The following is a 169,238-nucleotide window of genomic DNA, read 5'->3' on the forward strand; positions in this document are numbered from 1 at the left end:
ACCTGTTCCCCTTCCTGTTCATCACCATCGCCTGCGGCGCGGTGTCGGGCTTCCACGCGCTGATCTCCTCGGGCACCACGCCCAAGATGCTGGAGAACGAAACCCACGCCCGCTTCATCGGCTACGGCGGCATGCTGATGGAATCGTTTGTCGCGATCATGGCGCTGGTGGCGGCATCGACCATCGACCCGGGCGTCTACTTTGCCATGAACAGCCCGGCCGCGGTGCTGGGCACCACCGCGCAGTCGGCGGCAGCAGCCGTGTCGCAGATGGGCTTCGTGATCACCCCTGAAACCCTGGAACAGATGGCGCGCGACGTCGGCGAGCACACCATCATCTCGCGCGCCGGCGGCGCCCCGACCCTGGCCGTGGGCATGGCCCACATCCTGTCGAACGTGATCGGCGGCCAGGCCATGATGGCCTTCTGGTACCACTTCGCGATCCTCTTCGAGGCCCTGTTCATCCTGACCGCGGTGGATGCGGGCACCCGCGCCGGCCGCTTCATGCTGCAGGACCTGCTGGGCGCCTTTGCCCCGTCGCTGAAGCGCACCGAGTCGCTGCCGGCCAACCTGCTGGCCACCGGCCTGTGCGTGGCGGCCTGGGGTTACTTCCTGTACCAGGGCGTGGTCGATCCGCTGGGCGGCATCAACACCCTGTGGCCGCTGTTCGGCATCGCCAACCAGATGCTGGCCGCCGTCGCGCTGATCCTCGGCACCTGCGTGCTGTTCAAGATGAAGCGTGCGCAGTACGCCTGGGTCACCATCGTACCGACCATCTGGCTGCTGGCCTGCACCCTGACCGCCGGCTACCAGAAGATCTTCGATCCGAATCCGAAGGTCGGCTTCATCGCCCACGCCAACAAGTTCCAGGCCGCGCACGACGCCGGCACGGTGCTGGCGCCGGCCAAGACGGTCGAGCAGATGGAACGCATCATCTTCAACGACTACGTCGACGCCACGCTGGCGGGCTTCTTCATGCTGGTGGTGATCTCGGTGCTGTTCTACGGCGTGCGCACCATCCTGGCCGCCCGCGGCAGCAGCGGCCCGACCACGAAGGAGACCCCGTACGTCGCCATGCCCAACCCGCAGGTGCCGTGATGATCAGCGCCCTCCTCGACGCTGGCAAGCAGGCAGGCAAGTACCTCGGGCAGAGCATGCGCCTGATGGTCGGCCTGCCCGAGTACGACACCTACCTGGCGCACATGGAGCGTACCCATCCGGACCAGACGCCGATGACGTACGAGGAGTTTTTCCGCGAGCGGCAGGAGGCGCGCTACGGCGGGAAACGGGCCACGTGTTGTTGAGGCCTGAATGAATGGAGGGGCGCGAAGGCGCCCCTTCTGTTTTTTGAACGACTTTCGCACCTCCTTCTTCCTTTAGTCACCAGCCGCAAGACCGTCATCCCGGCGAAGGCCGGGATCCAAGTTCGTCGCGTCTTGTTGGCGGGTGCACGCAAGCGCTAGCCGGCTGCAAGCAAAATTGGATTCCGGCCTTCGCCGGAATGACGGTTCAAATGCTAGCGGTGAAAGGATGCGCAAACACCTGTCACGCGCTTAATTGCACTGCCTTCAACACGTTGACTTCCCTCAACGCTCCCCCCTCCCCTTAACCGTATATTTTTTTCTTGCGGGAATTTGCATTCCGCAAAGGAAGCCCTGCGTCGTCCGGCGCCGGGCCGTTCCGCCGTACCTGCGGGATCAGAATGCCGAACTTCGAGCGCTCCAGCCTGAATCAGAAGCTGACCATCATCTCGCTGCTGTCCACTGCAACCGCCCTGGTATTCGTGTTCGCGGCCTTTGCGGTGACTTCGGTGGCCAACCACCGCAAGGACGAGGCAATGCAGCTGTCGACCTTTGCCCAGGTCATCGCGGCCAGTAGCGCCGACTACCTGCTGCTGCGCGACCGCGACCGCGCACGCAGCGCGCTCGGCGTGCTCTCGGCCAAGAGCGATATCGCCGCCGCCGTCCTGTACGACCGTAACGGCAAGCCCTTCGTCCAGTACCTGGCGCGCGAGGACGGCGCCCCTGTCCCGGCGCCGGACCGGCTGGAAGGAATCGACGCCGAGACCCTGGCTGCCGTCAACCTCGACGGCCAGCGCCTGCTGTCGCGCCGCATGCGCGTGTTCCAGCCCGTGATGGCCGGTGAGATCCAGGTCGGCGTGGTGATGATCGAGACCGACCTGGTGGCGACCTGGATCGACATCCTGGCCGGGCTGTGCGTGATGGGCCTGGCGATGGGCGTTTCGCTGGTGGTGTCGGTGGCGATGGCCGGGCGCTTCAAGCGCAGCATCGCCGAGCCGGTCACGAAGCTGATCCAGGCCGCGCAGAAGGTGTCGAGCAGCCAGAACTACAGCCTGCGCATCGCCCACCAGCGCACCGACGAACTGGGGCAGCTGATCGACAGCTTCAACACCATGATGGCCCAGATCGAGGACCGCGGCGCCGCCCTGCTGCACCACCGCGACGAGCTGGAACGCCAGGTCGGCGTGCGCACCGAGCAGCTGGAAAAGGCCAAGAATGCCGCCGAGGCCGCGAGCCGCGCCAAGAGCGCCTTCCTTGCCACCATGAGCCACGAGATCCGCACTCCGATGAACGGCGTGCTCGGCATGACAGAAATGCTGCTCGCCACCGGGCTCACCGAAACCCAGCGCAACTACACCACCCTGGTAAAACGCTCGGGCGAGCACCTCTTGGTGATCATCAACGACATCCTCGATTTTTCCAAGATCGAAGCCGGCAAGCTGACCATCGAGTACATCAACTTCAACCTGTGGGACCTGCTGGACGACATCCACAACGTGTACACGCCGCAGGCCGCCGCCAAGGGCATCGGCTTCGACTTCGACATCGCCAACGACATACCGGTGGCGATCTGCGGCGACCCGAACCGGCTGCGCCAGATCATGGCCAACCTGCTCGGCAACGCCATCAAGTTCACGGAACAGGGGCGGATCCTGGCGCGCGTGCGCGTGGCCGGCGAGGACACCCAGTCGGTGATGCTGCGCTTCGAGGTGCACGATACCGGCATCGGCATCTCGCGCGAGGCGCGGGCGCGCCTGTTCGAGGCCTTCTCGCAGGCCGACGACTCCACCACCCGGCGCTACGGCGGCACGGGCCTGGGCCTGGCGATCTCGAAGCAGCTGGTGGAACTGATGGGCGGCGCGATCGGCGTCGACAACGCGCCCAAGCAGGGCTCGATCTTCTGGTTCACCGTCAGCTTCGACAAGCGCCGCGTCGATCCGGACGCGCCGGGGCACCGCCAGCACAGCCTGGAAGGCCTGCGCGTGCTGGTGGTGGACGAGCAGGAAGAAAGCCGCGAAGACCTGGCCCAGCAGCTGCACGCCTGGCGCGCCCGGGCCGACAGCGCGGCCAGCGCGGCGGCCGCCTACGAAAGCCTGCTCAGGGCAGCGCGTGCCGGCCGTCCCTACGACGCGGCGGTGCTCGACATGGAGCTGACCCATACCAGCGGGCTGGCGCTGGCCGCCTCGATCAAGGCCGATGGCGGCGCCCGCGCCACCCACCTGGTGCTGGTCAGTCCGGAACGGCTGGCGGCCGACCCGGTGCAGCGGCGCGCCGCGGGCGTCGCCTACCAGCTGGTCAAGCCGGCGCGCGCCGCCGACCTGTACGCCTGCCTGGCCGCCTGCGCCGCGCGCCTGCACGCCCCGGCCGCCGCCATTCCAGCGGCCGCCCCCAACCTTTCGGCAAGCAGGGCCGAGTCCCCCGCCCCGGCCGCGCCGACTGATGCGGCGCGGCCGGCGCCGCGCGCGCGGGTCCGCCGCGTACTGCTGGCCGAGGACAATCCGGTCAACGTCGAAGTCGCGATGGCCATGCTGGAAAGCCTGGACATCGAAGCGACCTGCGCGCGCAACGGCCAGGAAGCGCTGCAGGCGGTGCAGAACGGCAGTTTCGACGCGGTGCTGATGGATTGCCAGATGCCGGTGATGGACGGCTTCGCGGCCACCGCCGCGATCCGCCGCCACGAGCGCGAAGCGGGCCGCGCGCGCACCCTGCCGGTGATCGCGATCACGGCCAACGCCCTGCAGGGCGACCGCGAAGCCTGCCTGGCGGCCGGCATGGACGACTACCTGTCCAAGCCGTTCACCCAGCAGCAGCTGTCGGCCGTGATCGGCCGCTGGGTGGCGGTGCCGCTGGCGGCCACCGCGCACCACCTCGACGCGCCGCCGCGGCTGCCGAAGGAAACGGTCGAGGTGATCCAGCGCGAGGCGGTCAACCGGGTTGCGCTCGACAACATCCGGGCCCTGAGCCGCGACGGCGGCGACGCGCTGGTGCAGAAGGTCATCAACGCCTATGTCGGCGACACGCCGCGCCACCTGGCCACGCTGCGCGAAGCGGTCGAGGGCATGGACGCCGGCAGCGTGCGCCGGGTCGCCCACAGCCTGAAGTCGGCCAGCGCCAACGTCGGCGCGGCGCGCCTCGCGACCCTGTGCAAGGAACTCGAACAACTCGGACGCGCCGATACCGTCGATGGCGCCGACCGCATCCTCGCGGATATGGAACACGAATTCCAGAACGTGCGCCATTCGCTCCACGCCATGCTTGAAAAGGAAACCTGAGATGCCTTCTTCTCTTCCGAAGCGCGGAACGGTGCTGGTCGCCGATGACGATCCGGTCATGCGCATGCTGATGCTCGAGATGCTGGCCCAGGTCGGGCTGGACGCGATCGAGGCGGCCGATGGGCAGGCAGCCGTGGAACTGGCGCGTACCTGCGCGCCCGACCTGATCCTGATGGATGTCGAGATGCCGCGCATGGACGGCTTTGCCGCCTGCGAGGCGATCCGCGCCGCCGGCATCGTCAACAGCTTCGACGGCACCAGCGTGCCGATCGTGATGGTCACCGGCGGCGACGACCTGGAAGCGGTCACGCGCGCCTACGAAGCCGGGGCGACCGACTTCGTCTCGAAGCCGATCAACTGGCCCATCCTCGGGCACCGCGTGCTCTACGTACTGCGCGCCAGCGACGCCATCGCGCGCCTGCGCATCGCCGACGCCCAGAACCGGGCGGTGCTGGCGGCGATTCCCGACACCTTCTTCCGGCTCGACCGCGATGGTTTCTACCTCGACTACGAGCCGGGCCACGAGCGCCCGGGGCGCGGCCGCGCGCCGCACCAGCCACAGCCCTGCATCGGCAAGCACGTCACCGACGTGCTGCCGCCCGAGATCGCGGCGCGGGTGCTGGAGCAGATGCGCACCGTGCTGACCACCCAGCAGGTGCGCTCGGTCGAGTACGACCTGGAACACTGCGGCGAAGTGCAGCATTTCGAAGCCCGGCTGGTTGCCACCAGCGCCTCGCAGGTGCTCGGCCTGGTGCGCGACATCAGCGAGCGCAAGCGCGCCGAGGAACAGATCCGGCGTTTGGCCTACTGCGACAGCCTGACCGGCATCCCGAACCGCCAGGCCTTCCTGGAGACGCTGGAACGCGAGCTGCAGCGCTCGAAAATGGGCAACAAGAAGTTCGCCGTGCTGTTCATGGACCTGGACGCCTTCAAGCGCATCAATGATACGCTCGGCCACAATGCGGGCGACGCGCTGCTCAAGATGGTGTCGGAACGGCTGCGCGAAACCACCCGCCCGAGCGACCTGGTGTCGCGCGGGGACGGCAAGGACCACGCCACCAACCTGGCGCGCCTGGGCGGCGACGAGTTCACCATCCTGATCCCCGACCTGGAACGGGTCGAGCATGCGCTCAACGTCGCCCACCGCGTCAAGGAAGCAATGCGGCGGCCCTTCCTCATCGAGGGCAACGAGATCTTCGTGACCGCCAGCATCGGCATCTCGCTGTTCCCGGAAGACGGCGACGATTGCGGCTCACTGCTGAAATTCGCCGACACCGCGATGTACCACGCCAAGAACTGCGGCAAGAACAACGCCAAGCTGTACAGCTCTTCGCTGACGATGCAGATCATGAGCCACGTGAAGCTCGAGGTCGGGCTGCGCAAGGCGCTGCAGAACGACGAGCTTTATTTGGTCTACCAGCCGCAGCGCGACGTACGCAGTTCCGAGATCGTCGGGGTGGAAGCGCTGGTGCGCTGGCGCCATCCCGAGCGCGGCCTGGTGCCGCCGACCGAGTTCATCCCGCTGGCCGAGGAGACCGGCCTGATCGTGCCGATCGGCGAATGGGTGCTGCGCACCGCCTGCCGCCAGGCCAGGCTGTGGCAGCGCCAGGCCCAGCGCACCCTGCGCATGGCGGTCAACCTGTCGGCCAAGCAGTTCAAGGACGAGAACCTGTCGCAGATGGTCCACTCGGCCCTGCTGGACGCCGGCCTGGAGCCGCGCCTGCTGGAGCTGGAGCTGACCGAAGGCACGCTGATGGACGACGCGCGCGCCACCCTGGCGACGCTGGAACAACTGCGCGGCATCGGCGTGTTCCTGTCGATCGACGATTTCGGCACCGGCTACTCGTCGATGAACTACCTGAAGCGCTTCGACGTGCGCGCGCTGAAGATCGACCGCAGCTTCATCAATGGCCTGCCCCAGGATTCCGAGAACGCGGCCATCACCCGCGCCATCATCGCGATGGCGCACGGGCTCAAGATGGTGGTGGTGGCCGAGGGCGTGGAGACCGGCGAGCAACTGCTGCTGCTCGAGCAGTATGGCTGCGATATGGTGCAGGGTTACTTCCTGGGGCATCCGTCGAGTGCGGATGCGATTACGGGGATGCTGCAGGCGCCATTGCTGTTACCTGCTAAGTAGGGTGGGCGGGTCTCCCGCCCACGCGGTGATACGTGACGTACAAACATCGTGCGCGATGATCTCGCCGCTGGTTGACCGCGTGGGGTGATCTGGTCCAGTGGACCGGATCACAAGCCGCCCACCCTACGGGACAAACCGCAAGGTGTACTTCGCCGCCCCCGGCAACAGCGGCACCGGCTCCGCCCTCACCCACTCCTTGTGCCCGGCCAGGAAGAACGGCGACAGCGGATGCCCGCTCTGCCCACCCGGCATGTTGTACAGCCCCTCTTCCTCGCGTCCCGGCGACACCGTCAGGCGCTCGGACTGCCCGAACTTCGGCCCCGCCACGCGCGGCATGTTCGAATCGCCCGGCAGCTGGTCCGCGGGGGCGCCCAGCACCGGCGCCAGCGCCGGCACCGCGATGCTGATCGGATGGGCGATGGTCGCGGTGTTGCGCTGTCCCCAGGTAGCCTTCGCCAGCGGCTGTCCATCCTTGCCCAGGTCGGCGATCACGCGGTCGATGGCGGCCAGTTGCACCGCGCGCCAGTCGGCATGACCCGGCGGCAGCCAGCCGGCCGGACGGGCATCCAACAGGCGCGCCACCACGTCTGGCCAGCGGCTGGTGGCGGTGGCCAGCGTGGTCTTCGGCTCGAGCTCCCCGAGCGCCTTGTTGGCGCGCCCGAACAGCAGCTCGTTCAGCGCCCACATGTAGTTGCGCGCCAGGCGGTAGCCGACCGAGTCGACGCTGGCGTGGCCGGTCCAGCTCTTCTCCAGCAGCCGGCGGAACTCGGCGCGCTGCGGTTGGCCGGCCAGCGCCTGCGCGTCCAGCGCCTGCAGTGCGCGCTCGCGCCAGCGCCCGATGAACAGGGCGCGGTCGTCCTGGGCCGCATCGAAAGCCTGGCGCATGCCGACTTTCTGACCCAGGGCCTGCACGCCCTCGGCCAGCTGGCGGTTGCGCGCGCCGAGGTCGAAGCCGCCGTCGCCGATCAGCGCCGCGCCCTCGCCCATCAGCTGGCGGCTGTTGGCGGTCGTGATCTGGCCACCCGCCGGGTTGACCACGCGCGGATAGCTTGCCGGCGGCAGCAGCGCGTTCCATGTCGGCGTGCCCTCCTCCAGCGGGAAGGTGGACGCCAGCGACGGCGTCGCGCGCTGCGGCAGCAGGCCGCCGATGGTCCAGCCGATGTTGCCCTGGGCGTCGCCGGCCACGAAGTTCTGCGCCGGGATGCCGTCGATGGCGGCGATCCCCAGGGCTTCATCCACGCTGGCCGCGGTCTCGAGCTTCAGGTGGTTGACGTTGATCGCCTGCGGGTCATGTGCGATCCAGTGCACCGCGTACTGGCGCCCGCCGGCCTCGCGGATCGGGCCCAGCGAAGTCTCGCGTACCACGAAGCGCTCGGAGGCGGCCCCTTTCACGGCGATCAGCTCGACGTGGTCGGCCGGGGTCTCCCAGCCGTTCGGCGTGCGCACCTGGCCGGGGCGGGCCGGATCGGTGTTCAGCGCCACCAGGTCGACCAGGTCGGCGTAGCTGTTGGTGAAAGCCCAGGCCACCTGCCCGTTGCTGCCGACGATGACGGTCGGCGGCGCGCCCGGCAGGCTTACGCCCACCAGGCGCCGCCTGCCATCCTTGCCCTTGGGGTCGGGGAAGCTGAGCGCCAGGCGGTACCAGATGTTGGGCAGCTGCAGGCCGAGGTGCATGTCGTCCGAGACGATGGCGGCGCCGCTGGCGCTGCGACTGCCGGCGATCGCATGGTTATTGCTGCCGACCGAATCGACAAAGGCGGCGCCGGCCAGCTGCGCGGGCTTCTCGGGCGCCGCCCCCCACCAGGCCGGGGCCCTGGGCGGCAGCGGCGCCGGGCCTGGTGCAGCGGCGGCCGTGCCGGCATCGAGCGTCGTGTCCCAGCTGCTCGATTCGGGCAGCAGGAAGGCCAGCTGGGCCGGGTCGCTGTGCTCGCGCAGCCAGCCGCGCGCCAGTTCGCGCGCTTCCTGGTTGCCCTGCAGATCGATGTACATGGCCCAGATCACCAGCAGCGAGTCCACCGCGCTCCATGGGCGCGCCTCGGTACCGGTCAGCAGGAATTCGAAGGGTTTGGTGCGCAGCGCCCCGAGGCCGTCGTTGACGCCGGCGACGTAGCGTTCCAGTAGCGCGCGCTCCGCGGCCGGGAGGCGCGCCAGGACATCCTGGGCGCGGGCGCGGAAGCGGTGCAGGCGGCGCGAACGGTCGAGCGGCAGCGCGCGCGGGCCGAACAGCTCGGCCAGTTCGCCGGCGGCCGTGCGGCGCAACAGGTCCATCTGGAAGAAACGCTCCTGGGCGTGCACGAAGCCGGTGGCATAGGCCACGTCGGCGCGGCTGGCGCCGCTGATCAGGGGCACCCCGGCGGCATCGCGCGTCACGGTCACGGTGGCCCCCAAGCCGGCCCCCCTGCGCTCGCCGTCGAGCTGGGCCAGGCTGGCGCGCAGATACAGCCATCCCGCGACGATCGCCACCAGGACGAGCAAAAGCACTCCGCCCAGTCCCCGCAGGGCCCAGGTCTTCCATCGACGCTGTCGCATCTTGTCACTCCCCCATTATTTTTTTAGGCCCGTATCTTGCCAGAAAATTGCCAGAAAAAGTCCTACTCCGAACCAGTTTTGTTCGGATTCCCGAGGTGGGCACGATTGATTTATGCGCTACATATACCCACCTGCCGTCCTATACTGGAACAAAGCCGCCAGAACGGCGGGCAAAGGAGCAGATCATGCAAATCGCAAAAATAGCGTTAGTGGGATTGACCCTGACGCTCGCGGCCTGCAGCACGCCGCAGCAACGGGCCGAACGTGCACAGTCGGAAATGGCCGAACTCATGACCATCTACGGTCCGGCCTGCTCACGCCTTGGCTATGCGCCGAACAGCGACCAATGGCGCCAGTGCGTGTTGCAGCTCAGCACGCGCGAGGAGCTGCGCCAGGTTGGTCCGTCGTACTACGGCGGATGGGGTGGGCGCTACTGGCGAGGTGGCGGTTATTGGGGACCGTACTGGTAAGCAGTTGCTGCGCGAACGCGGCCTTAGTCAGGGCCGTGCGCGTGGCCAGCAGGCGCGCCAGCGTTGCCTGCGCATGACGCAGCAGGCGCGGATGGCGCACGTCCGGCGGGTGCAGGCTTAGCCGGATGAGCGGCCGGCGCGCCAGCGCCAGCGCGAGCACATCCGCCAGCAACGGCGAGGCCAGCCTGCCGCTGCGGTTGCGCGCCGCATAGACCAGCGAGGGCGACAGCACCGTCGCGGCCGTGCCGGCGCCGGCGCGCCCGCCCAGCAGGTGAAAGCGCCGGAAAGTTGTGGTGTAGTCGAAGTCGAAGGCGCGCAGCGCCTGCCAGGCCCCCTCTCCCATCAGCCAGGCCGGCGGCACGAAGCCGCGCACCGGCCAGCCCCGCGCGGCGAACCAGTCCAGTCCGCACTGGATGCGGCGTGCCGCCTCGTCGGCCGGCAGGGCCGCGAACTCGCCTTCGTGGCTGTAGGTTCCGCGCAAAAAACGCTCGCTCAAACCGGGCCCGCGCGGCGCCGTGTCGAGGTGAGTGAATCCATGCAGAGCCAGTTCGTCGCCGCGCGCCAGCGCCTCATCCAGCCCCGCCTCCATCCGCACCGGGTCACCGCCACCGCGGTGGTATTGGGGCACCACCAGCCAGGTCAGCGGGATGTCGGCCACCTCGCGCAGGGCCGCGGCCAGGCGCGCGCATTCGTCCCAGGTGGCCGGGGCCACGTCGTGGATCGACACGCACAGCGCGGGCCCGGGGCCGGCCTGGCCGCCGCTCCCCTCACTCGGAAACACAGACGCTCTCCAGCGAACGCCGCGCATTGGGGCGCGCCGCCAGCAGGCTGCCGTAGCGGTGCATCAGCTGCGGGAAGACCTGGCTCCAATCGTATTGATTCTGCGCCTTGCGCCGCGCATTGGCGCCCAGCTGCGCCAGGTCGCGCCCGTAGATTGCTTCGATGGCGCCGGCCAGGCTGTCGACGTCGTTGGGGCGCGCTAGCATGCCGGTCTGCTCGTCCACCAGCTCGCCCACGCCGCCGCCGCTCGTCCCCACGACCGGCAGCCCACAGGCCATCGCTTCCAGCACGATCAGGCCGAAGGTTTCGCAGTCGCCCGGATGCACCAGCAGGTCGCAGCTGGCCAGCATGCCGGCCAAGGCGCGCTGGTCGCGCTGGAAGGGCATGAAGCTCAGTTGTTCATGGCGGGGCAGCGCGTCCCCTCCACCGACCAGCAGCAGGTGATAAGGCTCGCCCAGCTTGCGCACGGCCTCGATCAGCAGCGGCAGTTTCTTGTCCGCCGTGAAGCGGCCGGCGTAGACCAGCAGGCGTGCGTCTTCCGCCAGGCCGAGTTCCGCCCGGAGGCTGGCGCGCCGGCGTTTCGGGTGGAAGATCTTGCTGTCGATGCCGAGCGGCTGGTGCAGCGCATGGGTGACGCCCATGTCGGCCAGCTGGTGCACCATCAACCGGCTCGGCGCCAGCACGGTATCGAACTCCCGGTACAGGTGGGCCAGGTATTTGCAGGTGCCGTGCGAGATGGTGTCGCCGAAGCGGTTCTGCACCAGGCGCGGCAGGTCGGAGTGGTAGAAGGCGATGGCCGGGATGCCGAGTCGCTGGCGCAGGCGCAGCGCGGCCCAGGCGCTGTGGCCGGCGTCTCCCGCTTCGATCAGGTCAGGGCGGGCATCGCGCAGGCGCCGGGCGGCGGCCGCCACCGAGAGCGGCATGCGGTAGCCGTTGATGCCGGGCAGCGATACGGCCGGCACCCGCACCAGGCCCGGCGCCTCGTCGTCGCCGACGTTGGGACTCAGGATGGTATGCCGTGCCCAGCCATAGCGCGCAAGCCAGCGCGCCTTGGCATTCAGGTAAGTACTGACGCCGCCCCCTTCGGCGGCGTAGAACATCGTGATATCGACAAGATGCATGTGGGTTCCGCTGAAAGTGCCATGATGGCAGCGGCACACCAAAGAGGCTTGCGCGCACGCACAGGCATCAAGGGAACCCTCCCCGGTCGTCCGCCACCAATCGTCTTTACGGGGAATTATGCAGTGCGGCGATCGAGCATGGCGCGCGCTATCGTGCCCGCATCCACGTACTCGAGTTCGCCGCCAACGGGCACGCCGCGCGCCAGGCGGCTGACCTTCAGGCCGCGCGCCTTGAGCATCTCGCTGATGTAGTGGGCGGTGGCTTCGCCCTCGTTGGTGAAATTGGTGGCCAGCACCACTTCCTCGACCACACCATCGGTGGCGCGCCCGACCAGCTTGTCGAGGTGCAGGTCGCGCGGGCCGATGCCGTCGAGCGGCGAGAGCCGGCCCATCAGCACGAAGTAGAGGCCCTTGTAGGTGAGGGTCTGCTCGATCATCATCTGGTCGGCAGGGGTTTCGACGACACACAGCAGCGCGCGTTCGCGCGACTCGTCCGCGCACAAGTCGCACACTTCGGTGTCGGAAAAGGTATTGCACATCGCGCAGTGGTGGACCGTGTCGACCGCCTGGTAGAGTGCGCGCGACAGCATGGCCGCGCCTTCGCGGTCATGCTGCAGCAGGTGGAAGGCCATGCGTTGCGCCGACTTCGGACCAATGCCGGGCAGGCGCCGCAGCGCCTCGGTCAGGAAGTCGAGCGACTTCGACATGGGACCGTTCGTCCTTAGAACGGCATCTTGAAGCCCGGCGGCAGCGGCATGCCGGCGGTCAGGCCGCTCATCTTTTCGCTGGCGGTGGCTTCGGCTTTGCGCACGGCGTCGTTGAACGCGGCCGCGACCAGGTCTTCCAGCATGTCGCGATCATCGCCCAGCAGCGACGGGTCGATGGTGACGCGCTTGACGTCGTTCTTGCAGGTCATCACGACCTTGACCAGGCCCGCGCCCGACTGGCCTTCGACTTCGATCAGAGCCAGCTGCTCCTGCGCCTTCTTCATGTTGTCCTGCATGGCTTGCGCCTGTTTCATCAAGCCTGCGAGCTGGTTTTTCATCATGGTCGGTATCTCCAAAAAGTCCGGATGGTTTATGTATGTTAATGCAGAGCGCGTTCAGGCCGCGGCCGGCTTCACCGAGCCGGGCACGACGAAGGCGCCGAAAGTGCGTTCCATGGCCTGCACGAAGGGATCGGCGGCAACCAGGGCTTCGGCCTGGCGCTGGCGCTCTTCGCGCGCGGCCTTGGCTTCGGCCGCGGCCGTGTACCACACGGGGCCGATCTCGGTATCGAGGCTGACACGCACTTGCGGGAAATGCTCCTGCAACGCGGCGGTCAGCTTTTCGCTGTTGCCGCTGGCGCGCAGGGTGTCGACCGGCACGCGCAGGCGGAAGGTGGCGGCCTGCTCATGGGCGATGCATTCGATCAGTTCGGTCTGCAGGGCCAGCTGCTGGGCCACGCCGCGCAGCGGCAGGCCGGCGGCCAGGGCCGGCCAGTTGCCGTCCCAGCCGATCGCAGGGACCGGGGTGACGACATAGGCGTGCGGCGGTGCGGCCGGGGCGCGCATCTGCGCCGGAGCCGGTGCCGTGACTACGGCCGGCGCATCGGCGGCGACCGCGGTGTCGTCGGAAAATTCGGTGACCCAGGAGGGCGGTTCATCCTCGGCAGGCGCCCCCTGCATGCGCGCCTGGGTTTGCCCAGCCTGCGGCTGGGCCTGCTGTTGCGGCTGGACTGCCTGCGGCTGGGACTGTTCCCATGGCGGCGTACCGCCCGGCGCCGGGCGCACGGCCGGTGCGGCCTGCATGGCGGCCGCGGGACCAGGCGCCGGTGGCGCTGCCGGTGCAATCGGTGCGGGCGCGGCGGCCGGTGCGGCAGGCGCTGCCGCGGCTGGCGGTTCGTTGCGAGGCTTGGGCGGGGCTTTCTGGCCCGACGCGGCGCGCGCCGCTTCCAGGGCCGCATTGATCGCGGCGCGGGCGGAGGTCATGGCCGGGGCTGGGCTGGCTGCTGCGGGCGCTGCGGGCGCCGCTGCGGCGGGTGCCGGCGGCGGCGCAGCCGGACGCGCGGGCGCCACCGCGGCATGGCTGGCCGCGGCGACCGCTGCCGCGCGCGCGGCCGGCGCCGCACCCGCTGCCGCAGGGGCTGCCGGGCTGGCGGCCTGCTCGGCGCCGCCCTGTCCCGGACGGAAGGCCAGCATGCGCAGCAGCGTCATGGTAAAGCCCGCGTACTCGTCCGGCGCCAGGCCGATCTCGTTGCGGCCGTGCACGGCGATCTGGTAATACAGCTGGACTTCCTGGGCGTCGAAAGCCTGGGCCAGGCGCAGGATGTCGTTCAGTTCCGGCAGGTCTTGCGGCACCGCCGAGGGCACCGACTGCGCCAGCGCGATCCGGTGCAGCAGGGTGCCGAGGTCTTGCAGCGCGCCGTTGTAGGACAGGCTGCGGCTGGCCATTTCGTCGGCCACCGCCATCAGGTCGGCGCCGTCCTGCGCCTGCAGCGCATCCAGCAGGCGCACCAGGTAGGACTGGTCGAGCGCGCCCAGCATGCCCTGCACCGCGTCCAGGGTCACCTGGCCGGCGGCATAGGCGATCGCCTGGTCGGTGAGGGACAGCGCGTCGCGCATCGAGCCGTGGGCGCCTTGCGCCAGCAGGCGCAGGGCCGGCTGCTCGAAGGTGACGCCTTCCTGGCCGAGGATGTTCTCGAGGTGGCCCACGATGTGACCCGGCGGCATCTGCTTCAGGTTGAACTGGAGGCAGCGCGACAGCACCGTGACCGGGATCTTCTGCGGGTCGGTGGTCGCCAGGATGAACTTCACATGCGGCGGCGGTTCCTCAAGCGTCTTCAGCATCGCGTTGAACGCGTGGTTGGTCAGCATGTGCACCTCGTCGATCATGTAGACCTTGAAGCGCGCATTGCTCGGGGCGTAGACCGCCTGTTCCAGCAGCTGGGCCATCTCGTCGACGCCGCGGTTGGAGGCCGCGTCCATCTCGATGTAGTCCACGAAGCGGCCGGCGTCGATCGCGCGGCAGGCTTCGCACACGCCGCAGGGTTCGGCCGTGATCCCGCCCTGCCCGTCCGGGCCCACGCAATTGAGCGACTTGGCCAGGATGCGCGACAGCGTCGTCTTGCCGACACCGCGCGTTCCCGTGAACAGGTAGGCGTGGTGCAGGCGGCCAGTCTTCAAGGCATGGGTCAGCGCACGGACGACGTGCTCCTGGCCAACCAGCGTTTCGAAGTTCTTGGGACGGTATTTGCGGGCGAGGACTTGATAGGACATACCCGGATTTTACCGCAGTTGGCGGCTGCCGCGAACATTCCGACGGTCGTGCCTGGCAACAAGTCTCGCAGCCGCACGCAATGGCGCTTACCTGCTAAAGGCAGGACAATTCGAGTGAGTTGGAAGGGTGAAACAGGAGGGAGATTAAAAGGCGAGCCTGATCTGCGGCACTTGCGGTGAACGGCTTTGGCTGCTTCGTTCCCGACCTGACCAGGTAAACCATGCCGCAATGCGCAGGGGCCCGCCGGCGACAATTATACCCGACCCCACTGGTTTTGGGGCCGGATCTTGTAAAGGCTCAGGAGGACTGCTTCAACAGTGCGAGCAGGGCGCGCGCGCCTTCTTCCGACGACGCCGGGTTCTGGCCCGTGACCAGGAGACCGTCCGTCAGGACATAGGATTGCCAGTCGGCCGCCTTGCTGTATTCGCCGCCCAGCTGTGTCAGGGTGTCCTCGACCAGGAAAGGCACGACCTCGGTCAGGCCGACCGCTTCCTCCTCGGTATTGGTGAAGCCGGTTACGCGCTTGCCCTTGACCAGCGGCTCGCCGCCGGGGCCCTTGACGCCTTTCAGCACGCCCGGAGCGTGGCACACGGCCGCCACCGGCTTGCCTGCCGCCAGCATGGTTTCGATCAGGCGGATCGAATCGGCGTCCTCGGCCAGGTCCCATAGCGGGCCATGGCCGCCGGGATAGAACACGGCGTCAAAGTCCTGCGCGTTCACGCCGGACAGGGTGACGGTATTGGAAAGCGCCTGCCCGGCCTGCGGATCGGCGCGAAAACGGCGGGTCGCCTCGGTCTGGGCGTCCGGCTCGTCGCTCTTCGGATCGAGCGGCGGCTGCCCGCCCTTCGGCGAGGCCAATGTCAGCTCGGCGCCGGCATCCTTGAATACATAATAGGGAGCGGCGAACTCTTCCAGCCAGAAGCCGGTTTTCTTGCCGGTGTCGCCAAGGCGGTCGTGCGAGGTCAGCACCATCAGGATCTTCATCGTGAGCGCTCCGTGGTCGTGGTAATCGAAGGCCGAGTCTACCCCGGCCCTCCCCCGCCGCGCCGCACGCGTGCCGCCCAGAACCTAGATGCCCAGCTGGCCCCAGATGTCGTCCACCCGCGCTTTTACCTCCGGCGTCATCGCGATCGGGGTGCCCCACTCGCGGTTGGTCTCGCCCGGCCACTTGTTGGTGGCGTCGATGCCCATCTTGCTGCCCAGGCCGCTGATCGGCGAAGCGAAGTCGAGGTAGTCGATTGGCGTGTTATCGACCATCACCGTGTCGCGGGTCGGGTCGACCCGGGTGGTAATCGCCCAGATCACTTCCTTCCAGTCGCGCACGTTGACGTCTTCGTCGACCACCACGATGAACTTGGTATACATGAACTGGCGCAGGAAACTCCAGACCCCGAACATGACGCGCTTGGCGTGGCCCGCGTACTGCTTCTTCATCTGCACCACCGCCATGCGGTAGCTGCAGCCTTCCGGCGGCAGGTAGAAGTCGGTGATCTCGCTGAACTGTTTCTGCAGCAGCGGGATGAAGACTTCGTTCAGCGCCACGCCCAGCACCGCCGGTTCGTCGGGCGGCTTGCCGGTGTAGGTCGAGTGGTAAATGGGGTCGCGGCGCATGGTGATGCGGTCGATCGTGAAGACCGGGAAGCTGTCCTGCTCGTTGTAATAGCCGGTGTGGTCGCCATAAGGGCCTTCCAGCGCATGCTCGAAGCCGGACGGGTGATTCGCGTCCGGGTAGATATGCCCTTCCAGCACGATCTCGGCGGACGCGGGAACGCGCAGCTCGCTGCCGATGGCTTTCGTGAGCGCCGTGCGCTGCCCGCGCAAGAGGCCGGCGAACTGGTACTCGGACAAGGTATCCGGCACCGGGGTGACCGCGCCCAGGATGGTGGCCGGGTCGGCGCCCAGCGCCACCGCCACCGGATAGGGTTTGCCCGGATTGGCCAGTGCGTGCTCGCGGAAATCGAGGGCGCCGCCGCGGTGCGCGAGCCAGCGCATGATCACCTTGTTCCGGCCCAGCACCTGCTGGCGGTAGATACCCAGGTTCTGGCGCTTCTTGTGCGGCCCCTTGGTAATCACCAGGCCCCAGGTGATCAGCGGAGCGATGTCGCCCGGCCAGCAGTGCTGGATCGGCAGCCTGGCCAGGTCGACGTCCTGCCCTTCCCACACGATCTCCTGGCACGGCGCGCCCTTCACTTCTTTCGGCGCCATGTCCCATACCGCCTTGACCAGCGAGCCCATGCCCATGATGTCCTTGAAGCCCTTGGGCGGCTCCGGCTCTTTCAGGCGCGCCAGCACGTGGCCGATGTTACGCAGCTCGGTCAGGCTTTCGGCGCCCATGCCCAGCGCCACCCGCCGTGGCGTGCCGAACAGGTTGCCCAGCACTGGAATAGCGTGCCCAGTCGGTTTTTCAAACAGCAGCGCAGGTCCTTCGGCGCGCAGGGTGCGGTCGCAGATCTCCGTCATTTCGAGGTGGGGCGACACCGGTACGCCAACATGCTTGAGCTCGCCCATCCGTTCGAGCTGAGCCATAAAGTCCCGCAAATCTGAATATTTCATCAAGTTTTGATCGTTATCTCGACCATAGAAGGGTTGTTAAGGCACCATGCCAAGTAGCTGATTTAGCAAGACTTTTCAAAATTTCGGCCTGGCAATCAGAACTAAAAGTAATAAGAGCGGATCGTGCTAGGGTTGACTTGGTATAAAGGAGCCACTAGAATCCGTCCTACTTGATGAGACAGGCAAGTCTTTCTGACACGATTTTAGCTGTTCTCATGCATTCACGGGGTCGGGGCCCCACATGACATTTTTGAGGAGTGTTTTCACTGGGCGTCTGCCCAATCCCCCGAGACAGTTGTTGAGCCACTGGTTCCACCCGGACGGGTTTTAAAGCAGCCAGCTGTAGCAAGGCAATGACGGCGTTAGTCGGCCGCAACGCGGCGACCTACGATATTTCTGATGCACGGCATTCAAGTACCCCGGCACAGCGTCCCTAGACGCCGTGACAGGAGTCCTTTTTGCCGCGACAAAGGGGAATTCGATGATCAATCGTTTCATCACGAGCGCAAGGCTCGTGCACACCATGGCCAGCCAGCCAGTCACGTGGTCTTCCGTGAGCAAAGCGGCACGCGGTATGCTGAACACCGCACGCAACACCCTGACCGTATTCGGTCTCTCCGCAGTCGCGATGCTCGCGCTGCTCTACACCAACGAAGACGTCGCCAAGCGCGTCTCGGACGTGCTGGATCCCCAGCCTGAAATCGTCGCCGTGGCCCCGGTCGCCCCGGCGCCCAAGCTCGAGAACGTGGCGGAAGCAGTCGAAACGCCCGTCGCCGACGCTCACCACGTGGGCAACAGCAAGCAGCAGCAGTGGGTCACTTCCTGGCTGAGCAAGCGCTACCGCGTCGCCAGCGATGCCGCCAACATGCTGGTCTCGACCGCCTACATGACGGCGCACGAGGTCAAGCTGGATCCGCTCCTGATCCTGGCCGTGATGGCCATCGAATCGGGTCTGAACCCCTTCGCCGAAAGCGCCATGGGCGCCAAGGGCTTGATGCAGGTCATGGCCAAGGTCCACCACGACAAGTTCGAGGAAGTCGGCGGCCAGCAGGCAGCCCTGAATCCGGTCGCCAACATCAAGGTCGGCGCCCTGATCCTGAAGGATTACGTCAAGCGCACCGGTTCCGTGGAAGGCGGCCTCAAGACCTACGTCGGCGCGGCCGACATGGAAAGCGATTCCGGCTACGGCGCCAAGGTGCTGGCCGAATACCAGCGCCTGAAGCAGGTGGCGCGCGGCCAGAAGGTTCCGACCACCAATCCGCCGCGTCCTGCCGCTCCCTCGCCCGCTCCGGCCACCATCATGGTCAAGCAGGAGCCGGCCGAGACGCCGGCGCCGGCAGCGACCCCGGCCAAGCCGGAGAACCACGGCGCGGAAACGCTGGCGACCCTGTAAGCCAGGGCAACACTCCTCACGAAGACCACCGCCGCGGCGGTGGTTTTTTTATTGCACCTGCGGTTTATTGGACGTCGTCGGGAATGACGATGGTCGAATACGGCGACGCCACGCGCCAGCCGAGCGCCGCATACAGGGCACGTCCATCCTCGTTCGCCACCAGCACCCTGCGCGCGGCCGGTGAATGCTGGCGCGCAGCGAGGGCGGCGATCATGGCGCTGCCGAGGCCGCGCCGCCGGTGTGCTGCGTGGGTGGCGATCCGGTCGAACACGTAGGCGCCGCCGTACTCGGCCGCGTAACCGGTCGCCGCGAGCGCGCCATCCTCCGCATGGATGCGGGCAAGGATCGCCGGCCCTTCCTGCCGCAGCTCGAGCCGGTATCCGGGCGCGAGCGGAGGCAGGGCACGATCCTGGCCCGCATGCGTCATCAGGTAGCCGCCCGGCTGCAGCTCCCAGCCCGGCGGGGCAAGCGCCAGCAGTTCCTCGCCTCGGCCACACATCTTGATGAAGGTACGCGGCGCCCGGATCGAGGCCGCAAGCGCCGCCAGCCCCGGCGCCGGGCCGGCAAACACGTAGCGGCACGTTTCCTCGATCGAGGCGGTGTCGACGCGCATGCCCCCATGGGCTGGCACAGGCAGCGGCAGGCCGCGGGCGATCGAACGGCCGGCCAGCCAGGCCCACAGCAGTGCCGGTTCGGCGAAACGGGGATGGCTTGTCATATCGGCATAAAAAAAGCCACCGGGCAGTGCCGCGGTGGCTTTCGCTCTATATATAGATGCGCCGTCGATCAGCGGCGCGCGTCGGCGCCCACCTCGTCCGGACGCAGGGTCGAGGCCAGCTTGTCCAGCACGCCGTTGACGTACTTGTGGCCGTCGATGCCGCCGAAGGACTTGGTCAGCTCGACCGCTTCGTTGATCACGACGCGGTAGGGGATTTCCGGATGGTTCTTCAGCTCGTAGGCGCCCAGCAGCAGCACGCCGTGCTCGATCGGCGACAACTCGGCGATGCTGCGGTCGATCAGCGGCGCGATGACTTCGCGCAGCTCGACCGAGGTGGCGATGGCGCCGTTCAGCAGTTCGCTGAAGAATTCGCCGTCGGCCTTGTCGAAGCCATGGGCGCCGCGGATGTTGGTGATCACTGTGCGGGCCGGTTCATTGTTCAGCAGCCATTGGTACAGGCCCTGCAGCGCGAACTCGCGCGCGCGGTGGCGCGGCGTGCGGTTCTTGCTGGGGTTGGCGTGCGTGGTCTTGTCGGTCATGTGCTTTCTTCCTTACTCTTCTTCTGCCTGCAGTTCTTCCAGCGCGAACAGCAGGTTCGCCATCTCGACCGCGACGCGCGCCGCATCGGCGCCCTTCTCGGCCATGCGGGCTTCGGCCTGCTCGTCGTTCTCGGTGGTCAGGATCGCGTTCGCGATCGGCATGCCGTAGTCCAGGCCGATGCGGGTGATGCCCGCACCCGATTCGTTCGACACCAGTTCGAAATGGTAGGTCTCGCCGCGGATCACCGCGCCCAGCGCGATCAGCGAGTCGAACTGCTGGGTCTCGGCCATCTTCTGCAGCGCCAGCGGCACTTCCAGCGCACCCGGGACGGTGATGTGGAGGATGTCCTCGTCGGCGACGCCCAGGCGCTTCAGTTCGGCCAGGCAGGACGACAGCAGGCCGTGGCCGATGTCGGCGTTGAATCGTGCCTGCACGATGCCGATGCGCAGGCCTTCGCCCGCCAGATTGCTTTCAAAAGTTCCTACCGTCATGGCTGACCTCTTCTTATCGATGTGTGTATATATATTAGTGGGTATTCTCGTTCGGGCGCGCCGCGCCCAAGCATTTAAGAGCGTCTAACAAAACCCCGAGGGCAAGGCGCATCGCCGAAGACAGTACGCTAGTACGGCGAGGCGATGCAACGCAGCCATCGGGGGAATTGTTAGGCGCTCAGGCTGGTTGCGGCAGGTAACCGGTTACTTCCAGGTCGAAGCCCGTCATCGACGGCATCTTGCGCGGGTTGGCCAGCAGCTGCATCTTGCCGACGCCGAGGTTGCGCAGGATCTGGGCGCCGATGCCGTAGGTGCGCAGGTCCATCGAGGCGGCGCGGCTGCTGCGCGGGCCCGTGTCGCGCGGGGCGAACTGGGCGAACAGCTGGTCGGCGGTCTCACCGCAGTTGAGCAGCACGATCGCACCGCTCTCGCCGGCCTGGATCGCCTTCATGGCCGAGGCCAGGTCCCAGGAGTGGGTCGAGGCGCAGTTGCCCAGCACGTCGAGGATGGAAACCGGCTGGTGCACGCGCACCAGGGCTTCCTTGTCGCGCGCGATTTCGCCGTGCACCAGGGCCAGGTGGGCCGCGCCGCTCGGCTTGTCGCGGTAGGCGACCAGCTTGAATTCGCCATACGGCGTGTTGAGCGGACGCTCGGCCACGCGCTCGACCAGGCTTTCGTTCTGGCTGCGGTAATGGATCAGGTCGGCGATGGTGCCGATCTTCAGCTTGTGTTCCCGCGCGAATTCGATCAGGTCCGGCAGGCGCGCCATGGTGCCGTCTTCCTTGATGATCTCGCAGATCACCGAGGCCGGGGTCAGGCCGGCCATCTCGGTCAGGTCGCAGCCGGCTTCGGTATGGCCTGCACGCATCAGGACGCCGCCCTTCTGGGCGCGCAGCGGGAAGATGTGGCCCGGCTGCACCAGGTCGTCCGGGGTCGTGCCCTTGTTCACGGCGACCTGGATGGTGCGCGCGCGGTCGGCCGCGGAAATGCCGGTGGTCACGCCTTCGGCCGCTTCGATCGAGACCGTGAAGTTGGTGCCGAAGGAGGTGCCGTTCTTCGAGGTCATCATCGGCAGCGCCAGCTCGTCGCAGCGTTCCTCGGTCAGGGTCAGGCAGACCAGGCCGCGCGCGTGGCGGATCATGAAGTTGATCGCTTCCGGGGTGACGAAATCGGCGGCAAGCACCAGGTCGCCCTCGTTTTCGCGGTCTTCTTCATCGACAAGAATGACCATGCGCCCTGCGCGCAATTCGGCAACGATTTCCTCGGTGCTGGAAATAGACATACGGATTCCTTGAAACGGGGGTGTTTTTGCGTAATCCGTTATTTTAAAGGATTTACCGCCTTTCAACCGAGCCACTGCAGCCCTTCCCCACCACAGCGCTGCGAATCCGTCAACGCCTGTTACCACAAAGCAACACTCGTGCACGATTGAGCGCACGATGTACCTTCGCGCCCACAGAATTGTTAAGCTCTCCTTTCCTGCACGCAACAAGCTGCGTGTTTACGCATGACTCGATTATGATAAAAACATCGCGGCTGCGTGTGTTTCCGGGATTCCTCCATGGCAACACGCAGCACATCTCCGGAGTTGCCATGGCGGCGGTTCGCAACACAGGCATGCCTTGCCCTTCCAGCGAAGGGCGGCATTGATGGCCACGATCCTGATCGTCGACGACAGGCCGAGCAACCGCGCCTTTTTGAATGCGCTGCTCGGCTTTACCGGCCACCGCCTGCTCGAAGCGCACGACGGCGCCCAGGCGCTGGCGCTCGCGCGCCGGGAGCGGCCGGACCTCGTCATCACCGACCTCCTGATGCCCGTCATGGACGGCTACGAGCTGGTCCAGCAGCTGCGCGGCGACGACGAGCTGCGCGGCATCCGCGTCATCTTTTTCTCCGCCGTGTATGCGGAGCGTGAAATCCAGGCGATGGCGGCGCGCTGTGGGGTCGCCACCGTGCTGCCGAAACCGGCCGACCCGCAGCAGATCCTGGATGCCATCCAGGCCGAACTGGGCGTCATCGAAGGCGCCCCGCCGCTGCCGGTGCCCCAGCTGGCGGCGGAAGGGGACCGCGCCCTGCCCTTCGACCTGGGCGCGCGCCTGGCCGAACTGGAGCGCATGTGCCTGTCGCTGATCGGCGAACGCCGGGTCGAGACCCTGGCCGCCTCCTTCCTCGATGCCGCCCGCCGCGTGCTGCACGCCGACTGCGCCGCCCTGTGCCTGCTCGACCGCGGCGAGCGCAATGTGCGCCACCTCGACACCTGGACCCTCGACCCGGCCCTGCTCGCCTCGCACGCGCTCGACGAATCGCATCTCCCGGGCATGCTGCTGCGCGCCCGCGCGCCGCTGCGTCTGGCGGCCGGCGACGCCATGCTCGACAGCATGCCGTCCTGCCACCCGCCCATGGGAAGTTTCCTCGGCCTGCAGGTGCACGACCTGCAGCATCCGCACGGCTGGCTGTACTGCGCGCGCCGCCCTGGCGCCCCCGCCTTCACCGACGAAGAAGAACGCTGGGCCACGGCCCTGGCGGCCCAGCTGGCGGTGGCCTATGAAAACCTGAACCTGTACGACGTGGTCCAGCGCCACGCGGCCCAGCTTCAGCTGGAAGCCCTGGCCCGCGCCGACGCCGACAAGGCCCTGCGCGAGAGCGAGCACCGGCTGGAGCTGGCGCGCCAGGTGTTCGACAGCACCCAGGAAGGCATCATGATGACCGATGCCGACGCCAACATCGTCGCCGTCAATCCCGCCTTCGAGCAGATCACCGGCTACCGCGAATCGGAAGTGCTGGGACTGAGCCCGCGCATGCTGCGCTCGGGACGGCATGACGCAACCTTCTACCGCGACATGTGGCACTGCCTGGAAAAGGATGGCCAGTGGCGCGGCGAAATCTGGAACCGCCGCAAGAACGGCGAAGTCTACCCGGAACGCACCAGCATCAGCGCCGTGCGCGACGAAGCAGGCAAGCTGACCGCCTACGTATCGGTCTCCACCGACCTGTCGGCCCTGAAGGCGGCGCACCACCAGCTCGACTTCCTGTCGAACCACGACGCCCTCACGCTGCTGCCCAACCGTTCCCTGTTCAACGACCGCCTGCAGCAGGCGATCGCGGCCGCGCGCCAGGGCGATGGCCAGCTGGCACTCCTTCTGTTTAACGTCGACCGCCTGTCCCGCATCAACGACAGCCTCGGCCACGCGGCCGGCGACGCCGTGCTGCGCGAGGTAGCGCAGCGGGTGGGCGACATCGCCGGCCCGACCGACACCCTGGCGCGCCTGTCGGGCGACGAATTCGTCCTGCTGCTCACCAGCTGCGACGACAACGAGGACATCATCCTGGCCGCGCGCCGCCTGATCGACGCCATCGCCCGCCCCTTCGTGCTGGGCGGGCACGACGTGGTGGTCACCGGCAGCGTCGGCATCAGCATCTTCCCGCGTGACGGCAATGCGCCGGGCGACCTGCTGAAGGCGGCCGACGCGGCCCTGGGCGACATGAAGAAATCGGGGCGCAACGGCTTCCGCTTCTTCAAGGGCGAGATGAACGCCCAGGCGCTGCGCTGGCTGGCGCTGGAAACCCGCCTGCGGCGCGCCATCGAGCGCGACGAACTGGCCCTCCACTACCAGCCGCAAATTTCACGCATCGACGGCAGCGTGGTGGGGATGGAAGCGCTGCTGCGCTGGCGCAGCGAGGAGATGGGCTCGGTGTCGCCGGGCGACTTCATCCCGCTTGCCGAAGACACCGGCCTGATCCACCCGATCGGCGAATGGGTGATCCGCCAGGCCTGCTTCCAGAACAAGGCCTGGCAAAACGCCGGCCTGCCGCCCGTGAAGGTGGCCGTCAACGTCTCGGCCAACCAGTTCAAAGCCGGTTCAGTCAGCAGCATGGTGCGCAAGGCCCTGCTGGAGAGCGGGCTCGCGCCGCGCTATCTGGAAGTGGAGTTGACCGAAAGCGTGATGCTGGGCGACAGCGCCGTGGCCGAGGCCCAGATGGCCGAGCTGCGCGCCATGGGGGTGTCGCTGTCGCTGGACGACTTCGGCACCGGCTATTCCTCGCTCGGCTACCTGTCGCGCTTCCCGCTCGACAAGCTCAAGATCGACCAGACCTTTGTCCGCAACATCACCACCGAGCAGCGCAGCGCGGCGATCGCCCAGGCCACCATCGCGCTGGCCCAGGGCCTGTCGCTGTCGGTGGTGGCCGAAGGGGTGGAGACGATCGGCCAGCGCGACTTCCTGGGCCTGATCGGCTGCGACGTGATGCAGGGCTACCTGTACAGCCGCCCGGTGCCGTCGCACGAGATGGCCCAGCTGCTGGCCAAGGGCCGCGTTGCCGTGTGACACATACATACGTAATACCACAACATTTTCGACGGGCATGCGCGGTAGAATGCGTGCTCATCCCCTGATTGGATCTTCGATGAGCAAGAATTCCCTGCGCGGCCTCTGCCTGGCCGCGCTGCTGTGTGTGCAGCCGCTGGCCGCCGTTGCCGCCCCTGCCGCAAAGAGCGCCGCCAAGCCTGTCGCCGCGCCTGCGCACAACGCGCCCCTGCGCCTGGACGCCGCGATTCCTGTCGGCCCGCAGGTCAAGGTGGGCAAGCTGGCCAACGGCCTGACCTATTACATCCAGCGCAATGCCCGCCCGGAACGCAAGCTCGAGCTGCGCCTGGTGGTCAAGGCCGGTTCCATCCTCGAGGACGAGGACCAGCGCGGCCTGGCCCACTTCGTCGAGCACATGGCCTTCAACGGCTCGACCAACTTCCGCAAGCACGAGCTGGTGTCCTATTTGCAGACCATCGGCGTCGGCTTCGGCGCCGACCTGAACGCCTATACCTCGTTCGACGAGACCGTCTATATCCTGCCGATCCCGACCGACAAGCCGGAGCACGTGACGAAGGCCTTCCAGGTGCTGGAAGACTGGGCCCATGGCGTCAGCTTCAACCCGGAAGACATCGACAAGGAACGCGGCATCATCCTGGAAGAACTGCGCCTCGGTAAAGGCGCCTCGGACCGCATGAGCAAGCAGATCATGCCGGCCATCTTCAACGGTTCGAAATACGCGGAGCGCCTGCCGATCGGGACCGAGGACGTCCTGCGCAACTTCCAGCCCGAAGCCCTGACCCGCTTCTACCGCGACTGGTACCGTCCCGACCTGATGGCGGTGGTGGTGGTCGGCGACATCGACCCGCAACACGCCGAAAAGCTGGTCAAGGCCCATTTCGCCCACCTCAAGAACCCGCAGCCGGCGCGTCCGCGCCCCTATGCCGAGATCCCGGCGCGCCAGGCCACCGAGGCCCTGGTCGTCACCGACCAGGAGGCAACCGGCAACGCGGTGCTGATCCGCTACCCGGTGCAGCCGGTGGTCGAAGCGGGCACCATCCGCGCGTACCGCGACGACCTGGTGCAATCGCTGTTCGCCAGCATGCTCAACCAGCGCCTGCAGGAACTGTCGCAGCTGCCGGAACCGCCCTTCATGGGCGCCAGCAGCTCGCTCGGCAAGCTGACCCCGCGCTACCGCTCCTACAACGCCTCGGCCGCCATCGGCGCGCGCGGCGCCGAAGTGGCGCTCACTGCCCTGGTCGAGGAAAACGAGCGCGCGCGCCGCTTCGGCTTCAGCGCGGGCGAACTCGAGCGCGTCAAGAAAAACCTGATGCGCAACTACGAGCAGGCCTGGAACGAGCGCGCCAAGAGCGATTCGGGCACCTATGCGGCCGAGTACATCCGCAACTTCCTGCAGCAGGAAGCGATTCCCGGCATCGACACCGAATACCGCTACGTCAGGGAGCTGGTCCCTGGCATCACCCTGGACGAAGTCAACGCCTATGCGCGCCGCACGATTCCCGCGGATTCGGGCAAGCTGGTGCTGTACACGGGCGTGACCCGGCCCGACACGCCGCAGGGCCAGCAGCTGCTCGCCGCGGTTGCCACGGCCCAGCGCGCCGAACTGCGCCCGCATGACGAAAAAGCCGTGGCGGCGCGCCTGATGGAGCACCCGCCCGCACCCGGGCGCATCGTGGCCGAATCGCACGACAAGGCGCTCGGCCTGACGCGCCTGGAGCTGTCGAACGGCGTCAAGGTCATCCTCAAGGCGACCGATTTCCGCAATGACCAGGTCATGATGAGCGCGGCCCGCTTCGGCGGCCAGAGCCTGTTCGGCGACAAGGACGTGCTGAACGCGCGCTTCGCCAATGCGATCGTGGCCAGCATGGGCGTCAGGGACTTCACGCCCCTCGACATGCGCAAGATCCTGGCCGGCAAGGCGGCCCAGGTGAACGTCGGCCTCGCCAATTACACCGACGTGGTGGTGGGCGCCTCGGGCGCGACCGACATCGAGACCATGCTGCAGCTGACCTGGCTGAAGTTCAACGGCGTGCGGCGCGACGAAGACCTGTTCAAGTCCTATGTCGGCAAGCAGGCCGAGCAGGCGCGCAACCAGACCACGCAGCCGGGCGCGCGCTTCGGCGATGCGGTCATGTCGGCCCTGTACAACAACCACCCGCGCGCACCGCGCACCCTGAAGGCGGAAGAATACGAGCAGATCGACCTCGACCGCAGCATCGAGATCTTCCGCCAGCGCTTTTCCAGCGCGAAGGACCTGACCTTCATCCTGGTCGGCAGTTTTGACACGGCCACGATCAAGCCGCTGCTGGCGACCTACCTGGGCAGCCTGCCGACCCCGGACCTGACCGTGGCCTACCGCGACGTCGGCCTGCGTCCGGCCACGGGCGTGGTCAAGCGCGAGGTGCGCAGCGGTTCCGAGCCGAAGAGCACGGTCTCGCTGACCTTTACCGGCGTGGCCGAATTCAGCGAAGCCGAGCAGCTGCGCCTGTCGGCCCTGCTCGAGGTGGTCAACCTGCGCATCATCGACGTGCTGCGCGAAAAGATGGCCCTGATCTACGGTGGCGGCGCCTCGGGCGTGCTGAGCAAGATCCCCTATGGTAACTACTCGATCGGCGTCACCCTGCCGACCGGGCCGGAACACGTGGACAAGGTGATTGCGACGACCTTCGAGGAGATCAAGCGCCTGCAGAAGGAAGGACCGATTGCTGAAGACCTGGAAAAGGTCAAGAGCAACTGGATCCAGAACCACCGCCGCTCGCTGCGCGAGAACGGCTACTGGCTGGGGCACCTGCAGACGGCCCTGAGCGAAGGGACCGACCCGGGCGCGATCCTGCAGGTCGAGAAGCAGGTGCAGGCCTTGACGGCGGAAGACATCAAGGTCGCGGCGCGGCGCTACTTCAACGAGATGAACTACGTGCAGGTGGTGCTCAATCCCGAAATCCAGGGGACGACGGCGGTAGCGGCGTCGAACGCCAAGGCCACCGCGCCGGGTGGTTGACCGTAGGGTGGGCGGCTCGTGCTCTGGTTCACCGGACCAGAGCACCCCACGCCGTTATAGCGGCAGCAAGATCACCTGGCGCGACACGAACCCGATAACAATCACCGCGTGGGCGGGAAACCCGCCCACCCTACTTCGCCGAGAGCATGCGCTCCACATAACGCGCGATCAGGTCGATCTCCAGGTTCACCTGCGATCCCGCCTTCAGGTGCTTGAGGGTGGTAACCTCGATCGTGTGCGGAATCAGGTTGATCGAGAAGCGGCATACCTTGCCGCCTTCAGCCTGGATATCCTCGACGCGGTTCACCGTCAGCGACACACCATTTACCACCACCGAGCCTTTATAGGCCAGGAACTTGGCCAGGTCCTGCGGCGCATCGATGATCAGTTCGCGCGACTCGCCCACCGGCTCGAAGCTGTGCACGGTGCCGAGGCCATCGACGTGGCCGGACACCAGGTGACCGCCCAGGCGCTCGGCCAGGGTCAGTGCCTTTTCCAGGTTGACTTCGCCGGGCGCTTCCAGTCCGACGGTCTTGCTCAGGCTCTCGCGCGAGACGTCCACGGTGAAGCTGCTGTCGGTCTTGTCCACCACGGTCATGCAGGCGCCGTTGATCGCGATCGAGTCGCCCAGCGCCACGTCCGCCAGCCCCAGCGGGCCGGCGTCGACTTGCAGGCGCACGCCGGCAAACGAGCCGCCTTCGAGCGGCTTGACCGATCTGATGTTGCCGACGGCGGCGACGATTCCAGTAAACATATTATTCCTCAGTGTTGATTGTCGATTGGGCGAACCTGGCCAGGATGCGGATGTCGTCGCCGACCCGCGCCAGGTCGTGGAAGCGCAGCTGGCGCTTGTCGGACAGGCGCGCCAGCGGCGGCAGCTCGAACATGCCCTGACCCGGCCCGATCAGGCTGGGCGCCAGATAGACCAGCAGCTCGTCGACGCAGCCTTCGCGCACCATCGAGGCATTCAGCTTTGAGCCTGCCTCGACGTGCACCTCGTTGATCTCGCGCCGGCCCAGTTCCTGCATCAGGGCCGGCAGGTCGACCTTGCCGCGCGCATTCGGCAGCACAATGACTTCATGGCCTGCCGCACGCAGCGCCGCACTCTTCTCAGGCTGCTCGGCGGCGGCCACGACCCAGCACGGCTCGCCCTGCAGGATGCGGGCGTCCAGCGGGATCTCGAGCCGGCTGTCGACGATCACGCGGCGCGGGGGCAAGGGCGTCTCGACGCCGCGCACGGTCAGCTGCGGATCGTCGGCCTTGATGGTGCCGATGCCGGTCACGATCGCCTGGGCGCGGGCGCGCCAGGCGTGGCCGTCGGCGCGTGCGTCCGGCCCCGTGATCCACTGGCTCTCGCCGCCGGCCAGCGCCGTGGCGCCGTCCAGGCTGGCGGCTACCTTCAGGCGCACCCAGGGCAGGCCGCGGCGCATGCGCGAAAAGAAGCCGATGTTGAGCTCGTAGGCCTGCTCGGCCAGCACGCCCGAAGTGACGGCGATGCCGGCCGCCTCGAGCTGGGCCAGGCCGCGTCCGGCCACCAGCGGGTTGGGATCGGTCATCGCAGCCACCACCCGCCCGATGCCGGCCTGCACCAGCGCATTCGAGCACGGCGGCGTACGGCCGTAATGGCTGCAGGGTTCGAGCGTGACATAGGCCGTGGCGCCACGCACATCGTTGCCGCGGGCCGCGGCATCGCGCATGGCCTGGATCTCGGCATGCGCCTGTCCGGCCGGCTGGGTGTGGCCTGCGCCGATGACCACGCCGTCGCGCACGATCACGCAGCCGATCCGGGGATTGGGCGCCGTGATGAACATGCCCTTCGCCGCCCAGGCCAGGGCCAGCGCCATGCCGTCGGTATCGTTGAGAATGCTTGCGCTGTCGTGTGCCACTCTGTCGTCCGCTGTTGGGTTCGCCCGGCCGCTAGGGCGGGGCTTCGGCCCCGTCACAGCCATCGTCACGCGCCGGATTGCACAGCCGCGCCCGCCCGAGCATGTTGATTTTAATACGCCGGATATGCCCGCCATGAAACAGCGACAGCGTACCGAGCCGGGAGGCGCCGCTGTTGCTGTCGCTGCAGCTGCGCCCGGCGCCATTGTAGGCGATGTACTGCGGCGGCGCAGGCTGGGTGAAGGAAAAGTCGATCTGCACGCCGCGTGGCAGCGGGCCGTGGACCGCGACCAGCTCGTCTGGCGGCCCCAATTCGCCGTCGGCGTCGCGGTCGACGAAGACGGTCCATCCTTGGGTCCAGTCGCTGCCCGCCGCGTCGCGCGGCGCCAGCTTGACCCGCTCGCCCCTGGCGATGGCCTGGGCGCGGGTGTGCAGGATGGCGTCCAGCAATTCGCTCGAGGCGGCCTTGATCTGCTGGTGCGTCACCAGGGCATGCAGGTCAGGCGCCGCCGCCGCGAAGGCCACGGCGGCGATCGCCAGCACTACCGCCAGCTCGGCCAGCGTGGCGCCGCGAGCGGAAGCGCCGCTCATGGCCAGCAGCGCGGCCCGGCGCCGCTCGCACCCTGCGCGCCGCTGCTGTCGAGGCTCAGTACGCCGCAGTCCGGATCGCTGAAATCCGTGTTGACCCGGGCCGTCCCCGGCCGGGCCCGCAGTTCGATGCACTGGCGGATGTCCTGGCCTTCGCAGGCGCGCCCCTCGAGCTCGTAGGCGCTGTCCTCGGGACGCGTGCCGAGCCACCAGCGGAACTGGCGGCTGTCCTCCTCTTGCGCTGAGGACGAGAAGGCGACATAGGTGTGGTGCAGCGCGCGGTACTGTTCCTGGCGCTGTATGGCCTCGACCAGCGCCAGCTGGGCCTCGACGCGGCGGGTCCTGAGCACGTGCTGAGCGTAGCTGGGATAGGCGACCGCCGCCAGGATGCCGACGATCGCCAGCACGATCATCAGCTCGACCAGCGTGAATCCGCGCGGCTTCATCGCCCCTCCTGCCAGTTGCTGATTTCGCGCCAGCCCACGCGGACCCCGGGCCCGCCGGGCGTGCCGGGGGCGCCAGGCTCCGCGCCCCCTTGTGCAGGCTCGGCCGGGGGACTGGCGGGGAGCAGCTTGCGGTAATAGGCCTGCACCGCCACCTGGGTCGTGTCGACGCTGCCGAAGCCGAGCGCGGAGACCCGGTACAGCAGCACCTCTGGCGTGGAAGGCATGCGTTCGATGAGGTAGCGCGGCGCCTGCACCGCCAGTGCGCCCTCGCCGACTGGAATCTGTGCACCCGTAAAGCTGCCGAGGGCGACGGAAGGCCCGGTGGCGTCGGCAAGCGTGGTGAAGATGTCGGCAGCGTCCGCTGCCTGTGCGCACAGGCCGTCGTAGGGAGCGCCGCCGCGGCAGCCCTCGCTGAACGCCGCGGCCGTGGCGTTAGCGAGCGCCGCGGCGCGCGCCGACGCGGGATCGGCGCCGCCTTCGATATCGTGCTCGGCGTCGACCAGCGCGGCCATGGCGCCGCTCAGCGCCAGCATGCGGTCGCGCTCGTGGCCGGCGGCGCGTGCGCCGTTGATCGCAGTGCGCGCGGCCGCAATGCTGGTCATCAGGATCGCCAGCATGAGCAACAGGGCCGTGAGCAGCGCCATGCCATGCTGCGCCCCGTTCGACCGAGGAGTAGCCATGCCGCTCTCACCTGGCGCGCGCCGGCAGCGCGACCGTGGTGCCGAACACCTTGCGGTAGCGCGCCGCGTGGCCGGCGGACAGCGCCGCCTCCAGCAGGTGGGTGCCGGCATCCTCGCCGCCCGCCAGTTCGCCGTAGGCAGGGCTGAACAGGTCGTAGACGGCGTCGGACGCGGTCTCCAGCGGGCTGGCCGCTCCCTGCAGCAGCAGCGCCACGCGCACGCTCGCCACCTGCTTCCAGTGGGTGCGCCGGCGTCGTTCCACGTCGCGTTCGGCCTGGGTGACGCCGGCCAGGACCAGGCTGGCGTCGAGTTCCTCCAGCGCCCTGGCGTTGACGTAGCGCTCGGGTGTCCCGTCGGCGTCCGTATCGAGTCCGTACAGCACCTGGAAGCTGTCGACCTTGCCCACCACGGCATCGGCCGACCAGGCGCTCGCGCCGCGGTACTTGCAGCGCAGCTCCGCTTCTCCCTGCGCGTTGCGGGCGACGTAGAAGATGCTCCAGCCTTCCTGGTCGCGGTGCACGCTAATACCGGCGCAGTCGAGCGTGGTGCCGTCGCCGTTCGGCGCCGCGCCCGTTCCCGGGAAGCGCACCGCCAGCACGTCGCTGCCGTTGACCGCATCCGGCAGCGCATTGTCGAGGGCGAAGCCGGTCTTGCTCAGGCTGTGCGCATCCAGGCCCGCCAGGCTGGCGGGCGCGCTCGGGTCCGGCCCCGTGTTGTGGCCTTCCCAGTCGGCCGCGGCGGACTGCCGTATTGCGCGTGCGATCGCTTCCAGCGCGTAGCGGCCGGCGTCGTCCATGGCGGCCGTCTCGACCTGCGCGGCAAAGGCGCGGTTGGCCCAGATGAACAGGCTGGCCGCTGCCAGCAGCACGCCCAGGCCAATCGTCATGGCCACCAGCAGCTCGGCCAGCGACATGCCGCGCTGGCGCAGCGTACGCGGCTTCACTGCAGCACCCGCACGAAGCCGGGCGCGTCCCCGGTGCCCTGCCAACCCAGTTTCACCACCGGCAGCGCACCGGCACTGGCGTCGCAGCTCCAGCGCCAGCGGCCGTGCGCGCTGTCCCAGGGAGACGCATCGCGGCAGACTTCGATGCGCCCGCGCGGGAACTGCGCATGCAGGGCCTGGCGGATTTCGTGCAGGTCGAACTCGGCCAGCTGGGCCGGGGTGCAACTGCTGGCGCCGAAACAGCTGGCGCCGGGCGCGGGCAGGCCATCCCCTGCATCATAGGCAAAATCGAGATAGGGATTGGCGTCGTCCGGCAGGCCGGATACGGCGGGATTGAGCTGCATGCGTGCGGCCAGCGAGGCCGCCAGCTGGGCCGCATCGGACAGCAGCGCCGACTGCTGGCGCGTACGTTCCGCGGTCAGCTGGGTAGCGCCGGCGCCGACGATGCCGACCGCCAGCACGAACAAGGCGACCAGCACCTCGACCAGGGTAAAGCCACGACTCTGCACCCGCACGACCGGCTCCCGTAAAAACGATGAGCTGCGAAGTTATCAGGCGTGCATGGGCCAGCCATGAGCTGGCGCAATCGTGCCGGAGAGGGGTTTACTTGCGCGGCTGGCCGACTTCGGCGATCGCTTCCTGGAACTCGGCCAGGTCTTCGAAATTCTTGTAGACCGAGGCGAAGCGGATATAGGCGATCTTGTCGAGGCGCTTGAGTTCCTGCATCACCAGCTCGCCCACGTAGCCGGTGTCGACCTCGCGGCGGCCGCTGGTCAGGAGCTTTTCTTCGATCGTGGCGACGGCAGTGTCGATCGCCTCGGCGGCCACGGGACGCTTGCGCAGGGCCAGCATCAGGCTGCCGCGCAGCTTGTTGGACGAGAACTCGGTGCGGCTGCCGTTCTTCTTGACGATGATCGGCATCGACAGTTCGATGCGTTCGTAGGTGGTGAAGCGCTTGTCGCACTTCGCGCAGCGCCGGCGCCGGCGAATGGCATCCCCTTCCTCGGACACGCGGGTGTCGAGGACCTGGGTATCTTCATGCTGGCAGAAGGGACATTTCATGGCGCCGTGCTGAGAATGGGGCCGCTAGCCTGCGGCCCCGGGGTTGCTTACTTCGCGTAGACCGGATACTTGTCGGTCAGCTTCTTGACTTCACCCTTGACGCGCTCGATGGTCGCGGCGTCGTGCGGGTTGTCCAGCACGTCGGCGATCAGGTGGCCGACCTTGACCGCGTCTTCTTCCTTGAAGCCGCGGGTGGTGAAGGCCGGGCTGCCGAGGCGGATGCCCGAGGTGACGAAAGGCTTCTGCGGGTCGTTCGGAATGCCGTTCTTGTTGCAGGTCATGTGTGCCTGGCCGAGGATCGCTTCTGCTTCCTTGCCGGTGAGACCTTTCGAACGCAGGTCGACCAGCATCACGTGCGATTCGGTACGGCCCGACACGATGCGCAGGCCGCGCTCGGTCAGGGTGTTGGCCAGGGCGCTGGCGTTCTTGACCACCTGCTTCTGGTATTCCTTGAACTCCGGCGACAACGCCTCCTTGAAGGCGACGGCCTTGCCCGCGATCACGTGCATCAGCGGACCACCCTGGATGCCCGGGAAGATCGCGGAATTGATCTGCTTTTCGTACTCGGCCTTCATCAGGATGATGCCGCCGCGCGGGCCGCGCAGCGACTTGTGGGTGGTCGAGGTGACGAAGTCGGCGTGCGGCACCGGGTTCGGATATTCGCCGGCGGCGATCAGGCCGGCGTAGTGGGCCATGTCGACCATGAAGTAGGCGCCGACTTCCTTGGCGATGCGGGCGAAGCGCTCGAAGTCGATGCGCAGGGCAAAGGCGGAGGCGCCGGCGATGATCATCTTCGGCTTGTGCTCGCGCGCCAGAGCTTCCATGGCGTCGTAGTCGATGTCTTCCTGCTCGGTCAGGCCGTAGGAGACGACGTTGAACCACTTGCCCGACATGTTCAGGGCCATGCCGTGGGTCAGGTGGCCGCCTTCGGCCAGCGACATGCCCATGATGGTGTCGCCCGGCTTGAGCATGGCGAAGAACACGCCCTGGTTGGCCTGCGAACCCGAGTTCGGCTGCACGTTGGCGGCTTCAGCGCCGAACAGTTGCTTCAGGCGGTCGATCGCCAGCTGCTCGGCGACGTCGACGTATTCGCAGCCGCCGTAGTAGCGCTTGCCCGGATAGCCTTCGGCATACTTGTTGGTCAGCTGCGAGCCCTGCGCTTCCATCACGGCCGGCGAGGTGTAGTTCTCCGAAGCGATCAGTTCGATGTGGTCTTGCTGGCGAACGTTTTCCTTCTGGATGGCATCCCACAGTTCCGGGTCGATATTGGCAAGCGTATGATCTTTGGCAAACATGTAAAACTCCAATCGAGAGAAATACCAGGCAACGGGCAGCGCGTCATGCGGCGGGACCGACAGGCGCACAGGCAGCCCGCAGTACGTCACGTACCAGTTGATGGCTGCCCAGGCGAACGGCGAGTGGCATCTCACGTTCCCCGGTGGGTGTCCACCTTTTGCCGTGCGCATCGCAAACTCCAGGCGCACGGTGTTTCGCCAGTTACGTGAGACGTAAACTGAGAAGATTGTATGTGATCCAAGGCGCTTAGGGCAAGGAAACTGCTGTCTTCTTAACAAGCTTGCGGGTCCCAGCGGACTTGTGGCCATTTCGGCTACAATTTTCCATTCCTCCGCCCTTCGAGAGCAACCATGATCGTCTTTATTACCGGCGCGTCGGCCGGCTTCGGCGCCGCGATGGCGCGTGTTTTTGTCCGCAACGGCCACCGCGCCATCCTGGCGGCGCGCCGCACCGAGCGCATCGAAGAGCTGGCGCGCGAACTGGGCGATGCCGCCCTCCCCATCACGCTGGACGTCACCAGCCGCGCCTCCATCGAGGCCGCGCTCGCCGGGCTCCCGGAAGGCTGGCGCGACATCGACGTGCTCATCAACAATGCCGGCCTGGCCCTGAACACCAAACCGGCGCACGAAGTGCCGCTGGAAGACTGGGACACCATGATCGCCACCAACTGCCAGGGCCTGGTGACCATGACCCGCGCCGTGCTGCCCGCCATGGTGGCGCGCGCCAGCGGCCTGGTGATCAACCTCGGCTCAGTGGCTGGCCACTACCCCTACCCGGGCGGCAATGTGTATGGCGCGACCAAGGCCTTCGTGGAGCAGTTCACCCTCAACCTGCGCGCCGACCTGGTCGGCACCGGCGTTCGCGCCACCAACCTGGCGCCGGGCCTGTGCGGCGGCACCGAATTCTCGAACGTGCGCTTCAAGGGCGACGACGCGGCCGCGGCCAAGGTCTACGAGGGCACCGTGCCCCTCACCGCCGAGGACATCGCGAATACCGCCTACTGGATCGCAACTCTGCCGCCGCATGTGAACGTCAACAGCATCGAGCTGATGCCGACCTGCCAGGGCTTTTCGCCGTTCACCATCAAGCGCAGCTGAAGCCACCCTCTGCGCATATTGCAGGCATGTAACGAGCGCTCGGCAGTTGTGAGAAAGTGTTACAGTAATTGGTCTTTCGGCCATGTTTCACGTCTACTACTGCCGCACTGTAGCTGCCTTTACCGAGAGGCACGCCCGTCTTTTCCTCTCCCATATGTACGCAAGCGTACATAAGGAGGGGAAAAATCGCGTAAAATGTTTCCTATTTACACTTAATGGCAGGGGAAATGCCTTCAGCATTTGACTGGACAGTCAGGGTCTACTACGAAGATACCGACGCCGGTGGCATCGTGTTTTACGCTAACTACCTGAAGTTCTTCGAACGGGCGCGCACCGAATGGCTGCGCGCGGCCGGCGTCGGCCAGCAGGAATTGCTGGAGACCGACCGTGCTGCCTTTGTCGTCAAGAGCGTTTCCCTGGACTACCACCAGCCTGCCCGCCTCGACGACGTGCTGACCATCCGCACCACGGTCGAGAAGCTGGGGCGCGCGTCGGTCCAGTTCGCCCAGGAAGCGTGGAAAGGCGAGCTGCTGCTGACCAGCGCCAGCGTCAAGGTTGGCTGCGTTGACCTCGCCACCATGCGTCCGCGTTCGCTGCCCGAGCATGCTGCTGATAAAATGCGCGCCGCATAAAGATAAACAGACAACAGAACCCAACCGATGACCGCGACCCAAGACCTTTCGTTTATTACGCTGATCGCCAACGCACACTTCCTGGTGCAGCTGATCATGGCCCTGTTGCTGATCCTGTCGGTCGTGAGCTGGACCTACATCTTCCGCAAGGTGTTCGCGCTGCGTTCCGCACGTAGCCAGACCGAGCAGTTCGAACGCAGCTTCTGGGCCGGCGGCAACCTGCATACCCTGCACCAGAGCGCCAGCAGCCAGCGCGACCAGAGCGGCCCGCTGGCCCGCATTTTTGAGGCCGGCATGGGCGAATTCATCAAGGGCAAGCAGGCTGCGCGCGACGCCATGGACATGGGTCCGGTGCTCGACGGCGCCCGCCGCGCCATGCGCGCCGCCTTCCAGCGCGAACTCGACGCCCTCGACATCCACCTGAACTTCCTGGCTTCGGTCGGTTCGGTCTCCCCCTACATCGGCCTGCTCGGCACCGTGTGGGGCATCATGAACGCCTTCCGCGGCCTGGCCAACGTGCAGCAGGCTACCCTGGCCGTGGTCGCACCCGGCATCGCCGAAGCCCTGATCGCCACCGCGATCGGCCTGTTCGCGGCGATCCCGGCCGTGGTGGCGTACAACCGCTTCACCCACGACATCGACCGCCTGGCCATCCGCTTCGAGAGCTTCGTCGAAGAGTTCTCGAACATCCTGCAGCGCCAGTCGCGCTGATCGGGGAGAACCGGAATGGCCTTCAACAGCAGCCTGCGCAGCGGACGCAAACGGGCGTTCAAGTCCGAGATCAACGTCGTGCCCTACATCGACGTGATGCTGGTGCTGCTCATCATCTTCATGGCGGTGCCAGCCAACGAGGCGCCGAGCGTGGTCAACCTGCCGAGCGCCGAGAAATCGGCACTGCCGCCGGACACCTATATCCGCGTCTCCGTGCAGCCGGAAAACCGCCTGTCGATCGGCGTCGGCGGCAAGCAGAAGCTCGCCATGGAAGACGTGGCCGACCGCACCGCCCTGATGGCGCGCCTGCGCGCCCTGCACGAAGAGAACCCGGACTATCCGGTCTTGATAGAAGGCGACCGCGACAGCAAATACGAGGATGTGATCACCTTGATCTCGGACGCGAAGAAGATGGGCATCAACCGGGTGGGACTTGCCACCAAGTGATATGTCTGCAATGAAGCCAGCCACCGCCGGCGCACCTTACACCGTGCCGCCAGAACCGAGCCGCCTGCCCGCCTTCATGCTGGCAGTGGCCGTGCACGCCGTGCTGCTGGGCTTCCTCTGGTTCGGCATCAGCTGGCAGAGCACCGAGCCGGTCGAGGTCCAGGCCGAAGTCTGGGACATGTCGGTCCAGGACGCCGCCGCGCCGGAACTGCCTCCCCCTCCTCCGCCGAAAGCCGAGCCGGAACCCGAACCTGTCCCGCCACCGCGCCCGGTCGAACCGCCGCCGGTGGAACGCCCTGCCCCGACCCCGCCGGACATTAACCTGCAGCGCGAGAAAGAGCGCAAGGAACAGGCGAAACGCGACGAGGCCGAAAAGAAGGAGCGCGAGCGCAAGGAAGAAGAGCGCAAGGAACTCGCCGAGAAGAAAAAGAAAGAAGAAGCCGAGAAGAAAGAGCTCGCCAAGAAGGAAGAAGAGAAGAAGAAGGCCGACAAGCTCGCCGCCGAAAAAACGGCGAAGGAAAAGGCTGCCAAGGAGAAAGCCGAGGCCGCCAAGCTGGACAAGATGCGCCAGGACGAAATCAAGCGCATGGCTGGCGCGATGGGCACGTCCGGAACGGCCGAGAAATCAACGGCACCGAAGGTCGATTCGGGCTACGTCGCCGCCATCCGTGCCAAGATCAAAAGCAACACCGCCTACGGCGGCAGCACGACGATGCCTGGCAACCCGAAGGCTGTTTTCCGAGTCGAGCAGTTGCCGACCGGGGAAATCATGTCGGTACGCCTCGTGAAAAGCAGCGGTGTGCCTGAGTTCGACAACGCAGTGGAGAATGGCATCAAGAAGTCCGAGCCGCTCCCGGCGAAGAAAGATGGAACGAGGGAACGTTCCCTCGAAGTGAACTTCTCGATGAAAGACTACGACTGATTCGCTTTAATAGACAGACTATGAAAAAACTCCACTACCTGCTGTTTAGCGCCACCCTGCTGATGGGAACGGCCACGCAAGCCCAGATCAAGGTCGAGATCGCCGGTGTCGGCAGCAACCAGATCCCAGTCGCGGTTGCCGCCTTTGCCGACGAATCGATCGCCCCCGCGCAAGTCTCGGCCATCATCCGCGCCGACCTCGAGCGCAGCGGCGTGTTCAAGGTGATCGACGCTGGCCAGGTGATCAGCGACAGCGCCAGCGTCGACCTGGCCGCCTTCAAGGCCAAGGGCGCCGACGCCCTGGTGGTCGGCAGCGTCACCAAACAGCCGGACGGCCGCTTCGCGGTCCGCTACAAGCTGCACGACACCGTCAAGGGTGCGCAGATCTCGCAGCTGGGCGGCGAAGTCCAGCCGAAGTACACCCGCCTGCAGGCGCACCGCATCGCCGACGACGTCTATGAAAAGCTGACCGGCGTGCGCGGCATCTTCTCGACCCGCATCGCCTACGTCAAGGAAGACCGCGGCGCGCGCAACTACACCCTGGCCGTGGCCGACGCCGACGGCGAGAACGAAGTCATTGCCGCGCGCGGCCGCGAGCCGATCATCTCGCCGGCCTGGGCGCCGGACGGCACCAAGGTGGCCTACGTCTCGATGGAAGACCGCAAGCCCGTGGTCTACCTGCAAGACCTGATGACCGGCCGCCGCAACGTGATCTCCAACGTCAAGGGCAACAACTCGGCCCCGTCGTGGTCGCCGGACGGCCGTACCTTGGCCGTGGCACTGTCGAAGGACGGCAATACCGAGGTCTACACCGTCAACTCGGACGGCACCGGCCACCGCCGCCTGACCAACAGCGCGTCGATCGACACCGAGCCGCAATTCTCGGCCGACGGCCAGACCATCTACTTCACCAGCGACCGCAGCGGCGGCCCGCAGATCTACAAGATGAGCGTCAACGGCGGCACACCGACCCGCGTCACGTTCAACGGCAATTACAATATCAGCCCGCGCGTGTCTGCCGACGGCAAGACACTGGCCTGGATTTCCCAGCGCAACGGCGGTTTTTCCCTTTACGCGATGGACCTGGCCAGCGGCCAGGAACTGCGCCTGGCCGATGGGGCCACCGAACCGAGTTTTTCGCCTAACGGCAAGTACATCATGTATGCGACCAAGGGCGGCGGGCGTGTTGCGCTCGCCGTGGTCTCGGTGGATGGACGGGTCAAGCAGCGCTTAACCACCAATGCGGGAAACATTCGGGAGCCCAGCTGGGGTCCCTTCATGAAGTAAACAGCAGTAAAACTTTATTAGACAAGGAGAAAAACCATGCGCAACTTCCAGAAAGTAGCCCTCATCGCTTCCGCTCTCGTGCTGACCGCCTGCTCGTCCTCGCCCAAGCTCAACGAAACCCCGGTGGTCGAGAAGACCCCAACCCCGCCGGCAGCCCAGCCTGACGCGCGCGACATCCGTCCAGTCGAAACCGGCAGCGTCGATCCGCTGAATGATCCGAAAGGCCCGCTGGCCAACCGCAGCGTCTACTTCGACTACGACAGCTTCGTCGTGCGCGAAGACGGCAAGCCGGTCGTCGCCAACCACTCGGGCTTCCTGACCAAGAACGCCGGCCGCAAGGTTCTGATCCAGGGTAACACCGACGAACGCGGCGGCACCGAGTACAACCTGGCCCTGGGCCAGAAGCGTGCCGAAGCCGTGCGCCGCGCCATGGGCGCCCTGGGCGTGTCGGACAACCAGATGGAAGCCGTGTCGCTGGGCGAAGAAAAGCCGAAGGCCACCGGCAGCGACGAAGCTGCATGGGCTGAAAACCGTCGCGCCGACATCGTCTATCAGTAATCACTCCGATAACTGATCAGATACGGCTGATTGACAGCGGGGCGGATGGCAGTGCAGACTGCATCCGCCCCGTTTTTACTCTGCAACCGGAAAGATTGACTGCCATGATGAAACTGTCCCCGTCCCGACTTGCCTGCCTCTTCCTGGCAGCCTGGATGCCGTTGCAGGCGCAAGCCGGCCTGCTCAGCGACGATGAAGCGCGCAAGGCCATCCTCGATCTGCGCGCCAAGGTCGATAACATCGCCCGCGACCTGAACGCCCGCATCGAGACCAAGTCGGACAAGACTTCCCAGCTCGACCTGCTGAACCAGCACGAGCAGACCATGCAGGAGATTTCCCGCCTGCGCGGCCAGATCGAAGTGCTGGCCAACCAGATCGCCCGCGCCCAGGAAAACCAGAAGCAGCTGTACGCCGACCTCGACGCCCGCATCAAGAAGGTCGAACCGCAGCAGGAAACCGTCGACGGCCAGACCGCATCGGTGCTGCCGGCCGAAAAGACCGCCTACGATAACGCCACCGCCCTGTTCCAGAGCGGCGACTACAAAGGCGCCACCGCTGCCCTGCAGGATTTCGTGCGCCGCTTCCCGGATTCGGCCTACGCCGCCAACGCGCAGTACTGGCTGGGCAACGCCTATTTCGCCCAGGGCGACTACAAGAAGGCCATCGCCGCCCAGGAAGTGCTGACCACGAGCTATTCGACCAGCCCCAAGGTGCCGGACGCGATGCTGAACATCGGCAGCAGCTATGCCCTGCTGAAGGACAGCAAGAACGCCAAGAAGGCGCTGCAGCAGCTGGTATCGAAGTACCCCGACTCGAGCGCCGCCCGGACCGCCAAGGATCGCCTGGCTTCGCTGAAGTGATCGCAGGCCGCGCCGCTGCCCCAGGGCATTTGACAGCGAGCGCGGCGCATCCTATAATCTCGCTTCTTTCGGGTCGTTAGCTCAGTTGGTAGAGCAGCGGACTTTTAATCCGTTGGTCGCTGGTTCGAGCCCAGCACGGCCTACCAGAATCAGCAGAAACGCCAGCCTCCGGGCTGGCGTTTTTGTTTCAGCGCTGTGCCAGCGTCGCCCGCACCTCGATGACCTGTGCCACGCGCGAATTCGGCACATAGCGCATCAGCATATCGTCGCCGCTCTCGCCGCGATTGAAATCCATCGTCACATTGCCGTCGCGCGACACGTAGCGGTCCGGGCTGAGCGCAATCAGGTGCATGGGCGGCTGGCGATCGATGCGCGCCATGATGCCGCCGGCGGCCGAGTCGACCTTCAGGCGCCAGCCGTTCGACAGCGCATACACGCCGCGCACCGCATCGAGGTGTTCCTGGTAGAGCCGCACCGAGCGCGGCGGCGCCGTCACCTGCACGCTCGAGATCGACGAAGGCGCAGTGGCGGGATAGGACGAGGTCTGTGCGGCGGCATCGGCGACCAGGAGCAACAGCGATGCCCCGATGGCCAGGGTCAGGGGACGCATGGCATTCTCCTTCGCAAGGGATGGCACCCTGACGGCGTCAGGGTGGACAGCTTCAGTCTAGGGCAGCGTCCGTTACCCGCAAGGCCTCATCGCGTGACATGACAAAACGGTCTCGATTCACCACAAGGCAGATCCAGACGAAATGATACAAAAATAGCAATATGCATGGCGTTTTTGTATCGTATTCGAAGGCGGGCAGGCGTTGAGTGTTGGTTTCGCCCTACTCCCTACCACAATTGCTTGACATATGTGGAGTGCGGCAGGATATTGTTGTTTTGCAGCAATTGATTGAAGTCGTAAGCAATTGTGTGCGCCCTTGTTTTCGTTACCCCTGCATGTAGAATAAACAACATTCGTGCAGCTTACCGACTGGGATTCTTGAGACCGGATTTATTATTGAGCGCTGGCTGGCAAGCCTTTTGGACTGCCAGCGCATCGCCCTTTGTCGATCCGGTCCGGCCGCTCCGGTGCCACTTGTCTGAGCCGGCGAGCGCGGGCATCGCGATATCGCCGAACCGAAGCTGCCATGCATCAGCGCGCCTCCGGGCGCTTTCCACTATCGAACCGCCAGTCTCCGGTGGAGACGGCAAACAAAGGACCAAGGAACCGACATGAATACCGAGCATTCGCATCCGAACATCCACGCTGCGACCATCGACCGCAGCAACCCGAGTGCACCGAAGCGCACCTTTGCCAAGGGCATCGTGTCGAGCCGCCTGCGCCAGCGCATCAGCGTCGCCGTCGGCCTCTGCGTCGGCCTGGCCGCACTCGTCATCGCCTTCGAATAAGCACCTCCTCCGCCAGTCCCTGCACGGCGTCCCGCGCCGGCAGCGCTGCGCGCATCAACAAACAGCGGGCATCGCTGCCCGCTGCTTTCAAGTCGTACCGCTAGCTGGCGGCCGTGTTGGCCGCCCTTCCCTTACGCTGCCCGTCAGAACTCTTCCCAGCCTTCGGTCGCTTCCTCGGCCTTGGCCTTGGCCGGCCTGGCCGGCTTGCGCTCGGGCTTGACGGCCGCCGGTTTCGCTGCGATCCGTGCCGGCGCTTTTACAGGCCGCGCAGGCGCCGCGGCGCGCACCGGAGCGGCTGGCGCCGCCTGGACGCCGAGCTTGAACACGCCGACCGCCTGGGCCAGCGCCGCCGCTTCTTCCTGCATCGACTGCGCCGCGGCCGAGGCCTGCTCGACCAGTGCGGCGTTCTGCTGCGTCACCTGGTCCATCTGGGTGACTGCGCTGTTGATCTGCTCGATGCCTGCGGTCTGCTCCTGGCTGGCGGCCGTGATCTCGGCCATGATGTCGGTCACGCGGCCGACGCTCTGGACAATCTCCGTCATCGTTGCACCGGCCTGGTCGACCAACTCGGAACCGTGGTGCACCTTCTGGACCGAATCGTCGATCAGGGCCTTGATTTCCTTGGCCGCCGCCGCGCTGCGCTGGGCCAGGTTGCGCACCTCGCCCGCCACCACCGCGAAGCCGCGGCCCTGCTCGCCTGCGCGGGCCGCTTCCACGGCCGCGTTCAGCGCCAGGATATTGGTCTGGAAAGCGATGCCGTCGATGACCGAGATGATGTCGACGATGCGGGTTGCCGAGCTATTGATGGCGCCCATGGTCTGCACCACCTGCTCGACCACTTCGCCGCCCTTGCCCGCCACCTGCTGGGCCGAAGCTGCCAGGACATTGGCTTGGCGCGCGTTGTCGGCGTTCTGGCGAACGGTCGAGGTCAGTTCTTCCATCGAGGAGGCGGTCTCTTCCAGCGAACCGGCCTGCTGCTCGGTGCGGCTCGAGAGGTCGAGGTTGCCTGCCGCGATCTGGCCGGACGCGGTGGCAATGGTGTCGGTGCCGCCGCGCACGCGGGTGACAATCTGCACCAGCGCTTCGTTCATGTCCTTCAGGGCCTGCAACAGGCGCCCGGTCTCGTCCTTCGAGTTGACCTCGATTTTCTGGCTCAGGTCACCCGCCGCGACCGCGGCGGCGACCTGCACGGCCTGCTCGATCGGGCGCACGATGGCGCGTACCAGCATCCAGCCGACCACGGCGGCCATCACGAGGCCGAAGGCCAGGCCTGCCAGGCACACCAGGCGCACCATTTCATATTTTTGCTGGGAACGTGCGTATTCCTCTTTTGCCACGCGCTGCTGCAGCTCAATCAGCTGGCCGCCAATCGTGCGCACCGGCTCGAAGCCGCTCGCCATTGCACCGGCAGTCAGCTGACCGGCCTGCACCAGGTCGCCGGCGCGGATCGCGGCGATCGCGGGCTGCAGCCCCTGCGCCAGGAAGGCCTTGCGAGCGTCCACGAATTTCGCAGCCAGCGCGGCCTCCACGTCCGTCAGTTCCGTCTGTTCATACGCCTTCCAGCTGGCGCTCACGGTAGCGATGTTGGCATCGACTTCGGACATCAGGGCGCTGCGCGCGCCGGCGTCTTCCAGGTGCGCCGCCTTCGTGACGAGCAGCTGGTTGGTCGTGATCAGTTGCATGACGCGGCCGAGCTGGCCGAGCGGGACGACACGATTGTCGTGCATGCCCTTCATTTCGGCATTGGCGATGCCCAGGTTGTAGATACCGATGACCGCACCTGCAACCAGTTCGGCGGCCAGGAAGGCGATGACGAAGATCAGGCGAGACTTGATGCTGAGATGTTTAAACATGGGAAATCCGATGAATAGTGTTGGCAGCAAAGACGTCAGTACGTATTGAATTATAGAAACAAAACCCCGCTGGACCTGGGAACCGGACAGTCAATCCCGCGTTTTCCAGAGCGACCGTCGCCCGCATGCCACATGTGCTTGCCACCCTGTCACCATTCATGATTGACCCGACAACGCCCTGCACCACGACGGTGCTGCAGCCCGCTCCGGCGGTGATGCCGGTTTGCCTATAAAATGCTGCGATTGATTTCTCCAGCGCATTAGCCGCCACGAAAAGGCCCCAATGAACTTTCCTGTCCTGATCAACCTGACCCTGGCACTGCTGGTCTGCGTGCTGCTGTACCGCCTGCAGGCCACCCACGTTTCCTTTACCAAGCGGGTGTTTACCGGCCTGGGTCTCGGCGTGGTGCTGGGCGCGATGCTGCAGACCGTGTACGGCGCCGATTCGCCCGTCATCGGCACCACCGGCGCCTGGCTCGACGTGGTCGGCAGCGGCTACGTGAAGCTGCTCCAGATGATCATCATTCCCTTGATCATGGTCTCGATCGTGCAGGCCATCCTCAAGCTGCGCAACGCCTCTTCGCTCGGCGCCATCAGCACGCTCACCATCGGCATCCTGATCACGACCACCATCGTGGCGGCCGCGATCGGCATCCTGATGGCCAAGCTGTTCGGCCTGAGCGCGGTCGGCCTGACCGCCTCCACCGCCGAAGTGGCGCGCGGTGAATACCTGCAGGGCAACCTGGCGGCGGCCAAGGAGATCTCGCTGCCCGGCATGCTGCTGTCCTTCATCCCGGCCAATCCCTTCCTCGACATGACCGGTGCGCGCAAGACCTCGACCATCGCGGTGGTCGTGTTCGCGATCTTCATCGGCGTCTCGGCCACCGGCATCGCCGGCAAGAAACCCGAGGTGTTCCAGTCCTTCAGCGGCTTCGTGCACGTGGCGCACGTGATCGTGATGCGCATGGTGACCCTGGTGCTGCGCCTGACGCCCTTCGGCGTGTTCGCCCTGATGACCAAGATGGTCGCGGGCTCGAGCCTGCAGGACATCCTCAGCCTGGCCAGTTTCGTGGCCGCCTCCTATTGCGCGCTGGCGCTGATGTTCGTGGTGCACCTGCTGCTGGTAACGGGCAGCGGCCTGAATCCGCTGCGCTACCTCGCCAAGATCTTCCCGGTGCTCGCCTTCGCCTTCACGTCGCGCACCAGCGCCGGCGCGATCCCGATGAGCGTGGCGACCCAGACCGGGCGCCTCGGCACGCCCGAAGGCATCGCCAACTTTGCCGCCTCCTTCGGCGCCACCATCGGCCAGAACGGCTGCGCCGGCATCTATCCGGCCATGCTGGCGGTGATGATCGCGCCCACCGTCGGCATCGATCCCTATACCACCACCTTCCTGCTGCCGCTGCTGGCGATCGTCGCCTTCGGTTCGATCGGCGTGGCCGGCGTGGGCGGCGGCGCCACCTTCGCGGCGCTGATCGTGCTGTCGGCGATGGACTTGCCGGTGGCGCTGGCGGGCCTCCTGATTTCGGTGGAACCCCTGATCGACATGGGCCGCACGGCGCTCAACGTCAGCGGCTCGGTCATGGCCGGCACGCTGACCAGCCGCATGCTCGGGCAGACCGACATGCGGGTGTTCGACAGCGACGCCGAGATCAGCCTGGACGGCGAAGAGCAAATCGTCTGACGAGACGATTTGCGACGTCTGACGGGACGACTTGCGTGGTTTGAAGGGGCGTTTTTTGCCCTGTAAACAGCCTTTGTAAGAGGGCTCCGACGCTACGGCGAGCCTGCGCGGAAGCCCCGCAATCGTGCGCTTTGCGCCCGTAGAATCCGTCTATGATGACGTCATGTCAATATCAGAGACGGGCAGGTAATGGAACAGAAGTGGCCACAGGAAGTCTGGCTGGTCAGGCATGGTCAGAGCGCCGGCAATGTCGCGCGCGACCTCGCCGAAGCCGCCGCCGGACATCGCATCGATATCGCCGATCGCGATGTCGATGTGCCCCTGTCCGAGCTCGGCGAACGCCAGTCGCAGGCACTCGGCTCCTGGTTCGCCGCCCTGCCGCCGGAACAGCAGCCGAGCGTGGTGCTGGTCTCGCCCTACGTCCGCGCGCTTCAAACCGCCGACATCCTGATGCAGCGCCTCGACCGTTCGCGCCTGGTGGTCGAATCCGACGAGCGCCTGCGCGAAAAGGAATTCGGCATCCTCGACCGCCTCACCACCTACGGCATCGCGCACCACCATCCCGAGCTGTACGAGCAGCGCCAGCACGTCGGCAAGTTCTATTTCCGCCCGCCCGGCGGCGAGAGCTGGTGCGACGTCATCCTGCGTCTGCGCAGCGTGATCGACACCCTGAACCGCGAGTACTGCCGCGAGCGCGTGCTGATCGTCGCGCACCAGGTCACGGTCAATTGCTTCCGCTACCTGTTCGAACGCCTGGACGAGAAGACCATCCTCGATTTCGACCGCGCCGGCGACGTGCCGAACTGCTCGGTCACCTCTTACGAATTCGACCCCGCGCTGGGCAAGGGCGGCCAGCTGGCCCTGCGCCTCGTGAACTTCGTTGCGCCGCTCGAAGCGAGCGGCACGCCCGTCACCGCCAGCAAGGACCTGCCTGCAGCACCGAAGGCCTAAGCCATCCCATGGAAACGCTCACCCGTGCCCCTGCCGTGCATGACGTCGACACAGCCCTGCTGCAGGGCTGGCCGCTACCGATGCCGGCCGTCGAAGGCGACAAGGAGATCCGCGGCCACGTGCTGGTGGTGGGGGGCTCGAGCGAGATGCCGGGCGCCATCATCCTGGCCGCCACCGCCTGCCTGCGCGCGGGCGCCGGGAAGCTCACCATCGCCACCGGACGCAGTGTGGCGCAACTGGTGGCGCTGGCCATGCCCGAAGCGCGCGTCATCGGCCTGGAAGAACACGCGAGCGCCGGCTTCAGCCTCGATGCCGTGGCCTGCCTCGACCCGCTGGCCGACCGTGTCGATGCGGTGCTGGTCGGTCCTGGCATGCGCGACGAGCCGGCCACCGCCGCGCTGGTGCATGCGCTGCTGCCGCGCTTCGAGTCGGCCGGCACGCGCGTGGTGCTGGACGCTTGCGCCATGGGCGCCCTGCTGCATCCGCCCGCGCACTGGCCCGCGGGCATGCCCTGGCGTTTCGAGCGTTCCGTCATCCTCACCCCGCATGCGGGCGAGATGGCGCACCTGACCGGGATCGCAAAGGAAGAGATCGTCGGCGCGCCCGACCCGCGCGCGCTGCAGGCTGCGCGCGACTGGAATGCAGTCGTCGCATTAAAAGGTGCGCGCACTGTCATCGCATCGCCGGATGGAACGTTGTACCAGCATGAAGGCGGCAATGTCGGCCTGGCCATCTCCGGATCCGGAGACGTGCTGGCCGGGATCATCACCGGGCTGGCGGCGCGTGGCGCCCCGCTCGACCAGGCCGTCTGCTGGGGTGTGGCGCTGCATGCGCGTGCCGGCGAACGCCTGGCGGAACGCATGGGCACACTTGGATATTTGGCGCGGGAAATTTCGCATGAAATTCCCGCCCTGTTGGAACAGGTCGCCGGCAAGCAAACCGGCGACACCGAAACCACCCGGCAGATGCCGGTGGGCCGGGGGATGGGAGTCCATGACACCTAGTCTCTGGCAACTCCGCAGCACAAGGCGGAAACAAGTACGACAGTGTGTGGTCCAATTGGCTGGCAGCCTGGCTGCCTGGCTGTTCCAGTCGGATTCGTGCACTGACCGGGGCCGCGTATTGCGTCGGTTCCCTGATGGTTCCACTGCTGGGTTTCCGAACCCTCAGAGGACCTAACCTGGCGCTGTCGGACCTCCAAGGCCTCACCTGGAGACCGCGGCACAAGATAGACGTGAAACGAGGAGTTAAACAATGAAAGCACTGACTCAAGCACCAAAAATCCTGCTGACTGCTGCCGTGTTGGCCTCCCTGCTGGGCGCCTGCCGCAAGAACGAGCCGGCAGCTGACGCCACCACCACCACGCCGGACACCTCGGCGACCGCACCGGCCAGCACCTCGGGCGCCACCGGCACCACGGGTGACACCGGCACCGGCGCAACCGGCACCGGCACCACCGGCACCACCGGTGACATGGGCACCGGCGCCACCGGCACCGGCACCACCGGCGCAACCGGCACCACCGGCGATACCACCGGCACCGGCGCAACCGGCACTGGCGCAACCGGCACCACCGGTACTGGCGCAACTGGCACCACCGGCACCGGCGCGACCGGCACCACCGGCGGCACCGGCACCTCGGGTACCTCGGGCACGACCGGCACCACCGGCACCGGCACCACCGGCGGCACCACCGGCCAATAATCGGCCATCCGCCTGGCAACGAACGGAGCCCGCGGCGCGGGCTCCGGGACTTCCGGCCTTGCCGGAAGCGTGGCTTCGTGCCGTTTTACAGCGGCGATCGCCAGCCTCCCGAGGCTGGCTTAGTCGTGTCCGGGTTGTTTCCCTTCTGCGCCAAGCCGCCTTCCCATCAGCCTTCTCGTCCAGACTGCAGCGCAGCCGCGTCTAGCAGACGGTTGACCGCATCAAATTCCGCAGGCTTCGTCAGGTGGTGATCGAAACCCGCATCCCGTGCGCGTGCGCGGTCATCCGCGGTGCCCCAGCCGGTCAAGGCCACCAGCATCGCCCCCTCCAGGCCCGCAATCTTGCGCAATGCGGCGGCAGTCTCGTAGCCGTTCATGTCGGGCAGGCCGATGTCGAGGAACACCACCTGCGGCGCCAGCTCGCGCGCCGCGCGCAGGGCGCCGGCGCCATCGTGCGCCAGGGTCACGCGGTGCCCGCCGATCTCGAGCAGGGCCGCGAGCATCTCGGCTGCATCGACGTTATCGTCCACCACCAGTACGCGCAAGGGCCCCACCGGCCCGGCCGGCGACTCGGCCGGTGCGGGCGCCGGGACGATCACTTCGCTTCCAGCCTGCGGCAACGGCAGGCGGACCGTGAAACGGCTTCCCCTGCCTTCGCCGTCGCTGTGGGCCACGACGCTTCCGCCATGCAGCTGCACCAGGCGCTTGACCAGGTTCAGGCCGACGCCCAGCCCACCCTCGCCCATCGCTTCGCTCGACTGCCCCTGCGCGTACATGTCGAACACATGCAACAACGCATCCGGGCCAATGCCGATGCCGCTATCGGAAACGGCGATGACTGCCTCGGCGCCTTCGGTCCACGACTCGACCTTGATGGCGCCGCCGGCGGGGGTGTACTTGGCGGCGTTGTTGACGAGATTGCTGATCACCTGGGCCACGCGATGGCGGTCCGCCTGCAACAGCACCGGTGTCTCCGGCGTGTGCAGCGCCAGGCGATGGCCGCGCGCGCTTACCAGTGGCATCGCCATCTCGACGCCATCCTGCACGACGTCACCCAGCTCCACTGTCTCAAGACGCAAGATCAGCTTGCCTTCCGACAAGCGCGCCATGTCGAGCAGGTCATCGACCAGGTGCACCATATGGTCCACCTGGCGCTGCATCATGCCCGGCACATCGCGCGCCCGGGCTAGCGTCGACCCGGCGGCATCCAATTGCATCAGGTCGATCCCGGCCCGGATCGGCGCAAGCGGGTTGCGCAGCTCGTGTGCCAGCGTCGACAGGAAGTCGCTTTGCTGGCGATTCTTCGCCGCCAGCTCGTCCGCCAGATGGCGCAGTTCCTGCTCCGCCTGCTTGTGGCCGCTGACGTCGAAGGTCACGCCGTCGAAGCGCAGCGGGCGTCCGTCGTCGTCGAGGTCGCACCAGCCGACGGCGTGCAGCCAGCGCATCCCGCCCGCCTCGATGCTGCCGCTGCGGAATTCGATGTCGAGCGTGCTTCCCTGCTCCAGCGCCCGGCGCAGGCGTGACTCGAAATGATGTCGATCGGCCTCATGCACGGCGGCGAGCAGCGCTTCCACACCGGTTTGGCGCTGGCGGCCAAGTCCGAGCTGGGCGGCCATTTCCGGATTCATCCTGAATTGCTCGAAGGGCGCATCGGCATACCACACGCCGATGTTGCCGGCTTGCGCCACGCGTTCGAAACGCTTCTGGAGCACCCGGCGCTCATGGATATCGATGACGGTGCCCACATACCCATCCGGGCGCCCCGCGTCGTCGCTCCGCGGCAAACCGGTGTCGATCACCCAGCGATAGGCGCCGTCATGGCGCCGCAGGCGAAAGTCGATCGCGAATGGCTCCCGTGCCGCGGCCGCCTCGAGGTAGGCCTCGACCGTGCGCTGCTGGTCGTCGGGATGCACGTTCTCGAGCCATCCGCGACCGAGATCCTGCTCCACCCGGCGGCCGGTGAAGTCGTACCAGCGCTTGCTGAGGTAAGTGCAATGCTCGTTTGCATCGGTCGTCCAGAGCATCGCAGGCGAGGCGTCGACCAGTGCGCGGAAATAGGCGTCGCGCCGCGCCGACTCGTAGTGCAGTCGACGTCGCTCACGCGCCTGGGCAACGTGGCCGCGCACACGCGCAAGCAGTTCGCCCGCCGCAAAAGGCTTGACCATGTAGTCGTCTGCCCCGGCCTGCAGGCCTTCGACCTTGGCTTCCTCGCCTGCCCGCGCGGACAGCAGCATCACCGGCACGTCGCGCAGGCGCTCGTCCGCGCGAATCCGGGCGATCAGACCAAAGCCGTCCAGCCCTGGCATCATGACGTCGCTCAGCAGCAGGTCGGGGGGATCGCGCTGGACCATGGCAAACGCCGCCTCGCCGTCGGCGCACAGGGTCACGTCGGCGTACGGCGCAAGCAGCGATTTCAGATAGGCGCGCATGTCGTTGTTATCGTCGGCCACCAGGATGCGGGGGCGTGCCTCGCCGCTCGCCTGCCCTGCTGGCGCGACGGGCGCCACCTGCGCAGGGGCCTGAAGATCCTCGGCATCGGGCAGCCAGCGCAATGCTTCTTCGACGAAAGCGGCGCCCATGCGCGCGTCGCCCGGCAGCAGCGGGGCGGCAAGCACGCGCTCGGGAGGCAGGTGCGCATGCCCGAAGGGAATGTCGATGTCAAACCTGGTGCCCTCGCCCTCCACACTATGCACTGCGATGGTGCCGCCATGCAGCCATACCAGCTCCTGCATCAGTGCCAGGCCGATACCCGTACCTTCATAGGTGCGGCCGGCAGCGCCTTCGATGCGGTGGAAGCGTTCGAACACCCGCCCCAGTTCCTGCTCGGGGATGCCGGTCCCGGTATCGCTGACCGACAGCCGCGCCTTGTCTTCGTGGCGCTGCAGGCGCACTGTGACGCTGCCGTCGAGCGTGAACTTGAAGGCATTCGACAACAGGTTGAATACGATCTTTTCCCACATGTCGCGGTCGACCCAGACCGGCTCGCCCAGGTCCTGCGCCTCGACCGTATAGGCAAGGCCGCCGCGCGCCATGGCCGACTCGAACACGGCGGCCAGGTCCAGGGTCAGGCGCGCCAGGTCGGCGGGCGCATAGCTGGCCTGCACCCGCCCGGCCTCGATGCGCGAAAAGTCGAGCAGCGAGTTGACCAGCTTCAGCAGGCGCAAGGCATTACGCTGGGTCAGCTCGATGCGCTGGCGCTGGGCCGGCGGCAGCGGTTCGGCGGCATCGAGCAGCGCGTCGTCGAGAGGACCCAGGATCAGGGTCAGCGGCGTGCGGAATTCATGCGATACATTGGAGAAGAAAGCCGTCTTGGCGCGGTCGATCTTCGCCAGTTCCTCGGCGCGGCGCTGTTCCAGTTCATAGGCCACGACATTGCCCACCGCGGTGCTGACGACCGCCGTCAGCTGATCATAGAAATGCAGATAATCGGCATCGAGAGCACGCCGGGGGCTGACGCCACCCACCAGGTAGCCGTAGGGTTCCTGCTGCCCGGGCAGCAGTACCGGCAGCACCAGCGCCGTATCCGCCGCCTCCTCGTAGGTGCCGCAGCGCGACCCGGCGAAGCGTGCAGCCAGGCCTTCGGCCCGCTGGGCAGTGCGCTCCACGGCGGCGCGCGTGAAAGGCCAGGTCGGGTCATCCAGCACCAGCGCCGCGGGCGCCAGGGGGCAGTCACCTTCGATCCCGGCACGGCCGCGCAAGAGCAACTGGCCTGCCTCCACGTCGTGCTTGTAGAACAGGACAAAGGGCAGGTCGTCGGCCAGCGCCGCATGGCCGGCCGCAAGCTGGTGGCCGATGTCGCTTGCCGTGCGTGCGCTGGCGAGTGCGTCGCTCAGTTCGCGCAGCCCGCGCGTGCGACGCGCCCCCAGTACCTGCGCGGTCGTCTCGGTGATCGGGTGAAATACCCCGCCGACCGCACCGGACTCGTCACGGATGGGCGAGAACGAAAAAGTCATGAAGGCTTCTTCGAGGTAGCCGTGGCGGTCGAGGAACATGCGCTGGTCGCGGATGTAGGCGCCCTCGCCCTTGTGTGCGCGGTCGAATGCCTCACCGACCACTGGTAGCGCGCTGGCCCAGATTTCCTTGAATGGCGCCCCCATCGACCTCGGGTGCAGGTCGCCGCAGATCGGACGGTAGGCGTCGTTGTAGATCTGGATGTCCTGCTCACCCCAGCACACCAGGATCGGGAAGGTTGAGGACAGGCACAGGCTGACCGTCGTGCGCAGGCTTTGCGGCCACTGTTCCGGCGGTCCAAGGGGCGTACCCGACCAGTCCATCGAGCGGATCAAGGTTCCCATCTCGCCACCGCCCGCCAGCCAGTTGAGATCCGGCTGGAGTTCGCGTTCGTCGGGCGCCGTGGTCTTGTCGAGCATGGAAATGGCTTTCATGAAGGTAAGCCGATTCGGCAATTCGACAATTTTAAAGCACGAGATGACGCATGTCTTATCAAGCGCACAACTATATCTCGTCCTTGCCCGGTCGGGACGAAAAAAAACGCGCTGTCAGCGCTGGCTGTGGAAAATGCCGATTGCTGCTCGCAGCAGCTGCCTGGCCGTGACGGCAGCACGTCCGGTCACGCAGGAGCAGGTCTGACCACTGCGGTCACGGGCCACCAGGATGCAGTCGTGCTCGTGGCTGATTCCTCGGCTGTGTGCGCTGCCACCGCGCTTGCGGGCAGGCCGGTCCAGGCAGCGCGAACCATTTTGCGATTCGCGGATGAACATCTCGTCCGCCTCGGCAATGCCCGCCAGGCGATCGGGCTGGTCTGGCACACCTGATCCAGGCCAAGCGCCGGGCGCAGGAATTCGATCAGCAGCGATCGTTGCTGGCGGCTGAGCAAGCCTGCCTGCTGCAGCAAACGACGAAAGCCCGCGGCATTCATGGTCCCTCCTGTCATCGATCCAGGTTGGACATCCATTCAGCTCAGCAGTTCAGTTTCTACACGTAGCGGTGACAGCGCCAAAAAAAAGCCAGCCCGAAGGCTGGCTCTTGCGGACGAAAACCCCGCTTACACAGGCTGCGGCGTACCGCGGCCGCGGCCGGTCACCAGGCGGCCGATGCGCACGATGCCGCGGAACACGAAGCGCACGAAGGTCAGCGTCAGGATCGCCTCGACGAAGGTCATGAGGAAGGCCAGCGCCGGGTTGAAGCGGCCGGCGCGGCGGTTGAACTTCGCATACATGCGGTCGCGGGCGATCTCGATGCTGTCGTAGAAGGTCGGTACCACCAGCAGGGTCAGGAAGGTCGAGGTGATGGTGCCGCCGATGATCGCGATGGCCAGCGGCTGGTAGAACTGGCCGGCGTCGCCGAGGGCCAGCGCCACCGGCAGCATGCCGGCGATCAGCGCGAAGGTCGTCATCAGGATCGGACGCAGGCGCTTGCGGCCGGCCTGCATCAGGGCTTCCTCACGGTCCATGCCCTCCTTTTCCAGCGCACGGGCGGCGTCCAGCAGCAGGATCGCGTTCTTCGCCACCAGGCCCATCAGCATGATGACGCCGATCAGGCTCATCAGGTTGAGGGTGTTCTTGGTCAGCAGCAGCGCCAGCACCACGCCGATCAGGGACAGCGGCAGCGACAGCATCACGCCCATCGGTGCGGTGAAGGAACCGAACTGCATCACCAGGATCAGGTACATCAGGCCGATACCCGAGATCAGGGCGATGCCCATGGCGCTGAACACTTCCTGCTGGTCCTGGCCGGCGCCGCCCAGCTGCAGGCCATAGCCCGGCGGGAAGTCGAAGCTCTTCGCCAGTTTCATGGCGTCGGCGGTGACCTCACCCGGCGAACGGCCCTGGGCATTGGCGGACACGGTGATCATGCGCTCGCCGTTCTTGTGGCGGATGGCCGCCGGGCCCTTGCCCATGGTGATGCTGGCGATCTGCTCCAGCGGCACCATCATGCCGGTACCCGACACCGCGATCGGCAGGCGCTCGATGCTGTCGGTATTGACGCGGTCGTCAGGGTGCAGGCGCACGGCGACGTCGCGGGTCTCGCTGCTTGGGTCGACCCAGTCGCCCACTTCGATGCCGGCGAAGGCCACGCGCAGGGACTGGGCGGCGTCGTTGATCGAGATGCCCATGGCGTTGGCCAAGCCGCGGTCGAGCACGATCTGCAACTCGTTCTTCGGATCCTGCTCCGACAGGGTGACGTCGACCGCGCCCGGGACCTGGCGCAGCTTTTCCATATAGGCCGTGGTCAGGTCCATCAGCTTGCGCGAATCCGGACCGGTGAACTGGATCTGGACCGGCTTGCCGCCGCCGTTCAGGTCGTCGATCACGGTGTACTCGGCGCCGACCAGGCGGCCGACCTTCTCGCGCAGCTCGACCGCGATGTCGGCGCCGCTGCGCTTGCGGGTGCTGCGCTTGCCGATGTCGACATAGATACGGCCGCCGCCGGTGTTTGCATTGCTGTTGGTGTCCTTCACTTCCGGGATCGAACGGGCCAGCTCGGCCGCCGCTTCGACCTTGCGGCGTGCGTACTCGACGCTCGACGAGGCCGGCACGCGGATCTCGACCATCAGGGTACCCTGGTCGGATTTCGGCAGGAAGCTCGAGCCGCCGAAGGTGGCGTGCAGGGCGATCGCGCCGACGAAGCTGGCGACGGCGATGGCGGCCATCCACTTGCGGTGGTGCAGCGCCCAGGCGATCACGTTGCCGTAGCGGTCGGCCTGGTGGTCGAACCAGTGGTTGAACTTGTCCAGCGCCGCGCCAATGCCCTTCTTCTTGGCATGGTGGTGGCCCGGCGGGTCGCCCCAGTAGGCCGACAGCATCGGGTCGAGGGTGAAGGAGATGAACAGCGACACGATCACCGAGCAGGTCACGGTCAGCGCGAACGGACCGAACCATTGTCCGGCCATGCCGGGCATGAAGGCGACCGGGATGAACACGGCCATGATCGAGAAGGTGGTCGCGGCCACGGCCATGCCGATCTCGGCGGTGCCTTCCAGGGCGGCGGTGCGGCGGTCGGAACCGAGTTCCATGTGACGCACGATGTTTTCCCGCACCACGATCGCATCGTCGATCAGCACGCCGATCGCCAGCGACAGGCCGAGCAGGGTCATGAAGTTCAGCGTGAAGCCGCACAGCCAGACCGCGATGAAGGCGGCCAGCACCGAGGTCGGCAGCGACAGTGCGGTGATCAGGGTCGAACGCCAGGAGTTCAGGAAGGCGTACACCACGAAGATGGTCAGGATCGCGCCCAGCACCAGGGCTTCGATCACGTTGTTCAGGCTCATCTGGGCGTCGTCGCCGCCGTCGCGCACGACTTCGAGCTTGGTGCCCTCCGACAGTTCCTTCTGGGTCTCTTCGACCACCTTGTGGACCTTCTTGGCCAGCGACACGGTCGACGCGTCACGCGAACGTGCAATCTGGATGCCCACGTTCGGCTTGCCGCTGCGCATGGACAGGCTGTTGATGTCGGCGTAGCCGTCCTTGATCTCGGCGACCTGGTTCAGGCGCACGATCTGGTCGCCATTACGCTTGACCACGACCTGCGAGAAATCTTCCGGACGCTCGATACGGCCGACCAGGCGGATGCCCTTCTCGTCCAGCTCGCTGCGCAGCTTGCCCACTGGCGCGTTCGTGTTCTGGGTGCGCAGAGCATTGGTCACGTCCGACACCGACACGCCGAACTCGCGCAGCTTCTCGGCGCGCAGCAGCACCGACAGTTCGCGGCGCAGGGCGCCGTTCACGGTGACGGTGGAGACGCCGTCGATGGCGCGGAATTTATCGGCCAGCACGTCTTCGGCATAGCGCGAGATTTCCGCGTGGCTCTGCGAGCTCGAGGACAGGGCCAGCGACATGACCGGTTCCGAGGCCGGGTCGATGCGGCGCATGATCGGCTCGCGCATCTCGACCGGCAGCTTGTAACGCACCGAGGCGATCGCGTTACGCACGTCGTCCGAGGCTTCGATCAGGTTGCGGCCGAAATCGAACTCCATCCAGATCGAGGAACCGCCCTCGTAGGAATTCGAATTGACTTCGGTGACGCCCTGGATCGCCAGCATCTGCTTTTCGATGCGGTTGGTGATCTCGCGCTCTGAGGTCTCGGGCGAGGCGCCCGGATACGGGATGTCGACCACGATGATCGGCACCTCGACGTCCGGGTTCTGGTTCACCTTCAGCTTGGACAGGGCCAGCAGGCCCATGGCCATCATCGCCACGATCAGCACGACCGTGGCGACGGGTTTCTTGACACTGAAATTAGAGAGGAACATTTGTTATTTTCCTTATGGGCGTATGCCCTTATTTGCCCTGCACCGGCGCTGCGCTGGCGACGCGCGCGGTCGCCATGTCGACCTTCTGGCCGTCCTTCAGGTTCGAGGTCGGGGCGCGCAGCACGATGTCGCCGGCAGCCAGGCCCTGCTTGATCTCGTAGTTGCCGGTGCGCGGATCGCGCTCGCCGACCACCAGGTTGACCTGGGACAGGGTCTTGTCCTTGATGCGCCAGGTGTAGGCCTTGTCGCCCGAGCGCACCACGGCCGCTTCCGGCAGCATCAGGGCGTCGGTCGACTGGGCGTCGACGCGGCCCTCGGCGTACAGGCCGGCCACCTTCGGCTGGTTCTTGTCGGCGAACTCGATCACCACTTCGACCTGGCGGGTGACGGCGTTGGCGGCCGGGTCGATGCGCTTGACGATGCCGGCGAACTGCTGCTCGCCGTAGCCGTTGACGCGGAAATTAACCTTCTGGCCGGTGCGCACGGCGGCGATCGAGTCGGCCGAGACGCGGCCCTGGAAGCGCATGCTGTTCGGGTCGATGACTTTCACCAGCTCCTTGCCGATGGTGGCGGTGTCGCCGGCCGAGACCTTGCGCTCGGAGACGATGCCGTCGAACGGGGCGCGCACGACGGTGCGCGACAGCTGCTGCTGCGCGGTGGCGGCGCGCGAGCGGGCGGCCGAGAGTTCGCTCTGGGCGCTGTTGCGGCGCACTTCGGCTTCGTCCAGGCCGACCGCCGAGGTCATGCCCGAGGCGCGCAGGGTCTTCATGCGATCGAGCTGGCGGTTGGCCTGGTCGAGGGCCTGGCTGGCGGCGCGCACCGCTTCGCCGGCAGAGGCCACGGTGTCGCGGATCGCGGTTTCATCCAGGCGCACCAGCACGTCGCCGCGCTTGACCGGCTCGCCATTCTCTTTCAGGACCTGCAGGACCACGGCCGAGACCTCGGCACGCAGGTCGGCCTTGCGCTCCGGCTGGATCGAGCCGGTCACGACCGGACCGCTGCTCAGGGTGTCGCTCTGGACGGTGAGCACGTCTTCCGGCGCTACCTGCAGCTGCGAAGGACGCTTGTCCTTGGGGGCGCCCTTGGCGCCGGCCTGGGCGGTCTCCTGGCCCGGCTTGGCGGGTTCCTTGGACTCCTTGCTGCAGGCGACGAGCGCCGAGGCGATGGCAAGGACGAGTAGTGATTTGCGCAGCATGTGGTTCTCCAGAGAATGGACTTGGTTGTTCTTGTAAAAATACGAATATAGACAGCCAGCGCGCAGTATCGATTAGTGCCCTACCAACTTCAAGTGACGACTCTGCGTACTGCCGAAATCGAGGGATGAAATGCGGTATTTCGCGACGAGCTGCATTCCTGACGGACTGAAATGTGCCCGATTTCGGACACCTGCGGACAGGCGGACGTCCGCAATTCCGCCTATCCGGCCTTTAGAGACCCGTCCCGAAAATCGCGTGGATCAGGAAGCCCATGCCGATGCCGGTCAGGATGCCGCCGCCGATCTCCACCAGGGTATGGCCCATGCGCTCGCGCAGGACGATGTGGCCGACGGTGTCGACGGCCAACCGGTTGATCGCAGCCGCCTGGCGGCCGACGTGCTGGCGCAGGCTGTTGGCGTCGATCATGACGATGAAGGCGAGCGTGACGGCGACCCCGAAGGCCGGGTGGCCGATCCCCTCGCGCAATGCGATCAGGGTAGCCATGCTGGTGACCACCGAGCTGTGGTTGCTGGGGAAGCCGCCGTTGCCGACCAGGTTGAAGGCCAGGCGGCGCTGGCGCACGCTGGTGATCAAGAACTTGATCGGGCCGACCACCATCCAGGTCAGCACGGGTGTTACAAGATATGCAAGATCCATGTCCAAAATCCAGGTAAAGTGTTGCAAAATGATGCCGGACAGAATTATCTCAGATGCAAGGCATCGTCGATACAGAAACAAGGGTGAATCGGAGACATCCGTAGCGCCGCCACACCACCTGGGACGCTAATATTCCTTTAACTAGACTAGACAGGCAAGGGAGAGTTTATGCGGCATTTTCGGTTGTCGATCGGCGTCACGGTCATCCTGATGGGCCTCGCGGGCTGGTGGGGCTATGAGCACCGCGGGATGGCGGGACTGTTGCAGGCCCTCTGGATCACGGCCGTGCTCGGCGTGCTGGAAGTGTCGCTTTCTTTCGACAACGCGGTGGTCAACGCCTCCGTCCTGCGCGGCTGGAACGAATTCTGGCGCAAGCTCTTCCTCACGGTCGGCATCCTGGTCGCCGTGTTCGGCATGCGCCTGCTGTTCCCGCTGGTGATCGTGTCGGCCGCCACCGGCCTTGGCCTGATCGAGGTCTGGCACATGGCAATCGACAATCCGACAGAATATTCGCGCCACCTGACCGAGAAGCATGCCGAGGTGGCCGCTTTTGGCGGGGCCTTCCTGATGCTGGTCTTCCTGAACTTCCTGTTCGACGAGGAAAAGGAATTGCACTGGCTGGGCTGGATCGAGGAAAAGGTGGGCAAATACGGCACCGAGGGGCTGGCCATCATGCTGACCCTGCTGGCCGTGTGCGGCGCCATGTACCTGATGCCGCCCGCGCGCAAGCTGCCGGTCCTGATCGCCGGCGTCACGGGTGTGCTCATCTATATTGGCGTGCAATGGCTGAGCGGCCTGCTGGAAAAAGAGGAAGAAGACCCGACCGTCGGCAAGATGATCGCCCAGGGCAGTATCGGCGGCTTTCTCTACCTGGAAGTGCTGGACGCCTCGTTCAGTTTCGACGGCGTGATCGGCGCCTTTGCCATTACCAACGACGTCGTGATCATCATGCTGGGCCTGGCGATCGGCGCCATGTTCGTGCGCTCGATGACGGTGTTCCTGGTCTACAAGGGCACGCTGGAAGAATTTGTCTACCTCGAACACGGCGCCCACTACGCGATCGGCATCCTGGCCCTGATCATGTTCCTGAGCGTCCATTACCACGTGCCGGAATGGTTCACCGGGCTGTCGGGCCTCGCCTTCATCCTGGTGTCGCTGTGGTCGTCGGTGCGCTACCGGCGCCGTGTGGAGGCCCGGGAAGCCGGCCTGGGTGACTGAGTCATTTTGCTATTTTGTCCAGCCGTGGCAGAATGGGCGCGGCTGCGACGCTGCCATCCTGACAACTACACCACCAGATCACCATGCCGAAACGCGCTACCGCCCTTCTCCTGTCCGCCCTTGCCGCGATCATCGTGCTGTTCGCGCTGTACACCTGGTTCACGCTGAGCTGGTCGTACTCGGAAGGCGAACGCGCGGGCTACTTGCAGAAGTTTTCCAAAAAGGGCTGGCTGTGCAAGACCTGGGAAGGCGAGATCCTGCTGTCGAGCATGCCGGGCGCAATCCCGGAGCGCTTCGCCTTCACCGTGCGCGACGACGCGGTGGTCAAGCAGCTGCAGACGGCGATGGGACAGCGCGTGCAGATCACCTACGAGCAGCACGTTGGGGTGCCGACCACCTGCTTCGGGGAGACGGAGTATTTTGCGACCAAGGCCACGGCGGGGCCGGTGAATCCGGTGGGGGCGAATCCGCAGTGAGACGTTTGACGTATTAATGTGGTACTAATGATATGCGCGGCATATCAGGCGAACTTGGAGGGAATCATGCCAGTGGCATGATTCCCGCCTGCGCCGGGATGACGTGATAAAGGTACTGGTGAAATCACGCAGCGCCTCTACTCTGCGCTAACTGCAAAACCGTCGCTCCGGCGACGGCCGGAGCCCAATTTGACCTTCGTCCGCGCACCGTTAGCGCGTGAGGATCATTCCTCACTCTTCCTCTGATTCAAAATCACATCCGCCAACCTGGTCGCCGCCTGCGACGCCGATGCCGGATGCGACTGCTTGAACCTGCCCAGTACCTCGCGCGTGATGTTCACCGACGCCACCCGGTGCTCGGCCTCCGCCTTGCGCTCGCCGATCGCGCGCTCGGTCGTCCCGAGCTCATGCGACTGCTCGTCGTGGCGCTGCGCTTCCAGCTCTGCCAGTTCCCGGCGCGCCTGCGCCATGCGCTGGGTTGCCTCGGCCGCCTTGCGCTGCATCTCGGCGTGACGCTGGGCGTGCTCGAGCAGGGCCCGCTGGGCTTCGCGTTTCTCGACCGCCGCCTGCAGCGCCGCTGCTTCCAGCGCTTCGCGTTCGCGCGCCAATCTAGCCTGCTCTTCCTCGGCGGCGGCGCGCGCCTGGGCGGCCTGGGCCGCCGCCTGTTCCGACGCCAAGCGCGCGGCTGCGGCTTCGTTGGCGCGTGCGTCCGATGCCGCCTGCTGGCGCTGCGCAGCCAGCTTGCGCTCGACCAGGGCCAGCGACTCGCGCGCCGCCTCGGTGGCGGCCCGCTCTTCCGCGATCGCCGCGTCCATCAAGGCCGCCTGGCGGCGCTCGGCCTCGGCGCGGTCGGCCTGCACCTGGGCCAGCTCGGCGGCGCGGCGCGCCTGGGCCTGCTGGGCCGCGGCGGCCGCTTCGGCATGTTCCGCTTCCTCGATGGCGGCGCGCGCCTGGGCGCGCTGGGCCTCGAGCGCGGCCTGCTGCGCGGCCTCCATGCGGCGCTCGGCCTCGAGCTGCTCGCGCAGCTGGGCAGCGGCCGCTCCCGCCGCCGCTTCGCGTGCATGGGCGGCCTGGGTCAGTTCCTGCTCGGCCTGCAGGCGTTCCTGTTCCTGCGCCACGGCCGCTTCCTCGGCCGCTGCGCGCTCGCGCTCGGCCTGGACCACGCGCTCGGCCTGCTCGGCGCGCTGGCGGGCTGCCGCCAGGGCTTGCTGCTGGACCTCGGCCTGCTGGCGGCTCGAGGCCATCGCCGCTTCCGCCAGCACGTTCTCCTCGGCCTTGGCGGCGGCGGCCTGCGACGCTAGGGCCGCGCGCTCTTCCGCCAGCGCGCGTTCGCGCTGTTCTTGCTCGGCCTGGCGCAGTGCCGCCTCGGTTGCGGCTGCATCGGCGGCGGCACGCTCGCGCGCATGTTCGGCGGCCACGGCCTCGGCTTCCAGACGCGCCTGGACCTGCGTGCTCGCCTCTTCCTCGGCGCGGGCGCGTTCCTCGGCCACGTCGCGCAGCTTGCGGTCGGCGTCGATGCGCGCTTCGGTCGCGGCCAGGATGCGGGTCTCGGCTTCGCGCCGCGCTTCCGCGGCGGCGGCTGCCATCTGTTCCAGGCGCTCGCGGTGGGTGGCGGCGTCGCGCAATTCCTTTTCGGTCTGCAGGCGCATGCGCAGCGACTGGGCGGCAACGCGCTCGGACTCTGCCTGGGCCAGGGCGATCGCTTCGCGTTCCTGCTCGATGTGGGCCAGTGCGCGCGCCTCTTCCAGCGCCCGCGCTTCGGCCGCGGCGCGCGCAAAGGCGGACGCCAGCGCCACCTGGTCGGCGCGTTCGCGCTGCTGGGTCAGCTCCAGCGCCTCGGCCTCGGCCTCGGCCAGCTTCTCGGCGGTCTGGCGGGCGGCGCGCTCGGCCCGCTCGCGCTCGCGCGCCAGGATCGCCACCCGCGCATCGGCGCTGGCGTTGTGCAGCACTTCTTCCTTGGCCGCTTCCACCGCCGCCATCCGTTCGGCCGCCTGCAGGCGCGCCTGCTCGGTCTGCGCCAGCAGCTCCTCCGCCGCGCGCGCGGCCTGGGCCGCCATCTCGGCCTGCGCTTCCACCTGGGCGGCGGCGCGGCGGCGCGCTTCCTCTTCATGGCGGGCGCGCGACTCGGCCGCCATGCGGGTTTCGGTCTCATGCTGGACGCGGGCACGCAGCTCGGCGGTCTCCTGGCGGATCACTTCCAGGCGTTCGTTCGATGCCTGGGCAGCGGCGCGCAGCGACTCCAGCCGGTCGCGGTTGGCGGCGATCGCCTCTTCCGAGGCCTGGGCACTGGCCAGGGCCGCCGCGGTCGCGGCGGCGTCCATGGCGGCGCGCTCCTCGGCCAGCGAACGGGCGCGCGCCTCGGCATGGGCGCGGCTCTCGGCCGCTACATTGGCCTTGGCTTCCGCCTCGACCCGGGCGATGGCTTCCTGGATCTCGCGCATCTCCATGGGCGCGCGCCCTGGCGGCTCGGGCACGGCGCTCCCGGCGTGGGAGAGGTCGATCGCGAAATCAGTGTCGTCGTGCTCGGGCTTGATGGGTTCCATGGGCATTCTCAGTGGCGGACGCAGTGCGCGTCCTGCCGATTATCCGGCAAATCGATGCTTGGCGTCACGCCGAACTGAACGGCGAATCGAAGGCAATTCTACCGTTCAACATGGTCACACGGGCCACAGCGGCGGTTCGTCCATCAGCGCCACCTGCTCGCGCAGTTCGAGGATGCGGTCCTGCCAGTAGCGCTGGGTGTTAAACCAGGGGAAGGCCGCCGGGAAGGCCGGGTCGTCCCAGCGCATCGCCAGCCAGCTTGAGTAGTGAATCAGGCGCAGGGTGCGCAGGGCTTCGACCAGGTAGAGCTGGCGCGGGTGGAAGTCGCAGAAATCCTCGTAGCCGGCCAGCACGTCCGCCATCTGCCCCACCATCTCCTGGCGCTCGCCCGAGAGCAGCATCCACAGGTCCTGCACGGCCGGGCCCATGCGGCTGTCGTCGAAGTCGACGAAGTGCGGGCCATCCGGGGTCCACAGCACGTTGCCGCCATGGCAGTCGCCGTGCAGGCGCAGCAGCGGCAGCTCGCCGGCGCGCTCGTAGCAGCGCGCCACGCCGTCCAAGGCCTGCTCGACCACGCTGGCCCAGGTGGTGGCCAGCTCGGGCGGCAGAAAATCGTGCGTGCGCAGGTAGTCGAAGGGCTCGCGCCCGAAGGTCTGCGGGTTGAGTTCGGGCCGCGCCTGATAGGGACGCGTGCTGCCGACGGCATGGATGCGGCCGATGAAGCGGCCGATCCACTCCAGGGTGGCGGAATCGCCCAGTTCCGGCGCCCGCCCGCCGCGGCGCGGGAACACCGCGAAGCGGTAGCCGGCGAAATCGTGCAGGCTGCGGCCGTCGATCACGCTCGCCGGCACTGCGGGGATTTCCCGCTCCGCCAGTTCGGCGACAAACGCGTGCTCCTCGAGGATCGCGGCATCGCTCCAGCGTGCGGGGCGGTAGAACTTGACGACCACCGGCGCGCCCTCTTCCAGGCCGACCTGGTAGACGCGGTTTTCATAGCTGTTCAGGGCCAGCAGGCGGCCGTCGCCATACAGGCCGACGCTCTCGACAGCTTCCAGCACCGTTTGCGGGTCGAGCCGCGCGAACGGGTGGCCCTGGCTGTTTGCTTCCAAAGACGGATTCTCCATCCGCCCATTGTAAAGGGGCGCCGCGTTCCCGCCTAACGCCTGCCGAATTTGACGGATTTGGTGAGCTTGCGTACAGATCGGCTCGCATGGCGCAGGCAATTATCAGATTTGGCACGTACCTGAGCGCAACCTGCGCGGCATACGGGCTTTCACAGAGGAAAAGAATATGAAGAAAGCAATTCCGCTGGCACTGACGGCCATGGCCGCAGCCCTCGTCTGGAACGTGGCGAAGGCCCAGTCGCCCAAGCCGCCCCAGGCGGACCCGGACATGCAGAAGGTGCTCGACGCGCATGCGTCGCTGGACCCGAAGCCGATCGAAAAGCTCACCCCTGCCGAGGCGCGCAAGCAGCCCACGCCCGCGGATGCGGTCAAGAAGGTCCTGAGCCAGATGGGCAAGAGCACCGCGCCGGAACCGGGCGTGACAATGAAGACGATGACGGTCGCGGTCAAGGGCGGCAGCATCCCGGTCCATGTCTTCACGCCGGAAGGGACAGGCCCGTTCCCGGTGATGGTGTACTTCCACGGCGGCGGCTTCGTGATCGCCGACACCAAGGTGTACGAAGCCTCGCCGCGCGCCCTGGCCAAGATGGCCAAGGCCATCATGGTGTCGGTCGATTACCGCCAGGCGCCCGAGCACAAATTCCCCACCGCGCCGGAAGACGCCTACGCCGCCTACCTGTGGACGATCGACCATGCGCGCGACTTCAACGGCGACCCGACCCGCATCGCGGTCGGCGGCGAGTCGGCCGGCGGCAACCTGGCGACCGTGGTGTCGATGATGGCGCGCGACCGCAAGGTCCAGCTGCCGCTGCACCAGCTGCTGGTCTATCCGGTGGTGAACGACGACATGAGCAACGCATCGTACAAGCGCAACGCCAACGCCAAGCCGCTCAACAAGGCAATGATGGCCTGGTTCTTCAAACACTATGGCGGCGACCCGAAGAATCCGTACGCGCTGCCGATGAAGGCTGCCTCGCTCAAGGGCCTGCCCCCGGCGACCATCGTCGCAGCGGAGATCGATCCGCTGCTCACCGAGGGCAAGCAGTATGCGGACAAGCTCAAGCAGGATGGCGTGCCGGTCGCGTACCGTGAATGGAGCGGCGTGACGCACGAGTTCTTCGGCATGGGAGCGGTGGTGGCCAAGGCCAAGGAAGCGGAACAGTATGCGGCGGATGCGCTGACGAAGGCGTTTGCGGCGAAGAAGTAAGACGGCAGTCCCGGGGCCGGTGCAATCGCAGGTTTTCTATGCTGTCCGGCCCCGCAGGCGTTACACTGGCGCCTTCAACACGCACCAAGAGCAACCCATGCATCTCGACGAGCCCCTCACCGAAAAAGAATTCGACGAACTTGACCAGTTCCTGCTGTCCGACCGCTCCCCCGAGGACGCGATGACGATGGACACCCTGCACGGCTTCCTGACCGCGATCGCGATCGGTCCGGAGACCATCATGCCTGCCGAGTGGCTGCCGCGGGTCTGGGGCGAGGATGGCAAACAGGCGCCAAAGTGGAAGAACAGCAAGGAAGAACAGCGCATCGTCAACCTGATCATGCGCTTCATGAACGAAGTCCTGATCACTTTCGAGGCCGCGCCGAAGGAATTCGAGCCGCTGTTCTGCGAGCACGAAGTCGGCAAGGACACCCTGATCGACGCCGAAGCCTGGTGCTGGGGTTTCTGGGAAGGCATGGAGCTGCGTCCGGGCGCCTGGGACCCAATCTGGGATTCCGAAGTGGCCGAGCTGATGCGCCCGATCTACCTGCTGGGCGCCGACGAGATCGAGGAAGAAGAACTGAAGGAAGTCGAAGACCCGCACAAGGCGCACCAACTGGCCCTCGACATCGAAGCGAATATTCCGGCGATCTACCGCTACTGGCTGCCGCTGCGCAAAGGCGCGGTCGAGACCGTCAAGCGCGAAGAGCCGAAGGTCGGCCGCAACGACGACTGCCCCTGCGGCAGCGGCAAGAAGTACAAGAAGTGCTGCGGCGCCGACGCCGCTTGAGCATCGACCGGAAGCGGCTGCTCAAGCAGCCGATTCCTGCAATCCCAGATCCAGCCCCACCAGCAGGTCGCCCGGCTGCACCATCCCGGTCAGCCTGCCCTCTTCGTCCACCACCAGCACCTCGCGCGCACCCTCGTGGAAGCGCGCCAGCAAAGCCGTCACCGGCGCCGCTGCCTTCACCGCCATGAAGTCCGGCTCGACCAGCTGGCCGACCGTTGGCACCGTATCGTGTCCGAACAGCAGCGCCGTCGCGCGGCGCGCCCGCGCCGGCAAGGGACGGCTGGCGCTGCCGCCGGCTGCCACCAGGCCCGACATGCTCAGCACCCCGACCGGGCGCCCGGCCTCGTCCACCACCGGCAGGGCCGGCACGCCGTGCTGCACCAGTAGCGCACGCGCGGCTGCGAGCGGCATCTCCGGGCGCAGCGTCGCCGGAACAGGCTTCGCCAGTTCGCCGCAATGGTGCAGGCGCGCACGCCGCTCGGCGGCGCGCTGCTCGGTCTCGGCAAAGATCGTGGCCAGGTCGTCGCGGCTGACGTCGAGCGTCTCGCCGTAGCTGTCCAGCGCGGCATCCAGGTCTTCGCGCGCGAAGCCGGCCTTCTGCTCGGGAGGCTGGACGGCCGGCTGCACGTGCGGGTACGCGTGGCCGGACAGCTTGTTCCAGGCCACCGCGCCCAGCACCATCAACACCGAATTGAGTCCCACCGGCGCCAGCACGAACCAGTACCCGACGTCGTGCACGGCCGCCCCGCCCAGCACGGCCGTCACCGCCACCGCACCACCGGGAGGATGCAGGCAGCGCAGCGAGGCCATCGCGGCGATTGCCAGGCCGCCGGCCAGCGGCGCCCCCAGCAAGGGATCGAGCCCCTGGCTGCAGGCCACGCCGACCAGCGCCGACACCACGTTGCCGCCGATGACGGGCCAGGGCTGGGCCAGCGGCGCCGCCGGCAGGCAGAACAGGAGCACGGCCGAGGCAGCCATCGGGGCGATCAGGTAGGGCAGCGCGTGCAGCGCGGTCGGGCCGAGCACGGCGCGGCTGGACAGCCCGGTGAGTAACAGCGTCAGCAAGGCGCCTGCGGCGGCCGGGACCTGGCGGGTGAACGAAGTCGGTCCGGCCGGGCGCAGGCGCCGCAAGCGTTCAAACAGAAACAAGAACATGGAAACGAGATGCAACAATGGAACCTGCCATTACACCACAGCTTTGGAGAGTGCGCCTCCCGCCAGGCTGCCAGTCAGCATTCCACTCGGCAATCATGTAGGATATGCAAGCATTGAACCAACAACAAGGACCTGCGATGAACACTATCCAACAACGTACCCTGTCCGCCCTCGTCGCCGCCGTGTGCTTCGCCGGCGCCGCCCACGCCAGCGCGCCGATGGCGAAGACCCCGGCCCCGGGCTACAGCCGCATCATGCTCGGCCAGTTCGAGATCACCCCGCTGTCCGACGGCACCGTGGACCTGCCGGTGCAGGACCTGCTGGCCCAGGACGTCAAGAAATCGACGAAGACGCTGACGGAGGCCCACCTGAAACTGCCGGTCGAGACCTCCGACAACGCCTACCTGGTCAACACCGGTAGCAAGCTGATCCTGATCGACAGCGGCGCCGGCAGCTTCTTCGGCCCGACCCTGGGCAAGCTGGTGGCCAACATGAAGGCCGCCGGCTACCAGCCGGAGCAGGTCGACGAAATCTACATCACCCACTTCCACGGCGACCACGTGGGCGGTTTGGTCAACAATTCGGCCGCCGTGTTCCCGAAAGCCGTGGTGCGCGCCAACAAGCTCGAGTCGGACTACTGGCTGAGCAAGGCGAATATGGACAAGTCCAAGGACAAGGACAGCTTCAAGGGCGCCCAGGCCGCACTCGGCCCCTACGTCAAGGCCGGCCGCTTCAAGGCCTTCGAAGGCGACGTCGAACTGGTGCCGGGCATCCGCGCGCAGGCTGCGATCGCCCACACGCCGGGCCACACCACCTACCTGGTGGAAAGCGGCGGCCAGAAGCTTCACGTGATCGGCGACCTGATCCACGTCGCCGCGGTGCAGATGGAAAACCCGGACGTCACGATCCAGTTCGACAACGACCAGAAGGCAGCCCCTGCCGCGCGCAAGAAAGTGTTCGACGCCGCGGCCAAGGGCGGCTACATGATCGGCGGCGCCCACCTGCAGTTCCCGGGCATGGGTTACCTGCGTACCGAGGGCAAGGGTTACCGCTACATCCCGGTCAACTACACCCAGATGCGCTGAAAGGACGACCCATGCTAAATCACGTGATGGTCGGCTCGAACGACATCGAACGCGCGAAGCGCTTCTACGACGCCGTGCTGGGTGTGCTGGGCGCCGGCGAAGGCTTCCGTAACGAGGCGTCGACCGGCCACAAGCGCGTGTTCTACCGCCACGACGGCAGCAGCTTCGGTATCAGCGAGCCGATCAACGGCGAACAGGCGACGCCCGCCAACGGCGGCACCATCGGCTTCAAGTGCAGCTCGCCCGAGCAGGTCAAGGAGTTCCACGATGTCGCCGTCGCCAACGGCGGCACCTCGATCGAGGCGCCGCCGGGCCTGCGCGAAAGCAGCCTCGGACCGATGCACCTGGCCTATGTGCGCGACCCGGACGGCAACAAGCTGTGCGCGACGTATCGGGTGAAATAAGCGCTTCACATCATCGCCTGCCCCGCTCCGCCGGGGCAGGAAGCTGCCTGCAAAAATCGCGCCCGTCAATGCGTGGCGCATTCAATCCGCCGATGTCGTAATCGCGCATCAGTTCCCTTTGCATATTGCACGAGCTCACTTTTTTAGCTAGCCTCGACACTTGCAATAACAACAAACAACGGGGATGTCCATGAAAGCATGTGCGGTGCGCGCCATGGCAATGGCGGCCTTATCTGTACTTTCTCTTCAGGCTGGTGCGCATGGAGGCGGCCTGAACGCGGACGGATGCCACGTCAACCGCAAGACCGGGGATTACCACTGTCATCGTAGTCCCGCAAAGGCGCCGGCAGCCTCGGATGCGTATGCTGCGGCGCAGAACCTGGCCCCTGCGCATTCCAGTGCTTCGGGAACTACGCGCAACCAGGGTGCTTTCGCAAACTGCGCCGCAGCCCGCGCCGCCGGTGCTGCGCCAGTCAGGATCGGCGAGCCCGGCTACGGCCCACACCTGGATCGGGACGGTGACGGTATCGGCTGCGAACCCTATCGCGGCCGGCGCTGAGCCGCTCTCAACAAGTCATCGAGGTTTGTCATGGCCACTAGTGAAAGAACGTTTGCCGCCCGTGCACTCGCTGCCGTGCTGCTGACCGCTACCCTGCAAGCTGCCGCCCAGGAACTCCCCCTCCGCAATCCGCAATTCCGCGACTGGAACCGGGAGCAAGGCGGCCCTGCGCTGTGGTTGACCAGCCTGAACGGCTATACAGCCGAGCAGGTGTGCGATGCAGCGGCACCAGCGCCCTGCGCCGTGAAGCTGAGCGCTACGGCGTCCCGCGCAAGCGGGCAGTTTGGCACGTTCTTCCATGACCTGCGAGTCGCTGCGGCGGGAGCCAGCGCCCTTACCTTGTCCGGACGGATTCGTACCCAGGCGGTAAAAGATGGCTGGGCCGGCTTCTTCATGCTCGTGCGAGCGGAAGGGAAAACCGTCGCTTACAAGAATTCCGAAGAAGATGGGGCGCGCGGCGACTCGGAATGGCGCAACTTCAGCATCCGCGTGCCTGTCGAGCCGAATGCGGAGATGGTGCGGGTTGGCACCCTATTGACAGGAACCGGCAGCGCCTGGTTCTCCGACCTGAAGCTGGTGGTGGACGGAGACAGCAAAGTGGCACTTGCTGCCCGCCGGGATGTGCCAATCCCGCCACGGCCGGCGCCATCCCAAACTTTGCTCGCGGACAGCGAGTTGGCCTTGCCAGCAACGGCCGTGCCGACTGTCCGTGCTGCCTGGCGCCGCGACGTGCTGGCGCATCGCCATCCGATCCGTTCCCTGTTCAGCGACGATTTCTCCGATCTCGCCTTTCTCGGACCATTGCTCAGGGAGCGACGCGTCATCCAGCTAGGCGAGAGCAGCCATGGCGTCGCCGAATTCAATTGGATGAAAGTGCGGCTGATCAAATTCCTTCACGAAAAGCTCGGCTATGACGTGATTGCGTTCGAAAGCCCGCTGACGCAGTGTGATGCGGCAGGCGAAACGGCTGCAAAGGAAAGCGCGGAAAAAACCATGCGCGACTGCATATTCCGAGTCTGGCATACCGACGAGGTCCTGGCCCTGTTCGATTATGTCCGCCAAACCCAGGCCAGTCCCCGTCCGCTGCGTCTCACCGGTTTCGATAACCAATCGGGCAGCAGCTTCAGCGCGACGACAGGCCGGTTCCGCACGATGCTCGAGATCCTCGACCCGGCTGCTGTGCCTGCCTTATTGCAGCATGAAGGGACGCTGAAGAACATCAAGAAGGAAAACAGGGACAGCGCGCTCGCCTATTACACAGGCTTGCTGCAAACCCTGGAACAAAACCGTGCACGCTTGCTGGGGCATCTGACGGATCATCCAACATGGGTCGACCTCGCCATTCAGGAAGCGCGCTCGCGGATTGCCCTGGTCCGCATGCACGGTCTGCCGATGGCGGTAGCGAGTTCGGTCAGGGATCGGGCGATGGCGGACAATCTGGATTTCGTTCTCGACACACTGTATCCGAAGCAAAAAGTGATCGTCTGGGCCCACAATGCGCACATTGCCTACGCGCCCGAGAAAACCGGAAGCTGGAAGCCGATGGGCGCCTGGCTGGCGGAACGGCGCCGTTCGGACGTGTACACGCTGGGCCTGTACATGGGGCGCGGCGCCGGGGCCATGAACAACCGGCAGGTCTACAATATCTTGCCTCCCGCAGCGGAATCGTTCGAGGCGATCCTCGCCAACGGCGGCTACAAGATGAGCCTGCTTGATTTCTCCCGCCTCCAGGGCAATCCGGACGCCGCGTGGCTGCGCACCAGTCTTGAAGCACGGACATGGGGAACCAATCCCGTCCAGCTGGTGCCGGCAAACATCTATGACGGCGTGCTCTACATCGACACCGTGACGCCGCCGCAGTATCGCTAGCCTTGCAGGTGAGCCGTCAGCATGGCACGGCGCGCACGCCGTCCAGCAAACGCGCCAGCGTATCGAAGTCGACCGGCTTGACCAGGTGGTGCTGGAAGCCGGCTTCGAAGGCCTGCTCGCGGTCCTGCTGCTGGCCGTAGCCGGTCACCGCCACCAGCACGCTGGCCGCGGTTTCCGGCAGCGCGCGCAGGCGCCGCGCCAGTTCGCGGCCATCCATTCCGGGCAGGCCGATGTCGAGCAGGCAAACATCCGGCGCCACGCTGCGCGCCCGCTCGATCGCGCGCAGCGGTTCATGCTCGATCACCACTTCGTGGCCGTAGGCGGCCAGCAGCAGGCCGAGGGTCTCGGCAGCATCGACGTTGTCGTCCACGACCAGCACCTTCAGGGCCGCGCCGTGCGCGGTGGATGGGGTGCCGGCAGCCGCCGTTTCGCGTTCGCTCTCTTCCATCTCCAGCAGCGGCAGCGTGATGACGAAGGTGCTGCCCTTGCCCAGCCCCGGGCTGGAGCAGCCGACCGACCCGCCCTGCAGTTCGACCAGGTTGCGCACCAGGGCCAGGCCCAGTCCCAGGCCGCCCTGCGAGCGGTCCGATGAGCGCTCGGCCTGGGTGAACAGGTCGAACACCCGGTCCGTCAGTTCGCGGTCCATGCCGATGCCTTCGTCGCGCACGCTGATCACAAGAAGGCCTCCCCTGGCCTCGGCGCGCAGGTCGATGGCGCGGTCTTCGGGCGTGTACTTGGTGGCGTTGCCCAGCACGTTCGCCACCACCTGCACCAGGCGCGCCTTGTCGCCTTCGACCACGGCCCACGAGGGCGGCAGGTGCACCGACAATTTCTGGTGCCGCGCATCCATCGCGGGCTTGACCTGCTCGACCGCTTCCTGCACCACGCCGCGCATGCCGACCCGGGCGCGCTCGAGCGTGATCAGGCCGCGCGTGACGCGCGAGACGTCCAGCAGATCGTCCACCAGGCGCGTCATGTGGCGCACCTGGCGCCCGATGATGTTGCTGCTCTGGCGCAGCCGCGCTTCGTCCAGGCGACCCAGGCGCAGCAGCTCGGCGGCGGCGCTGATCGGCGCCAGCGGGTTGCGCAGCTCGTGCGCCAGCATGGCCAGGAATTCGTCCTTGCGACGGTCGGCCTCCATCAGCTTTTCCTCGGCCAGCTTGCGGTCGGTGATGTCGCGGAAGAACGAGGCGATCGAGCCATCCTGCATCGGGTAGGCGCGCACCTCGGTCCAGATGCGCTGGCCGTCCGCGAAGGTGTGCGAATAGATCGCGGCCGACGCCACCCGGGTGCGCATCACTTCGCGGTACATGCGGCCGGCATCCATGTCGACCGTGTGCGGAAAGACTTCCCAGTGATTGCGCCCGATGACCTCCTCCGCCGTGGTGCGGCACAGGCGCAGGCCTTCGGCATTCATCTCGACGATATTCCAGTCGGCGTCGAACACCGCAAAGCCTTCGGCGATGGTATCGAACAGGTGGCGGCTGCGGTCGCGTTCGGCGCGCAGCTCGGCCTGGGCGCGCGCGGTCTCGGTCGCCGCCCAGGTGCGCTCGGCCACGTCGCGCGCCAGCTGCACGTCCTCGTCAGTCCAGTGGCGCGGCTGGGGACAGTCGATCCCGAGACAGGCCGTGAGGCGGTTCGACTTCACCAGCGGGACCACCAGCATGGAACCGATCTGGTCGGCGATGTAGGCGCTGCGGTAGCCCATGGTGCGCACGTCGCGCGCCGTGTCGTGGATGCGCACCACGTCGCCGGCGCGCAGGGCGGCGCCCACGGCCGGGCCGAATTCGTCGAGGCTGAAGCTGGGCTGGGACATGGTCCGGCCGTCGCGCGCCCACCAGCGCGGCACCGAGAAGCGTTCAGTCGACGCGTTCATCTCGGCGTACACCACCCTGCCCGCCTGCAGCTCGCCGCCCAGCAGCGCGCTGGCAGTGGCGATCACCTCTTCGCTCGAGGCCAGCGGACGCAGCGCATCCGACACGGTCAGCTCGAAGGCCGCGCGGCGTTCGGCGGCGACGCGGCGGGTGGTCTCCATCACGGTGCAGAACAGGCCGGCGACCTGGCCGTCTTCGCCGATCAGGGGCGAATGCGAGAAGGTGAAGGTGGCGCGCTCCGGATAGCCGCGCCGGTTCACCGTCATCGGCATGTCCTCGAAGTACACCGGTTTGCCGGACAGGGCGCGGTCGATCAGCGGCACCATCTCCTGCCATACCTCGGCCCACAGGCCGGAAAACCGTTCGCCCAGCGCGCGTCCGTGCTTCTGCCCGAGCAGCGGCACATAGGCGTCGTTGTAGAGGAAGGTCAGGTCCGGCCCCCAGGCCATGAACATGGGGAAGGCCGAGTGCAGCATCATGTCGACGGCGGTGCGCAGCGCCGGCGGCCAGCTCTCGCGCGGACCGAGCGGGGTCCGTGACCAGTCATGACGGCGGATGCGCATGCGCATGCCGTCATCGCTGTCGAATCCGGTGTGCGAGGGAGGGGCCATGGCCCGATTGTCGCACACCTTTTATTGCCTGTCGTGAATTTTGCAACACAGGCGAAGCGCGGATATTACAGTTGGCGCATCACAGCTTAATGAAGTGCTCGCGGTAGTAGCGCAGCTCTTCGATCGACTCGACGATGTCGGCCAGTGCCGTGTGCTTCTGATGCTTCTTGAAACCGGAAGCCAGTTCGGGCTTCCAGCGGCGGCACAGTTCCTTCAGGGTCGACACGTCCAGGTTACGGTAGTGGAAGAAGGCTTCCAGCTTCGGCATGCCGCGCGCCATGAAGCGGCGGTCCTGGCAGATCGAGTTGCCGCACATCGGCGACTTGTTCGCCGGGACGTACTGCTTCAGGAAAGCGATCAGTTCCAGTTCGGCCTGGGCTTCGGTCACGGTCGACGCCTTGACGCGATCGATCAGGCCCGACTTGCCGTGGGTGCCCTTGTTCCAGTTGTCCATCTTGTCGAGGGTCTCGTCCGACTGGTGGATGGCAAACACCGGGCCTTCGGCGATGATGTTCAGGTCAGGATCGGTGACCACCACGGCAACTTCGATGATGCGGTCGTTGTCCGGATCCAGGCCAGTCATTTCCATGTCGAGCCAGACCAGGTTGAATTCGTTCGGGCGCACGGCCGCGCCTGGGCCTTCGGTTTGTGTAGCTTGTGACATAATTCTCTCTTCGATTATTTACGTTGCATTAGTTTTCGCGTAATCCTGCATTTTCTCACAGGCACAGCATGTCTTCACTCGGGTTTTCGGTATTGTTCGTCGTTTTCTTTGCGCTGACGCTGGGCGTGCGCTTCTGGCTGGCCAACCGGCACATCCGCCACGTGCTGCGCCACCGCGCCAGCGTGCCCGCCGAGTTTGCACCGAAGGTGCCGCTTGCGGCGCACCAGAAAGCGGCCGACTACACGGTGGCCAAGACCCGCCTCGGCATTGCGGCGATGCTGTGGGGCGGCGTGGTGCTGATCGGCTTCACCCTGCTGGGCGGGCTGCAGGCCTTGTCCATCGCCCTGCTGGGCGTGACGGGGCCGGGCATGGCGCACCAGATGGCCCTGGTGGTCGCCTTCGCGGTCGTATCAGGCCTGCTCGACCTGCCTTTCGACTGGTATCGCCAGTTCGTGCTGGAAGAACGCTTCGGCTTCAACAAGATGACGCCCGGCCTGTGGCTGGCCGACATGGCCAAGGGCGCCCTGGTTGGCGCCGTGATCGGCCTGCCGCTGCTGTGGGTGATCCTGGCGCTGATGGAGCGCAGCGGCGACCTGTGGTGGCTGTGGGCCTGGTGCGTGTGGAGCGGCTTCCAGCTCTTGATGATGGTGCTCTACCCGACCGTGATCGCGCCGCTGTTCAACAAGTTCACCCCACTGCAGGACGCGAGCCTGCAGCAACGCATCGAAGGCCTGATGGCGCGCGTCGGCTTTGCCTCGAAAGGCCTGTTCGTCATGGATGGCAGCAAGCGCAGCGCCCATGGCAACGCCTATTTCTCGGGTTTTGGGGCCAACAAGCGCATCGTGTTCTTCGACACCCTGCTGTCGCGCCTCGACCCGCCCGAGATCGAAGCCGTGCTGGCCCATGAACTGGGCCACTTCAAGCTGCGCCACATCGTCAAGCGCATCGCCGTACTGTTCGCGCTGTCGCTGGGCTTCCTCGCCCTGCTCGGCTACCTGAAGACCCAGGCCTGGTTCTACACCGGCCTGGGCGTGCTGCCGATGATGGGGGCGCCGAACGACGGCATGGCCCTGATCCTGTTCATGCTGGTGCTGCCGGTGTTCACCTTCGTGCTGTCGCCGCTCAGCTCCATCACCTCGCGCAAGCACGAATTCGAAGCCGACGCCTTCGCCGCCAAACATACCGACAGCAGCCACCTGGTCTCGGCCCTGGTCAAGATGTACGAGGACAACGCCTCGACCCTGACCCCGGACCCGCTGCATTCGGCCTTCTACGATTCTCACCCGCCGGCTTCGGTGCGGGTGAAACACCTGATGATGGCGGCCGCATGAACCTCCTCGATCAACACTGCATCGATGGCGCCGCGGCGCTCGATCCGGCCACGATTCGCGTTCGTCTCACGCAAGTTCCGGAGTGGCAGGCCATCGACGGCACCATCGCGCGTGACTACGCCTTCCCCGACTACCGCGCCACCATCGCCTTCGTGAACGCGGTAGCAAGCATGGCCGAGGAGCAGAACCACCACCCGGACATGACGGTGGGCTACCGCCGCTGCACGCTGGCCTACACCACCCACTCGGCGGGCGGCGCGCTGAGCGACAACGATTTCATCTGCGCAGCGAAGGCCGATGCGCTCTACAAGCAGCAGGCCGGCGCATGAGTGAGTTGACCGGCACCATCATCGCCGCGCACGGGCGCCACTACCTGGCCGACGCCGACGGCGAAAAGCTCCAGTGCGTCACGCGCGGCAAGAAGACCAACGTGGCCGTGGGCGACGTCGTCCACCTCAAGCGCACCTCGAACGACCAGGCCGTGATCGAAAAGATCGCCGAGCGTACTACCTTGCTCTACCGCTCGGACCAGTACAAATCGAAGCTGCTGGCGGCGAACATCTCGCGCCTGTTCATCGTCGTCGCCACCGAACCGAGCTTTGCCGACGACCTGGTCTCGCGCTCGCTGGTGGCGGCCGAGGCGGCCGGCATCGAAGCCCACATCATCCTGAACAAGGTCGACGTCGAGGAACCGCTGGCGCGCGCCCGCGAGCGCGCCGGCCTGTACGCCTCGCTCGGCTATCCAGTGCACGAACTGTCGGCCCGCGCGCGGCCCGAGCACGCGGTCGAAACCCTGATGCCGCTGTTGAATGGACAGTCGTCGATCTTCATCGGACAGTCGGGCATGGGCAAGTCGTCCCTGATCAACCTGCTGGTGCCGGACGCCGACATCGCCGTGCGCGAGATCTCGGAAGCACTCGACACCGGCAAGCACACCACCACGTTCACGCGCCTGTACTGGCTGCCCGGCGGAGCGTCGATCATCGATTCGCCCGGCTTCCAGGAATTTGGGCTGTATCACCTGACCGAAGGCATGCTGGAGCGCGCTTTCGTCGAGTTCAAGCCCTACCTGGGCGGCTGCAAGTACTACAACTGCCGCCACCTGGCCGAGCCGCAGTGCGCGGTGCTGGGCGCAGTCGAGGAAGGCAAGATCGCGAAGATGCGACACGAGCTGTATGCGCAGCTGCTGCACGAATCCTCGCAAACCTTGTACTAATCGGGTGCCGTTGTTGTAGGGTGGGCGGGTCCCCCGCCCACGCGTTCAACCAGTACAAGATCAGCCCATGCGGCTTATCCACCTTTAACTATCACCGCGTGGGCAGGAAACCTGCCCACCCTACGAAAAAAGACCACTTTCCCTAACGTCAAATAAAAACCCTTATAATTCAAGGGATAACAGTAAAGCAAAGACGATATGCCAGTCGCAAAGCCCATCAAGCATTTCCTGCAGTTCTCCGACTTCAGCGCCGACGAATTCGAGTACGTCATCGAGCGCGCCAAGGTCATCAAGCGCAAGTTCAAGGCCTACGAGGTCTACCACCCGCTGGTCGACCGTACCCTGGTGATGGTGTTCGAAAAGAGCTCGACCCGCACCCGCCTGAGTTTCGAAGCCGGCATGCACCAGCTGGGCGGCGCCGCCATTTACCTGAACACCCGCGACAGCCAGCTGGGCCGCGGCGAGCCGGTGGAAGACGCCGGCCAGGTCATGTCCCGCATGTGCGACATCATCATGGTGCGCACCTTCGGCCAGGAGATCATCGAGCGTTTCGCCGCGCATTCGCGCGTCCCGGTGATCAACGGCCTGACCAACGAACACCACCCCTGCCAGGTGCTGGCCGACATCTTCACCTTCTACGAGCACCGCGGCCCGATCGCGGGCAAGACGGTGGCCTGGATCGGCGACGCCAATAACATGCTGTACTCCTGGCTGCAGGCGGCCGAGGTGTTCGGCTTCCACCTGAACGTGTCCACGCCGAAGGGCTATGAGATCGACCCGAAGCTGGTTTCGACCAGCCGCTACACCCTGTTCGAGAACCCGTCGGATGCCTGCGAAGGCGCGCACCTGGTCAGCACCGACGTCTGGACCAGCATGGGCTATGAAAAGGAAAACGCCGAGCGCCTGAAGGCCTTCGACGGTTTCATCGTGGACGCCGCCAAGATGGCGCGCGCCACGCCCGACGCCCTGTTCATGCACTGCCTGCCGGCCCACCGCGGCGAGGAAGTCGCCGCCGAAGTCATCGACGGCCCGCAGTCGGTCGTCTGGGACGAGGCGGAGAACCGCCTGCACGTGCAGAAGGCCCTGATCGAATACCTGCTGCTTGGCCGGATCGAAGACAAGTAATCATTTTTTCACTCACCACCAACCCTTTGTTTGATCGTCGGTCCGCAAGGACCGGCTGACCATCTCAATCCCACCTCCCTCTCCACACTGGAAGCTTCCATGAGCGACATTAAAAAAGTAGTCCTCGCCTACTCGGGCGGCCTCGATACCTCCGTCATCCTGAAGTGGCTGCAAGACCACTACAACTGCGAAATCGTCACCTTCACCGCCGACCTCGGCCAGGGCGAAGAGCTCGATCCGGCGCGCGCCAAGGCGATCAAGTTCGGCATCAAGCCTGATAACATCTACATCGACGACGTGCGCGAAGAATTCGTGCGCGACTTCGTGTTCCCGATGTTCCGCGCGAACACCGTGTACGAAGGCGAATACCTGCTGGGCACCTCGATCGCGCGTCCGCTGATCGCCAAGCGCCTGATCGAGATCGCCAACGAGACCGGCGCCGACGCCGTCTCGCACGGCGCGACCGGCAAGGGCAATGACCAGGTGCGTTTCGAGCTGGGCGCCTACGCGCTGAAACCCGACGTCAAGATCATCGCTCCGTGGCGTGAGTGGGACCTGCTGTCGCGCGAGAAGCTGCTGAAGTACGCGGAAGACGCCGGCATCGAGATCGACATGAAGCACAAGAACGGCGGCGCGCCCTACTCGATGGACACCAACCTGCTGCACATCTCCTTCGAAGGCCGCCACCTGGAAAACCCGAGCGCGGAAGCCGAGGAATCGATGTGGCGCTGGACCGTCTCGCCGGAGCAGGCGCCGAACGAAGCCGAGTACCTCGACATCGAATACGAACAGGGCGACATCGTGGCCCTGAACGGCAAGCGCATGAGCGCCGCCGAAGTGCTGACCGAGCTGAATCGCCTGGGCGGCAAGCACGGCATCGGCCGCCTCGACCTGGTCGAGAACCGCTACGTCGGCATGAAGTCGCGCGGCTGCTACGAAACCCCGGGCGGCACCATCATGCTGAAAGCCCACCGCGCGATCGAATCGATCACCCTGGACCGCGAAGTGGCGCACCTGAAGGACGACCTGATGCCGCGCTACGCTTCGCTGATCTATAACGGCTACTGGTGGGCCCCGGAGCGCGTCGCGCTGCAGACCCTGATCGACCACACCCAGAAGACCGTCAACGGCTGGGTGCGCATCAAGCTGTACAAGGGCAACGTGATCGTGGTGTCGCGCGACTCGAAGACCGATTCGCTGTTCGACATGAACATCGCCACCTTCGACGAAGACGGCGGCGCCTACAACCAGGCGGATGCGGGCGGCTTCATCAAGCTGAACGCCCTGCGCATGCGCATCGCCGCCAAGGCACGCGCCAAGCGCGGCCAGTAAGCTTTCCAGCGACAGCCGAAGCCGCCTCCGGGCGGCTTTTTTCATGGGCGGGGCGGTGATAAGATCGGGGACCATGAGCGATCATGTCCACAATCCCTGCCTCGACTGCGGTGCGTGCTGCAAGTCGTTTCGTGTGTCCTTCTACTGGGCCGAAGGGCGAGAACGCGGGCTGCCCGATGCGTGGACCGAACAGGTGACGCCGCATATCTCGTGCATGAAGGGGACCAACGCGTCGGCGCCGTATTGTGCGGCGCTGGGCAAGGGGGATGCGGGGCCGATGGCCTGCGGGGTGTACGGGGCGCGGCCGAGTGCCTGCCGGGAGGTGGAGATCGGGGATGAAAAGTGTTTAAGGGCGCGTGGCATCCACGGGATGGCGCCGCTTGAGGTGTACGCGAGCGTCACGGCAGAGCTGCGGACTTGGGTTCCGGCCTTCGCCGGAACGACGAGCTAACTGTACTAAGTTCAGTACGGTCTTTTAAGTGCCATCCTCAAAACCGTCGTTCCGGCGCAGGCCGGAACAATGCCACTGGCATTCTTCCGCCCAAGTTCGTTTGCGTGCCGTCAGTTCGAAGCCCGGCCACCGGCCCGACGATACCCCGATGGACAAATCCTCGTACGCCTACATCCTTGCCAGCCGTCCCTACGGCACGCTCTACATCGGCGTTACGTCAGACTTGATCCGCAGAGTCTGGCAACACAAGGAAGGCTTCGTCGCAGGCTTCACGAAGAAATACAAGGTGAAGCACCTGGTCTGGTACGAAGTTCACTCCGAAATCATTTCCGCGATCACGCGGGAAAAACAGATCAAGGAATGGCCGCGCGATTGGAAGATCAATCTGATCCAATCCACCAACCCCGCCTGGCGCGACCTCTACGAAGAAGTCACCGCCTAAGCCGAATTCCTCAAATCATCCACCGCCTCATGCCCGAAGCGCTTCGACAGCAAGCAGTCGACCAGCTTCGCCGCACACGCCGCCGGCGTTTCCAGAACCCCACCTTCCTTCATGTCGACGAAGCGCTGCTTGAGCGGGAATTTCGCGTCCGGCGTGGCCCGGATCTCGGCCTGCATATCGGTATCGATCACTCCCGGCGCCAGGCTGACGCATTTCACACGCGGATCGCCATCCAGGGCCACCGCGCGGGCATGCTGGTCGAGCGCCGCCTTGGTCGCGCAGTAGACGCTCCAGCCGGGATAGGCGCTGCGGCCCGCCCCACTCGACACGTGCACGATGCGGCGTTCGGCCTGGGGTGCGGCCTGGACGAAGGCAGCGGACAGGGCCAGCGGCGCCGCCACGTTGACAACGGCCGCGCGCAAGGCCGCCACTGGATCCTGCTCGGCCAGCGGCCCCACCGGCGACACGACGCCGGCATTGTTCACCAGCAGCACGGTGTCGGCGCCGGCAAGGAAACTGGACAGGGTATGGCCCTGCAGCCATGCCCCCAACGCCGCGGCATCGCCGAAGTCGACCGCCGCCTGCTCCATGCCTTCGCCAATCTCGGCATGCCCGCGCGCCAGTCCCAGCACCGGGATCCCGCGCGCCACCAGTTCCGCCGCGATTGCGGCGCCCAGGCCACGCGAGTGGCCCGTTACGACTGCCTTGATCATGCCTGCCTCCGTCAAACAAACACCGGTTCCGGCTCCAGTTCCACGCCGTATTTTGCCGCCACGTCCGCCTGGATCGCGCGCGCCAGGCGCACCACGTCCTCGCCCTGGGCGCCGCCCAGGTTGACCAGCACCAATGCCTGCTTCGGATAGACGCCCGCCGCGCCCATTGCCCGGCCCTTCCAGCCGCACTGGTCGATCAGCCAGCCGGCGGCCAGTTTCTCGCTGCCGTCCGCTTGCGTGTGGTGCACCAGTTCAGGATACTGCGCCAGCAGCCGCGCGCAATGGTCGGCGCTGACGACCGGATTCTTGAAGAAGCTGCCGGCGTTGCCGATCTCGGCCGGATCGGGCAACTTGCGGCGCCGGATCGCCTCGACCGTGCGTCCGATGTCCTGCGGCGTGGGCGAAGTGAAACCGGCCTCCTCTACCGCGCGCGCCAGCTCGGCGTAGCGCAGGTTGGGCTGCCAGGCCGCCGGCAAGGCGAAAGTGACGTCCAGCACCACCAACTCGCGCCCCTCCGGGTGCTTGAACAGGCTGTCGCGGTAGGCGAAGCGGCAAGCGGCCGCATCCAGCGTGCGGGTTTCTCCGCTGGTCATGTCATAGGCGGTCAGGCTGTGGAACACATCCTTGGTTTCCGTGCCATACGCCCCCACGTTCTGGATCGGCGCCGCCCCGACCGTGCCCGGGATCAGCGACAGGTTTTCCATGCCGCCCAGGCCCTGGGCCAGGGTCCATTGCACAAAAGCGTGCCAGTTTTCGCCGGCCTGGGCCCGCACCAGGATTCGGCCATCCTGCTCGCCCAGGACTTCCTTGCCTTGCCCCGCCATGTGCAGGACGATGCCGTCGAAGTCGCGGGTGAACAGCATGTTGCTGCCGCCACCCAACACCAGGCGCGGCAGGCTGGCAAGCGCCGGGTCGCGGCGCACGGCGTCCAGCTCGGCCGCCCCCAGCACGCGCAGGTAATGGCGGGCGCGCGCGGGAATGCGGAAGGTGTTGAGGGAAGCGAGCGAAAAATCGTGGAGGATGGGCTGGTTGGCTTGCATGGCGTGACCGTGTTTTTTGGTCATTATAGAGGCAAGCCCGGGGCAATCTGTTGCCGTGCGGGCAAATCCGATGGCCCCAGGGGGGCGTTGTCCGTTAAAATAGAGGAATTCATCTAGTTAGCAGTATCAAGAAAAAAGGAAACCGCCATGCCATCGTTTGATGTCGTCTGCGAAGCAGACATGGTCGAAGTGAAGAATGCCGTCGAACAATCGAACAAGGAAATCACCACCCGCTTCGACTTCAAGGGCAGCTCGGCCAATGTCGAGCAAAAGGACAAGGAACTGACCCTGTTCGCCGACTCCGACTTCCAGCTCGGCCAGGTCAAGGATGTCTTGATCAACAAGATGGCCAAGCGCAAGGTCGACGTGCGCTTCCTGGACGAAGGCAAGATCGAAAAGATCGGCGGCGACAAGGTCAAGCAGGTCATCAAGGTGCGCAACGGCATCGAGACCGAGGACGCGAAGAAGATCACCAAGCTCATCAAGGAAAGCAAGATGAAGGTGCAGGCCAGCATCCAGGGCGAATCGGTGCGCGTCACCGGCGCCAAGCGCGACGACCTGCAGGCCGCCATGGCCATGCTGCGCAAGGACGTGCAGGAGCTGCCGCTCGCCTTCAACAACTTCCGCGACTGAACGGGCGCTCCACAACGGAAACATCGCGTGGCGGGCGCCACGCATGAGAGTAGAATGACGGCCGTGCACTGCGGCCTGTCAGTGCATATGTACGCGTAGGGAACTACGGCGGTTTAAGGATTGCAATGAAACGTGTTGATGATTTCCGCCTGCGACTGGGCAACAAGGACTATGTGCCCATCATGATCGGCGGGATGGGCGTGGACATCTCGACCTCCGAACTGGCTCTCGAGGCCGCGCGTCTCGGCGGCATCGGCCACATCTCGGACGCCATGGTGCAGGACGTGTCGGACCGGAAGTTCGACACCACCTTCGTCAAGGACAAGACGAAGCTGTACAAGTTCAATATCAACAACATGAACAAGGCGGTGGTCCAGTTCGACCTCGACCGCCTGGCCGAAGCGACCCGCCTGCACGTGGGCTCGACCATGGAAGCGAAGAAGGGCGACGGCCTGGTCTTCGTGAACTGCATGGAAAAGCTGACCATGAACGCGCCGAAAGAGACCCTGCGCACCCGCCTGTCGGCAGCGATGGACGCCGGCATCGACGGCATCACCATGTCGGCCGGCCTGCACCTGGGTTCCTTCGACCTGATCAAGGACCACCCGCGCTTCCGCGACACCTACCTTGGCATCATCGTCTCGTCGGTGCGCGCGCTGCAGCTGTTCCTGAAAAAGGTCTCGCGCCTGAACCGCCTGCCCGACTACATCATCGTCGAAGGCCCGCTGGCCGGCGGCCACCTGGGCTTCGGCATCGATGACTGGAAGCAGTACGACCTGCACACGATCATGGACGAAGTCCTTGCCTACATGCGCGCCGAGCAGCTCGACATCCCGGTGATCGCCGCGGGCGGCATCTTCACCGGCTCCGACGCGGCCGGCTTCCTGGAAAAAGGCGCCGGCGGCGTGCAGGTGGCGACCCGCTTCACCGTCACCCACGAGTGCGGCATGCCGGACCACGTCAAGCAGGAATACTTCCGCGCCAGCGAAGAAGACATCATCGTCAACGGCGTCTCGCCGACCGGCTACCCGATGCGTATGTTGAAAAGCACGCCGGCGATCGGTTCCGGCATCCGCCCGGGCTGCGAATCCTACGGCTACCTGCTGGACGCCACCGGCAACTGCGCCTACATCAACTCGTACAACCGCGAGGTGCAGGCCAGCCCGGACGGCAAGAACATTGCCGTGTACGACAAGACCTGCCTGTGCACGCACATGCGCAATTTCAATTGCTGGACCTGCGGCCACACCACCTACCGCCTGAAGGACACCACACACCGCCTGGCGGACGGCAGCTATCAGATCCTGTCGGCGCAGCACGTGTTCGAGGACTACCAGTTCAGCGTGAACAACGAGATCGCGCTGCCGCCGAAGCAGGAAACCGCCGCCGCCTGATCGTCGGCCCGGCGCGCCGGCAGCCAACGTTCCGTATCCCTGAAGCCACGGCCCGCCGTGGCTTCTTTGCATTGCGCCCTCCCCTCACGAACGCGTGTAAGCTGAAGTCCAACGCGCGCTTTGATGAAGGGTGCCGGCATGTCCACGATCCAGCCGTCCGCAGTGGTCACTTTCCTGACCGATGACGAAGGCGTGGTCGTGAGCTGGAATCCCGCATGCGCGGCACTGTTCGGCTGGACGCCGGAACAGACGCGCGGACGCCAGCTCACCGAACTCGTCGCCGGCGAGGCCCGCTGGCCGGTCCTCGCCTCCGCCGGTGGCGGGCGGGTGCGAATGCGTTTCGCCGGCGGCCGCGAGGGCCTGGCGACTCTTTCCCTGCTGCGCCAGTACGATGCCCGCGGCGATGCCGCCGGCTGGAGCGCCAGCATCGCCGTGGCCCCCGCCGAATCGGTTTCCGAAGCCGAACGCGTCGGCAACACCCCGCTGGCCGAGGTGGTCGACCTGCTGCCCGGCACCTTCTATGCGATCAACCGCGAAGGGCGCCTGCTCCTGTGGAATCACAACCTCGAACGCCTCACCGAGATGACGCCGGACGAGCTGGCCGCCGCCCGCGTCATCGACATGTTCGAGCCGCGCGAGCGCCCCCTGGCGCTGGAGAACATCCGGCGCGTGTTCGAGGAAGGCGCGGAAGTGTCGATGGAGATGAATTACGTGTCGCGCAGCGGACGCGAGACGCCCATGGTGGTGGGCGGCGCGCGGGTCGGCTGCAAGGGTAATCACTACCTGTTCGGCATGGGCATCAACATCACCAAGCGGCGAGAAAAGGAGCGCCAGCTGCTCCTGAGCGAGCGCGCCCTGCACGCGGCCAGCAACGGCATCGTCATCACCCGCTGCGTCGGACACGACAACATCGTCGAGTACGTCAATCCGGCCTTCGAGCGCATCGCCGGCTATCCGGCGGCGGAAGTGATCGGGCGCGACCCGCGCTTCATGGCCGCGAACGGCTTCGACGCGCACGAGCGCAGCCAGGTGCGCCAGGCCCTCGCCGAACGGCGCGCGGTCAACGTCGTGTTTCGCAACATGCGCAAGAATGGCGAGATCTTCTGGAACGACCTGAGCATCACGCCGGTGCGCGACGACTACGGCGAAGTCAGCCATTTCATCGGCATCCTGCAGGACGTCACCGCCATCAAGGAACGCAGCGACCACCTCGAGCACGAGGTCAACCACGACGCCCTCACCGGCCTGGCCAACCGTACCCTGATGTGGGACCGGCTCGAGCATGCGCTGCACCTGGCGCACCGGCACGGCGCGATGGTGGCGATCGTGCTGGTCGACCTCGACAACTTCAAGAGCATCAACGACACCTTCGGCCACGAGGCCGGCGACGTGGTGCTGAAGGTGGTGGCGCGGCGCCTGCAGGCGGCGGTGCGCGACAGCGACACGGTGGCGCGCATGTCGGGCGACGAGTTCGTGCTGGTGCTGGTCGACCAGCCCTCGGTGCGCTTCACCCTGCGCATGGCCGAGCGCCTGCGCCAGTCGATGACGATGCCGGTCGCCTTTGCGGGCAACGAGATCCCGGTCGGCGCCAGCCTCGGGGTGGCGCTGTTCCCCCAGGACGGCAAGACGCCGGCCGAACTGGTGCGTGCGGCCGACATGGCGATGTACCACGCCAAGGGCAACGGCGGCGGCGTGCACTTCTTCTCGCCCGAGATGCGCATCGCCGGCGAGAAGCGCGCCCAGCTTGCCGACAGCATTCGCGGCGCCCTCGAGCACGACGAGCTGTTCCTGCTGTTCCAGCCGCGCATGGATGCGAAGAGCGGCAAGGTGCGCGGCTTCGAGGCCCTGCTGCGCTGGCGCCACCCCAAGCACGGCGTCATGCTGCCGGCCGCCTTCCTCGCCGAAGCCGAGGAATCGGGCCAGATGATCGGGATCGGCAACTGGGTGCTGGACCAGGCCTGCGCCTTCCTGCACGAGCTGCGCCAGCTCGGCTACACCGGGCTGCCGGTGTCGGTCAACGTCTCGCACCGCGAATACAGCCAGCACGGCTTCATCCCGGGCATCGCGGCGCGCATGCAGCACTACAATCTGCCGCCGGGCAGCCTGGAGATCGAGATTCCCGAGGCCGACCTGATCCGCAATCCGGGCCTGGGGCGCGACCTGTCGGCCCAGCTGCGCGAATGCGGCGTGGCGCTCTCGCTCGACGAATTCGGGAAGGGCATTTCCGACATTTCCTTCCTGCGCCAGCTGTCGGTGCGCCAGGTCAAGCTGTCGAAAGCCGCCGTGCACGACATCACGCGCGAAGGCAGCGACAACCGGCTGGCCAAGACCCTGATCGACATCGGCCACAACCTCGAGCTGGCGGTGGTGGGTGAAGCGGTCGAGACCGAAGCGCAGGTGGAATTCCTGCGCTCGCACGGCTGCGACCAGTTGCAGGGGCAATGGTTCAGCGAGCCATTAGCGCCCGATGCGGTGCGCGAGATGCTGGGCCAGCGCTACCACGCACAATAGGAAAACAGAAATCCAAAGAAAACGCTTGCAATAGTTAGATAGTTAGCTAACAATCGATCCATGAGCTCCGTTTTCAAAGCCCTGTCCGACCCAACGCGGCGCGCCATCCTCCAGCACCTGCAGGCTGGACCGATGGGCGCCGGTGAACTGGCCGGCCTGTTCGATGTATCGAAGCCGACCATGTCGGCCCATTTCGCCGTGCTGGTGGCGGCCGGACTGATCGAGCCCGAGAAAGAAGGCCGCACGATCACCTACCGGCTGCGGCTGTCGGTACTGGAGGACGCGCTGCTGGCGTTCGCCCAGACCGTCGGCCTGAACGTCAGCCGCGCCGACCATTCGCACAAGGAGAAACCATGAAAGCCCTGTCCCCGCTCTGCCGCGCCGTACTTGGCGCCGCCCTGATCCTGGCGCTGTCCGCCCTGCTGGCGTGGGCCGGCCCGACCTGGCTCGATCCCGCATGGACGAAGCGCCTGCTGGGCGCCCTGCTTGGCCTGGTGGTCGTGGTGTATGCCAACGACATCCCGAAAGCGCTGGCGAAACGTGCGCGCATGCGCTGCACCTCGCCCGGCGCCGACCAGGCGGCGCGCCGCTTCGCCGGCTGGAGCCTGGTCCTGGGGGGCATTGCCTACATGCTGGCCTGGCTGCTGGCGCCGCTCGAACTGGCCGGCATGGTGGGCGGCCTGGCGCTGGGCGCCTCCGTCACCTGCGCCGCACTCGGCTGCATCCGGATCGGGGCGCGCCAGGCCGGCTAAGCCGGATCAGCCGTCCTTGTTGATGCGGTTGATGAGTGCGCCCAGCACCTCTTCCGCCATCTCGTTATCGACCTGGCAGGTGCCGGCATTCTCGTGCCCGCCGCCGCCATATTCCAGCATCAGCGCGCCGATGTTGGTGTTCGAGCTCCGGTTCAGGATCGACTTGCCGGTAGCGAACACGGTGTTCTGCTGCTTCACGCCCCACAGCACGTGGATCGAGATGTTCGTCTCCGGGAACAGGGCGTAAATGATGAAACGGTTGCCGGCGTAGATCACCTCTTCGTTGCGCAGGTCGAGCACCACCAGGTTCCTGTGGACCCGGGCGCAGCGCCGGATCTGTTCCTTGCACCGCTCGCTGTGCTCGAAGTACAGCGAGGTACGCTCGCGCACGTCGGGCAGTTCCATGATCTGCTCGATGTTGTGGGTGGCGCAGTAGTCGATCAGCGCCATCATGAGCTGGTAGTTCGAGATGCGGAATTCGTGGAAGCGTCCCAGGCCGGTGCGCGCATCCATCAGGAAGTTCAGCAAATTCCAGCCCTGCGGGAACAGCACCTCGTCGCGCGAGAAGCGCGCCGAATCGCCCTTGTCCACCGCCGCCAGCATGTCGTTCCACGCGGCCGGGAAGGTGCTGGCGCCGCCATAGTGGTCGTACACCACCCGCGCCGCCGACGGCGCCTCGGGGTGGATCACGTGGTTCTCGCGACGGCCCGTGTTGCGGATGGTTTCCGACAGGTGGTGGTCGAACACCAGGTGGGCCGCCGCCACGTACGGCAGGTTGGTGGTGATGTCGCGCGCGCTGATGGCGATCTTGCCGTCCTGCATATCCTTCGGGTGCACGAACAGGATCTCGTCGATCAGGTCGAGGTGCCTGAGCAAGACCGCGCATACCAGGCCATCGAAGTCGCTACGGGTTACGAGCCGGAATTTGGAAGAGACTGACATCGGCACATCCTTTCAGGGATCGGAAAGCGGACGGGGAACCGGAACAAGCGGTCCCGAAAGATCATACCTTGCAATGTTTCCGGCTGTCAGCCCTTGCGATGGCGCATCCTGGACAGGCTGGACGCAATCCATTCCCCGGATCGTGCAGGCTGTCGCACGCCACTGGCACGCAGGATGCGTGCGGGGTAAAGTTGCATCATCCCAACAGTTGGTGTTGCCGGAAATGTTGTATTTCCGGTACGCGCAGGCGGCGACGCGGTACACTCGCCGCTTGCACCGAGAATGAACGAACGAACATGCAAGCAAGGAACACCACCCCCCACTATTTTTCGAGCGTCCTGTCGTGGCTCTACCGCGCCTTCGACGCCGTGGCGACCTGGGTCACCCAGCTGTCGTGGTGGAAGTTTTTCCTGTTTGCGATCCTGACCCTGATGGCCGGTGCGATCCTGCAGGAAGAACTGTTCTCCGGTCCGGCCGAGGAAGACATCAGCCGCGCCGAGCGCGAAGCCGGCCGCCGCAGCGACGCCGCCATCCTGATCGACGAGAGCGGCATCCGCTTCCATCCGCGCAACCGGCCGAAGAACGGCACTGTGCCGGCGGATCCATCGGCGCCGCCTGCGCCGCCCGACGCTCCCCCTCCCCCCGAAGGACCGGACGCGGCCGCCAAGCCCGCTCCCGCCACCACGCCGAACCCGCCGGCCGTCGGCGCCAACGGCGAATCGGTCCACATCGAACTGCCGCCGCAGATCGGCGAAGAACTCTCGAACGCGATCGAAGCGGCAGTAGAAGACGCCGCCGAGCAGAAGGTGTCGCGCTACCACAAGCAGGCCTCGACCTGGTTCATGAACTTCGTGATCCTGTTCGTGCTGGCCCTGTTCGGCACCAAGGCCCTGGTCGGCGGCAAGAAGCGCGCCGAAGCGGAATCGCACGTGGCCAACCAGGCGGCCGAGCGCGAAGCCATGCAGCGCCAGCTGTCGGAAACCAAGATGCAGATGATGCAGGCGCAGGTGGAACCGCACTTCCTGTTCAACACCCTGGCCTCGGTCGAGCACCTGATCCAGGTCGACCCGCCGCGCGCCTCGGCCATGCAGCGCAGCCTGATCCAGTACCTGCGCGCGGTGCTGCCCCAGATGCGCGACAACGCCGTGGTCACCGGCCTCGGGCGCGAGGTGGACATGGTGACCGCCTACCTGAACCTGCTCAAGATGCGCATGGAAGAACGCCTGACGGTGGTGATGCAGGTGCCGGAAGGCCTGCGCAGCGCGGCCTTCCCGCCGATGATGCTGCAGTCGATGGTCGAGAACGCGATCAAGCACGGCCTCGAATGCAAGCCCGAGGGCGGCAGCCTGAAGATCCAGGCCGAGGTGGTCGACAGCAAGCTGCGCGTCACCGTCACCGACGACGGCGTCGGTTTCGGCGTGGTGCCCAGCGACGGCACCGGCCTGGGGTTGCAGACCATCCGCGACCGCCTCAAGCTGCTGCACGGCGACGCCGGCCAGCTGCACATCGCCGCCAACAGCCCGAGCGGCGTGATCGCCATGATCGAGGTGCCATATCAGCTGTCCAAATAAGCAGCTTTCCAGATAATGCCTATGCCGGGCAACTTGATCGCCGCGCGGTTTCATTGAATAATCATTAAATCCTTTGCTACAGAGACGACCATGCCTACTGCAATCATTGCCGACGACGAAAGACTGATGCGCGACCAGCTGCGCCTGCGCCTGTCGGAGGCATGGCCCGAACTCGAGATCCTGGGCGAAGCGAAGAACGGCGAGGAAGCGGTGGAACTGGTCGACCAGCTCAAGCCCGACCTCACCTTCCTCGACATCCGCATGCCCGGCAAGACCGGCATGGAAGCCGCGCGCGACATCGGCGACCGCAGCCAGATCGTGTTCGTCACCGCCTACGACCAGTACGCGGTGGAGGCCTTCGAGCGCGGCGCGATCGACTACGTGCTCAAGCCTACCGAGCCGGAGCGCCTGAAGGTGACGGTGGACCGCCTCAAGCAGCGCCTCGAGCGCCCGGCCGAAGGCGCCAACGTCAACCAGAGCGTGCAGGCGATGCTGTCGCAGCTGGCCGAAAAGATCGGCGCGCCGAAACCGAAGCACCTGCAGTGGATCCAGGCCAGCATCGGCCAGGACCTGCGCATGATCCCGGTGGAAGACATCTTGTTCTTCCGTTCCGACGAAAAGTACACCTGCGTGCAGACGGCCAGCTTCGAAGCCCTGATCCGCAAACCGGTGCGCGACCTGGCCGAAGAGCTGGACCCCTCGCTGTTCTGGCAGATCCACCGCGCCACCCTGGTCAACGTCAACGCGATCGAAGGCGTGACCCGCGACATCCGCGGCCGGCACCTGGTGCTGGTCAAGGGGCGGCCGGAGAAGCTCGAAGTGAGCCGGAGCTTCCTGCACCTGTTCAAGCAGATGTAATCTGCACGCCGCCAGGCGTGCGCACGGCTCCTGTCGGCTATCGTACAGTCGGGTTTTTCCGAACTCGACTGGACGAAGCATGGACAAGCCGCGCAAGGACACATTCCTGCTGGCCGCCGGCGTGCTCGGCGCCTTCGGCGCAGGGCTCGCGGCGGGCCGCAGCATCGCCAGGGCCGCCGGCCCCGGCACCACGAACGACGGGCTGCCTCGCGCCAGCCTGCTCGACACCCTCGCCCTCGGCCTCGAGGTCTTCGCTCCCCTGGTGGCGCAAGGCGTCATCATTCGCCGCCCGCCGATGGTGGCCCTGGCGGAGCGGCTCGACCTCGACCGCCGTGCCGTGCAGCGCATGCAGAAGCTGCGCGACAAGTACGGACGCGGTCCGCTGATGCTGCCGCTGCCGATCCGCCAGCAGGCGGTGGTGCTCGACCCCGGGCATGCCAAGCGGGTGCTGGACGAATCGCCCAAGCCCTTCTCTCCTGCCAGCACCGAGAAGCGCGCCGCGCTCGCGCATTTCGAGCCGCAGGGCGTGCTGCTGTCCACCGGCGCACAGCGTAGCGAGCGGCGCCGCTTCAACGAGGCCGCGCTCGACACCGCCAACCCGATGCACCGCATGGCCGCCGGCTTCCTTCCGCTCGTCGAGGAGGAGGCCGCAGCCATGCTGGCCGCGGCGCGCGACAAGGGAAGCCTTGACTGGGACACCTGGTCGCAAGCCTGGTACCGCATGTTCCGCCGTGTGGTCCTGGGCAACAGCGCAGCGGACGACCACGCACTGCAGGCGATGATCACGCGCCTGCGCGGCGCCGCCAACTGGGCCGGCTTCCACCCCACCATGCGGGCAAAACGCGAACGCTTCCTGGCGCGCATCCAGGAGTACCTCGACCGGGCGGAAGCGGGCAGCCTGGCCGGCTACATGGCCCACATCCCGCGCAACAGCACGACCGAACCGCGCCAGCAGGTGCCGCAGTGGCTGTTCGCCTTCGATGCAGCCGTCATCGCCAGCTTCCGGGCCCTGGCCCTGCTCGACAGCCATCCGGAAGCGGCCGGGCGCGTCCGCGCCGAGATCGCCGGGCGCCGGGAACAGCACCCCCTGCCCTTCCTGCGCGCCACCGTGCTGGAGGCCCTGCGTCTGTGGCCTACCACGCCCATGATCCTGCGCCAGAGCACCGCACGGACGCACTGGGAAGATGGCAGCATGCCGGCCGGGACCGGCGTCCTGATCCATGCCCCTTTCTTCCACCGCGACGACACGCGCCTGCGCGAGGCCAACCGCTTCGCCCCGGAATTGTGGCTGGACGATAGCGCAGCGCGCGACTGGCCACTGGTCCCCTTCAGCGACGGCCCCGTCACCTGCCCCGGGCGCAATCTGGTGCTGATGCTGAGCAGCGCCATGCTGGCGAACGTGCTCGACGGTCGCAAGCTGGCGCTGGCGCCCGGGCGGCGGCTCGATCCGGCGCGCCTGCCGGGAACGCTGGACAACTACCGGCTGCGTTTCACCGTCGAGGAATGAAGCGGCGCCGGCGCGGCCTTGTGTCGCCTCAAGCCGGCTCCCGCCCCGAGGCCGTAATGTAGAGCTTCCGGCCTTGACGGGCGCCACTCGCATTCCCGCATGACTCCACAACGACGCCTCCGCCGGCACGCGCCGGGCAAGGCGGTTCTCGTGTTCTCCTTCCTGGGCGGCTACTGCGCCGGCCAGGCCGCGGCCGCGCTGCGCCGGGCGCGCGCCGTGCACCGGGCCACGCGCGCCTTCGACGGGCGGCGCATCGTGCACAGCGCCAGCGACGCCATCCTGTCGATCGACGAGCATGCCGTGATCCTGCTGGCCAACCCGGCCGCGGCCCAGATGTTCGCGACCAGCGTGGCGGCCATGCAGGGCAGCTCGCTGGCACGCTTCATCCAGCCACCCAGCCGCGGCGCCATGGCCCCCTGCGACTACTTCCCCACCGGCGGCGGACGCGCCGGCCGACGCGCCACCGACTACGCGGTCACCGGCATCCGCGCCAACGGCCAGCTGTTCCCGATCGAAGGCTCGATCTCCACCGTCGATCACGACGGCCACGAAGTGTGCACCGTGATCCTGCGCGACGTCTCCGAGCGCCACCTGGTGCAGCAAAAGCTGGCGCGCTCGCACGACCAGCTGCGCCAGCTGTCCTCGGCCCTGCAGACCATCCGCGAAGAAGAACGCACCCACATCGCGCGCGAGCTGCACGACGACCTCGGCCAGCTGCTGGCCTCGCTGCGCATGGACTTGACCCTCCTGCAAAGCAACAAGCTGCCCGAAGCGAGCCAGCGCCTGATCGAGGGCATGGAGACCAACCTCCTGATGGCGATCGCCTCGCTGCGCCGCATCGCCACCAACCTGCGCCCGCGCGCCCTCGACGAAGGCGGCCTGTACTTCGCCCTCCAGGGACTGCGCGACGACTTCAGCGAGCGCCACGGCATCGCCTGCACCCTGCTGGCCGAAGAGTCCGAACTGCGCCTGGACGATGCCGCCAGCACCGCCATCTTCCGCATCGTGCAGGAAGCGCTGACCAACATCGCGCGCCACGCCGGCGCCACCCGCGTCGTGCTCAACCTCGACCGCGTCAACCACGAGCTGCTGCTCACCATCCGCGACGACGGCCGCGGCATCCGCAGCGAGGACATGGAAAAGAAGGAGTCGCTCGGCCTGGTCGGCATGCGCGAACGGGTCTGGGCCATGCACGGCGAAATCACCATCAGCAGCGACGAGACGCCCGGCACCCGGATCGACATCGTGCTGCCGCTGTCCGGCCACATCATGGGAGAGGAAATGGCGAACTGAGCACCCGTTACGTGTTTGGCATATCAGGATGTCAAATAGCAACATGTCATTAACCGGACATATTCGCTAAGTAAGATCCGCCTCGTTCTGAGTTTATTGAGAACTCGACATCCTGTCCAAACCAAAGGAGCTCTTCATGAAGTTCAAGTACCTGGCAGCCGCGCTGCTGTCCTCCCTGCCACTGTTCGCCCACGCCCAGACCAACGTCACGATCTATGGCGTGATGGACGCATCGATCGGCGTGGAAGACACCGGCGCACCGGGTGAAGACAGCCGCACCGTGATCAACTCGGGCAACCAGTCGAGCAGCCGTATCGGCTTCCGCGGTACCGAAGACCTGGGCAACGGCCTGAAAGCGCTGTTCAACGTCGAAGCGGGCGTCGCCCTCGACACCGGCGCCGCCGATTCGAACCTGTTCAACCGCCGCGCCGTCGTCGGCCTGCAGGGCAGCTTCGGCACCCTGACCGTCGGCCGCGAATACAGCCCGATCGCCGCCGTCGCCGCCGCGACCGACATCCTGGGCCAGGGCTTCTACGGCAGCAACCTGTCGGCCTTCGCCACCAACCGCCTGACCCGCCGCCTGGCCAACTCGGTCAACTACAAGAGCGACAGCCTGAGCGGCTTCACCGTCAACGCCGCCTATTCGGCCGGCGAGCGCGCCACCGAACCGTCGGGCGACCTGATGGGCGTGTCGCTGGAATACAAGAACGGCGGCCTGTACCTGGGCGGCGGCTACCACGTGCTGGAGCGCCTGGCGACCGGCGACGACAAGGAATGGGGTGTCGGCGCAGGCTTCACCATGGGCGCCTTCGAAATCAAGGGTAACTACCTGGTGGGCGACCAGACCGGCGCCAACAACGAGTACAAGAACGCCAACATCGGCGCTGCCTTCACCACCGGCTCGAACAAGTTCTTCCTGAACTTCCAGCAGCAGAAGATCGAGACCGGCGCCAAGGGCAATGCCGTGACCCTGGCCTACACCTACGCCCTGTCGAAGCGCACCAATATCTACTCGACCTACGCCCAGCTGCGCAACAACGCCCGCGGCGTGTTCAACCTGCAGTCGGCCGGCACCAGCCTGGCCCCGCCGGCAACCGCGCTGGGCGCCGACCCGCGCGTCTTCAACGTGGGCGTGCGTCACACCTTCTAAGGGCCTCGTACCTTCCAAAAATGCCGGCGCTGCCGGCATTTTTTATTTTTGTGACGATGACTCGACCTGCAACTGTCCCGATCACCCCGAAAGAAGTGTCTGTTTCGACCCACGCTTGACCCGCTCACCTATCGTGCGCAAGGGGACATAGCCAATTTTTCAAGTTTAATACACTGGTGTGCGAGCACGCGAACACGCATCCACCTCAAAGGAGGTGCACACGATTGAAATATTATCGATTGCTCAACATTGCCTACGGTATGATCGTCGGCAAATTTGACAATTCCTGTATTGGCGTTTGACGACAAGGGGTAGCCCATGAGCACAACGGCACGGCAGTTCGATGGAGCGCTCGGCGCGGCCATCAACGGATTCGACCTGGCGCATGCCGGCGACACCCAGCCATCTGGTCTGGAGACCTTGCGCGACGCCATCGAGGAACGCATGGAACAGCTGCTGGCGGAATCCGGCGACGGGGCCGACCTGCTGTCTGCCGCCATGCGTGCCGGCGCCCTGAGCGCCGGCAAACGCATGCGCCCGATGCTCGTAATGCTGGTGGCGCGCGACCTCGGCTGCACCTCGTCGGCCCTGGCCGATGTCGGCTGCGCGGTCGAGATGGTGCATGCGGCCTCGCTGATCCTGGACGACATGCCCTGCATGGACAATGCGAGCCTGCGCCGCGGCCGTCCCGCCATCCACGTGCAGTATGGCGAAGACGTCGCCATCCTGGCCTCGGTGGCGCTGCTGAGCCGCGCCTTCGGCGTGCTGGCGAGCGCGGCCGACATTCCGCCGGTGACGCGCGCGCGCCTGGTGGCGCGCCTGAGCGAAACGGTCGGCACCCAGGGCCTGGTGCGCGGCCAGTACCAGGACCTGCGCGCCAGCGCCCGCACCCTGGACGCGATCGCCACCACCAACGAACTCAAGACCGGCGTGCTGCTCGGCGTCGCCGTCGACATGGCCGCCATCATCGCCCAGGCCGGCGAGCACGTAGCGCAATCGCTGCGCGCCTTTGCGCTGGCGGCAGGGCACGCCTTCCAGATCCGCGACGACTTCCTCGACCTGCCCGGGGCCGACAGCGGCAAGGACACCGGCAAGGACCTCGGCAAGGCGACCGTGCTCGCCTCGCTCGGCCAGGAAGAAGCACAGCGCCAGCTGGCGCGCCACCTGAACGACGCCCGGCGCCACCTCGAGGCAGCCCTCGGTCCTGAAGGCGACACCCACCAGTTCGTGGGCAAGCTGTTCGCCCAGGGCCGCGCCCTTCCGCGCGTTTTTCCTGCCGATGCCGCCGATGCTGCAGGCGGCACGCGCAGCCGCGAAGCGCTGGTGAACTGAACCGGGAAAGCTTGCATGGCGCACTTCGGGGTGGTCGCACCCGCGTTCTACAGCCACTTCAGCGCCCTGAGCGCGCTGGCCGGCGAACTGGTGGGACGCGGGCACCGCGTCACCTTCCTGCACCGGCCTGACGCCGCGCCCTACGTGAGCGATCCGCGCGTGGGCTTTCACGCCATCGGCGCGGGCACCCATCCTCCCGGCTCGCTGGCGGCGGCGCTGCAACGCGCCGCCAATCCGGGCGGGCCGCTCGGCATTCGCCGCGTCATCCTCGACATGGCTGCCGGCACCGACATGCTGTGCCGCGAACTGCCGCGCGCCATCGACGCGCTCGCCATTGACGCCATCATTGCCGACCAGATGGAAGCGGCCGGCGGCCTGGTGGCCGAGGCGCTCGGCCTGCCCTTTGTCTCGGTCGCCTGCGCGCTGCCGGTCAACCGCGAACCGGGCATTCCACTGCCCGTGATGCCTTTCGAGTACGCCGACGACGAGCGCACCCGCAAGATGGTCGAGGGCAGCACCCGCGTCTACGACTGGATGATGACGCCGCACCGGCGCAGCATCGCGGACAACGCGCGCCGCCTGGGCCTGCCCGCGCGCGACGGCCTGCACGAATGCCTGTCGCCGCTGGCCCAGGTCAGCCAGACCGTGGCCGGTTTCGACTTCCCGCGCCGGGCGCTGCCGCCGCAGTTCCACCACGTCGGCCCGCTGCGCCCCACCGGGCCGCGCAGCAGTGGCCCCGGACAGCAGTTCATGCCGCCAATCGCCGCCGGCCGCCCCTTCGTGTTCGCCTCGCTCGGCACCATGCAGGGCGGAAGACTCGGCCTGTTCAAACGCATCGCACGGGCCTGCCGCGCGCTCGACGCACAGCTGCTGGTGGCCCACTGCGGCGGCCTGGATGCGCGCCAGGAGCGCCAGCTGGAGCAGGCCGGCGCTACCTGGGTCTGCGGCTTCGCCAACCAGGCCGCGGCCCTGGCGCGTGCCGATGCCGTGGTCTCGCATGCGGGCTCGAACACGATCATGGACGCGATTGCCGCGCGCACGCCGATCCTGGCGCTGCCGATCGCCTTCGACCAGCCGGGCGCCGCGGCGCGCGTGGTGCACGCCGGGATCGGCCTGAAGGCTTCCGCCCACTTTGCCGGCAGCGGGCAGATGACGCGCCTGCTGCGCCGCCTGCTGATCGAGGAAGGCTTCGCCACCCGCCTGGACGCGCTCTCAAGCAGCGTAGCGCAGGCCGGCGGCACGCTGCGCGCGGCCGACATCATCGAGGCGGCGCTGCTGCACAAGCCGCACACCGAACGCCTGGCCACCCATGGATAAGCCGGCGCCCGACTACGACCTGGTGCTGGCCGGCGGCGGGCTGGCCAACGGCCTGCTGGCCTGGCGCCTGCGCACCCTGCGCCCCGAACTGCGCATCCTGCTGCTGGAGAGCGAAGAACACATCGGCGGCAACCACACCTGGTCTTTCCACGACAGCGACCTCACGCCCGGGCAGCGCGCCTGGCTTGCGCCACTGGTTTCCTGCCGCTGGCCGCGTTACGAGGTGAGCTTCCCCGACCTGGCGCGCACCCTGGAAGGGGGCTACGCCAGCATCGCGTCGAGCGACTTCGCGCGCACCATCGAGGCGGCGCTCGGCCCCGCCCTGCTCACCCGCGTGCGCATCGCCGCCCTCGGCCCCACCTGGGTCGAGCTGGCCGACGGCGTCACCATCCACGCCGGCGCCGTGATCGACGGACGCGGCATGCGCGCCAGTTCGCGCCTCTCGCTCGGCTACCAGACCTTCCTGGGCCAGGAGCTGCGCCTGCGCGCGCCGCACGGCCTGCACGCCCCGGTCATCATGGACGCCACCGTCGAACAGCAGGGCGGCTACCGCTTCGTCTACCTGCTGCCTTTCGGGCCGGACCGGGTGCTGGTCGAAGACACCCATTACGTCGATGGCCCCGGCTGGGAGCCGGAACGCCTGCGCGCCAACATCAGCGCCTATGCCGCCGCGCGCGGCTGGGAGGTCGCCGACGTGCTGCGCGAAGAACACGGCTCGCTGCCGATCGTGCTGGCCGGCGACTTCGACGGCTTCTGGACGGATCTGAACGGACAGCCGGCAAGCGGCCTGCGCGCCGGCCTGTTCCACCCGACCACCGGCTACTCGCTGCCGCATGCGGTGCGCCTGGCCGAGCGCGTCGCTGCCCTGGTCGACCTGAGCGCACCCGCCGTATTCGCGGCGATCCGCGACGAAGCCAGGCGCGAATGGCAGGGCCAGCGCTTCTTCCGCCTGCTCAACCGCATGCTGTTCCTGGCCGGCCGTCCGGAACAGCGCTGGCGCGTGATGCAGCGTTTCTACCGCCTGCCCGCGCCCCTCATCGCCCGTTTCTATGCCGGCCGTCTGCACCTGCGCGACAAGGCGCGCGTGTTGAGCGGCAAACCGCCAGTGCCGGTGGCGCAAGCTCTGGCAGCGGCGTGCAAGATCCACCCCGACCAGATCAGGAAAACAGCATGAACGAACATAAAAAGGCCGTGGTGATCGGCGCCGGCTTCGGCGGCCTGGCGCTCGCCATCCGGCTGCAGGCCAGCGGCATGCAGGTCACGCTGCTGGAAAAGCGCGACAAGCCGGGCGGGCGCGCCTACGTGTATGAAGACGAAGGTTTCACTTTTGATGCCGGCCCCACCGTCATCACCGATCCGTCCTGCATCGAAGAGCTGTTCACTGCCGCCGGCAAGCGCCTGTCCGACTACGTCGAGCTGCTGCCGGTTACCCCCTTCTACCGCCTGTGCTGGGAAGACGGCAGCCACTTCGACTATGCCAACGACCAGGAGGCCCTGGACCGCCAGATCCATGCGCGCAATCCGGCCGACGTCGAAGGCTACCGGCGCTTCCTGGCCTATTCGAAGGCCGTGTTCGAGGAAGGCTACCTGAAGCTCGGCGCCGTGCCCTTCCTGTCCTTCCGCGACATGATCTCGGCCGGCCCGCAGCTGGCGCGCCTGCAGGCCTGGCGCAGCGTGTACGGCCTGGTAGCGCGCTTCATCCAGGACGAGCAGCTGCGCCAGGCCTTTTCCTTCCACTCGCTGCTGGTGGGCGGCAATCCGTTTGCCACCAGCTCGATCTACACCCTGATCCACGCGCTGGAACGGCAATGGGGCGTGTGGTTCCCGCGCGGCGGCACCGGCGCCCTGGTGCGCGGCATGGTGCGCCTGTTCCAGGACATCGGCGGACGCATTGAACTGAACGCCCCGGTAGCCCGCATCGAAGCCTCCGGAAAGCGCGTGAGCGGTGTGCGCCTCGAGGACGGCCGCCTGTTCGAGGCCGACGCCGTGGCCTCGAACGCCGACGTGGTGCACACCTATGCCGGCCTGCTGGGCCAGCACCCGCGCGGCGCGGCCGAAGGCGAAGCCCTGCGCAAGAAGCGCTTCAGCAACTCGCTGTTCGTGCTCTACTTCGGCCTCGACAAGCACCACGAGCAGCTGCAGCACCACACGGTCTGCTTCGGCCCGCGCTATCGCGAACTGATCAAGGAGATCTTCAAGGGCCAGCAGCTGGCCGACGACTTCTCGCTCTACCTGCATGCACCCTGCGTGACCGATCCGTCGCTGGCGCCGCCCGGCTGCGGCAGCCACTACGTGCTGGCGCCGGTGCCGCACCTGGGCAATGCGCCGATCGACTGGTCGGTGGAAGGCCCGCGCTACCGCGACCGCATCTTTGACTACCTCGAGCAGCGCTACATGCCGGGGCTGCGCAGCCAGCTGGTCACCTCCCGCTTCTTCACCCCCGTCGATTTCCGCGACCAGCTGAACGCCCACCTGGGCTCGGCCTTCTCGCTGGAGCCGATCCTGACGCAAAGCGCCTGGTTCCGCCCGCACAACCGCGACAGCGAACTGAGTAACCTGTACCTGGTGGGCGCCGGCACCCATCCCGGCGCCGGCGTGCCGGGTGTGATCGGTTCGGCCAAGGCCACCGCCCGCCTGATGATCGCGGAGGAGGTGCAGGCATGAGCGAAGCCTTGATGGACCACGCCACTCGCACCATCGCGGTCGGCTCCAAAAGCTTCGCCGCGGCGGCGCGCCTGTTCGATCCGCCAACGCGGCGCAGCGTGCTGATGCTGTACGCCTGGTGCCGCCACTGCGACGACGTGGTCGACGGCCAGGAGCTCGGCTTCAATGTAGAGGCGGCCCCGGCCCACGATGCCGGCGCCGCGCTGGCGCAATTGCAGGACCAGACCCGGCGTGCTTATGCCGGCGAAAAGATGGATGACCCGGCCTTTGCCGCCTTCCAGGAAGTGGCGCTGGGCCACCGCATCGACCCGCGCTTCGCGTTCGATCACCTCGCAGGCTTTGCCATGGACGTGGAAGGCGCGCGCTACGAGAGCATCGAGGACACGCTGCGCTACTGCTACCACGTGGCCGGCGTGGTCGGCCTGATGATGGCCTCGATCATGGGCGCCCACGACCCGCGCGTGCTGGACCGCGCCTGCGACCTCGGGATCGCCTTCCAGCTCACCAACATCGCGCGCGACATCGTCGAAGACGCCGGCGTCGGGCGCTGCTACCTGCCGGCCCAGTGGCTGCGCGAAGCGGGCATCCCCCAGCAGGAGCTGGCCGACCCACGCCACCGCGCACGGCTGGCGCAGCTTGCGGCGCGCCTGGTGGACTACGCCGAACCCTATTACGATTCGGCGCGCGCCGGCATTGCCGCCCTGCCCCTGCGTTCGGCCTGGGCGATCGCGAGCGCACGCAATGTCTACCGCCAGATCGGGATCCAGGTGAAGCGGCGCGGAGAGCATGCCTGGGACCAGCGCTGCGGCACCAGCAAGGCGATGAAACTATGGCTGCTGGCCCGAGGTGCGGGCAGCGCCCTCAGTTCGCGCCTGGCGTCGCCGCCGATGCGTCCTGCGACGCTGTGGCAGCGTCCGGGTGGCGCTGCAAGCGTCCCCCATGCAGCGCATGCAGCTGCTGTTTGAGGACGGCGACCGGCGGCGCGTACAGGAAGCCGAAGGACACGGCGCCGTCGCGGCCCTCGACCGCATGGTGCATGCGGTGCGCCTGGTACAGGCGCTTGAGATAGCCGCTGCGCGGCGTGTAGCGGAACGGCCAGCGCCGGTGCACCAGGCCGTCGTGGGCGACGAAGTAGAGCAAACCGTAGGCCGTGACACCGGCGCCGATCCACTGCAAGGGATAGAAGCCGCGCATGCCGAACCAGATCATGGCGACCGCCGCGCCGACGAACACCAGGGCGTACAGGTCGTTCTTCTCGAACCAGCCGGTGCGCGCTTCGTGGTGGGAACGGTGCCAGCCCCAGCCGAACCCATGCATCACGTACTTGTGCGCAACGATGGAAAACACTTCCATCAGCACGACGGTGAGCACGACGATGAAAGCGTTGAGCAGCATGGCGAAATAAAGGGTGAGGGAGTATCCGGAGCCTATCACAGGCGCTGCCATGCACGGCTGGCAAGCCACGCCCCGCGCGGTTCAGCGACGGTACAAACCAGTTCGATCAATGAAAGGAAACCCATGCGTCACCTGCTGTCTGTCCTGCTTTCCTCTGCCTTCCTGCTGGCGCTCCTGCCGGCGTCTGCCGCGACCGTCGAGGTACGGGTCTCGAACGTCGCCGGCGGCAAGGGCAAGATCAATGTCGCCGTCTGCGACCGCGCGCGCTTCCTGAAGCAGTGCGCCTACAGCGCTTCCGTGCCGGCCCAAGCCGGCGAGACCGTGATCAGCCTCAAGGACATTCCACCCGGCACCTGGGCGGTACTGGCCTACCAGGACGAGAACGAGAACAGCGAACTGGACCGCAATTTCATCGGCATCCCCAAGGAAAACTACGGCTTCAGCCGCGATGCCGCCGGCCGCTTCGGTCCGCCGTCTTTCGAGGACGCGGCAATCGAGGTACGCGACGGCACCACGACGGCGCCGATCCGCCTCCACTGATGCACCGAAAACGTGCCGAAGCCGCCCGCCGTGCACCCTGCGCGGGCATGCCGCAGTGCAGAAAAAATAACGGTAGGAATCAGCAAATTCTTCGGGTATCGTTGCTAACCACACACTGCCGGGCAGCGTTTCCGGCGACAATCAATCGATAAGTTTTCCGAGGGAAACACTGCAATGCATGAATTGGTCAACGCAATCAATGAGTACGTCTGGAGCCTCGCCCTGATCGGCCTGTGCCTGGGCGCCGGCCTGTATTTCTCGATCCGCTCGCGCTTCCTGCAGCTGCGCCACATCGGCGAGATGTGCCGCCTGATGATGGACGGGAAGAGCTCGGACCAGGGCGTCTCCTCCTTCCAGGCCCTGACCATGACCCTGGCCGGCCGCGTCGGCACCGGCAACATCGCCGGCGTCGCCACCGCCATCACCTTCGGCGGCCCCGGCGCCGTGTTCTGGATGTGGATGATGGCCTTCCTCGGCGCCAGCTCGGCCTTCGTCGAGTCGACCCTGGGCCAGGTCTACAAGGAATCGATCAACAGGGAATTCCGCGGCGGCCCTGCCTTCTACATCGAGAAAGGCCTGGGCGTGAAATGGTATGCGGTGCTGTTCGCCATCGTGACCATTGTCGCGACCGGCCTGCTGCTGCCGGGCGTGCAGGCCAACTCGATCGCCGAGAGCCTGAAGACCGCGGCCGGCATCGACACCATGTATACCGGCATCGCGCTGGCCGTGGTGCTGGCCTTCATCATCTTCGGCGGCGTCAAGCGTATCGCCCACTTCGCCGAATTCGTGGTGCCCTTCATGGCGCTGGGCTACATCCTGGTGGCCTGCGCCATCGTCGCGATGAACATCGAACAGCTGCCGGGCGTGCTGAAGCTGATCTTCAGCTCGGCCTTCGGACTGGATGCGGGCTTCGGCGCCATCCTGGGTCTGGCGATCCAGTGGGGCGTGAAGCGCGGCGTGTATTCGAACGAAGCCGGCCAGGGCACCGGCCCGCACGCCTCGTCGGCCGCTGAAGTGAGCCACCCGGCCAAGCAGGGCCTGGTGCAGGGCTTCTCGGTCTATATCGACACCCTGTTCGTCTGCTCGGCGACCGCCTTCATGCTCCTGATCACCGGCCAGTACAACGTCGAAGGCCCGAACGGCGCCCCGATGTTCACCGGCGTGCAGGGCGTGGCCTCGGGTCCGGGCTACGTGCAGACCGCGCTGGAAAACATCATGCCGGGCTTCGGCGCCCTGTTCGTGGCGATCGCCCTGCTGTTCTTCGCCGGCACCACCATCGTCGCCTACTACTACATCGCCGAGACCAACATTTCCTACCTGAACCGCACGGTCAACCGCCCGTGGATGACCTTCGTGCTGAAGCTGTGCATGATCGCCGCCACCATCTATGGCGCCGTGAAGACCGCGGATGTGGCCTGGGCGCTGGGCGACCTGGGCGTGGGCCTGATGGCCTGGCTGAACCTGATCGCCATCCTCCTGATGCGCGACACGGCCTTCAAGTGCCTGCGCGACTACGAGGCGCAGAAGAAGCTGGGCAAGGATCCGCAGTTCGACCCGGTGGCGCTGGGCATCAAGAACGCGCATTTCTGGGAACAGCGCAACAAGCAGGCGCCTGCGCAGGACAAGGTCGCCGGCGAGACCATCGGCTGAGGCAACTGGGCCGGGCGCGCGAGCGTCCCGGCGTGCTATCATGGTCGCGGGTGATCGTGCCGCCAAGGGCACGACAGGATGCGCGATGGTCGGGCCGCCACGCGGCTTATTCGCGACCATCATGCACAGCATCCATCCCGCTTCTTCTTTTCCTTTCCGATCGCAGCACGCAGCCCTGGGGGCCGCATGATGCGCATCGAACGTCGTCTCTCGCATACCTTCAAAGGCTTGTTCGCGTCGAGCAAGGCCGGCGGCATCGTCCTGATCGCCTGCACGCTCGTGTCGCTGTCCATCGCGAATTCGACGCTCGGCCCGGGCTACCTCGGCTTCTGGCATCAGTATGTTGCCGGGCTCTCCATTGAACACTGGGTCAACGACGCCCTGATGGCGATCTTCTTCCTGCTGATCGGCCTGGAGCTCGAGCGCGAGCTGTACAACGGCGAGCTGTCCGACCTGCGCAATGCCATGCTTCCCATGCTGGCGGCCGCGGGCGGCATCACGGTGCCGGCGCTGATCCACTTCGCCTTCAACAGCGGCACCCTGACGCAGGCCGGCGTCGGCATTCCCATGCCGACCGACATCGCCTTCGCGCTCGGCGTGCTGGCCCTGCTCGGCAGCCGGGTGCCGGCCTCGCTGAAGATATTCCTGACCGCGCTCGCCGTGATGGACGACCTGGGCGCGATCGTCGTCATCGCCCTGTTCTACACGAGCGACCTGTCCTTCCTCTACCTGCTCGGCGCGCTGGCCGTGTTTGCAGCACTTCTGGCGATGAACCGCCTGCTGCGCGTGATGGCCCTGCTGCCCTACCTGGTCGGCGGCGCGCTGATGTGGTTCCTGATGCTGAAATCCGGCGTGCACGCGACCATCGCCGGCGTGCTGCTCGCCTTTGCCATTCCCTATTCAAGGGAAGAAGACGACGCCGAATCGCCTTCGCACCGGCTCGAGCACATCCTGCACAAGCCGGTGACTTTCCTGATCCTGCCAATTTTCGCGCTGGCGAACACGGGGATCGTGATCGGTACCGGATGGGCGGAGGAACTGCTGAGCGCGAACAGCCTGGGCATCATCCTCGGCCTGGTCGCCGGCAAGCCGGTCGGGATCTTCCTGTTCAGCTTTGCCGCGGTGTCGCTTGGTCTGTGCCGCCTGCCGCTCGACCTGGCCTGGCGCCACATCCTGGGGGCGGGCCTGCTGGGCGGCATCGGCTTCACAATGTCGATCTTCATCACCAACCTGGCGTTCACGGGCGCGCCGGAGGCGATCAATGCGTCGAAGATGGCGATCCTCGTTGCTTCGATGGTGGCGGGCATTGCCGGTTTTGCATGGCTCAAGCTGCTGGGGCGCCGCTTGCGTCCGATCCGGATACGGACACGATGGACTACGAGGACATACGGCGGAGCAGTTAGCGGCCCTTTGGCCAACTTGCATTGGAGATGAGAACAATCACTTCGAAGTTAGTTGCTTGTATCGAGCACGCAGCCCATGGACCATTAGCCGACGGTGTTCGCACTGAGTAGTGCAACTCATTCTGTTTGCCTTCGAAGATCCAGGTGTAGCTTTGAGCATCTTCGCGAGTAGGAGGCTGCCCAAACTGAGCTTGATAAAAATGTTTGATTCTTTCCCGATCCTCATTGAGACCAAACGCCTGCCAGTCGATATGCATCGGCTTGTCGGATGCGCCGTGTACGTGCTGCCTGCACATGAGCACCGCTCCCGCAGGTAGCTTCTTATTGCCGACGCTATCCGATTCCGCAGCAGCGGCAGTGCACCCTAGACAGACGGCACCTAGCAGCAGAAGATTTTTCGAATTCATTTTGAGTCCAGGTCGAGTCTCAACGCTTACCAGCTGAAAGTGCGAGACGCTCGGGTAGAACGGCCTCGGAGAGAAATAGCCAGTCATGGTTAGGCAGGGCAATTCCGATGCCTTCAACTTGATAGGCGCCGTTCAGATTCGGCTCAAAGAACCACTGCGGTTCCTGCGTCAATGCTGCGCCAAGGTGCATGACCAAAAGGGTGCATGTGCCGGAAGCCAGCTTTAGTGTGCTGTCGTCCAGGTCCGTCAGTTGCGCCCGGCCGGTTTGAATGAGGCCGCCGCCCTGCCGAAGGTAGACGAAGCCAAGCTCTATCCCGGCTATTTTCCAAGCATCCAGTTGTGCAAGCGGTTCCATCGTTCCGCTTGGCAAAAGACTCAAGCCACGATCCTTTTCCATCAGGCCAGTATATCGACGGCGATCGCAGTATTGACAGGTGCGATGCCGGAGGGCGCGACTTTATGTCGGGCGGGTACGCGTAACACCTTACGTGCAACATTTCCTTACAGATGGGCAACCGCGCTTAACGGTCAGGCAACAGAGAATGGCTTCCCTGCTTTTCGACCGATGACCATGAAACTCGCCACCTTCGCCCTCGCCGCTGCCTTCCTCTGCACCCAGTCCCTCGCCTACGCCGTCCCCGTGACCGATTGGCGCGCCGACGACCTGCTGATGCAGGCGCCGGAGATCAAGAAAGAACTCGCCCTGAGCGAAAACCAGAACCTGCTGTGGGAACAGAGCCTGCGCAAGACCCGCGCCATCCTCCGCCTGCGCAAGGAACGCCGCGACGAACTGGACGCCGCCTCGCGCAAGCTGGCGGCCGAGCCTTCCGCGGAAATGCGGACGCTCGCCGCGGCGCTCGCCGACGATGCCGCATCGGTGCATGACGAGGACAAGGAACTGCGCGAGATCTGGTTCACGATGAACGACGCGCTCGACGACCGCCAGCGTGCGCTGGTGCTGGCGCGTTTCAGGAGCATGCTGGAGCGCCAGCCGCCGGGGCCCGGCGAAGGCCGGCCGGAACGCGCCGGGAAACCGGAGGGTGGAGAGCGTGGCGGACGGGGCGGCCGCGGGCCAGGTGGTGGCGGGCCGTCCGGCGGTGGCAGTATCGGGATGGGAATGGGCCGCGGATTCTAGAACGGGTGTGGCGTCTCCACAAACTTGGGCACCGGCCTTCGCCGGTGCGACGGTCTTGAGGCTGACTAAAGTTACTTCAGGCGGCAGGTCAGCGCCCAGCAGAACTCGCCGCGCCCGATCTTGATCTCCCGGACCGCCGTGCCCAGGCGCTTGCGCAGCGCGCTGTCGGTCGGATAATTCTTGGGCAATTCGTGGCGCACGCCGTCGGCATCGACGAACTGGGCCCAGGTATTGCCCTGGGCATCGGTGCGTGCGATGGTCGGGCTCGCACCTTCGACATACACGTCGTCGATGATCACCAGCAGCGCATCCTTGCCGATGCGGGCGCGCAGGCCGGCCAGGAAGGTGTCCTGCTCTTCCTTCTTGAAATGCGACCACAGGAATCCGGCAAAGACTGCCGTGAACTTCCCGAGGTCGCCCGGCAGGTTCAAGGCATCGACCACGCGGTAGCGCACGTTCTCCAGGCCTTGCCCGTGCTCGCGCGCCACCTCCAGCATGGCCTCGCTGATGTCGGTGGCGAGGACCGATTCGGCCGTCTCGGCAATGGCGTCGGTCCAGAAGCCGGTACCGCAGCCGAGCTCCAGCACGGTGTGCCCGCGCATCAGGTCGGCGACCTGTTCGGCCATGTCCTCGAGGTCGTCCTGGCGGTCCTCGTCGGTTTCGTCGTGGAACTGGGCGTCGTAGTGGTCCGCAATGGCAGTGTAGAAATCTACAACAGGGTTATTGCTCATGGTCTTTCCTTGATTCTTAGAGTTCGTAGTTCTCGCCGCCGCGCATGGCGGACTCGACCATCTTGCGGTTCAGGGTCGGCGCCAGCAGTTCGATGAAAGTATAGATATAGCTGCGCAGGTAGGCGCCCTGCTTGATCGCCACGCGCGACACGTTCATGCCGAACAGCTGGCCGACGGGAATGGCGCGCAGGTTGCGGTCGCGTTCCGGGTCGAAGGCCATGCCGGCAATGATGCCCACGCCCATGCCGAGCTCGACATAGGTCTTGATGACGTCGGCGTCGATCGCTTCCAGCAGCACGTCCGGCTTCAGGTTACGCAAACCGAAAGCGTGGTCGATCTTGCTGCGGCCGGCAAAGGCGGCATCATAGGTGATCACCGGGTAGCTGGCGATCTCTTCCAGCGACACCGCCTTCGAGCGGGTCAGCGGGTGTTCGTGCGGCACCACCACCACGTGCTCCCACTGGTAGCACGGCAACGTGATCAGGCCCTCGACCGCTGCAATGGATTCGGTGGCGATCGCCAGGTCGGCCTGGTCGTTCTTGACCATGTCGGCGATCTGGCGGGGATTTCCTTGCAATAAAGACAAGCGCACCTTGGGGAATTTCTGCATGAAAGCCTGCACCACCTTGGGCAGCATGTAGCGCGCCTGGGTGTGGGTGGTGGCGATGGTGAAGCTGCCGCTGTCGTGGGCCGCGTATTCCTTGCCGATGCGCTTGAGGCTGTCGATCTCCTGCATGATCAGCTCGACCGACTGCAGCACCAGCCGGCCCGGCTCGGTGAGGCCGCGGATGCGCTTGCCGTGGCGGGTGAAGATGTCGACTCCCAGCTCTTCCTCGAGCTCGATGATGGCTTTCGAGACCCCGGGCTGGGAGGTGAACAGCGCCTTGGCCGCATCGGTCAGGTTGTAGTTCTGGCGGACGGCTTCGCGCACGAAGCGCAGCTGGTGAAGGTTCATGAAGTGATATGGGTTCTTGTGATTGTGTCAGCAGACGACATTTTAAGATGCTTATTCAAGTTACGCATATAAGCAAATGAAATCTCCGTAGTTTGGAATATATAGACTGGTCCGTACACTTGCCCAACCATTTAACGGGTGGACAGTGTAGCAATGGGTCTACCCACACCGGACGAGACCATGTACCGCTACGACCACTACGACCATCTCATCGTGCGCGAACGCATCGCGCAGTACCGCAGCCAGGTGGAGCGCCGCCTGAACGGTGAGCTGCTAGAGGAAGAATTCCTGCCGCTGCGCCTGCAGAACGGCCTTTACATGCAGCGCCACGCCTACATGCTGCGCGTTGCCGTGCCCTACGGCCTGCTGGCGTCGAAGCAGATGCGCATGTTCGCCCACATTGCCCGTAAGTACGACCGCGGCTACGGCCACTTCACCACCCGCCAGAACATCCAGTACAACTGGATCGAGCTGGAGCAGACGCCGCAGATCCTGGAAGACCTGGCCTCGGTCGAGATGCACGCCATCCAGACTTCGGGCAACTGCATCCGCAACATCACCACCGACGAATTCGCCGGCGTGGCCGCCGACGAGATCATCGATCCGCGTCCGTTCGCCGAAATCCTGCGCCAGTGGAGCACCTTCCACCCCGAATTCATCGCCCTGCCCCGCAAGTTCAAGGTCGCGATCAACGGCGCCGTCGAAGACCGCGCCGCGATCGCCATCCACGACATCGGCCTGACCCTGGTGCGCAACGACGCAGGCGAAGTCGGCTTCAAGTTCATGGCCGGCGGCGGCATGGGCCGTACCCCGATCCTGGGCTCGGTGATCCGCGACTTCCTGCCGTGGCAGCACCTGCTGACCTATACCGAAGCCGTGATGCGCGTGTATAACCAGCACGGCCGCCGCGACAACAAGTACAAGGCACGCATCAAGATCCTCCTGAAAGCCCTGGGCGTGGAAGAATTCACCCGCCAGGTCGAAGAAGAGTGGAAAGACCTGAAGGACGGTCCGGAAACCCTGACCCAGGACGAATTCGACCGCGTCGCCCAGTGGTTCCAGCCGCACGGCTACGCCCAGCTGGAAGACATCGATGTCACCGCCCAGCACGCGGACAACCGCGCCTTTGCCAACTGGGTCAACCGCAACGTCAAGCCGCACAAGGTGCCGGGCTACGCCGCCGTGGTGCTGTCGCTGAAGAAGACCGGCGTGCCGCCGGGCGACGCCACCGCCGAGCAGATGGACTTCGTGGCAGATCTGGCCGACAAGTACAGCTTCGGCGAACTGCGCGTGACCCACGAGCAGAACCTGGTGCTGGCCGACGTCGAGCAGTCGAAGCTGTTCGAACTGTGGCAGCTGGTCAAGGCCAAGGGCCTGGCAACGCCGAACATCGGCCTGCTGACCGACATCATCGCCTGCCCGGGCGGCGACTTCTGCTCGCTGGCGAACGCCAAGTCGATCCCGATCGCGGCCGCGATTGCCGAGCGTTTCGACAACCTCGACTTCCAGCACGACATCGGCGACATCGAACTGAACATCTCGGGCTGCATCAACGCCTGCGGTCACCACCACGTGGGCGCGATCGGCATCCTCGGCGTCGACAAGGACGGCAGCGAGTGGTACCAGGTGTCGATCGGCGGCTCGCAGGGCAATAACTCGGCGATCGGCAAGATCATCGGCCCTTCCTTCTCGGCACAGCAGATGCCGGAAGTGGTCGGCCGCCTGCTCGAAGTCTACGTGCGCGAGCGCTTCGAAGGCGAACGCTTCGTCGACACCGTGCAGCGCCTCGGCATCACGCCGTTCAAGGAACATGTCTATGCCACGCCGATCGCGGCGGGCGAACTGGTTGGGGAAGACCACTATGCCTAATTTTGTCCTGCACAAGCAGATCATCAAACACCGCGAAGTGGTCGAGGACGACTGGAGCGTGCTGCGCCTGGTCGAAGGCGACACCCCGGAAGCCGTCGACGTCCCGGAAGGCAAGATCATCGTGCCCTTGACCGTGTGGCAGGCGCAGCGCGCCGCGCTGCTAGGGCGCACCGAGATCGGCGTCTGGCTGGCGCCGGACGAGCAGGCAGCCGCAATCAAGGAAGATCTGCATCGCTTTGGCGTGGTCGCCGTCGACTTCCCGAAGTTCTCGGACGGCCGTGGCTACTCGACCGCGTTCAACCTGCGCAAGCGCCTGGCCTATACGGGCGAGCTGCGCGCCATCGGCGACGTGCTGCGTGACCAGTTGTGGCCCATGTCGCGCGTCGGCTTCGATGCCTTCGCCACCCGCCAGGACCGCAGCATCCATGATGCGCTGAAGGGCTTGACCGTGTTCTCGGAAACCTATCAAGCATCGGTCGACCAGCCGCTGCCGCTGTTCCGCCGTGCGCCGCGCGGCACGCCGCCTGAACTCACCGATATCGGTGCAGGCATCTAAGGAATCACCATGAGCGATCTGCACCGCCGTGTCGAGGAAACGCAAGCCATCCTCGCGCGCATCGCCCGCGATTACTCGCCCGCCGTCTTCGCATCGAGCCTGGCGGCCGAAGACATGGTCCTGACCGACCTGATTTTGAAGGCCAGGCTGCCGATCGGGATCTTCTCGCTCGAGACCGGCCGCCTGCACGCCGAGACCCTCGACATGCTGAACCGCGTGCGCGACACCTACGGCTACGAGATCGCGCTGTTCAAGCCACAACCGGAAGCGGTCGAGGCCTATGTGGCGCAGAACGGCCTGAACGCCTTCTACGACAGCGTCGAGATGCGCAAGGAATGCTGCCGCGTGCGCAAGGTCGAGCCTTTGAGCCGTGCCCTGAGCGGCAAGCAGGCCTGGATCACGGGCCAGCGCCGCGCCCAGTCGACCACGCGTGCCGAACTGGCCGTGCAGGAAGACGATGCCGCACACGGCATGCAGAAGTTCAATCCGCTGGCCGACTGGTCGGAGGAAGACGTGTGGGAATACCTGCGCACGCAGAACGTGCCCTACAACGCCCTGCACGACCGCGGCTACCCGTCGATCGGCTGCGAACCCTGCACCCGCGCGATCCAGCCGGGCGAGGACGTGCGCGCCGGCCGCTGGTGGTGGGAAAACCCCGAATCGAAGGAATGCGGCCTGCACGTGGTCGACGGCAAACTCATTCGCATCAAATCCGTGGCTGCATGAAGCAGGCACACAAAGGCAAACACAACATGACGACAGTACTCGACAACCCGGCCGTGCTCACCGATGTCAATGCGCGCCACCTCGACGCCCTGGAATCCGAGGCGATCCACATCCTGCGCGAAGTGGCTGCCGAATGCAGCAACCCCGCCCTGCTGTTCTCGGGCGGGAAGGATTCGGTCGTGCTGCTGCGCCTGGCCGAGAAGGCCTTCCGCCCGGGTAAGTTTCCCTTCCCGCTGGTGCACATCGACACCGGCCACAACTTCGACGAAGTGATCGCCTTCCGCGATGCGCGGGTGGCGGAACTGGGCGAACGCCTGATCGTCGGCTCGGTCGAGGATTCGATCAAGCGCGGCACCGTGCGCCTGCGCAACCCGCAGACCGATTCGCGCAACGCGGCCCAGGCCGTGACCCTGCTGGAAACCATCGCCGAACACGGTTTCGACGCCTGCATCGGCGGCGCCCGCCGCGACGAAGAAAAGGCACGCGCCAAGGAGCGCATCTTCTCCTTCCGCGACGAATTCGGCCAGTGGGACCCGAAGGCCCAGCGTCCGGAACTGTGGGACCTGTATAACACCCGCGTCCACCCGGGCGAGAACATGCGCGTGTTCCCGATCTCGAACTGGACCGAACTCGACGTGTGGCAGTACATCGCCCGCGAAAAGCTGGCCCTGCCCTCGATCTACTTTGCGCACGAGCGCCAGGTGATCCCGCGTAACGGCCTGCTGGTGCCGCTGACGCCCCTGACCCCGGCCAGAGACGGCGAACAGGTCGAAACCCGCACCGTGCGCTTCCGCACCGTGGGCGACATCTCCTGCACCTGCCCGGTGGCCTCGACTGCCGGCACCGTGGACAACATCATCGCCGAAACCGCCGTCACCGAAGTGACCGAGCGCGGCGCGACCCGGATGGACGACCAGACCTCCGAAGCCTCGATGGAAAAACGCAAGAAGCAAGGATATTTCTGATGAATGCCATGACCGATAACCTGAACCAACGCGGGCTGCTGCGCTTCATCACCGCCGGTTCCGTCGACGACGGCAAGAGCACCCTGATCGGCCGCCTGCTGTACGACAGCAAGGGCATCTTCGCCGACCAGTTGGCCGCCGTCTCGCGCTCGAAGCACAAACGCACCGTGGGCGACACCATCGACCTGTCGCTGCTGACCGACGGCCTGGAAGCCGAGCGCGAACAGGGCATCACCATCGACGTGGCCTACCGCTACTTCGCGACGCCGAAGCGCAAGTTCATCATCGCCGACACCCCGGGCCACGAGCAATACACCCGCAATATGGTGACCGGCGCGTCGACCGCCGACGCCGTGATCATCCTGGTCGACGTCTCGAAAGTGAAGCTCGGTGACGACGGCAGCGTGACGCTGCTGACCCAGACCAAGCGCCACTCGACCATCGCCAAGCTGCTGCAGATCGAGCACGTGATCGTCGCCGTCAACAAGATGGACCTGGTGAACTACGACCGCACCGTCTATGAGCGCATCGTGGCCGCCTACCGCGAATTCGCCGACTCGCTCGGCCTGAAGGACGTCACCGCGATCCCGCTCTCGGCACTCAGCGGCGACAACGTGGTGGAAAGCTCCGAGAACACGCCCTGGTACGAAGGCCCGACCCTGATCGAGCTGCTGGAAGGCCTGTCGGTCTATGACGAATCGCACGCCGCGCCCTTCCGCTTCCCGGTGCAGCTGGTGGCGCGCCACAACGGCCACGAAGCGAATGACTTCCGCGGCTACATGGGCCGCATCGAATCGGGCAAGGTCTCCATCGGCGACCAGCTGGTAGTGCAGCCGTCCGGCCAGACCGCCACGGTCAAGGACATCGTCACCTTCGACGGTTCGCTGCAGACGGCCGTGGCCGGCCAGTCGGTGACCCTGCTGCTGAACGAATACCTCGACATCTCGCGCGGCGACCTGCTGGCCGGCAGCGAGCAGCCGGCCACCCTGCTCAAGCAGGTGGTGGCGGACGTGTGCTGGATGTCGGACGAGCCCCTGGATGCGCGCCGCAAGTACTGGATCAAGCACGGCACCCGCCAGACCGCCGCGAAGATCAAGCAGGTCGACAGCATCCTGGACGTCAACACCCAGCAGCGCCACGCGGGCGATGGCCTCAAGCTGAACGACATCGCGACCGTGCAACTGAGCGTGCAGCAGCCGCTGGCGGCCGATGCCTACGCCGACAACCGCGCGACGGGCGCCTTCATCCTGATCGACGAAGTCACCCACCAGACCGTCGCAGCGGGTATGATCCGACTGGATCAATAAGCGAAGGGGTTCTATGGCGGTGCTGGGAAAAGTCTATCTGGTCGGGGCCGGCCCCGGCGCGGCGGATCTCATCACCGTGCGCGGCGCGCGCCTGCTGGCGCAGGCGGACGTCGTGCTTTACGACGCCCTGGTCACCCCCGAGATGCTGGACTTGTGCCGCCAGGCGGAACTCATCTCGGTCGGCAAGCGCTCGGGCCAGCGCTCGGTCGCGCAAACCCTCATCAACCAGCAGTTGCTGGACTGCGCCGGCAAGTTCCAGACCATCGTGCGCCTGAAAGGCGGCGACCCGATGCTGTTCGGACGCGCCGACGAAGAATTGCGGGCGCTGGAAGCGGCGGGCATCGAGGTCGAAGTCGTCCCCGGCATCACCACCGCGGTCGCCGCCGCGGCCGCAACCAAACAGCCGCTGACCAAGCGCGGCGTGGCGCGCAGCGTCGCCTTTTTCACCTCCAGCACGGCGCCCGACCAGCCGGATCATCCTGCCCTGCCTGAAACCGACACCCTGGTCCAGTACATGGGCGGGCGCGAAGCCGCCGCCACCGCCGAACGCCTGCTGGCGGAAGGACGGCGGCCGGACCTGCCGGTGGTCATCGTGGAAAACTGCAGCCGCGCGGACCAGCGCATCGTCCGCATGACCCTCACCGACCTGGCGCGCGGCCTGGAACCGGGTCACGGCCCGGTGCTGGTGATGCTGGGCGAGGCGCTCGCGCTGCGCGAGCACCAGCCACCTGATTGAATCTCCTCAGATCCAGGGCGTGAACTCGATTCCGTTCTGGATTGCCCCGATCACCTGCGCCTGGTTTTCCGCACTCTCGCTGAAATAGGCCAGCACCTGCGCGCGCGGCAAATGCTTCTCTCCCAGCGCCTCCAGCCAGTAGTCGCGCCCTGCGCCTTCCGCGCTCCGGTGCAGCACGTTGTTGTACAGGAGCTCGACGAACTGCGCGTCGCTCGCGTTCGCGCCGTACATCTGCTTGAATTCCGGGCTGTTGGCGAAGTTGAACGCCACCTGTTCCAGCGTCTGGCCCGCATCCATCATCTTGATCCAGTAGCCCACGCCGCCCTTGTCCGGGGTGCGGTTGAACGCGGCCTGGTACAGGCGGTAGGCCTTGCCGGCGATGCCGTCGATGTCCAGCGCCAGCGAGGCGTCGCTGAAGGCGATGCGCTCGACGCTGGCGAGGGTGTCGACGCCGCTGTTGCCGACATGGTCGATCACGGTGGCGCTGGCGCTGCCCTCGCGGATCACGGTGAAGTTGCTGCGCACGCCGGCGTAGCTGACCGTGTCCACGCCTGCGAAGCCGCCAAGGCGCTCGCTGCCGATGCCGGCCACCAGGTGCTGGCCGCTGTCGCCGGTCCAGCCGCTGCCGCCGCCGGGGTCCATGCCGCCGGTGAGCACGCGCAGTTCGACCTGGGAGCTGCTGCCATTGGTGTCGCCCCAGGCGGTGGCGAAGCCGCCGTTCGCCAGCGCCGTGATGGCGGGATTGGCCTGGTCGCCCGCGCGGCCTTCGTTGATGGCGAACTCGCGCTGGTCGACCGGGTAGCCGCCGGCGTCGAAGCGGCGCCCGAACACGCCATTGCCCTCGAAGTCGCCGCTGCTGGACTGCCAGGCCACCACGAAGCCGCCGTCGCTGAGGGCGGTCACCGCGGCTTCGAAGCGTCCGCCGCCGCTGTCGACATTGGCCTGGGTGAGCGCGCCGACCTTGTTGCCCGCGGCGTCGTAGCGCTGGAAGAAGATGTCGCTCATCGAGAAGCCGAGCGGCTCGTTGGCGTAGCTGTCCCAGGCGACGACGTAGCCGCCGTCGGCCAGCGCGGCGATGCTCGGGAGCGGCGCGGCGGTGCTGACGCTGGCCGCAAGGCCGTCGCCGCTGACGATGGTGACAAGCCCGCCCTGCGCGGCGACATAGACGTTGCCGTCGCCGATTTCGCCCCAGCTCACGGTGTAGCCGGCGCCGGTGGCGGCGATGCTCGGGCTGAACGCGGTGCCGAGGCTGCCGTAGACCTGCTCGGCGCCGAGGGCGTTGCCGTTCGCGTCCATGACGCGCACGTGGACCTGGCCGCCGGCGCGCCAGGCGATGGCGAAGGAGCCGTCGCGCAGGGTGGCCACGTCGGGCATGGAGGTGTCCCAGGACAGCCCGCCGTCGACCAGCACCTGGCCGGCCTGGTTGCCGTTGACGTCGGCGATCTTGAAGGCGATGCGCGGCTGGCCTTCGAGCGACGTGGTGTAGGCGGTCACGAAACGCCCGCCGCTCAGCGCCGCCACCGCGGGCTGGCCTTCGGCGCTGCCGTCCCAGCCTGAAGTCAGGGCAAACGCGCCGGTACGGGCATTGCCTGCCGCGTCCTGCACGCGCGCCCAGACCGCGTTGTCGGCGCCCTGCCAGACAGCGGCGATGCCGCCATCCTGGAGCATGGCCAGGGCCGGGTTGGCGGCCGTGCTGCCGCTGCCGAGCGCGATGTCGCCGCCGAAGCCGTTCAGTTCGCGCGTAGTGCCCGCTTCGACCGTGTAGACCAGGGTCTCGGCGAAGCCTTTGCCCGGGAGCGGATTGCCGTAGCCGTCGATCTGGTAGCGGTCATAATAGTGCGCGGTGACGGTGACCGGGGTGCCGGGCGCCGGCATCAGGGCGCTGTTGGCCACCACCAGCCGGGCCGAGGTATCGGTGGCCGGGTTGTAAGCGATGGTGAACAGGCCGGGGATGGACTGCGCATCGATCACCCAGCGGCCGCTGGTCAGCACGCCGAAATCGATGGGCGTGAGGATCGCGGCGGTATCGCCGGTGCGCAGGCTCGTCAACAGGATATCGCGGTCGTCGATAATGCCGACCGGGGCGTAATCGGATTCGGTGCTCATGGAAGTGCTTGCTCGAGAAGGTAGGCGGGAGTGCTGCCCTTGTTGGATTGATGATGCCTCACGTCAATAATTTTTGACAGAGGGAAATTTAAATTCCACATGGCAATGCAGCGCAAACCCAACACTCGATTGCCGCCTTTCCAACAGAGTTGGCAGGCTGGATAGCCTGCCTGCCAACTCTGTTGAGCTTATGCCCACGGCGCGAAGTCGATGCCGTTCCGGATGGCGCCGATGACCTGTGCCTGGTTCTCCGCGCTCTCGCTGAAGAAAGCCAGCACGTCGGCGCGCGCGGCCCCATGCACCGACAGGGCGTCGACCCAGTAGGCGCGGCCCGCCTCTTCCGCGGGACGGTGCAGCACGTTGTTGTACAGGAGCTCGATGAACTCGCTGTCGCTCGGCCTGGCGCCATACAGCTCGGCAAATTCGGGACTGGCGGCAAAGGCCGCGGCCACCTGGCGCAGGCCGGCGCCGCCGTCCATCGTGGCGATCCAATAGCCCAGCCCCGCCTTGTCCGGCGCGCGGTCGAAGGCGGCCGCGTACAGGCGGTAGGCCTGGCCAGCGACGCCATCGATGTCGAGGGCGACGGCGCCGTCCGCAAAGGCGAGGCGCTCGACGTTCACCAGCAGGTCGCTGGCGCCCGCCTTGTCGGTCACGCTCACGCCCTCAGGCCCGCGCAGCAGCGCGAAGCCGCTTCGCACGCCGCCGTAGGCGACGGTGTCGATGCCCTCCATGGCGTCGATGCGCTGGTTGCCGACGCCCGCACCGGCGCGGATCAGGTCCGATCCCGTATGGCCGATCAGGTCCTGCTTTGGCGCGGGTGCGGCCACCGGCGGGACCGGTGCGGTGGCGACCGGCGGCGCCGGTGCTGGTGCTGGTGCTGGTGCTGGTGCTGGAGCAGGAGCTGGAGCTGGAGCTGGCACGCTCGGCGGCGCTGCGGGAACGCTGGGCGCCGGTACTGGCACGGGCACCGGCACAGCCACGGGCACGGGCAGCACCGGGTCCGGTACCACCGGCGGCGCGCCAAGCTGGGCACTGCCGGCAGCAAGGTCGCCGACTGGCTCCGGCGGCGGCGTCCCCGCCAGCACACGCGCCTCGACCCGCGCCACGCCGCCGTCCTGGGTATCGATCCATGCCGCCGCGAAGCCGCCGTGTGCGAGCGCGGCCAGGGCCGGGCTGGCCTGGTCACCGGCACGTCCCTCGTTGATGCCGAACTCGCGCAGGTCGAGCGCGCTGCCGTCGGCGCCGAAGCGGCGGCCGAACACGCCGTTGGCGTCGAAGTCGCCACCCTCGGCCTGCCAGGCCAGCATGAAGCCACCGTCGTCGAAGGCCGCCAGTTTGGCGCCATAGCGCCCGCTGCCGCTGTCGACATTGGCCTGGGTGATGGTCCCGAGCGGCTTGCCGCTGGCGTCGAAGCGCTGGAAGAAAATGTCGCTCAGGGCGAAGCCGGAGGGCGAGTTGGCATAGCTGTCCCAGGCCACCACGACACCGCCGTCGGCCAGCGCCACGATCTCGGGCAGCGGGGCCGCGGTGGACAGGCTCGCGGCCAGGCCGTCGTTCGACACCTGCACGGTGGCGCCGCCGGCCAGCGCGGCGTACACATTGCCGTCGCCGATCTCGCCCCAGCTCACGGCATAGGACGCGCCCAGGGCCGTCAGGCTCGGGCTGAAGGCCGTGCCGAGCGTGCCGAACACCTTCTCCACGCCGAGCGCATTGCCGCCCGCATCGAACTGCTGCACCCGCACCTGCCCGCCGCTAGCCCAGGCCAGGGCGAAGGATCCGTCGGCCAGTACGGCGACGTCGGGCATGGCGGCGTCAGGGCCGGCGGCCAGGTGTTCGGGGCCGGCGCTGCCGTCGGCGCCGACGATGCGCCAGGCGATGCCGGCATCGCTGCGGTAGGCGGCCACGAAGCCGCCGTTCTCGAAGGCGGACAGGCTGGGCGCCGCACCCGCCGCGGCAAGCACGAAACCGGCCCCGCTTGCGGCGCCGGCGGCGTCGCGCAACTGGGCCCACAGCGCGCCGTCGGACGCCTGCCACGCGGCGGCAACTGCGCCGCTGGACAGGCTTGCCAGGGCTGGACTGCCCGCGCCGGCGCTGCCCAGATCGAGCTCGCTGCCGAAGCCGTCGAGCTCGCGCGAAGTGCCCGCTTCCACCGTATACACCAGGGTTTCTACAAAACCCTTGCCCGGCAGCGGATTGGCGCTGCCGTCGAGCTGGTAGCGGTCGTAGTAATGGACGGTGACGGACACACCCGCTCCCGCTGCTGGCAACAGGGCGGCGTCGTTCACCAGCAGGCGCGCCGCGGTATCGGTGGCCGGGTTGTAGGCGATGCTGAACAGGCCGGGATGCGACTGGCTGTCGATGAACCAGCGTCCGCCCGTCAACGGCCCGGTGTCGATGGCGCTCAGGGTGGCGGCCAGCTGGCCGCTGAGCAGGGTGGTGAAGAGAATGTCGCGGTCGTCGACGATGCCGACCGGCGCGAAGTCGGTGATTTCTGTGCTCATGCTTCGTTCCTGGAGAATTGGAACGATCATGCCGCACGGAATTTTTTATTTAAAGATGGAAATTAAATTTCCGTGAATCAATACGCAAAAAGGCAACAAAACATTGCAAAGAAGTGCAATCGAGTTGTCGCTTTACTCAGCCGTTTTTCAAAACCACAATGCCGCTTTATTAACTCAGCCGAGCGAACGGATGCAGTAATCAGTCATGGCTGCCTGCACTTGCGGATCTTCACCGATGGCGCCGGCGACCTGCAGGCGCAGTCCGGGATGGGCAGCGCGGATGCCCTCGGCCAGCTGCGGCAGGTCGCGTAGCAGGTGGCCGCCCTGCCCCAAGAACACGGGCACCACCGTGATCTCGTCCACGCCCTCGCCCACCAATGCGGCAACCGCCTCCGGCAGGCGCGGCTCCATCAGTTCCAGGAAGGCCAACCGCACCGGGAGTTCCGGCAGGCGCGCCTGCGCCGCGTCGCGCAGGCGCTCGAAGGGCGCGGCCCAGGACTGGGCGCGGGCGCCATGGGCAAACAGGACGAGTGCGCGTGTCATCAATGTCTCTCCACCCAGCGCAGGGCGCCGATCGCAATGAGCAGGAACAGCAGGCTGGGCGCGGCCGCCGTGAAGAAGGCCGGCAGTGCGGTCAGCACGCCCAGGCTCGAGAACAGTGCGTTGAGCAGCAGGAAGGCCACGCCGATCATGATGCCCACGAAGATCTTGAGGCTGACGCCGCCGCTGCGGGTGTGCAGGTAGGCGAAGGGCAAGGCCAGCGCCATCAGCACCAGGATCGACAGCGGGTCGATGATCTTCTTCCAGAACGCGACCTTGAAGCGCTCGGTCTCCTGGCGGTTTTCCGCCAGGTGGCGGGTATAGGCCGCCAGTTCGTTGGCCGACATGCGCTCCGGTTCGGAACGCGACACCGACAGGATCTTGGGCGTGATCTCCGAGGCCAGCTCGAGCGTGGCCATCTTGCGGGTGGCGACGGCGGCGGTCTCCTGGCCGAAGCTGGCCGCGATCGACTGCCCCTGCGGCACCGGGGTGCCGGGCGCCGGCAGCGTGCGGCTGTTGCTGAACACGGTCTCGGAGACATCGCGCAGGCGCCAGGTGTTGTTGCCGCCATAAGTGCCGCCGGCCGCCGTGATCAGGGCGCGCATGCGCATGTTGGCGTCGAATTCGTACAGGCGCACGTCGACCAGCTGGCCGTCCGGGCGGATCTGGCGCACGTTGAAGAAGCGCGTGCCGATCACCGGACCTTTCACGCCATCGCTATGGATGCTGTCCTTGGTCCACATGCCTGAGCGGAAATCGGCCGACAGGGCCGAGCCCTTGGCCGCCAGGCGCACGCGCTCGGCCAGCGGGGCCGTGCGCGGGATGATCAGTTCGCCGAACACGAAGGTGACCAGGACCAGCACGATGCCGATCTTGAACAGCATCCAGCCCGCCATCCGCGTCGACATCGAGGATGCGCGCATGATGGTGAACTCGGAGGTCGAGGCGAACTGCGCCATGGTGTAGATGGTGCCCAGCAGGGCCGCGACCGGCATCACCTGGTAGACATTGCCCGGCACCAGCAGCAGCACGTACATCACCGCGTTCTGGAATTCGTAGCCGCCCTTGCCCACCGACGGCAGTTCGCTGGTGAGGTCCATGAAGGAGATCAGGGCCAGGAAGGCGACCAGCACGAAGGCGGTCGCCTGCGCGATATTGACCGCGAAATAGCGCTGCAGGATGCTCATTCGGCCTCCGACTTCGCCAGCGGCGCCGGCGCCGGGATTGGTGCGGCCGCCAGGGGCGCGCGGCGGCGCTTCCAGGCACTAAGCAGGGCCAGCGGATGCCAGCGGTGGTTGACGTTCAGGCGCCACGCGAACAGGGCCGCCACCGTGAGCGCGGCGGCCAGGTGCAGCGGCCACCAGGCCACGTCGAAATCCAGCTTGGCGCGCTTGACGCTGTTTTCCATCAGCTTGTTCAGGTTCAGGTAAGTAAAGAAGATCAGCAGCGCCAGGATCATGTTGGCCGAGCTGCCGGCGCGCGGGTTGACGAAGCCGAGCGGAATCGCCAGCAGCATCAGCACCAGGCAGATCAGCGGGGCCGAGATGCGGTCGAGCAGTTCGGCGCGCGTGTACTGGTTCTCGACCTTCAGCAGGATCGAGGTGGGCAGCGCATTGCTGGGCGTGTCGGTCCCCAGCACCGGGGCGCGGGTAGCCACCCGCATCTTGTAGCGCTCGAATTCCATCGACTGGAAGTCGGCCTGTCCCGGCTGGCCCTGGTAGCGCCGGCCGTTGGACAGCACCAGGTATTGGCCGCCATTGGCGTCGCTCTCGATCACGCCTTCCCTGGCGACCACGATCGAGGTGCCGTTCTTGTCCTGCGAATTGACGAACACGTTCTGCACCACGGCGGTGTCGCCGCCCGAGCGTTCGACGAAGAACACCCGGTCGCTCGAGGAGGATTCGCGGAACTGGCCGGGCGCCACGCGCTTGAGGTCTTCGCGGTTCTGGAAGCGCTCGACGAATTCGAGGCGCTTGGATGCGGCCCAGGGCGTGACCACCAGCGACAGCGCCGCGACCACCAGCACGATCGGCAGGCCGAAGGTCAGCACCGGCCGGATCCAGCGGCGCAGCGACATGCCGGAGGCGAACCACACGACCATCTCGGAATCGCGGTAGCTGCGCGTGACCGCGGCCAGCACGGCGATGAAGGTGGTGAGGGTGAGGATGGTCGGCAGGTAATCCAGGATCGCGAACGCGATCAGGGCCAGCACGTCGGCCGAATCGACCTTGCCGCCGGCGGCCTTGCCCAGGACCCTGATCAGGGTCCAGGTAACCAGGATCGTGAACAGCACCGTAAAGGTGGCGCCGGCGGAGCTGGCGAGTTCACGTTGCAGGGCGCGTCGAAAGATCATTCAATAAATAGCTATAATTGCAGGTTAGGCAGTGCGCCGCGTCAGTGCCGCAAAAATCACGAAACGGAGAACCAAAAAAATGGACTTTAGCATAAAAGCATTCGACACCAAGAACACCCTGGCCGCCGCCAAAACCGGCGTGCTGGCAGTGGCCGTGTTCGAAAACAAGAAGCTGTCGCAGGCTGCCAGGGCTCTCGATGCCAGCGGCGACATCACCGCGGCGCTCAAGTCCGGCGATATCAGCGGCAAGGCCGGTTCGACCCTGCTGCTGCGCGGCGTGAACGGCGTCGCCGCGGCACGCGTGCTGCTGGTGGGCATGGGCACGGACGAAGCGCTGAGCGAAAAGAGCTATAGCAGCGCCGTCGGCGCCGCCCTGAAGGTATTCGCTACCCTGGGCAGCCAGGATGCCATTATCGCATTCCCGCTGGCGGATGTGAAAGACCGCGACGTCAACTGGGCAGTGCGCGCACTTGTGATCGCCGCCAACGAGACCGAGCACCGCACTGATAGCCAGAAGAGCAAGAAAGACCCGCAGCCGACCGGCGTGCGCAAGATCACCATCGCCGCCGATGCCGCGAATGCCGCCACCGCGCTCAAGGGCACCCTGGCGCAGGCCGTCGCGATCTCGAACGGCATGCAGCTGACCAAGGAACTGGGCAACCTGTCGCCGAACGTCTGCACCCCGACCTATCTCGCGAACACCGCGCGTCAACTGGCCGACGAGTACGGCTTCGACATCGAAGTGCTGGAGCGCAAGCAGCTGGAAGCCCTCAAGATGGGCAGCTTCCTGTCGGTGGCCAAGGGCAGCGACGAAGCGCCGAAGTTCATCGTCCTCAAGCACATGGGCGGCAACAAGAAGGATGCGCCGGTGGTCCTGGTCGGCAAGGGCATCACTTTTGATACCGGCGGCATCTCGATCAAGCCGGGTCCGGGCATGGACGAGATGAAGTACGACATGTGCGGCGCCGGCTCGGTACTGGGCACCTTCCGCGCAATCGGCGAGATGGGCCTGAAGCTGAACGTGATCGGCATCGTGGCCGCCTGCGAGAACATGCCGTCGGGCCGCGCCTCCAAGCCGGGCGACATCGTGACCTCGATGAACGGCCTCACCATCGAGATCCTGAACACCGACGCCGAAGGCCGCCTGATCCTGTGCGACGCCCTCACCTACGCCGAGCGCTTCAAGCCGGCCGCCGTGGTCGACATCGCCACCCTCACCGGCGCCTGCATCGTGGCCCTGGGCCATCACACCAGCGGCCTGTTCACCCGCCACGACGACGCGCACGACGCGCTGGCCGAAGAACTGCTGGACGCCGGCAAGCAGGCCGGCGACGTGGCATGGCGCTTCCCGCTGGGCGAGAACTACAACGAGCAGCTCAAGTCGAACTTCGCCGACCTGGCCAACATCGGCACCCCGGGCGCGGCCTCGATCACCGCGGCCTGCTTCCTGGAGAACTTCACCCGCAAGTACACCTGGGCCCACCTGGACATCGCCGGCACCGCCTGGAAATCGGGTGCCAACAAGGGCGCGACCGGCCGTCCGGTGCCGCTGCTGACCACCTTCCTGATGAACCGCGTCTGAAATCTGGCAGCGCCGGAATGAAATATTCTTTCATTCCTGCGCTGTGGTGAAATATTATTTCATCAAGAAAAAAGCCCCGCATGCGGGGCTTTTTATTGTTCAGAACACTGGACTGTCGACCCGCTGGCTTGCCGCCAGCGCATCTTTCGACGGCAGCGGCGCCATCAGCACCGTCAGGTTGGCCGGGTAGGAGTAGCCCGCCCCGGTGTAGCGGTCGACAAGCATGCCGACCCCGGCGCTGATCACGACATTCCCCATCAGCCCCGCCATGTCGGCGCGCGAGCCGACGCTTTCCTGCGCCACGCCGGCGCCGTCCTTCTTGCAGCTGACCGTCAGGGGCTTCGTGCTGCGGGTGACGGTCACCCGGCCCGGAGCGACCACGAACCAGCGCCCCATGTCATTGCTCAGGATGCAGCCCACCCCGCCGACTTCCTGGTAGTCGAGCACGGCATGCAGTTCGAGTTGCTGCAGGGGCGAATCGGATACGGTGGCGCAGCCGCTCAGCAAGAGCGGGACAGCCAGCAGGATAGAGAAAAGTTGCTTCATGCTGCCATTAACGGCAGGCAAGAACAAATGCTGAAGGGTAGCTATTCGGGAAGCGCCGCGAAACGCGGCACGGCGGCGCCGTCGACCTCGACGGTCTCGAAGAAGGCGGCGCGCGGACGGACCCAGACGGCGCCGTCCTGGCCGCGGTACACCATCACGGGCGTGTGGTCTGCTTCCAGCACGGCTTCGCACACCAGCTCGTAGACACCGCCCTTGTAGTGGCGGTAGCGTTGCGTGGACACTCAGGCCTTGCTGTCGGCCAGTTCCTTCTGCTTCTTCTTGAGGCCCTGGATGACCTTCAGCACGCCTTCCATGCCGGCGGCTTCGTCCAGTTCGCTGAATGCGTCCAGCACTTCGTTGAGCACGCGGTTGCGCACCGTTGCTTCGTCCTGGGTCACGGCCGGCTTCTGCTCTTCCCTGGCGAACTTCGATGGCGCTTCGGCTGCAGCCTTGGCGCCGTGCGTCAGGGCGGCCTGCCAGATCACCCAGCGGCGCTGGGTTTCGTAGACGAGATATTCCTCGGGTTTGTCCTCGCGGCGGCGGGTGATATGGCCTTCGCGGGCAGCCCACGCTTCGAATGCAGTGCGCATTTCAGTCCTTTGTAAATCGGCGTTCGGGTTCATCTGCTATCGAAAAAACAAGATTTCGAATAGTACCACTTTGCACCGTGCCAACATGCCCCGCACGATTGATGGGCGGGGCTGGCAACCGAACCTGTTTTCTCAGTCTCCATAGTACTGCGTTAGTTGCCACAGCGCAATACCATATATTTATCAAGAAACAGTGTTAAATGCTTTCCCGCTAGTTTAATGCTTTTGCGAATGGTTTTACAGTCCACACTGCATAAAAAACACAGTGCTTTAGTATTCTATTAAGTTATTCTAGCATGACCACTTGTACTGCACACAATACTGTAGGTCGTTTAGCAACAATTTCCCACGGTTTATTATATTTACGACTGTTAAATTGATGAAATGAATGCAAGCAGCATAAGGCCGGCCTACCTCTCTTCCCGTGAAATCACGCAACAAAATCGGCGCTGCCGATTTCAGTTTGGATGAAGTCGCCTGCTGGTCATCAAAGAATGGTGCCTGAATGATATAGTTTGTGTCCCGTTCATCAAGTAAATATCATGGCCGTCTCCCTTTCGCTCGTCATCCCGACCTATAACCGCGCCCATCTCATCGCCGAAACGCTCGACTACGCCCTGCGCCAGACGGTGCCGTTCGCGGAGATCATCGTGGTCGACGATGGCTCGACGGATCATACCGTCGAGGTGCTTGGGCCCTACGAAGGACGTATCAAGCTGATCCGCAGCGCGAACGGGGGCGTACAGGCCGCGCGCAATCGTGGCGTTGCCGCCGCCTCGAGCGAGTATGTCACCCTGTGCGATTCGGACGACCTGCTGGAGCCGCAGTTCGTCGAGACCATGGGCGCATGGCTGGATGCGCATCGGGACATCGATGCCGCGTACACCAATATCCGCAAGTTCCGCGGCGACGAGCTCGAATCCGACCACCTGTCTCAGGCCCCCGACAGCTTCATGCAGGGCGCCCGCCTGAGCGACGGCTTTTACCGCGACATTCCGGACCTGTATCTGCGCCTGTTCACCATCCACTTTTTCTATCCGACCGGATGCACCCTCAAGAAGGCCTTTTACGAGGGAATCGGTGGCTTCAATCCGATGTTCAACCGCGTCGGCGCCGAGGACGGAGAGTTCACCCTGCGTGCGGCGGCCGCCGGCAAGATCGCCTGCTGCGCCGCGCCACTTGCGCGCATCAGGCGGCATGACGGCAACGACTCGGCCGACGCGCTCTACATGATCGTGGGCAGCGCCCAGATCCTGGAATACGCTTCGCAACACCACCGCAATGTGCAGCAATATGTGCCGGCGCTGCGCGACATGGTCAGCGAGCTGCGCCTGCAGGCCGCCAACGACGCGTTTGCGAAAGCCAAGTTCGACATCGCCGAGCGCATGTTCGTACATCCCCACGCAGGCCCGATGGGCCTGAAATTTCACCTCAAGAAGACGATCACGCGCCTGCCCGCGCCCTTGCGACGGCTGGCGTGGAAAGCGACGCAGGCGCGCTAGCGGCTCTCCGCAGCTGGATGCGGCCTGGCCCCACTCCTGGTGCGCCAATCGGGTATGATGCGGCCGCCGCTGATGCTTGCCGCCCGCAAGCGGCGGCGCCCCTTTAAACACAGCTCACCGCATACCATGAACATCGCCACCTGGAACGTCAATTCGCTGAAAATCCGTCTGCCGCACCTGCTTGCCTGGCTGGAGGCGAATCCGGTCGACGTGCTGTGCATCCAGGAGACCAAGCTCACCGACGACAAGTTTCCCGTGGCCGCGTTGAACGAGGCCGGCTACCAGGTCGCCTTCACCGGCCAGAAGACCTATAACGGGGTGGCGATCGTGTCGAAGCATCCGATCGAGGACGTCCAGAAAGGCAACCCGTATTTCGAGGACGAGCAGCAGCGCCTGATCGCCGCCACCGTCAAGGGCATGCGCATCATCTGCGCCTACGTGGTGAACGGCCAGGAAATCGGCAGCGACAAGTTCGCCTACAAGATGGCCTGGCTGGCGGGGCTGCGCGAGTGGGTGGCCGCCGAGCTGCGCGCGCATCCGCAGCTGGCCGTGCTGGGCGACTACAACATCGCGCCGGAAGCGCGCGACGTGCACGACCCGGCCGAATGGGAAAACCACATCCACTTCACCCCGCCCGAGCGCGAGGCGCTGCAGCAGCTGATGGCGCTCGGTTTGATTGATGCCTTCCGCCTGTTCGAGCAGCCGGAAAAGCAGTACAGCTGGTGGGATTACCGCCAGATGGCCTTCCGCCGCAACCGCGGCCTGCGCATCGACCACATTCTGCTGTCAAGCGCGCTGGCGGAGCGCTGCACCGCCTGCCACATCGACCGCGAGACGCGCAAATGGGAGCAGCCCTCGGACCACGCGCCGGTGGTGGCGACGCTGGCCGAGTGAGCGCTTAACCGGTGATCGCGTCCAGCGCCGAATCGACCAGCAGGCGCGCCGCATCGCTTGCCGGCAGCGGGCGCGCGAACAGATAGCCCTGGGCGTACTGGCAGCCGTAGCCGCCCAGCAGCGCGTACTGCCCTTCGGTCTCGACGCCTTCGGCCACCACCAGCAACTGCAGGCTGTTGGCCAGCGCCATCACGGCGGCCACGATGGCGCGGTCTTCCGAACTCGCCTCCAGCTCGCGCACGAAGGCCCTATCGATCTTGATCTTGCGGACCGGGAAGCGCTTCAGGTAGGCCAGGCTCGAGTAGCCGGTGCCGAAGTCGTCGATCGACACGCGCATGCCCATGCCGTTAATCTGGCGCAGGGTGTCCAGGGTCTGGCCGCCGTGCTGCATCAGCGCGGTCTCGGTGATCTCGAACTCGACCAGCGCCGGATCGATGCCGGTCGCGCCGACGATGCCCCGGATCGATTCCACCAGTCCATCGTGCATGAACTGGCGCGCCGACAGGTTGATCGCCAGCGGCACCGCGGGCAGGCCCAGCGCCTGCCAGGCCATGCTCTGCTCGCAGGCAGTGCGGATCACCCACTCCCCGACTGTGACGATCATGCCGTTCTCTTCCAGGATCGGGATGAACTCGTCCGGGCCAACCAGTACATTGTCGAACTGCGCCCCGCGCCGCCAGCGCAGCAGCACCTCGAGCGCGTGCAGGCGGCGGGTGGCGGTGCTGATGATGGGCTGGTAGTGCAGCTCGAACTCGCCGCGCGCGAGCGCCCCGCGCAGGTTCGATTCCAGCTCGAAGCGGCGCGCCGCCGCCTGGTTCATGCGCTGGTCGAAGAACTGGTAGTTGTTGCGCCCCAGCGCCTTGGCGTGGTACATCGCCGCGTCGGCATGGCGCATCAGGGTGTCGACGTCGTTGCCGTCGTCCGGGCACAGGCAGATCCCGATCGAGGGCGTGATGTGCAGGCTGTGGCCTTCCAGCGGGAAGGGCGTGGCCAGCGCGTCAATGATCTTGTCGCCCACCAGCGCGCATTCGTCGGGCCCGCCGACGTCCGGCAGCAGCACCACGAACTCGTCGCCGCCCAGGCGCGCCACCGTGTCGCTCTCGCGCACCGACTCGCACAGGCGCCGCCCTACTTCGCGCAGCAGCTGGTCGCCGATCGCATGGCCGAGCGAATCGTTGATGGTCTTGAAGCGGTCGAGGTCGAGGAACATCACGGCCAGCCTTTGCCCGTTGCGGTGCGCGGCGCGCAGGGCGCAGTCGAGGCGGTCGGACAGCAGCACGCGGTTCGGCAGCCGGGTCAGGCTGTCGTAATACGCCATGTGGTGCACACGCGCTTCGGCCTGGCGCCGCTCCGCGATCTCTTCCTGCAGCAGCGCATTCGCGCCGGCCAGTTCGGCGGTGCGCGCGGCCACGCGGATCTCGAGTTCGTCACGGGCACGGCGGATCGCGTCGGCCGCCTCGCGCTGGCTGGTGACGTCGTCGATCATCCAGACGCTGCGCCCGGCCTTGTCGGCCATGTCGAACAGGCGTCCCGACAGGCGCGCCCAGAACAGGGTGCCGTCGCGGCGCGCCATCCGGTATTCGGCAGTGTGCACCTGCCCTGTCCCGAAGCTGCGCAGGGTATCGGCGCGCGCCGTGCGCCAGGCGGCTTCGTCCGGGTAGAGCGCGCGCACCGGGGTGCCGTCCATGCCGCCCGCCGGGCTGCCGAACAGCTCTTCCATCTTGCTGTTGCAATGCAGGGTCACGCCGTTCTCGACCACGGCGATGCCCAGCACCGCGTTGTCGAGGATGGCGCGGTTTTCCATCAGCGCGTTGCGCAGCTGGATTTCGTCGTGGCGCTCGCGCGTGCGGTCCTCGAACATCCAGATCGCGCCGAGCTCGGGGTCGTCCGGGTTGAACAGGTAGCCGTTGAGCTGACCCCAGATGCGGCTGCCGTCCTTGCGTACCAGCTCGGTCTCGGCGCGGTAAGGCAGGCCCTGCGCCAGCTGCGGGTAGGCCGTGGTCCCGAACTCCTGGAAGGACGCGTCGTCCGGATACACGATGCGGGTCGAGCGGCCCAGCGCCTCGCCGTCGCGGTAGCCGAACATGCGGCCGAAGGCGGGGTTGTAGCGGTGGATCACCCGGTTGCGGGTGTACATGATGCCGACCGTCGCGTTGTTCATGATGGCCTGCACCTCGAGCAGCGCCTGGCGCGCATCGGTCACGTCCTCGGCGATCCAGATGGTGCCCGCTTCGCGCGCGTTCGGGTCCACCGCGCGGCCGCGCAGGCGCGCCCACATGATGGAGCCGTCGCGGCGCCGGAACGGCTGCTCGCCCTTCTCATACAGGCCGCCGCCGGCCAGCACCGGATAGGCTTCCTGGACCAGCAGGTGATAGGCCTCGGGGGTGGCGAAGATGTCGACCGGGCGCAGCCGGCACAACTCGGCGTAGGAATAACCGAGCATCTCGCAGATGCGCGGATTGCAGGACTTGAACTGGCCCGGCAAGGTGAAGGCGATGCCGACCGGCGCGTTTTCCAGGATGGCGTGCTGCTCGCGCAAGGCGACGTGCAGCAGTTCCTGCTCGAGGTCCGCGCCCTTGGCCTGCGCCTGCGCCGCGGCGCCCGCGGTGGCGAGCCCGGCGACGAGCGCATGCTTGCTTGGGAGTCGGTCCATTATGGTTTTTTTGCTATGGGCTGGCTTGCCTTTTAGCAATCATAAACCACAAATGCTTGCTGTTCCATAACTAACAGAAACGCAAATGGGCCGTGTTGTTGCGGCCCATCAACGCAATGGTCTAGAAACAATCTCCAGGTACACGCACCCAGCCTTCCATCAGCACGCGTGCGCTGCGGCTCATGATCGCCTTCGCGACCGTCCACTCGCCATTCGCCTGGACCGCCTCGGCCCCGACCCGCAGGGTGCCGGACGGGTGGCCGAAGCGCACCGCGGTGCGCTTATTTTCCCCACCTTCGCCGCCGGCCGCCAGGTTCACCAGGGTGCCCGGGATGGCGGCCGCGGTACCGATCGCCACCGCGGCGGTGCCCATCATCGCGTGGTGCAGCTTGCCCATCGAGAGCGCGCGCACCAGCAGGTCGACGTCGGACGCATTGACCTGCTTGCCGCTGGAGGCGACGTAGCTGGCGGGCCTGGCCACGAAGGCGACCTTCGGGGTGTGCTGGCGCTTGGCCGCATCCTCGATGCTGGAGATCAGGCCCATGCGCAGGGCGCCGTGGGCGCGGATGGTCTCGAACATCGCCAGCGCGCGCGGGTCGCCGTTGATGGCGTCCTGCAGCTCCGCGCCCGTATAGCCGATTGCCTCCGCGTTCACGAAGATGGTCGGGATGCCGGCATTGATCATGGTCGCCTTCAAGGTGCCGACACCCGGCACCTCGAGTTCGTCGACCAGGTTCCCGGTCGGAAACATCGACCCGCCGGCGCCCTCTTCCTCGGCCGCCGGGTCGAGGAATTCCAGCTGCACTTCGGCCGCCGGGAAGGTGACGCCGTCGAGTTCGAAGTCGCCGGTTTCCTGCACCTGGCCGTCGGTCACGGGGACGTGGGCGATGATGGTCTTGCCGATGTTGGCCTGCCAGATGCGCACCGTGGCCATGCCGCTTTGCGGCACGCGGCCTGGTTCGACCAGGCCGCTGGCGATGGCGAACGAGCCGACGGCCGAGGACAGGTTGCCGCAATTGCCGCTCCAGTCGACGAAGGGCTTGTCGATCGAGACCTGGCCGAACAGGTAGTCGACGTCGTGGTCATCACGTTCGCTTTTCGCGACGATCACGGCCTTGCTGGTGCTCGAGGTGGCGCCGCCCATGCCGTCGATCTGCTTGCCGTAGGGGTCGGGGCTGCCGATCACGCGCAGCAGGAGCGCATCGCGCGCCGCGCCGGGTGTCTGGGCGGCTGCGGGAAGGTCTTGCAAGCGGAAGAAGACGCCTTTGCTGGTGCCGCCACGCATGTAGGTGGCGGGGATTTTGATTTGGGGTGTAAAGGCCATTACATTGTCCGGTTGTGTAGGGTGGGCGGCTTCGCCGCCCACCCGGTCAGCCGACGCAATTAAATCGCGTCGCGACCATTCACGTGATGGTTGACCGCGTGGGCGGGAAATCCGCCCACCCTACAGTTATGCAGCAGCTTTGGGAGCCGACGATTCCAGGAAATCCTGCGCAAAACGCTGCAAGACCCCACCCGCATCATAGATCGCCACTTCCTCGGCGGTGTCGAGACGGCAGGTCACCGGCACCTCGACGCGCTCGCCGTTCTTGCGATGAATCACGAGCGTCAGGTCGGCGCGCGGCATGCGTGCGCCGATCACATCGAAGGTCTCGGTGCCGTCGATGCCCAGTGTCAGGCGGTTCACGCCCGGCTTGAACTCCAGCGGCAGCACGCCCATGCCGACCAGGTTGGTGCGGTGGATGCGCTCGAAGCCTTCGGCCACGATCGCTTCCACGCCCGCCAGGCGCACGCCCTTGGCCGCCCAGTCGCGCGACGAGCCCTGGCCGTAATCGGCGCCGGCGATCACGATCAGGGGCTGCTTGCGCTCCATGTAGGTCTCGATCGCTTCCCACATGCGCGTAACCGTAGCTTCCGGCTCGATACGCGCCAGCGAACCCGCCTTCACGTTGCCCATCGCGTCACGCACCATTTCGTTCTTGAGCGTTGGGTTGGCAAAGGTTGCGCGCTGCGCCGTCAGGTGGTCGCCGCGGTGCGTGGCATAGGAATTGAAGTCCTCTTCCGGCAGGCCCATCTTCGCCAGGTACTCGCCGGCGGCGGAGTCCAGCAGGATCGCGTTCGACGGCGACAAGTGGTCGGTGGTGATGTTGTCGCCCAGGACCGCCAGCGGACGCATCCCGGCCAAGCTACGCTCGCCGGCCAGCGCGCCTTCCCAATACGGCGGACGACGGATGTAGGTACTCTGCGGACGCCAGTCGTACAGCGGGCTCACCTTCTCCCCATCGTCGGCGACACGGGCGAACATCGGCGTATAGACCTTGCGGAACTGCTCCGGCTTGACGCTGCTGGCGACAACAGCGTCGATCTCTTCGTCCGACGGCCACAGGTCGGCCAGGCGAATCTCTTTACCGGAAGCGTCCACGCCCAGCACATCCTTCTCGATGTCGAAGCGGATGGTGCCGGCGATCGCATAGGCCACCACCAGCGCCGGCGAAGCCAGGAAGGCCTGCTTGGCGTAGGGGTGGATGCGGCCGTCGAAATTGCGGTTGCCCGACAGGACGGCGGTCGCGTACAGGTCGCGTTCGATGATCTCCTGCTGAATGGTCGGATCGAGCGCGCCGCTCATGCCGTTGCAGGTGGTGCAGGCAAAGGCGACCACGCCGAAGCCCAGCTTTTCCAGTTCCGGCATCAGGCCGGCTTCTTCCAGGTACAGGGCGACGGCTTTCGACCCCGGCGCGAGCGAGCTCTTGACCCAGGACTTGCGCGTGAGGCCGGCGCGGTTGGCGTTGCGGGCGATCAGGCCGGCCGCGATCATGTTGCGCGGGTTGTTGGTGTTGGTGCAGCTGGTGATCGCCGCGATGATGACGGCGCCGTCCGGCATCAGGCCGGCTTCGTTCTCGACCTTGCCTGCGATGCCGCGCTCCGCCAGTTCCGAGGTCGGCACGCGCTTGTGCGGGTTCGAGGGGCCGGCGATGTTGCGCACCACGGACGACAGGTCGAAGCTCAGGACGCGTTCGTACTGGGCGTTCTCGAGGCTGTCGGCCCACAGGCCGGCTTCCTTCGCATAGGCCTCGACCAGTTGCACGGTCTCTTCTTCGCGGCCGGTCAGGCGCAGGTACTTGATGGTCTGCTCGTCGATGTAGAACATCGCCGCGGTGGCGCCGAATTCCGGGGCCATGTTAGAGATGGTGGCGCGGTCGCCCAGGGTCAGGCTCGATGCGCCTTCGCCGTAGAACTCGAGGTAGGCCGAGACGACCTTCGACTTGCGCAGGAACTCGGTCAGCGCCAGCACGATGTCGGTGGCGGTGATGCCGGGCTGCGGTTTGCCGGTCAGCTCGACGCCGACGATGTCCGGCAGGCGCATCCAGGACGCGCGGCCCAGCATGACGCTCTCGGCTTCCAGGCCGCCCACGCCGATCGCGATCACGCCCAGGGCGTCCACCATCGGGGTGTGCGAGTCGGTGCCGACCAGGGTGTCCGGATAGGCGACGCCCTTCTCCTGCTGGATGACGGGCGACATGCGCTCCAGGTTAATCTGGTGCAGGATGCCGTTCCCCGGCGGGATCACGTCGACGTTCTGGAAGGCCTTCTTGGTCCACTCGATGAAGTGGAAGCGGTCTTCGTTGCGGCGGTCCTCGATGGCGCGGTTCTTGGCAAAGGCGTCCGGATCGAAGCCGCCGCACTCGACGGCCAGCGAGTGGTCGACGACCAGCTGGGTCGGGACCACCGGGTTGACCAGGGCGGGGTCGCCACCCTGCTCGGCGATGGCGTCGCGCAGGCCGGCCAGGTCGACCAGCGCGGTCTGGCCCAGGATGTCGTGGCAGACCACGCGCGCGGGGAACCAGGGGAAGTCGAGGTCGCGCTTGCGTTCGATGATCTGCTTGAGCGAATCGGTCATGCTGGCCGGGTCGCAACGGCGGACCAGGTTCTCGGCCAGCACCCGCGAGGTGTAGGGCAGCGTGTCATAGGCGCCGGGCTGGATGGCCTCGACCGCGGCGCGCGTGTCGAAGTAGTCCAGCGAAGTGCCTGGGAGGGGTTTGCGGTGGTTGGTGTTCATGGTTCGAGCGTACTTTCAGGAGTACTAAGTGTTAGCCCGTGAACGTCATCCCGGCGAAGGCCGGGATCCAATTTTGCGTGGGTAGCCGCACAAACAAACTTGGGTACCGGCCTTCGCCGGTACGACGGTCTTGGGGCCGCGTGTACTAAGCTTACTTCCGATCCCCAATCGGCACAAACTGCAGATCCTCCGGACCCACATAATTCGCGCTCGGGCGGATGATCTTGTTGTCGATGCGCTGCTCGATGATGTGCGCAGCCCAGCCGGAGGTACGCGAGATGACGAACAGCGGCGTGAACATGGCGGTCGGCACGCCCATCATGTGGTAGGACACGGCCGAGAACCAGTCCAGGTTCGGGAACATCTTCTTGACTTCCCACATCACCGACTCCAGGCGCTCGGCGATGTCGAACATCTTCATGGAGCCGGCTTCCTGCGACAGCGTGCGCGCCACTTCCTTGATCACGACGTTGCGCGGGTCGCTGATGGTATACACCGGGTGGCCGAAACCGATCACGACTTCCTTGTTGGCGACGCGGTTGCGGATGTCCGCTTCGGCTTCGTCGGCATTCTCATAGCGCTTCTGGATGTCCAGCGCCACCTCGTTCGCACCGCCATGTTTCGGACCGCGCAGCGCGCCGATTGCGCCGGTGATGGCCGAGTGGATGTCCGAGCCGGTGCCGGCGATCACGCGGGACGTAAAGGTCGAGGCGTTGAACTCGTGTTCAGCGTACAGGATCAGCGAGGTGTGCATCGCGCGCACCCAGGACTCGCGTGGCTTTTCGCCGTGCAGCAGGTGCAGGAAGTGGCCGCCGATCGAGTCGTCGTCGGTCTCGACGTCGATGCGCTTGCCGCTATGACTGAAGTGGTACCAGTACAGCAGCATCGAACCGAAGGACGCCATCAGGCGGTCGGCGATATCGCGCGCGCCCGGGATGTTGTGGTCGTCCTTTTCCGGCAGCGTGCAGCCCAGCACGGATACGCCGGTGCGCATCACGTCCATCGGGTGGGCGCCGGCCGGCAGCGCTTCCAGCGCGCTCTTGACGGCCTGCGGCAGCCCGCGCAAGGACTTCAGCTTGGCCTTGTAGCCCTTCAGTTCAGCGCTGGTCGGCAGCTTGCCGTGCACCAGCAGGTAGGCGATCTCTTCGAATTCGCAGGTGGTGGCGACGTCCAGGATGTCGTAGCCGCGGTAGTGCAGATCATTGCCCGACTTGCCCACCGAGCAGAGCGCGGTATTGCCGGCGGCGACGCCGGAAAGGGCCACCGACTTCTTCGGCTTGAACGTTGGGGTCTCGTTGTTCTGGGTGCTCATGCGTGGATCTCCTGTGTTCTCAACTGATTTATTTGGTTTTCTTCTGGGCGAACAGCGCGTCCAGCTTCTGCTCGTAGCTGTGATAGTCGATGCGGTCGTACAGTTCCGCACGGGTCTGCATCGTGTCCAGCACGTTCTTCTGGGTGCCGTCGCGGCGGATCGCGTTGTAGACGTTCTCGGCCGCCTTGTTCATGGCGCGGAAGGCCGACAGCGGATACAGGGCGATGCTGACATTCGCGCTACGCAGTTCGTCGAGCGTGAACAGCGGGGTCGAGCCGAACTCCGTGATGTTGGCCAGCACCGGCACCTTGACGGCGTCGGCGAACTGTTTGTACATCTCCAGGCTGGTCATCGCTTCCGGGAAGATCATGTCGGCGCCCGCTTCCACGCAAGCGACGGCGCGCTCGATGGCGGCGTCCAGGCCTTCCACGGCCAGCGCGTCGGTGCGCGCCATGATCACGAAGTCATCGTCAGTGCGCGCGTCGGCAGCGGCCTTGACGCGGTCGACCATCTCGTCCTTGCTGACGATTTCCTTGCCCGGACGGTGGCCGCAACGCTTGGCGCCGACCTGGTCTTCGATGTGGCAGGCGGCGGCGCCGGCCTTGATGAGCGAGCGCACGGTGCGCGCCACGTTGAAGGCCGATGCGCCGAAACCGGTGTCGATGTCGACCAGCAGCGGCAGGTCGCACACGTCGGTGATGCGGCGCACGTCGATCAGGACGTCTTCCAGGCTCGAGATGCCCAGGTCCGGCAGGCCGAGCGAACCGGCGGCGACGCCGCCGCCCGACAGGTAGATGGCGCGGTAGCCGGCGCGCTTGGCCAGCAGCGCGTGGTTGGCGTTGATCGCGCCGATGACCTGCAGCGGGGATTCTTCCTGGACGGCCTTGCGGAATGAGGCGCCGGCGGAGTGATAAGTCATGCTTGTCCTTTCTTAGCTTGCATTAATTGAATACGGGATTGCATATTGCAAGCGCCGTGCCAGAGATGGACCACTACACACATGCTTTAAAATCAAATACTTAGCTTCATCTGGATGGAAAGCCAGTATCACAATCATGCGCTTTTATTTCATACACATGCAACATGCATCATAAATGAAACAACGATGAAACACGGTAGATACGCTCAGATAGTTGCGACGAGGCAAAACCCCACGTTGCGCACGCGATAAAGTCAAACTTCTACATTGCGCGAGGATCGTCATGCGAAAGTTCATGTCCATATTTTGTGCAAGCGTCACCCTCTTGGGGGCTGCGTGCATAAATGCAAATGCTGCGTTATCGTCGAAAGCGACGAAGCCATCTAATGGAAAGCACCAGCAGAAATCAGTTGGATTAGACCCGTTTGCCTGGCTCGGCCCTCTTCCCACCAGCCTCGATAGAAGCTCGGTAGAAAAAGCGCGTCATGATCTCTTGCGCAAAATTGAGTCAGATCTCCACGGCGCAAACCCTGATGTATTGACATTCACCTGTCGCACGCCAGCACAGATGGGCTCGACGCCGCTCATGGAAAGGCTCGAGCGATATTTGGACGCCTATCCAGAGAGTGAATCCAATCAGGCACAGCTAACGGACTTGCACGCAGCAGCAGCGGCAGGAAACTGGTTGGCGCGAGGTTGGCTCTTCAGTAACCTCATAAATAAGCAAGACATTGTTTCGCAATACCGAGCTCTGCAACTGGGCGAATGGATGCGTGATCGAAACCTGGGCCCGGTGTTTCGCTGGTTCAGCAAGACAACCGGGGACGACGCCGAATACACAACTCAAAACACTGCCGACATACACGCTGCGATGCGACAGAGCTATCCAGCTCAGTATGAACTCGGTAAGCAGTTAGCCCATGACGAAGATCTCGCGAAAGCCGCAGTTGGACAGCACATGATGGCATGCGCCGAGCACGCGTTGCCGTCATATCCAAGACTACTTGGGATACGCACTTATACCTCCCGCCGTGCGATGTGGGCAGATCAGGTCGATGCGCCTGTCGATCCGACACCTCCTGCGGGACCAATCAACGGCAAATAGGTGCGCCGCTATCGCTGACCCAGCAATCCGCCTCCTGGCACAGCAAAAAAAACCCCGCCGCAGCGGGGTTCTGGCAGAGCCGGAAGGCTTAGTGGCCGGACGCTGCGGCGGCGCCGATGCCGGTTTCCGAACGCACTTCCTGCGCTTCGAAGCCGGCCTTGTCGATCGCTGCGCGCGGGCTCTTGTCGGTGACCGAGAAGAACCAGATGCCGAAGAAGCCCACCGCCATCGAGAAGATCGCCGGCGAGGTGTAGGGGAAGATCGGCGCGGCGTTGCCGAGCACGTCGACCCACACCGACTTCGACACCAGGGTCAGGATCACGGCGGTGGCCAGGCCCAGGAAGCCGCCCACGGTGGCGCCGCGGGTGGTGCAATCCTTCCACAGCACCGACATGAACAGCACCGGGAAGTTGGCCGAAGCCGCGATCGCGAAGGCCAGCGACACCATGAAGGCGACGTTCTGCTTCTCGAACGCGATCCCCAGCAGCACGGCGATGACGCCGAGCGCAATGGTGGTGATCTTCGAGACTTTCAGTTCGTCGGCGCTGTTGGCATTGCCCTTCTTGAACACGGTGGCGTACAGGTCGTGCGACACGGCCGAGGCGCCCGACAGGGTCAGGCCGGCCACGACCGCCAGGATGGTCGCGAAGGCCACCGCCGAGATGAAGCCCAGGAAGATGTCGCCGCCCACGGCCTTGGCCAGGTGCACCGCCGCCATGTTGTTACCGCCGAGGAGCTTGCCTGCCGCGTCCTTGAAGTCCGGGTTGGTCCCGACCAGCACGATCGCGCCGAAGCCGATGATGAAGGTGAGGATGTAGAAGTAGCCGATCCAGGTGGTGGCCCACAGCACCGACTTGCGCGCTTCTTTCGCGCTCGGGACGGTGAAGAAGCGCATCAGGATGTGCGGCAGGCCGGCGGTGCCGAACATCAGCGCCATGCCGAAGGAGACTGCCGAGATCGGGTCTTTCAGGAAGCCGCCCGGGCCCATGATCGAGTCGCCCTTGGCATGCACTTCGGTCGCGGTGGCGAACAGTTTTTCAGGGCTGAAGTTGTACTGCGCCAGCACCGAGAAGGCCATGAAGGAAGCGCCCGCCAGCAGCATGACGGCCTTGATGATCTGCACCCAGGTGGTGGCGGTCATGCCGCCGAACAGCACGTAGACCATCATCAGCACGCCGACGATGACGACCGCGATCCAGTATTCCAGGCCGAACAGCAGCTTGATCAGCTGGCCGGCGCCGACCATCTGGGCGATCAGGTAGAACGCGACCACGACCAGGGTGCCGGAGGCCGCGAACACGCGGATCGGCTTCTGGTGGAAGCGGTAGGCGGCGACGTCGGCAAAGGTGAAGCGGCCCAGGTTGCGCAGGCGCTCGGCCATCAGGAAGGTGATCACCGGCCAGCCGACCAGGAAGCCGATCGCGTAGATCAGGCCATCGAAACCGTCCAGGAACACGGCGGCAGAAATGCCGAGGAAGGAGGCCGCCGACATGAAGTCACCGGCGATCGCCAGGCCGTTCTGGAAGCCCGAGATACCGCCGCCGGCGGTGTAGAAGTCGGAGGCCGAGCGGGTCTTGGCCGCGGCCCACTTGGTGATGAACAGGGTCAGCACGACGAAGATCGCGAACATGCTGATCGCGGTCCAGTTGGTGGCCTGCTTGGTGGCCTGGCCGAGGTCGGGCGCGGCCCAGGCGGCGCCGCTCAGGGCCAGCAGGGAAAGGAAGCTCAGGGCACGGGTCTTCATGCGGCCTCCTGGCGCGAGGAGGCTGCCTTGGCCTTGATGGCCTCGGTCAGCTCGTCGTATTCGCCGTTGGCGCGGCGCACGTAGATGGCGGTGACGACCACGGTGAACAGGATGACGAACAGGCCCAGCGGAATGCCCCAGGTCATGACGCCGTCGCCGAAACGGCTGCCCATGAATTCCTTGTCGAAGGCGCACAGCAGCGTGAAGCCGTAATACACGACCATCATGCTCCAGGTGAGAATCCAGCCGAAGCGCGAGCGCTTCGTGACCAGCTTGCGATAGTTGGGGTCGGACTTGACCCGATGTACAACGTCTTGATCCAATTGTGTCTCCGGTTATCTATTCTGGTGATGCCTGTTATTCAGGGCTGGGTCCATCCTACGGGCGCGCCCTTACCTCATTCTTACGCTGCCTTACGCGGAACTGACGGCGAGGGCGTTCCAGGCTGAAACAGCGGGCATGGAATCGGCTACACTTGAAACATGAGTTACGCCCCACGCAAGAGCGCAAGCAGCCCTGCCGACAGCGCCGACAAGCCCGTCATCTGGACCGTCTCGGTGTCGCGCCTGTCCGACCTGTTCCGCGACATCACCCTCGAATACGACCACCTGGCGTCGATCGAGCCGCTGCACCTGGGCTTCGACGAAGCCGCGCGCAGCCTGCGCGAGCGGCTCGCGACCGAGCATTGCGACGTCGTGATCGCGGCCGGCTCCAACGCCGCCTACCTCAAGGGCCGCATCTCGGTGCCGGTGGTGGTGGCCAAGGCCAGCGGCTTCGACGTGATGCAGGCGCTGGCGCGCGCGCGCCGCGTCTCGACGCGCATCGCCGTCATCACCTACCAGGAAGCCCTGCGCGAACTGGCCGAGTTCGCCGACACCTTCGGCATCGACATCGTCCAGCGCACCTACGTGACCGAAGAGGATGCGCGCGCCGGCATCAACGAACTGAAGGCGGCCGGCATCGAGGTCATCGTCGGCGCCGGCCTGATCACCGACCTGGCCGAGGAAGCCGGCCTGTCCGGCGTGTTCCTGTACTCGGCGGCCTCGATCCGCCAGGCCTTCGACGACGCGCTCGAGACGGCGCGCCTGACCCGGCTGGAAGCGGGCCGGGCTCGCCGCGGCCCCGCGCCCGAAGGGCGCCGCGTGCGCCGCGGCCTGAACGACCTGCGCGGCGAGTCCGGCGCCATGGAGCGCCTGCGCCAGACCGTGCTGCTGTACGCGCGCTCGCCGGCCACGGTGCTGATCCAGGGCGAGACCGGCAGCGGCAAGGAACTGGTGGCGCAGGCGATCCACCGCGAAGGCCCGCACCGCGCCGCCAACCGCCCCTTCGTGGCGGTGAACTGCGGCGCGATCGCCGAATCGCTGCTGGAATCGGAACTGTTCGGCCACGAGGAAGGCGCCTTTACGGGCGCGCGGCGCGGCGGCCATGCGGGGCTGTTCGAGGCGGCCAACGGCGGCACCCTGTTCCTCGACGAGATCGGCGAGATGCCGCTCGCCCTGCAAACGCGTCTGCTGCGCGTACTGGAAGAGCGAGAAGTGATGCGCGTGGGCGGCACCCGGCCGGTGCCGATCGAGGTGCGCGTGATCAGCGCCACCCACTGCGACCTGGAAGCGCGCGTGCGCGAGGGCCGCTTTCGCGCCGACCTGTTCTATCGCCTGGCGGTGCTGCGCCTGGCGCTGCCGCCGCTGCGCGAGCGGGCCGCCGACATCGTTCCGCTGGCGGAGTGGTCGCTCAAGCACGCGCTGGCCGCGCTCGGCGCCCGGCCGCATCCGAACCTGCACGCCGAGTTGCGTGCCTGCGCGCCGCTGCTCGAAGCCTACGCCTGGCCGGGCAATGTGCGCGAGCTGCGCAACCTGATGGAACGGCTGGCCCTGTTCCTGGCGGCCGAACCCTTGCAGGCGCTGACTCCGAGTTTCCTGGTGTCGATTGCTCCAGAGCTAGCCAAGGGCAGCGCCGATGATCCCGCCCTGTCCTCGCCAAGGGCGGATACGGAAAGCCTTGCGGACGTGCTTGCCCGGTTCGGCGGACAGCGCGATGCGGCGGCGCGGCATCTCGGCATCAGCCGCACGACGCTGTGGCGCCGTTTGAAGTCCGAGACACCATCCTGATCAACACTGACGCAGATATTCGCCGTATCATGACAATTTTACATGGCCTGGCATCCATACAAAGCCAGCTCTTCGTATAGCGCCGCCCACGAAGCGGCGCACCGCCCGGGCCCTGCCCGGCCTTTCGGAGGCACTATGCAACATGCGTCGCAAGCTGCACTGTTTTCCCTGATCGGTGACACCCCCCTGATTGAAGTGACCCGGATCGACACCGGTCCCTGCCAGCTGTTCCTGAAACTCGAATCCCAGAATCCCGGCGGCTCCATCAAGGACCGCATCGGCCGCGCCATGATCGAACAGGCCGAGCACGACGGCCATTTGCAGCCGGGCGGCACCGTGGTCGAAGCCACCGCCGGCAACACCGGCCTGGGCCTGGCCCTGGTGGCGCGCATCAAGGGCTACCGCGTGGTGCTGGTGGTGCCGGACAAGATGGCGGCTGAGAAGGTCCTGCACCTGAAGGCGCTCGGCGCCGAAATCCACCTGACCCGCTCCGACGTCGGCAAGGGCCACCCCGAGTATTACCAGGACTATGCGGCGCGCCTGGCGAAAGAGATTCCCGGCGCCTGGTTCGCCGACCAGTTCAACAATCCGGCCAACCCGCGCGCCCATGAAACCACCACCGGCCCCGAGATCTGGGACCAGGTCAACCACAGGCTCGATGCGATCGTGGTCGGCGTCGGCTCCTCCGGCACCCTCACTGGCCTGTCGCGCTACTTCAGGAAGACGCAGCCGAACCTGGAGTTCGTACTGGCCGACCCGAAGGGCTCGATCCTGGCGGACTACATCAACACCGGCGTGCTGCGCACTGATGCCGGCTCGTGGGCGGTCGAGGGCATCGGCGAAGACTTCATCCCCGGCATTGCCGACCTGTCGCGCGTGAAAAAGGCCTATACGGTTCCCGACGAAGAGAGCTTCAATACCGCGCGCCTGCTGCTGCAGCAGGAAGGCATCCTGGCCGGCTCGTCCACCGGCACCCTGCTGGCAGCAGCCCTGCGCTACTGCCGCGAACAGACCCGTCCCAAGCGCGTGGTCACCTTTGTCTGCGACACCGGCACCCGTTATCTCACCAAGGTCTACAGCGACGGCTGGATGGTCGACCAGGGCCTGATCACGCGCCCGAAGACGGGCGACCTGCGCGACCTGATCGGGCGCCGCTACGACGCCGGTGAAGTGGTCACGGTCTCGCCCTCCGACACCCTGCTCACCGCCTTCAACCGCATGCGCAGCAGCGACCTGCAGCAGTTGCCGGTGATCGACGAGCGTGGCAAGCTGGCCGGCCTGATCGACGAATCGGACCTGCTGCTGCACGTGACCGGCAAACAGGGAGACTTCAGTGCGCCCGTTTCTTCCACCATGACGTCCTCGCTGCAGACCCTGGCCCCGACCGCCAGCATGGGCCACCTGCGCGAGATCCTCAACCGCGGACTGACCGCCGTGGTCGCCGACGGCGACCACTTCTATGGCCTGATCACCCGCTACGACCTGCTCAACCATCTTCGTAGGACCCTTTCATGACCGACCAGAAAAAACATCTTGCCACCCGCGTGATCCACGGCGGCCAGGCGCCCGAGCCCGCCACCGGCGCCGTAATGCCGCCGATTTTCGCCACCTCGACCTTCCGCCAGGAGAGCCCGGGCGTGCACAAGGGCCTGGACTACGGCCGCTCGCACAACCCGACGCGCTGGGCGCTCGAGCGCTGCGTGGCCGACATCGAAAGCGGCAGCGCCGCCTTCGCCTTCGCTTCCGGCCTGGCCGCCATCGCGGCGGTGCTGGAACTGCTGCCGGCCAATTCGCACATCGTGGCGGGCGACGACATGTACGGCGGCACCTTCCGCCTGTTCGAGCGCGTACGCCGCAAGAGTGCCGGCCATACCTTCAGCTACGCCGACCTGACCGACCCGGATGCGCTGGCCAAGGCCCTGACGCCGGAGACGAAACTGGTGTGGGTCGAGACCCCGACCAACCCGATGCTCAAGCTGGCCGACCTGGCCGCCATCGCCGCCCTGTGCCGCGCGCGCGGCGTCATCACCGTGTGCGACAACACCTTCGCCAGCCCGATTGTCCAGCGCCCGCTGGAACTGGGCTTCGACATCGTGGTGCACTCGACCACCAAGTACATGAACGGCCACTCGGACGTGATCGGCGGCGTGGCGGTGGTCGGCAAGGAAGAGCGCCACGCGGCATTGGGCGAGCAGCTCGGCTTCATCCAGAACGCGGTGGGCGCGATCCAGGGCCCCTTCGACAGCTTCCTGGTGCTGCGCGGTATCAAGACCCTGGCACTGCGCGTGGAGCGCAGCAGCGCCAACGCCTTGGCCCTGGCCCAGTGGCTGCAGCAGCAGCCGAAGGTGCGCAAGGTGTTCTATCCCGGCCTGGAATCGCACCCGCAGTACGCACTGGCGCGGCGCCAGATGAACGGTTTCGGCGGCATCGTCTCGATCGACCTGGCCACCGATCTGGCGGGAGCACGCCGCTTCCTGGAAGCCTGCGAAGTGTTCACCCTGGCCGAAAGCCTGGGTGGCGTGGAAAGCCTGATCGAACATCCGGCCCTGATGACCCATGCCAGCATCCCGGCGGAGCAACGCGCCGAGCTGGGTATCGGCGATGGCCTGATCCGTCTGTCGGTCGGCATCGAGCACCTGGAAGACCAGCGCGAAGACTTGCGCCGGGCGCTGGCGGAAATATAAGACGTGCCGTTCACCCTGTGCCACCCGGCCGCGGTGCTGCCGCTGCATGCAGCCGCGCCACGGCTGACCTCACTGTCGGCTCTGGTGGTCGGCAGCATGGCGCCAGACTTCGTCTACTTCCTGCCCCTGCTTGCGAACGGCGGCTTCACCCACAGCGCGGCCGGCGTGCTGCTGTACTGCGTGCCGGCCGGGCTTCTGGTCTGGCTGGCCTACCACTTGCTGCTGCGTGACGCCTTCCTGGCCTGGGCGCCGGCGCGCATCGCGGCCCGCATGGCGCCGCAAAACGACTGGCGGCCGCGCGCGCCGCGTGGCGCCGCCATTGTGCTGGCCTCGCTGGCGCTGGGCGCCGCCACCCACGTGGGCTGGGATGCCTTCACCCATGCGAATACGGCCGTGGTGCGGCATGTCGAACTGCTGCGCACGCCGGTGCAGTTGGGCAGCCATGCGATCCCCCTGTTCAATCTGCTGCAGCACCTGAGCAGCCTGGTCGGCGCGCTGGCGATCGCCGCCTGGTTCGCGCGGATCGAACCCAGTGCGCTGCCGCCTGGACGCCTGGGCACCGGACAGCGGCTGACCGTGCTCGCCGCCATCGGCGCGGCAACGGTGGCCGGCGCGGCGGCGGGCTACTGGCTGCGCCCCGCCCGCAGCTTCGAGCATGGCCTGTTCAACACGATCGTAACCGCGATGGCAGCGGCAGCCGCCACCATCCTGCTGCTGAGCGCAGCACGGCGCATGGCGGTGCGCGCGGGCTGAGGAACCGCAATCCGCCCTCGTCTATTCCGCATTGGTCGGCGCCGCCGTCGCCGCAACAGGCTCGGGCAGCCGGCGTGGCCGTGAACCGCCGCGCTCGGGATAATCCTCATCGAGCGCCAGCGGCACCTGCAGGCACACGCTCTGGGTCGGCAGCACTTCGGTCCAGTCACGGATCAGGTCGCGGTAGGCAATCCCCACCGGGCGCAGCTTGCGGTCGAGGTCGGCCAGGCCCAGGGCATTCACATGGCCATTGTCCTCGCGCAGGCTGGTATCCCAGTCGACCTGGTCGGTCAGCGAATACCAGGTGAATCCGACCAGCGGCACGCCGTTGTTGCGCACCCGGAGCACGTTGGCCCACTCCTTGCGCAGCCACTTGACCGCCTCGTCGGCGCAGGGCCCCTGGCACAGGTTGGTTTCGGTGTGCATCACGGGCAGGCGGTAGCGGTTGTAGTACTGGTGGGTGATGACCGCATAGCCGAAGATCTCCCCGGACGCCGTGCTGGCGCCGTCGGCCGCGACCAGGTGCTCGTTGGTCTGATAATAGTCGTTCCCCATGATGCAGTGGTGCTTGAGGTTATTGTTGAGGAAGTAGTGGTATTCCTCGCGCGTTATGCCGTTATCCAGCAGGTACTCGTACATGGTGGAGTCGACCCGGCGCCCGTAGTTCAGGTCGAGCGACAGGAAGCGGCGCGCGTTCATGGTTTCGGCCGGCCCGATCGCCGCCGGCGACATGGCATGGAAATACTCGGTCGATTCGCTCTGCACGAACAGGGCGTCCGGGCGCACTTCCAGGATTGCGCGCATGGCCAGCAGGTTGGCCTGCACCAGGTGTTTCAAAGCAGTGACGAAGGCCTGGTCGCTGCGCATCTGCTCGTTCCACCAGCCGTACAGGGCCGAGAACAGCGCGCTGATCGACATCTCGTTCACCGGCGTGTACAGCTGGATCCAGGGATAGCGCAGGGCGAACGCGCGCGCATAGCGAGCGAAGATGGCGGGGAAATCCGGGTTCTGGAAGTTGCCCAGGAAGTCGGGCAGGCCGAAATGGCACAGGTCGACGATCGCGACCAGCCCACGGCGGCGCAGGTCGGGAAACACCACGTCGGCGAAGGACCAGTCGTAGCGGTCGGCGCCGACCAATGTCGTGTGCAGCGGCGGGCCGTAGCGCAGGAAGCGGATGCCGATGTCCTGCACCAGGTCGAAGTCGCGGCGCCAGTAGCGGTAGTGGCCGCACTTCTCCATTTCGTCGATGCGATGCCTGCCGCCATCAATCGTCGGAATGCTGTTCTCGATACCGGTGGCGAACAGGAAGCCGGGTTGATTCGAAACCATGCGCCATCCTCCGCAAGAGCCGTCAGTCATTGTCGGCGATGGACGCAGGATGTCAACGGCGCGCGCCTGCCCGGCGGCGGCGCAGGCCGTAGAGCATGAAGGCAACGATCGCGACGTTGACCGCCAACAGGAGAATGCTCAGCAGGCCGGGCGCGCGCAGCAGCTCGCGCAGCTCGAAGGGCACGTAGACCGCACCGCTGGCCGCCGCAAAGGCTTCGCCCCAGGTCCGCTCGTGCCACAGGCCATAGGCCTCGACCAGGCGCACCGCCGCGTAGGCAAAAGCGCCGAGCGCCAGCTGCATCAGGTGCGCATTGTCCAGCTGGCCGGCGTAGGCGATGAACACGCGCGGCAGGTGCGAGGCCGGATTCAGGTGGGTGTGCCGGACCAGCTCTTCGGCGGCGCGCTGCAGGTCGTGGTGCACCAGCGCCAGCAGGCCGCAGCCGGCCAGTACCACCACCAGGCCCTTGGTCGCCTCGACCGCGGCGACGGCGCGCAGTCCCTGTGACAGCTTCATCGCCAGCATTCCATGTGGCTGCTCAGCGCGGGTAGATGAAACCGGTGCGGATATCCATCGGCAGCAGGCGCCCGTCCTCGCGCACCATCAGGCGCTGGGGCGGTTCTTCGCCGGCCAGCACGCGCCGGGTGACCGGCAGGCCTTCGGCCTTGCGTACCAGCTCATCGCTGCGCTCGTAGACATTGGGACAGCCGGTCGCCTTCAGGAGCGCCTGCACGATCGCAACCTTCCACAGGTCGACCCCGGCGGCATTGAACTGGCACACCAGGTAACCGGTCGCGCCGCCGTAGGCGTGCACCAGCAGCCCGGACAGGCCATCCTGTTCGCCGTCGACCAGCTGCAGCAGTGCCTGCGGGTCGGCGTCACCCAGCCTGCCTAAGCGGCGCTCGACGGCGGTTTGCACCCGGCGCTTGATCAGCGCATGGTCGACCGGCTCGTCTTCCCGCAAGGTCCAGATCCGGGCCGCGATCTGCGACTTGGCGTTGTAGGCTGCGCGCGCCAGGAAGCGGCGCGACGAGGACTGCACGGTGGCGGTCGCGCCGGACTTATTGCGTTCCTGCGGCTTGCCCTCGACTTTCTCGATGGCGGACAGGTAGATCCAGGGGTCGCCGGACAGCAGGGCCTGTTCCTTGCCCTGTTTGATGGTGATGATGAGCATGCGCGGCTTTCGTTTGGAGGAAGGGCATGATACTGCAAGCCGCCATCCCCGTCAGGCTGCGGTCAGGGCGCGCCGCCCTTCTCCCGTCTCGCGCAGCTGGAAGGTGGCGACCAGGGCCGACAGCTCGGCCGCCTGCTGGCGCATCGACGCGGCCGCCGCCGCGGCCTGCTCGACCATCGCCGCATTCTGCCGGGTCGACTCGTCCATGTCGGCAATCGCCTGGGTCACCTGGGCCACGCCGCCGGCCTGCTCGCTGCTGGCGGTGTGGATGGTGTCGAGCAGGCTGGCCATGTCGTGCACGTGGGCCAGCACCGCGCCCATGGTCTCGCCCGCCGTGCCGGCGATGTCGGTGCCGGCGGCGATTTCCTCGCTCGACTCGCCGATCAGCTTCTTGATCTCCCTGGCCGCCGTCGCCGAATGCTGGGCCAGGTTGCGCACCTCGGCCGCCACCACCGCGAAGCCACGGCCTTCGCTGCCGGCGCGTGCCGCCTCCACGGCCGCGTTCAGGGCAAGGATATTGGTCTGGAAGGCGATGCTGTCGATCATGCCGGTAATGTCCACGATGCGCTCGCTTGACGCCTTGATCGCCCCCATGCGCGCCGCCACCTGCTCGAGCGCTTGCGCGCTGCGGGTGGCAACCTGCGAGGCCGACTGGGCGAGTCGATTGGCAGACCGCGCGCTGGCGTTGTTGCGGGCGATGGCTTCGCTCAGTTCCTCCATCGTGCTTACGGTCTGCTGCAGGGCCGAGGCCTGGCGCTCGGTGCGGCGCGAGAGATCGAGGTTGCCGTCCGCAATATCGTTGGAAGCCGCATCGATGGCCTGGGCGCCCTGCAGTACCTGGGACACGGTGGCCGAGACGCCACCCGTCATCCCGTTGAGCGCGTCGAACAGGCGCCCGATTTCGTCGTGGCGAGCGTGACGAATGACGGGGCGCAGGTCGCCATGCGCCACCTGCTCGGCCAGGGTGGCGGCCTGCTGCAGCGGGCCGACGATGTTCCGGGTCAGCAGCCAGGCCATGGCGGCGCCGATCGCCAGCGCACATACCCCAAGGGCCAGCACCAGCGACTTGCCGGACAGCGAAGCAGCCGCCGATTCTGCCGCGAGACGGCGGGCTTCCGCGGTTTCATGGGCCAGCAGGGTTTCCAGCGCGCCGGCGCGGGCCGCATAGCCCCTTTGCCAGTCGCCGGCGACGAGCTGCTCGACGACCTGGGTCTGGCCGAGCTCCTTGGCCTGGAACAGCGCGGCCTCGACCTTGGCCAGGGCTTGCTTGTGCCGGGCTGCTTCGGCCAGCAGGGACGCTTCACGCGCGGACAGCGGCAGCCTGGCCAGCTGCGCTTCGATCGCGGCGGCGGCCTTTTTACCCTGGGCCAGCTGGGCGCCGAAGTAGTCGGCCAGCTCCAGGCTGTCGCTGCGCGCGATGGCAATAGTGCGCGAGCCGTTGAGGCGCTCGACACCCAGCAGGTCGGCGCTCAACTGCTGCTTGGCCAGCTTGTCGTAGACGAGGTCGTGGGTGAGCCTGTCGGTGGACTGCATGCGCCATAGTGCCACGGCGGACAGCAGCAGGATCAGGAAGGAAACGATACCGAAGGCGCCGAGGAGCTTGGTCCCGGTCTGGAGCTTTGCGAGTGACATTGCAAGTATCCGCGTGGGTGGAATACTTGCAGTGTAGAAAGACTATGTGACAGTGTGATGAAGCTGCAGGAACAGCCGGAGTCTGCCGACGACCCGACATGGACCCGGCGCTGCCGACCCGATTTGCATGCCTGCCAGTTGTCCTGCGCCGCCCACAGTATGATTCTGCTAAGGTCATTGTTACCGCCAACGTGGAGAAACCATGAACAATCAGATCGTACGGATGCTACCCAGTTTCGAGGCCGCAGAAGCAGCGCGCAACAGCTTGCTGGCCCAGGGCTTCGACGGCGACGGCATCGATGTGAATGTGACCACCGACGAGGCTGGCCCAGCTGAAAGCAATTTCTATGTGGGCGACTCCCCCGCTGTCAAAGGCGGCACCGACTACGAGGATGTCTTCAAGCCCGCCGCCCGCGGGGATTTGTGCGTGATGACGGTGACCGTTGCCGACGCTTCCCGGCTCGAACAGGCTGCAGCCATTTTGGAAGAAAACGGTGCGATAGACGCTGACCCCGCCCACGACGCGGCCAAGAGCAGCTTTTGACGCCACCGCAGGGCGGTTTTACTGAGCGGCTGTCTGCACGTCAGCATGCGGGTGGCGTTCCAACATGACGACATCAACGATCGATAGCCGGACAAGCAGTGCTACGACAGCCGTCGGGCTGGCGCTTGCGGGCCTGGTTGTCGCCACATGGCTGGCCGTTCACGTCAGCGCGATCTTCCTGATCGATTGGACGGCGACATGGCTTTGGCTCGCGGCCCCCGTCGTCGTCGTCCTGCAGTGCTGGCTGAGCGTCGGTTTGTTTATTGTTGCCCACGATACGATGCACGGCTCGCTGGCGCCGCAATCTCCATGGCTGAACCGCGCCATCGGCTGCTTCTGTGTCTTCATCTATGCCGGCTTTTCGTATGACAAGCTGTACGAAAACCATCATGCCCACCATCGCCATGCCGGCACGGCCGATGATCCCGATTTCGACATCGATCATCCGAGAAGCTTCTGGCCCTGGTACTTCAAGTTCTTCCGCCATTACTTTGGCTGGCGTGAATTTGGCTTGCTGACTGTGGCCGTGGTCGCCTACTTGCTCATCCTGCGAGAGCGCTTCCCGACCATGCTGGTGTTCTGGGCGCTGCCGGCGCTGCTCTCTTCCGTGCAGCTCTTCTATTTCGGCACCTATCGTCCGCACCGCGTCGATGACATACCCTTCGCTGATCGGCACTGCGCCCGCAGCAACGACCTGTCGCATGTCCTATCTCTGCTGAGCTGCTTCCATTTCGGCTACCATCATGAGCACCACACCGCCCCATGGGTGCCGTGGTGGAAACTGCCGGCACAGCGCCGGTCGACAATCAACCCGGAATATTCCAAGGTCGAGAATGGATAGCGTATTGCATTACCTCATCCCCCTCATGCTCGTGCTGGGGACCGTCGCCTTCATGGAATGGTTTGCGGCCTGGTCGCATGAGCACATCATGCATGGCTGGGGCTGGAACTGGCACAAGTCCCACCATGAACCGCATGATGGCTGGTTCGAGAAAAACGATCTGTATGCTGTTGTGTTCACCGTGTTTGCGATCGCGCTATTCGCCGCAGCCAACTGGTTCTGGCCATTGCGGTGGATCGCCGTCGGCCTGACGACGTATGGCGTCTTGTACTTCTTCATGCACGACGGTCTGGTGCACCAGCGTTGGCCGTTCAAGTATGTGCCGCGCACAGGTTACCTGAAGCGCATCTATCAGGCCCACCGCCTGCACCATGCAGTCAAGGGGCGTGATGGCTGTGTGTCGTTCGGATTCATCTATGCCGAGCCTGCCGCCCAGCTCAAAAAGAAGCTGCAGGACCGTACGCAGGATGCTCCCGGCGCCCGAGACCAGCGCCAGTGCTCGTCAGGGCTCTGATCAGGAATGCTTCCCATAGCTGGAAGTGCGGGTCAAGAGGGCCAGGTCTGACATCTGGACACACGTTCCCTTTCCTGAAGCGCCTGTGTCTTCTGCAGGCGGCCGAGGCCAGTAATCTTATTTCTTCTCCGGATCGTGGCCCCAGTTCATGAGCGAGTAGCGCCAATCGCTTGTTGCCGGGTCGCTTCGGGTAGGTCCCTGTGCCAGGTGCCGGTGGATATACCCAACCACTTTGCGCATGTGCGCGATGTCGTCGGCGCTCAGGTCCTGAGCGCGCCGGTGCAACAGTTCGACGATGCGGCGTCCGGACTGGTGCCCGGTCGATTCGGCATTGCCGTGCTTTTGACCGACACGTTTGGAGTCGTCGGTGTCGAGCCACTTCTGCATGGTTGCTCCGATGAACATTCGTTACGTGGTACGAGGACTGTCACAAATCAGCCAACTCAGCCGTCTTGCAAGCGAGGGGACGCGTATTGCGGTCGCCACGTGACATAAGGAGAGATTTTCATGAAACGCCCAAACTGGTTCCAGGTGTCTGCTGAAGGTGCGAAGGCTGTCAGCGCACTCCACCATTACGTCACCACCGGCACCGACCTGCCCAAGGAGCTGATCCACCTGATATTCCTGAGGACCTCGCAACTGAACGGCTGCGCGCATTGCATTGATATTCATGCCCGTGACCTCATCAAGACTGGGATGTCTGTCGACAAACTGGTATTGGTGCCGGTATGGGAAGAGGCGGACTATCTCTTCTCGGACCAGGAACGGGCAGCGCTGGCATGGACGGAGGAAGTCACGCGTGTAAGTGAAACGCATGCCTCCGACCGCGCCTATGCTGCAGCGCTGTCCGTGTTTGGGGAGAAGAATCTGGTCGAGCTGACGCTGGTGATCGCGGCGATGAATGCCATCAATCGGATGGGGATCAGCTTCCGCATGAAGCCACTCGCAAAGGCGTGAATGATGAAAGAACGCATGATGGACATTCTCCACCTCGGCGCGAGTCCACGCGGCAGAGCGACCTTGGCACAGGCTGAAGCGCACGCAGCGGTCAGCAAGCACTTCAATGCACTTCCCTTGACTGTCTGAACAGCCAAGCGTGGGCGAAAACCGAATCCGTTTCCGCCCACTCCCGAACTACTTGTTGGTCGACGGCGTCTTGATGGATGCCTCGCCCGCTTCCCACTGGCGCTTCAGCGCCGGAATCGCCGCCGGCTTCCACTGCTTGACCGGCTGCTCCTGCATCTTCTTTTCCAGCAGTTCGATCGCCACTTCCAGCTGGCGGTCACGTCCCTCGAAGGTTTCGTGCGGCAGGTTGTCGACCTCGACGTCCGGGGTCACGCCCACGCCTTCGATCAGCCAGTCGCCGTCTGCCGCGAACTGGCCGAACTCGGCCACGCGCGCCATGCCGTTGTCGGCCAGGCCGTTGCCGTCGCTGAGCCAGACGCCGGCGCCGGCGGTGCGCTTGCCGACCAGCGGGCCGAGTTTCAGGGCCTTGACGCCGGCGGCGAAGGTTTCGCCGTCCGAGTAAGTCAGCTCGTCCATCAGCACCACCAGGTGGCCGCGGAAGGTGTTCTGCATGTTCGACTGCGGCAGGTTGCCGTTCGAGCTCCAGAAGGCCCACGAGCGGCGCAGCAGCTTCTCGATGATCCAGCTGTCGATGTTGCCGCCATTATTGCGGCGCACGTCGATGATCAGGCCTTCCTTGTTGATGTTGGCGTAGAAGTCGCGCGCAAAGGCGTTGATGTCGCGCGCGGTCATCGCGCGTAGGTGCAGGTAGCCGATCTTGCCCTTCGAGGCCTGGTCGGCCTGCTGCGCCCTGCTCTGCTCCCAGTCGGAGTAGCGCAGGCTCGCATGGCGCGCCATGTTCACAGGCGTGACGATCACCGGGCGCGCCGCCTTGGCGCCCGGGCTCTTCACGTGCAGCAGCACCTGCTTGTCGGCCTGGTCCAGCAGCAGGTCGGCGATGTCGCGGGTCTCAACCAGCGACTTGCCGTTGACGGCGGTGATGACGTCGCCTTCCTTCACGCCGACGTCGGGCGCCGACAGCGGGCCGCGCTCGGACGGCAGCTCCGGTTCGCTGCGGTAGACGCGGTCGACCCGGAAGCCCTCGCCCACCCGCGACAGCACGGCGCCGAGGCTCGAAGGCACGCCCTCGCCCGTGGCGCGGCGCACGTCGCCCGGACGGATCTGCGAATGCAGCGCGCCGACTTCGCCCACCATCATGCCCAGCACGTCGTCCAGTTCGGCGCGGTCGGTCACGCGCTCCACCAGCGGCGCGTAGCGATTGCGCACGGCGACCCAGTCCACGCCGCGCATGTTGGCGTCGTACAGGAAGTCGCGGTGCATGCGCCAGGCGTCATTGAACATCTGCTTCCATTCCAGCGGCGGATTGGTGCTGACCGCCCAGTCGTCGATCTTCACGCGCGCCTTGCTGACGTCGGCCGGGGCCTTGGCGCCGGCGGCCACGATCAGCATCTCGCCCGGACCGGTGGCGTTAAAGGTGCGGTAGAAGATGTGCTTGCGGTCGGTGCTGAGGCCGAATTCGCGCACGTTATTCACGAAGACTTCCGGCTGCGGACTGCTGCGCGAGATCTCCAGGGTCTTCAGGGCCCCGCTGCGGCCATTGTCGGATTCGAGAATGTACAGGCGCTTCTCGTCGATCGCCAGGGCGCGGTAGTTGCCCGGTGCGATCGGCACTTCATACAGGCGCTCGCGCAGTCCGGCATAGTCGATTGCCGGCGTGGGCGTCTTGGCTTTCGGGTCGGAGGTAGAGGCTGCCGCGGTGGCGGCGGCAGCGGCGGCGACAGCGGCGCTCTTGTCGGCTTCTTCCTTGCCCGGGGTCTGGACCGCGGTGCGCGCGGCGGCTTCGGGCGTGGCCACTTCCGGCTTGGTCAGCTCGTCCTCGGGCTTGAACGGGAAGCGTACGCCCGGCTGCAGCGCGAGTGCGTAGATGCCGACGCGGCGGTCGAACACGGGGCCCATGTTGCGGTCGCCCCAGGGGCCGTTGTTACCGACGTTGAAGTGGCGCGACGACAGGAAGTACAGCCACTTCCCGTCCGGCGAGAACACCGGCGAGTCGGCCGTGTAGCGGTCGGTGGTGACGAAGGCCATGGTCTTGCTGGCCAGGTTGTACATGCCGATCTGGTTGCGCTGCTCGCTGCTACCGACGCGGACAAAAGCCAGGTTGCGGCTGTCGGGCGACCACACCACCTGGTCCGGACGGTCGGCGCCCACCTGCTTGGCGTCGTCGATGATCACGTTGGTGCGGGCCTGCAGGTCGAGCAGCCAGGTACGGCCCTTCTTGTCGGTGTGGGCCAGCCAGCGACCGTCCGGCGACGGGTAGATGCCGGAGCGGTGGCTGGCGCCGTCGATCGTGAGGCGCTCGCCCTTGCCCGATCCGTCGGCGGCGTAGCGCCAGATCTCGTTCTCGCCGGTGGTGTCGACAAAGGCGTAGACCCACTTGTCGTCATGGCTGAACACGGCGCTGCGCGCACGCGCGCCTTCCGGCACCGCGATCTCCACGCGGCGGTAGCTGCCGGTGCCGGCAATGGTCACCTTGCCGCGCGCGGTGATCACGATGCGCTCGGCCTTGCTGGCCAGTTCGATGTTGGTGAGCGCGTCCAGCGGCGAGCGCACGCGGCGGGTGCGCTGCTGGTCGAAGTCCGAGACCAGGCTGGTCTTGATCAGCGTGTCGCTGCCGCTGGCGATGTCGAACACGCGCAGGTCGGCGCCCAGCTGGTAGGCGATGCGGCCATCGCCCAGCGCGGCGGTGCGCACGTCCCATTCGCGGTGCTGGGTGTGGGCCTTGCGGTCGCTCCCGTCCGGCAGCGCGGACCAGATGTTGTCGGCGCCGCCGGCGTCGCTGATGAAGTAGATGCGGCCCTGCCACCACATGGCGCGGCGGTTGTTCGACGTATCGTCCTTGAACAGGCGCACCGCCTCGTTCTTCGAACCGAGTTCGTAGCGCCACAGCTGGGCATGGGCCCCGCCGCGGTAGGTCTTGACGTTATCGTTGGTCATCGACAGGCCCATGCGCGTGAAGAACACGCTGCGGCCGTCGTCGCTCAGCACAGCGTCGTTGGCGTCGGCCAGCGGCAGCACGCGGCGCGTCATCTTGACCGGGTCCAGCGCCGCCACGATGCGGTGCTGCGAGGGACCGACCGAATTCTGGGTGCTCACCAAGACTTCCCCCTGCGCCGTCCAGCCCAGCACCGTCACGCCGCCGCTCTCGAAGGTGATGCGCTTGGGCAGCCCGCCCTCGATCGGCATCACATAGGCTTCCTGCGCGCCCTCGTAGGAGGCGGCGAAGGCGACGTGCTTGCCGTCGTGCGAGATCGCGGCCTGGGTTTCAGCGGAAGGATGGGTAGTCAGGCGGGTCGCCTTGCCCCCTAGCAGCGTGGTGCGCCACAGGTCGCCCTCGGCGGTGAAGACGATGCTGTCGCCGCGGATGGCGGGGAAGCGGAAGTATGGGTCGGCGGCGGCGGCGTGGCTGCCGATCAGGGCCAGCGAAAGGGCGAGGATGGTGCGGGACACGGTCATGTTCACGGTGGCGAGGAGTTACTGAAGAGGAAGAGTTTGCCATACGTGAAGGCGTGCGCGGTGTGCATACGTGCAAAAAAATGATGGGCTGGTGGTAGGCGTGCAAAATTGGATTCCGGCCTTCGCCGGAAGTCATGGGCGCCAGTGGCGCGCATGACGGTTTATAGGCTGCGGGCTTGAGGCGCTTCCTTTTGCCCTCAGCTTTAGCACGTCGTTCCGGCGAAGGCCGGAACCCAAGTTCTCGAGCAAACCACCGGCGAAAAAAAACCGCGCCGAAGCGCGGTTTCTCTCACTCGACCGAAGTTTATTCGATCTCCACCGTCTCCGCCGGAGCCGGTGGCGGCAGTGCGTCCCCTTCCGGGAACTCGAGCACGACGTCGTCCTTCTCGTTCAGCTCCACCGTCACGCGGCCACCGTTGACCAGGCGGCCGAACAGCAGCTCGTCGGCCAGCGCCTTGCGGATCATGTCCTGGATCAGGCGCGACATCGGGCGGGCGCCCATCAGCGGATCGAAGCCCTTCTTGCCGAGGAACTTGCGCAGCTTCTCGGTGAAGACGGCTTCCACCTTCTTCTCGTGCAGCTGCTCTTCCAGCTGCATCAGGAACTTGTCCACGACGCGCAGGATGATGTCCTCGTCCAGCGCGCGGAAGCTGATGATTGCGTCCAGGCGGTTGCGGAACTCCGGCGTGAACATGCGCTTGATGTCCGCCATCTCGTCGCCCTGCGCCTTCGAATCCACGAAGCCCACCGAGCGCTTGGTCAGGCTTTCGGCGCCCGCGTTGGTGGTCATGATGATGATCACGTTGCGGAAGTCCGCCTTGCGGCCGTTGTTATCGGTCAGCGTGCCGTGGTCCATCACCTGCAGCAGGATGTTGAAGATGTCCGGATGGGCCTTCTCGATCTCGTCCAGCAGCAGCACTGCGTGCGGCTTCTTGGTGATGGCCTCGGTCAGCAGGCCGCCCTGGTCGAAGCCGACGTAGCCCGGCGGCGCACCGATCAGGCGCGACACGGCGTGACGCTCCATGTACTCGGACATGTCGAAGCGCACCAGCTCGATGCCCAGGATGAAGGCGAGCTGCTTGGCGACCTCGGTCTTGCCGACACCGGTCGGACCCGAGAACAGGAAGGAGCCGATCGGCTTGTCCTGCTTGCCCAGGCCGGCACGGGCCATCTTGATCGCGGCCGACAGCGCCTCGATCGCAGGATCCTGGCCGAACACCACGTTGCGCAGGTCGCGGTCGATGGTCTGCAGCTTGCTGCGGTCGTCCTGGTTGACGGTTTGCGGAGGGATCCGCGCGATCTTCGCGATGATGTCCTCGATCTCGGTCTTGCCGATGGTCTTCTTCTGCTTCGACTTCGGCAGGATGCGCTGGGCGGCACCGGCTTCGTCGATCACGTCGATGGCCTTGTCCGGCAGGTGGCGGTCATTGATGAAGCGGGCCGCCAGCTCGGCCGCGGTCGACAGCGCCGATGCCGAATACTTCACGCCATGGTGCTCTTCGAAGCGCGACTTCAGGCCACGCAGGATCGCCACGGTCTGCTCGACCGACGGTTCGTTCACGTCCACCTTCTGGAAGCGGCGGCTCAGGGCATGGTCTTTCTCGAACACGCCGCGGAATTCCGTGAACGTGGTCGCGCCGATGCACTTGAGCTGGCCGTTGGCCAGGGCCGGCTTGAGCAGGTTCGATGCGTCGAGCGTGCCGCCCGAAGCCGAACCGGCGCCGATGATGGTGTGGATCTCGTCGATGAACAGGATGCCGTTCGGCGTGTCCTTCAATTGCTTGAGGACGGCCTTCAGGCGCTGCTCGAAATCGCCGCGGTACTTGGTACCGGCCAGCAGCGCGCCCATGTCGAGCGAATACACGACGGCGTTCTGCAGGATCTCGGGCACGTCTTCCTGGACGATGCGCCATGCCAGGCCTTCCGCGATGGCGGTCTTGCCGACACCGGCCTCGCCCACCAGCAGCGGATTGTTCTTGCGGCGGCGGCACAGGATCTGGATCACGCGGTCGACTTCTTCCTCGCGGCCGATCAGCGGATCGATCTTGCCGTCGGCAGCCGACTTGTTCAGGTTCTGGGTGAACTGGTCGAGCGGGCTTTCCTTGGCCTGGCCTTCGACCTGCGCCTCTTCCACGCCTTCCGACGCCTTGCTGGTGTCGAGCTGCTGGTCCTTGCGCACGCCGTGCGAGATGAAATTGACCACGTCGAGACGGGTCACGCCCTGCTGGTGCAGGTAGTAGACGGCATGCGAGTCCTTCTCGCCGAAGATCGCCACCAGCACGTTCGCGCCGGTCACTTCCTTCTTGCCGTTCGAGGCCGACTGCACGTGCATGATCGCACGCTGGATCACACGCTGGAATCCGAGCGTCGGCTGGGTGTCGACCTCGCCCGTGCCAGGCACGGTCGGGGTGTTATCACCGATAAAATTAGTCAAGGTCTTGCGCAGGTCTTCGATATTGACCGCGCACGCACGCAGGACTTCGGCGGCTGATGGGTTGTCGAGCAGGGCCAGCAGCAGGTGCTCCACGGTGATGAACTCGTGGCGGGCCTGGCGGGCTTCGACAAAGGCCATGTGTAGGGATACTTCAAGTTCCTGCGCAATCATACTTCCTCCATCACGCATTGCAGGGGGTGCCCTGCCTTACGCGCATGCGTTAAGACAAACTCCACTTTGGTACACGCTATATCTTTGGAAAACACCCCACAGACGCCCTTGCCGTGACGGTGCACGGAAAGCATGATCTGGGTCGCCGTTTCGCGATCCTTGTTGAAATACTCCTGGATGATCGCGACCACGAATTCCATTGGCGTGTAGTCGTCGTTCAGCAACGCCACCTGGTACAAGGGTGGCGGTTTTACGGTCTGCCGCTCCAGCAGCTGTTCGGTGTCATGCTTCGTAGCCATGGGCGTATTCTAATGCTTTCAAAGTCTGTGCCAAGCGTAAACATCAGCTCGTTCTCATGTGCTTCCATGTTACGCGTTTTCCGATTTATGCGCAGATGGCGATCCAATTGACGAAATCAAGAGCCGCGTTACCTCTGCTGTGGAAAATTTGGCAACAAGGGTCCAAAACCGCTTGACTTCAGTGATTATTCCACCAACAATGCAGTCATTGACATTGTACTTATGTACTTGTTGATAAGAAGTGAGCAGGCTGAGGAGGGGGCAAGAAGCTTCTTGCTTTTATGGCTCGTGTGATTAGTTAAAATTTGAAAGTTCTTTTATGGCAACTGGTACTGTTAAGTGGTTCAATGATTCCAAAGGTTTTGGCTTCATCACTCCCGATGACGGCGGCGAGGATCTGTTCGCACACTTCTCCGCGATCAACATGAACGGTTTTAAGACCCTCAAAGAAGGTCAAAAAGTCCAATTCGAAGTCACGCAAGGCCCGAAAGGCAAGCAAGCTTCCAACATCCAGGGCATGTAATCATTCCCCTCCCGGAAGCGAAGAACCCCGCCCCCAGCGGGGTTTTTTTTCGCCCCGCGGCTCAAGTCTCCGCCTTTGGTACGAGCATAAGCCAGTTCCGCCACAAAGTCGCGCGTGTCCTGCAACAGTGCGGCGATGCCTCCGTCGCTCCCCTCCCCTCTATATAAGAAAAGCCCCGGCTTATTCAAGCCCGGGGCTGATCGGTCCTGCGGAAAGGCGGTGGTGTGCGATTCGCCTCACATATTCTCGATCATCACCTCACCGAAGCCCGAGCAGGACACCTGGGTCGCGCCTTCCATCAGGCGCGCGAAGTCGTAGGTGACCTTTTTCGAGGTAATCGCCTTTTCCATCGCACGGATGATCAGGTCGGCCGCTTCGACCCACCCCATATGGCGCAGCATCATCTCCGCCGAAAGGATGAGCGAACCCGGATTGACGTAATCCTTGCCGGCATATTTCGGCGCGGTGCCGTGGGTGGCCTCGAACATCGCCACCGAGTCCGACATGTTGGCGCCCGGCGCGATACCGATGCCGCCGACCTGGGCCGCCAGCGCGTCGGAGATATAGTCGCCGTTCAGGTTCAGGGTGGCGATCACGCTGTACTCGGCCGGACGCAGCAGGATCTGCTGCAGGAAGGCGTCAGCGATCGAATCCTTAATGGTGATCTCGCGGCCCGTCTTCGGGTTCTTGAACTTGCACCATGGGCCGCCGTCGATCAGCTCGGCGCCGAATTCCTTCTGCGCCAGCGCGTAGCCCCAGTCGCGGAAGCCGCCTTCGGTGTACTTCATGATATTGCCCTTGTGGACCAGGGTCACCGAAGGCTTGTCGTTGTCGATCGCGTACTGGATCGCCTTGCGCACCAGGCGCTCGGTGCCTTCGCGCGAGACCGGCTTGACGCCCAGGCCCGAGCTCTCGGGGAAGCGGATCTTCTTGACGCCCATTTCCTCGGTCAGGAACTTGATCACCTTCTTGACGCCTTCGGAACCTTCGGCCCATTCGATGCCGGCATAGATGTCTTCCGAGTTCTCGCGGAAGATCACCATGTCGGTTTTTTCCGGCTGCTTCAGCGGCGAGGGCACGCCGGCGAAATAGCGCACCGGACGCAGGCAGACATACAGGTCGAGTTCCTGGCGCAGCGCAACGTTGAGCGAGCGGATGCCGCCGCCCACCGGGGTCGTCAGCGGACCCTTGATCGACACCACGTAATCCTTCAGCACGTCCAGCGTCTCGGCCGGCAGCCAGACGTCGGGGCCATAGACGCTGGTCGATTTTTCGCCGGCATAGATTTCCATCCAGCTGATCTTGCGGCTGCCGCCATACGCCTTTTCCACGGCCGCATCGACGACCTTCAGCATCACCGGGGTGATGTCGACGCCGGTGCCGTCCCCCTCGATATAGGGAATGACCGGAGTGTCCGGCACGCTCAGCGAATAGTCGGCGTTGACGGTGATTTTCTGGCCGTCGGCCGGGACCTTGATATGTTGGAACATCGTGCTCTCCCATTCGTCGCCGACAGGCCGCCAGCGCGGTCTCAAGCCTGCCTGCTGTATGAACTACAATGTGGAATACGCCTGCAAGTCTTGTAGAAGACGATCCTAGCGTCTTGCATTATGCACCAGTATTTTCCAAGGCGCCACGCAGCACCTTTTATCGCTCCATTCGTATTCCATGCCTCTGATCCTGTTCAACAAACCCTTCCAGGTCCTGTGCCAGTTTTCCGGCCAGGACGACCGCGAGACCCTGGCCGACTACCTGGACATCCCCAATATCTACCCTGCCGGCCGCCTGGATGCCGACAGCGAAGGCCTGATGCTGCTGACCGACGACGGCAAGCTGCAGCACAAGATCGCGCACCCGGACCACAAGGAAGCCAAGACCTACCTGGTGCAGGTCGACGGCGTGGCCGACGCCGCCCTGCTGTCGCGCCTGCAGGCGCCGCTCGACCTGGGCGACTTCGTGACCAAGCCGTGCAAGGCGGTACGCATCGCCGAGCCGACCTGGCTATGGCCGCGCAACCCGCCGATCCGCGTGCGCCAGGACAAGCCGACCAGCTGGATCGCGATCACGCTGGAAGAAGGCAAGAACCGGCAGGTCCGCAGGATGACCGCGGCGGTGGGATTGCCGACCTTGCGGCTGGTGCGCTCGAGCATCGGGCCGTTTTCGCTGGCGACGCATCCCTTGATGCCTGGCGAGTTTATCGAGGTGAGATATCCGTAGGGTGGGCGGGTCTCCCGCCCACGCGTTCAACACTGCGGTGAACTGACGCGCATTAACTATTCCTCCGCCGCTTGAACGCGTGGGCGGCTAAGCCGCCCACCCTACGAAACCAAAAAAAACGCCGGCATATAGCCGGCGTTCTTGTTTGCTGCGAAGCTGCTTAAGCCGCGAACGACTCCAGCGCGCTGTTGAAGGTCGCGCTCGGGCGCATCACCGCCTTCACCTTGGCGTCGTCGGCCTTGTAGTAGCCACCGATATCGGCCGGCTTGCCCTGCACTTCGAGCAGTTCCTGAACGATCTTCTGTTCATTCTCCGCCAGCTGCTTGGCCAGCGGCGCGAACTTGGCTGCCAGTTCGGCGTCCTCGCTCTGCGCGCTAAGCTCCTGGGCCCAGTACATCGACAGGTAGAACTGGCTGCCGCGGTTGTCGAGTTCACCGGTCTTCGGCGACGGCGACTTGCGGTTGTCCAGCAGCTTGCCGGTGGCGGCGTCCAGGGTCTTGGCCAGGACCTTGGCTTTGTTGTTGCCGGTCTTGATACCCAGGTCTTCCAGCGACACGGCCAGGGCCAGGAACTCGCCCAGCGAATCCCAGCGCAGGTGGTTCTCTTCGGTCAGCTGCTGCACGTGCTTCGGCGCCGAGCCGCCCGCACCGGTTTCGTACATGCCGCCGCCGGCCATCAGCGGGACGATCGACAGCATCTTGGCCGAGGTGCCCAGTTCCAGGATCGGGAACAGGTCGGTCAGGTAGTCGCGTAGGATGTTGCCGGTGACCGAGATGGTGTCCAGGCCGCGCTTGACGCGCTCCAGGGTGTAGCGCATCGCACGGACCTGCGACATGATCTGGATGTCCAGGCCGTCGGTAGCGTGATCCTTCAGGTAGGTCTTGACCTTCTTGATCAGTTCATTCTCGTGCGGACGGTATGGGTCGAGCCAGAACACGGCCGGCATGCCCGAGTTGCGCGCGCGGGTGACCGCCAGCTTGACCCAGTCGCGGATCGGGGCGTCCTTGGTCTGGCACATGCGCCAGATGTCGCCCTGCTCGACGTTCTGCGACATCAGCACTTCGCCGGTGGCGAGGTCGGTGATGTTGGCCACGCCGTCTTCCGTGATCTCGAAGGTCTTGTCGTGCGAGCCGTATTCCTCGGCCTGCTGCGCCATCAGGCCCACGTTCGGGACGGTGCCCATGGTCTTCGGATCGAAGGCGCCGTGCCATTTGCAGAAGTTGATGATCTCCTGGTAGATGCGAGCGAAGGTCGATTCCGGAATGACTGCCTTGACATCCTTCAGCGCGCCGGTGGCGTCGTACATCTTGCCGCCGGCGCGGATCATGGCCGGCATCGACGCATCGACGATCACGTCGTTCGGCGAATGGAAGTTGGTGATGCCCTTGGTCGAGTCGACCATGGCCAGCGCCGGACGGTTTTCCTGGCAGGCGTGCAGGTCGCGCTCGACTTCTTCGCGCTGCGAGGCCGGCAGTGCGGCGATCTTGGTGTACAGGTCGGCCATGCCGTTGTTCACGTTGATGCCGAGGCTGTCGAACAGGGCGCCGTGCTTTTCAAACGCTTCCTTGTAGAACATGCGTACGCAGTGGCCGAACACGATCGGGTGCGAGACCTTCATCATGGTCGCTTTCACGTGCAGCGAGAACAGCACGCCGGTCTGCTTGGCGTCGTTGATCTGCTGCTCGTAGAAGGCCAGCAGGGCCTTGCGGCTCATGAACATCGAATCGATGATCTCGCCGGCCTGCAGCGCGACCTTCGGCTTCAGGACGATGGTCTGGCCCGACTTGGTGACCAGCTCCATCTTGACGTCACGGGCGCCGTCGAGGGTCATCGACTTTTCGCCGTGGTAGAAGTCGCCGTGGGTCATGTGCGACACGTGGGTGCGCGATGCCTGCGACCATGCTGCCATCGAGTGCGGGTTCTTGCGTGCGTATTCCTTGACGGCCTTCGGGGCGCGGCGGTCGGAGTTACCTTCGCGCAGGACCGGGTTCACCGACGAGCCGATGCACTTGCCGTACTTGGCCTTGATGGCCTTCTCTTCGTCGGTCTTCGGGTCGGCCGGGTAGTCCGGCAGATTGTAGCCCTTGGCCTGCAGTTCCTTGATCGCGGCGGTCAGCTGGCCCACCGAGGCCGAGATGTTCGGCAGCTTGATGATGTTCGCGTCCGGCTCGAGCGTCTTCTTGCCCAGTTCGGTCAGCACATCCGGGACGCGCTGTTCCGGAGTCAGGTTTTCCGGGAACTGCGCCAGGATACGGGCGGCGACGGAGATGTCGGCCTGCTCGACCTTGATGCCGGCCGGCTTGGTGAAGGTGCTGACGACTGGCAGGAAGGCGTGGGTCGCCAGCAGCGGGGCCTCGTCGGTCAGGGTGTAGATGATGGTCGGATCACTGCTCATACGCTTTTTCCTCGATGATCGCGCGGGTCGCACGATGTCTAAAAACGGTGGTAACGCTCGGGTCTCGTCACGACCCCGCCGGTTGGCGAAGTCTTCTATAAGACATAAGACGGCGTTTCACATTATGCACCAGTATTTTACTGTGCGCCACGGTTTTAAGATATCCGCCGCCACCCGGCCATGGTCGAAACCGCCGGGCGCAACAAACGACAAAACCCGCCGGACTTGACGTCGGGCGGGTCTTGCTCTGCACAGAACTGCCTGCGCGGCCTGGGCCGCACGCACCTCGCTAATTAAGCGGACAGTGCCTTCAGGGCAGCAGCCAGACGGCTCTTGTGGCGGGCTGCTTTGTTCTTGTGGATGATCTTCTTGTCAGCGATGCTGTCGATGGTCGACACGGACTGCTGGAAGATGGTGGTCGCAGCGGCCTTGTCGCCAGCCTGGATGGCCTTGCGAACTGCCTTGATTGCGGTGCGCAGGGTCGAGCGCTGTGCCGAGTTGTGCGCGTTTTGCTTAACTGCTTGACGAGCGCGTTTGCGCGCTTGTGCGGTATTTGCCATGAAATTTCCTAAATCGGGGTCAAGTTGCGTTTGCAAACATTAGCGAGTGAAACCGGCTCTTATCCGTGCCTGCCCAACGATTAGTGTCTGCTAACAGAATTCAGTACAGCCCACGATTATAGCGAAACAAACGGGTCAGGGCAATTCATAAATGCATAAATGTCTCCGGATGCCACGTGCGCAGCTAGTTGCCCACGTATAATTCCCGGCCATGAACCTGCTCCGTACCCTCGCCGCCATTTCCAGCATGACCATGGTGTCCCGTGTCACCGGTCTGCTGCGCGACAGCCTGTTTGCCGCCACCTTCGGCGCCTCGAACTTCACCGATGCCTTCAACATCGCCTTCCGCCTGCCCAACCTGCTGCGCCGGCTGTTCGCCGAAGGCGCGTTCTCGCAGGCCTTCGTGCCCATCCTCACCGAGTACAAGACCAAGCATGGCAGTGAAGCGACCAAGACCTTGGTCGACCATGTCGCCACGGTGCTGATCTGGGCCACGGTGCTGACCAGTATCGCCGGCATCGTCGCCGCGCCGGTGCTGATCTACCTGATTGGCGGCGGCCTGCAGCGCGAACCGGCCGCCTTCGATGCGGCCGTGGTGATGACGCGCATGATGTTCCCCTATATCGCCTGCATGGCCTTCGTGGCATTGGCCAGCGGCGTGCTCAATACCTGGCGCCAATTCAAGATTCCGGCCTTTACACCGGTGCTGCTGAACATTTCCTTCATCGTCTCGGCACTGGTGCTGGCCGACTGGTTCGAGCAGCCGATCTACGCCATGGCGGTCGGCGTCTGCGTGGGCGGCATCGCCCAGGTGGCGGTGCAGATCCCGTCGCTCGTTAAACTCGGCATGCTGCCGCGCCTCTCGCTCAACCCATTGACCGGACTGCGCGATGCCGGCGTGCGCCGCATGCTGGGCAAGATGGGGCCGGCCGTGTTCGCGGTGTCGGCGGCCCAGATCAGCCTCCTGATCAACACCACCATCGCGGCCAGCCTGGCCGCCGGCGCGGTCACCGCCCTGCAATACGCCGACCGCCTGATGGAATTCCCCACCGCCCTGCTGGGCGTGGCCCTGGGCACCATCCTGCTGCCCAGCCTGGCCAAGGCGAATACCGAGGGCGATACCCAGGAATACTCCTCGCTGCTGGACTGGGGCCTGCGCCTGACCTTCCTGCTGGCCCTGCCCTCCTCGGTCGGCATGGCCACCCTCGCCGTGCCGATGATCGCCACCCTGTTCCACTACGGCGTGTTCGATGCCGGCGACGTGCGCGCTTCCTCGCTGCCGCTGATGGCCTACAGCGCCGGCCTGCTCGGCTTCATCCTGGTCAAGACCCTGGCCCCGGCCTTCTATGCGCGCCAGGAAGTGCGGACGCCGGTGAAGATCGCGGTGGGCGTGCTGATTGCGACCCAGCTGATGAACCTGGCCTTCGTGCCGCTGTTCGGCGTGGCCGGCCTGGCGCTGTCGATCGGCCTGGGCGCATGCATCAACGCCTCCTTCCTGTACGCCGGCCTGCGCCGCCGCCAGATCTACGTGCCGCAGCCGGGCTGGGGCAAGTTCTTCCTCAAGCTGGTGCTGGCGGTCGGCGTGATGGGCCTGGTCTCCTGGTATGGCCAGGCGCAGTTCGACTGGATCGCGCTGCGCGCCACGCCGCTGCTGCGCGCCGGCGCCCTGGGGGCGATCATCGCCGCCGCCGCCGTCGCCTACTTCGCCGTGCTGATGCTGCTGGGCTTCCGCCCGCGCGACTTCAAGCGCCGCGCCAAAGGCTAGCGACCGGAATCCTGCGATTGGGTCGTCGGCACCGATGGCTCTTTCGGCTCTTGCGGCGGCTCGGCCGGTTTCTCTTCCGCCGGTGGTTCCTCCACCGGCGGTTCTTCCTTCGGCGGCTCGGGTTCGGGCTGCGGCTGCGGCTGCGACGGCGCCGGCGCTGGCGGGGCCGCCGGCAAGGTGCCGGGCGTGAGCGGCGGCATCGGTACGATGACGGGCCGCGCGCCCGGCGCCAGCGGTGCACCGGCCCCCTGCTGGTCAGCCATGAACTTCCAGTCCGCGATGTGCTCGCGATTGTCGAAGCCGGGGAAGCGCTTGTCGAAGTTCGCCAGCTTCAGCGGCGCCGCTTTCGACAGGCTGTGCACGCCCAGGATGCGCCCGCCCTCGCCCGCCCGCACCAGCCCCCATTCGGCCTTGCCGCTGACCGGATCGACGAAGATCTTGCGCAGGTGGCGGCGCGGGTTCGGGAAGCGCGGGTCGCGCAGCAGTTCCTGCAGTGTCATAGGCTGGGTTGGCTGGCCGCGCGGGGTGGCCTCGGCATAGCTCTTCAGCGCGGCGCTGAACTGGTAGCCGATCTCCAGCAGTTCCTCTTCCGTGTGGGCGCGCTGCAGCAGCGCGCCGATCTTCAGCGTGGCGGCGCCCACCAGGCCGATGATGAAGACGAAGATGATCAGGCCGAGGTAGGTGAAGCCGGCCTGGCGCAGGCGGGGCGTCACGCTACCACTCCGCGAACGGCGTGCCCTTGCGGTCGTTGCCCGGCGCGCCGCTGCGGATGTTGCCCAGCTCGCCCTGCTCGCCTTCCGGCGGCGGCTCCACCACCCAGCCTTCGCGCGACTCCAGGATCGGGTCCATCGGCAGCTCGCGCAGGTATTTTTTCTCCACCAGCTGCTCGAGCGAATCCGGATAGCGCCCGGTGTCGGCCTTGTACTGGTCGATGACGGCGCGGGTATTGCGCAGGTTCTCGGCAAGGATGGTCTCCTTGCTGCTGTCAATGCTGGGGAAGAAGCGCGGCACCGCCAGGGTCAATAGCAGGGCCACGATGCCCAGCACCACCAGCAGTTCGATCAGGGTGAAGGCGCGCAGGCGCCGTGTGCTCGTCATCGGGTTCACCACTTGTTGTAGGGGATGCCGTTCAGGCCCGGTTTTTCCGACCTCGAGTAGACGTCGTAGACGTCATCGCCCTCTTTCGGTTCGTCCGGCTCGCTGGCATAGCTGCGCTTGCCCCAGGTCTCGGCAGGGGTGGCCTCGCCGTCGGGATGGAAGGGGTCGCGCGGCAGGCGCCGCATGAAATAGATCTGGGCCTGCTTCGGGCTGCGCAGGTCGCGCACGCCCTCGACCAGCATTTCCAGCCGCGGGGGATAACCGGTGGCGCCCGCAGCTTTCGCCACCCTGCCCTCGTCGCTGGCCTTTTTATAGGCGTCGATGCCGGCGCGGATCTCGCGCAGGGCGCGGCGCAGCTCCACCTCGTCGCGACGCTGGGCCGTGACCTGGGCCACCGGCACCACCAGCGTTCCCAGCAGGGCCAGGATCGCCAGCGTCACCAGTAGTTCGATGAGGGTGAAGCCGCGCTTGAACATCACTGCTGGTTGGTCGGCGCGGGCGGCACTGCCGGCGGTGGCGGCTGCACCGGGATCACCTGGATGTTCGGCGCCGGCGCGGCCGGCGGCGGACCGGATTGGGGCGAACCGCTCTGCGGCGTCACCGGCAGCTGCGACGGCGGGACCGAGATAGGTGCGGCCGGGGTGCCGACCGGCGCCGGTGCCGGTACGGCCGGGTTGGCCGGTGCCGGCGTGGCGGCGCCGCTGACCGGGGCCGCGTTCTGGCCGGGCGCGGCGCCCGGCGCCGCACCGACGCGGGTGGCGGCGGTGGCGGCCGGCGCCGGCGCACGCGCCGTGCTGTCCGGACGGCGGCGGAAACTGGCCTCGGTGCCGGCGCCAAATTCCGACGCTGCCGCCGGCGGACGCTGCACCGTGCGCACCAGGCGCGGCGTGATCGACAGCACGATCTCGGTGCGGTCGTTGGAGTCGCGCTGGCTGCCGAACAGGCGGCCGACGATCGGCAGGTCGCCGATGCCCGGCAGCTTGCTGGCGCCGGAGCGGTCTTCGTTGCTGATCAGGCCCGCCAGCACCTGGTTCTCGCCGTCCTTCAGCTGCAGGAAGGTGGTGGCCGAGCGGGTGCCGATGCGGTAGGCCACGGTGCCGGAACGGGTGGTCACCGATTCGCCCAGGGTGCTGACTTCGAGCGAGATGCGGATGCCGACTTCGTTGTTCAGGTAGATAGTCGGCTCGACGTTCAGGGTCAGGCCCACGTCCACGTAGTTCACCGATTCCGAGGCGAAGCCGCCCACGCCCGAAGAAATCGTGGTCGAGATATTCGGGATCTTGTCGCCGATGACGACCTTGGCCTTTTCCTTGTTGCGCACGCGGATGCGCGGATTGGCCAGGGTGTTGGAATCGCCGTCGGTCTTGTTGGCATTGACCGTGGCCGACAGTTCGCTGACCGTGCCGATGCTGCGGCTGGTGAGGCCGCGCAGCTGGCTGAGCGTGATCGGGTCGCCATCCAGGGTCGCCAGCGGCGAGAACGAGACCGCGCCTGGCCAACGGATGCCGAGGTCGGTGACGCGGCTGCGCTTGATCTCCAGCACCTCGACATCGAGCATGACTTCCGGCTCGGGCACGTCCTGCAGCGCCACCAGCTGGCTCGCCACGCGCACCGCTTCCGGGCTGTCGCGCAGGATCACGAGATTGAGCTTTTCATCGACCACCACGTCGCGCGACTTGAGGATGGTCTTGAAGGTGTTGGCGATGTTCTTGGCGTCGGCATTGGCCAGGAAGAAGGTCTTGACCGTCATCTCCTGGTATTCCTTCAGCTTGGCCGCCACGTTCGGGTAGATCAGGATGGTATTGCCATCCATGACCTGGCGCTCGAGCTGGTTGGTCATCAGGAGGTAGTAGACCGCCGCCTCCACCGTGCTGTTCTTCAGGAAGATCGAGCTGCGCTGGTCGGCCTTGACGTCCTTGTCGAACACGAAGTTCAGCCCCGAATGGCGCGAGATGATCTCGAAGATCTGCTTGAGCGGCGCGTCGCGGAATTCGAGGCTGATCGGCTTGCGGAAGGCCGCGGTCAGGGCCGCTTCCCCTGCGGGCGCGGCATTGGCCTTTTCGTCGACTTCCAGCAGCAGGAGGCGCGCCGGCTCGTAGCCGGGACGTTCGGCGAGGATCGCGGACAGCTTCTGGCGCGCGCCATCGAGCTCGCCCTTGTCGAACGCGGCGCGGGCCGCCTCCAGCATGCCGCCATGACGGCGGTCGCTTTCCACCTGGCGCAGGCCGGCGCGCGCGCGTTCGTTGGCCGGGTCGAAGGCCAGCACGCGGCGGTAGTCCTGCAGGGCCAGCTCGGCCTGCCCTTCCGCCAGCGAGGCCTCGGCCTGCTTGACCAGGCGGTCGGCGGCGCCGTCGCGCGCGCGCAGGTAGGCGGCGCGGTACTCGGGGTTGGCGGGATCGGCGGCCACCGCCTCCTGGTATTTCACCAGCCCGGCCGCGACCTTGTCCTGCGCGACCAGGGCATTGCCTTCCTGGTAGGCGCGCTGCCCGGCGCAGCCGGCAAGCAGCAGCGCTCCCAGGCCGGCAGCCAGCACGAGATTCCGGATACGAACCATCAGTCGAATACTCCAATATTGAGCTGCTGAACCTGGTTCAGCGGCAGGTAGGTCAGGGTCAGCACGGGCGGCCTGACGGCGTCGACGCGGTAGGTACCGTCGATGACCGTGTTTTCGCGCACGAGGTAGGTGCGGTCGCCGCGCGCCAGGTAGATTTCCCAGGCGCCGTCCTGCAGCGACTTGCCGATGAAGGTGAATGGCAGGGGCGGCGCGGTGGGCGCCGGCG

General features: G+C 65.8%; 145 protein-coding genes, 1 tRNA gene, 1 other RNA gene, 2 pseudogenes and 1 riboswitch (1 of these 150 only partly in view). Of the genes and pseudogenes, 76 read left to right on the top strand and 73 right to left on the bottom strand.

Annotated features, from left to right (window positions below; all coding sequences use genetic code 11):
• The 4 genes from LK542_RS12520 to LK542_RS12535 form a co-directional block, all read left to right on the top strand.
• On the top strand, positions 1-1,097 hold the 3' portion of the coding sequence (locus LK542_RS12520; RefSeq protein ID WP_227812158.1) for a carbon starvation CstA family protein. 970 nt of this gene lie to the left of the window's left edge; 1,097 of the gene's 2,067 nt are visible here — the last part of the coding sequence; its start codon lies off the left edge, out of view; its stop codon occupies positions 1,095-1,097.
• Complete coding sequence (locus tag LK542_RS12525; RefSeq protein ID WP_227800703.1) at positions 1,097-1,303, top strand: YbdD/YjiX family protein; 207 nt, start codon at positions 1,097-1,099, stop codon at positions 1,301-1,303. The genes LK542_RS12520 and LK542_RS12525 overlap by 1 nt, the downstream gene beginning before the upstream one ends.
• A gap of 398 nt (positions 1,304-1,701) precedes the next feature.
• Positions 1,702-4,572: a response regulator gene (locus LK542_RS12530; protein WP_227812159.1), complete on the top strand. Its 2,871-nt coding sequence runs from the start codon at positions 1,702-1,704 to the stop codon at positions 4,570-4,572.
• A 1-nt stretch (position 4,573) separates the two neighbouring features.
• Positions 4,574-6,709: a bifunctional diguanylate cyclase/phosphodiesterase gene (locus tag LK542_RS12535; RefSeq protein ID WP_227800701.1), complete on the top strand. Its 2,136-nt coding sequence runs from the start codon at positions 4,574-4,576 to the stop codon at positions 6,707-6,709.
• 123 nt (positions 6,710-6,832) lie between these two features.
• Here LK542_RS12535 and LK542_RS12540 read toward each other — a convergent pair whose 3' ends face one another.
• The 9 genes from LK542_RS12540 to ubiD form a co-directional block, all read right to left on the bottom strand.
• Entirely contained in the window at positions 6,833-9,238 is a 2,406-nt protein-coding gene (locus LK542_RS12540) for a penicillin acylase family protein (RefSeq protein ID WP_227812160.1), read from the bottom strand.
• Between the two features lie 369 nt (positions 9,239-9,607).
• Positions 9,608-10,435, bottom strand: a complete 828-nt coding sequence (locus tag LK542_RS12545) for a DUF2334 domain-containing protein (protein WP_374040137.1) — start codon at positions 10,433-10,435, stop codon at positions 9,608-9,610.
• 40 nt (positions 10,436-10,475) lie between these two features.
• Complete coding sequence (locus LK542_RS12550) at positions 10,476-11,609, bottom strand: glycosyltransferase (protein WP_227812162.1); 1,134 nt, start codon at positions 11,607-11,609, stop codon at positions 10,476-10,478.
• Between the two features lie 116 nt (positions 11,610-11,725).
• A complete protein-coding gene (recR, locus tag LK542_RS12555; protein WP_227800697.1) occupies positions 11,726-12,316 on the bottom strand; it encodes a recombination mediator RecR in 591 nt (196 codons plus the stop codon).
• A 14-nt stretch (positions 12,317-12,330) separates the two neighbouring features.
• Positions 12,331-12,657: a YbaB/EbfC family nucleoid-associated protein gene (locus LK542_RS12560; RefSeq protein WP_227800696.1), complete on the bottom strand. Its 327-nt coding sequence runs from the start codon at positions 12,655-12,657 to the stop codon at positions 12,331-12,333.
• A gap of 54 nt (positions 12,658-12,711) precedes the next feature.
• Positions 12,712-14,865: a DNA polymerase III subunit gamma/tau gene (locus LK542_RS12565; protein WP_227812163.1), complete on the bottom strand. Its 2,154-nt coding sequence runs from the start codon at positions 14,863-14,865 to the stop codon at positions 12,712-12,714.
• A gap of 147 nt (positions 14,866-15,012) precedes the next feature.
• Positions 15,013-15,111, bottom strand: an RNA gene (ffs, locus tag LK542_RS12570) — signal recognition particle sRNA small type.
• 52 nt (positions 15,112-15,163) lie between these two features.
• Entirely contained in the window at positions 15,164-15,850 is a 687-nt protein-coding gene (locus LK542_RS12575) for a type 1 glutamine amidotransferase domain-containing protein (RefSeq protein WP_227812164.1), read from the bottom strand.
• Between the two features lie 84 nt (positions 15,851-15,934).
• Entirely contained in the window at positions 15,935-17,419 is a 1,485-nt protein-coding gene (ubiD, locus tag LK542_RS12580; RefSeq protein WP_227812165.1) for a 4-hydroxy-3-polyprenylbenzoate decarboxylase, read from the bottom strand.
• A gap of 523 nt (positions 17,420-17,942) precedes the next feature.
• Here ubiD and LK542_RS12585 point away from each other — a divergent pair.
• Entirely contained in the window at positions 17,943-18,812 is an 870-nt protein-coding gene (locus tag LK542_RS12585) for a transglycosylase SLT domain-containing protein (RefSeq protein ID WP_374040140.1), read from the top strand.
• A gap of 64 nt (positions 18,813-18,876) precedes the next feature.
• On the opposite strand, the gene LK542_RS12590 is transcribed toward LK542_RS12585, so the two are convergent.
• The 4 genes from LK542_RS12590 to ribBA all read right to left on the bottom strand — a co-directional run bounded on the left by LK542_RS12590 (position 18,877) and on the right by ribBA (position 21,843).
• The gene (locus tag LK542_RS12590; RefSeq protein ID WP_227812167.1) at positions 18,877-19,530 is read right to left on the bottom strand and encodes a GNAT family N-acetyltransferase; all 654 of its coding nucleotides are present in this window, start codon (positions 19,528-19,530) and stop codon (positions 18,877-18,879) included.
• 68 nt (positions 19,531-19,598) lie between these two features.
• Positions 19,599-20,069 (bottom strand): transcription antitermination factor NusB, encoded by a 471-nt coding sequence (gene nusB / locus LK542_RS12595; protein WP_227800691.1) that lies wholly within the window; start codon positions 20,067-20,069, stop codon positions 19,599-19,601.
• A gap of 12 nt (positions 20,070-20,081) precedes the next feature.
• Entirely contained in the window at positions 20,082-20,561 is a 480-nt protein-coding gene (gene ribH, locus LK542_RS12600; protein WP_227800690.1) for a 6,7-dimethyl-8-ribityllumazine synthase, read from the bottom strand.
• A gap of 178 nt (positions 20,562-20,739) precedes the next feature.
• On the bottom strand, positions 20,740-21,843 hold the full coding sequence (gene ribBA, locus LK542_RS12605) for a bifunctional 3,4-dihydroxy-2-butanone-4-phosphate synthase/GTP cyclohydrolase II (RefSeq protein WP_227800689.1): 1,104 nt from the start codon (positions 21,841-21,843) through the stop codon (positions 20,740-20,742).
• Positions 21,844-22,210: 367 nt separating this feature from the next.
• Between ribBA and LK542_RS12610 the strand changes: the two genes are divergently transcribed.
• Complete coding sequence (locus LK542_RS12610) at positions 22,211-24,886, top strand: EAL domain-containing protein (protein ID WP_227812168.1); 2,676 nt, start codon at positions 22,211-22,213, stop codon at positions 24,884-24,886.
• Positions 24,887-24,965: 79 nt separating this feature from the next.
• On the top strand, positions 24,966-27,884 hold the full coding sequence (locus LK542_RS12615; protein WP_227812169.1) for a pitrilysin family protein: 2,919 nt from the start codon (positions 24,966-24,968) through the stop codon (positions 27,882-27,884).
• Between the two features lie 130 nt (positions 27,885-28,014).
• On the opposite strand, the gene LK542_RS12620 is transcribed toward LK542_RS12615, so the two are convergent.
• The 9 genes from LK542_RS12620 to glyA all read right to left on the bottom strand — a co-directional run bounded on the left by LK542_RS12620 (position 28,015) and on the right by glyA (position 34,782).
• Positions 28,015-28,638 (bottom strand): riboflavin synthase, encoded by a 624-nt coding sequence (locus LK542_RS12620; protein WP_227812170.1) that lies wholly within the window; start codon positions 28,636-28,638, stop codon positions 28,015-28,017.
• A 1-nt stretch (position 28,639) separates the two neighbouring features.
• A complete protein-coding gene (gene ribD, locus LK542_RS12625) occupies positions 28,640-29,728 on the bottom strand; it encodes a bifunctional diaminohydroxyphosphoribosylaminopyrimidine deaminase/5-amino-6-(5-phosphoribosylamino)uracil reductase RibD (protein ID WP_227812258.1) in 1,089 nt (362 codons plus the stop codon).
• A gap of 73 nt (positions 29,729-29,801) precedes the next feature.
• Complete coding sequence (locus tag LK542_RS12630) at positions 29,802-30,359, bottom strand: GspH/FimT family protein (RefSeq protein WP_227812171.1); 558 nt, start codon at positions 30,357-30,359, stop codon at positions 29,802-29,804.
• Positions 30,356-30,802, bottom strand: coding sequence for a type IV pilin protein (locus tag LK542_RS12635; RefSeq protein WP_307728966.1), 447 nt, complete (start codon positions 30,800-30,802; stop codon positions 30,356-30,358). Before LK542_RS12635 ends, LK542_RS12630 begins: the two co-directional genes overlap by 4 nt.
• Positions 30,799-31,482 (bottom strand): hypothetical protein, encoded by a 684-nt coding sequence (locus LK542_RS12645; RefSeq protein ID WP_227812172.1) that lies wholly within the window; start codon positions 31,480-31,482, stop codon positions 30,799-30,801. The genes LK542_RS12635 and LK542_RS12645 overlap by 4 nt, the downstream gene beginning before the upstream one ends.
• Before the next feature lie 7 nt (positions 31,483-31,489).
• Positions 31,490-32,425, bottom strand: coding sequence for a PilW family protein (locus LK542_RS12650; RefSeq protein ID WP_227812173.1), 936 nt, complete (start codon positions 32,423-32,425; stop codon positions 31,490-31,492).
• Positions 32,422-32,940, bottom strand: coding sequence for a type IV pilus modification protein PilV (gene pilV / locus LK542_RS12655; protein WP_227812174.1), 519 nt, complete (start codon positions 32,938-32,940; stop codon positions 32,422-32,424). Before pilV ends, LK542_RS12650 begins: the two co-directional genes overlap by 4 nt.
• An 88-nt stretch (positions 32,941-33,028) precedes the next feature.
• On the bottom strand, positions 33,029-33,487 hold the full coding sequence (gene nrdR, locus LK542_RS12660; protein ID WP_036245133.1) for a transcriptional regulator NrdR: 459 nt from the start codon (positions 33,485-33,487) through the stop codon (positions 33,029-33,031).
• A gap of 47 nt (positions 33,488-33,534) precedes the next feature.
• Complete coding sequence (gene glyA, locus LK542_RS12665) at positions 33,535-34,782, bottom strand: serine hydroxymethyltransferase (RefSeq protein WP_227800681.1); 1,248 nt, start codon at positions 34,780-34,782, stop codon at positions 33,535-33,537.
• A 99-nt stretch (positions 34,783-34,881) separates the two neighbouring features.
• Positions 34,882-34,998, bottom strand: a riboswitch (ZMP/ZTP riboswitch).
• Positions 34,999-35,133: 135 nt separating this feature from the next.
• Here glyA and LK542_RS12670 point away from each other — a divergent pair.
• The 9 genes from LK542_RS12670 to LK542_RS12710 all read left to right on the top strand — a co-directional run bounded on the left by LK542_RS12670 (position 35,134) and on the right by LK542_RS12710 (position 41,442).
• Entirely contained in the window at positions 35,134-35,880 is a 747-nt protein-coding gene (locus LK542_RS12670) for an SDR family oxidoreductase (protein ID WP_227800680.1), read from the top strand.
• A gap of 227 nt (positions 35,881-36,107) precedes the next feature.
• Entirely contained in the window at positions 36,108-36,512 is a 405-nt protein-coding gene (gene ybgC, locus LK542_RS12675) for a tol-pal system-associated acyl-CoA thioesterase (RefSeq protein WP_227812175.1), read from the top strand.
• Between the two features lie 27 nt (positions 36,513-36,539).
• On the top strand, positions 36,540-37,223 hold the full coding sequence (tolQ, locus tag LK542_RS12680) for a protein TolQ (protein WP_159695738.1): 684 nt from the start codon (positions 36,540-36,542) through the stop codon (positions 37,221-37,223).
• 15 nt (positions 37,224-37,238) lie between these two features.
• Entirely contained in the window at positions 37,239-37,670 is a 432-nt protein-coding gene (locus tag LK542_RS12685; RefSeq protein ID WP_227800678.1) for a biopolymer transporter ExbD, read from the top strand.
• Positions 37,671-37,746: 76 nt separating this feature from the next.
• Entirely contained in the window at positions 37,747-38,592 is an 846-nt protein-coding gene (gene tolA / locus LK542_RS12690) for a cell envelope integrity protein TolA (protein ID WP_307728967.1), read from the top strand.
• 20 nt (positions 38,593-38,612) lie between these two features.
• Entirely contained in the window at positions 38,613-39,878 is a 1,266-nt protein-coding gene (gene tolB / locus LK542_RS12695) for a Tol-Pal system beta propeller repeat protein TolB (protein WP_227812177.1), read from the top strand.
• Between the two features lie 36 nt (positions 39,879-39,914).
• Complete coding sequence (pal, locus tag LK542_RS12700; RefSeq protein WP_227800675.1) at positions 39,915-40,436, top strand: peptidoglycan-associated lipoprotein Pal; 522 nt, start codon at positions 39,915-39,917, stop codon at positions 40,434-40,436.
• 104 nt (positions 40,437-40,540) lie between these two features.
• Positions 40,541-41,296 (top strand): tol-pal system protein YbgF, encoded by a 756-nt coding sequence (ybgF, locus tag LK542_RS12705; RefSeq protein ID WP_227812178.1) that lies wholly within the window; start codon positions 40,541-40,543, stop codon positions 41,294-41,296.
• A gap of 70 nt (positions 41,297-41,366) precedes the next feature.
• Positions 41,367-41,442: transfer RNA gene (locus LK542_RS12710), tRNA-Lys, on the top strand.
• A gap of 41 nt (positions 41,443-41,483) precedes the next feature.
• Here the strand turns inward: LK542_RS12710 and LK542_RS12715 are convergent.
• Positions 41,484-41,906, bottom strand: coding sequence for a hypothetical protein (locus tag LK542_RS12715; RefSeq protein WP_227800673.1), 423 nt, complete (start codon positions 41,904-41,906; stop codon positions 41,484-41,486).
• Between the two features lie 611 nt (positions 41,907-42,517).
• On the opposite strand from LK542_RS12715, the gene LK542_RS12720 reads away from it, so the two are divergent.
• Positions 42,518-42,694 carry a hypothetical protein gene (locus tag LK542_RS12720; protein ID WP_227800672.1) on the top strand — a complete coding sequence of 59 codons (177 nt, stop codon included), beginning with the start codon at positions 42,518-42,520 and terminating at the stop codon, positions 42,692-42,694.
• Between the two features lie 143 nt (positions 42,695-42,837).
• On the opposite strand, the gene LK542_RS12725 is transcribed toward LK542_RS12720, so the two are convergent.
• On the bottom strand, positions 42,838-44,547 hold the full coding sequence (locus tag LK542_RS12725; RefSeq protein ID WP_227812179.1) for a methyl-accepting chemotaxis protein: 1,710 nt from the start codon (positions 44,545-44,547) through the stop codon (positions 42,838-42,840).
• A 283-nt stretch (positions 44,548-44,830) separates the two neighbouring features.
• On the opposite strand from LK542_RS12725, the gene LK542_RS12730 reads away from it, so the two are divergent.
• The 4 genes from LK542_RS12730 to LK542_RS12745 all read left to right on the top strand — a co-directional run bounded on the left by LK542_RS12730 (position 44,831) and on the right by LK542_RS12745 (position 48,886).
• Positions 44,831-46,231, top strand: coding sequence for an L-cystine transporter (locus LK542_RS12730; protein ID WP_227812180.1), 1,401 nt, complete (start codon positions 44,831-44,833; stop codon positions 46,229-46,231).
• 189 nt (positions 46,232-46,420) lie between these two features.
• Complete coding sequence (locus LK542_RS12735) at positions 46,421-47,182, top strand: histidine phosphatase family protein (RefSeq protein WP_227800669.1); 762 nt, start codon at positions 46,421-46,423, stop codon at positions 47,180-47,182.
• An 8-nt stretch (positions 47,183-47,190) separates the two neighbouring features.
• Entirely contained in the window at positions 47,191-48,186 is a 996-nt protein-coding gene (locus LK542_RS12740; RefSeq protein ID WP_227812181.1) for an NAD(P)H-hydrate dehydratase, read from the top strand.
• Between the two features lie 250 nt (positions 48,187-48,436).
• Positions 48,437-48,886 (top strand): hypothetical protein, encoded by a 450-nt coding sequence (locus LK542_RS12745; RefSeq protein WP_227800667.1) that lies wholly within the window; start codon positions 48,437-48,439, stop codon positions 48,884-48,886.
• 166 nt (positions 48,887-49,052) lie between these two features.
• Here the strand turns inward: LK542_RS12745 and LK542_RS12750 are convergent, their stop codons facing one another.
• The 5 genes and pseudogenes from LK542_RS12750 to LK542_RS12770 form a co-directional block, all read right to left on the bottom strand.
• A complete protein-coding gene (locus LK542_RS12750) occupies positions 49,053-53,270 on the bottom strand; it encodes an ATP-binding protein (protein ID WP_227812182.1) in 4,218 nt (1,405 codons plus the stop codon).
• A gap of 153 nt (positions 53,271-53,423) precedes the next feature.
• Positions 53,424-53,648, bottom strand: a pseudogene (locus tag LK542_RS12755) (IS1595 family transposase); the annotation flags it as partial.
• Between the two features lie 242 nt (positions 53,649-53,890).
• Positions 53,891-57,097 carry an efflux RND transporter permease subunit gene (locus LK542_RS12760; RefSeq protein WP_227800665.1) on the bottom strand — a complete coding sequence of 1,069 codons (3,207 nt, stop codon included), beginning with the start codon at positions 57,095-57,097 and terminating at the stop codon, positions 53,891-53,893.
• Between the two features lie 28 nt (positions 57,098-57,125).
• Positions 57,126-58,292, bottom strand: a complete 1,167-nt coding sequence (locus tag LK542_RS12765; RefSeq protein ID WP_227800664.1) for an efflux RND transporter periplasmic adaptor subunit — start codon at positions 58,290-58,292, stop codon at positions 57,126-57,128.
• A 232-nt stretch (positions 58,293-58,524) separates the two neighbouring features.
• Complete coding sequence (locus tag LK542_RS12770) at positions 58,525-58,950, bottom strand: divergent PAP2 family protein (RefSeq protein ID WP_227812183.1); 426 nt, start codon at positions 58,948-58,950, stop codon at positions 58,525-58,527.
• Between the two features lie 168 nt (positions 58,951-59,118).
• Between LK542_RS12770 and LK542_RS12775 the strand changes: the two genes are divergently transcribed.
• On the top strand, positions 59,119-60,168 hold the full coding sequence (locus LK542_RS12775; protein ID WP_227800662.1) for a DUF475 domain-containing protein: 1,050 nt from the start codon (positions 59,119-59,121) through the stop codon (positions 60,166-60,168).
• Between the two features lie 83 nt (positions 60,169-60,251).
• The gene (locus tag LK542_RS12780; protein ID WP_227800661.1) at positions 60,252-60,644 is read left to right on the top strand and encodes a hypothetical protein; all 393 of its coding nucleotides are present in this window, start codon (positions 60,252-60,254) and stop codon (positions 60,642-60,644) included.
• Between the two features lie 224 nt (positions 60,645-60,868).
• Here the strand turns inward: LK542_RS12780 and LK542_RS12785 are convergent, their stop codons facing one another.
• Both LK542_RS12785 and LK542_RS12790 read right to left on the bottom strand, forming a co-directional pair.
• Complete coding sequence (locus LK542_RS12785) at positions 60,869-63,187, bottom strand: hypothetical protein (RefSeq protein ID WP_227812184.1); 2,319 nt, start codon at positions 63,185-63,187, stop codon at positions 60,869-60,871.
• Positions 63,188-63,301: 114 nt separating this feature from the next.
• Entirely contained in the window at positions 63,302-64,309 is a 1,008-nt protein-coding gene (locus LK542_RS12790; protein ID WP_227812185.1) for a serine/threonine protein kinase, read from the bottom strand.
• Positions 64,310-64,475: 166 nt separating this feature from the next.
• On the opposite strand from LK542_RS12790, the gene LK542_RS12795 reads away from it, so the two are divergent.
• Positions 64,476-65,516: an alpha/beta hydrolase gene (locus tag LK542_RS12795; protein ID WP_227812186.1), complete on the top strand. Its 1,041-nt coding sequence runs from the start codon at positions 64,476-64,478 to the stop codon at positions 65,514-65,516.
• A gap of 97 nt (positions 65,517-65,613) precedes the next feature.
• Complete coding sequence (locus LK542_RS12800; protein ID WP_227800657.1) at positions 65,614-66,306, top strand: UPF0149 family protein; 693 nt, start codon at positions 65,614-65,616, stop codon at positions 66,304-66,306.
• Between the two features lie 21 nt (positions 66,307-66,327).
• Here the strand turns inward: LK542_RS12800 and LK542_RS12805 are convergent, their stop codons facing one another.
• On the bottom strand, positions 66,328-67,461 hold the full coding sequence (locus tag LK542_RS12805) for an HPP family protein (protein ID WP_227800656.1): 1,134 nt from the start codon (positions 67,459-67,461) through the stop codon (positions 66,328-66,330).
• A gap of 137 nt (positions 67,462-67,598) precedes the next feature.
• Between LK542_RS12805 and LK542_RS12810 the strand changes: the two genes are divergently transcribed.
• The 4 genes from LK542_RS12810 (at position 67,599) to LK542_RS12825 (ending at position 71,378) form a co-directional block, all read left to right on the top strand.
• Positions 67,599-68,546 carry an MBL fold metallo-hydrolase gene (locus LK542_RS12810; protein ID WP_227812187.1) on the top strand — a complete coding sequence of 316 codons (948 nt, stop codon included), beginning with the start codon at positions 67,599-67,601 and terminating at the stop codon, positions 68,544-68,546.
• An 11-nt stretch (positions 68,547-68,557) separates the two neighbouring features.
• A complete protein-coding gene (locus LK542_RS12815; protein WP_227800654.1) occupies positions 68,558-68,950 on the top strand; it encodes a VOC family protein in 393 nt (130 codons plus the stop codon).
• Positions 68,951-69,170: 220 nt separating this feature from the next.
• Positions 69,171-69,509: an excalibur calcium-binding domain-containing protein gene (locus LK542_RS24890; protein ID WP_227812260.1), complete on the top strand. Its 339-nt coding sequence runs from the start codon at positions 69,171-69,173 to the stop codon at positions 69,507-69,509.
• 30 nt (positions 69,510-69,539) lie between these two features.
• Complete coding sequence (locus LK542_RS12825) at positions 69,540-71,378, top strand: erythromycin esterase family protein (RefSeq protein ID WP_227812188.1); 1,839 nt, start codon at positions 69,540-69,542, stop codon at positions 71,376-71,378.
• 16 nt (positions 71,379-71,394) lie between these two features.
• Here the strand turns inward: LK542_RS12825 and LK542_RS12830 are convergent, their stop codons facing one another.
• Entirely contained in the window at positions 71,395-73,863 is a 2,469-nt protein-coding gene (locus tag LK542_RS12830; protein ID WP_227812189.1) for an ATP-binding protein, read from the bottom strand.
• A 79-nt stretch (positions 73,864-73,942) separates the two neighbouring features.
• Complete coding sequence (orn, locus tag LK542_RS12835; RefSeq protein ID WP_227800651.1) at positions 73,943-74,527, bottom strand: oligoribonuclease; 585 nt, start codon at positions 74,525-74,527, stop codon at positions 73,943-73,945.
• A 68-nt stretch (positions 74,528-74,595) separates the two neighbouring features.
• On the opposite strand from orn, the gene LK542_RS12840 reads away from it, so the two are divergent.
• The 7 genes from LK542_RS12840 to LK542_RS12870 all read left to right on the top strand — a co-directional run bounded on the left by LK542_RS12840 (position 74,596) and on the right by LK542_RS12870 (position 80,424).
• On the top strand, positions 74,596-75,858 hold the full coding sequence (locus tag LK542_RS12840) for a M48 family metallopeptidase (RefSeq protein WP_227812190.1): 1,263 nt from the start codon (positions 74,596-74,598) through the stop codon (positions 75,856-75,858).
• Complete coding sequence (locus LK542_RS12845) at positions 75,855-76,187, top strand: 4a-hydroxytetrahydrobiopterin dehydratase (protein WP_227800649.1); 333 nt, start codon at positions 75,855-75,857, stop codon at positions 76,185-76,187. The genes LK542_RS12840 and LK542_RS12845 overlap by 4 nt, the downstream gene beginning before the upstream one ends.
• Positions 76,184-77,074, top strand: a complete 891-nt coding sequence (gene rsgA, locus LK542_RS12850) for a ribosome small subunit-dependent GTPase A (protein WP_227812191.1) — start codon at positions 76,184-76,186, stop codon at positions 77,072-77,074. Before LK542_RS12845 ends, rsgA begins: the two co-directional genes overlap by 4 nt.
• A gap of 198 nt (positions 77,075-77,272) precedes the next feature.
• Complete coding sequence (gene argF / locus LK542_RS12855) at positions 77,273-78,199, top strand: ornithine carbamoyltransferase (protein WP_227800647.1); 927 nt, start codon at positions 77,273-77,275, stop codon at positions 78,197-78,199.
• 99 nt (positions 78,200-78,298) lie between these two features.
• Positions 78,299-79,531, top strand: coding sequence for an argininosuccinate synthase (locus tag LK542_RS12860; RefSeq protein ID WP_227812192.1), 1,233 nt, complete (start codon positions 78,299-78,301; stop codon positions 79,529-79,531).
• A gap of 73 nt (positions 79,532-79,604) precedes the next feature.
• A complete protein-coding gene (locus LK542_RS12865) occupies positions 79,605-79,982 on the top strand; it encodes a YkgJ family cysteine cluster protein (RefSeq protein ID WP_227812193.1) in 378 nt (125 codons plus the stop codon).
• A gap of 148 nt (positions 79,983-80,130) precedes the next feature.
• Positions 80,131-80,424, top strand: coding sequence for a GIY-YIG nuclease family protein (locus LK542_RS12870; protein WP_227812194.1), 294 nt, complete (start codon positions 80,131-80,133; stop codon positions 80,422-80,424).
• Here LK542_RS12870 and LK542_RS12875 read toward each other — a convergent pair.
• Both LK542_RS12875 and murB read right to left on the bottom strand, forming a co-directional pair.
• Positions 80,421-81,137: an SDR family oxidoreductase gene (locus LK542_RS12875; protein ID WP_227812195.1), complete on the bottom strand. Its 717-nt coding sequence runs from the start codon at positions 81,135-81,137 to the stop codon at positions 80,421-80,423. The two genes, LK542_RS12870 and LK542_RS12875, sit on opposite strands and share 4 nt — an antisense overlap.
• An 11-nt stretch (positions 81,138-81,148) precedes the next feature.
• Positions 81,149-82,177 (bottom strand): UDP-N-acetylmuramate dehydrogenase, encoded by a 1,029-nt coding sequence (gene murB / locus LK542_RS12880; protein WP_227812196.1) that lies wholly within the window; start codon positions 82,175-82,177, stop codon positions 81,149-81,151.
• 147 nt (positions 82,178-82,324) lie between these two features.
• Between murB and LK542_RS12885 the strand changes: the two genes are divergently transcribed.
• The 5 genes from LK542_RS12885 (at position 82,325) to LK542_RS12905 (ending at position 87,467) form a co-directional block, all read left to right on the top strand.
• Positions 82,325-82,810: a YajQ family cyclic di-GMP-binding protein gene (locus tag LK542_RS12885; protein ID WP_227800642.1), complete on the top strand. Its 486-nt coding sequence runs from the start codon at positions 82,325-82,327 to the stop codon at positions 82,808-82,810.
• Positions 82,811-82,935: 125 nt separating this feature from the next.
• Positions 82,936-84,204 carry a nitronate monooxygenase gene (locus LK542_RS12890; RefSeq protein ID WP_227812197.1) on the top strand — a complete coding sequence of 423 codons (1,269 nt, stop codon included), beginning with the start codon at positions 82,936-82,938 and terminating at the stop codon, positions 84,202-84,204.
• A gap of 138 nt (positions 84,205-84,342) precedes the next feature.
• On the top strand, positions 84,343-86,715 hold the full coding sequence (locus LK542_RS12895; RefSeq protein ID WP_227812198.1) for a bifunctional diguanylate cyclase/phosphodiesterase: 2,373 nt from the start codon (positions 84,343-84,345) through the stop codon (positions 86,713-86,715).
• Between the two features lie 60 nt (positions 86,716-86,775).
• Positions 86,776-87,072, top strand: a complete 297-nt coding sequence (locus LK542_RS12900) for a metalloregulator ArsR/SmtB family transcription factor (RefSeq protein WP_227800639.1) — start codon at positions 86,776-86,778, stop codon at positions 87,070-87,072.
• On the top strand, positions 87,069-87,467 hold the full coding sequence (locus tag LK542_RS12905; RefSeq protein WP_227812199.1) for a hypothetical protein: 399 nt from the start codon (positions 87,069-87,071) through the stop codon (positions 87,465-87,467). The genes LK542_RS12900 and LK542_RS12905 overlap by 4 nt, the downstream gene beginning before the upstream one ends.
• 6 nt (positions 87,468-87,473) lie before the next feature.
• Here LK542_RS12905 and LK542_RS12910 read toward each other — a convergent pair whose 3' ends face one another.
• Positions 87,474-88,409 (bottom strand): exopolyphosphatase, encoded by a 936-nt coding sequence (locus tag LK542_RS12910; RefSeq protein WP_227812200.1) that lies wholly within the window; start codon positions 88,407-88,409, stop codon positions 87,474-87,476.
• 296 nt (positions 88,410-88,705) lie between these two features.
• Here LK542_RS12910 and LK542_RS12915 point away from each other — a divergent pair, with 296 nt between their 5' ends.
• From LK542_RS12915 to crtB, 10 genes are all read left to right on the top strand, one after another.
• Positions 88,706-89,980, top strand: a complete 1,275-nt coding sequence (locus LK542_RS12915; protein WP_227800636.1) for a sensor histidine kinase — start codon at positions 88,706-88,708, stop codon at positions 89,978-89,980.
• A gap of 90 nt (positions 89,981-90,070) precedes the next feature.
• Positions 90,071-90,838: a LytTR family DNA-binding domain-containing protein gene (locus LK542_RS12920; RefSeq protein ID WP_227800635.1), complete on the top strand. Its 768-nt coding sequence runs from the start codon at positions 90,071-90,073 to the stop codon at positions 90,836-90,838.
• 79 nt (positions 90,839-90,917) lie between these two features.
• Complete coding sequence (locus LK542_RS12925; RefSeq protein ID WP_227812201.1) at positions 90,918-92,345, top strand: cytochrome P450; 1,428 nt, start codon at positions 90,918-90,920, stop codon at positions 92,343-92,345.
• Between the two features lie 99 nt (positions 92,346-92,444).
• Positions 92,445-93,638, top strand: a complete 1,194-nt coding sequence (locus LK542_RS12930; protein ID WP_227812202.1) for an ATP-binding protein — start codon at positions 92,445-92,447, stop codon at positions 93,636-93,638.
• Positions 93,639-93,774: 136 nt separating this feature from the next.
• Positions 93,775-94,788: a porin gene (locus LK542_RS12935; RefSeq protein WP_227812203.1), complete on the top strand. Its 1,014-nt coding sequence runs from the start codon at positions 93,775-93,777 to the stop codon at positions 94,786-94,788.
• 318 nt (positions 94,789-95,106) lie between these two features.
• Complete coding sequence (locus LK542_RS12940) at positions 95,107-96,120, top strand: polyprenyl synthetase family protein (RefSeq protein WP_227812204.1); 1,014 nt, start codon at positions 95,107-95,109, stop codon at positions 96,118-96,120.
• Between the two features lie 15 nt (positions 96,121-96,135).
• A complete protein-coding gene (locus LK542_RS12945) occupies positions 96,136-97,437 on the top strand; it encodes a glycosyltransferase (RefSeq protein WP_227812205.1) in 1,302 nt (433 codons plus the stop codon).
• The gene (crtY, locus tag LK542_RS12950; protein WP_227812206.1) at positions 97,430-98,611 is read left to right on the top strand and encodes a lycopene beta-cyclase CrtY; all 1,182 of its coding nucleotides are present in this window, start codon (positions 97,430-97,432) and stop codon (positions 98,609-98,611) included. Before LK542_RS12945 ends, crtY begins: the two co-directional genes overlap by 8 nt.
• Positions 98,608-100,101 carry a phytoene desaturase gene (locus LK542_RS12955; RefSeq protein WP_227812207.1) on the top strand — a complete coding sequence of 498 codons (1,494 nt, stop codon included), beginning with the start codon at positions 98,608-98,610 and terminating at the stop codon, positions 100,099-100,101. The genes crtY and LK542_RS12955 overlap by 4 nt, the downstream gene beginning before the upstream one ends.
• Positions 100,098-101,066 carry a 15-cis-phytoene synthase CrtB gene (crtB, locus tag LK542_RS12960; RefSeq protein WP_227812208.1) on the top strand — a complete coding sequence of 323 codons (969 nt, stop codon included), beginning with the start codon at positions 100,098-100,100 and terminating at the stop codon, positions 101,064-101,066. Before LK542_RS12955 ends, crtB begins: the two co-directional genes overlap by 4 nt.
• Here crtB and LK542_RS12965 read toward each other — a convergent pair.
• Positions 100,963-101,496 carry a sterol desaturase family protein gene (locus LK542_RS12965; RefSeq protein WP_227812209.1) on the bottom strand — a complete coding sequence of 178 codons (534 nt, stop codon included), beginning with the start codon at positions 101,494-101,496 and terminating at the stop codon, positions 100,963-100,965. The genes crtB and LK542_RS12965 overlap by 104 nt on opposite strands.
• A gap of 123 nt (positions 101,497-101,619) precedes the next feature.
• Between LK542_RS12965 and LK542_RS12970 the strand changes: the two genes are divergently transcribed.
• The 3 genes from LK542_RS12970 (at position 101,620) to nhaA (ending at position 105,120) form a co-directional block, all read left to right on the top strand.
• Complete coding sequence (locus LK542_RS12970; RefSeq protein WP_227812210.1) at positions 101,620-102,036, top strand: DUF2141 domain-containing protein; 417 nt, start codon at positions 101,620-101,622, stop codon at positions 102,034-102,036.
• 174 nt (positions 102,037-102,210) lie between these two features.
• On the top strand, positions 102,211-103,686 hold the full coding sequence (locus tag LK542_RS12975; RefSeq protein WP_227812211.1) for a sodium:alanine symporter family protein: 1,476 nt from the start codon (positions 102,211-102,213) through the stop codon (positions 103,684-103,686).
• Positions 103,687-103,872: 186 nt separating this feature from the next.
• A complete protein-coding gene (nhaA, locus tag LK542_RS12980; RefSeq protein WP_227812212.1) occupies positions 103,873-105,120 on the top strand; it encodes a Na+/H+ antiporter NhaA in 1,248 nt (415 codons plus the stop codon).
• On the opposite strand, the gene LK542_RS12985 is transcribed toward nhaA, so the two are convergent.
• Entirely contained in the window at positions 105,086-105,496 is a 411-nt protein-coding gene (locus LK542_RS12985; protein WP_227812213.1) for a hypothetical protein, read from the bottom strand. The two genes, nhaA and LK542_RS12985, sit on opposite strands and share 35 nt — an antisense overlap.
• Before the next feature lie 19 nt (positions 105,497-105,515).
• Complete coding sequence (locus LK542_RS12990) at positions 105,516-105,893, bottom strand: hypothetical protein (RefSeq protein WP_227812214.1); 378 nt, start codon at positions 105,891-105,893, stop codon at positions 105,516-105,518.
• A gap of 174 nt (positions 105,894-106,067) precedes the next feature.
• Between LK542_RS12990 and LK542_RS12995 the strand changes: the two genes are divergently transcribed.
• Entirely contained in the window at positions 106,068-106,631 is a 564-nt protein-coding gene (locus LK542_RS12995) for a hypothetical protein (RefSeq protein WP_227812215.1), read from the top strand.
• Between the two features lie 71 nt (positions 106,632-106,702).
• On the opposite strand, the gene LK542_RS13000 is transcribed toward LK542_RS12995, so the two are convergent.
• Together LK542_RS13000 and LK542_RS13005 are read right to left on the bottom strand one after the other, a co-directional pair.
• On the bottom strand, positions 106,703-107,362 hold the full coding sequence (locus tag LK542_RS13000) for a class I SAM-dependent methyltransferase (RefSeq protein ID WP_227812216.1): 660 nt from the start codon (positions 107,360-107,362) through the stop codon (positions 106,703-106,705).
• Between the two features lie 16 nt (positions 107,363-107,378).
• Positions 107,379-108,317, bottom strand: a complete 939-nt coding sequence (locus LK542_RS13005) for a CysB family HTH-type transcriptional regulator (protein WP_227800619.1) — start codon at positions 108,315-108,317, stop codon at positions 107,379-107,381.
• A 180-nt stretch (positions 108,318-108,497) separates the two neighbouring features.
• Between LK542_RS13005 and LK542_RS13010 the strand changes: the two genes are divergently transcribed.
• Genes LK542_RS13010 through cobA form a run of 6 tightly spaced genes read left to right on the top strand, consistent with a single transcriptional unit; the run spans position 108,498 to position 114,476 of the window.
• The gene (locus LK542_RS13010) at positions 108,498-110,186 is read left to right on the top strand and encodes a nitrite/sulfite reductase (protein WP_227812261.1); all 1,689 of its coding nucleotides are present in this window, start codon (positions 108,498-108,500) and stop codon (positions 110,184-110,186) included.
• Positions 110,179-110,742, top strand: a complete 564-nt coding sequence (locus LK542_RS13015; RefSeq protein WP_227812217.1) for a DUF934 domain-containing protein — start codon at positions 110,179-110,181, stop codon at positions 110,740-110,742. The genes LK542_RS13010 and LK542_RS13015 overlap by 8 nt, the downstream gene beginning before the upstream one ends.
• Before the next feature lie 9 nt (positions 110,743-110,751).
• Positions 110,752-111,468, top strand: coding sequence for a phosphoadenylyl-sulfate reductase (locus LK542_RS13020; RefSeq protein WP_227812218.1), 717 nt, complete (start codon positions 110,752-110,754; stop codon positions 111,466-111,468).
• A gap of 26 nt (positions 111,469-111,494) precedes the next feature.
• Positions 111,495-112,433, top strand: coding sequence for a sulfate adenylyltransferase subunit CysD (cysD, locus tag LK542_RS13025; protein WP_227812219.1), 939 nt, complete (start codon positions 111,495-111,497; stop codon positions 112,431-112,433).
• A complete protein-coding gene (locus tag LK542_RS13030) occupies positions 112,433-113,740 on the top strand; it encodes a sulfate adenylyltransferase subunit 1 (protein ID WP_227812220.1) in 1,308 nt (435 codons plus the stop codon). The genes cysD and LK542_RS13030 overlap by 1 nt, the downstream gene beginning before the upstream one ends.
• A 13-nt stretch (positions 113,741-113,753) precedes the next feature.
• Positions 113,754-114,476, top strand: coding sequence for a uroporphyrinogen-III C-methyltransferase (cobA, locus tag LK542_RS13035; RefSeq protein WP_227812221.1), 723 nt, complete (start codon positions 113,754-113,756; stop codon positions 114,474-114,476).
• Between the two features lie 6 nt (positions 114,477-114,482).
• On the opposite strand, the gene LK542_RS13040 is transcribed toward cobA, so the two are convergent.
• The 5 genes from LK542_RS13040 to lptF all read right to left on the bottom strand — a co-directional run bounded on the left by LK542_RS13040 (position 114,483) and on the right by lptF (position 121,976).
• Positions 114,483-116,582 carry a DUF4214 domain-containing protein gene (locus LK542_RS13040; protein WP_227812222.1) on the bottom strand — a complete coding sequence of 700 codons (2,100 nt, stop codon included), beginning with the start codon at positions 116,580-116,582 and terminating at the stop codon, positions 114,483-114,485.
• Between the two features lie 188 nt (positions 116,583-116,770).
• Positions 116,771-119,083: a DUF4214 domain-containing protein gene (locus tag LK542_RS13045; RefSeq protein ID WP_227812223.1), complete on the bottom strand. Its 2,313-nt coding sequence runs from the start codon at positions 119,081-119,083 to the stop codon at positions 116,771-116,773.
• Positions 119,084-119,257: 174 nt separating this feature from the next.
• Positions 119,258-119,626: a sirohydrochlorin chelatase gene (locus LK542_RS13050; protein WP_227800611.1), complete on the bottom strand. Its 369-nt coding sequence runs from the start codon at positions 119,624-119,626 to the stop codon at positions 119,258-119,260.
• Entirely contained in the window at positions 119,626-120,810 is a 1,185-nt protein-coding gene (gene lptG / locus LK542_RS13055; protein WP_227800610.1) for an LPS export ABC transporter permease LptG, read from the bottom strand. The genes LK542_RS13050 and lptG overlap by 1 nt, the downstream gene beginning before the upstream one ends.
• On the bottom strand, positions 120,807-121,976 hold the full coding sequence (gene lptF, locus LK542_RS13060; protein ID WP_227812224.1) for an LPS export ABC transporter permease LptF: 1,170 nt from the start codon (positions 121,974-121,976) through the stop codon (positions 120,807-120,809). The genes lptG and lptF overlap by 4 nt, the downstream gene beginning before the upstream one ends.
• 79 nt (positions 121,977-122,055) lie before the next feature.
• Between lptF and LK542_RS13065 the strand changes: the two genes are divergently transcribed.
• Complete coding sequence (locus LK542_RS13065; protein WP_227812225.1) at positions 122,056-123,558, top strand: leucyl aminopeptidase; 1,503 nt, start codon at positions 122,056-122,058, stop codon at positions 123,556-123,558.
• A gap of 99 nt (positions 123,559-123,657) precedes the next feature.
• On the opposite strand, the gene LK542_RS13070 is transcribed toward LK542_RS13065, so the two are convergent.
• From LK542_RS13070 to LK542_RS13080, 3 genes are read right to left on the bottom strand one after another with little or no spacing between them, the layout of a single operon-like run.
• On the bottom strand, positions 123,658-124,104 hold the full coding sequence (locus LK542_RS13070; RefSeq protein ID WP_227800607.1) for a hypothetical protein: 447 nt from the start codon (positions 124,102-124,104) through the stop codon (positions 123,658-123,660).
• 41 nt (positions 124,105-124,145) lie between these two features.
• Positions 124,146-124,346 (bottom strand): DUF1653 domain-containing protein, encoded by a 201-nt coding sequence (locus LK542_RS13075; protein WP_227800606.1) that lies wholly within the window; start codon positions 124,344-124,346, stop codon positions 124,146-124,148.
• The gene (locus LK542_RS13080; protein ID WP_227800605.1) at positions 124,347-124,694 is read right to left on the bottom strand and encodes a hypothetical protein; all 348 of its coding nucleotides are present in this window, start codon (positions 124,692-124,694) and stop codon (positions 124,347-124,349) included.
• Between the two features lie 542 nt (positions 124,695-125,236).
• Between LK542_RS13080 and LK542_RS13085 the strand changes: the two genes are divergently transcribed.
• Positions 125,237-126,196, top strand: a complete 960-nt coding sequence (locus tag LK542_RS13085; protein ID WP_227812226.1) for a glycosyltransferase family A protein — start codon at positions 125,237-125,239, stop codon at positions 126,194-126,196.
• 126 nt (positions 126,197-126,322) lie between these two features.
• Complete coding sequence (gene xth, locus LK542_RS13090) at positions 126,323-127,090, top strand: exodeoxyribonuclease III (RefSeq protein ID WP_227812227.1); 768 nt, start codon at positions 126,323-126,325, stop codon at positions 127,088-127,090.
• Between the two features lie 4 nt (positions 127,091-127,094).
• Here the strand turns inward: xth and LK542_RS24895 are convergent, their stop codons facing one another.
• The 5 genes from LK542_RS24895 to prpB form a co-directional block, all read right to left on the bottom strand.
• Entirely contained in the window at positions 127,095-129,743 is a 2,649-nt protein-coding gene (locus tag LK542_RS24895) for an EAL domain-containing protein (RefSeq protein WP_307728968.1), read from the bottom strand.
• Between the two features lie 121 nt (positions 129,744-129,864).
• A complete protein-coding gene (gene prpF / locus LK542_RS13110) occupies positions 129,865-131,067 on the bottom strand; it encodes a 2-methylaconitate cis-trans isomerase PrpF (RefSeq protein ID WP_227812228.1) in 1,203 nt (400 codons plus the stop codon).
• A gap of 126 nt (positions 131,068-131,193) precedes the next feature.
• The gene (gene acnD, locus LK542_RS13115; RefSeq protein ID WP_227812229.1) at positions 131,194-133,800 is read right to left on the bottom strand and encodes a Fe/S-dependent 2-methylisocitrate dehydratase AcnD; all 2,607 of its coding nucleotides are present in this window, start codon (positions 133,798-133,800) and stop codon (positions 131,194-131,196) included.
• Between the two features lie 151 nt (positions 133,801-133,951).
• Positions 133,952-135,112 carry a 2-methylcitrate synthase gene (prpC, locus tag LK542_RS13120; RefSeq protein WP_227800600.1) on the bottom strand — a complete coding sequence of 387 codons (1,161 nt, stop codon included), beginning with the start codon at positions 135,110-135,112 and terminating at the stop codon, positions 133,952-133,954.
• 28 nt (positions 135,113-135,140) lie between these two features.
• Entirely contained in the window at positions 135,141-136,031 is an 891-nt protein-coding gene (prpB, locus tag LK542_RS13125) for a methylisocitrate lyase (protein ID WP_227812230.1), read from the bottom strand.
• A 283-nt stretch (positions 136,032-136,314) separates the two neighbouring features.
• Here prpB and LK542_RS13130 point away from each other — a divergent pair, with 283 nt between their 5' ends.
• Complete coding sequence (locus tag LK542_RS13130; protein ID WP_227812231.1) at positions 136,315-137,136, top strand: hypothetical protein; 822 nt, start codon at positions 136,315-136,317, stop codon at positions 137,134-137,136.
• 88 nt (positions 137,137-137,224) lie between these two features.
• On the opposite strand, the gene LK542_RS13135 is transcribed toward LK542_RS13130, so the two are convergent.
• Complete coding sequence (locus LK542_RS13135; protein WP_227800598.1) at positions 137,225-138,880, bottom strand: cation acetate symporter; 1,656 nt, start codon at positions 138,878-138,880, stop codon at positions 137,225-137,227.
• Positions 138,877-139,203: a DUF485 domain-containing protein gene (locus LK542_RS13140; protein WP_227800597.1), complete on the bottom strand. Its 327-nt coding sequence runs from the start codon at positions 139,201-139,203 to the stop codon at positions 138,877-138,879. Before LK542_RS13140 ends, LK542_RS13135 begins: the two co-directional genes overlap by 4 nt.
• Positions 139,204-139,362: 159 nt before the next feature.
• Here LK542_RS13140 and prpR point away from each other — a divergent pair, with 159 nt between their 5' ends.
• The 4 genes from prpR to LK542_RS13160 all read left to right on the top strand — a co-directional run bounded on the left by prpR (position 139,363) and on the right by LK542_RS13160 (position 144,425).
• The gene (gene prpR / locus LK542_RS13145) at positions 139,363-140,988 is read left to right on the top strand and encodes a propionate catabolism operon regulatory protein PrpR (protein ID WP_227812232.1); all 1,626 of its coding nucleotides are present in this window, start codon (positions 139,363-139,365) and stop codon (positions 140,986-140,988) included.
• 135 nt (positions 140,989-141,123) lie between these two features.
• Positions 141,124-142,503 carry a cystathionine beta-synthase gene (locus LK542_RS13150; protein ID WP_227812233.1) on the top strand — a complete coding sequence of 460 codons (1,380 nt, stop codon included), beginning with the start codon at positions 141,124-141,126 and terminating at the stop codon, positions 142,501-142,503.
• Complete coding sequence (locus LK542_RS13155; RefSeq protein WP_227812234.1) at positions 142,500-143,672, top strand: PLP-dependent aspartate aminotransferase family protein; 1,173 nt, start codon at positions 142,500-142,502, stop codon at positions 143,670-143,672. Before LK542_RS13150 ends, LK542_RS13155 begins: the two co-directional genes overlap by 4 nt.
• A 3-nt stretch (positions 143,673-143,675) precedes the next feature.
• Positions 143,676-144,425, top strand: coding sequence for a DUF4184 family protein (locus LK542_RS13160; RefSeq protein ID WP_227812235.1), 750 nt, complete (start codon positions 143,676-143,678; stop codon positions 144,423-144,425).
• 21 nt (positions 144,426-144,446) lie between these two features.
• Here LK542_RS13160 and LK542_RS13165 read toward each other — a convergent pair whose 3' ends face one another.
• From LK542_RS13165 to LK542_RS13180, 4 genes are read right to left on the bottom strand one after another with little or no spacing between them, the layout of a single operon-like run.
• Positions 144,447-145,754: a family 1 glycosylhydrolase gene (locus LK542_RS13165; RefSeq protein ID WP_227812236.1), complete on the bottom strand. Its 1,308-nt coding sequence runs from the start codon at positions 145,752-145,754 to the stop codon at positions 144,447-144,449.
• Positions 145,755-145,806: 52 nt separating this feature from the next.
• Entirely contained in the window at positions 145,807-146,268 is a 462-nt protein-coding gene (locus LK542_RS13170) for a DUF2127 domain-containing protein (RefSeq protein ID WP_227812237.1), read from the bottom strand.
• Positions 146,269-146,290: 22 nt separating this feature from the next.
• On the bottom strand, positions 146,291-146,926 hold the full coding sequence (locus tag LK542_RS13175; RefSeq protein WP_227812238.1) for an SAM-dependent methyltransferase: 636 nt from the start codon (positions 146,924-146,926) through the stop codon (positions 146,291-146,293).
• A 51-nt stretch (positions 146,927-146,977) separates the two neighbouring features.
• Positions 146,978-148,558, bottom strand: a complete 1,581-nt coding sequence (locus LK542_RS13180) for a methyl-accepting chemotaxis protein (protein ID WP_227812239.1) — start codon at positions 148,556-148,558, stop codon at positions 146,978-146,980.
• Between the two features lie 202 nt (positions 148,559-148,760).
• On the opposite strand from LK542_RS13180, the gene LK542_RS13185 reads away from it, so the two are divergent.
• The 3 genes from LK542_RS13185 to LK542_RS13195 all read left to right on the top strand — a co-directional run bounded on the left by LK542_RS13185 (position 148,761) and on the right by LK542_RS13195 (position 150,457).
• On the top strand, positions 148,761-149,102 hold the full coding sequence (locus LK542_RS13185) for a hypothetical protein (RefSeq protein ID WP_227812240.1): 342 nt from the start codon (positions 148,761-148,763) through the stop codon (positions 149,100-149,102).
• Positions 149,103-149,166: 64 nt separating this feature from the next.
• A complete protein-coding gene (locus tag LK542_RS13190) occupies positions 149,167-149,943 on the top strand; it encodes a fatty acid desaturase (protein ID WP_227812241.1) in 777 nt (258 codons plus the stop codon).
• A 4-nt stretch (positions 149,944-149,947) separates the two neighbouring features.
• Positions 149,948-150,457, top strand: coding sequence for a sterol desaturase family protein (locus LK542_RS13195; RefSeq protein WP_227812242.1), 510 nt, complete (start codon positions 149,948-149,950; stop codon positions 150,455-150,457).
• Between the two features lie 117 nt (positions 150,458-150,574).
• Here the strand turns inward: LK542_RS13195 and LK542_RS13200 are convergent, their stop codons facing one another.
• On the bottom strand, positions 150,575-150,844 hold the full coding sequence (locus LK542_RS13200) for a DUF3140 domain-containing protein (RefSeq protein ID WP_229521255.1): 270 nt from the start codon (positions 150,842-150,844) through the stop codon (positions 150,575-150,577).
• A gap of 120 nt (positions 150,845-150,964) precedes the next feature.
• On the opposite strand from LK542_RS13200, the gene LK542_RS13205 reads away from it, so the two are divergent.
• Positions 150,965-151,414 carry a carboxymuconolactone decarboxylase family protein gene (locus tag LK542_RS13205; RefSeq protein WP_227812244.1) on the top strand — a complete coding sequence of 150 codons (450 nt, stop codon included), beginning with the start codon at positions 150,965-150,967 and terminating at the stop codon, positions 151,412-151,414.
• Positions 151,415-151,591: 177 nt separating this feature from the next.
• Here the strand turns inward: LK542_RS13205 and LK542_RS13210 are convergent, their stop codons facing one another.
• The 3 genes from LK542_RS13210 to clpS form a co-directional block, all read right to left on the bottom strand.
• Positions 151,592-154,990, bottom strand: a complete 3,399-nt coding sequence (locus LK542_RS13210) for a S41 family peptidase (protein ID WP_374040138.1) — start codon at positions 154,988-154,990, stop codon at positions 151,592-151,594.
• Between the two features lie 310 nt (positions 154,991-155,300).
• Positions 155,301-157,601: an ATP-dependent Clp protease ATP-binding subunit ClpA gene (gene clpA, locus LK542_RS13215; RefSeq protein WP_227800582.1), complete on the bottom strand. Its 2,301-nt coding sequence runs from the start codon at positions 157,599-157,601 to the stop codon at positions 155,301-155,303.
• Positions 157,598-157,900, bottom strand: a complete 303-nt coding sequence (gene clpS, locus LK542_RS13220) for an ATP-dependent Clp protease adapter ClpS (RefSeq protein WP_027864722.1) — start codon at positions 157,898-157,900, stop codon at positions 157,598-157,600. Before clpS ends, clpA begins: the two co-directional genes overlap by 4 nt.
• A 319-nt stretch (positions 157,901-158,219) precedes the next feature.
• On the opposite strand from clpS, the gene LK542_RS13225 reads away from it, so the two are divergent.
• Positions 158,220-158,423: a cold-shock protein gene (locus LK542_RS13225; protein WP_020653506.1), complete on the top strand. Its 204-nt coding sequence runs from the start codon at positions 158,220-158,222 to the stop codon at positions 158,421-158,423.
• Between the two features lie 236 nt (positions 158,424-158,659).
• On the opposite strand, the gene icd is transcribed toward LK542_RS13225, so the two are convergent.
• Entirely contained in the window at positions 158,660-159,913 is a 1,254-nt protein-coding gene (gene icd / locus LK542_RS13230; RefSeq protein WP_227812246.1) for an NADP-dependent isocitrate dehydrogenase, read from the bottom strand.
• A 178-nt stretch (positions 159,914-160,091) separates the two neighbouring features.
• Here icd and LK542_RS13235 point away from each other — a divergent pair, with 178 nt between their 5' ends.
• Positions 160,092-160,640, top strand: coding sequence for a pseudouridine synthase (locus LK542_RS13235; RefSeq protein ID WP_227812247.1), 549 nt, complete (start codon positions 160,092-160,094; stop codon positions 160,638-160,640).
• A gap of 160 nt (positions 160,641-160,800) precedes the next feature.
• Here the strand turns inward: LK542_RS13235 and LK542_RS13240 are convergent, their stop codons facing one another.
• A complete protein-coding gene (locus tag LK542_RS13240) occupies positions 160,801-163,035 on the bottom strand; it encodes an NADP-dependent isocitrate dehydrogenase (RefSeq protein WP_227812248.1) in 2,235 nt (744 codons plus the stop codon).
• Positions 163,036-163,328: 293 nt separating this feature from the next.
• Entirely contained in the window at positions 163,329-163,595 is a 267-nt protein-coding gene (gene rpsT, locus LK542_RS13245) for a 30S ribosomal protein S20 (protein ID WP_036216299.1), read from the bottom strand.
• A 211-nt stretch (positions 163,596-163,806) separates the two neighbouring features.
• On the opposite strand from rpsT, the gene murJ reads away from it, so the two are divergent.
• Entirely contained in the window at positions 163,807-165,360 is a 1,554-nt protein-coding gene (gene murJ / locus LK542_RS13250) for a murein biosynthesis integral membrane protein MurJ (protein WP_227812249.1), read from the top strand.
• Here the strand turns inward: murJ and LK542_RS13255 are convergent.
• The 5 genes and pseudogenes from LK542_RS13255 to LK542_RS13275 all read right to left on the bottom strand — a co-directional run.
• Positions 165,357-166,073 (bottom strand): type II secretion system GspH family protein, encoded by a 717-nt coding sequence (locus tag LK542_RS13255; protein WP_227812250.1) that lies wholly within the window; start codon positions 166,071-166,073, stop codon positions 165,357-165,359. The genes murJ and LK542_RS13255 overlap by 4 nt on opposite strands.
• Before the next feature lies 1 nt (position 166,074).
• Positions 166,075-166,458: a type II secretion system protein gene (locus tag LK542_RS13260; RefSeq protein WP_227803600.1), complete on the bottom strand. Its 384-nt coding sequence runs from the start codon at positions 166,456-166,458 to the stop codon at positions 166,075-166,077.
• 5 nt (positions 166,459-166,463) lie between these two features.
• Positions 166,464-166,934, bottom strand: a complete 471-nt coding sequence (locus LK542_RS13265) for a type II secretion system protein (protein ID WP_227803599.1) — start codon at positions 166,932-166,934, stop codon at positions 166,464-166,466.
• Positions 166,934-169,012 (bottom strand): secretin N-terminal domain-containing protein, encoded by a 2,079-nt coding sequence (locus LK542_RS13270; protein ID WP_227812251.1) that lies wholly within the window; start codon positions 169,010-169,012, stop codon positions 166,934-166,936. Before LK542_RS13270 ends, LK542_RS13265 begins: the two co-directional genes overlap by 1 nt.
• Positions 169,012-169,238: pseudogene (locus tag LK542_RS13275) on the bottom strand (hypothetical protein); the annotation flags it as partial. The pseudogene LK542_RS13275 and the gene LK542_RS13270, both read right to left, overlap by 1 nt.

The sequence above is a fragment of the Massilia sp. IC2-477 genome (genome assembly GCF_020707265.1).
GTDB lineage: Bacteria > Pseudomonadota > Gammaproteobacteria > Burkholderiales > Burkholderiaceae_D > Telluria.

Excerpts from the sequence above, each read along its gene's own strand:
- LK542_RS12525 (WP_227800703.1), top strand. The coding sequence starts at position 1,097 with ATGATCAGCGCCCTCCTCGACGCTGGCAAGCAGGCAGGCAAGTACCTC.
- LK542_RS12530 (WP_227812159.1), top strand. The coding sequence starts at position 1,702 with ATGCCGAACTTCGAGCGCTCCAGCCTGAATCAGAAGCTGACCATCATC.
- LK542_RS12535 (WP_227800701.1), top strand. The coding sequence starts at position 4,574 with ATGCCTTCTTCTCTTCCGAAGCGCGGAACGGTGCTGGTCGCCGATGAC.
- LK542_RS12540 (WP_227812160.1), bottom strand. The coding sequence starts at position 9,238 with ATGCGACAGCGTCGATGGAAGACCTGGGCCCTGCGGGGACTGGGCGGA.
- LK542_RS12550 (WP_227812162.1), bottom strand. The coding sequence starts at position 11,609 with ATGCATCTTGTCGATATCACGATGTTCTACGCCGCCGAAGGGGGCGGC.
- recR (WP_227800697.1), bottom strand. The coding sequence starts at position 12,316 with ATGTCGAAGTCGCTCGACTTCCTGACCGAGGCGCTGCGGCGCCTGCCC.
- LK542_RS12560 (WP_227800696.1), bottom strand. The coding sequence starts at position 12,657 with ATGATGAAAAACCAGCTCGCAGGCTTGATGAAACAGGCGCAAGCCATG.
- LK542_RS12565 (WP_227812163.1), bottom strand. The coding sequence starts at position 14,865 with ATGTCCTATCAAGTCCTCGCCCGCAAATACCGTCCCAAGAACTTCGAA.
- LK542_RS12575 (WP_227812164.1), bottom strand. The coding sequence starts at position 15,850 with ATGAAGATCCTGATGGTGCTGACCTCGCACGACCGCCTTGGCGACACC.
- ubiD (WP_227812165.1), bottom strand. The coding sequence starts at position 17,419 with ATGAAATATTCAGATTTGCGGGACTTTATGGCTCAGCTCGAACGGATG.
- LK542_RS12585 (WP_374040140.1), top strand. The coding sequence starts at position 17,943 with ATGGCCAGCCAGCCAGTCACGTGGTCTTCCGTGAGCAAAGCGGCACGC.
- LK542_RS12590 (WP_227812167.1), bottom strand. The coding sequence starts at position 19,530 with ATGACAAGCCATCCCCGTTTCGCCGAACCGGCACTGCTGTGGGCCTGG.
- nusB (WP_227800691.1), bottom strand. The coding sequence starts at position 20,069 with ATGACCGACAAGACCACGCACGCCAACCCCAGCAAGAACCGCACGCCG.
- ribH (WP_227800690.1), bottom strand. The coding sequence starts at position 20,561 with ATGACGGTAGGAACTTTTGAAAGCAATCTGGCGGGCGAAGGCCTGCGC.
- ribBA (WP_227800689.1), bottom strand. The coding sequence starts at position 21,843 with ATGTCTATTTCCAGCACCGAGGAAATCGTTGCCGAATTGCGCGCAGGG.
- LK542_RS12610 (WP_227812168.1), top strand. The coding sequence starts at position 22,211 with ATGGCCACGATCCTGATCGTCGACGACAGGCCGAGCAACCGCGCCTTT.
- LK542_RS12615 (WP_227812169.1), top strand. The coding sequence starts at position 24,966 with ATGAGCAAGAATTCCCTGCGCGGCCTCTGCCTGGCCGCGCTGCTGTGT.
- LK542_RS12620 (WP_227812170.1), bottom strand. The coding sequence starts at position 28,638 with ATGTTTACTGGAATCGTCGCCGCCGTCGGCAACATCAGATCGGTCAAG.
- ribD (WP_227812258.1), bottom strand. The coding sequence starts at position 29,728 with ATGGCGCTGGCCCTGGCCTGGGCGGCGAAGGGCATGTTCATCACGGCG.
- LK542_RS12630 (WP_227812171.1), bottom strand. The coding sequence starts at position 30,359 with ATGAGCGGCGCTTCCGCTCGCGGCGCCACGCTGGCCGAGCTGGCGGTA.
- LK542_RS12635 (WP_307728966.1), bottom strand. The coding sequence starts at position 30,802 with ATGAAGCCGCGCGGATTCACGCTGGTCGAGCTGATGATCGTGCTGGCG.
- LK542_RS12645 (WP_227812172.1), bottom strand. The coding sequence starts at position 31,482 with ATGGCTACTCCTCGGTCGAACGGGGCGCAGCATGGCATGGCGCTGCTC.
- nrdR (WP_036245133.1), bottom strand. The coding sequence starts at position 33,487 with ATGAAATGTCCCTTCTGCCAGCATGAAGATACCCAGGTCCTCGACACC.
- glyA (WP_227800681.1), bottom strand. The coding sequence starts at position 34,782 with ATGTTTGCCAAAGATCATACGCTTGCCAATATCGACCCGGAACTGTGG.
- LK542_RS12670 (WP_227800680.1), top strand. The coding sequence starts at position 35,134 with ATGATCGTCTTTATTACCGGCGCGTCGGCCGGCTTCGGCGCCGCGATG.
- ybgC (WP_227812175.1), top strand. The coding sequence starts at position 36,108 with ATGCCTTCAGCATTTGACTGGACAGTCAGGGTCTACTACGAAGATACC.
- tolQ (WP_159695738.1), top strand. The coding sequence starts at position 36,540 with ATGACCGCGACCCAAGACCTTTCGTTTATTACGCTGATCGCCAACGCA.
- LK542_RS12685 (WP_227800678.1), top strand. The coding sequence starts at position 37,239 with ATGGCCTTCAACAGCAGCCTGCGCAGCGGACGCAAACGGGCGTTCAAG.
- tolA (WP_307728967.1), top strand. The coding sequence starts at position 37,747 with ATGCTGGCAGTGGCCGTGCACGCCGTGCTGCTGGGCTTCCTCTGGTTC.
- tolB (WP_227812177.1), top strand. The coding sequence starts at position 38,613 with ATGAAAAAACTCCACTACCTGCTGTTTAGCGCCACCCTGCTGATGGGA.
- pal (WP_227800675.1), top strand. The coding sequence starts at position 39,915 with ATGCGCAACTTCCAGAAAGTAGCCCTCATCGCTTCCGCTCTCGTGCTG.
- ybgF (WP_227812178.1), top strand. The coding sequence starts at position 40,541 with ATGATGAAACTGTCCCCGTCCCGACTTGCCTGCCTCTTCCTGGCAGCC.
- LK542_RS12715 (WP_227800673.1), bottom strand. The coding sequence starts at position 41,906 with ATGCGTCCCCTGACCCTGGCCATCGGGGCATCGCTGTTGCTCCTGGTC.
- LK542_RS12720 (WP_227800672.1), top strand. The coding sequence starts at position 42,518 with ATGAATACCGAGCATTCGCATCCGAACATCCACGCTGCGACCATCGAC.
- LK542_RS12725 (WP_227812179.1), bottom strand. The coding sequence starts at position 44,547 with ATGTTTAAACATCTCAGCATCAAGTCTCGCCTGATCTTCGTCATCGCC.
- LK542_RS12730 (WP_227812180.1), top strand. The coding sequence starts at position 44,831 with ATGAACTTTCCTGTCCTGATCAACCTGACCCTGGCACTGCTGGTCTGC.
- LK542_RS12735 (WP_227800669.1), top strand. The coding sequence starts at position 46,421 with ATGGAACAGAAGTGGCCACAGGAAGTCTGGCTGGTCAGGCATGGTCAG.
- LK542_RS12740 (WP_227812181.1), top strand. The coding sequence starts at position 47,191 with ATGGAAACGCTCACCCGTGCCCCTGCCGTGCATGACGTCGACACAGCC.
- LK542_RS12745 (WP_227800667.1), top strand. The coding sequence starts at position 48,437 with ATGAAAGCACTGACTCAAGCACCAAAAATCCTGCTGACTGCTGCCGTG.
- LK542_RS12750 (WP_227812182.1), bottom strand. The coding sequence starts at position 53,270 with ATGAAAGCCATTTCCATGCTCGACAAGACCACGGCGCCCGACGAACGC.
- LK542_RS12760 (WP_227800665.1), bottom strand. The coding sequence starts at position 57,097 with ATGTTCCTCTCTAATTTCAGTGTCAAGAAACCCGTCGCCACGGTCGTG.
- LK542_RS12765 (WP_227800664.1), bottom strand. The coding sequence starts at position 58,292 with ATGCTGCGCAAATCACTACTCGTCCTTGCCATCGCCTCGGCGCTCGTC.
- LK542_RS12770 (WP_227812183.1), bottom strand. The coding sequence starts at position 58,950 with ATGGATCTTGCATATCTTGTAACACCCGTGCTGACCTGGATGGTGGTC.
- LK542_RS12775 (WP_227800662.1), top strand. The coding sequence starts at position 59,119 with ATGCGGCATTTTCGGTTGTCGATCGGCGTCACGGTCATCCTGATGGGC.
- LK542_RS12780 (WP_227800661.1), top strand. The coding sequence starts at position 60,252 with ATGCCGAAACGCGCTACCGCCCTTCTCCTGTCCGCCCTTGCCGCGATC.
- LK542_RS12785 (WP_227812184.1), bottom strand. The coding sequence starts at position 63,187 with ATGGAACCCATCAAGCCCGAGCACGACGACACTGATTTCGCGATCGAC.
- LK542_RS12790 (WP_227812185.1), bottom strand. The coding sequence starts at position 64,309 with ATGGAGAATCCGTCTTTGGAAGCAAACAGCCAGGGCCACCCGTTCGCG.
- LK542_RS12795 (WP_227812186.1), top strand. The coding sequence starts at position 64,476 with ATGAAGAAAGCAATTCCGCTGGCACTGACGGCCATGGCCGCAGCCCTC.
- LK542_RS12800 (WP_227800657.1), top strand. The coding sequence starts at position 65,614 with ATGCATCTCGACGAGCCCCTCACCGAAAAAGAATTCGACGAACTTGAC.
- LK542_RS12805 (WP_227800656.1), bottom strand. The coding sequence starts at position 67,461 with ATGTTCTTGTTTCTGTTTGAACGCTTGCGGCGCCTGCGCCCGGCCGGA.
- LK542_RS12810 (WP_227812187.1), top strand. The coding sequence starts at position 67,599 with ATGAACACTATCCAACAACGTACCCTGTCCGCCCTCGTCGCCGCCGTG.
- LK542_RS12815 (WP_227800654.1), top strand. The coding sequence starts at position 68,558 with ATGCTAAATCACGTGATGGTCGGCTCGAACGACATCGAACGCGCGAAG.
- LK542_RS24890 (WP_227812260.1), top strand. The coding sequence starts at position 69,171 with ATGGCGGCCTTATCTGTACTTTCTCTTCAGGCTGGTGCGCATGGAGGC.
- LK542_RS12825 (WP_227812188.1), top strand. The coding sequence starts at position 69,540 with ATGGCCACTAGTGAAAGAACGTTTGCCGCCCGTGCACTCGCTGCCGTG.
- LK542_RS12830 (WP_227812189.1), bottom strand. The coding sequence starts at position 73,863 with ATGGCCCCTCCCTCGCACACCGGATTCGACAGCGATGACGGCATGCGC.
- orn (WP_227800651.1), bottom strand. The coding sequence starts at position 74,527 with ATGTCACAAGCTACACAAACCGAAGGCCCAGGCGCGGCCGTGCGCCCG.
- LK542_RS12840 (WP_227812190.1), top strand. The coding sequence starts at position 74,596 with ATGTCTTCACTCGGGTTTTCGGTATTGTTCGTCGTTTTCTTTGCGCTG.
- LK542_RS12845 (WP_227800649.1), top strand. The coding sequence starts at position 75,855 with ATGAACCTCCTCGATCAACACTGCATCGATGGCGCCGCGGCGCTCGAT.
- rsgA (WP_227812191.1), top strand. The coding sequence starts at position 76,184 with ATGAGTGAGTTGACCGGCACCATCATCGCCGCGCACGGGCGCCACTAC.
- argF (WP_227800647.1), top strand. The coding sequence starts at position 77,273 with ATGCCAGTCGCAAAGCCCATCAAGCATTTCCTGCAGTTCTCCGACTTC.
- LK542_RS12860 (WP_227812192.1), top strand. The coding sequence starts at position 78,299 with ATGAGCGACATTAAAAAAGTAGTCCTCGCCTACTCGGGCGGCCTCGAT.
- LK542_RS12865 (WP_227812193.1), top strand. The coding sequence starts at position 79,605 with ATGAGCGATCATGTCCACAATCCCTGCCTCGACTGCGGTGCGTGCTGC.
- LK542_RS12870 (WP_227812194.1), top strand. The coding sequence starts at position 80,131 with ATGGACAAATCCTCGTACGCCTACATCCTTGCCAGCCGTCCCTACGGC.
- LK542_RS12875 (WP_227812195.1), bottom strand. The coding sequence starts at position 81,137 with ATGATCAAGGCAGTCGTAACGGGCCACTCGCGTGGCCTGGGCGCCGCA.
- murB (WP_227812196.1), bottom strand. The coding sequence starts at position 82,177 with ATGCAAGCCAACCAGCCCATCCTCCACGATTTTTCGCTCGCTTCCCTC.
- LK542_RS12885 (WP_227800642.1), top strand. The coding sequence starts at position 82,325 with ATGCCATCGTTTGATGTCGTCTGCGAAGCAGACATGGTCGAAGTGAAG.
- LK542_RS12890 (WP_227812197.1), top strand. The coding sequence starts at position 82,936 with ATGAAACGTGTTGATGATTTCCGCCTGCGACTGGGCAACAAGGACTAT.
- LK542_RS12895 (WP_227812198.1), top strand. The coding sequence starts at position 84,343 with ATGTCCACGATCCAGCCGTCCGCAGTGGTCACTTTCCTGACCGATGAC.
- LK542_RS12900 (WP_227800639.1), top strand. The coding sequence starts at position 86,776 with ATGAGCTCCGTTTTCAAAGCCCTGTCCGACCCAACGCGGCGCGCCATC.
- LK542_RS12905 (WP_227812199.1), top strand. The coding sequence starts at position 87,069 with ATGAAAGCCCTGTCCCCGCTCTGCCGCGCCGTACTTGGCGCCGCCCTG.
- LK542_RS12910 (WP_227812200.1), bottom strand. The coding sequence starts at position 88,409 with ATGTCAGTCTCTTCCAAATTCCGGCTCGTAACCCGTAGCGACTTCGAT.
- LK542_RS12915 (WP_227800636.1), top strand. The coding sequence starts at position 88,706 with ATGCAAGCAAGGAACACCACCCCCCACTATTTTTCGAGCGTCCTGTCG.
- LK542_RS12920 (WP_227800635.1), top strand. The coding sequence starts at position 90,071 with ATGCCTACTGCAATCATTGCCGACGACGAAAGACTGATGCGCGACCAG.
- LK542_RS12925 (WP_227812201.1), top strand. The coding sequence starts at position 90,918 with ATGGACAAGCCGCGCAAGGACACATTCCTGCTGGCCGCCGGCGTGCTC.
- LK542_RS12930 (WP_227812202.1), top strand. The coding sequence starts at position 92,445 with ATGACTCCACAACGACGCCTCCGCCGGCACGCGCCGGGCAAGGCGGTT.
- LK542_RS12935 (WP_227812203.1), top strand. The coding sequence starts at position 93,775 with ATGAAGTTCAAGTACCTGGCAGCCGCGCTGCTGTCCTCCCTGCCACTG.
- LK542_RS12940 (WP_227812204.1), top strand. The coding sequence starts at position 95,107 with ATGAGCACAACGGCACGGCAGTTCGATGGAGCGCTCGGCGCGGCCATC.
- LK542_RS12945 (WP_227812205.1), top strand. The coding sequence starts at position 96,136 with ATGGCGCACTTCGGGGTGGTCGCACCCGCGTTCTACAGCCACTTCAGC.
- crtY (WP_227812206.1), top strand. The coding sequence starts at position 97,430 with ATGGATAAGCCGGCGCCCGACTACGACCTGGTGCTGGCCGGCGGCGGG.
- LK542_RS12955 (WP_227812207.1), top strand. The coding sequence starts at position 98,608 with ATGAACGAACATAAAAAGGCCGTGGTGATCGGCGCCGGCTTCGGCGGC.
- crtB (WP_227812208.1), top strand. The coding sequence starts at position 100,098 with ATGAGCGAAGCCTTGATGGACCACGCCACTCGCACCATCGCGGTCGGC.
- LK542_RS12965 (WP_227812209.1), bottom strand. The coding sequence starts at position 101,496 with ATGCTGCTCAACGCTTTCATCGTCGTGCTCACCGTCGTGCTGATGGAA.
- LK542_RS12970 (WP_227812210.1), top strand. The coding sequence starts at position 101,620 with ATGCGTCACCTGCTGTCTGTCCTGCTTTCCTCTGCCTTCCTGCTGGCG.
- LK542_RS12975 (WP_227812211.1), top strand. The coding sequence starts at position 102,211 with ATGCATGAATTGGTCAACGCAATCAATGAGTACGTCTGGAGCCTCGCC.
- nhaA (WP_227812212.1), top strand. The coding sequence starts at position 103,873 with ATGATGCGCATCGAACGTCGTCTCTCGCATACCTTCAAAGGCTTGTTC.
- LK542_RS12985 (WP_227812213.1), bottom strand. The coding sequence starts at position 105,496 with ATGAATTCGAAAAATCTTCTGCTGCTAGGTGCCGTCTGTCTAGGGTGC.
- LK542_RS12990 (WP_227812214.1), bottom strand. The coding sequence starts at position 105,893 with ATGGAAAAGGATCGTGGCTTGAGTCTTTTGCCAAGCGGAACGATGGAA.
- LK542_RS12995 (WP_227812215.1), top strand. The coding sequence starts at position 106,068 with ATGAAACTCGCCACCTTCGCCCTCGCCGCTGCCTTCCTCTGCACCCAG.
- LK542_RS13000 (WP_227812216.1), bottom strand. The coding sequence starts at position 107,362 with ATGAGCAATAACCCTGTTGTAGATTTCTACACTGCCATTGCGGACCAC.
- LK542_RS13005 (WP_227800619.1), bottom strand. The coding sequence starts at position 108,317 with ATGAACCTTCACCAGCTGCGCTTCGTGCGCGAAGCCGTCCGCCAGAAC.
- LK542_RS13010 (WP_227812261.1), top strand. The coding sequence starts at position 108,498 with ATGTACCGCTACGACCACTACGACCATCTCATCGTGCGCGAACGCATC.
- LK542_RS13015 (WP_227812217.1), top strand. The coding sequence starts at position 110,179 with ATGCCTAATTTTGTCCTGCACAAGCAGATCATCAAACACCGCGAAGTG.
- LK542_RS13020 (WP_227812218.1), top strand. The coding sequence starts at position 110,752 with ATGAGCGATCTGCACCGCCGTGTCGAGGAAACGCAAGCCATCCTCGCG.
- cysD (WP_227812219.1), top strand. The coding sequence starts at position 111,495 with ATGACGACAGTACTCGACAACCCGGCCGTGCTCACCGATGTCAATGCG.
- LK542_RS13030 (WP_227812220.1), top strand. The coding sequence starts at position 112,433 with ATGAATGCCATGACCGATAACCTGAACCAACGCGGGCTGCTGCGCTTC.
- cobA (WP_227812221.1), top strand. The coding sequence starts at position 113,754 with ATGGCGGTGCTGGGAAAAGTCTATCTGGTCGGGGCCGGCCCCGGCGCG.
- LK542_RS13040 (WP_227812222.1), bottom strand. The coding sequence starts at position 116,582 with ATGAGCACCGAATCCGATTACGCCCCGGTCGGCATTATCGACGACCGC.
- LK542_RS13045 (WP_227812223.1), bottom strand. The coding sequence starts at position 119,083 with ATGAGCACAGAAATCACCGACTTCGCGCCGGTCGGCATCGTCGACGAC.
- LK542_RS13050 (WP_227800611.1), bottom strand. The coding sequence starts at position 119,626 with ATGACACGCGCACTCGTCCTGTTTGCCCATGGCGCCCGCGCCCAGTCC.
- lptG (WP_227800610.1), bottom strand. The coding sequence starts at position 120,810 with ATGAGCATCCTGCAGCGCTATTTCGCGGTCAATATCGCGCAGGCGACC.
- lptF (WP_227812224.1), bottom strand. The coding sequence starts at position 121,976 with ATGATCTTTCGACGCGCCCTGCAACGTGAACTCGCCAGCTCCGCCGGC.
- LK542_RS13065 (WP_227812225.1), top strand. The coding sequence starts at position 122,056 with ATGGACTTTAGCATAAAAGCATTCGACACCAAGAACACCCTGGCCGCC.
- LK542_RS13070 (WP_227800607.1), bottom strand. The coding sequence starts at position 124,104 with ATGAAGCAACTTTTCTCTATCCTGCTGGCTGTCCCGCTCTTGCTGAGC.
- LK542_RS13080 (WP_227800605.1), bottom strand. The coding sequence starts at position 124,694 with ATGCGCACTGCATTCGAAGCGTGGGCTGCCCGCGAAGGCCATATCACC.
- LK542_RS13085 (WP_227812226.1), top strand. The coding sequence starts at position 125,237 with ATGGCCGTCTCCCTTTCGCTCGTCATCCCGACCTATAACCGCGCCCAT.
- xth (WP_227812227.1), top strand. The coding sequence starts at position 126,323 with ATGAACATCGCCACCTGGAACGTCAATTCGCTGAAAATCCGTCTGCCG.
- LK542_RS24895 (WP_307728968.1), bottom strand. The coding sequence starts at position 129,743 with ATGGACCGACTCCCAAGCAAGCATGCGCTCGTCGCCGGGCTCGCCACC.
- prpF (WP_227812228.1), bottom strand. The coding sequence starts at position 131,067 with ATGGCCTTTACACCCCAAATCAAAATCCCCGCCACCTACATGCGTGGC.
- acnD (WP_227812229.1), bottom strand. The coding sequence starts at position 133,800 with ATGAACACCAACCACCGCAAACCCCTCCCAGGCACTTCGCTGGACTAC.
- prpC (WP_227800600.1), bottom strand. The coding sequence starts at position 135,112 with ATGAGCACCCAGAACAACGAGACCCCAACGTTCAAGCCGAAGAAGTCG.
- prpB (WP_227812230.1), bottom strand. The coding sequence starts at position 136,031 with ATGACTTATCACTCCGCCGGCGCCTCATTCCGCAAGGCCGTCCAGGAA.
- LK542_RS13130 (WP_227812231.1), top strand. The coding sequence starts at position 136,315 with ATGCGAAAGTTCATGTCCATATTTTGTGCAAGCGTCACCCTCTTGGGG.
- LK542_RS13135 (WP_227800598.1), bottom strand. The coding sequence starts at position 138,880 with ATGAAGACCCGTGCCCTGAGCTTCCTTTCCCTGCTGGCCCTGAGCGGC.
- prpR (WP_227812232.1), top strand. The coding sequence starts at position 139,363 with ATGAGTTACGCCCCACGCAAGAGCGCAAGCAGCCCTGCCGACAGCGCC.
- LK542_RS13150 (WP_227812233.1), top strand. The coding sequence starts at position 141,124 with ATGCAACATGCGTCGCAAGCTGCACTGTTTTCCCTGATCGGTGACACC.
- LK542_RS13155 (WP_227812234.1), top strand. The coding sequence starts at position 142,500 with ATGACCGACCAGAAAAAACATCTTGCCACCCGCGTGATCCACGGCGGC.
- LK542_RS13165 (WP_227812236.1), bottom strand. The coding sequence starts at position 145,754 with ATGGTTTCGAATCAACCCGGCTTCCTGTTCGCCACCGGTATCGAGAAC.
- LK542_RS13170 (WP_227812237.1), bottom strand. The coding sequence starts at position 146,268 with ATGAAGCTGTCACAGGGACTGCGCGCCGTCGCCGCGGTCGAGGCGACC.
- LK542_RS13175 (WP_227812238.1), bottom strand. The coding sequence starts at position 146,926 with ATGCTCATCATCACCATCAAACAGGGCAAGGAACAGGCCCTGCTGTCC.
- LK542_RS13180 (WP_227812239.1), bottom strand. The coding sequence starts at position 148,558 with ATGTCACTCGCAAAGCTCCAGACCGGGACCAAGCTCCTCGGCGCCTTC.
- LK542_RS13185 (WP_227812240.1), top strand. The coding sequence starts at position 148,761 with ATGAACAATCAGATCGTACGGATGCTACCCAGTTTCGAGGCCGCAGAA.
- LK542_RS13190 (WP_227812241.1), top strand. The coding sequence starts at position 149,167 with ATGACGACATCAACGATCGATAGCCGGACAAGCAGTGCTACGACAGCC.
- LK542_RS13200 (WP_229521255.1), bottom strand. The coding sequence starts at position 150,844 with ATGCAGAAGTGGCTCGACACCGACGACTCCAAACGTGTCGGTCAAAAG.
- LK542_RS13205 (WP_227812244.1), top strand. The coding sequence starts at position 150,965 with ATGAAACGCCCAAACTGGTTCCAGGTGTCTGCTGAAGGTGCGAAGGCT.
- clpA (WP_227800582.1), bottom strand. The coding sequence starts at position 157,601 with ATGATTGCGCAGGAACTTGAAGTATCCCTACACATGGCCTTTGTCGAA.
- clpS (WP_027864722.1), bottom strand. The coding sequence starts at position 157,900 with ATGGCTACGAAGCATGACACCGAACAGCTGCTGGAGCGGCAGACCGTA.
- LK542_RS13225 (WP_020653506.1), top strand. The coding sequence starts at position 158,220 with ATGGCAACTGGTACTGTTAAGTGGTTCAATGATTCCAAAGGTTTTGGC.
- icd (WP_227812246.1), bottom strand. The coding sequence starts at position 159,913 with ATGTTCCAACATATCAAGGTCCCGGCCGACGGCCAGAAAATCACCGTC.
- LK542_RS13235 (WP_227812247.1), top strand. The coding sequence starts at position 160,092 with ATGCCTCTGATCCTGTTCAACAAACCCTTCCAGGTCCTGTGCCAGTTT.
- LK542_RS13240 (WP_227812248.1), bottom strand. The coding sequence starts at position 163,035 with ATGAGCAGTGATCCGACCATCATCTACACCCTGACCGACGAGGCCCCG.
- rpsT (WP_036216299.1), bottom strand. The coding sequence starts at position 163,595 with ATGGCAAATACCGCACAAGCGCGCAAACGCGCTCGTCAAGCAGTTAAG.
- murJ (WP_227812249.1), top strand. The coding sequence starts at position 163,807 with ATGAACCTGCTCCGTACCCTCGCCGCCATTTCCAGCATGACCATGGTG.
- LK542_RS13260 (WP_227803600.1), bottom strand. The coding sequence starts at position 166,458 with ATGACGAGCACACGGCGCCTGCGCGCCTTCACCCTGATCGAACTGCTG.
- LK542_RS13265 (WP_227803599.1), bottom strand. The coding sequence starts at position 166,934 with ATGTTCAAGCGCGGCTTCACCCTCATCGAACTACTGGTGACGCTGGCG.
- LK542_RS13270 (WP_227812251.1), bottom strand. The coding sequence starts at position 169,012 with ATGGTTCGTATCCGGAATCTCGTGCTGGCTGCCGGCCTGGGAGCGCTG.